The organism is Pseudoalteromonas sp. J2K-J031, from assembly GCF_058197095.2.
Genome location: NZ_CM200279.1, coordinates 1,534,559 through 1,765,244 on the forward strand (window position 1 = coordinate 1,534,559; position 230,686 = coordinate 1,765,244).

The following is a 230,686-nucleotide window of genomic DNA, read 5'->3' on the forward strand; positions in this document are numbered from 1 at the left end:
CGAACCAAAAGACCCGAACTGTATTTGTAAAATAATTTGTAGTAAATGAAGGTAGTCATCTGGGTGGATTTTGACCGAATATTTACCTAATAAAATAACCTTTTTAAAGGCATTATACGCAATTTCTAAGTCTAGATACCTTTCAGCAAGAGAGCCTAGCTTTCGTTGCCTAATGAGTGAGTTAGGTGATAGTTCACTTGCGGTTTTTAACAGACTATAAGCTTCTTCAAATTGCCCGAGTGAGCATTGAGTTTCTGCAAGCAAATCGTAGGCTTCAAGGGCATTTTTATTCTTAGTGATAATTTTGTTACACAGGGGCTCAATGTGATTGAGCTCGTTTAAACCAGAGTAAGCGCGTGCAAGTCCCATCAGTGCCCAATTAAGCTCATGCTGTTCGAGCACGGTTGTAAAAACATTGACGGCTTTTGCATAAGAACCTGACTTTAATAAAATATCTCCTTTTAGGCGTAAGCAATGCATGACTAAGCGAGAGGATTGTTGTTGAATAGCATCACAACATTCAATCGCAAGGTTTGATTTTCCTTTACTAAGGGCTTGGTATATTGGATTGAACATTTCCTGGATTAACACTAGTTTGTCTAACCGTGTTTTTAATGTGTTGCGTGTAAATGGTTTGGCTAAATAATCATCAGGGCGGTATTCAAGTGCACCCATCACGAGCTCCATTGCTGTTTCTCCAGTGATTAAAACAAAAATAGTTCCTGGTTTTAGCAGCTCACGATGATTAAGTTCTTCTAAGAGTTGTAAGCCACTTAATCCTTCCCCTAAATTGTAATCGACCAAAATAACATTATGGTAATGTTCAGCGTATTTACCGATGGCTTCTTCGGCATTAATACACACATCCACATGTTTCGCTCCAAAGCTTTCAACCATCTGTTTGAGTGATAGGCGAAACTCTGAAAAGTCATCAACAATCAAAAATTTCAATTGTGTATAGCGTTGTAATGGATTAGTCATATTTTCGATTTTGATTCTTTTGTCAGTAAAAGGAAGTTATGGAGCTAAGTTAGTAATAATCTTAGTCAAAAGCTGGTTTTTTAACAAAAAATCTAATTTAAATTAATTATCACTTGGAATAGTTGACCCAAACGATTATAAATAAAGGTAATAAGAATAGATAAAATCGATCATGAAATTACAACAACTTAGATATATCGTTGAAGTGCTTAATCATAACCTCAATGTCTCTGCAACCGCAGAAAGCTTGTATACATCACAACCTGGCATCTCTAAGCAAGTTCGAATGCTTGAAGATGAGCTTGGTGTGCAAATTTTTGGCCGAAGTGGTAAGCATCTCACACATGTAACACCTGCGGGAAAAGATATTATTCACATCTCGAGAGAGATTTTATCAAAAGTTGAAGGGATTAAAGCTGTTGCAAATGAGCACACCTTGCCTGATCAGGGTAAGCTTAATATTGCGACAACTCATACCCAAGCTCGATATGCGTTACCGCAAGTTATTCAAGGCTTTATGAAAAAGTTCCCGAAAGTGTCTTTGCATATGCATCAAGGTACACCGCAGCAAATATCAGATGCCGCGGCCCGTGGTGATGCTGATTTCGCTATTGCCACCGAAGCGCTTCATTTGTATTCAGATTTAGTGATGCTGCCTTGTTATCATTGGAACCGTAGTATTGTAGTAACCAAAAATCACCCATTAGCGCAAAAAGTAAATAACTTAACGATTGCTGATATTGCAAAGTATCCATTAATTACTTATGTGTTTGGTTTTACAGGTCGTTCTGAGCTTGATAAAGCATTTAGTAAGCATGGGCTTGAACCTCAAATTGTATTTACTGCAACCGATGCTGATGTTATTAAAACCTATGTCCGTTTGGGTTTAGGTGTCGGGGTTGTCGCCTCAATGGCGATTGATAAACAAGCCGATCATGATTTGGTGTGTATTGACGCAAGCCATTTATTTGATGCAAGTACGACTAAAATAGGATTTAGAAAGGGTACATTTTTACGTACTTATATGTATGATTTTATTGAACGTTTTGCTTCGCATTTAACTAAAGAACGTGTTGAGCGCGCAAGTTTATTACGCAATCAAGAAGATGTTGATGCGTTATTTGCTGATATTGAGTTACCAATTCGTTAATTTATTTTAAACCCAGCAATAAAAAAGGCGGATAATCCGCCTTTTTTATTGCTTCAATTATGCTGTTAACATTCAATGATATTAACGGCTAAGCCACCACGGGCTGTTTCTTTATATTTAGTTTTCATATCATTACCTGTTTCCCACATGGTTTTGATCACTTTATCTAAAGAGACTTTTTGTTGACCAGAACCACGAAGTGCTAGGCGTGACGCATTAATTGCTTTAATTGCACCCATTGCATTACGTTCAATACATGGGACTTGCACTAAACCACCAACCGGATCGCACGTTAGGCCTAAATTATGCTCCATACCAATTTCAGCGGCATTTTCAACTTGCTCCACGTTTCCACCGACAATTTCAGTTAAAGCACCTGCAGCCATTGAGCAAGCCACACCGACTTCACCTTGGCAGCCTACTTCAGCACCAGAAATAGAGGCATTCTTTTTATATAAAATACCAATTGCCGCAGCTGTTAATAGGTAGCGTGTTGCAATATCACGGTCGACTCGTTTAACAAATTTATGGTAATACATTAATACCGCAGGAATAATACCCGCGGCGCCATTCGTTGGCGCTGTGACAACACGACCACCGGCCGCATTCTCTTCGTTGACTGCCAGAGCGAATAAATCAACCCAATCCATAGCACGCAAAGGGTCATCGTTTGTTTCAACATTAAGTTGTAAATAAAGACTCGGTGCACGGCGCTTTACTTTTAAACCGCCGGGTAAAATCCCCTCAGTACGAATGCCTCTTTCGATACAGGCTTTCATTACTTTCCAAAGGTTGTACAACTCGTCTTTGATTTGCTCTTCGGTACGCAATGTTTTCTCGTTTTTCATCATCAGAGTTGAGACACTGAAGCCTGATTCTTTACACATTTCAAGCAGCTCTTTGGCTGAATTAAAATCAAATGGCGCAGGGTTTAAAGTGCGAATTTCGATGGCTGCCGTTTTTTCATTATCAAAATCTTCGGCGGTCACAATAAAGCCACCACCAATCGAATAATAAACTTGTTGGCAAATAATGTTTTTACCTTGGTAGGCAATAATTTCCATTGCATTACTGTGCTTAGGTAATGTTTTACGGCGATGAAATACAATTGCGCCTTGAGTTGGAAATTTAACCGCATGGTTTTGATCAAGATAAATAATTTGTTCTTGTTCGATTTTTTGCAAAATACTATCGACTTGATCGGCATCGATGCTTTCAGGATCGTATCCTGCAAGCCCTAAAATAACCGCTTTGCCTGAGCCATGGCCAATTCCTGTTTGGCCTAGAGAACCAAACAACTCGACTTTAACTTCTGTCACTTGCTCAAAAAGGGCTAAGTCTTGCAGCTTTTTAACAAATAAGCGTGATGCACGCATTGGGCCTACTGTATGAGAGGAGGAAGGGCCAATTCCGATACTAAACATATCGAATGCACTGATCATAATTAAATCTCTTGAAACCTTGAACGGGCGCTAATCATAACCTGTATGCAATCTTATGCAAGATTGAATCAACTACAGGCTCACTTGTTTGACCAGATTACGAACAATTTGTGCAGTCGCACCCCAAAGGAGCCCATGATCTGAATAAAAACCTTGTAAAACACGGGGTTTATTATGACGAACAAAGGTTAAAGGCTGCCAGTTTTGCGCTGTTTTTAATTGGTTGAATGGAATATAAAACACTTTTTCAACTTCATTTTTATCAGGAATGATTGCTGACAAATCGGTGATAACTCCAACAAAAGGCTTTATCTCAAAACCGGTTAGCGTCCAATAAGCATCAAGTTCACCAATCATATTAATATGTTGGGCAGCCAGATTTAATTCTTCATTTGACTCTCTAAGGGCGGTGGTGCGTAAATCACCATCGTCTAATTCGTATTTACCCCCTGGAAAACAAATTTCAGCCGGATGGTGCTTGAGGTAAGTGGGACGCTTACAAAATAGTAGGTTTAACTCACCGCCAAGTTCGCACAGCGGTAATAACACCGCACTTTGTTTTGCGTGATGGGGATAACCTTGGTTACCCACCGGGCAGCACAATTGAAAGCGTGTAATAAAGTCGTTTAGAGTCACAGTAGTACGGGTAAAATTTTATTTACCTTATCGTACGTTTCTTGGTATTCAGAGTCTACTTTTGAATCAGCAACAATACCGCCGCCTGCCCAGCAGTGAACGCTTCCTTGATTAAACACTAAGGTGCGAATTGTTATGCTGGTATCCATATTGCCACAGGCTGAGATATAGCCAATTGAGCCGCAATAAACGGAGCGTTGATGAGGTTCAAGCTCTTCAATTATTTCCATCGCGCGAATTTTCGGTGCTCCGGTAATTGAACCGCCCGGAAAAGCCGCCTCAAGTTGATCAAGCGCTGTTTTATCATGGGCTAAGGTTGAGGTAACCGTACTGACCAGATGATGCACCGCAGGGTAGCTTTCAATCTTAAATAAATGCGGCACCAATACAGAACCCGGTGCTGCAACTTTGCCTAAATCATTGCGCAATAGGTCAACAATCATCACATTTTCGGCACGATCTTTGGGTGAGTTCTTGAGTTGTTCTGCACGATTTTTATCTTCAATCGGATCTGAACTACGGGGTAATGTGCCCTTAATGGGTTTGGTTTCAACCTGCTTATCTTTGACCTTAATAAACCGTTCTGGAGAGATGGACGCAATTTGTCCTTTAGGATGGTTAATATAGGCTGAAAATGGCGCTTGGTTTTTATCTCTAAGCGTTAAATATGCTTGCCAAGGCGCACCACAAAATTGCGCACTAAAACGCTGAGCCAGATTGATTTGGTAGCAATCGCCAGAGCGTAAATAATCCTGTATTTGACTAAACTTTTGGCTGTAACTGGTTTTATCCATGTTTGATAACCAAGGGCTGGTGAGCATAAATGAAGTCAGTTCAGGCGCATGGTTAAACTGGGTTTGATAAAGTGCCAAGCGGTCAAATCCCGGCTGGCTAATATAAAACCACGCCTGTTCGGCATGATGATAAATAAGAGCATCAGGATATAAGCCAACAGCCATATCAGGCAAATTGATATCGTGGCAACACTGTGTTGGCATTGTTTCTAGGTAGCGGCCCAAATCATAAGCAAAATATCCTAATAAGCCGCCACTAAAAGGAATATTCTCGCTTGTTTTGGCTGTGCTAAAACGTGCGAGCTGACTTTTTAAAACCTGAAACGATGACTTTGTTGTCGCTTCACCATCAATAAAACATAGACCCTGTTTTGCTTCAATCACAGTGACGGGGGCAAAACTGATAATATCAAATTGGTCATTTTTATTGGTTGGATTAGCTGAATCGAGTAAGATTGCCCATGCTTGATCCGCAAATTTGCTAAATAATTCAGTTGTATTGAGCTGAATGTCTAATTTTTTGCATGATATTTGTTCGTTTATCATTAACTTCTACTTACCAGACTGGTCGCCAAGGGACTGGGAGGGTATTATTAGAGAGATTCTAAACGAAACTAGCCGCATTTTCAGCTCTCGTTGCAATCAGAGCGCGAGCAAATGTAAACTAAAGCCTCCGTCATTGGTTTAACGACTCTTAAAGGACCGACCATGAGCATGATCCGTCAGCAAGATTTTATTGATAGCATCGAAGATGCATTACAATATATCTCTTTTTATCATCCACTTGATTTTGTTCAAGCTCTCGAAAAAGCGTATCACAAAGAACAATCTAAAGCGGCCAAAGATGCCATTGCGCAAATTCTAATTAATTCACGTATGTCTGCTGAAGGTAAGCGTCCACTGTGCCAAGACACCGGGATCATTACCTGTTTTGTTAAAGTCGGCATGGATGTATCGTGGGATAAAACCGATTTAACAGTGCAGCAAATGGTTGATGAAGGCACTCGCCGTGCATACATGAATCCAGATAACCCACTGCGTGCATCGATTGTTGCCGATCCTGCAGGCACTCGTAAAAACACTAAAGATAATACTCCTTCAGTAGTTCATATCGACTTAGTGGCTGGTGGTGAAGTAGAAGTGATGATCGCAGCCAAGGGTGGCGGTTCTGAAAATAAATCAAAAATGGTGATGTTAAATCCATCAGACGATATTGCTGAATGGGTTGAAAAAACGTTACCAACTATGGGCGCAGGCTGGTGTCCACCAGGAATGATTGGCATTGGTATTGGTGGCACAGCAGAAAAAGCCGCAGTCCTTGCAAAAGAATCACTGATGGATCCTGTTGATATTCATGAATTAATGGAACGTGGTGCGGTTACAACCGAAGAAAAGCTACGTCTTGAAATATTTGAACGTGCCAACAAATTAGGCATTGGTGCACAAGGTTTAGGCGGTTTAACGACCGTTGTTGACGTTAAAATTAAATCAGTGCCAACTCATGCCGCTTCAAAGCCTGTGGTGATGATCCCAAATTGTGCTGCAACACGTCATGTGCATTTTACACTTGATGGTTCAGGCCCAGCTAACTTAGAGGCGCCAAAACTTGAAGATTGGCCACAAGTGACGTTTGAAGTGGGTGCCGATACTCGCCGCGTTAATTTAGATACGTTAACAAAAGAAGATACCCAAGAATGGAAAATGGGTGAAACTGTATTGTTAAGTGGTACTATTTTGACTGGTCGTGATGCCGCACATAAACGCTTACAAGACATGATCAATTCTGGTCAAGGCTTACCAGAGGGCGTGAATTTTGATAATAAATTTATTTATTATGTTGGCCCAGTAGATGCAGTTCGTGATGAAGCGGTAGGTCCAGCAGGCCCAACAACGGCTACACGTATGGATAAATTCACCGATATGATGCTCGAAAAAACCGGCATTATCGGCATGATTGGTAAAGCAGAGCGTGGCCCTGCAACGGTTGAGTCGATTAAAAAGAATAAATCGGTTTATCTAATGGCTGTCGGTGGTGCCGCATATCTTGTTTCTAAAGCAATCAAAAAAGCCAAAGTAGTGGCATTTGAAGATTTAGGAATGGAAGCAATTTATGAGTTTGAAGTTGAAGATATGCCTGTCACTGTTGCAGTAGATAGTGAAGGTGCCAACGCGCATACGCAAGGCCCTGCAATTTGGAAAGCAAAAATTGCAGAACTTGATGCCGAATTAAGCAAAAAATAAGTCTGTTCACAATAATAAAAAAGAGCGCGCAGCGCTCTTTTCCTTTTAATACTCTGCAAAGGTAAAAAAATGATAAAAAGCGCTATTAGCCTTGCATTATTGGCTGGATTAACAGCACAAGTGCAAGCCGCAGAACCATTAACAGTTCAAAAGCTCAATAGTTTAAATAAGATTGGTAATATCAGTGTATCACCTGATGGTAGCCAACTTGTTTACTCTTTAAAAACACCCGATGGCAGCGATTTGTATTTAAAATCACTGACAAACCCAAAGCAAGCAGATACACGCCTGACCAGTTATCCGGGGTCGGAATCGGAAGTGACCTGGCTTAATGATGGTCAATCGATTTACTTTTTAGCTAATCGCAAAGAAAGCCATCAAGTTTGGCAGCTTAATTTAAGTGGGGGCGAGGCGACACCTGTCACTGATTTAGCTCTGTCTGTAAATGGTTATAAATTATCACCAGACAACAAAAAACTCGCGCTTGCATTAGACGTTGTGCCAGGGTGCCAAACAATTAGCTGTACGATAGATAAAACAAAACTATTTAACAGTGAAAAACACCATGCCTTGGTTTACGACCAACTCATGGTGCGCCATTGGGATACGTGGGGCGATCGTTTCCGTAGCCATATTTTTGTTGCAGATATCACAAAAAGCCCAATTAAAGATGCCAAAGATTTAACGCCAGATTGGGATACCGATATTCCTGCTAAACCATTTGCCGGTATGGAAGAAGTCACGTTTACTCCTGATAGCTTAAATGTGGTTTTTTCGGCTAAAGCGCCGAGTAAAGACCAATCTTGGACTACTAATTTTGATTTGTTTAAAGTGTCTATCGAAGGCGGGGCGGTTGAGAACTTAACTAAAGATAATTTAGCGTGGGATTCACAACCACAGTTTTCTGCTGATGGTCGTTTTATGGCGTATTTAGCCATGAAAAAACCAGGCTTTGAAGCTGACCGATTTGGTTTAATGGTTAAGGATTTAAAAACCGGCAAACTTGATGAAGTGGCACCGCTTTGGGATCGCAGCATTGATAGCTACCAATTTTCACCCAACAGTCGTGCTGTGTATGTAACTACACAAGATGTCGGGCAAAAAGGCATTTATGAGATCAGCACTAACTTTGGTGATGTGCGTAAAGTCTTTTCTAATGGGATCGCAGGTGACGTTCAACTAACCGACAATAAGATTGTTTTTAGTCGTCACACGTTAAGTTCACCTAAAGATATTTACCAAATTAACCTTGATGGTTCTGAGCTAACGCAACTTACTGATGTCAATCAGGCGAATTTAGCTGATATTAAATTTGGCGAATTTGAACAATTTAGTTTTCCAGGTTGGAACAATGAAACCGTTTATGGCTATTTGGTTAAACCGTGGAACTTTGAAGCAGGCAAAAAATACCCGATTGCATTTTTAGTGCACGGTGGCCCACAGGGGTCTTTTGGTAACATGTTCCATTACCGTTGGAATGCGCAATTATGGGCCGCACAAGGTTATGGTGTTGTCATGGTTGATTTCCATGGTTCAACGGGTTACGGCCAAGCATTTACCGACTCTATCTCACGTGATTGGGGTGGCAAACCGCTTGAGGATTTGCAAAAAGGCTTGGCATATATCACGCAAAAAGAGACTTGGTTAGATGGTAAAAATGCCTGCGCTCTAGGTGGTTCATACGGTGGTTATATGATGAACTGGATTGCGGGTAATTGGAACGATGGCTTTAATTGCTTAGTAAATCATGCAGGCTTGTTTGATATGGATAGTTTTCATCAAAGTACTGAAGAGCTTTGGTTTGCTGAACATGAAATGGGCGGCGAATTTTGGGCTAAAGATGCTGACTACGGTAAATTTAATCCAGCGTCGTTTGTTGATAACTGGAAAACACCGATGTTAGTGATCCACGGTTTAAAAGACTACCGAGTGCCCTATGCACAAGGTTTGGGTGCGTTTACTACCTTGCAACGTAAAGGTATTGACTCACGTTTAGTGGTATACCCAGATGAAAACCATTGGATTTTGAATCAAGATAATTTAATCCACTGGTATGACGAAGTATTTAGTTGGATGAAAAAACACACTCAAAAATAACATGAGTGGTTAAGTCAATAAAGGTGCGTTTATCGCACCTTTTTGCTATCAAAAAGAATAACAAGGTCCACTTTTATGATAATTATTGAACCGAGCAAGTTTGTTACAACCCAATGGGCTGGAGGGTCGACAACTCAGTTATGGATTTGGCCGCCACAAAGCCAAGTCGCAGCCCGTGACTTTGAGATCCGAGTGAGCATGGCGACGGTTGAGCAAAGTGGCGCTTTTAGTGACTTTTCAGGGTATCGGCGGGCGTTGTTGCTACTGGGTGGTGAGGGTCTATTGATTGAGCACATTAATAATGACTCATTAGCGTCATCATTTTTATATACCTCAAGCAGCCCTTGCTGGTATTTTTTTGGTAGCGATAAAGTCAATGCTGTACTCAAGGATGGCCCTGTACAAGACTTTAATGTCATTACTCGCGAAAATGCAGCGTTAAAAATGGAGCGCTTTATTATAACGCCTCACGGCTTTTGGCATGATGGATCACAGCCTAAATCGGGTATGCAAGATATAAAGAATAAGGTCTATGGCGTCTATCTTTATCAAGGTGCATTAAATGTGCAAGGTGCGGCACTGAAAGCCGGACAATTATTGTTATCTCTATCACCTATCGATGACCTAACAGGAGACGCTTTGGGCGCAGAAGGTGTTTATTTTAGCTCTGAACTTGTTTATCCAATTGAAATATAGTGATTTTATTGGAATTAGTTGAGTTAATTTATTTGTATCAATAACTTTACAATTAATCTTCCTTTTACGTTAACGTAAACTAAAAAAGTTGATTTGGCTCATAAATTGGTTATTTATATCGTTCAATTACGCTTTTTGTGAATATTAATTTCGATATTTTATTTTCTATTGGATTGTTTAAGCTATATTTTCCCTTGATTGAGTTTTATCATCTCCAAATATAGCGTAGGTATTTACTTGGTGATAGAGTTCTGGCCAGTTAAGGGCTCATAAATCCTGCTCTCAGGTGACAAACATTGGAGAATAAACGTGGCTGTATTTAATCGAAGTGAGTTTGATAATCACGAACAAGTTGTATTTTGCTCAGATAAAGAGTCAGGCTTGAAAGCTATTATCGCAGTTCATAGCACTAAGCTAGGCCCTGCAGTTGGCGGCTGTCGTTTGTGGGATTACGCATCAGATGAAGATGCGGTCTACGATGTTCTGCGTTTATCAAAAGGCATGACGTATAAAAATGCGGTGGCTCGATTACCTTTTGGCGGCGGCAAATCTGTGATTATTGGTAACGCAAAAGAAATAAAATCAGAGGCGTTATTTCGTGCCTTTGGCCGTAAGCTTGAGGGCTTAAGTGGTGCGTATTATTCAGCTGAAGATGTCAACATCACCTGTGCGGATGTCGCTATCATGAATAAAGAAACCAACTATGTATTAGGCCTTGAAGGCAAAAGTGGTAATCCATCACCCTTTACTGCACTTGGGACATTTCTAGGTATCAAAGCAGCATACCAACATCAGCATGGCCATCAAGATTTAGCCGGTGTAAAAGTGGCTGTGCAAGGTTTAGGTGCTGTAGCCTATAGTTTATGTAAATATTTACATGAAGCGGGTGCATCGCTATTTGTTACCGATATTAATCAAGCATCGATAGATCGTGTAGTGAATGACTTTAATGCGACAGCTGTAGGTGTTGATGAAATTTATGATTTAGAAGTCGATGTATATTCACCGTGTGCACTGGGCGCAACGCTCAACGATAAAACTATTGCACGCTTAAAAGCCACCATTATTGCAGGTTGCGCTAATAACCAATTAGCAGAAAGCCGCCATGGCGAGTTATTGCGTCAAAAAGGCATTTTATATGCGCCTGATTATGTAATTAACGCTGGGGGTATTATCAATGTGTATTACGAAACTGCACCGGGTGGTTACAGTGCAGAGGCATCAACCAAACACGTTGAAGGTATTTATACGACTCTTAGTGAGATTTTTGCACGCTCAGTGACCGAACAAAAATCAACGCATTTAATCGCTGATGAGTTAGCACAAGAGATCCTTACTAACGGTCTTTAATCTAACCCTGTAGCTGAGTGTTTATACCAAGCTCAAATTGAATAGAAGATGCAGCCATTTGGCTGCATTTTTTTTGTTATTTTTTGGTGCTGCCCAACGTTTAGGTAACTGGATAGAAAAGTATAAGGATTGCACACAATGGTATGCTTAATTGTTGCTCAAATGGGCAAAATAGTTCGGTTCATATTATTTTGGACACATAATTCTTATAAGCACCATCAATTTTGGGGAAGGTTAGATATGAGGGATTCTCGGGTATTGAATGACAGCGTTGTCGTTTCTCGAAGTGGTTTTAAGCGCTCAGCAGTAGCGTTAAGTGTTGCAGCATGTTTGTTTTCAGGTAGCCATGTTAGCGCGGCTGAAAAGACTGCAGCGCAAGATATTGAAGTAGTTGAAGTTTCTGGTATTCGTGGCAGTACTAAAGCCAGCATTAATACCAAACGTTTTGCAGCATCACAAGTTGATGGCATTACTGCAGAAGACATCGGTAAATTACCCGATGTAACAATCGCTGATTCGTTACAGCGTATCACGGGCGTACAAATTGAGCGTACCGCAGGTGAAGGTGGTCCGGTTGCCATTCGTGGTTTACCACAAGTGGATACCATGATGAATGGTGAAGTGTTTTTAAGCGCAACAACAATTGATTCATCAGGCGCTGACTTTGGTGATTTGCCATCGCAGCTTTTTTCTGGCCTTGATGTATATAAATCAAGTGAAGCAAAACATTCAGCTGCGGGTATATCAGGTTCAATTGATTTACATACGCGTCGTCCATTCGACATGGACGAAGGATTTACTTTTTCAGGTGGTGTTGAGGCGACTCAAGGCACAATCAGTAAAGAGACTGATCCTAATATCAATGGTTTATTTAGCTACAATGGCAACAAATGGGGGGTGTTATTTACCGCTGTTGCATCAGAAGCAAACTTAGCCACCGATTATAACGGCTATTTTGATACCTCAGAAAATGGCGGTATCGGCGCGGCAAACAATAACTTTACCTGGGGTCAAAATCCTCGAGGGGAAAATACGCGCCATGTTGTACCACAAGGTTTTGCTGCATTTAATAAACAAGAAAAGCGTGAGCGTGAAGCGTTTCAATTATCGTTTCAAGCGGATTTAAGCGAAGGCTTTCAATTAACTGCAGACTTGTTTTATACCAATCAAGATCGTTTTAACGACCGCCAAGGTTTATCACAAAACAACCGTTGGAACAGTTTTAACGATTATGCGTACCCAACGGCCAGTGGTTGGACGGGTGATACTTTTACTGATGAAGACGGCCATGCATGGGGCGCTGTAAATGCTTTTGATATGAAGTCATATCGTTTACAAACGTTCACTCAAGTTAATAATAACTACGAAACCTCGAAAAACTTTAATCTTCAATTAGATTATAACAACGGTGGGGCGTTAACCGGCCAAGTGCGTGTTACGCGTGCAAAAGCGACGGCGCAAATGCGCCACGGTTATGGCGAAGGGGATTTATTGAGTATCGATAAAGGTACTTTAGTTACAGGCCCAGGCCAATTTTCACAAGGCGCAAACTGTAAAAATGGTGAAGCGATTGTGGGCGACAACGGTGGCTGTTACGCAAGCTTTGCACCAGGCGGGATCGAAGACAAATTTATCCTAAGCTACGATGCAAGTGGTGAACACCCTCATTTTAGTGGCTTCGACCAAATGGTCAATGGCGGCAGTGGCTTACGGTCGATAGCCGATTACATGGCCGACATTAACTCATACCATATCGGTGCGTTTTCATCGGAAGGTAATACTGATGATGACGGTGAAATTAATACCTTCAGCACAAAATGGAATTATGCGTTTGAAGATCAACCATTCATCACCAGCGTAGACTTTGGTGTGCGCATGAGTGAGCGAATTGTAGATCACGATCAATTCACTTATACCTCAAACTTTGGCGACGGCTGTGATATCGCACAGTGGAAAGCGGTTGACCAATTCATGAATACCGCAGGTTGTGAAGGCAACCCAGCTGCAGGTGAATATCTAACGCAAGATGTTGGTGATTTAAAAGCAGGTACTTGGGTGCCGTATACGATATTACCGCCAACACGTTTAGATCAACATACCTCGGTTTCGTTTCAAACTGATTTTGGTAATGTAACTGGGATCCCTGGTATTTGGGCTATTGATCCAAGTAACTTTCGTGACCCACGTCAATTCCATTTAGATACTTTTGGTAATGTGGAACGCACAGAAAACGGCGGCGCAAGTTACGATGTGACCTTGCGTGAAATGAGCTATTTTGTTCAAGCAAACTTTGATTACAATATTTTCAGCGGTAACTTTGGCATGAAAGTAATTGAAACAGATTTGTATGTAAAACAAAATATTGCTGGTGGCAGCTTACCGCACAGTGGTTTAGGCCCAGATGTGGGTGATGTGGTGACAGAGCGCAGTTATACCGATTATTTACCATCATTAAACATCAATGCAGCAGTGCATGAAGATGTGATTTTACGTGCAGCGTACTCTAAAAACATGCAAGCACTTAACCTTGCAAGTTTAGGTGGCGGTAAAACGGTTGGTCGTGTAAATAACGAAGACTGTAACTGTTTACGTGTCGTAAATGGTACGTTGACCGGTAACCCAGAGCTTGATCCATGGCGTTCAACAAACTATTCACTTTCGGCTGAATGGTATAACGGCGATGCGTCAATGGTGTTTTTAGCAACATACAAAATTGACATCGAGAGCTTTGCAACCGGTGGTGTTGTGATGGTTGATGAGCCAGATGCTGATGGCATTAAACGCGGTCCATGGCCATTTGATACTCAAGTGCAAGGTAAAGGCGGTAACGTAACAGGTTTTGAAGTGGGTGCACGTGTTGCATTTAGCGATATCACTGATGCAGCGTTTTTAGCCAACGTAGGCTTAGATGCTAACTATACCTATAACGACAGCTCGCAAGAAAACAAAGACGTAAGAGGCAAAGATTTACCATTTGTTGGCATGTCTGAAGATACCTACAACTTAGTATTGTGGTATGAAGATGATAGCTTCTCGACCCGTTTAGCGTGGAACTCACGTAGCCCACGTTTAATTACCCAAGGCACATTAGGCGCAGTGGGCGGTCAATCATTGTATCAAGATGAGTATTCACAACTTGATATTAGTGCGACCTATAACATTAATGATGATGTCAGTATCTATGTCCATGGTTCGAATATTCTTGAAGAATATCAACAAACCTACTTAGAGTTTTCATCACAAAAAGCCTTCCAAAACGTGTATGAAGCACGCTGGACACTAGGCGCACGAATGACATTCTAATCTCACGATTAGCGTATGTCAGCTAAACCACCGTAGTCACTACGGTGGTTTCTTCGTTTTATAACAAGATGGTTTTTAAATAATAAAAACAGAGAATTACATGATAAAACAACACATAAACAGCATTGTAATTGTCGGAGGCGGCACGGCAGGTTGGATGACAGCTGCTGCATTAAGCCATCAATTTAAACACCAAAAAACAATTACCTTAATTGAATCAGCCGACATTGGCACTATTGGTGTGGGAGAAGCCACCATACCTACGCTACGGCGCTTTTATCAAAAATTAGGCTTAACCGATGAGCAAGTGCTAAGTGCTAGTGGCGCAACCTGCAAACTCGGTATTGAATTTAAAGATTGGCACATGCCCAATCATTCTTTTATTCACCCATTTGGTTTGTATGGCCAACGTGCCAATGGTGTGGACTTTCATCACTATTGGCTCAAACTCAAGCAATTGGGCGATAACACGCCGCTTGCTGATTATTCTTTTGGCGTTAATTTAGCCAAACACAATAAATTTAGTTTACCGCTTAAACAGCCTAATTCACCACTGGCTATTTTTGATTGGGCGCTGCATTTTGATGCCAGCTTATTTGCTAAATTAATGCGCCAAGTGGCAGAGCAACAGGGTGTAAAGCGAATAGAAAACTGCATAGAGCAGGTGTCGGTGCAACCAACATCGGGCGAGATAGAACACTTAGTATTAAAAAATGGCCAAGTCATAGCAGGCGATTTATTTATCGATTGTTCAGGCTTTAAAGCCTTATTGATAGAAGGCGCATTAAAGACAGGTTATGACGATTGGAGCCAATGGCTTTTGTGTGACAGTGCCGTGGCAGTGCAAAGCACGGCAATGGCTGAGCCGCCATCACGCACCGTTGTGCAAGCTAGGCCTGCAGGTTGGCAATGGACCATACCGCTGCAACAGCGCACCGGCAATGGCCATGTTTACAGTAGCCGCTTTATGAATGCCGATGATGCGCAGGCTTTATTGCTCAACAATATTTATGGCGAGCCACTGCATGCACCACGGCATTTTTCGTTTACTCCTGGGCGGCGAAAACGTGCTTGGCATAAAAACTGTGTTGCTATTGGGCTTGCGGCTGGCTTTTTAGAACCCCTTGAAAGTACCAGTATTGCGCTGGTTGAAACCGCGATTGATAAATTAAGCCAAACCTTGGCACAAGATGATGTCTCTGAGCAATTAGTGATGCGTTTTAACGATGTCACGGCGCAAGAATACGAGCGAGTGCGCGACTTTATTATTCTGCATTATAAATTAAACCAGCGTAGCGAGCCGCTTTGGCAGCATTGCCAAGCCATGACCATTCCTGTCAGTTTGCAGGCCAAAATTGATGCGTTTTGTGAGAGCGGAACACTTGAGCGTTTACCGTGGGAAATGTTTGGTCCTGACAGCTGGTTGGCGATTTTTGATGGGTTTGGTTGTTATCCTCGTCAATTTGATGCACGGGTTAACAAACTTGATGTCGATTATTTACGCAAAAGTTTTAGCTTAATGGCGCAGGGTATTGCACAGGCAGTCAGTGATGCACCGACTCATCAAGCCTATTTAAATCAACTGATTGCATCAAAAAATCAATCGCTCAACATGGAGCAAGCATAATGGACAATCGCATCCAAAAAATAGTGATTTTAGGCGGCGGTACCGCAGGTTGGTTGGCCGCAGCCACTTTGGGCAATATTTTTAAACACAGCACTGTTGAGATTGAACTGATTGAATCACAAGAAGTGGGCATTATTGGGGTGGGGGAAGCGACTATTCCACCTTTGCTCGCTACGCTTGAAAGTTTGGGCATTGATCAGGTTGATTTTATTAAACACACCCAAGCAAGCTTTAAATGGGGCATTGAATTTGTAGATTGGTGCGAAAAAGGCAAACGCTATTTTCATCCCTTTGGTCAGTTAGGCCAGCGTATTGATGGTCACGATTTTTATCAATGCTGGTTAAAAACCCATGCCGACGGCAGCCAAGTGCCGTTAATGGCCTATTCGCCAGAAGCCCAATTAGCTGAGCAACAACGCTTTTTTTTACCCTTTGAAGCAATGAACACCCCCCTAGCTGGTGCGCAATATGCGCTGCATTTAGATGCCGTACTCGTGGGGGAGTATTTAAGCCGCTTTGCACAAAAGATTGGAGTGAAACGCACCCTTGGCCATGTTGAAGCGGTTGAATGTGATGAACGCCAGTTTATTCGCACTTTACAGTTACAAGATGGGCGCAGTGTATCGGGTGATTTTTTTATCGATTGCAGCGGATTTAAAGGGGTGTTAATTGAACAAACCTTACAAACAGGTTACGACGATTGGTCTGCTTATTTACCCTGTAATCGAGCCGTGACCGTGCAAACTAAAAATGTGGCAGAGCCTACGCCGTATACCACGGCAACGGCTCAAACCGCAGGCTGGTCATGGCGTATTCCTCTGCAGCATCGCACCGGCAATGGTTATGTATTTTGTGATAAATACATCAGCGATGAAGAGGCTAGCCAAACCTTATTAAATTCGGTGGTGGGCGAGGTGATTGGCGAGCCGCGGATTATTCCGTTTGTAACGGGTATTCGTAAACAAAGTTGGCATAACAACTGTTTAGCGCTTGGCCTTGCGCAAGGTTTTTTAGAACCGCTTGAATCTACCGCCATTCATTTAGTGTCAAAAACCTTAGCCTTGTTTGTGCGGATGTTTCCAGATAAAGAGTGTAATAACATTCAAATGGCGGAGTTTAACCGCCGTGTGCGTGCTGATTATCAAGAGATCCGTGACTTTTTAGTGCTCCATTATTGCACCACCAAACGCAGTGATTCTGCTTTTTGGCAAGATTGCCAAACCATGGCCATTCCAGAGAGCTTGCAGCAAAAAATTGACTTTTTTAATGTCGCGGGTGGTTTAATTCCTGAGGTGGAGGCTTTATTTCAACCAACGAGTTGGTATGCGGTTTTTGAAGGCATGCAAGTACGCCCTGCAGGGTTTAATCCAACGTTACATGCTTTAAATAGCCAAAAGTTAGCACAAAGCTTAGTGCAAGGGCAGACAGCACTTGCCCGTAGTGTTGCTAAGCAGCCCAGCCATCAGGCATTTTTAACCGATTATTGCCAAGCGCCAAAGGTGGAGTAATTGGTTGTTGCCCCGCTTTTTTTAATCGCGGGGCAAGTACAGCAAATGGTTATGCGGGTTGTGGTAATGGTTCGGCGGCACAATGTTTTGTGATAAACGCTTGGTGGCTCATCACAGGCTTTGTGGCTTCACTTATAGCATTTTGGATTTGCTGTAGCTTTTGTAACAGCATCGCTTCAGGAACAGCGGCAGCTCTTGGGTCTAAACGACTTGGCTTTATTTGGTAGGCATCGTAAAAAGTGAGCCAGCTTGCGTGTTCAAACGATTCTTGATCGTACATTGCAATGTGACCACGACTTTTAAATAAATCTATTTTGTGTTGTAAGCTCTCTGGGATTGCCATATTGTGGCAGGCTTGCCAAAAAGGCGTATCGCATCGCGCCGATAATTTGTAATGTAAAATCAAAAAATCCCGAATGTTTTCAAGTTCTAAATTATGTAACCGATTTACCTCGTTGATATCGGCTTGATTAAAACCACAGTCAGGAAAAAACGTGAGCAGTTTTGCAATGGCGGTTTGCACCAATGAAATGCTGGTAGACTCTAGCGGCTCTAAAAAGCCACTGGCGAGCCCTAAAGCAAAACAGTTTTTATGCCAAATTTGTTTCCGTCGCCCTGGTTTAAAGTTAATTTTACGCACAGGACCAAGCGGTGTGCCAGAGATATTGGCTGTTAATGTTGCCTTGGCTTGTTCATCGCTTTCAAAGCGGCTGCTATAAATGTAGCCATTGCCACTGCGGTGTTGTAACGGAATATGCCACTGCCAACCCGCACCTTGTGCAATTGAACGGGTAAAAGGTTCAGGTGCGCTATCGCGTGTGGTTTGTACGGCTAGGGCGCTGTCACAAAACAACCAATGGCTCCAATCTTCGTAGCCGGTGTGCAGTGCTTTTTCAATCAATAAGCCTTCAAAGCCACTGCAATCAATAAATAGCTCGCCGTCAATCACTTGGCCATTAGTTAGTATTACATTGTTAATAAAGCCCGTATCGGGATGTAAATTAACCTGTTCAATGGTGCCAATGAGGTGGTTAACTCCAGCGTTAATACTGTGTTTTTTCAAAAACTGCCCGTATAAACCCGCATCAAAATGATATGCGTAGGCATAATCGGCCAGCGGCGTGCTTGGGTTTGCATGGGGCTGGGCAAATTTGTGTTGTTTTGCGAGTTGGCAGGCAAAGCTAAAATCAGCTAATTGGCTATTACACTCGGTTTGCTGTGCACGATAAAGGTAATGATGAAAATCGACCTGATCGATCTTCAGGCCATAATCGGCAAACGGATGAAAAAATTGGCTATTTTGCGAATGCCAATGTTCAAATTGAATACCAAGTTTAAAGGTGGCTTGCGTTGCTTTAATAAATTCAATTTCATCAATGCCCAAATTACGGTTAAATTGCACAATATTAGGAATAGTCGCTTCGCCCACACCCACAGTTGCAATATCGCTTGATTCGATTAAACAAATTTCAGCGCTGTTATTAACGTATTTGGCTAAACTTGCCGCAGCCATCCAACCTGCAGTACCGCCACCCACTATTACTATTTTTTTTATATTATTATTCATATTTTGCGCCTACAACTTGCCAAAGATTGACTATAAAGCAATGCATTTTTCAGGAAAAGTGATTGAGTAATATACCGAGCTTAACGCATAGAAAAGTATCTAAACTGCGGTGATTTGGTCAAGGTTGAAATCGTCACAGTTTCTTCATTTGCCATTTTATAAAAGCAGCATAAACTTACACTACCTTAATTAGTGTAAAAATTTGAGCTATGAAAACCCCAATTGATGGTGCAAAGAAAATAGAATTGGAGCAATGGCCGCGACAGCAACATTTCCAATTTTATAAAAACTTTACCGATCCTTACTTTAATATTTGTGTCGAACTTGAAGCCGAAAGCCTTTTTAATTATTCCCGCCTTAACAACGTTTCTTTCTTTAATAGTTATCTGTATTTGGCCATGTTGGCCGCCAATGACATCGAACCGTTTTGCTTACGCTTAATAGAAGGAGATGTATGGGTGTTTGATAAAGTGAATGCTAACGTGGTACAGCTTAAAGAAGATGAAACCTTTCGCTTTAGCTACCTTGAGCATACCACTGATTTTGATACTTTTTGTGCTTCATCAAAACAGGCCTTTGAGCTTGCAAAATCACAACCATTTTTTTCTGAGCAGTTTTATTCCACTGGCCTTGCCTGCAATTGTTTGCATATTTCAGTATTGCCTTGGTTAAGCTTTACCAGCTTTTCTCATGCCAGTAATCATTCTGAATACTCAGGCATCCCAAAGTTGGTTTTTGGTAAATACAATAAACGCACAGGTATTATGCCGCTGTCGATTGAAGTGCATCATGCCTTGATGGATGGCATACATGTTGCGCAATACGTCGCTCGGTTAAAGCATTACTTTGATAATGCGTCTAAGTATTTGTAACATTAAGCGCGAATTTCAACCTCTTTGCTGGCTTTTTTATAGCGAATTTTAAGCCCCGACCAGCTGGGTAATTCCCAGCGTTTTGGGGCTTCTTTTCGCAGTCCTCTTAAATAATGTACCACCACTAATTTTTTCACTAACTGATATTCAATGGTTAAATGTAAATCGGGCAACTGCAAATATAAGGGATATTTTTCGGTGAAATCGGCATATTCCCAGCTCGGAATGATGTCTACTGCAAAATCATCTGCGCTTAATAATTCAAAATCGTCAGCGTGCTCAATGGCTAAATCAGTTAGGGCTTGATAAATAAACTCATGCGTTGTTGGTAAGGTCGTGATGCAATTGTTGAGCTGCTGATATAGCGCTGTCCAGTTTAGCTGGTGGGTTATTTTTTGCCAAAGACCCGGCAGCAGTAATGCTTGCTCAATTAACTGGCAGGCTGCATGCGGTAATTGCGCCGCTGTGGCGTTTTGTTTTTGGGTGGCAATTATTTTGCCAGCAAAAAGGTGAGCGATATTAACGAATATTTCGTTGCCATTGAGTTCAGCACCTTCAATTATAGTATCGCATAGGCTTAGCTCAACGAGCTGTTTGCTACATATTGGCGCCATACACAGCGCTAGCGTTTTAGCTTGTTTAATGCCTTTACCTGCCAAGGCAAACGTGTCGAGCACCAAGGCGGCACTGTGATTGTTAAAGCGCGAGTGCTTGGCAGCAATCACCTCAAGCTCACCATTAGATAGGCTATTTTTTCGCGCATTATGAATAAAAATACAGCTTGGTAAATGGGTTGCAATGGCGGCAATTAACTCGTTGCGTTGGTAACCTGCTGGTTTTTCAAGGGGTGGTAAATCAAACGCTTGGCGAATTTGCACAGCAAATTGACGTGCCTCTTGTAATGCATCGTCATCGATCTTAACCCAATCTGTTGCGTTGCCTCTAATTAAAGCAATCGCTAGCTCTAAATCACAATGATTGGGGAGTTGCTCGTTCAGCGCTTGGGTATGTTCAAGCTGCTGACTAAGTTGATATACCTGTTTGGGCACCGCTAATAACGCTGCGGCATCGGCCATTGCTTGGCGCAGCGTATTGGTTGGCATATGAGTAATTAAATGCGCCAGTTCACTACTAATAGGTAAAGGATACAAACGTTTACCATGCTCGGTGGCATAACCGTGCTGATCTATGGCCCCAATTGCAAGTAATTGTTGTGTTGCTAACTGTAACGAAGACGCGGGCAGCGGCTCTAAAAAATCAAGCTGTTCAATGCCCCCGCCAGCACAGGCTGCGCTGAGCACCATTTCGTTAAGTGAACAGCGCTGAGATTCTGCGGGTGTATGGGCAATCAGAGGGGCAAATTCACCGTACAATCGAATGCATAACCCCACAGCTGTGCGGCCCGCACGACCGGCGCGTTGCATGCTTGAATCCATTGAAATGGTATCTAAATCTAAAACAGTGCGCCCGGCACGCAAATGAGTACGTTTTTCAAGGCCACTATCAATTACGCAATCAACGCCTTCTAAAGTGAGGGACGTTTCAGCGATGTTGGTGGCTAAAATAATGCGCCGCGTTGATTGGCTTTGTAGCGCAATAGCTTGCGATTGAACGTCAGAGCCCCCATGAAGCGGCACCAGTAAAACAGGCAGATGCATCAATTTTGAGGCAACAAAATCAATATCGGCCTTACCAGCTAAAAAAACTAAAATATCGGCTTGGGCGTCATTAAGTGCGCTGGTACATGCTTGTAAAACTCGTTCAGCGAGCTTTTCTTTTGTTGGCATTTGGCGCAGATCGCTTGCTTGGTAGCGTATCTCAATGGGGAAATTTCGCCCTCCAGCAGTTAAAATTTTTCCTGATAAATACGCTGCCAGTTGTTCGGCATGCAAGGTTGCTGAGGTGACGACTAACTGATGGCTATTATGCTTTTTTAACAGCGACAGTAATAAGTCGGTATCCCAACGGCGTTCATGAAATTCATCCAAAATAACGGTTTGATAATCGGCCAATTTATTTTCGAAAAACCAGCGAAGTACCACACCAGGTGTGGCAAACACAATGCGAGTATTGGCGTTAAAGTGGCTTTCAAAACGAATGGCGTAACCAATTTCATCCCCCAAGGGGCTGTTACTTTGTGCTGCCAAATATTGCGCAAGGGCAGTACAGGCAATACGGCGTGGTTCAATAACTAGGACTTTGCCCGATTGCGCCGCCCAAAGGGGTAAACGTGTTGATTTACCCGAGCCTGTTTGGGCACTGACAACCAGAGGTTGCTTGCCAAGTGAATCTAAAAAGGAGTCTTTTATGCTGTCGATGGGTAATGTCATGGCGCTATTTACTGGGGAAATCGCCGTTATGGTACATCAAATTAATCCGTTTGTGTGATGCATTAACTTGAAAATAGCGATAGCTGCACCCATTGCTTAGAAATAACAATATTTGAGTGCCGACATGATTAACGTCGTTTTGATGATTATTTTAGTGATATTTGTATTCGGCTATTGGCGTTTTGATGATATCCGTCGACACTTTTGGCAAAAAAAATACCACGGCAAACAACTAACAGCGCAGCAGCAACATTTAATTAGAAAAGTAATGCCTATTTATCAACGGTTAACGGTTGATCAAAGGCAAAAACTAGATTGTCATATTCTGTGGTTTTTAGATAACATTAGTTTTTTAGGTCGTGATGGTTTGGTGGTAACAGAGCCGATGAAATGGGTCGTTGCGGCCGATGCCTGTTTATTAGTGATCGAAAAACCGTGGCCAATTTACCGTAATGTAAAACAAATATTACTTTATCCGAGTGCGTATTATGCCGGTCAACAAGCTAAAGATAGCGCTGGGCTGGTAAGCTTTCATCAAGTGGTGCGCCAAGGTGAATCGTGGCCGGGTGGCACTGTGGTATTGTCTTGGCACGATGTGTTAGAAGGAAACCGCTTACCGGGAGATGGCCATAATTTGGTATTTCATGAATTTGCTCATCAACTTGATCAAGAAACGGGCGCCACTACCGGCACCCCTCATTTGGCTGATGCCACCGCCTATAAAAACTGGTCGCGGGTGTTTAGTCGTGCATTTAATCATTTAAAAGCGTGTTTGGCTTACCAAATGCCCCATGTTATTCACAGTTATGGGGCGACCAACGAAGCGGAGTTTTTTGCTGTTGTCACCGAGACCTTTATTGAAAAACCTGGCGCGTTGCGCCAGTTTGATTCTGAGCTGTATCATCTTCTTTGTAGCTATTATGGTTTTGATCCGCTAGCTTGGTATTAATCATCCCTTTTTGGGGATTGGTCAGATAACGCTAGAAAATTTGCCCGATGTTTGTTCAAATCAAAAGACAACAACTATTGATAACAACCATTCGGACAACAAATGAAAAAATTTATTTATTCGAGCGTTGCATTTGCAGTGGCAATGACGTTTAGCTGCCCAAGTTTTGCAGACGAACCAAAAAAAGAAGAAAAACCCAGTTGGAAAGTCGATGAGCCACAAGGTGAATTCTTTGATGCCAAGATTGCCGTAGAGCAAGGCACGTGGATGAACATTGATGTTAGCCCTGATGGCAAAACCATTGTTTTTGATTTATTAGGCGATATTTACACCATGCCGTTTTCTGGCGGCAAAGCGACACAGCTGACCTCAGACATTGCATGGCAAATGCAACCGCGTTTTAGCCCAGATGGCCAATCAATAGCCTTTACCTCAGATGCCGATGGCGGTGATAACATTTGGGTGATGGATATTGATGGCCAAAACGCCAAAGCAGTGACCAAAGAAACGTTTCGTTTGCTCAATAGCCCTGCATGGAGCCCAGATGGCGATTTTATTATTGCTCGTAAACATTTCACCGCCAGTCGTTCGTTAGGGGCGGGGGAAGTGTGGTTGTACCATAAAGCGGGTGGTAATGGGGTGCAGCTCACCAAGCGTGACAACGATCAAAAAGATTTAGGTGAACCTGCGTTTTCGCCAGATGGCCGTTATGTGTATTTTTCTCATGATGCCACACCTGGTAAAACCTTTCATTACTCAAAAGATTCGGTTAACGGAATTTACAAAATCAAACGTTATGATCGCCAAACTGGTGACATTGAAACCATTATCTCAGGAATGGGCGGTGCAATTCGCCCAACCCCTTCACCCGATGGTAAAACCCTTGCTTACATCAAACGTGATGATTTTCAATCAAGCCTTTATTTATATGATTTAGCCACAGGTCAAGAGACAAAAGTATATGGCGCGATGGAGCGCGATATGCAAGAAACGTGGGCGATTCATGGCGTGTATCCAACTATGGCTTGGACACCTGATAACAAAGGGCTGGTATTTTGGGCGGGCGGTAAAATTCATCAAGTTGATGTAAAGACGAAACAAGCGTCTGAAATTGCTTTTAAAGTCGAAACCAGCAAAAAAATGCAAAAAGCACTGCGTTTTGCGCAAAACATTGATACCCCAGAGTTTGACGTAAAAATGCTGCGTAATGTGCAAATTTCACCCGATGGTGAAACGGCCATGTTTGAAGCGATGGGCAAAATCTATTTACGCAACCTTGATTCGGGAAAAATCAAACCACTGACCAAAAGCAGTGCTGGGTTTCAATTTTTCCCGACTTTTTCTCGCGATGGCAAACAAGTTGCTTTTGTAAGCTGGCAAGATGATGAACAAAGTCAGCTGCATGTGGTATCAACGCGCAGCGGTAAAGGTAAAACCTTACTCAAAGAAAAAGGTAAGTTTGTAGAGCCTGTGTTTAGCCCAGATGGCAAAACTGTGGTTTTTCGTAAAGTCCGTGGCGGTGCAATTTTAGACCCAGATTTTTCGTTAAATCCGGGTATTTATAAAGTGCCAAGCACTGGCGGTGATGCTGAGCTTATTTTTAAACAAGGTGAGCAACCACAATTTGGTAAAGATAACGATAAAATTTATGTGCTAGGCATTGGCGAAAAACCAAGCTTGTCAGTCATTGATTTAAATACTAAAAAAGCACAAAAACTATATGAGTCAGAATTGGCGACTGAGTTTCGAATTTCACCCGATAGCCGCTATTTAGCGTTTGCAGAACGTTTTAAGGTGTTTATCACACCATTTGTAGCCAGTGGTAAAACCATTAATATTGGGCCAAAAGATACCCAATTCCCACTTGAGCAACTCTCTGTGCGTGCGGGTGAAAACATTAGCTGGAATACCGATGCCGACAAACTGTATTGGACCCTTGGACCTGAGCTTTACCATGCTGATTTAAATGGTATTTTTGATATAAAATCAAAAAAATCAGACTTTAAAGTCGCTGATGGTGCAAATATTAGTTTTAAACAACCCATGGCAGAGCCAAGTGGTTTAGTCGCACTTACGGGCGCTCGAGTCATCACCATGAATGGCGATAACGTGATTGAAAATGGCGTGGTTTTAACCGATGGCAAACACATCAAAGCGGTTGGCGCAGTCGGTGCTGTTAGCATTCCGAGCAATGCAAAGGTTGTTGATGTAACGGGTAAAACCATTATGCCGGGCATTGTTGATGCCCATGCCCATGGCGCACAAGGCAGTAATGAAATTATTCCTGAGCAAAACTGGAAAAACCTTGCAGGTTTATCACTTGGTGTAACTACTATCCACGACCCATCCAATGATACCAGTGAAATTTTTGCTGCCAGCGAAATGCAAAAAGCCGGCAAAATTGTTGGGCCACGTATTTTTTCAACCGGTACGATTTTATACGGCGCCAATGGCCCAGGTTACACCTCGCATGTTGACTCGTTAGATGATGCGAAGTTTCATCTTGAGCGTCTACAAAAAGTGGGGGCGTTTAGTGTTAAATCGTATAACCAACCACGTCGTAATCAACGCCAACAAATTATTGAAGCAGGCCGTGAGCTGGGCATGATGGTAGTGCCAGAGGGCGGCTCGTTACTGCAACATAATTTAAGCATGGTAGTGGATGGCCATACTGGTATCGAACATTCAATTCCACCAGAGCGTATTTATGATGATATCAAGCAGTTATGGTCACAAAGCGAAGTGGGTTATACCCCAACACTCGGTGTGGCTTATGGTGGAATTTGGGGCGAGAACTATTGGTATGATAAAACAGATGTGTGGGCGCACCCAAGATTGTCACAATTTGTACCAAAAAATCAGTTATTACCGCGCTCAATGCGTCGTACAAAAGCACCTGATCATCACTACAATCACTTTAATGCTGCAAAAGTAGCGGCACAGCTGCAAGATGTGGGCGTTAAGGTAAATTTAGGTGCTCATGGGCAACGTGAAGGGTTAGCAGCGCACTGGGAAATTTGGATGTTTGCCCAAGGCGGAATGACACCACTTGAAGCACTGCGCGCTGCAACGCTCGATCCTGCACATTATTTAGGGCTTGATCAGCATATCGGTTCACTAGAAGCAGGTAAACTTGCTGATTTAATCGTGATTGATGGCAATCCACTTGAGGACATTCGTGTAACCGATAAAGTAAGTTATACCATGATTAACGGTCAACTCTTTGATGCAGCTACCATGCAAGCCGTTGATGGCAAGCCGCGTACACCGTTATATTTTGAAGAAAAATAAGCGGCGGTTAACTCAAATAGCGGTTATTTAGTTAACTAAAAAGGGATTTCATTTGAAATCCCTTTTTTATTGGAAAGTCCTAAACCTGAGGGCTCAGCTCAGTGAGCGATCACAAGTTTTGTGCGTAATGATATAGGGCTTTTAAAATCGTCATATTGCGCTCATTCCCTTCATTTTCGTGCACTAAGTTTTCAAGGGTCATCATGAATTCTTGGGCGTCGATGGCGGGGTTATCTTCGCCATACATAATTTTGTTTTGGCAGTATTTACGCCACTTTTCAAGCTCTTGCGTGGTTAAAGTGTTCGGCCAATTGCGAGCGCGGTAACGAAATAACAAGGTATCGTATTTTTTATCTTCAAAATCAAGCCCAAGTGTTGCTAATTGTTCAGGTCTTGCAGCGCGAATAATATCAAACTTATGTTTATCGGCGTTGGAGGTAAAACCCGCATAAAGCTGATAATCACAGTTCTCGCTGCCTGCAAATTCGTTTTCGCTTTGAAACACCTCGGCGACTTTTTCTCGCAGCTCCGGATGGGCTTTTAAAATCGCTAAATTAGCTAAACATTGTGCGCGGTCGATGCCTATTTTAGCTGCATTTTCAGGCAGTAAGGTTTTCGCTGGCGCTACAATGGGGCATTTATTTAAATGCACGAGCTTTAAACCAATGGGCTGTTCGTTTTCGGCCAGTTCAGCGCGTTTAGTATAAAGACGCGCGCGGATTTCATCGGCTGAAAGAGCGAGTAAAGGGCGAGGATCGTGTGTTAAATTAAAACAGATCACCGCATTTTTATTCACTGGATGAAATGCCATAGGGGCAATCCACGTAGTGCAACCCTGGCTTGCTGGAATTTTAGACGAGGTATGAACCAGCGGCACCATATTATAAATATCAAATAATTCCGCTACGGCTTTTTTGAAGCGTAATTTAAAGAAAAAATCATACAGTTTGGGCTGTTTGTCTTTGATAAGTTTTGCCAGTGCAATGGTTGCGGTAACATCAGATAACGCATCATGGGCTGCAGCATGCTCAATGCCATTGGCTTTGGTTAAATCTTCTAAACGAAAGCTGGGTGTGCCATCTTCTTTTAAAGGCCACAAAATGCCTTCTGGGCGAAGGGCGTAACAGGCGCGCACTAAATCAATAATATCCCAGCGGCTGTTACCATTTTGCCACTCGCGCGCGTAGGGATCATAAAAGTTTCGATAAAAAGCATAACGGCTGACTTCATCATCAAAACGAATGCTGTTATAGCCTGCAACACAGGTATTAGGTTTGGCAAATTCTTGATGGATTTTAGCAACAAACTCGGCCTCAATCATGCCATGTTTAAGTGCATGTTGTGGCGTGATCCCAGTAATTAAACACGCTTGAGGATGGGGCAAATAATCAGGCGCAGGTTGGCAATAAATAATCAGTGGCTCACCAATAATATTTAAATCAAAGTCAGTACGCACGCCCGCAAATTGACTTGGCCGGTCTTTTTGAGGGTTCGCCCCGAAGGTCTCGAAGTCATGCCAGTAGATGGTTGGCTGGGAGTTGTGAGATTCACAATAAGTCATGGGAAAAATAACACCTTGTTTTTACTTTGTTTGCGGCCAAAAGCTGAGAATTAAATTGTACTCTGTTTTGACATCACTTGCCTAGGGAGGCTTGCAATTGTGTTGTGTTCATTAATACTTAGCTTTATATATTTTAATAACTAAGAAATCTAACGTGTTAATTATCCTGATGCTGTGCATGGCGCGCTTTAGCGACGTGTTATTGCAGGATGCTCAATTAAGGATAGGGATGTTCAAGTGGTTACTTTGTTGTAGCTATTTAGTTTGTACCACTCTTTTTGCGCAGTCATTGGATGATTTTCGTTATGCAAGCCCCTTATTTAAAAAAGTGGATGATCAAGGCCAAATAGTAGGTGGGGTTATAAGTGCGGGGCTTGAAGCACGTAATGGCATGTTTTGGTTTGGCAGTCAAAATGGTTTAGTAAGTTTTGATGGCTATCAATTTAAACGTTATCCGCATGATCCTAATAATATAAACAGTCCGGCCGCGGATTATATTGTGGCACTAGCTGAAGATGAGCAAGGTGATATTTGGCTTGCGACGCGTACCTCAGGTTTATCTCGTTTTTCACCGCGCACTCATACATTTGAGCACTTTAATACAGGTTCAAGCTCAATCAAACTTCGTTCAGACACGCTACGGACTCTTAAATTTGATCAACAAGGGCATTTATGGCTTGGTCATGAACTCGGTGTCGATGAAATTGACATACAAAACCAGCGAATTAGTTATTATGACTTACCAATAAACAACGGTATTTGTTTTTTAATTTATCCAGATAGCAGCGGAAAAATCTTAATTGGTTCGACCAAAGGGATGTTTGAAAAAGAAGTCCAAGATCAGAGCTTTAAAACTATTGAACCATTAAAAGGACTCGATGTGCGAAGTATTTATCGTTCATCGGCAGGCAATTATTGGTTAGGGACTCACAGTGGTTTGAAATTTTGGGATGGTGAGCAGGCGGTTGTTAATCATCAAAGTGGCCCCAATTCTCAGATGGATAACGCATATATTCGGGCAATTGTGCCCTTCAGTAATGGTAAAGTTTGGGTTGCAAGTTATGGCAAGGGTCTGGCGCTTTACCAAGAAGCAAGTGGCCAGTTTATTAAGCATTTTCGTCATGATGCATCGGACCCGACGAGTTTAGCGTTTGATGATGTGGGGACTATTTTTTTAAGCCGTAATGGCACATTATTAATTGGCACTTGGGGTGAAGGTTTGCAGCTTCTTAACGCTCATACCAGTGATCATTTTGCGATGTTAAGACATAGTTTACAGCATGACTTGGGATTAAGTTTCGCTAATGTTCGCACACTGTTAGAGCTCCTAGATGGTCGTTTATTGGCTGGTACTACTGGCACGGGCTTGGATTTAATCGACCCAGCTCTTGGGCGCGTCGCGACTATTATGAAAAGTGCTACAGGGCAAGAGTTTAAAAATATAGTGTCTTTGGCACAGCAAGCAGATGGCACCATTTGGGTTGGCACTGCGTCTTCGGGGTTACTACAACTTGATCTTGCCACCTTATTGTTTATTGAACAGCCTGTAAAAAATCTTACCACAGGCTCAGTATTAAGATTGTTAGTAATGGACAATCAGCACTTAGTGGTTGGGATGGGTAAAGGTGTGTGTATTAAACGTCCACAAGACTTGGCGTGTGAGCCGATGTATAAAAAAGATGGCAGTATTATGCTCGATACCCCTACAGCTTTACTTGAAGATGCGTTCCATAATTTATGGATCAGTACTCATCAAGGGCTTTATCGTTTGCGGCCTAATAGTCAGGTTTTAGATCAATTTATCTCAAATGATTCGACGCAGGGGCTAAGCCATAACTATGTATTAGGTATGGTAGAGGACCAGCGTGGACATTTATGGATAACAACGAGTACTGGGTTTGATCGTGTTTCGAATTTAGAGGGCGATTCGGTTTTAATTGAGCAACAGAAAAGTCTGTTAGGCCTCTATGATAAAATGCCTGGCGGTAACATGCTATTTGACTCTATGGGCAGAATTTGGAGTGCGGTAAGTCTATTTAATTTACAAACCCAGTTTATGTTGCCATTTAATGCTTCACTGGGGATTGATATTGGCACTTCTTGGCTCGGTTCTTACGTTAAATTGCGTTCGGGTATTTTGGCGTTTGGCGGCATTAAAGGGGTTGTGTTAGTTGATCCCAAAGGGTTTGAGCCAAATGTTATAAGTAAGAAACTGATTATTACCAAACTAAAAATAAACGATAAAAATCAGGTATTGGCGAAACTTGGCGCTTTGGATCTCAAACCGCAAGAAAATGATTTTAGTATTCAGGTTGCGGTACCTGATGCATTGCGTGCTAATGAAATTAACTATCAATATAAGCTCAGTAGTAATGAGGTTAGTTGGCGTCAACTTGATACCAGTTCAAGAGTAATATCACTGAATAATTTGGATCCTGGGAATTATCAGTTGGTTATTGAGGCGCGTTATGAGCATTTTCCTCAAGAAATAATGCCTTTGTACTTATCTTTTAATGTGCAGCCTTATTTTTGGCAAACATGGTGGTTTAAATTACTTATCGCGCTGTGCAGTGTAGCGTTAGTATTTATGATTTTTCGTTGGCGAATTGGATTAGTGAGGGCACAGGCGCTTCATTTAGAAGAGGTGGTTGTACAGCGAACGCGCGAAATTTCGGTGATAAATCAAATCGGGCAGCAGTTTACGCTTCAGCTATTATTGGATGACTTGCTCAATGTCATTTATCAACAAATTAGCCAAATATTTGTTGCTGATCGCTTTGGTATCGGGATTTTAAATGAAGATGGCACTGCAATTGAGTTTAACTATGCTGTTGAACGAGGGATCCGTTACCATGCCTACAGCCGTTTGATGAATGAGCCGGGTCAATTGGCGGTTTACTCTGTTAGCCACAATCAAGCAATCTTAGTTTCAGATTATGCTCAGCAATTCAAAAAATACTATGAAATGGAAGATAGTGCGACTCATAGCTTAGCCAGTGGCCAGCAAGAGATAAAAGCGGTTTCTATGATGTATGTCCCGCTTCAGCAAAATGGCACTGTGATTGGGGTCATAAGCATTCAAAGTATTACAAAAAACAGCTATGACACCCACGATTTAATGTTACTTGAAACATTGGCATCGTATGCCTCTATTGCGGTGTCGAATGCGCAGTCACATCAAGAGTTACTCATTACGCATCAAGCGTTAGAACTTAATATGCAAGCGTTAAAAGAAACGCAGCAACAGTTGTTCATGAATGAAAAAATGACGTATTTGGGCCAACTAGTGGCTGGGGTCGCACATGAAATTAACACCCCGATTGGTATAGCGATTACTGCGACCAGTGTGGTGCAAGATATGACCTCAGAGTTAGAACATCATGTGAATAAAAACACGCTAACTAAAAATGCATTAAGCCAGTTTTTGTTATCTACAAAGCAAAGCTTAGCACTTATTTTTGACAATACTGAACGGGCTGCACTGTTGGTTCAACGGTTTAAACAAGTGGCTGTTAATGCTGACGACGGTGTAATTCAATCTGTTGATTTATATGATTTTTGTATGTCAGTCGTTGACAGTTTAAGCTCGACTATCAAAGCACATGGTGTTCAAACAGACATTATGATTTTACCTAATGATAAAATTCTCACCTATCCTGTTGTGCTCGGTCAGGTGCTTTTTATTCTCATTCAAAACGCCTGTATTCACGGCTTGAGTAAAAGCCAAAAAGGGCAGATTAAAATTATGGGTTACGCAACGGCAGAGTATTACCGATTGGATATTATTGATAATGGTTGTGGGATTGAAGAGCAAGTCATTGGTAAAATATTTGAGCCTTTTTATACCACTACAAGAAACCAAGGTGGTACAGGGCTTGGTTTGAGTATCGCGTATAACTTAGTCCATAAGATTTTACACGGAGATTTATCTTGTCAGAGTTTAGCTGGACAGGGGGCCACGTTTTCTATTGAGTTACCCCTTACCGATAAACTCACTCCTCAATTGTAACGATTAGGTATGATAAAGAACTAAGTAATAGATATAAGCGAGACCTGACTATGATCTATATCAACTTAGAGTAATTAATCTAACGTGTTGTTTTAAGGTTAATTCATTAATTAACAGTAAGTTATTTGTTTTTTAGAGCTCAGGTGTTTATTTTTTGCTCTGGACTATGCTTGTTATTTTTAAAGTGCCTTTTTAAACTGTACTTTTATTTTTATAGGTTGACCCTCATGCAATTGCCTACTGTTGATTACCAAGCGGATAATGCCCCAGCTCAATTTGTTGAATCGTTACGAAATACTGGTTTTGGTGTATTAAAAAATCATCCAATTCCTAAAGAACTTGTTGAATCGATTTATCGTAATTGGCAGCAGTTCTTTAATTCAGATGAAAAAACTGCGTTTTTATTTAACAAAGAAACCCAAGACGGCTATTTTCCGCCTTCGGTATCAGAAGTGGCAAAAGGGCATCAAGTTAAAGACATTAAAGAATATTTTCATGTTTATCCTAATGGGCGGGTCCCTGCACAATTAGAAGCCGAAATTCGAGAATATTATCGCCTAGCCAGTGAATTTGCAGCGCAGTTACTCAGTTGGGTGCAACAATATGCGCCAGCGCAAGTTAGCCAACATTTTTCAATCGATTTAAAAGATATGATTGCGGACAGTGAAAAAACCTTGTTGCGTATATTGCATTATCCACCCATGAAAGGCGATGAAGAGCCCGGTGCTATTCGCGCTGCAGCCCATGGTGATATTAATTTACTGACAGTTTTACCCGCTGCAAATGAACCTGGGCTTCAAGTGCAAACCAAAGAAGGCGGCTGGTTAGATGTGCCGTGTGATTTTGGTAATTTAATTATTAATATCGGCGATATGCTACAAGAAGCATCGGGTGGTTATTTTCCATCTACTATCCACCGGGTAATTAACCCAACGGGTAAAGCAAGTGATAAATCGCGGATCTCACTTCCATTGTTTTTGCATCCTCGACCAGATGTTGTTTTATCAGAGCGCTATACAGCACAAACTTACTTAGATGAGCGATTAAGAGAGCTCGGCGTTAAATAAATCGAATGCCATTGTAGTCACAGCCTGATCCATAAAAGCATAAAAGGGGTTGTTAAGAGCGATCTGAGATATCGGGTATCGTTCAATGTATTATTAATTCCAATTTTAAAGTTCTTTCATTGCATTACTCCTAAATATGCTGTAACTATCTGCTTTAATTTATCAAATGAATAAAGCGTTGAGTTACAGCATATTTAGGAGTAATTATTCGTGCCCAGTGATTTTGTGTTATCAGGAACAGCTGTTTCCCGAGGTACTCGAGTCCAAATTAATATCCCGGTTGCTAAACTGTATACTGGAACTGATATGTCTATTCCAGTTCATGTTATTCGTGGTAAGCGAGCCGGGCCCACACTTTTCATCAGTGCAGCAATACATGGCGATGAATTAAATGGGATCGAAATTATCCGCAGGCTTCAGCTTCAAGAGCCCCTTAATGCAATTAAAGGGACACTTATTTTAGTCCCGATGGTGAATGTTTTTGGAGTATTAAACCAAAGCCGTTATTTACCCGATAGACGTGATTTAAATCGCTGCTTTCCTGGTTCTCAAAAAGGTTCTTTAGCTGGACGCTTAGCGAACTTATTTTTAACTGAAATAGTGCAAAAATGTGACTATGGCATTGATTTACATACTGGGGCTATTCATCGTAGCAATTTACCTCAGGTGCGCGCAAATTTAGACGACCCACAAACTAAAGCAATGGCAGAAGCGTTTGGTGTGCCTGTATTGTTAAATTCAAATTTACGCGATGGTTCGTTGCGTCAAGCTGCCGATGATAGTGGCGTTAAAATTCTATTGTATGAAGCCGGAGAAGCGCTGCGTTTTGATGAGGTGTGTATTCGAGCAGGCTTAAGAGGCGTATTGGATGTGATGCGTCATTTGGGCATGCTTCGAAAAGTGAAACGGAAACATACATTAGAGCCTTTTGAAGCACGCAGTAGTTCGTGGATCCGTGCAACAGAAAGTGGCATTGTACGTTTGCTCAAAAATCTTGGAGAACGTGTTAAAGCGGGGGAAGAGATTGCAAAAATTTATGATCCCAATGGTCAAAGTGTTGAAACCATATTTGCCAAATATGAAGGTATTGTGATTGGTCGCTTAAATATTCCTTTGGTACAAGAAGGCGATGCGCTCATGCATGTAGCAATGTTTACTCAAGCGAGTGAAGTAGCCGAACATGTTGAAATCATGAATGAAATTTTCGAAGGTTAATGCCTAAAGTGGCTACGCAATTTTAATGCGAACCACTTTCATTATTTCAACTTCAAAACTTGCGACTGTTTCAATATCTGGGTAGTAGGTTAAATTAACGTGTGAATCTACTAGTGATTTGTATTTCTTTTTACGTTGAAACTTAAATGGGACATCGCATGATTCGATCATTAGCGTATTGACAAACCACTCGTCTTTTTCACGTTGAACATGGGAAACGACTTTTTGGTTTTCTGAATGAATGAGCTTTTGATGGGTTTTAAGTAATTTGTCGAGTTTTTTGTTCATTATGCCAATCTGCTATGCAAAGGCATTTTATTATACTACATTGTCGGTATTTCCCCAAGGAACTCGGTATACGCATGAGCAACTGAATTTCTTGTACCAAAGAGTATGATTTTTAACGTATATTTAAAGGAGCTCGATTAGTCTGTGAGCCAAATTAGTTTAATTCAGGATGAAAATTTATCCCTGAGATTACAACACCAGCTACTACCTCGCGATTTTTTACGAACAGATCTGTATTTTTCTCTTCCTGTTGATATGGGCATTAACCCAAGTACGTTAGAAGAAGATGATTATTTTCACAGTAATATCAAAACACAATGTGCTTATTATTCTGATCAATTGCATTTGCCCCTAGTACGAAGCCGTTTTATCAGTCAGCAAAAAGGGGAGCAGGCCGATTATCGATTAAATCTAAATTTATTTTGTTATCAAATTAAGATAGCGTTAGATATTGATATAAAACAAGCTCTTAAAATAAAAGAACCCGATCTTTTTTACGCTACAGCTTTAGAAATATGCGAGCAAACTGAATCGCTGCTTAAAAAGTTACGCCGATACACGCCACCCGATAAAAAACTCAGCCCATTTTTTGAAACGGCTGATAATTATTTAAGTTGGCACGTAGAACAATCATTTTTAAATTTATTGTCAGATGGACCTAAAAGTTACGAACATGCTGCGATAAGGGATAAATTATTTGATTTGTGTGCTCAAGAGCAGCAGTATCGTGACGCTAATCTTTATAATACACAAGTCACGCTTGCTGATCCCAATCGTATTACCAATAAGATGCGTCTGTTACAGCGGTTAATCGAATTTGGCGTGGTATTCCAAAAAGAAACATTTAATCTCAATAATAATTTACGCCGTTTGGTGAAAGGGGTTGTCACTGCCGTTATGATGGCTTTTGTGATGACACTGGTATTAAATGCCCGCTCCAATTTTGCTGAAGTGACTTTTATGTTGGTCGCTTTGCTTGGCGTGATCTACGGGTTACGTGAAATCTTCAAAGATGATTTAACCCAGCTTATTTGGCGGTGGATCCAGAAGGGTCGGCCTAAATGGGAAAATTTATTTAGTAATAGCGCGTCGCAAACACGCATGGTTGAACAAACCATTTGGCTTGAATATATCAAAGCTAAAGATTTGCCTCCGCTTGCTGATGCGCTGCTACAAAAGCGTCGTCAGCAAAATAAGCAAGACTCGCAACTATTACATTTTCGTTGTGACAGCAAGGTGGTCACTAAAGAGTTTTACCCAGGTTATGATGAAATTCAGCAAGAGATCTCTTTTAACCTCACTCCTTTTGTTCGTTACTTAAAAAAAGGCGAAGGGAAGCTGTACAGTGTTGATAATAAAAAAATATCTAAGCAGGCGGTCGAACGCCGTTATCAAATTAACGTGGTTGTAATCCAAACAAATAAGAAAAAAGAGAGCGTGTCTCAACGCTTTAAAATTACTTTAAATCGTTCGGAAATTATTAATATTGAAGCAATGGATGACAGTGATGTCGAACCAATTGCTCCAACAATTTAGACACAATGCTACAATTTGGAACACTTCATAACAGTTTCAGATTACTAAACTCTATATAGTCTTTTTAATTGATATTTTTTCATTTAAAGGACTAATAAGATGAGAGCAACCGTATATTTTCCACTCAGTGTGTTGTATGTCGCTTTGCAAAGTCATACAACATATGCCAACGAGCAGCTCACACCCAATGCACCGATTGAACACATTGAAGTGCAGCACCGTCGAAGCTCAATCATGTCTCATATCACTGAAGATGCCCAAAAGTTGGTCGCAATGCCAGGTGCGATGGGTGATCCATTGCAAGCGGCTTTTGCTTTACCTGGAGTGGTGGCTGCTGGTGGCTCAATGAGCGAGCCTGCTGTACGAGGTTCATCACCTAGTGACAATATCTTTGAAGTTGATTTTATGCCTGCTGGATATATCTTTCATGATTTTGGGATGTCTATTTTTAACCGTCATTTAATTCAAGATTTTAAACTTTATTCGGCAGGGTATGGGACAAGTTACAGTAATGCCACAGGAGCGGTATTTGATGTGAGCTTGCGCAATCCTAAGTACCAAAAAATTACAACCACCCTTGATTTTACGATGTTTAATGCGGGTATTTTTGTCGAAGGACAACTGACAGAAAATACAGCGTTTTACTTTTCAGCTCGAAAAAGCACCTTACCTTTATTTTTTGATGAGGGCGAAGAATTAGAAGATGATGATGGTAAAATGACCGGTGTCACAGTCAATGAGGCTCCTGATGATAACGACTATCAGGGTAAGTTTGTTTGGGATGTTGATGGCAAAAATAACCTTATTTTTTCTTTTACAGGTGCCCAAGATAAAGCGGGCGCTAATTTTAACCAGCGTGCAGAGCTTTCATTAAAAAACCCAGAGTATCAAGGTGATGCTGTATTTGATCGGCACTTTAATAGCCAGAGTTTAATTTGGGATCACGTTAGTAAAGATCTGAGTGCAAAAATGGGAGTTGGCATTTTAAATGAAACAGAACGTTTAGAATACGGTAAAGTAGCCACTGTGAGCGAAGGGTTTTATCAGCAATCACAAGCGCAGCAAATTACGTACAAAGCCAGATTGAATTACCGCTTTAATAGCTCAAATTCAGTGGTGTTTGATACCGCTTATTTTGATAGTGAGTCTGAGTTTTCATATGACATGTTTCATTATGTCTGTACTGAACTTGATCCTGATTGTGATTTAAACCGTGGGGAGCGCATTACTAACCGCTCTATTTTTGAAACGGATAATTATTTTGTTGCTTTAAGTCATATTTGGCAATTTCACGCCGATTGGCAATCAGAAATGGGCGTGCAATGGCAAGGTAATAAATATACCGATGAGGCTTATTTAATGCCAAGGCTTGCGCTCAATTATTATCTTAATTCTGACAGTACAATTACCGCTAAATTTGGCCAATATAACCGGATGCAAGATTTAGAGGTGATAGCCCCGAAAATAGGTAATCCAGAGCTGGATTCTCAATCATCAAATCATGCCACTTTAGGGTTTTCTCAGCATTTGGTTGATGAGTGGAGTTGGTCAATTGAAGGCTATTACAAAACGATGGAAAACTTGCCCTTGGCATTGCAAGGAAATAAAGAACTTTACAGTAATGATGTTGAAGGGCGCGCGTATGGGGTTGATTTCTTATTAAATAAAAATAAAACGGATGATTGGTATGGCTGGCTTGCGATCAGTTATGCCAAAAGTGAACGCACCGATTTACGCCAAAACACAACGCGTGATTATTATGCCGATACACCCCTTGTTATCAATCTGGTAGTAAATTATCAAATTAATGAGTTATGGAATGGCGGTTTTAATTTTACCGCGCGCAGCGGCCAAGCATATACACCTATTGTAGCTGTGAGAGAAAACCGGCAATACCCGAACCGTTTTTTGCCGGTTTATGGCGAGCCTTTCTCAGAACGATTTACTAATTATCATCGGTTAGATATTCGTTTTGAACGAAAAACAGACTTTTTTGGTTTAGATGCTCAGTTAATTTTGGAGTTAATGAATGCGTATGGACAGGACAATGTGAGCCATATTGATTTAGATTATCAAAAAATCACTCATGTAAATGAGCTATTGATTAAAGAAGAAACCGATGACTTTTCGATGCGACCTTCAATCGGTTTTAGCGTGTCTTTTTAGTTAACCTGAGCTTTGGTTAAGAGATTTACTAACGTATTGATATTGAATTGGTAAATGTTTTTTCAAGTCTGTAGCCGGAAACTTTTAGGGATAACAAGGCGAATTTACGCGTCAATAGCTGGCCTATTGTAAGTAAATTCAACGCCGTTAGCGTTGAAAGTAGCCGCTGGAGATAAATTTATTATCCAGAGCTCAGGTTAGTTAACTCCAATTCTGGATAAGGGGTTTAACACCACATTGAATTAACCCTAAATTTTGAAGTTATCAATCTAATTAGTTTTATTTAGTATTGTTGATAACGTCACTCAATTTAGCCTTTATTTAATAAATGGCTAAATTGAGTGCGCTAAGTGGAGGTGAAATATCTGATATTAAAAAGATGAGATATTTCATCCTATTTATCCTTTTTTAGTGAATTAACTCAGTGTTTGCCGTATAAAATACTGCTTTGCAGTAAAAAACCTTGTTAAAGGAATAAAATGCCAACTCTTGCTATTTTTGTTGATGTACAAAATGTGTATTACACCTGTCGTCAAGCTTACCAAGCGAATTTTAACTATAACCAATTTTGGGCCGAGGTAACGCAAGGGTATGAGGTAAAGCACGCATTTGCTTATGCTATTGGTCGCAGTGATGAAAAACAAAAGCAGTTTCAAAATATCTTACGTGCGATTGGGTTCGAGGTGAAGCTGAAACCCTTTATTCAACGCAGCGATGGCTCAGCTAAAGGTGATTGGGACGTGGGCATAACCATTGATATGATGGATTATGCTCAAACGGTCGACAAGTTAATACTTGTGTCAGGAGATGGTGATTTTGCAATGCTTGTTGAGCGCATTCAAAATAAATATCATAAACCGGTGAGTGTTTATGGTGTGCCGGCTTTGACATCTGATTTATTAATTAGAAGTGCAAGCGATTTTACTGCAATTACGCCGCACTATTTGCTTTAGAGCTAATATGGAGTGTGTTACACAAACCGCGCATGTCCTTTTTCATAAATCGCATGCAGATGAATATCAATTGCCTTAAGTACTTCTGTACGTCCAATAGTGCCAAGTAAGTGATTGTCGCTATCAACAACGGGATAAATTTTAGGTGTGTTTTCCGTCATTTTTTGTGCCAATTCAAAAACAGAATCATTGGCTGTTACTGTCAGGGGAGAGCGGGTCATAATTTCTTGCACGGTAAAAAAAGCTTCGCTTAAATAGGTTTCGTGGAGCATACGTTTAATACAATCTTGCTCAGACAAAAATCCAACTACTTGTTTATGCTCGTTTAAAACAGGCCCTCCAGATTGATGAGAAAGTAGTAAACGTTCAGCAGCTTCAGCAACACTCATGGTTGTTTTAAACGTGACAGGGCGTTTATTTAAATAATCGATGACTTTTATAGATTCCATATCGGGCTCCAAAGTGATAAGTTGAAGTGCGCTAAATGTTGATTATATTTGGTTTTGCTATAAGTTTAGCTTTCTTTTCATATTGCGCAAAAAGCGCTATATGCCTTTTTTGTTATGTCTACATCAGACTAATTAAGTATTAAATGCGAGCTTGTTTTCATAACCAAGCTGAAATATAGTAACAAGGTATGAGCTTTATTTTGCGATTAGATTGATTTGCTTTATACGCAATTAAATGACTAAAAAAGGTGATTTCCAAATAATGCTAAAAAAATAATGACAACGCTGTCATTATTTGTGTAACATTAAATCAACAATGGGTCGAGGGATATTAGACTCGGTTGTAATTAATACCGAAGCTAATGATAAAAAGAAGAGATTGAGGTCATTTGATGGTTGCAATAAGTGCAAATGCGGACCAGTTATACATAGGAATTGATGGCGGTGGGACAAAGTGTCGCGCGACAATTTATAGTCCAGCAAAAGGCGTGCTAGGCACGGGCCTAGGCGGTCCTGCAAATCCCCTTCATGGTTTAGACCGTACTTTAGAGTCCATCATGGTTTCGACTCAGCTTGCGATTGAAAACGCAGGGTTAAGTTTATCATCGGTCAATGAGATGGTGGCGGGCCTAGGTTTGGCTGGCGTGAATTTACCAAGCCTGTATAGCCAAATTATTGAGTGGCATCACCCATTCAAAAAAATGTTTTTAACCACCGATCTTCATACTGCTTGTATTGGCGCACATGAAGGCGGTGATGGTGCAGTAATCATTACTGGCACAGGTTCGTGTGGATTTGCTTATGTAAATGGAAAAAGTACCATTTATGGTGGTCATGGCTTTGCGCAAGGTGATAAAGGCAGCGGTGCTTGGATGGGCCTTGAAGCTGTAAAAGTATCATTATTAGCACTTGATGGTTTAGGCCCACAAACAAGTATTACCAATGCGGTGATGGCTCAATTGCAGGCAAAAGATAGTATGGAAATCGCTGAGAAAATGGCCGGCAAACCTTCGAGCGTTTATGCGACATTAGCGCGATTGGTGATTGAATGTGCTAATCAAGGTGATGACGTTGCTGTTGCAATTGTCAAAGATGGCGCAGGCTATATTAGTGATTTGGCAGCAAAGCTAATGGAAAATCAACCGCCACGTTTATCTATGATTGGTGGTTTGGCTGAGCCGCTCCAAAAATGGTTGCGTCCAGAAATTGCAGCATTAGTGCAAACACCAAAGCAACCACCTGAAATGGGTGCGGTATATTTCGCAGAGAGTTCATTTGCAGTTTAGATAAAAAGGCACTTTGTATGACACAAGTATTTCATGTTGATAGCGTTTTCACCGGTGATGTTTTTCTTTCTCAATCAACAATTACAGTGGCTAATGGTGTGATCACTTCGATTCAAGCTGGCTTTGAAGGTGAAGGTCAACATCTTGGTGGCTTACTGGTGCCAGGTTTTATTGATGTTCAGGTAAATGGCGGCGGCGGTGCTTTTTTTAACGCAGAGCAGACCCCTGCTTGCTTAGACAAAATGGCTAAAGCACATGGCCGTTTTGGCAGTACAGGTTTGATGCCGACACTTATCACCGATAAAGTTGAAGTAATGCAAGCTGCGGCTGATGCAACAGCACTTGCTTTAAAAGAAAAAGTACCCGCAGTGCTGGGTATTCATTTTGAAGGGCCACATTTATCACTGCCCAAAAAAGGTACCCACAGTGAAAAATACATTCGACCTATTTCTGAGGCCGAATTTGCAGTGTATGCCCGTCAAGATTTAGGCATCAAAATGATTACATTGGCGCCTGAGAATGTCTCGGTTGAAGATATTAAACGCTTGGTGGGTTATGGCGTTAAGGTTTGTATTGGCCATACCAATGCCGATTTTGAAACGACACAAGCAGCGCTTCAAGCCGGTGCTGATGGTTTCACGCATTTATTTAATGCTATGTCGGCTTTTACATCGCGAGAGCCTGGTGTCGTTGGCGCTGCACTTTGGGATAACACAAGCTGGTGTGGGCTTATTGTTGACGGCCATCATGTGCATCCAAACGCTGCAAAATTAGCGATTCGAACCAAAGCACAGGGCAAAATGTTATTAGTAACCGATGCGATGCCACCTGTTGGAACCGATTTAACTGAATTTGATTTTTTTGATGGTCGTAAAGTGATCCGAACTGGTGATCGCCTCAACTCATCAACTGGCGAGTTAGCAGGCTCGGTATTAGATATGGCAAGTGCAGTGCGTAACACAGTCAATACCCTAGATGTGTCACTGGCTGAAAGCTTAAGAATGGCTTCACTGTATCCCGCACAATATTTAGGGATTGCTGATGAAAAAGGGCGTATAGCTGTTGGCTACGATGCAGACTTTGTATTGCTAGATACAAATCAATATGCGCTCAATACTTATATCGCTGGGCACATTGTTTAACAAAATTCCTGGAATAAAAAACCCCGCTTAGCAATAAGTGGGGCTTTTTTTTATTGATTTGGGTGATTGAAAAGAGAGCACACATGACAAATACAGAAATAAAACCGCAAAAAAGACGGTTAGCATCCCTTGATGCATTGCGTGGCATGGACATGTTTTGGATTTTGGGTGGTGAGAAAATTTTTGCCGCATTGTTTATCCTCACTGGATGGACTGGTTGGCAGGTGGCTCATGGGCAAACACTGCATAGTAATTGGCATGGATTCACTTTTTACGATTTAATTTTTCCACTATTTATTTTTTTAGCCGGTGTTGCGATGGGTCTATCGCCTAAACGCATCGATCATTTACCCTTTCAAGAGCGCCGTGTTTATTATGCCAAAGCATTAAAACGGTTATTTTTATTAGCTGGCTTTGGTGTTCTATATAACCATGGCTGGGGGACAGGCATTCCTTTTAATGTGGAAGAAATTCGCTATGCCAGCGTATTAGGTCGCATTGCCGTCGCATGGTTTATTTGTGTTATGTTGGTATGGCATACAAGCCTTAGAACACAAATCATTACCGCAGTGTCGTTATTGGTCGGATATTGGCTATTACTTTGTTTTGTGCCAGTTCCAGGCGGCCAAGCAGGTGATTTAACCATGGCTGGTACTTGGAATGCTTGGGTTGATCAACATTTATTGCCAGGAATTACGTATCAAAATAGAGCAACTGATCCTGAAGGGCTATTGTCAAATGTGCCTGCAGTTGTTAATGCGCTAATGGGCGTATTTGCAGGACGACTAATTGCACAAGCCAATCAATTGGGTGAATGGAAAACGGTTGGTTATTTATTTGCAGCTGGATTGGCCAGCCTTGCTTTAGGTTGGTCGTGGAATTTGATTTTTCCAGTTAATAAAGATTTATGGACTAGCTCATTTGTTTTGGTCACCGTAGGGTGGAGCTTGATTTTCTTAGCCTGCTTTTATGCGGTTGTTGATTTACTCAATACCCAAAAATATTTTTACCCTTTTGTGATTATTGGTGCCAATTCAATCGTTATCTATTTAGCATCGAGTTTAGTGCAATGGGAATATGTGGCCCAAAGTGTTTTTGGTGGGCTAGTTGCGGCAGGTTCCGAGGCTTGGCAGCCATTATTGGCGGTATTTTCCTTACTTGCGGTACAACTTTTAGTATTACATTGGTTATACAAGCGCAAAATTTTAATTAGTGTTTAAATGTATTTGTTTGAAATAAACACAAAGATGTAAAAAATCGGGTTAATGGTCTTTACAATAAAGATCATTAACGCAATAATGACAGCGTTGTCATAATGGTTTGAACCAATCGCCGATATATCCCGATTTGGTTTTGATCTATGGTTAATCTAACTGCACGGACGGGTTAATCATAGATCCCATTTTTTCTTCAACTCCTAACTTGAGCCAAGTCATATGCAAATAGTCATTTTAAAAGACGCCGCAGAGGTTGCACGCTACGGTGCACAAATCTTTGTAGATCAAATCAATAAAAAAGCAGACTCAGTCATAGGGTTAGCAACAGGCTCAACCCCTGTAGCACTGTATCAAGACCTCATTGCACGAAATAAAGCTAATGAAGTGAGCTTTGCTACAGTTACCAGTTTTAATTTAGATGAATACCTAGGTTTAACAGGTGAGCATCCACAAAGTTATCGTTTCTTCATGAATGAGCAATTGTTCAATCATGTTGATATTGATAAAAATAATACTCATGTGCCACCAGGCGACGCGAAAAATCCGCTGAGCGCATGTAAAGAATATGAAGCTAAAATTGAAGCGGCTGGTGGCATTGATGTGCAGTTACTTGGCATAGGCCGTAATGGCCACATTGGTTTTAACGAACCATCGTCAGGTTTAACGTCTCGTACTCGTGTTAAAACGTTAACAAAAGCAACGATAGAAGATAATGCACGCTTTTTTGCTGCCGATGAATATCAACCGCATCTTTCTATCACGATGGGTATTGGTACTATTTTAGATTCGCGTAAAGTGGTGTTATTAGCTACGGGTGCAAATAAAGCCGATGCTATTCAAGCAATGGTCGAAGGCCCGTTAACAGCGGCGTGTCCTGCATCGGCATTACAAATGCATCGTAATGCGGTTATTGTTATTGATGAAGCAGCTGCAAGTAAATTAGCTGATGTTGAATTTTATAAACACATCGAAGCTGAAAATCAAAAGTTATTAGCGCATTTAGCGACACTTTAAACTAAAAAAAGACCGAAAGGTCTTTTTTTATACCCATTGCGCTACAAATTCTGTAGCGCAATCAGGTTTGATTTGATAGGCTCTATCAGGTTCATTTTTATTAGGTACAGACTATGACGTTGCCCACTCCCGGTCATGCAGTCAGAGGTTCAAAAACTGGCAAACCAATTATGGCCTTGTTTGACTTATTGGGGCGTACTTGGTGTTTAGGTATTATTTGGCAGTTACGGCACAGCCCAGCTACGTTTCGCGAGCTGCAACTTCGTTGTGAAGATATATCACCAACCTTACTCAACTCTCGATTAAAAGAGCTCATAGCATTAGATTTAGTACTCAAAACTTCGCAAGGCTATGATTTAAGTCCACATGCTCAGTTACTTGCACAGCACATCCAGCCGATGGCTGCTTGGTCCCAAACATGGGCTGACTTACTGTTAAAAGGAACTCGACATGTATAATTACGCGCAAATGGGGCTTAACCGTGCTAGTAAAGAGCGCAAAAATGAAGTGTGGTGTGAAGCGAAAATGGCTAAAAATAGCCGTTGGATTTTGACTTATCAGGATAAAAACTTATTTGAATTCGATAGCGCGCAACCCGTATTGCTCACTCACGATCAATTAGGCCGACTTGATGTTAGCCAAGCTATTTTTTTAGGCCACAATAGCGATTATTCGTATTTTGCTATTGATGTGACTCACCTTAATGATGATGGACTTAAAGCCCTGAATTATTTTGGTGAATTTGTTGATTTACGCCGCCATGGTTCGGCTATTTTTGGTGAGCAGGCTTCAATTTTAGCGCTCGCTAGGGGTTTATGCTATTGGCATCGAACGCATCGTTTTTGTGGTCGATGTGGTCATCAAAATAAAATGATTGAAGCTGGGCATTCACGAAAGTGCACTAATGCTAAATGCTTACATCAAACGTTTCCGCGCACCGATCCTGCTGTAATCATGCTGGTTACTTATGTTTTTTCTGATGGAGTTGAGCGCTGCTTATTAGGTCGCCAAAGTGTTTGGCCTTTAGGAGCAATGTCTACATTGGCAGGTTTTGTAGATCCTGGTGAAACGCTTGAACAAGCCGTTGCCCGAGAAGTAATGGAGGAGGCGGGTGTAAAAGTCTCGAATATTCAATACTTGGCCTCACAACCTTGGCCTTTTCCATCTTCAATTATGTTAGGATTTATAGCGCGAGCAGAAGCGCCAAATATTACAGTTGATGAAGATGAAATTGAACAGGCTCATTGGTTTAGCCGCGCAGAGTTAAACCAATTTGGTCAATGGGGCGATGAAAGCCAAGGCTACAAATTACCGCGGACCGATTCCATCTCACGATATTTAATTGAACACTGGCGTAACGCAGCTACGTCAGAAACGTTATGATTTCCTGCTGTTTCAGAGGCGAATTTGGAGAATAAAATGAAAAAAGACACACAAATTGTCAATGCAGGACGCAAAAAAGCATTCACGCATGGCGTTGTTAACCCTGTCGTTCAACGAGCATCAACGATAGTATTCGATAGCGTTGCTGATATGAAACACGCTGTAGTTAATCGCGCGAATCAAACTTTATTTTATGGCCGTCGTGGCACCACCACTCATTTTGCTTTGCAAGATGCCATCAGCGAATTAGAAAACGGAGCAGGCTGTGCCTTATACCCATCAGGTGCTGCTGCAATCAGCAATGCGATTCTATCTTTTGTAAAAACAGGCGATCATATTTTAATGGTCGATACTGCTTATGAACCAACCCGTGATTTTTGCCGGGTGATCTTAAGCAATATGGGGGTTGAAACCACTTATTACGACCCATTAATTGGTGAAGGAATTAAAGCGCTGATCCGTCCTAATACCCGTATTTTATTTTTAGAATCGCCAGGTTCTATTTCAATGGAAGTGCAAAATGTGCCGCTTTTATCGAGCATTGCACATGAGCACGGTGTGTTAGTGATGTTAGATAATACCTATGGTAATGGCTTTCACTTTAGGCCGCTTGATTTTGGTGTCGATATTAGTATTCAAGCTGCAACAAAATACATCGTGGGTCACTCTGATGTGATGATGGGCGTGGCTGTTGCAAACGAAACTCATTGGCCACAGCTGCGTGAAAATTCTTATTTAATGGGGCAATGTACTTCTGCAGATGACGCATATTTAGCACTCAGAGGTTTACGTACCTTGGCTGTACGTCTGCAGCAACATGAAAAAAGTGCATTAAAAATTGCCGATTGGTTAAGTGCACACCCTTTAGTTGATCATGTCCGTCACCCAGCTTTAACAACATGTCCCGGTCATGAATTCTTCAAACGTGATTTTAAAGGTAGCAATGGCTTGTTTTCTTTTGTTATGAAAGAGGGATCGCAAGAGGCTATTAATGCCTTTTTAGATGCATTGCACCATTTTAAAATGGGCTATTCTTGGGGCGGATTTGAAAGTTTAGTCACAGCGAATTTAACCTTAGCTCATCTTCGCACAGCAACAGGTTGGCAGCACGGGCCGCTCATTCGTATCCATGTGGGTTTAGAAGATACCGATGATTTAATTGAAGATTTAGCGCAAGCTCTAAGTATTTATCAACAAAATATTTAACCTGAACTCTGGTTAAGAGATTTAATTACGTATTGATTTAATTGATATAAAAATCAAGAAACTCTCCAGTCGGAGATTTACAGGGACAACAAGGCGAGTTTACGCGTCAATAACGGGTTTATTGCAAGTAAACTCAACGTAGTTATTGTTGAAAATAGCCACTGGAGATAGATTTATTATCCAGAGCTCAGGTTATTTAATAAACAGCCTGCTTTGCAGGCTTTTTATCCTAACTGTTACAAATAACACACTCATTAACAATTTAAGGCTCGCAATCGGTCACTATTGTGATTAGGGTAGTGTTAGAGAATAATAAAAGAGTAAAAATATGTTGATACAACAAAGCATTAACCGTACTTGGTGCTTGGCCACTTTTGAACTAGTACGATTATTTTTTACCAAAAGGGGTCTATTAGCGTTAGCCGCTTTTGCCACCGTGTGGTTTGTCATTTTACGTTACCCAGTTAACTCTGCAGTCACCATAGTGTCATCAGAAGATTTTCGCCAAATGGCGATGCAAATGTTTGGCGTACTTGGTTTATCTGAATTATTAACTTGGAAAGTCCCAGAGCTTGCCATTTATTGGTTAGTGGCTTTGTATTCATTCCCTTTATTTGCCCTTTTTGCAGCCAGTGATCAAACTTGCTCAGACCGCACTCGAGGTACTTTGCGTTTTATTACCCTTAGAGCGACCCGAAATGAAGTTGTATTTGGCCGTTTTATCGGGCAATTGCTGATAGTCACCGCGTTAATTGCCCTTACGTTATTGGCCACCATTTTTATGGCGACGTTTCGTGACGGTGCGCTTTTTATGCCTGGTTTATATAAAGGGATCGGACTATTTAAAGAGCTAGTCTTGGCGGTACTTCCATTTATTGCCTTAATGGCGTTTTTGAATAGTTTTATCCGTTCGTCAAAATTAGCCATTGTGATGTGTGTTTTGTTTTATGGCATAGGGAGCGCCTTAATTGCTATTTTGACTCACTATATTCCGTATTCTGAATACCTTTATTACATTTACCCCGGATTTCAACTCAACGAGGTGATAGGGCAGCAAAGTTTTTCTATTAGTATGTATCTTATTCCTGTGGTTCAAACAGTATGTTACTTAGCAGCAGCAAGTATCGTTATGAAAAGGAGTTCGTTATGAGTGCCATTATTAAGGTTGCAGGCTTAAATCACTTTTTTGGTGCGAAACAAGCGCTGAAAAATGTGAGTTTCGAAATAAAGGCAGGGGAGCCGATTGCATTAGTTGGGCCAAATGGCGCGGGTAAAACGACCCTGTTTAGTATTTTATGCGGTTATTTACAGGCCAGTTCAGGTCAGGTCGAAATTTTAGGCCACCCAGCAGGCAGTGCTGCACTCTTTGGTCAATTGGCTGCATTACCGCAAGATGCAGTGCTCGATCCGCGTTTTTCGATTGCTCATCAGCTTACTTTTTATGGCCGTTTACAAGGTTTGTCTGCAAAAGAAAGTAAAATAGAAGCGCAGCGTACCCTTGATTTAGTCGGTTTGAGTGAGGTATTGCAAGAAAAGCCAGCTGCACTTTCTCATGGTATGCGTAAACGTGTCAGCATTGCTCAAACTTTAATTGGTAAACCAAAAATTGTGATGCTTGATGAAGCAACTGCAGGTCTTGATCCTTTACATGCTCGTGAAATTCGCCAACTTGTGGCGGATTTATCGCAAGAAACGACGTTTATCTTAAGCTCTCATGATTTAAGTGAATTAGAACGATTATGCCAACAAGTGTTGTATTTAGAGCGTGGCCAAATGCATCAGCATCAAACATTCGCCAGTGATGCTAAGCAAGGTTACTTAACCCTCGCAATGAGCCAAAAACAACACGATCTAATTGCGTTGCTTGAGGAGCTCGATGAAATTGAAAAAGTAACCATGCCACAAGATAGAGAATACCTCATCACATTGGCAGCGAATGTTGCAAGCCATGAGGCTGATATTAAGATATTACAGCTTTGCCATCAAAAAAACTGGCGTTATCGCAGTTTAGTAAATGGCAAAACGCTAGAAAATCAATTATTTGAATAGATATTTAGAACATATAAACATAAGTTTAAAAATTTTAGCTACGCTTTAGCGAGCGTTAGAACATACAAGGAGCATCAAATGGGGTTATTAAGTGGTTTAATGGGCAATGCCAGTGAGGTTGATAGCAATAAACTTGATGAGTTAATTGGTGATTCATTAGTCGATGGTGAAACAGTTCAAAAAGCGTATAAAGTTATCCGTGACATGTTCATTTTCACCAATAAGCGTCTTATATTGATTGATAAACAAGGTGTTACGGGTTCAAAAATAGAAATGTTAAGCATTCCTTATGGCAAGATCACTAAATTTAGTAAAGAAAGTGCAGGCCATTTTGATTTAGATGCCGAACTCAAAATTTGGATAGGCTCAGAGGCCCAGCCATTAGTAAAAGAATTTAAAGCAGGCGATAACATTAATGATGTATATCGTATTTTGAGTCAATTTGTTTTATAACCATTAGACTCAATGAGTTCAAAGAGTCACTTATGGTAAGTGGCTTTTTTTTTTAGTGATCATTTAAAATTACTATTTCAAACTATTTTCACTGGTGTGCGAGTGAAAGAATAATTCAAACATAACAGGAACGAACAATGAAAATAAGATTAGGATTAGCGTTATTCCTTAGCTCGACAACCTTAATGGCTGCAGAATATCAAACATTTGCAAGTTTGGCTTATGTCGATGGTAAAAACTCGGGCTATGATGGGTTTATGCTTGATGTAAAACACTATTTTGCGCCACAAATCACTTCAGGTGTCATGGATGAATTTGGCTATCTAGATACAGATTCTAAAATCTATGGTGGGCTGAATAATTTTGGCAGTGATGAGCTTGTGAGTGTCGGTGGAGAGTATTTTTACAACGAAAACATTTTTGTTCGTGGCGCGTATTCGAGTTATGGTGATTTTGATAGCAATAGTGTTGGTATGGGTTATTTACTCAACAGTAATTTAAAAATGGCCATCACACGTTACGACTCTGACGGCGTTGATGAAGTGTATCAAGCAAGTGCAGAATATGTTCATCAGCTAGCGGGTTATGACTATTTAGGTTTTAGTGTTTCAACCGATACAGACTTTGATGCTCAAACACTCTCGGCGCGTTATTTTACGGCATTGAATGATCAGCAACATTTAGCAATTGATGCGGCTGTGCATCATAACGATTATGACGACGTATTTACTATTCATGCCAATTACTATTTTAACCCTGCAATGTCGTTGGGCGCAGGTTTGGCCGATTCAGAGTGGATGGTAAATGCAAAGTACTTTATCGATACAAATATTGCCTTATTCGCTAGTTATGTTGATGATCAAGAACAATTTACACTGGGTATTTCAGGTCAATATTAATCAATTAATAATGATTGAATGAATTATAACGGTGAATAAAAAAGGCTCATTCTGTTACTGAATGAGCCTTTTTTGTCAGTAATTTATATTAATTACCAACCACATTGACGACCTTTATTTTGCTCATCAAGGTAAGTTTGAAGTGGTGCAAAGTAATCTAAAATCGCCGTTGCGTCCATTTCAGGCTTGCCTGTTACCGACGCTAACGCTTCTTGCCATGGGCGGCTTGAACCCATTTCTAGCATGGCATTTAGGCGCTCACCCGCTTCTTTTGAATTGTAAACAGAACAACGGTGAATCGCTTCTTTATTACCTGCAATTTCACATAAGCTTCTGTGGAATTCAAATTGTAAAATGTGGGCTAAGAAATAACGGGTATATGGCGTATTTCCTGGTACATGGTATTTTGCACCTGGATCAAAGTCCGCTTCGCTACGAGCAATAGGCGCTTTCACACCTTGGTATTTTTCACGTAAATCCCACCAAGCTTTGTTGTAGTTTTCAGGTGTTACTTGGCCTGAAAATACTTGCCAGCGCCATTGGTCAACTAATAAACCAAATGGAATGAACGCAATTTTGTCCATCGCCATTTTCATTAATAAACCAATATCCTTTGACTCATCAGGTACTTGCTCTAATAAACCAATTTCTTTTAAGTAGCCAGGAGTAACGGAAAGGGCAATCGTATCGCCAATCGCTTCATGGAAACCATCATTAGCACTTTCTTGATAATAAAGCGGTAATTTATTATAAGCACGTTGATAGAAGTTATGTCCAAGTTCATGATGGATAACAGAAAATTCTTCGCCAGTGCGTTGGATACACATTTTAATGCGCAAATCGTCTTTGCTGTCTAAATTCCATGCCGATGCATGACACTGTACGTCACGGTCTTGTGGTTTAGTAAATAATGAACGCTCATAGAAGGTTTCTGGTAGTGGATCAAACCCCATTGAAGTAAAGAACTTCTCAGCGCCTTTCACCATCTTTAGTTCGTCATAGTTGTGTTTGGCTAATAACTCAGTCACATCATAACCAGGATCTGCATCTGCAGGTGCAACTAAATCGTATACATTGCCCCAAGTTTGCGCCCACATGTTACCAAGAAGGTGTGCAGGAATTGGCTGATCTTGTGGCACTTTATCTGTGCCATATTTCTCGCCTAACTTGGCGCGGACATGACAATGTAAAGAATTATAAAGCGGCTTAACTTGGCCCCAAATACGGTCTAGCTCTTTGGCAAAATCATCAGCAGGCATATCGTACTTGCTGCGCCACATTGCGCCGGTGTCTGCGTAGCCAAGCTCTTTGGCACCTTCGTTTGCAAGCGTTACTTGTTGTTCATACAGTGGACGCATAGGCTTTGAAACCTGACGCCAACCTTGCCACAAATCGAGTAATTCATCGTAGTCGCGGCTCGTTGCCATTTTGGCTGTCATGTCGCCTAAGCTTAAACATTCACCTTCGGTTTTACAGTATTTACCTTTACCGTATATACCACCTAATTCTGCCATCAGCTTTGAAAGTTCGGCATTTTTAGCTTCGTCTTGCGGAGCTGCGAGAGTTAAGGCTTGCTTAAGTTTATCTAGTTTACGACGTGTATCAGTATCGAGCTCTAACGCATTAAACTTTGCTGCTTCATTAGCCAAACGAACCACAGCAGCGGTCATTTTTTCATTTACTGCCGCTGATAACTCAGAAGTATCATGGGTAATGAAATTGGCATAAATCCATTCAGCGCGGCTAGATTCTAAATAAAGTGCTTTGAGTTCTTTTTCAGATGCAATTAAAAACTGTGTTGCATCTTGAGCGGTGACTACATGTGTAGTTTTAGGTACTGCGGTTGTTTTATTTGTGTCGTTGCATGCAGTCAGTGACAAACTTGCGCCTACTACGAGTGCCGTTAAGCTGAGCTTAAAGGTTTTTGTTGTCATGGTGTTCCCCTGAAACATTATTATTGTGTTGATGCATCATAACAGTGAGAGCACTTAGGGTAAATCACGCATATTTGTTGAAATGATACTAATAAAAAAATAAAAGATAAATCAGCCTGTTAGCCTATAAAAAATGAGGTATGATGAGTCAGTTTTACTCATTCAACCAATCGTTTTGTTTGAGTTTACATTAAAACAAAATAAGTAAATTGTCTTAGCCGAAAACTAAATATTAAGTTGAGTTCAGACTATACTGAACCTCATTGATTTTTATTTGAATAAAAGGGATCTTATATGTCTATTCTAATTCTGCTGATAGTGGCTGTGGTCATTATCTTTATGGTGACTGATATTCGTTTGAGTTTAATCAGTCGGCCAGCTTTTGCATTTTTTAAAAAAGTACTGCCACCGTTATCACAAACTGAACGTGAAGCTATGGAGGCGGGCGATATTTGGTGGGATGGCGAGCTGTTTAAAGGCGCACCAGATTGGCACAAACTACATGCTTATGCCAAACCAACTTTATCTGAAAAAGAGCAAAATTTTTTAGATAATCAGGTTCAAACACTCTGTGCAATGCTTGATGATTACAAAATCGTTCATCAAGATAAAGATTTACCGCCGCAAGTATGGCAATACCTTAAAGATGAAGGTTTTTTTGCCCTGATCATCCCAGAAAGTTATGGTGGCCGTGATTTTTCTGCGATTGCAAATTCGACCATTGTTTCAACTATTGCAACTAAGAGCCTAACAGCTGCGGTGACGGTAATGGTGCCAAATAGCTTAGGCCCTGGCGAGTTGCTGATGCACTATGGCACTGAACAACAAAAAGATCACTGGCTCCCAAGCTTGGCCAAAGGCAAAGATGTGCCTTGTTTTGCATTAACAGGCCCTGAAGCGGGTTCTGATGCAGGTTCAATTCCCGATACGGGAGTTGTGTGCGAAGGCACTTACAATGGTGAAACCGTGCTTGGATTACGCTTAAATTGGTCTAAGCGCTATATTACCCTTGCCCCTGTTGCCAGTGTGTTGGGATTGGCGTTCAAGATGTCAGATCCTGATGGTTTATTAGGCGATAAGGTCGATATCGGTATTACTTGCGCGTTAATACCGACTAATCATCCGGGTGTTCAAATTGGTGAGCGTCATTACCCTATGGCAATGGCCTTTATGAACGGTACGACCTATGGTGAAGATGTCTTTATTCCGTTAGATTGGATTATCGGTGGCCCTGACTATGCAGGTAAAGGTTGGCGGATGCTGGTTGAATGTTTAAGCGCAGGACGAGGTATTTCATTACCCGCACTTGCAAGCGCAACAGGCCATTTAAGTGCTCGTATGACAGGTGCTTATGCTTATGTGCGTAAGCAATTTGGTTTATCTATTGGTAAATTTGAAGGCGTACAAGAATCTCTCGCTCGTATTGGTGGGCATACGTATGCACTAGAAGCGATGCGTTTAATGACTGCCAGCGCCATTGATATGAAATTAAGCCCGTCGGTTGTCACCGCAATTGCTAAATATCATATGACTGAAATGAGCCGTGTTGTGGTTAACGATGCATTTGATATTCACGCAGGTAAAGCGATTCAGTTAGGTCATCATAACTATTTAGCCCATGGTTATATGGGGGTGCCGATTTCGATTACGGTGGAAGGCGCGAATATTTTAACCCGTAACTTAATGATCTTTGGTCAAGGTGCAACACGTTGCCATCCTTACGTACTCAAAGAGATGGAAGCCGCCGCAATGGCGGATGCAGAAGAGGGTCTCAAACAGTTTGATGAGTTATTAGTTAAACATATTCTGTTTGCGGGCACCAACGCCACAATGACCTTGTTCCATGGTTTAACTGCTGCACGCTTTAATTCAGCACCTGTTTCTGGCCCAACGGCAAAATATTATAAGCAACTTGGGCGCATGAGTCGTGCGCTTGCCATTTCTACTGATTTGGCCATGTTGTTGCTTGGTGGTGAGCTTAAACGTAAAGAAATGATATCGGCGCGTTTAGGGGATGTATTGAGCCATTTGTATATCGCTTCAACTGTATTAAAACGTTATGAAGATCAAGGTCGTCAGCAATCTGATTTACCTTTTGTAGAATATTCAATTGAGCATAGCTTGTATCAAATTGGCCAAGCTTTTTATGGTTTATGTAATAACTTCCCAAATAAATGGGTGGGTTATGCGCTTAAACGTTTAATTTTCCCATTTGGCAATAGCTATCAACTCCCAAGTGATGAGTCTGCGCAGCAGATTTGCCAACATATGATTAAACCCGGTGTAATGCGTAATCGTTTAACGCACCTATGTTTTATTGATGAAAATGCAGGCACTGGTGTCATGGAGCAAGCGTTTCAAGCTATGTATCGCTGTGAAGGTTTATTTACAAAACTAAGCAAAGCGCAGCATAAAGGTGAACTACCGAGTAAAGTGTCGATTATCGAACTAATTGAAAAAGCAAAATTCATTAAGCTGATAAATGAAGATGAAGCTGAAGCAATGCTTGCGGCAAATGAACTGCGTTTACAGGCAATAAACGTTGATAATTTTGCCCCAGGTGAACTTGAAGGACGTACTGTTAAAAACTCAAAAGCCGCTTAACACCGCACGGTTCTAAACAAAAAAGCCAAACTTATGTTTGGCTTTTTTATGCGTGATTTAACAATTTAATCTAATAATACGGGATTAGGAGTTCATCTTGAATTGAAGTTAGATTGATTACCCAGTCCTCAGGTTATTTACCATAAGGGTCATCAATTATCTTATCGATATACCAGGTTGATTTTATTTTTACTAGTTTAACACTGCGCATATCATCAACCTTATTACCTTGAAATGTTCCTGAGAAAATTAATGTTATGGTTGCATTATCACCATAAATTTTACGAACAGAGCGGCTTGTTTGGTCCACTTCAAGGTTTACCTCATCAAACTGCATATTAATGATGCTACGAGAGAATTGGCTGGTTGAACCATAGGATTGAATTATGCGAGCGAGCTTTGGCGTTGACATAGACATTACTTGCTCTAAATCTTTATCATTATACATAGCATGAAAAAAATGGATGGTTGCATATTCGGGGGTATTGGTGTCTCCTTTGATATCAGGGCCCTCATCGCCGCAAGCTGTGAGGAAAAAGCTAACTACCATTAAAAGTAAAATGCGTAAAGAAACCATAAATCATTAACCTATCTATTTTAACTATCTGTAACTATATCAGTTGAGATTCTGAGCGCAACTGTGACTTTTACGCACAAAAAAAGCACCCTTAGGTGCTTTTTGAAAGAGAATTTGTATTATTGTACAAGTTCTTGGTCGCTAAATTCTTCAGCAAACAGTGGAGAAGATAAATAACGTTCAGCAGAGCTTGGTAAAATAACAACAATATTTTTACCTGCATTTTCTGGTTTTTCAGCGATACGAATTGCAGCAGCCACAGCAGCACCTGATGAAATACCCGCTAGAATACCTTCTTCTTGCATTAAACGATGTGCAGTAGCAATTGCTTCTTCATTTGAAACTTGCTCAACACCATCTAGCATTTCTAAATCTAGGTTGCCTGGGATAAAACCTGCACCAATACCTTGGATTTTATGAGGGCCAGGTTTGATTTCTTGTCCGGCTAACTTTTGAGAAATAACAGGTGAGTCAACTGGTTCAACAGCAATTGATTTAACCGCTAAGCCTTTTTCAAGTTTAAGATAACGGCTAACACCTGTAATAGTACCGCCTGTACCAACGCCAGCAACGAAAAAGTCAATGTTGCCATCAGTTGCTTCAAAAATTTCAGGGCCAGTGGTTTCAAAATGAATTTTTGGATTAGCTGGGTTTTCAAATTGTTGTAATAAAACAAATTTATTAGGCTCAGCTTGTTGAATTTCTTGCGCTTTCTCAATCGCGCCTTTCATTCCTTTAGGGCCTTCGGTTAATACCAAGTTAGCACCTAACGCTTTTAATAATTTACGGCGCTCTAAGCTCATTGTGCTTGGCATTGTTAACGTTAATTTATAACCACGTGATGCTGCAACAAAAGCAAGTGCGATACCCGTATTGCCTGATGTAGGCTCAATAATCTCTTTATCTTTGGTAAGTTGTCCTGATTTTTCAGCTTCCCAAATCATTGATGCACCAATACGGCATTTAACGCTAAAACTTGGGTTGCGCGCTTCGATTTTAGCGAAGACGTTACCTGTAGTGACGCGGTTTAATCTGACAAGTGGTGTGTTACCAATCGTGAGTGAATTATCATTAAAAATCTTAGACATTTGCTTTTCCTTAAATTCCAATGTGTTTGGAAGCTATTAGCTTAAGCATACAATTGTGCCATAAAAAAAGAAGGAAGCTTTGGCTATAACTTATATCAATAAGGCTTACCAAAGCTTATAAAATCAGGGTTTTTACTTATTTCATAGAATGAATTTTATAATAACCATGCATAGCTTAATTTTACAAAAACGGCTCTTTCATTTCGTTTTAAATGCTCAATATCATCATCTTTATAACCATTGTCAGAATAGCCCGCAAAAAAGACTGTTTGGGGATTTACTTTATAGGAGTACAGCAGCTGTGTAGAAAAGTTTTGATAGCGCTTATCAACATTAATCAGATAGTTTTCAACATTGCGATCGATATTGGTGTAAATAAATGCTAACCGTAAAAAGCTTTTTATATCAAATTGATACGTTAGCCTTGCATCGGTTAAGTTGGCTGTAAATAAATGTGTGTTTGCGGAGTCCATTTTTTCATAAGTGTGGCGCAATTTTAGTTCAAGATGACGGGTTAAATTTACATTCATGGTTGGTCGCACGCTAAAGCGCTTTCCAAGGCGGTTATTGGTTAAATCAATTGAGTCACCTGATGACACATTAAGACCCATAAATAAACCTGCAAGTGGTTTCATTTCGCCATAAAGCGTGACTAAGTTTTCATCAAACAAAGTGGTATTTCCATCGATGGCAAGTGAGCTCTTATCATGACGTAAACCGGTACGCTGTCTTTTCATAGCATCAAACTTGATGTAACTTTGTAGTGGACCATTAATTGTAAAGCTGGCTTCTAACTCTTTTTCGAGTAGTTCTTGATTATCGTTATGACTGATATCCCAATCAGAGTAAAAAGACATGCGATTCCACCATGTGTTTTCGTCACCGTACCAACGGTAGCGACCACCAGTGACAAACTTATTAAAGTCGATTTGCCCCATAAACCCTAAATCAGCGCGAAAATCTTCGCCTAAATTGCTGTAGTTAGAAAAAACAGACCAATGTTTTTCATCATGTTCGTATTTGATTTGGTATGCATTATCTTTTAAAGGGCTATCTGATAGTACTCGTAATAATGGCTCGCTGTAGGCGCACTTAGAGCCTATTTCACATTGTACATTTTCAGGTTGACGACACTCTGTTGCGCCACATAAGTTATCGACAAATTCTGTGCTGTACTGTGTATCTGATTGCGCGTATTGAAATACAAACGTATCGTTATCTGTTAAACGGTATTTTGTATCTAAACTCATCATGTAATTGTGGTAGCTATCGGATTCCCGTGCAGTTGTTGTCGTTGCAATTGAGAAGTTATTCGAAAAATCATATCGATATCGACCGGCGACATTAGTAGATTTACTAGCAAGAGAAACAATGGTTGAGCCTAAATTACCAGGGATAATGATATTACTTTGTTTGTCATTAGCGACAAAAGCAGCGAAGTTATGTTGATCGAGATTACCTGTTATTTTTGCACCAAAATCAGGTTCGGCGACATTACGGGTGTAAATTAAATCCCAAGGAGAGGAAAAATAATCGGCATTATCGGCAAAAAAAGCTCTTTTCTCAGGGAAGAAAAGCGCAAAATTATCATTAATACTCAGTTGTGCTACATCGGCTTCGACTTGCGAAAAATCGGGGTTGAGTGTGGTATTAAGCGTAATATCTGGGGTGATCCCCCATTTTAAATCAAGGCTAGGTTCAACATTAGAATCACTTTGCCAATCAGACGCAGGTTCATTAGTGATGTCTCGCTGTTGGCTTTTACCCATGACTAAAGCGGGCACTAAAGTAAGATTGTTACCTTGCTCTGTATTTTCAAAGCCACTGACTTTTGGCATTTGGCAAATCCAGCAATTGTTATTGTGGTCAATTTTCATGCTTGAAATACGCAATCGTTCATTACGTGGTAAAAACCGTAAAAACTCCATCGCCATTGTTTTTGTGCTGACGCTGTCATCAAAATTCAGCATTCTAAAGGGCAGGGCAACCTCAACAATATATCCTTTATCATTGATTTGGCCGGCACTTTCCCAAATACCATCCCACGCATCGCTTTCTTCTTTAGTAAGCTCATTTTCAATGGAATCCATTTGCACACCGAGCGGGTTGATAAAAAACTGATATGCTAGTTTTTGATTATTAAAAGAATCAATTTTTAAGCCAATTAGATCATCATCCCACGCTTTATCTCGGTCACGATAAAAGGCGCGTATATTTTCAGGCTCACTGTCAAAAGCCTCAAAAGCCACATAAAGCATCTCGCCATTTTCATACACATAAACATTTGTTTTTTCAGGGCTAGGCTGATTTTCGTAAGGCCACGTGATGTTATCGACGGTAATTTTTTTAGCGAGTTGCCAATGTGGCTCATCTAATAAGCCATCAATGTTGGCTGGGGTTTCAATATATGGAATAGAGAGTGTGCTTGAGGCAAAACACGGGATACTTGCCATTAATAGGCAAGCGATAAATGATGATTTGAGCATCCGTTCTCCAGGGGAAGATGAGGATTAAAATTATAATTAGAAGTGCTTAAATTAGGTGGAATTACGTTTTACAGCAAGGTTTAAACGATAAATAGCAAATTTATGAGGTTAACAAAAATTTAAAGCTTATTTAACGGTAGAAAAGTTGTTTTACAGAAACAGAAAAGCGCTCTTAGTCACTAAAAGAGCGCTTTTTATGCCATCAGGTTGTTGATAGTTAAGTCTGTTTTTTAATTTACTACCACGTTATCTCGCGGCAAAAACAAGTAATCCTGGAATAATAAAGAAGACACCAAATACATAACTAAGCGCTAGCGACTTATTTTTTGAACCAATCTCAGCTAATTTTTCAGCCGCATGGATGGGCAACTCTCTTAAAAACGGTAACCCAAAAATAATCAGTACAGCCAAGACATTGAATAATACATGCACTAAGGAAATAGTCAGTGCTACCAACGCGGTTGGGCCTGAAATCGCTGTAGCGGCAAGTAAAGCTGTTATGGTTGTGCCAATGTTGGCGCCAAGCGTAAATGGGTAAATTTGCTTAGTGGTGAACATGCCATTACCGGCTAATGGGATCATTAAACTTGTGGTGGTTGATGATGATTGCACCATGACAGTGACAACTGCACCAGAAGTTATTCCTGCAATCGGGCCGCGGCCAATCGCACGATGCAAAATCTCTTTTGCTCTACCAACCATAACTTGTTTTAGTATTTTTCCTAGGAAGGTAACAGATACTAAAATTAGGCCTATCCCTAAACACACTAACGCCATACCCAGTGTTTTACCTTCTAAGAAACCGAGCATACTTTTACCTAAATCAACACCTGGGCTGATCAAAGGTTTCATGAAGTTCATGCTTTTCATTGATAAATCGGCATCACCAAGGAAAAAATGCGCTAATGCACTGGCTAGTTTTTCAAGCAGACCAAAAGCAAGTTCTAGCGGAAGGAATATGATAACTGCAATCAAGTTAAAAAAATCGTGAACCGTTGAGGCACTGAACGCTCGTCTGAATTCTTCTTTATCACGAATGTGACCGAACGACACTATGGTATTGGTAATGGTAGTACCAATATTAGCACCCATAATCATTGGAATCGCTATATTTAAAGGTAAACCGCCAGCAACGAGGCCAACAATAACAGATGTGACCGTAGAAGAGGATTGAACTAATGCGGTTGCAAGGGCGCCCATCAATAAGGCTACAAACGGGTTGGTGGCAAACTCAAAAATTTCTTTAGCGCCTTCACTTCCACCAGAAAAAAGTTTAAAGCCACTGCTTACAGTGCCGACGGCAACAAGCATCAAGTAAACAAAAAAAGCGACGCTAAACCAGTTGAACATTTTTTTAGCTAAATTCGGTTGTGTTTGCATAATTAATTCTCAGCAAAAGGGAGTCAGCTCCGCTTTTGGCTTAACAAATGAGTTTGCATCCCGCAAAATTTGAATTGAGTCAGCAACACCCATCTGCTGACCTTGGCTGCGGCGCATTAAACAGTAAGTTTGTTACAGTTATATTTCAATTAAGGAGTGCTAAATTAAAGTTCACATTAAAATAACTTAAATCAATTAAAATCATGTGGTTAGTTTGGCTTTTATTGATTGTTAACGTGAGTTTTTATTTTCCATCACGTATTTTGAGTACTCGAGTTTAGTAAAATTTAGGTGATTGTGCGTTTTGATAATGCTCTTGAACCATCAAGATAAAACACAATGAAGTATGAAAGTGCTAAAGAGAAATGAGTGCATAAGAGTAAAAATGTAGAAACTCCACTTAAGCCATAACGGCATTAAGTGGAGCTAATTGATTACGCAAATTGTTTTTGATTTGTTAGTTTGGCATTTTCTACTTTTAATTGCTCAGCTAATGCCGTTGCTGCTTTTAATTCATCTTCTAATTGACGTGCTTTATTTGCTGAATGCTCTGCGCTTTTTGTTAAGCGTTCAAACGTGGTTGCAGAGTTTTGTTTGATAAAATCAAGCTGCTCTGACAAGCGCTTGTTTTCAGAGATCGCTTTTTTAGCATCGGTTTGTTCGTTAATTAAACTACTTTCGAGTAGCTTGATTTTCGCTAACGCTTGTTCAGAATTAGTTGTTAAGCGTTCAATTGTTGAAGTTGAACTATTTTTAATGAAATTCATCTGTTTAGATAGCTGGATATTTTCATTGCGTAATTCAGTCATCATTTGTTGTGATGAAAGGACTTGCTCTTTCGCTTTTTCAACTTCTGTTTTTTGATTATTAAATGTTTGCTGTTGGCTATCGTTAACGCGATTGGCTTCTTGCATTTTTTGCGTTAAATCGTTGATAGTCGCTTGTGCTGCAGCTAACGCTTGTTTGAGTTGTTTGTTCGCTGAGCTGGCATCATTGAGTTCTGTTAGTTTGTCGCTCGTCGAAGCTTGGTGCTCAGACAATTGTGCTTGTAATGTTTTAAGCTCTTGCTGTGCACTGTTGGTTTGCGCTCTCAGTTGTTCGATTAAATGCTCTTTTTCATTTAATGTCGCATTGAGTGTTTCAACTTGTGCATTGGCTCTGGCGGTAGCATTGCTAATAGCAGAGTCACGATCATCAACTAAGGATTTTATTTTTTCGTTGCTGTCGGTTGCCAGTGACGCTAACTTTTCTTCAAAGTCATGTTTGAGATTTTTGATCTGTTCATCACTTTGCTGTTGTGTATTGCTTAATATTTTTTGGTGTTTTGCAGTAAGTTCACTCACCGTATTGTCGTTTGACTGAGTGAGTTCACTGATGTGTTTGGAGTAATTTTCTTTTAACTCATTAATGGTTTGATTTCGATTATCAGTTAACTCACTGATAAGCTCTTCATAACCTTTTTTAAGTTCCGAAAGTTCTAATGCGGTAGAGTTGGTTAAGTCAGCAATTTTTTGTTCGTAACCATTTTTGAGCTCTGCAATGTTATTTTGAGAGTCATGATTAAGCCCGAGAATTTGTTTTTCGTAATGGCTTTTTAATTCACTAATTTGCTGTTGATATTTGTCTTCAATGGCATGTAATTGAGTATCAAATTGATGTCTGTCGTCTTTGACTTGCTCACTGAGTACTTTAACCGATTGGCGTAATTCAACTAACTCAGTTTCTGCTTTGCCTAAACTCGCTAATGAGAGTGCTTCTACTTCGAGAGCTTGCTCAAGTTGTAAGTCTTGATTATGCGTGAGGGCTTGAGAATACCGGGTCATTTCCGCTTTGAATGCGGTTAAAAATGTGTCGCTCATGCCAACAGGCTCAGCATTGGCTTTGGTATGCTCAAGTAACTCATTGCGCCACTGCTGGTAATAGCTCAGAATTTTCGCTTGTGGTCCAGTCGATTGCGCTAATATTTTTGCTGCAGTGACTTTTTTACCTGCAATCAGCAGCTCGTCACATATTTTTTTGATGTCTTGGTAATTTGTTGTCATTTATATCCTCTACGCTAGTAGATGCTTTACCATTATCAGGAAATGTTTTGTCTCTTGTTCACTTTTAATTCAATTTTATTTTTGCATGTTAAAAGAGAAACTAGTTGGGTCTAAGAGTCTTACTTTTGCTATGAGCTTGGGCGAAAACTACTAATGTAAGGTATTAGTTTTCAACGGGATGCTCTTTATTTTCGACCACATCTAATTATGGTTAACTTACTTTATATTGGGGTACGGATCAAGCTGTTACATCATGTAAGTGTGTATATTGGGGAAAACAAAATAGGTGACGCTCAGTAGAGTAAAAATTGCTTAATAACTTGGGAGTGATGTAGTTAAATAGTGGGTTCGCTATACGCATGGCTATTTGGTTAACTTATACCAATCACGATAAGTAAGTGATCAAAAATAGCGTAGGAAAAATGCTTGAGAACAAGGCAGATTTTTTCGATAAGTAGTTAACCTGAGCTCTGGATAATAAATTTATCTCCAGCGGTTACTTTCAACGCTAACGGCGTTGAATTTACTTACAATAGGCCTGCTATTGACGCGTAAATTCGCCTTGTTATCCTTAAAAGTTTCCGGCTACAGACTTGAAAAACATCTACCAATTCAATATCAATACGTTAGTAAATCTCTTAACCAAAGCTCAGGTTAGTTATTCTACAATCAAAAAATTTAACTAAGTTATCGAGTGTTTTAACAAGCTAGGGTGATCAGTTATTTATTACGATTGGTATTAAATAGCAGCTATTAAATTATCAACCTATTTTAGTTTAAGGAACAAAGAAAAAAACGCACCGAAGTGCGTTTTTAAAAGGTTGACTACATGACTCGCATGCCGGGCACTGAGCCATCATCTGGATTGAGAATATAAATTTCTTTACCGCCCGGGCCAGCTGCTAGCACCATACCTTCAGACATACCAAAACGCATTTTACGCGGTTTTAAGTTAGCTACCATGACAGTTAATTTACCTTCAAGATCTTCGGGCTGATAAGCTGACTTGATACCTGCAAAAACTTGACGTGTTTCGCCGCCTAAATCAAGGGTCAATTTAAGCAGTTTTTCTGCTCCTTCAACGTGTTCTGCTTTAGCAATTTTAGCAACGCGTAAGTCAACTTTGGCAAAATCATCAAATTCGATTTCAGCGGCAATCGGTTCTTTGGCTAATGGGCTGTTAGGGTCAATTTTAGGTGTTGCCACAAGGCTTTCTTTAGAATCATCAAGCATGGCATTCACTTTATCCATTTCGACACGTTGCATTAATGCCTTAAACGGGTTGATTTTGTGGCCTGTTAGTACAGTTTGAGCACTTTCCCATGCTAAATCAGTATTTAAGAACGCTTCAACGTCGGATGCCATTTTTGGTAATACTGGCTTTAAATAAACCATTAATAAACGGAACATATTCAAACCTTGCGTACATACTTGATGTGCAAGTTCTTGTTTCGTGTCGTCTTTGATTAAAACCCAAGGCGCTTGTGCATCAATAAATTGATTGGCTTTATCAGCTAAAGCCATGATTTCACGGATCGCGCGGCTGTAATCGCGACCTTCAAAATGGTTGGCGATGCTGTCTGATGCAGTTTGAAATTCGCTAATTAGTGCAGGGTCTAAAATTACATCACTTAACGTACCATCAAACTTTTTGGTGATAAAGCTGGCACAACGGCTGGCAATATTCACTACTTTACCAACTAAATCGGCATTCACGCGCTGGGCAAAATCTTCTAGATTCAAGTCTAAGTCGGTGATCCCTGAGTTTAATTTAGCTGCAAAATAGTAGCGTAGGTATTCAGGGTTAAGATGATCTAAATAAGTACGAGCTTTGATGAAGGTCCCTTTAGATTTTGACATTTTAGCGCCATTAACCGTAACAAAACCATGAGCAAATACATTGGTTGGTTTACGGAAGTTTGCCCCTTCAAGCATGGCAGGCCAAAACAGGCTGTGGAAATAAATAATGTCTTTACCGATAAAGTGATAAAGCTCTGCATCTGAGTCGGTTGCCCAAAACTCATCAAAGTTTAGGCCTGTTTTATCACATAAGTTTTTAAAGCTCGCCATGTAACCGATTGGCGCATCAAGCCAAACGTAAAAATATTTACCCGGTGCATTTGGAATTTCAAAACCAAAATATGGTGCATCGCGGCTGATGTCCCATTGCTGCAGGCCATCGGCAAACCATTCTTCTAACTTATTGGCCATTTCACTTTGAATTGAACCAGAGTGAAGCCATGTTTTTAACATGCTTTCAAATGCGGGTAAATCGAAGAAAAAATGTTCAGAATCTTTTAGTACAGGTGTTGCCCCACTCATAACAGAGCGAGGATTCTTTAATTCAGTTGGGCTATAGGTTGCACCGCAGACATCACAGCTATCACCATTTTGGTCAACTGCATCACAACTTGGGCAAGTACCTGTCACAAAACGATCAGGTAAGAAAATGCCTTTTTCAGGGTCAAATAGTTGTGAGATGGTGCGTTTCTTTATGTAGCCTTTGTCGTTTAGGCGATTGTAAATAAGTTCGCTCAGCACTTTATTTTCTGGTGAGTGTGTGCTGTGGTAGTTATCAAATTTAATATTAAAGTCTGCAAAGTCACGTTGTCTTTCAACGCTGACATTAGCCACCATTTCTTCAGGTGTAATGCCTTGCTTTTGAGCGTTGAGCATTATAGGTGTACCGTGTGCATCATCAGCACAGACGTAATAAGCTTGGTGTCCGCGAAGTTTTTGAAAGCGAGCCCAAATATCGGTTTGAATATATTCTAATAAATGGCCTAAGTGAGTTGGGCCGTTAGCATAAGGCAATGCGCTAGTGATGAGAATTTTTCTCTGTGCCATAAGTGTTGTTACCGTGTTCCAAGCTGCAATTTGCAACAATAATAGTGTTAATTCGCGTTAATTAATATCAATAATAAACAAGTTTAAAGCCTCAACAAAGGGCTTAAACTGCAAATTGATGGATTTGACTGGTTTTAATGGGGCGAATGTTACATAATTCCGCAGCATTTTTCATTATCGAAACCTGAATTTCTTCTCATGTTTGCTTTAAATTCATTATTCAATCAAGACAAAAAACGAAATCTTCAATTAGTTGAAGTATTGTCACAATATCGTTCTACCGTTTTTCCGGTTGGGGTTATGGATTGTGCCAAAGTATCGAGTTCTTCTTGGCAAAAAAACACACTGACATTTACTTTATCGGTCGGCTTTGCTGCGTCTGGTGAACAAGCGCTGATAAGTGAATTTGTAAAAGAACGACTAGCCCTCGATGATGTGACGTTGAAAATGACCTGCCATATCCAAAGTACCGCTAAGTTTGCTCAAATAAAGCATATTATTTTGGTGGCTTCTGGTAAAGGTGGGGTAGGTAAGTCGACCACTGCGGTTAATTTAGCGGCTGCTTTTACTTTAGAAGGCGCTAAGGTTGGCATTTTAGATGCCGACATTTATGGCCCATCAATTCCTATGTTACTTGGGTTGGCAGATCAAAAACCAGTAGCCAAAGATGACAAAACATTACTTCCCTTACAAGTGCATAATTTAAAAGCACAATCAATAGGTTTTTTAGTGCCAAATGAGCAAGCGATGGTATGGCGAGGACCAATGGCTTCACAAGCTCTGACTCAATTATTGAACGAAACAGATTGGGGTGATTTAGATTATTTAGTGGTGGATATGCCACCTGGTACCGGCGATATTCAGCTTACAATGAGCCAAAAAGTACCAACAAGTGGTGCTGTAATTGTGACAACGCCACAAGATTTGGCACTTGCTGATGCGCAAAAAGGTATTGCGATGTTTGAAAAAGTGAATATTCCTATCATCGGTTTGATTGAGAATATGAGTGCATTTATTTGTGGTCACTGTGGAGAAACAAGTCATGTATTTGGTCATGATGGCGGCAAAGAGCTTGCCCATCGTTATGGTGTACCATTATTAGCCCAAATACCATTACATCTTGGCATTAGAGAGACCTCGGAACAAGGCCAATCAATTTGTTTTGTTGGGCAAAGCCCTATTAAACAGCACTATTGTGACGCTGCGCGAGCAGTTGCTAGTCAGCTTTATTATCAAAATGCCAGTCACAGTCAATTAGAAATAGTCATTACGGATGATTAAGTAAATGAGATTATCAGATAGAGATATTAAGCAGTATTTAGCAGAAGAAAAGATCCGCATTAGCCCAGCCCCTACTGATGAAATGATTTCGGGTGTTACTGTTGATTTAAGATTAGGCAATAAATTTAGAGTGTTTCAAGAACATGCAGCACCTTATATCGATTTAAGTGGACCTAAAGAGCAGCTCAATCTTGCGATGGAATCCATTATGACCGATGAAATCGTGTTAAAAGGGAATGAAGCTTTCTTTCTTCACCCAGGTGAGCTTGCTTTAGCTATTACTCATGAATCGGTAACTTTGCCGGCTGATATTGTCGGTTGGCTCGATGGTCGCTCATCTTTAGCGCGTTTGGGGCTAATGGTGCATGTGACGGCTCATCGAATCGACCCGGGTTGGTCGGGTAATATTGTATTAGAATTTTATAATTCAGGTAAGTTGCCATTGGCACTGCGTCCGTTAATGAAGATTGGCGCATTGAGCTTTGAAACCATGTCAAGTCCTGCAGATAATCCTTATAACGTTAGGGTTGATGCAAAATACAAAGGGCAAGATGGAGCTGTTGCAAGTCGCATTAGTGATGATAAAAATATCTAATTAAGGCACTTCGGTGCCTTTTTACTCACTACTATTATATCTACTCTTATATTATGCAGTGATAATTAAATTAGTAAATCGGGACAAGGTTTCACTAATTTTGATACAAAAATGGCATTATTAATGAAATCCCCCATACTCAATATTGTTTGTTGTCTGGGAGATAATGATGATTGGTCAAGGACGATTATTAGCATTTATACTTTTTTTATGTGGCTGTTTTTGCAAAAACTCTGTGAGTGCTTTTGAATTATCTATAGCAAATGGCCAGTTAGTAAACGATGAAATTACCGTCTTTCATGATGCTCAGAGCCAACTTTCGATTAATCAACTTATTCAACAACCAGACCTTCCTTTTGAGCCTATTAAAGCTATTGCACAAGTCAATAATACCCAATCGTTATGGTTAAAACTGACCTTAACGAATCGAACTTTTGATTTACAAAATTTTATCATTCACCTTGATAACCCATCATTGGCGTTAGTCGATTTTTATTTAGTCAAAGATAAGCAACTGATTGATAGCGCTACTTTAGGCCGACACAAATATATTTCACCAAGCACCAGTAAAGCATTCCCTCATCTAGCCTCAAGTTTACCTGCAAACAATAGCGCTACATTATTTATACGAGTTAAAAGTGATGGTTTACCGCACGTGCCTGTTTATGTGCATTCAACGTCAAGTTTCAGTCAAACAATGAATTATGAGTTTTCAATATGGGGTGTTTATATTGGGATCATACTTTTAATGTTGTTTTATAACGCAGCATTGTTTATGTACAGCGGCAGCTACACTTATATGTTTCACAGTGGTTTTCTCTTCTTTGCGTTGTTGGTTACAGGGTTGAGCCATGGCTACATTTATTTTATTTTCTCAGATACCTTGATTGCGTATCTGGTAGGGCGAGATGTCAGTTTTAAGTTTTTAATGACAGGTTTTGCAATTTTATTCGCAGTGGATTTTTTAAAGTCTAGTTTACAGTCAAGAACACGCAGCGTTTTAGTTGGTCGTTACTTTTCCTACGGCTGTTTTTTACTTGCGATAGTGTGTCTTTTCTTACCTGAAGGGCTTAACAATCAATTAATAACAATTGTTCAGATTGTGTTTTATGGTCTGATGACTTGGATATTAATGAATGGTTATATAAATAAGGAACGCTGGAGTAAAACATTTATTATTAGCTGGATACCTATTTATTATGCAAGTTTAATTGTCCCACTTAATTACTATGGTTATTTATCATACAACCATTTTGCGACCAATTATTTTATGCTTGCTGTGGTGTTGCAAGTTGCATTAGTTACGCTTGCTCACGCTGAGCGTTATCGAGTCAAAGAAGCGAAACACCAGTATATGTCTACTCACGATCCTGTTTGTGGCTTACCTAACTATATTGTTTTACATAAAGCGTTAGAGCAACGCAAAAAAGGCAATCACGCTCATACGTTATTATTTTTTAAACCGTATACATACGCTACGACACGCGCTAATTTTGGTATTGTGCATGCGAATGACTATCTTATTGAGCTGTGTTTTCAGCTTAACGCTAAACTTGATGGCCTTAATATGTATCCGTTTGAAAAGTCTACTAAGGGGTTGCCAGTTTTTATTTGTCGTTTTAATGATGATACCTTTGCAGTGTTGATTAATGCTGATGTCGAAACAGCGTTGATAAAACAATATGTCTCTAATATCAAGGCAACGTTAGAGCAAGGAATTTATCTTGATGGCACGTATTTGGTTGGACAAGTCGACATTGGCATTGCCAGTTTTCCAGTTCACGCATCCAGTGCCGATTTATTAATACAGCGGGCATTACAATCTTTGCAACTTGCAGCGGCTGAAGTTGATCATTGGTATCTTTATCAAAAAAATACTGATGTACTAATGCGAAATCGTCTGAAATTAGCCGCTGACTTACATCAGGCGATAGCAAACAATGAATTTGCTTTGTATCACCAACCCCAAATTGATTTACGCACCAACGCTATTTATGGCAGTGAAGCTTTGATCCGTTGGAACCACCCTGAACTTGGTTTTATTCCACCAGATGATTTTATTCCTGTGGCTGAATCGGCTGGTCTTATTAACGAAATAACCGAGTGGGTTGTTGAGCAAGCATTACTGCATCATAAACATATTCTCTCGACATTACCGAGTCATAAAATATCAATCAACATATCGGCCCGAGATCTCAATAAAAGAGAATTGCCAGTGCAGCTATTAACTTTGATCACCGAGTTAAATATCAAGCCCTCTTCAATTGTTATTGAATTAACAGAATCAGCAACGGTAAAAGACAATACAGAAGCCAAAAATATTTTAGATGATTTTAAAGAAATGGGGATTAAGGTTGCGATAGATGATTATGGGACAGGTTACTCATCACTTGCATATTTAAGTCAATTAGGATTTCACGAAATAAAAATTGATAAACAGTTTGTCTTTAATTTAGAAAGTAACCGTCGTCACCAGACTATTTGTAAAACAACGATAGAAATGGCTAAAAACCTAGATGCCTATGTGGTGGCCGAAGGTGTTGAGTCTGAGTTAGTTGCTACGATGCTACGTCAATATGGTTGCGAAATTGCTCAAGGATATTATTTTTCAAAACCCATGCCTTTTGCTGAATATTGTTTATGGTTAGAGCGTTACACCGAATCGGCTTAGCCTGTCGTTTCTAGCAGCTCACCCAACAACGAAAAATAATGATATAAACACGTACCATATTGCAGTTGGTGTTCATATTTTGGGTAGCCTCCTTGTAATGCGAGTTTGCTTTTTTTAGTGCCAGAAACAAGATATTCATTTTGTAACTCAGTTCGATTTTGTAGCCAAGATTCAAAAGCTCTCGCTGTCAGCTCTTCAGGTTGGCTAAAATAGTTTGTTTGAAACGTTTGATCTAATTCAATTGATTTTTTTACGTATTCGCTGCTTTGGCATAAATCCTCACTTAACAGTATGCTTTGATAAACATGGTCAAGTAGTTGATTTAGCGGATGTGCGGTTAAAGCGGGTTGATGCAGCCATTGCGAAGAGGCAAAATCCAAAGGTGTGCACGATGAAAATAAAAATGGGCAGATATAGTGGTCAAAGGCATGCCACCACTCATGGGCTAACGCCCCAGCCCCAGCATTTTTTGCCAAATGTAGGGTGCAAGACGCAAAGTTATAATGAGCCTGAACGCCTTTTCTGCCACCAGTGCCAAACGCCAAACTCAAATTTCCCCGTAGTCCAATCACAATAGGTGCGACGTTAAGTAATAATGCTAAATCTGACAAAGCATCAAAGATTAAATTGGCGGCTAATTTTTTTTCGGTGCTATCGACCCATTGACCCAGAGTGATCCCTTTAAAGCCAAAAGTATTTTTTATGTCTTGAAAGCTTGCATCAAGGCCTTTACGGTGATCAGGTCCGATGCGGTAATAGTGTTTTTTAAGGCCTTGTTGTTGCATTTTAAGGTTCTAAATAATGCTGTTTAACCGACGCTGGCATGGCATTAAATTGTTGTTCCATCATCGCATCGAGTAATTGATATAAAGCACTGACATCACGTTGTTCAAGTTGTTTTAGACTATACGCAATTGCTTCAAGGGTAGATAAGCTATCTGTGCGAGGGGCTTTTCGAATGTGGTATTGCCCTTTAGGTAGGCTTTCAAATGAAATAAACTGATATCGTTTTAACCAAGGGTTAAGCTTTAGTAATTTATAGGTTTTTTTCCAAGTACCATCTAAAAATATTAAATTAATTTTATTTTTTTGAATGCCAGAGGTAACAAGCGACTCGACAAAAATATCTGAATCATCGGGGTAAACCACATAAGTGTGTTCAACTTCGAGTTGTTGTAATGGTACAAACTCATCGGGCTGTTCACCAACAAAAATATGAAGGTTGTTCAAACATAAGCTGGTTAAACGTACTGTATTTTTAGCCGCTTTGAGCTCGCTTGGGTGCTGCATGACAAACACAGAGGTAGTATTTTCAATGGGTGCGGCCCATTTGCAGACACATTGCAACTGAGGATAACAACACACAGTACATAACAAACGTGACATAAAACTTCGATTTAAAATAAAAGGGAATTATACGGTATTCTTTAAAAAAGATTCAAATACTTCACTTCGACTTGGCTTGGCAATCACATACCCTTGATACGCATCACATTTGTATTCTTGTAAATATTTAAGCATTGTTTGGTTTTCGATACCTTCTGCAAGTACATCAATTTTTAATGAACGTGCGGCGTCAATAATCCCGACAATAAGAGGCAGGCTTTCTGTGACATTATTGTGGAATAGTTGTTTATCAAGCTTTATCCGATGAATGGGGTGGTGATGCAAAATAGCCAATGAGGAAACACCTAAACCAAAATTATCAATTGCAATTTTAACCCCAAGGTCTTTTAACTCATTCATGATTTTAGTCGCTCGCTTGCTCGAAACGAGTAATGTAGCTTCTTTTATATCGAGCTCAAGCATTTTGGGTTCAAGATCGAAACGACTTAGCTCATTTTTAAGCATTTTTATCAAACTTGGATGATAAAAAAAGGATTGAGAAATATTAACGGCTAAGGTGACGGAATCATCAATGAGCTCTTTTTCTCGCCAGTTTTTACGTTGTCTGCATGCTTCATGAATGACCCAACGCTCAATTTGGGTAAAGCAGCCATCTTGCTCCATTAAGCTGATAAATTGTTTAGGTAGCATGGCTTTACCATTAAAGCGCCAACGCAACAGCGCTTCTATACTGACTAGCTCTTGATCATTGGTCGATAAACTGGGCTGAAAATAAAGCTCTAACTCTGAATAATCAAGGCCTTTTTCAAGTTGAACTTGTAAATTAGATTGTCTCTTTTGTTCATCGTTATGTTGGTAGATTTTAATTGAGCCACGTGTCATTTTTTTTGCCTGGTACATCGCGGCATCAGCGCGTTTGTATAACTCTTGTTTTTTGATTTCACCTTTGCAAATACACGCACCAATGCTTGCTTTTGGGTTAACGGCATGGCCATTGATTATGGTTGTCTTCTCAATTTGAATGATTAATTTTTTTAGCATATCTCGGCATTGTTCTTGGGAGTCTATTTTTTCAAAAATTACGCAAAATTCATCTCCACCTAACCGTGCCACGGTATCTGTTTTGCGGACCGCTTTAGTGATCCGATTGGCGAGTGTTTTTAAAAGTCGATCACCTGCTTGGTGGCCTAAAGAATCATTGAGTTGTTTAAATTCGTTTAAATCAAGTAAGACCATTGCCATTAATTGGTCATTGCGTTGGCTGCGGGCAAGTGCTTGTGAAATTCGATCGTCTAAAACTAAACGATTGGCTATACCTGTGAGTGGGTCTATTCGCGCAATTTCATTTAAATGATGCTGTTGTTTTTTTAGCTCAGTAATATCACGTAGTTGTGCAAGGTAAAATGATTTACTGGTTTGATTGATTTTACAAATGCAGATTTCAAAGTGTAGATTGGTTAATTGATCGCAATGTTTTAGTTCAAACCAGGTTTGTGGATTGTTAAGTCCAAGACGTGTTAGCGCATCATCCATTGAAAAATCGCGAAGATTCAGTTCAGGTAGTATTTCTGTAATATCGATTAAGGGTGAATTAAAAAGAGTTTTGACTTCCGCGTTGTAATCGAGCACAAGACCTTTTGCATCAAAAGTAAGTAATCCTTGCTGAATATGGTCAATCACATTGCGTAGTTTACTTTCTGAAGATTTAAGATTTTTTGTGATACTCAGTAAAGAATGTGTACGTTGAGATAATTGATCTGAACGAAAGATGCTTTGGGTAATGTCGTATATTTCAATTAGGCAATGTAAGTTACTTTGATAATAAAGCGGTTTGAATTGAATTTGTTGGGAAATCGGGCTGCATTTGTTGCTATCGAATAAAGGCAGTGAATATGTATCGTTCGGGGGGGTTAAAGTGATACATTCTTGTTTTCTTAGGCAATTTTCTAAAGTTTGGATAAAATGACAATCGGCATCTAGATTTAATGCATTTTTGATAGTCTCTCCAATTGATTGTATTGGATCAAGATTGGTGAGGCGTTCAAACCACGGATTAATGTAAATAATTTCACAGTCTTCATTTACGAGTAACATACCGTGTTGGGTATGTGTTAGTAATGTGTCTAAAAGAGGTGTTGAATTCATCCTTGAATAGCCCGTTTTTATATTTTTATTTTTGTAAAAGAATATTATAGTTAGGTTTAAGTTAGATTCAAATTTCTGATTTATAAAAGTAAAGATTAAAATATTAGGGTTTTACTCTATCCTTGATTAAACTTTTAATTCTACTAACGTGAAATGGACGATTAAAATGCACGATGTTGTGATTGATGAAACTGCACTTGCGAGTATGCAGTCGTTATTAGGCGAACACTTTGAAAGTACTTTATTGTTTTGCCACAGTGAGTTTGAGAGGCTTCACCAAGAGCTTAGTGAGCATTTTGATACTGATCTTGAAACTGCGGTGCGTAATGCTCACAGTTTAAAATCAAACGCAGCACAATTTGGAGCAGTTTCTTTAGCTGAAATTGCTAAACAAATAGAACATTTATTAGGCGATAATCAGTCAAGTCAAGCACGGGTTTATCTTGAGCAATTGGCGCCGCATATTTTAAGTACAAAAGAAAAAATGACTTCTTGGCTTATCGCTCAATAAAGTTGAATTTAATTCAGTTTTACCCCCTTCTTATAACGAGTTAGATGCGATAGTCTTAGCCTAATTCAATAGGGGTGGATTATGCCGATAATAAAAAAAAGTAACAAATTAGAGGGGGTATGTTACGACATACGTGGCCCCGTTTTAAAGCAAGCTCGTCGCATGGAAGACGAAGGACATAAGGTCCTAAAACTCAATATCGGTAACCCAGCAGCTTTCGGTTTTGATATGCCCGAAGATATGCACAAAGACATCATTCGCAATCTTTCTTCAGCTCAAGGTTATTGTGATGCTAAGGGTCTGTATTCTGCCCGCGTGGCAATCTATCAACATTATCAGCAAAAGAATTTTTATAATTTAGATGTTGATAATATTTATATTGGTAATGGGGTCAGTGAGTTAATTCAATTAAGTACTCAGGCGTTACTGAATGATGGTGATGAAGTCCTCATTCCTGCACCAGATTATCCTCTTTGGACTGCCGCGGTTCGTTTAGCCAGTGGTACGCCTGTTCATTATTTATGTGATGAGCAACAAGATTGGTTTCCCGATATCGGCGATATTCGCAGCAAAATCACAAGCAAAACAAAAGCCATTGTTTTAATCAACCCCAATAATCCAACCGGTGCTGTGTATGATCAAGCATTGATCCAAGATTTGATAGGCTTGGCACGAGAGCATAAATTACTCATTTTCTCTGATGAAATTTATGACAAAATTTTATATGACGGCGTGAGTTTTACCTCAGTGGGCACCTTGTGTGATGATTTACCCATCATTACGTTTAATGGGTTAGCCAAAACTTACCGTGCAGCAGGTTTGCGCATGGGCTGGATGGTGCTTAGCGGCAAGCTCTCATCAATGCACGACTATATTCAAGGTTTGGATATGCTTGCCTCAATGCGTTTGTGTGCCAATGTACCTGCGCAATATGCAATTCAACAAGCGTTGGGGGGCGTTCAATCAATTGATGATTTAATTAAGCCGACAGGGCGCTTGTATCAGCAACGTGATATTGTTTTTCAAGGATTAAATGCAATAGAGGGTATTTCATGTGTTAAACCCAAAGGCGCATTATACGCATTTGCGAAATTTGATCGCGCCAAGTTTAATGTTCACGATGATGAGAAATTAATTTACGATTTATTAATGCAAGAAAAGATTTTATTGGTGCATGGGCGCGCGTTTAATTGGCCTGAACCAGATCATTTCCGATTGGTGTTTTTACCGCATCAAGATCAACTTAAACCTGCCCTTGCCCAAATGGCGCGCTTTTTTGAGCATTACAAACAAGAAAGCTAACGTTATATCTAAATTAATTCGAGTAGCAGATAGGCGTTAAGTCAGTGGATCCCCAATCATATAAGTTCACTTTATGGTTGGGGTGAACACACGTCGTTAACACCGCTGAGCTTCAAGTCGAAAGTCGAGATTTTTCAGTATTATTAATGCATCAAGGCTGGCAAATATTAGTAATAAATTGTTGGTAAATATCAGGTAAATGAGTAACTAATGTTTCTTTACCCTCAACATCAGTGCTGTTTATTTGTGAAGTCAGAATGGCTAAATTATACGCTTGCTCCATTTTGAGGCTTTGCGAACGGTGGCTTATGTGCCAAGGTTCAGCCGCGACCCCACCTTGATACCGAGCATAAGGACGAAAAAAGCCAAAATCAGTTAAGTGGTCATCAAGCCAGCAATTAAATTCATAAAATGGTCCGTGCTCTTGGTATTCATTTTGCTCAAGCTTAAGTTGGTAATCGAGTGCCACAGCGTTTGCGTCAAACACATCAAGATCGGTTCCCCAATGGTGGCGACTGGCGCCTGGCAACGCTGAAAAACGTAAAATCGCGTAGCACAGATCACGCTTTGACAACGTACTAATGTCGATCGGTTTTTCATCGGCATCTAACACGGGTCGAAGCCCTAAAAATTTATTATTCCAAATAAGCCGTTGGCGTTCAAAATCACGAAAACTCGACGCTATTTTTAAATCAAACCCCGCTTTTTTTGCGCCATCACAAAGTCGCTGAAAATCATGGTGTATAGTAGGGTGAATGAAATGTTGACCAAATGGCGCTAAATGTGCGCGACTTTGTCCTAGTAGCTCAGAAGTTAAGATCACACCAAGACTTCTCGTAAAATGTGATAATAAATATCGGTTAATTTTTCAAGGTCTTCAATGCTGACACATTCATTCACTTTATGAATGGTTGCATTGCAAGGGCCTAATTCAACCACTTGTGCGCCAGTTTGGGCAATAAAACGGCCATCTGATGTGCCGCCGGTTGTTTCTAATGAAGTTTCAATGTGTTGTACTTGTTTAATTGCTTTAACGGTCGCTTCAACTAATGAGCCTTCGGCTGTTAAAAAAGGTAAACCATTTATAATCCAGCTAATATCATAATCAAAACCGTAATGATCTAAAATAGACACTACCCGAGCTTGTAATTGCTCGACAGTGACTTCTGTACTAAAGCGAAAATTAAACTGAGCATCAAGCTCTCCAGGGATCACATTACCTGCGCCTGTACCTGATTGAATATTTGAAATTTGAAAACTAGTTGCAGGGAAAAATTCATTACCCTGATCCCACACGGTTTGGCTCAGCTCTGTCAGTGCAGGGCTTACTAAATGAATAGGGTTTTTAGCCAGTTGAGGGTAGGCCACATGACCTTGGATCCCTTTGACTTTGACAAAGCCAGTTAATGAGCCGCGGCGGCCATTTTTAACGACATCACCTACTTGGTGCGTAGAGGATGGTTCACCCACCAAACACATCTCAATTTTTTCGTTGCGAGCCTCGAGGACATCAATCACTCGTGTAGTACCATTAATGAAAGGACCTTCTTCATCAGAGGTAATTAAAAATGCGATGGATCCTTTATGGTTGGGGTGGTCAGTAACAAAGCGTTCGGTTGCAACAACCATTGCAGCTAACGAGCCTTTCATATCAGCTGCACCGCGGCCATGAAGATAGCCATCTTGTACAGTGGCTGCAAATGGGTCTAAATGCCACGCATTGATAGGGCCTGTGGGTACAACATCGGTATGACCAGCAAAACAAAATAGCGGAGAGTTCTGGCCTTTGCGTGCCCACATATTTTGCGTATCTACAAAAAAGAGTTCTTCAATTGAAAACCCTACTTTTGTTAATCGCTCTGCCATTAATGCTTGGCAGCCTTCATCTTTAGGTGTAACGGATGGACGCTGAATGAGTGCTTGTGCTAGTGTAATAACGTCTGATTGGCTCATGCAAAAATCTCTTGGTAGTGTTCAGCTTTAAAGCCGAGGTGATAAGCCGAATTATGAGCTAGTAATGGTCTTTTTATCATTGCAGGGTGAGCGATGAGCAATGCTAAAGCCGATTCTCGAGTTAAATTGTCTTGTTGTTCTTTGGGCAGTTGGCGAAATGTAGTGCCACGTTTATTGACTAAAGCTTGCCAGCCAAGTGCCGCTTCAAAAATAGCTAATTGTTCAAGGGTGAGCCCTTGTTTTCGATAATCATGAAATTCAAATGCAATATTATGACTTTCTAGCCACTTTTTTGCTTTTTTGATCGTGTCACAATTGGGGATCCCATACATTATGGTCATAAAATGTCCTAAATTTGGTTAACGTTTGCTGCGTGCAGTGATATGAAACAAGATGTCTTGCGGCGCGCGAGCGTGTTGTAGACTAAAATAAATGCCGCCAAGCTTATCATGATTTAATACGGTTATTGCAGCGAAAATAGGTTGTGGAAGATGGCGTAAATCAGCATAAAAAAGAGGGTCTTGAGCTTTAAACGTTTGGCCTTCTTGCACATAAAAACGTAATCCAGGTAGTGGGAGATAATGCTTTGAAATATCTATTGCTACCATCATTTTTATTCCTTGGCGAGATGTTAAAATAATCTCTGTCCCACCTGCTCTTACCTGCTCTATAGTACCATCAAAAGGTGCATAAATTTTGTGACCTGTCAGTATCATCGCTAATCCACAGCCCATGATACCGTGAGAAAAAAGAGGGTCCGGATGGGATATTAGCGGTTGTATTTTGCCTGAGCATGGACTGAATATGGGCAGACCAATACCCGTTAATTGATTTTGATTCGCACAGATCACTTGGCGGTGGATTGTATTCATGAAACGTTTGTTACCAGATACCCATTTTTTCGCAAGCTGTTTATGGCAGCAGTAATGTCTTTTTGCTTGACTAAAACATAATCGGTATCGAAGGTTGATATTGCAAAAATAGAGATTTTTTCGTTCGCAAGTACACCCGAAATATTTGATAGAATACCAGTCAAAGAAAACCCTAACGGGCCTAATACTTCTAAAGCAGCCCAACCTGTTTCGCACTCGTTACTGTTGAGTTTGATTGAGTCAGGGCAAACAATCGATAGTTCATCATAGGTTTTAGCAATAAAAAACACCTTGGCTTGATACACTTCATTCGGAATGGGAACTGAGGGATCAAAGCTATGGATTGTGAAGGTTTCATTCATCAATTCGAGCGTTTGTTTTGACATAGTACTTCCTTGCGTGACGGCTTATCTTATTGTGCGATGATCTGCCCAAGGGTGCAAGTGAGATAGGGTAAAAAGTAAATTAATTCCAATAAAAGTCAAACGCTTGTTCAGCATGATAAGTGCTTTTTAAAATGAAGGTGGCAAGTGGATAAAGGCATTAACAATGATTTTTTATGTTCTATAAACACACGGCTAAAAATAATTGGGTTGTATTTATATTCATTATTGTCCACAAAAACTGTGGATAAACTTGTTAGTTACTCATTATTAAATAATTAACTTATTGATTTTAATTGCTTTACGTCTATGGCGCAAATTTTGATTAGTTGCCTTGTAAACACCTTGGAGCAAAGTGGTAAAACCACTGTGCTCCAATTAAGTCAAGAGATTTTAAGATTAACTGACTTGAGTTGCTTGAATTGCGGTGAGGGCAATTGTGTAGACGATATCATCGACTAATGCACCGCGGCTTAGGTCGTTCACCGGTTTTCTCATGCCTTGCAACATTGGTCCAATACTAATGAGTTTGGCACTTCGTTGCACGGCTTTGTAGGTGGTATTACCGGTATTCAGATCAGGAAAAATAAATACCGTGGCTTTACCGGCTACTAAGCTATTAGGCGCTTTTTTAAGTGCAACACTTTCCATGATTGCAGCATCATATTGTAGTGGACCATCAATGACTAAATCAGGGCGTTTTGCTTGAGCAAGCTCGGTGGCGAGGCGTACTTTTTCAACATCGGCCCCCACACCTGAAGTACCTGTACTATAAGAAATCATGGCTACTTTTGCATCTATACCAAATGCGATTGCAGAATCAGCTGATTGAATTGCGATATCAGCTAATTGCTCGGCTGTAGGGTCAGGGTTAATAGCACAATCGCCATACACTAACACTTGATCAGGTAGCAGCATAAAAAATATCGACGAAACTAAAGATGATCCTGGGGCTGTTTTAACGAGTTGAAGTGGCGGGCGAATGGTATTAGCTGTGGTATTGACCGCACCTGAAACTAACCCATCAACTTGGTTTTGTGCCAGCATCATGGTTGCTAATACGGTATTGTCGAGTAATTGCTCTTGGGCAATAACCTCGGTCATTCCTTTATTTTTACGCAGTTCAACTAATGGCGCTACATAATTTTCGCGTACATCAACAGGGTCGATAATCGTCACAGCATCATTTAGTTGTACGCCTTGTTGTGCTGCAATACGTAAAATTTCTTCGCGATCGCCCAGTAACACTGTTTTAGCAATGCCTCGTTCGCCACAAATAGCTGCCGCTTTAATGGTACGAGGTTCCGTACCTTCGGGTAACACAATGATTTTATTAGCAAGGCGTGCCTTAGTTGTTAATAGATGCCTAAACGCAGGTGGTGACATTTTACGTGTTTTTTCAACACCTTTGGTTAAACTGTGCAGCCAATCGGGGTCAATGCTGGCAGCATTATGATCTTTAACGCGCTCGATACGCTGTTCATCATCAATGGGTACTTCCATATTAAAATTATGCAGCAGTAAAGATGTGCGCCATGTATCAGCTTGGGTTGATAAAATGGGTAAACCGGTTGCCATCGCTTGTTCGCATAATTTCATGATTCTATCTTCAGGCTTAAAACCACCCGTTAATAAAATAGCACCAATTTTAGTGCCGTTCATTGCAGATAAACACGCAGCTACTAAAACATCAGAACGATCGCCTGGGGTCACTAACAATACACCTGGCGTAAAATGACATAAAATATTTGAAACTGTACGGGCACAAAAAGTAACGCTGCGCAGGCGACGATGAGCTAAATCGCCTTCATTGAGAATTTCTGCTTTTAAATATCGAGCCAAATCTGAAACGCGTGGCGCAACGAGCTCAAAATCCCAAGGTACTGATCCTAGTAATTTAAAGGGGTGTTTTCTAAAAAGTGGCATTGCGGCAAGGCGATTTTGCTCAGCTTCAAGCTTATCGGGATCGAATTGATCGGCAAGATCAGCTCGTGCACGTCCTTCTTCATCAAGAGGAGCATTTACTTTATTAAAGATACAACCAAGCACTCGCTCGTTTTCAACGCCACCATAAAAACTAGCGGCAATTTCTAAACGGTGCTCAATTTGATCTAGCGGGTCGTTACCCGGTGTGAGGACAAACACAATCTCAGCGCCAAGAGCTTGAGCAATTTCACGATTTAGTCGCCCAGCATAAGGTTGTTTTCGCGTTGGCACCATCCCTTCTATGATGGCAACTTCACCATCGCTGACACTTTCTTCAAAACGGCTGATCACTTCTTCAAGTAAAATGTCGCCCTTACCATCACCAATCATTTGCTCAGCATACATGAGCTCAATTGGCATGGGCGGTTTGATATTAGAGCCTAACTTAACTATTTCGGTTGATTTTTCAGGCCCGCTATCACCTAATCTAGGCTGTGCAATCGGTTTAAAAAAGTTAACTCGAACAGCCTTTTGCTCAAGCGCACGAACAATACCCACAGAGACAGAGGTTAAGCCCACGCCGGTCGATACAGGAATAAGCATGATGCGGTGAGACATTAATTGGCTTCCTTAATTAATTGAGCGGCGTCTTGGGCAATGACTAACTCTTCATTAGTTGGGATCACGAGGGCGCATGGACCTGAATTAGTGGTGATGACGCCACTGTTACCAAAACGAGCGGCTAAATTGGATTCATTATCAAGGCTAAAGCCAAAAAAGCTCAGGAGGTGTAATACTTTTTCACGAATCAGCGAAGAGTTTTCACCAATACCACCGGTAAAAATAATCGCATCGAGTTTTCCAAGAGGCACAATATACGCAGCAATTTGTTTTGCTAGGCGATAACAAAAGACATCTAATGCTAAAGTAGCTTGATGATTGCCAGCAAAATGTGCTTCTTCTAAAGTTCGACAGTCATTCGATAATTGGCTTAATCCTAACAAACCACTTTCTTTATTAAGTATGGTATCAATCGTGACGGCGCTATAGCCAAGTTGTTGGGTTAAAAAGCTAAATAAGCCAGGGTCGATATCACCACTTCGAGTGCCCATGACTACGCCTTCAAGGGGGGTTAAGCCCATACTAGTATCGACACTCTTACCTTGTTTAATGGCACATACTGAGCAGCCATTACCTAAATGCGCACTAATTAAATAACTCTCTGCGAAAGGTTTATTAAGCATGAGCGCTGCTTGCTGCGCGACATAAAAATGGCTGGTGCCATGAAAGCCGTATCGTCTAACGCCTTCCTTTTCGTAAAGAGAATAAGGTAATGCATATAAGTAAGCTGTTTGCGGCATTGTTTGATGAAAAGCGGTATCAAAAACAGCAATTTGCGGTAAATTTGCAAATGCAAGTTGTGCAGCTTCAATGCCAATGAGGTTGGCTGGATTATGCAATGGAGCTAAATTAGCTGTTTGTGCGATCACCTTTTTAATTGTTGCATCGATGATCACTGAGCGTGTGAAGTGCTCTCCACCATGAACAACACGATGGCCAACGGCAATCAATTGTTGTACTAAATTATTGTCTTTAATAACATCAACAAGCGCCGCAATGGCGAGTTGATGACAGGCTTTTGGCGCTAAATTGATCGTGGTTTTTACATCATTAAAACGATAGGTAAGACGGGCAGTATCACTGCCTAAACATTCGGCTAATCCACTTAGCACCATGGTACCAGTGTGGGGGGTTAAGATAGCAAACTTTAAGCTAGAGCTACCGCAATTTAAAACTAAAACATGTTGTTGAGACATAAAAGGCAATTCCACAATAATGGCGATAGGGGTTCAAATTGAACAAAAATAAACAATAGTGAACGGCATTTGCATGCAGGGTTTTCAGACTATGGTACACTAGAGTTATCCAGCAGTTAATTTTAACCTAACTTGGTTGATATGGTTAAATGTTTCAAGTCATTTAAGGGGTCCATATGCAAAAAAGTATCGTGGCGCAATTGAGTGATGGCCAGCAATATAGCAAAATTTGGCCAGATAATGTTGAACTCGCCCCAATTTTTCCCGAACGTCGAGTGATCAAGGCAACACAAATGGCATTAAAAGTTATGCCAATGCTGGCTGTACTGAGTATTTTTGTTCAAGTTCAACTTTTAGGGACTCAATATTTACCGCAAGCACTGACTTTTGCTTTATTTTTACTCTCAATGCCAGTACAAGGCTTGTATTGGTTAGGTAAACGAGCGAATACCACATTACCGCCTTCATTGGCATCTTGGTATCGTGAGTTGCAATCAAAAATGCAAGAAAATGGCTATCAGCCAAGTGTCAGCCGCGCTCAGCCACGTTTTTATGAATTAGCCCATTTGTTAAAAGATATGTTTGAAAAAATGGATAAAGCCTTTACCAAAGAAATTTTTTAACCTCTTTGGATTTACTCATCGTGTCATAATAAAAAACTCAGCCTTGGCTGAGTTTTTTATTTGCAAGGTAGTCTTGTAGCGCAATAATATTATCTTTATCGACTTTAAAAGGTTGTTTTTCAAGTATTTGGCTATTGAGTAACCCCCTGTGTTGCAGCGCTGTTTGGTTATAAAATTGAGCTAATGCGTGATCTAATAAGCGTACCGCAGGATAAAAAGAGATGACAGCACCTGATTTGATATACGCTTTTTGGCTTTGATTTAAAATAAACGTCAGTTCAAGTTTTTGATCTTTTGATAATATTTCTTTTTCAGAAAACTCAAGCATTTGTGTTAATTGGTAATTAGCTTCATGCAGAGTTACTTCAATTTCACTGTTTTGTGCACAAGTATATGAAATTGTTAATGCTTGGCGGGTAATCGAATTACGAAATACCTCATGCCCTTCATCTGTTAAAATGTTCTCATATAAAATTAGCCACCATAATTCTTGCTGCCAATTTTTGATGAGTTGCTCCGCTAAACTGCGTGTGGTGAGTGCACCATTGATGGTTAAAAAAAGGACATACTGGCTTTTTGGTTCAATCGCAATGACAGTGTGGTGCGTAAAATTAGAACAGTGTGGTACTAATTCACAATGCCAAATAAATTCAGTTTGGCTCAGTGTTTGCGGCAATTGAGCTTCAATAATAAAGGGTTCTCTGACACTTAAATTATTGCCAGAGAACCAGTTTTGTAAATTATCACAGGGTGAAATAATGTATTGCACAACTGGGCTCCAAAAAGAATGCGTTGTTAAAGCATTTCATTTTAGAGCAGGCTCTGTGATGCGCTATTACAGTGTATTACACTCGGTAAAACATTCAGGCTTTTTTGTGTGGTTGTTAAAATAGCTTCTATTAGGCATTCACTTCGATGGAGATAACGTCCTGAGTGCATCTTTCAAATCGCGTAAGATAGAATTCTAATTTAACAGATATTTCACTGCACGCTCTTAGAGAATCCCAATGCTCAGGGCGAAATTTCCATGCAAACGGTGTCATCATAATTAAGTGGCAGGCAAGCTCTGATGGCAGTAATACTTGATTACTTAACACTTGTTGTGACACCTGTTTAAATCCGACTGGACACGGCACAGGTGTGTGCTCTTCAACGTCGCGATAAATAATTTCTTTTAGTTCTTTTAGGTGCCAAGGCCCAGGGCTTGCGACTAATAAAAAGCCATTAGTCTGAGTCGACTCTGCATCGGCTAAATGCGCTAAACGTGCCAATTCATTATCAAATAAGGGAGCAAATACACTGACTAATGCATCGGCTTGGCCTGTTGCAAAAGGCGTTTGTGCAATGGAGGCGACGCTAAAATGGCAATCGGGGTAGCGTTTTGCAGCGTATTTAACCGCAGGTTTTGAAATGTCAACGCCATAAACTTGGCAATCAGGCGCAGCGGCTTTTAATGCATGGGTATAAAACCCTTCGCCACAGCCTAAATCAATCACACAACTACCGGCAGGTAACTCAGTTAAATGAGCTGCAATGGCTTGTTGTAAAAACCCGTAATGATTACTCGCTAAAAATGCGCGGCGCGCTTGCACCATTTCAAGGTTATCACCTGGGTCTTTTGATTTTTTAAACTGAACCGGCAGTAGGTTTACATAACCTTCTTTTGCAAAATCAAAACTGTGATTTGCAGTGCAGCGCAAGGTTTTATCGGTTAATGCCAATGGTTGCTGACAAATAGGGCAAAGATAGGCCAAAGTCATTGTGATAAATAATCCTTATCGTAAAAGGTTTTAACCCAGTGCGGGCGATAAATAATAAGTAACGTTATTACCATGCCATTGATAGTCGCTTCTGGAAACCAAATTAAAGCCGCTAAAATGGTGTAGTTATCGTAAATTTGTTGCCAAGAATACGCTTCTTGCCAGTATAACAGGCCTGACATCAAGCCAATATGCAATACAGCACTTAAAGCCGCACATAAAAAGCCGCAGACAAAAATATACACAAATACATGCCGAGTAAGGTATTGATAACTGGCTAAAAAAATAAAATAACTTACTGTTATGGGTAACAAAGCGTTTGAAAGGGCAACAAGCCCCAATTGTTCTAACGTGAGTTCGCTAAAAATAAGCAACAACAGCAAAGCAAGTGACGCTATCAGCGTGGCAAAACGCCAACCAAAAATCAGCGTAATGGCCGTCATGCCTAATATATGCACCGTAAGATTGGGTAAAATACCAGCTTTAATCGACCAAAGACCAGCAAGCACTAAACTTGCCGCTAAAGAGCTTTGTTGTAATTGGCTATTTTTCAGTAAACTCATAATGAGCGTGCGATCGCACGCTTTTATCAGCACAGCAATAAAACACAATAAACTACTGACTTGTAGAAACGACCAGCTTTGCATTTATTTGGGTTCCTTTGCTAATTTAATACGCCTTAGTTAAAGCTTGCCCAAATAGGGGCATGATCAGATGGTTTATCGATAGCGCGTAATTCGTAATCAATCCCTGCGTCATCACAACGAGCAGCAAGTGAGGCTGTAGCTAAAATAACATCAATACGTAAACCACGATTATCATCAAACCCTTTTGAGCGATAATCAAACCACGAGAAACGCTCGTTAGTCTCTGGGTGAATTTGTCTAAATGTATCGGTAAAACCCCAAGCCATTAAATCCGCAAGCCACTGACGCTCAATCGGTTGAAATGAACATTTTCCAGTTTTAAGCCAACGTTTTGCATTAACTTCACCAATGCCGATATCTTTATCTAATGGAGAAATATTAATATCGCCCATCACAACTAACTGACTTGCAGGGTCTTGGCTTGCTAAGTAAGTCATTAGGTCTTTATAAAACTGTGCTTTATATGGGAATTTCGTTTCGTGATGAATGCTATCGCCTTGTGGAAAGTAGCCATTCATAATTTTAACTGGTTGCCCTTGCTCATCTTCAATCGTCACAGTGATCATGCGGCGTTGGGCTTCATCGGTGTCGGTTGGAAAGCCTTTTTCAACACTTAACGGCTCTTTTTTACACAACATCGCCACGCCATAGTGGGCTTTTTGACCATGAAAATAAACGTGGTACCCCATGGCCTCAACATCCGCTAACGGAAAGGCTTCATCGTGTACTTTTATTTCTTGTAAACCAATTACATCAGGCTGGTGCTTTTCAATTAACGCTTGTAACTGGTGTAAACGGGCGCGCAGGCCATTTATATTAAATGAAATGATTTTCATGTTTTAATCCAAGCTAAAAAGGTGGGTAAACGCGGACCATTTACCAAAGTGGCGCTATAGTACCATTAAATTTAGGCTGGTTCACTTGGGTTATAGGGATTTTAGTGTGCCAGTGTTTGGCAATTTTACGAGAAAGTCATTAAGGTTTTCAGTAATTTAATTTACACTCTGGACAGATGTTTTTCCAAGGATGACTAAGCCTCATGCTGCACATTATTCAATCTAATCGCCTCGAAGTATTGCAACATCAATTGCACCTTAAGCTGCAACAATCACCGCTTAATAGTGTGTTTAAAAAAGAAATTATATTAGTGCAATCGCCGGGAATGTCGCAGTGGTTAAAAATGGGCTTAGCTCACGCCCAAGGCATTGTGGCACAGGTTGATTTTCCGTTACCGTCGAGTTTTACTTGGCGCTTATATCAAAGTTTATTACCCGATGTACCCGCCGAATCAGCATTTAATAAAGCAAACTTAACTTGGAAGCTGTTTGCTATTTTGCCTCATTGTTTAAATGAGCCTCTTTTTTTACCATTAGAGCGTTATTTAAGAGATGATAACGCAGGGCAAAAACTCTTTTCACTCTGTGAAAAAATCGCAGATGTGTACGATCAATACCTGATGTATCGCCCCTCGTGGTTGGCAACATGGCAAACCGGTAAAGATACCTTACCTGATGTCGATATTAGCCATGCCCCTTGGCAACCAGAGCTGTGGCGTAAATTGGTAGCCTACAGCGAAACCTTAGGGCAAAGCCAATACCATCGCGCCAACATGCAAGATGCCTTGCTTGAAGCTTTAGCCCAAGCACCACTCGGTGCATTGCCAGAACGTATTAGTATTTTTGGAATATCGGCACTCGCCAATTCGCAACTAGCAGTCTTAGACGCTTTAGCGGCTCGTGTACCGGTTTATTTGTACTTTTTTAATCCAAGCGAGCATTACTGGGGCGATGTGGTTGATGAAAAAACCTTAGCTAAAATCAATGCCAAATATCAAATTAAACCCAACTTAGCCGCCCAAGATCACGACTATTATTTTGTTGGCAACCCGCTGCTATCGTCATGGGGTAAACTTGGCCGTGATTATTTTGAGCAATTAATACAACTCAACGCCCAGTGGCACGATTATTTTGTTGAACCAGAACCTGACAATTTACTGAACGCCATGCAATCTGAAATATATCACTTAGCCTTTAAAGGCGAGAGTTTACCCGATGATCCCACTTGGTATGTTACTGACCAAGGCAAAATAGCCGTCAACCCCCAAGATTGCAGCATTCAGTTTGCCGATTGCCATACCGCATTGCGTGAGGTTGAAGCCCTGCACGATCATTTACTCGATTTGTTTAGCCAAGACCCAAGCCTCACGCCCAAAGACATAATCGTCATGATGCCCGATGTTGGCAGTTACAGCCCTTATATTGAAGCAGTATTTGGTGCCGCAAGTGCCGAACGTTATATTCCGTATGCCTTAGCCGATTTAGCCATTGCACAAGAAAAACCAATATTAAGCAGTTTTAATCAATTGGTGAATTTACCTTTTAGCCGCTTTGGTGTTTCAGAAATACTCGATTTACTGCAAGTTGATTGTATTGCACGCCACTTTAATATTAGCCATAACGATTTAGATCAAATTCGCTTTTGGCTTGAACAAGTAGGTGTTAAATGGGGGTTAAACGCAGACCATAAAGCCCAGTTAGCGCAACCTCAATTAGCCCTAAATACTTGGCAACATGGCCTTGAACGCTTATTGCTTGGAGTGGTACAGCGTGATGAAAATAATGCATTTAGTGGCATTTATGCTGCCGATGAAGTGGAAGGCATGGCAGCTGCATTACTTGGGCATTTATTAGCGTTTGTGAATCGATTAGCCCATTACAAAACCATTTTAGAACCCGATGCAACGCTTGCAGTCAAAGCCCAACTATTGCATCAGTTAGTGCACGATTTTTACGACCATTCTGACGAGCAAGCGTGGGATTTACTGACGCTCGATAGCTTAATTCAAAACCTTGGCAAACATTATGATAATAAAGATTATCAAGGCGAGGTTAGCGCACGCATTATCAGTGCGTTAGTACAACAAGGATTAAGCGAAAATGGTGTAGGTCAGCGGTTTTTAGTTGGCCAAGTTAACTTTTGCACCTTAATGCCGATGCGGGCTGTGCCGTTTAAAGTGGTGTGCATGTTAGGTTTAAACGATGCCGATTATCCGCGCAGTGTGCAACCAATGGGATTTGATTTATTGCCACACAGCAAGCGACAAAAAGGCGACCGTTCGCGTAAATTAGACGACCGTTACTTGTTTTTAGAAGCCATGTTGAGCGTACGCCATCATTTATACATCAGTTATATTGGTCGATCGTGTTTTGATAACTCAGAGCGGGTGCCATCGGTATTAGTCAGTGAATTGCTTGAGTATTTAGGGCGCAGCTTTTATCAGCCAAATTGCGCCGACTTCCCAAATAATCTGATTAAAAAACACCATCTTCAGCCTTTTAACCCCGATTATTACCAGCCCGGAGCCCCACAAAGTTATCATCCTACGTGGCAAATTAAACCATTAAAGTTAACCGATACAAAAGCGCCGTTACCGCTTCATCCTGCCGCTGAAATTGAATTAAACAGCTTTATTCGCACCGTATGCCAAGCACAAGAGAGCTTTTATCGTAATAGCTTAGGTCTAAAGTTGACGCAATTTGATGAAATCGCCAAAGATGAAGAGCCATTTTCGCTAGATCATTTAGAGCGTTATTTTTATTTAGACGAAATGCTGGTGGCAGCGTTAAAGGGCGAGAAAATTAATCAACAACAAATTTTACAGCGTGGCGATTTACCTCTTGCTCATGTGGGTGAAATTACCCTTGAGCAGATGCAGCAACGCATCGAAGAAATGATTATTAGCCTCAATAGCCACGATGTCACACAGTGCAATGAACCCATTGAAATCAACCTCACCCTGACACAAAGCCAGTTGGTCGGGTGGTTAACCAATGTGGTAGGCCATAAACAAGTATTTTATCGTACAGCAACCATTAAGGCCAAAGACATGATCAAAGCCTATTTATACCATTTAGTAGGGGTATTGAGCGGTCATGTAAGCGAAACATGGGTCGTAGGGCTTGATGGCCAATATCAATTTGCAGTGCAAAGTAAAGACCAAGCCCAAAACCAACTTAATAATTGGTTTGATTTATACCAAGCCAGCTTACAGCAGCCTGTGGCGTTTTTCCCAACAGCAGCCTTACTGTATGCACAAACAGAAGATTTTGCTAAAGCGGCACAAAAGTTTGCTGGTGGCGAATACATTGGTCGTGGCGAAGCCGAAAACCCCTATGTCGCACTTGATTTTAAACGTTTAGAGCCACACGAAGCCGAATTTATCCGCTGGAGTGAGTTATTAGTTGCCCCCATAGTGGCAGCGGCAATGGAGGTAAAACATGCAAGGGCTTAATCCAATCACTATGCCGCTTAAGGGCGTATCACTTATTGAAGCAAGCGCAGGCACGGGTAAAACTTATACTATTACTGCTTTGTATTTACGCTATTTATTGGGTTTACAAGTGGCTGGTCAAGCAGGTGTGCCACTTACTGTAGAACAAATTTTAGTGGTGACCTTTACCGAAGCGGCGACAGCAGAAATTATAGATCGCGTACGTAAACGCATTATTCTTGCCCGTGATGCCTTGATGGGCAGCGACTGTGATGATGCAGTGGTACAAGCAATTTTAAGTGACGTGAGTGAGACTAAAACGGCCTTTGCCTTATTAGACGCTGCGGCAAAATCGATGGATGATGCGGCTATTTTTACTATTCATGGTTTTTGCCAACGGATGCTAAAACAACATGCGTTTGAATCGGGTGTTGCATTTAATCTTACGTTTATCATGGATCAGTCCGAATTACTGACGGAAGCACTTAAAGATTATTGGCGCACGTTTGTTTATGGCTTAACAAAAGAACGCACAGCGCATGTTCTTGAGTATTTTCCTGCACCTGAACGTTTATATAAAAAAGTGGCGGCGTTGCTATCACGCAGTGGCGCTAAGATACAACCGCAAATTAATCTTGATGAGGTCTGGCAATGGCAAGAACAGTATTTGTCATTGTTAGCCTGCTTTAAAATAGAGTATTTAAAGTCTGATTTTGCAGCGGCTATCTTAAATTCCGACCTTAAAAAAACCAAACCAGCGGCTAAAGCGCCTAATCTTGAGCTGTTATTGGCATTTTGCCAAAGTGAACAAACTGTATTTGAATTTGGTTCAGATAAAAAATCATTTGAAATTTGGGCTGCTGATAACTTTTTAGACCCTGAGATGTATAAAAAGGGCGGTAAAACCTTTAGCCATCCTTTATGTGATGTGTTTACCGAGCTCAGTGAGCTGCAGCAAAAGCTTAAGTTTGGCATGCCCATCGCAATCGCTCAACAAGCAACTAAGTGGGTGAGTGCGGCATTAAGCACCAAAAAACAAGAGCAACGCTTAATCAGCCCCGATGATTTATTAACCCAATTGCACCACGCTTTGTTTAGTGTAGGGGGCGATGTGTTGGCAAGCCAAATTGCGGCGGATTTTCCGGTTGCGATGATTGATGAATTTCAAGATACCGACCCAATTCAATACGGTATTTTTAGCCAGATATTTAACCGAGAAAGCTGCGCCTTTACCATGATAGGTGATCCAAAACAGGCTATTTATGGCTTTCGCGGCGCGGACATTTTTACCTACATTAATGCAAAACATCAGGTCTCGAGCGAGCAGCAATACACCTTAGGTAAAAATTGGCGCTCAAGCACTGGCATAGTCAATAGCGTTAATGCATTGTTTAATCATCACGACAATAGCTTTATTTTTAATCAAGATATTCCATTTTTAGCGGTGCAAGCACAAGGTAAAACTGCAGAACAAGCACTTTATCTTGATGGCAAAGCGGTAACTGCGTTTGAGTTTTGTGTGCTTGAACATGATGCGCCAGTCACCAGTAAAGCCTATGCCATGCCTAAATTAGCCGCACATTTTAGCGATAAAATAGCCACCTTGTTGCAACAAGCGCAAGCAGGGCGTGCCACGATTGGCAGTCATGCTGTTCAGGCTGCTGATATTTGTGTGCTGGTGCGAGACCGAAATGAAGCGTCTTTTATCAAAGATGCGCTAAGCAAACAAGGTGTTGCTAGTGTGTATTTATCCCGCGATGGGGTATTACAAAGCCCACTGGCTTTGCATTTATTAAACTTTTTAACCGCCTTACATGGTCAATATGACGAGTCGGCTTATCGTGGTGTTTTGGCAGGCCCTTTATTTAATTTAAATTATCAACAAATCTACCAATTAGCCGAAAATGAACAAACATGGCAGCAATATTTAGCCCTTTTTAGTGAACTTAGCGATGTATGGTACAAAAAAGGCGCCATGGCGATGCTTGAATTATTGCTGATGCGTAATAATTTGGCGGGTTTATGGCAAGCAATGGGGCTGCCAGTTGAGCGTTGGTTAACGGATTTTCGCCATCTTGCTGAAATTTTGCAGCAAAAGCAGTTAGAGCTTGAAGGTAGTTTACGGTTAGTGCGATGGTTTGCACAAAATATTATAGATACCAGTAAAGAAAGTGCGCAACTTAGGCTTGAAAGTGACGCTAAATTGGTAAAAATTGTCACCATGCACGCCTCTAAAGGCTTGGAATATCCCTTGGTTTTTATGCCGTTTGCGGTTGGGTTTCGAGAAGCATCTGAGCAAATTTATCATCACGAAGGAGAACTTGTTTACAATCTGATTAAAGATGATGCCAGCCAGCAACTTGCCGAAAAAGAGCGTTTAGCCGAAGACTTACGTTTATTGTATGTGGCCTTAACTCGCCCAGTGCATCAGTGCTTTATTGGCATGTATAACATTGCTGTAGGCAATAGTAAAAGCATGACAATTCAACGCACAGCCTTAGGCCATTTGTTGTTTGCTGGCCAAACCCTCACTAGCGCTGCCGATTGGCATCAGTTATTAAATGCCTTTGTGGCAGCGCATTCAGCCGATATGGCCGTGAGTTATTTTGATGAGACTGACAGTAAGACCTCTTTGAGTGATGAGCTCACCGTGCCCAACTATGAGCGCAAACTATTTACTGGCAAAATCGAGCGCAATTGGCGTTTAACCAGCTTTAGCGCGCTTAGTTATAATCAAGCATCAGAACACATTACCCCAGGTTTTGAAGATGAAAGCCATGAGCTCGATTGGCTAGGTGAAGAGCAAAGCAGTGAGCTTGACCAATTTAGTTTTCCACGAGGAGCAAGGGCGGGGAGTTGCTTACATGCTATTTTTGAGGAGATTGATTTTCAGCATCCTGATACGCACCCAAACGATCCGAGCAAAAACCTTAGCACTGTGGTTGAACAACAACTTCAAAAATTTTCAATCGAGCCCCATTGGCAACCCGTTGCAGAGCAATGGATAAAGCGCGTATTAAGCACGCCCCTTGATGCTGATGGCTTGAGTTTAAATAAGCTTGGCGCCCAACAATGTTTAATCGAAATGGAGTTTTATTTACCTTTTGAGCGCCTTGATGCCACAGGTATTAATCAAGTGCTCGATAGTGTGGCAGGTGAAAGTGTGTTTAAACATAACCTGAAATTTGAAACCATTCAGGGCATGTTAAAAGGCTTTATCGACTTAATATTTGAGTGGCAAGGTAAATACTATGTACTTGATTATAAATCGAATCATTTAGGTGAGCTGGCGAGCGATTATCAGCAAAGTAATATGGAAGAAGTCATGCAGTCGCATCATTACCACTTACAGTATTTGTTATACAGCGTTGCGTTACATCGATTATTAAAAACCCGCTTAGCCGATTACGATATCGACCAGCATTTAGGGGGTGTTTACTATTTATTTTTGCGAGGCATGGGCGAAGGCATTTATTTTAAAAAAATAGCCAAAGAGATCATTTTGCAACTCGACCGTATGTTTGAACAACCAACCTTAGAGGTGGCCTATTAATGTTGGCGCAACTCATTGAACATGAAAAAGTCACTCAACTGGATATTCAATTAGCCCAGTTGTTAGTTAAAGATAGCAATGACCCCGTTTTTTATGTGGTATTGCTGCTCAGTCAACACAATGCGCGGCAACATACCTGTTTATCATTAGCGCAGATTGATTGGTCAAATCCCTTTATGCTTGAGCAACCAACGCCTTTATTTGCAAGTTATCAAGATTGTTTAGCTGCGCTGCATGAGCATGCGGTGGTCGGGGCGGGCAAACCATTGATATTATTTGCCGAGCGCTTATATTTTGCCCGCTATGCTGAATATGAACAAATCTTGGCAAATAAGCTCCACAGCCTAGCTAAACGTGCGTTACCAATCGATGAAAGCCGTTTAGCACAATTGCTTGATCAGTATTTTGGCAAAACCCAAACGCTTGATTGGCAAAAAGTAGCGTGTGCAATGGCCGTATTAAACGCGTTTTGTGTCATTAGTGGTGGCCCAGGCACCGGAAAAACCACCACAGTTACAAAGTTGCTGGCGATTTTGCAATCGCTTTATCAAGGGGCACCGCTTAGCATTAAGCTCGTGGCACCAACAGGTAAAGCAGCAGCAAGATTAAGCGAATCAATTCGCGATGCGAAACAAAAATTGGCACTTGAACCCATGCTCAATGCCGTTATTCCTGAGCAGGCACAAACCATTCACCGCTTATTAGGGGTGATCCCGCAATCAAATAAATACCGCCATAATAACCACAATCCCTTGCACTTAGATGTATTGATTGTCGATGAAGCATCAATGGTTGACTTGGCCCTTATGGCTAAACTGGTGGAAGCCATGCCAGAGCATGGCCGCTTAATTTTACTTGGCGATAAAGACCAACTAACTTCGGTTGATACCGGTAATGTATTGGCCGATATTTGCCAAGACTTAGTACTGGGCGAGCAGCCTTATTACAGTGCTGCGCGAGCAGCGCAATTGAACAAATTGTGTGATTTAACAGAGCAAGCCCAACTTCAAGCAAAACAAAGTTATTATGTGCTGGCTGACCACATTGCCTTTTTACAGCACAGCCACCGCTTTGATGAAAAAAGTGGTATTGGGCAATTAGCCAAAGCTGTTAACAGCAATGACAAACAACTGCTGCAACAAATTAAAGCTATAGGGTATCCGGAGCTGGCATTTTATGATTTAACCAATGAATACAAGGCGATGATCATCCGCTGCGCGCAGGCCTATGCGCAGTATTTGGGGCTTATTAAGCAAGGTGCAAGCCCACAAGAAGTCCACGATGCCTTTTTGCAGTATCAGCTTTTGGCTGCGGTGCGTGAAGGCAACTATGGTGTTAACAAACTCAATAGTGAAATTGAAGCACAATTGGCCCGCATGGGACTTATCAGCCCATCACATCGTCATTATATCGGCATGCCGCTCATGATCAGCCAAAATGATTATCAACTTAAATTATTTAATGGCGATATCGGTATCATCATGCCAGAAGAGGATGGCCAGCTAAAAGCCGTGTTTATGAGCGAAGGGGGCAGCACGCGCAGCTTTTATCCAGCTCGATTACCCGCCCATGAAAAAGTATATGCGATGACAATCCATAAATCACAAGGCTCAGAGTTTTTACATACTGTGATGATTTTACCGCCAATCCAGCAAGCAAAAATAGGGGTGAATCGCCAATTGGTGTACACAGGCATCACTCGAGCCAAAAAACGCTTTGATTTAATTGCTCAGCCTCAGGTATTGCAGTTGGCAATGAACAAAATGCTCACTCGTAGCTCTGGGTTATATCAGCGATTACAACAAGGTGAATAAGCAAAATTAGGCTGTTAGGGTTGAACATAACAGCCACAATTTAATTAGGCTACAGCGTTTTTATTTCTTTTGAGCATAAGGCGAGGGCGGTGGGCACCACTGGCTTGCAAGCTCCGACAGCTTATAAGCCTGATAGCCAGCCTCGCCAAATACCGAGGTACCATTGAGATAAAAGGTATCAGGTATTTCATTCGGATTGTGAATACTAAAGCCTAACAATTTCGCAATCTCTTTACTGATCTGGTAATGGTTTGGCATGCAGCCAAGGTTATCAGCCAGAGCTGTAATCGCTGTTTTTTCCACATGTGCACCATAAAATAAAAACGGTACTTGGGCGATATCTAAGTCAACCATGTTATGACCAAAACGGCCATTTTGACCGGTAAGCTCCCCATGATCTGAGGTAAAAAAGATATAAGTTGGTCGGCCCGTATTTTCAAAAAATTGATAAATATCGGCAATCTGTTTTTCGGTGTAATGCACTGAATTATCGTACGAATTACGCATGTAGCTTTGATAATCGTTTTTCTCTACCGGATACACGGCTTCATCAGCGGGGTAATTATCGACATAAGGCGCATGAGTACTGCGCATATGCAACGTAATAAATTGCGGTTGCTGATAATCAAGTTGCAACTTATCAAGGGCGAGTAATAAACGATTATCAAACTGACCTTCAAATTCTGTTAAATGGGCATCATCCATCCAAGTATCGACGTCACTGAGTGAAAATGAATACGTTAAACCCCCAGCATTTTTTTGTGTAGTAATGTAATGCGTATTGTAGCCACTGTGTTTGGCTAATTTAAATAAAGAGGTATTCATGGACTGTAAATGAGCCATATTATCAGGCTCATACACGGTATTAAAAAACAGTGCTAACGAGACGCGAGTTGATACCGCACTAGATAGCGACGGACGATAAAAAAATTCAGGCTTATTTTTAAGCGCGTTTAAACGAGGTGTAGTATCACGCTCATAATCAAACAGGCTCAAATTATAGCTACTAAAGCTCTCTCCCATAATAACCACAATATTAGCATCAACCGGAGCGTGCTTGCTCACTTGATAGGGCAGATATTCATTAGCAGGCGGCAATAAACCAAGAGTGGTTTTGGTGTTATAAGCAATTAAATAGGAAAATGAAAATAAGCCGTTTTTCAGTGCCGATTGGCTAATATTAGGTTGAAATTTTTGTGAAGAGTTGACACTAAACGCTTGAGCAAGAGGCAACAGAAGTAAAAGAATCAAGGCATAACCACAATAACGATTGCTCGGTAATCGTTGATAAAAACGATGGTGCGCCCAAAATGCCAAGGCAGCAAAACTTAAGCTGATCGCAGCTGGTACCATTAAAAACAGTGCCACATCTAAAAATCCACTCAATGCATCGGCCATTTCCTTGCTCAACAACATCACATCAAATGCGCTATAAAAGCCGCCAAAGTAATGAAAATACATTAATTGCCCAGTTTGCAACATCGCAAACAAAGCCAATAACACCATTACTAATATACGCTGGGCACAAAAGGCGAGTACCGTCATCAGAACTAAGCTGATAGCAGCACTTTTAACGCTTTGAGTGGCTAAATAGTTGCTATTAAGCTGGTGGTAAATGTGCTCGGGGGCAAGCGCAAAACAATAAAAAGCAGCAAGGACGATGAGCGTCGGGAAATATTTATTTAAGGTCATGGGTTGGAATTACATCTATGGAGTGAATGCAAAAGTGCAATAAAAAAACAAGTCTATCTTGATGACGTTTTAAAGACAATAAACAGCGATGTTATTTTGGCATTCACTATGCATTAAAAATAAGGTGAATTATAAAGATTGGAGAATACCATGTTAAGTCAATCTTACTGTCGTGCTTTAGAAGTTCGAATTTTTAATAAAAGCAAAGAAATTAAGCGTTTAAAAAGCCAGTTGTTTTTCTTTCGCTTGGTCAGCTTAGCATTTGTTGGATTATTTATTGTGAGTCAGCTTCATGCGGCGAGTTAAAAAAATGACACGATGAAGTCATGCATCATCTGCTTTATCGTGTCATTTTTTTCACAAAAACCACCACAAACAATGCCAAGCTAAAACTACCACAAAATGCCTCAATAGCAGCGACTAGCCTTGAAAAGCCAAGCGGAGTAATGTCGCCATAGCCTAAGGTCGTAAACGTGACCACACTAAAATAAAGGCAATTGAGAAACGCATAAATATTCTCTTCCATATTTTGCTGCACCGAAAATTCAATCACCTGATCCTGAAAGTTAACACCTAAAAAGTAATAGGCAATGGCTGAGATAAAAATAAGCGCCATTGAAAAGAAAATAACATTGGTTGGTTTTTCACCATAACCACAGAGTAAATCATTGAATTTTGATAAAATTCTACGTTTAGAACTCCGAGGGTTTTGGTAACGTCGCATAGTCATTTCTTTGTGAGTAAAATGACCCGCTAATTCAAATAGTCCCTGATGCTCCGCTGCTTTTCGTAAATCACGGTAAATTTCTTCAGACTGTTCATATAAATCGAGCGCTTCATCATCTAAACCTTGATTCGATGCTTCTTTAGCGGAAATTTCTTGCTGTAAGTGATTACCAATATGCATGTTATCGATGCGAGCCCCAAAGAGCTTAACACCCAATAAGTTGGCATGTTGCAATTTGCAACAATGTAAGTTGGCATCTCGCAGGTCGGCTTTCATCAACGAAGTACCAATCATTTTGGTATTAAACAAATGAGCACCCGATAAATTAGCGCGATAAAAATCACAATAAGATAAATCGTAGCCTTCTTTTGAGCCGCGTCGCACTAAATTTAAACCCGTCAGATTAGCGCGTTTGAGTTTTAAACCTTGTAATAAACCGCCATTTCTCGCGTAGCGTTCGAGTTTGTCTTTAAGTTCTAGCCCGCTTTTATCAAATTTTTCATCATGCCAAAAACAAAAACCGGTGCCCATATCAAGTTCTTGGCATTGCTCTTTGTTAGGAGAGCAATATTTGCATTTAGGTTTTTCAGTCATAAGCAACTAATAAATAGGATAATTAGATTAAGCCTAGCAGTAAAAAACAGAACTGCACGGCTGAAAAAACACAATGAAATAAAATGAGGAGGAAAGCGAAAGGTTAACCGAGGGTGATATTGATGCGTTTAAACTCTGTCTTGAGTTCGGTGCAGCGATTAAAATGACTAACAGGCAGGTTTAGCCCTTCGACTAACTTAAAGGTAGTAAAACACTTTTTTTGCAATTCGGCTTTATTGCTGCCGCCATGCTGTAATACTTGTAATAAAGCTTGGATCAAGTTTAAGGCACTACCGGTATTCATCGGTGCAAAACGCAACGCATTTTCAAACTCGTCAATGGCTAAACTGAAATTCCCTTTTTTATATTCTTCGATGCCTTTTTTGTTATGTGACTCAAAACTGGCAATTTTCTGTTGTGCGTTGCTGGCTTGTTCAGCCATGATGGCCTCAACAAAATCGGTGTTTTTGACACTTTTTTCTTTAAAAATAGCGAGCTTTTCAAAGGCTTGTTCAAACTCTCCAATTTCAAGTAAGGTCATAATTGACTCGGGATACAAATCGAGCGGTAATTCACTTTCGTTTTCTTCAAGCGCTTTTTGCACGCTACTGAGCGACTTTTTAGACTCAAAATAATTACCTTCAAGTGCATCAAGTCTTGCTAAACACATGGCTTCAAAGGTATCAAACGAGGTGTCAGTAAACAATTGTTGGTCGGCTTTGGCTTTACGTAGCGCTATTTTGGTTTCTTTTAAATAATGCTCTTTATCGGGTTCGTTATCACTGTTTTGTGCTGCATCAAATAGGGCACGAATATAATTTAGTTGATGTGAAATATCCTGATGAATTGAACGTTTGCTCATTTCTAGTAAGTTTTGGCAGGCATTAATCAGGCTGTTATACGCTTTATTTTCTCGAGCAATATCCGCTAATAAATACTGTCGATTAAAAGAAAAAGGAGAAATGGCAATACTTTGCTTAATGGTTTTAAGCGCTTCTTTGGTTTCGCCAAGTGCCAATAAACAGCGGGCTTTTAAATCATAGGCTTCAACGCGAAAACGATTGCTTTCGAGTATTTCATTACATAACTCAAGCGCACTATCATATTGCTCATTGAGGTGCTCGATTGTTGCCAAAGCAATTAAAGCCCATAAAACACGCTTTTTAGTGACTTCAAGATTAAGTAAATGCTTGGCGTCGGTATATTGTTGTTGTTTGATATAGATATTGGCTAGTAACTGAGCGCAGTACTGACGATAGCGAGGCTGCTCTTTTTGCACCGCTAAAATAAGCTCGATGGCTTCGGCGTACTTTTCTTCTTTTAAAGCGGTCAGCGCATCTTTCATTGCCTGTTTACGTTTATAAACACGGTGGATCCGTGCTTTTAATAACCCTTGAGAAAAAGGCTTAATTAAGTAGTCGTCTGGTTCTGCTTCTACGGCACCTAGCACCATAGGCCGTGTACTTTCACCTGACACTATCATATAAATGGCATCAACGGCTAAGCAGTTTTTTAAACGCAGCTCTTCAAGTAATTGACGGCCATTTTTACCACTGCCTAAATTGTAATCAATAAACAGTAAATCAAACTGAGTTTCAAGACATTGAGATAGCGCTGATTCACCACTGTTAGCAAAATTAATATTTCGCGCGCCAATGCTAAAAAGTAAGCCTTTTAACATGGTTTGGAACGATCGCTGATCATCGACGATAAGGATTTTTTTATCTTGGTAATCTATCAGAGGTTTTGCAGCCATGAATATATTGTAGTTTTCTTTAATTGTTGTCGGTGACTAATAGATAGTAAACTATTTAGCAGCAAGCTGCTGTAATTGCATTTAGATTTTTAAACGTTCGCTGTTTAATTAACCAAAATGTCGGTTAATGAACAAATTGGATAAGGTTGTGGTGTGTCTTCTATTTTATATGAAATTAAAACAAGTAAAAAACGTAAAACGGTCGTAATTAAAATTCAAAAATGCCAAGTAACCGTCTATGCGCCTGTTTTTGTTTCAAAGCATTATTTAGATGAGCTGGTACAAAGTAAGTCTACTTGGATCAATGAACAACTTAATAAACAGCACGCTTTAGTCAAACCTTCTATTTTGACCCGCCAAAATATTTGCTTATTTGGCCAAGACTACCCAATTAATTTTTCCCTCGCTAAACAAAGCCGTTGTTTTTTAATGTTTAATACCCTTGAAGTACAGACTGCGACAAGGGTCAAAGCTTTAGAGCCTTTTCGGATTAAACAAATTCACTCTTTTTTAGCGCAACAGTTAAAGCTGTATTTACAACCACGTTTGGCATTTTATTGCGAGCAAATGAATCTAAAATATCGGCAATTAAAAGTGCAGCATTATCGCAGACGTTGGGGGTCATGTTCGAGCAAAGGAGTATTGAGTTTTAATTTGTTATTGGCACAAACGCCAAGTTGGGTTATCGACTATGTGATTGTGCATGAGTTAGCACACTTGGTGCATCTTAATCATTCAAAGCAGTTTTGGCAGTTAGTTGAGTTACATTATCCAGAGCGAAAACAAGCAGAGCAATGGTTGAAGAATAAAATGTTAGATTTAGAAATTGAATAGATAAAACAGATAGTTATAGTTTTTGAATTATAGCAAGGTTTGAATAATGGATGGTTCAGAAGGTGTAGATGGTGGAGGGAGCTGGATTCGAACCAGCGAAGGCGGAGCCGTCAGATTTACAGTCTGATCCCTTTGGCCACTCGGGAACCCCTCCAGTGCTACGGCGTGCATATTAGCAAAATACGTTTCGCTGTAAAGTCATTTTTTTAAATTAGTGTTTGTTTGCGGTTTAAATGCGCAACTTGCTGTTAATTAAACCAATAGTTGGTTTTTGGAGCTTGTTTTTTACTCAGCGAGTCTAAGGTAGTCAGTTTATTTAATCCGATATTATATCTAACTTTAATGATAAATGAGTTATACCAATCACGATAAGTAAGTGATCAAAAATAGCGTAGGAAAAACGCTTGAAAACAAGGCAGATTTTTTTCGATAAGTAGTTATTCTACAATCAAAAAATCTAACGAAGTTATCGAGTGTTTAAACAAGCTAGGGTGATCAGTTATTTATTACGATTGGTATTATAGAAGCAGGATTGAGTAAAGCTCATATAGAGTTATTGACCGTGAGCCTGATGTGTTTAAAAACAAGTAATGCGGATTAATGCCTTACTAACTGACTATTTCAGCTAACGGTTAAAATAATAACCTAAGATACATGTTTTCTTCAGAAGGGGAGCTTATTAAAACGTGCTGTTTTGCATTCTTTTTTGAAAAGCGGTAAGTAGTAAACCATCTGCCATCACTAAGGTATTGCTTATGATCCGGATGGATAAAATAGCGTGTGATACTGAGGCTGATAAATAGCTAAGTTAATTTACAAAAAATAAAGTTTTGGAAATGAGATAATGAAAGTGAAACTTGAGAAGTGCAAAATAAGAAAAGGAACTGAAGTGGTGGAGGGAGCTGGATTCGAACCAGCGAAGGCTGAGCCGTCAGATTTACAGTCTGATCCCTTTGGCCGCTCGGGAACCCCTCCACTTCAGTGCGTGCATAATAGCAAAAACGTTATTTAAGTAAAGTTAAATCCTAAAGAAAATACGTTTTCGGCCGATAAATTTTATATTGAAGTCGTAAGTGGTGTTTTTTAATGCAAGTTGATGGAATTTTGACTAATGAAATCCAGCTTGGTAACAAGTTAGGTATTTCAGTTAGTGAAAATAGGCGCTCTGATTTTGCATTGATGCTATCAATGCTTTCGGCCGATCCTCTCGATTTTGCGCAATTTCATTTACCATATGAAGAAAAAAAGCCTGCATTTGGTACAATCGAAGACGGTGAAGATTTAAGGTTGAAATTAGGAGCAGGCCCGCAACAGGCGTTAGCGGTAAAACCAATTGATTTTTTGATTGGTGCTGATAATGCTCTGATGGTTCAAGAACAAGGTATAGCGCAGTTAAAACTACAAACTTATTTAAATCCAGAGCCTTTAGCAATCAGAGATGATAAACACTACATCAGTAGCGATATCATCTCAAACTGTAATTTACATGTACAAAAAAGGTATATTGCGCAATCGCAGCCGTTAGGTCATTTGGCAATGAACGCTGCGCAATTTTATGATGATTTAACCAACCCCGATATACACCGACCATTATCAGTTATTCAAGCTTAGGGTGTGTTATTTAAAATAGCTCTCTTACTTCAGCTAGGGTTACAACTAACCATGGCACTTTTTATATTTTTTATCGCTGCCGCAAGGGCAAACATCATTACGGCCTATTTTTATGTCCGTTGTAGGAGTAATCACACCATCAACGTAATACCAAACAGAATCACGTAATTCAAAGTAAGAACGTTCATGTAGTTTACAAAACAAATTTTGATAAAAATAAGTTGCTTCAAACTCTACCCAAGCTTGGTTATCGTGTTGCTCGGTTTTAATTACAGTCAGTGCGACAAATCGGCAGCTATTTGCAAAGTCCGCAATGTCTTGCACTGTATTTTCGGCATGTTTTTCTTGGGCGTAGGTTTGTTGAATATAGGCGGGCTTATTGATGACATAAGCACTAAAGCGCGATCGCATTAACTGCTCAGCAGTGCTCGGCACAGCAGTATTATTAATAAAAGGCTGACAACATTGTTCAAACGCCAGCTCAGATCCACAGTAACACATAATATTTCTCATTTATAAACAGGTTGCCATATTAACTTAACTCACCACTTTTTGGTAAAAGATAGTAAAAGATGATAATCACCGAGGTTAGATGAACACGGAGAAAAGAAAAAGCTTCATTTCTTGGCTTTTCTCGGTGAGCGAAGCCTCGGTGAGCTCGGTGGTAAAAAAGGTTAATCACCGAGGTTAGGATGAACACAGAGAAAAGAAAAAGCTTCATTTTTTGGCTTTTCTCGGTCAGTGAAGCCTCGGTGAGCTCGGTGGTAAAAAAGGTTAACCACCGAGGTTAGGATGAACACAGAGAAAAGAAAAAGCTTCATTTTTTGGCTTTTCTCGGTGAGCTCGGTGGTAAAAAAGGTTAACCACCGAGGTTAGGATGAACACGGAGAAAAGAAAAAGCTTCATTTTTTGGCTTTTCTCGGTCAGCGAAGCCTCGGTGAGCTCGGTGGTAAAAAAGGTTAACCACCGAGGTTAGGATGAACACGGAGAAAAGAAAAAGCTTCATTTTTTGGCTTTTCTCGGTCAGTGAAGCCTCGGTGAGCTCGGTGGTAAAAAAGGTTAATCACCGAGGTTAGGAGGAACACAGAGAAAACTTGTTAGTTGGTTTTGCGTTGTGAGCACTTTCGGATTAAGCAATTACACCGTTAGCATAAAGTAGGGCACTGCTTAGGCTGTTCAGCACGCACAAAGCTATATAATTGAGCCGATATTTTACCTTTATGCAGCGCTAATGACTCAAGTTGGGTATGTGACAACATGTTTGTCCAAGTAATCACGGCTGCAAAGTTACCGTTATAAAGTGCAGAATTAAGCACGTATTCTAAATTACCTAAATGTTTTTGGCGGATAACCAGTAATTTAGATTTATCGATAGAGCATGAATCGAGTAATGTTTTACTTGGCACAGCATCGGGTGCAATCAGTAATGTCCAGCCATTTTGATGATTATACTGATGTAAAATTTTTAATAGCTCAAACGTTGCGCTAATTTCATCGCTTACTTCTACTAAGTGTAGTTTTGGATCGGAATCAACAGCTTGATAACTTTTAATACGTCTTACATCGATAGTGTGTAACATGAATCACCTACTGGTTATTTATACAGTGCGTTCACATACAGTAGTTTATACAGTTGTTAAGTTCAAGCATTTTTTATAAAAAAGTAAGCAAAAAACCCTTATTGAAATATAAATTGGTTGTTTTTTAGGTGTTTATTGCTGTGTTTTTGATCTTTTTGCTCAATTAATGGCTTTTAAAGCACCAATATCTGATAAATACAGGCTTAGCGTTATAGAGGACTTTTAGAATTCATCTCGCTTATAAACCATTTTTATAAGCGATGATGAATAAGCTGGTAGGTTTTTACAGTGTGTAGTAAAGGCGCGTAGTAAGCTGTTTTTACATCACTTATTACGTTTTACAAAAAATGCTGGTCGTGTATTTGTTCATAAAGCGATGCAGCCTGAATACGGGCGTCTTTAATTTGCTTAGTACATAAATGCGAATGTAATTTGGCAATGGCTTCAACAGCTTCAATAGAGCCTTGTGATTCGGCAAGTGCTAACCAAGTAAATGCATGGTATTCACTTTGTGGCAAGCCACTACCTTTTGCAAACATTAACCCTAAATAATACTGCGCCCTAACATGGCCACTCATTGCTGCACGGCGCATCCATTTAGCCGCGCCTACATCATTTTTGCTTTTTGCCATGTGTATCGCGGTTGCAAATAATTCATTAGGTGTGGGGCTATTTAATGCATCGTCAGTCCCATTTGGCCCAGAAGAGCTAGGCAGCTGCTCTAAAATATCGCATAGTTTGGTAAAGGTGATCAGTAACTTGTGTTCAAGTTCAAAAAGAGTCAAATTGTATAAATCGTGACAGTTATCCGAATTGTCACCAGCGTCAAGTTCAGGCTCTTCATCTTTCGTATATTCATCTAACTCGCTCACATCGATATCAGACTCAGTGTCATCAAGCAAAGTATCATCTAACTCAATCTCAAGATCTTCAGATACTAACGCTTCATCATGCTCGGGAGAGTGGGGCAATGCTTCTTCATCTAAATGTTGGGATGAATGCTCTTTACTCATGTAAACCTCAAATATAAAAAATCAAACTATAAACAATCACTTTATAACGGTATCGAAAGTAAATACTTTAGTTAGCATAGCTAATTTTGGCCAAGTAATGAGCTTGGCCTAAGGTTTTATTTATAAACGCGATTTTTTACCGCTGGGTAATGCCGAGCTAATGAGCGCCAAACATAAAATAAGAATAAAGGTCATCGCATTGGCGCCCGCTTGCAAAGAGTAGTCAACAGTTGAGTGCAGCAACATATGCAAAATAGCAACGGTACAACCAAAAGCGACCCCTTGATAAAGCGGAGTTTTACGTTTTACCATGGTTTGAATGCTTTTATATAAAGCAAACAACATCATCAAGCCCAATAATGCAGTGGTTGGCACACCTAACTCGATAGCAAATTGCAGATAATCATTGTGAGCATTGTCATAAAAGCCAGAGTAGGGGCCAGGCTGATAAGCAGGAAACGCGGTATAAAAACTCCCACCACCAGTGCCCAACCAGAGGTTATCTTTTAATAACGGTATTGAATCTTCGATAACTTCGTCACGAGTTTCTGATTGTAAACTCGTTTCTACTAAACGCTCTTTTACTTTTTCAACCCCAAACATCGCACCGACAATAATTAAATCAAGTACAAAAAAACTAATGATTAAAGTACGTAAATAACGAGGTTTACGGTTATAAAAGAAAAATGCGAATAAGCTTACTCCTGCAAGGGCGATAAAAAAAGCTGAATTACCCATGCGTGAGCGGGTTAAAATCAGAGCAATAATCATGGCAATTAAACTTAAGCGTAACAACATCTTACTGCTTAATAAAATGGTGATCATGTCACGTAACTTAGCTTTAAATTGTGAGCCACTGCTGTTTAACGATAACTGGCTGATTAACACTCCAATGCCTAATGCTAAACATAGGGCCAAATAATTGGCTAAAAAGTTCCAATAAGTAAAAGAACCCATTGCTCTATCGTGATGGCGAAAACCAAAAAGAGGGCTTGTAATGTTTGGTTGCAGGTTTAAATACGTAGCGTATAACGCCTGAAATAAGCCAGCGGCAACAACCACATAACAAATCTGCCTTAATTTAGTGGCCGTTGTAACATAACTAAATACCAGCCAAGCAAATAAAAAATAACACAATGTTTTAAGCAACATTACTTGTGTTTGGCTTGGGTCAATACTGATAGAGGTCAAGCGATTTAACGGATTGGTGCTAGGGTTTAAACCCGGTACTAATTGGATGGTTAAAACCACCATCACAAACGCCAAAGGTCCTAGGATATAAACACTAATACGAGGCGGAAACAAAGGGCGCTTTTCTTTATAAGCGATCCATAGGTGGCATAAAAAAACAGCACAAACCACACAGGTAAGTAACATCATTGCCCAAGGGCGATAACTACCAAGTGGAATAGGCAACCAAAATGTAATGAGGCATAAACAGATGAAAATAAAAGCTTTCAATTTTTTACTCTTGAAATTAACTACCGTGTATTGATGTCATACGATAATACCAATAGCAGTACTAACTTGAAAATAATAATTAAAAATAACAGGCTCTTAGCGTTAATTAACCTGATTTTTGGATAATAGACTGCGCCATACATTTAATAACAGATAAATCGTTATGTTATGTATCTTTAGCCAGATATCGATTAATAACCTATGAAAAGCAGTTCACTATTATTTTTAGCAATAAAAAAAAGCCCCGAAAGGCTTTTTTAGTGACAGGTAAATTACAGACCGCTACCTTCAGAGATACCGCCAGCACCACCGCCGCCACCGCCGCCGCCAGCACCGCCAGCATTGCCGCCACGATTGCCGCCAGCATTGTTATTGCCTTGACCCGCGTTGCTTTGACCTTGGCCAGGGTTATTACCACTTTGGCCTTGACCTTGGCTGTTACCAGCAGCAGTAGCTTGAGAAGCAATAGTTGGGTTTACATTGTTTGCAACCGCAACAGAAGTAACTGTATCAGCATTCATACCAGCATCTGTTGCAGCGGTTAATAGTGAGCTAATTGCAGCATCACTTGAATTAGCTGAGTTTGAAAGAGCTACAATAGCAGCTGCAACGATTGATTGTGCTTCTTCAGAATCAGCACCAACCGCAGCAATAGCAGCAGCAACAATGCTGTCAGCAATCGAAGAGTCTGCAGCGATTGCAGCAGAAACAGCATCTTTTATGCTTGTTTTATTTGCAACAGCTGTATTAATAATTGCTTGTGCTTCTGGAGTAATTACCGCGGCAGATACAGGCATCATTGCCGACGCGCCGATTGCAGCAAGCAACAAACTTGCAATAGTTAATTTTTTCATGGGGATCCCTTTAAGTTCCATGGTTATTTAAATCTGGAGGAGATTTTAATGTATTTATAACGTTATCGCACTCATTTTTTAAACAATTATGAGCGAGTTTTAACGGCGCTTGAATAAACTGCCCTTGTGACGCATCACAGTGCAATTCGTTGAGTTTGTGATAAGTTGCCTCATCTTCAACATGACAAGCGATTACTTTTATCCCAAGACCGTGACATATTTGTGTTACAGCTTGAATAAAATAGTTATTGTCAGGATTTTGCATTAAATCGCGCACATAGCTGCCGTCTAATTTAATGAAATCGACATTGAGTCCACGTAAATACTTAAATGAACTAAAACTTACACCAAAGCGCTCAATACACAGTTTAATATTGTGCCCTTTGAATTGATTAATATTGGCAGTCGCACCGTTAATATTGTCGAGCAATGCAGTCTCATTGACTTCAAAATAAAGTTCAGTCATGTACGGTTTTGTATCGAGCATATATTGGCTTAACCATTCACTAAAACGCGCGCTGTGCAACGACTGGCGGCTAATGTTAACCGCAACAGGTTTATTAAGGCCGTTTTTAGAAAGCTCGCCAAGTGCCATAATTATTTTTTTATCAAGCTCTTCGGTTAACTCTAAGCGTTCGGCCATGGCAAACAATTGAGCATTAGCAATTAAATTATGTTGATAACTAAAACGCGCAAATAACTCATTATAAATAATGTCATTACTGTTAGCCGCTTTTACCGGTTGATACGAAAACTCCACTTCACCCGTGGCTAAAATATCATTAATTAATTGTTTCCATTGGTGTAAACCCAATGATGGCGAAGCTTGTGCGCTATCGTTTTGATACGCATTAGCCGTAATGCTTTGGCCTGGGTTAGCTGCATCGGTTGTTATTAAAGTATCTAAACGCGCCAATAAATCGGTAAGCGAATCGTGTTCGTTATAACCGGTGACTGCCACACTACCAAAACCATTAGGATAACGATTTGACGAAAGCGATTGCAAGGCTTGATGTATTACTTGCACCTGATCTAAACACAGCTCAAGCGTGTGGGGTAGGGTAAAAATAAAGCTACCACCGGCAATACGATAAATTTTATTACCCGTTATATTTTTAAAGCTACTTTTTAAAATTTCAACCGCTTCAAGTACATAAGCATCACCCGCCTGATAACCAAAATCACGGTTTACACTTTGTAGCGATGCTAAACTCACCAAGCCAATCGTATGACTTGAAGTATTCGCTTGATGATGCTCGGCTAAATCGTGCAAGTCTAATTTAAATTGGCTTTCAAAAGCCCGGCGGTTACCAACGGCGGTTAGTTTATCTAAATAGGCATCGCGTGTTAGGTGCTCTGCATGTTTGGTCATCGAATCAAAGGTTTTTTGCACGTTTGCCACCATCGCATTAATAGCTACGGCCAACACATTGACTTCTTTAGTCCAGTATTTTTTTGGATTATGTACAAATTGCTTGCGGCTCACCGCATCGGCTTGTTCGGTCACCGCATGTAAAGGCTTCAATACCGCACGTAAAATAACATGCGCAAAAATTAAGCTTAAAACTAAAATAACCAGCGAACTAAAAAAGGCCTGTTGCGCATACTGCCAAAGCTGTAAATACGATACCCCAGGGTGGCTAGTCACATACAACGTGCCCGCAATTTGCCAGCCATCATTCACTTCAGACGAACCCGTAGGCGGGGTCAATACAAAAGCGTGCATAAACCACGCAGGTACAGATTCAACCGTTTGCGGATTTTCGCGGCTTAAGGTTATGTGGCCCTCTTGTGTGACAAAACGCATTGACTGGTAATAACCCGAGTCAAAAATCGCCGACATCATGGTATCGGCAATCACTAAGTTTTGATCATCCATATAAGGTGAAATCGACAAACCTAAACTGGTGGCAGCATCTTGCGAATGGCTTGCCATTTGGTCATTTAAATAATTACGGGTGTGATCAACATCCATAAATAAACGTACCGCAAAAGACACAACCGTTAAAAAAACAACCAACGTATACAATTGCACACTTAGGCTTATTCCTCGGCCATTAAAGTTTGGCATAATCAGTTCCTTTCGAATTGACTTTATCTATGGTGTTCATTTCACCGTTCTCGATCCGTTGTGTCAGGCTATCCCAAGCAGAATTCCCTTTAGAGTTTTCTACTTTTTTGCCCAACCCTTTAGCTTTAGCCATCCATAAGCCTTGGCCATTAAAACTATAAATAGGTTTTAAATCTTTACGTTTATCAGCAGGTTTAATGCGAGGATCAAAGTTATCAAGCACTAGCGGGATGCTATTTGGTTGTTCAAAATAAATCAGCACCATGTGAGGTTCGTTCACAGTTAACTGGCGCACATACATTAAACGCATTTTGTCTTCAGGAACGCCTAGCGACAGTAAGGTAAAAAATTTGCCAATGGCATAATCTTCACAATCACCACTGCCCACACCTAGCATTTCAACAGGGCTGGCCCAGTAATCGTTTTTACCCCACAAAGGTAAATCGTTTTGATAGCGAATTTGGCGGTTAAAAAAAGTATTCACTTTATTGAGTTGATTCCATTCATTGTCACTGTTTGATTCATCAACCAATTCAAGCCACTTTTTAACTCGGTTAAGCCCTGAATCGCCATACACCGCACTTACTTTGTTAAGCACAGCATCGGTAGCAAGCACATCCGCAAGGCGCGACGCCAGTACACAAAACGAAACAATAACGAGTAAAAATACAAGCAAGTGGCGAAACAAACACACAACCTTTAGCTAATCCCTATGCCTGTGTATGGTAACCGATAGTAAATTAAAACGACACAAAAAACTGGTACTAATTACCGACTCACAAAATAAAACCCCAAACAAGAGCTTGTATTGTAATAGCGCAATAACATAAATTAACGGCCATTTTTAATGATTTGCTAGTAAGCCATTTTAAAAGATTCAATGGCAAGCCATCTTAAAATACTCGCTGACAGGCCATCACCTACGGGTGTCACAATCACGCAGCTGGGTGAGTTGTTTTGGTGTTTTGGAGTTTGGGTTTTTGTAGGTGCAAGCCTGCTTGCGAGGGAAGATATAATCTTCCCGCTTTAAAATCGCCAATCGGTCGTTTTAAAAAATTGCTGGCAAGCCATCACCTTCGGCAACAACATTGTTTACAGGTTAACGCCGCAAATAAAATAAACACTCACGGTAAGCGCCATGCGCAACCGTGAAAAGCAAATAAATAATAAGGAATAAAATGAAAGTTACATTTTACGGTATTGGGTATGTAGGATTAGTGCAAGCAGCGGTGCTGGCTGATGCCGGTCACGATGTATGTTGTGTCGATATTAACGAAACCCGCATCGAAAACCTTAAAAAAGGCATTATTCCTATTTATGAGCCGGGTTTAACCCCGCTTGTTGAAAAAAACTTTGCCGAAGGTCGTTTAACCTTTACCACCGACGCCAAATTGGGCGTTGAATTTGGTGACTTACAATTTATTGCCGTGGGCACCCCCCCCGATGAAGACGGCTCAGCCGATTTACAATACGTATTAAAAGTGGCGCAAACCATAGCCACCCACATGACATTACCAAAAGTGATTATTGATAAATCAACAGTACCCGTAGGCACTGCCGATAAAGTACGCGCCAAAGTGCAACAAGTGCTTGATAGCCGTGGTTCAGATTTAACCTTTGCTGTGGTTTCAAACCCAGAATTTTTAAAAGAAGGCGCCGCAGTGAATGACTGTAAACGCCCAGACCGCATTGTCATTGGTACCGACAGCGCCGATGCCGAAGAACTAATGCGCGAACTGTACGCACCCTTTAACCGTAATCACGAAAAAATCATTGTGATGGACATTAAAAGTGCCGAACTGACCAAATACGCAGCTAACTGCATGCTCGCCACCAAAATCAGCTTTATGAACGAAATGGCCAATATTGCCGAGCGAGTAGGGGCCGACATTGAACACGTACGCCAAGGTATTGGCTCAGATTCACGCATTGGTTTTCAGTTTATTTACCCAGGCTGTGGGTATGGCGGCTCGTGTTTTCCAAAAGACGTGCAAGCCTTAGTGCGCACGGCCGATGGCATTGGTTACGAGTCACAAATTTTAAAAGCGGTCGAAGCAGTCAACTATGCGCAAAAAAATAAACTGTTTGAATACATCAGCAAACACTTTGGTGTCGGTGTTGATGGCAAAGATTTAAGCGGTAAAACCTTTGCATTATGGGGCTTAAGCTTTAAACCCAATACCGATGATATGCGCGAAGCACCCAGCCGCGTATTGATGGAACAACTGTGGGCAGCAGGCGCAAAAGTGCAAGCCTATGACCCCGAAGCAATGGAAGAAACCCAGCGCATTTACGGCGCTCGCGCCGATTTAAGCTTAATGGGCACCAAAGAGTCAGCGCTGAATGGTGCCGATGCTCTGATTATTTGCACCGAATGGCAAAACTTTAAAGCACCTGATTTTTCATTGATTAAAGCGCAGCTCAGTGAAGCGGTCATATTTGATGGTCGTAATTTATTTGAACCAACCCGCATGAAAAAGAAAGGGTTTGTTTATTGGTCAATTGGTCGTCTAGCTCAATAAAAAGCCCAATAAATAACAAACATTAACGTTATTTTTCGGTGCAAGCCTGCTTGCGAGGGAAGGTAAAGCCTTCCTGCTTTGTAGGTGAAATAAACGATTTGCTGGCAGGCCATCACCTACGGGAGTCACAATCACGCAGCTGGGTGAGTTGTTTTGGCGTTCGGGTTTTTGTAGGTGCAAGCCTGCTTGCTTGGTCGATGAAACCTTCCCGCTTTAAAATCGCCAATCGGTCGTTTTAAAAAATTGCTGGCAGGCCATTTTAAAAGACTTGCTGGCAGGCCGTCGCCTACGATTGAGTCAAAATAGTTCGTTTTTTGCAATAATCGCAACATGTGTTAAATACCCACCATATAGCAGCTTAAAGCACTCACTCAGCGCAGGTGGGTATCTAAAATTAAATTAATCCAATCCAACCCAATTCTTATAAATAAACAGGTCGCTACCATAAAATTAAGCTTACCTTGATTGAATATTTCTCACCTTTGGTAAACAAAGAGTCAACGTAGGTTAAAAGCCAAATTTTTTAGAATAAATACAAACAAATAGAACTTAAAAGCCTAAAAAAATATTTGTGATACTTTTTTGTAATAAAAAAACCATACTTATTCATTAAGATTGTTGTTGCTGTTTATGCATGATTTGCGTAGAATTCCTGCTCGAAATTGGGCAGGTAAGCTTAATTATCGTTTCGTTTGCAGTATGACAAAAAGAATAAGGACGTTCGTTACCCCAAGTAATGCGCTTCCTGTATTTTTGCTATTTTATAAACAACAGGTAGATGTATGAAAGTTCAAAAAGCAGTACTTCCCGTCGCAGGTTTAGGCACGCGCATGTTGCCAGCCACTAAAGCAACACCAAAAGAAATGCTCCCTCTTGTTGATAAACCACTTATTCAATACGTAGTAAACGAAGCCGTTGCCGCAGGCATTAAAGAAATTATTTTAGTCACCCACGCGTCAAAAAACTCAATCGAAAACCATTTTGATACCAGCTTTGAACTAGAAGCCACGTTAGAAGCCCGCGTAAAACGCAGCTTGCTTGACGAAGTACGCTCAATTGTACCAAAAGACGTAACCATTATTTCGGTGCGCCAATCAGCCCCGCTGGGTTTAGGCCACGCAGTGCTTGCCGCGCGCCCAATTATAGGCGACAACCCATTTGTAGTGTTGCTACCCGACGTGATCATTGATAAATACAAATCAAACCACAAGGTCGATAACCTAAGCCAAATGATCAAACGCTTTGAAGAAACCGGCTTTAACCAAATAATGGTTGAGCCTGTGCCGCACGAGCTAGTAAACCAATACGGCGTAGTCGATTTAAAAGGCGCAGCCATTGCAGCGGGTGGCAACGCAGTTGTACACGATATGGTAGAAAAACCAGCCATAGACGAAGCACCAAGCAACTTTGCCATTACTGGCCGTTATGTATTATCAAGTGCAATTTGGGATTTACTTGAATTTACCCCACCAGGTGCTGGCGGCGAAATTCAACTGACCGATGCACTGCACCAATTGCGCATTCTTGAAACCATAGAAGCGTACCACCTTAAAGGTAAATCACACGATTGCGGCTCAAAACTCGGTTACATGATGGCCAATGTAGAATACGCCATGCAATGCGATAATTTGGGCGAGCAATTTAAAGCCGCATTACACAGCTTGTTAGCAATTGAAAACGCCAAAGCAATTAGCAAACAAACCAATAACGCATAAAAATTCGGCGTGTTTGGTAGGTGCAAGCCTGCATATACCGCAACGTGGTTTTAAAACGAATCAAATGTTTTTTAAATATTGGATTTAACAGAATAACGAAAGGATTAAACAGGTAACTCATGACTATTAAAGTATTAAGTGTATTTGGCACTCGCCCAGAAGCAATTAAAATGGCGCCACTGGTTAAAGCATTAAAAGATGCCGAGGGCATAGACGCTAAAGTATGTGTTACGGCGCAGCACCGTGAAATGCTCGACCAAGTTCTTGATTTATTTAATATCGTGCCTGAATACGACCTAAACATCATGAAACCTGGGCAAAACCTGTACGATGTTACTACTAATATTTTGCAAGGCTTAAAGCCAGTTTTAGAAGAGTTTCAACCGCACATTGTATTAGTGCATGGCGATACCAGCACTACGTTATCAGCAAGCCTTGCGGCTTTTTATCAGCAAATTCCAGTCGGGCACGTAGAAGCAGGCCTGCGCACCGGTAACTTAAGTTCGCCATGGCCAGAAGAGGGTAATCGTAAATTAACAGGTGCCATTACTAAATTACACTTTGCGCCAACCGATACCTCAAAACAAAACTTATTAAACGAAGCCGTTAACGAGGCCGACATTGTAGTGACGGGCAATACCGTGATTGATGCCTTACTGCAAGTGGTTGATAAAGTGCAAAACGATGAAGCACTAATTAGCACTCTTAAGGCTAAATTTCCTGAGCTTGATGAAAGCAAAAAGCTAATTTTAGTCACTGGTCATCGCCGCGAAAGTTTTGGTGGTGGGTTTGAGCGTATTTGTGAAGCGCTGGCCGACATTGCCACCGCGCACCCAGAAGCACAAATTTTATACCCAATGCATTTAAACCCCAATGTACGCGAACCAGTCAACCGTATTTTAAATGGTGTAAACAACGTGCATTTAATTGAACCACAAGAATACTTGCCATTTGTGTATTTAATGAACCAAGCGCACATTATTGTCACTGATTCGGGCGGCGTACAAGAAGAAGCGCCAAGCCTGGGTAAACCTGTATTAGTGATGCGCGATACCACAGAGCGCCCAGAAGCAGTGGCCGCAGGCACGGTAAAATTAGTCGGCACCGACAAAGAGCGCATTGTCAGCGAAGTACATAACTTATTAACTAACCCAGATGATTACGAAGCCATGAGCCGCGCCCATAACCCGTATGGGGATGGCTTGGCGTGCGCGCGTATTATCAGCAAAATTAAACAGCATTTTTCGAGCTAAAAAAGCAGCCATGCCCCCCAATGCGGCGCATTAGCGTGCATTAGCGTGCATTAGCGTGCATCGGTGGGTATTGCTTTGCACATTGAAATATAAACAAAAAATTTAGCACGAAACCGTATTTATTCAGCAAGCCCTTGGCTAAACACCAGCCTTGGGGTGAATTAAAAATTTAAGGAAATAACATGACAATTAAAAAAGTATCGGTCATTGGTTTAGGTTACATTGGTTTACCGACCGCAGCGGTAATCGCCTCACGTGGTATGGAAGTGGTTGGGGTAGATGTAAACCAACACGCAGTAGACACCATTAACGAAGGCCGTATTCACATTGTTGAGCCCGATTTAGACATCGTAGTGCGTGGCGTAGTCACCACTGGTAATTTACGTGCCACAACTGTAGCTGAAAAAGCCGATGTATTTATGGTTGCCGTACCAACACCATTTATTCATAGCGAAACCGGCGACCATAAAGCCGATTTAAGCTATATCGAATCGGCAGCCAATGCTATTGCCCCAATGCTTGAAAAAGGCAACTTGGTTATTTTAGAAAGTACCTCACCGGTGGGTGCAACCGAGCAACTAGCTAAATGGCTTAGTGCCGCACGCCCAGATTTAACATTCCCGCAAGACCAAGGCGACGCCGCCGACATTAAAGTAGCGCATTGCCCAGAGCGTGTATTGCCAGGTTATGTATTACAAGAGCTAGTCTCAAACGACCGTGTTATTGGTGGCATGAGCAAAGCCTGTAGCGCGCGCGCGGTTGAATTATACGAAACCTTTGTACGCGGCGAATGCATTGTCACCAACGCCCGCACTGCTGAAATGGCCAAACTGACCGAAAACAGCTTTCGCGATGTCAATATTGCCTTTGCCAATGAGTTGTCGGTTATTTGTGACAAACTAAAAATCAACGTATGGGAGTTGGTTAAATTGGCTAACCGCCACCCGCGCGTAAACATTTTAAACCCAGGCCCTGGGGTTGGCGGCCACTGTATTGCAGTAGACCCATGGTTTATTGTTGATAGCTGCCCAGACGAAGCAAAAATTATTCGCCAAGCCCGTTTAACCAACGATGCCAAACCGTACTACGTTATCGACCAAATCACCCAAGCGGCCGACCAATTTAAAAAGCCAGTCATCGCCTGTTTAGGCCTAGCTTTTAAAGCCGACATTGATGATTTACGCGAAAGCCCAGCGCTACAAATTGTTGAACACCTTGCAGGCTTAGGCATTGCTGAGGTATTAGCCGTAGAACCCAACATTAAAGCGTTACCAAAAAAACTAGCCGACAAAAATGTAGAGTTAATCACGCTTGAAGCCGCACTTGAAAAAGCCAATGTGATTGTTGTGTTGGTTGATCACAAACAGTTTAAAGCAGCAGATAAAAGCCAGTTTGCCAAGAAAGTAATTATCGATACGCGCGGGATTGTGTAGCGTGAACTATGTAGTTAATGAAAATAAGTTATATATATATTTAGTAATATCGTATTTTCCAATAATGCAAATATCAAATATTTTAGGTGTTAAATTGAATCTTATAATAGCGCTTCTAATTGCTTTACTTGCAATTTGGGCGTGTTTTAAAGATAAGTTCTTAACACTATTATTAATCTCAACTTTTATAGTTGTTTCTATAAAGGTAATAATTACTGGTGTTTATGGCTTTAAACCATTTTTGATAGTGCTTCTAGGTCCTTTGATATTGAGAAAGTTTATCGTTTCGTTAGATTCTATTGATCATAAGTCTATACTTTTTTTGGTAAGGCTTTTAATTCTATACTTAATTCTTGTGGCGATAATTGTGATTTTACAAAAGCTAAATATTTTACCAAATAGTATTGGGGCTATTAGTTTTGTAAACACAGCGGGAGCTAGCATGTTTGGTGAAATTGACCTTGGTGAAAGGCCTAGTGGATATTTTTATCACCCTTATGATACAGCTCTATGTTTAATACCTTTGGTCATATATTTTACTGTTAATTACAAATTTATAATTGGTAGGTTACTTGTGCCTTTTATTCTTTCTTTTTCTTTAGGACTTAAGGGGTTTATTGTTTTTTGTATGGCATATTCAGTTATACCAGTGGGTTTTTATAATAAAATCAACTATAAAGTTATACTTTTTTTATTTTTATTCTTGTCTGTTTTCATGTTTATGATAGCTGGTTTTGAATACTCACATGATACCGTGGCGATTACGGCTGGTCGACTTGTGATATGGAATATAATGGTTCATGAGTACCTTTCCCAACTTAATATTATTACATTGCTACTAGGTTACAATGAAGATTTGCTAGGGAATAGTTTATTTTGGTTAAGTGATGAGAGTTATACTACTCATAATCAGTATTTATTTTCTGTCATATATCAAGGTTTTTTCTTTATGTGCCTTACATTATATTTTCTGCTTAAAGTGGTTAAGGGTAGAGGTGAGCTGATAATTGTCTTACTCATTTCGATGTTAAGCTTAGGTTTAACAGGCGACCTATTTGTATTTTTAACATTTTGGGTAATGCTCTCGTGTGTAACCCTTGTGAATAGGGCTTCAGTCATTAAGAGTGGTAATAATTAAGTGTTGAAAAAGAACTTACTATTAATCATATTGTTAACAAGTATCGGTCAGTTAATTAGTGTAGCAATTTATCCTATATTGAGTCGTTATCTGTCTCCAGACTCAGTGGCAATGATCGGGCTTTTTGATACAAATTTAATGTTGATTATTGGTTGGTTAGGGTTTGGCTTAAGTGTTACAGCTACTCGAGATATTGCCAATGCTGATAATTGGCAACCCATATTAAAAAACACACAGCGCGCAAAGTTCACAATATCATTAATTTTTTCATTGATTGGTGGCATTGGCATTCTATTTACAGACACAAGGCCGATGTTATGGTTTGCTCTGCTTATATCACCTCTTTTAGCACTGAATTATGATTATTTACTTTATGCAATTGGTCGGCCGTTGCATGCATCATTTGTGTCATTTGTTCGCGTCTCCATGCCTATTATAGTTATATTTCCCCTAATGCAATATAAATTTTTTAATGTTGAAATATATATATTTGTAACGTTAATTTTTTATTTTATCGCATCATTTTTAGTTTCAGTTAATACAAAATCACCCTTATTCTTTAAACCAAGCAAGTTGTTTTATAAAATTTATATTTCTGCATTTAGTATTGGTATTGCTGGTTTGTTTATAGGCCTCCAGCGCTATGGTTTCATCAATATGTTAAATGATAAATTTAGTAACGATGATTTTGTTATTTTACTTATGTTTATGAAGATATTTCTATTTTTAGTCGCGTGTAAACGTATGTTGGTCCAAATTTTTTATACTAGGATTAGAGAACCTAGTGTGGTAAAAAAAATCAATGTTTTTTGTACTTTTATTAGTTTGTTATCTATCGCTATTTGCTTTAGCTTAAGTGTTGAAATTTCTTCTCTTTTATTTAATACAAAAGATAAAGTAGAGATTGTTCAATTAATGGGTTTTGGGGTTTTAGCAGTTTTAAGTTTTGCTGCATCTGATTCATTACTGTTATTAGCAAAGCAAGATAAAGAATTTGTTATTTGTACTTTATTAGTACCTACAACTTTCTTGTTGGTTATATTTCTGCTTAGGATGGATCTTAAATTAGAAAAGCTGATTGCCATTATGATACTTTTTGAGTTTCTGCTTTCATTATCTTATTGGTTAGTATTGAAGTTTTATAAAGTTAAGGAATTAAAATTTTGTTAAATTGTGTTTTGATTACAAATATACCAGCACCTTATCGTGAAAAAGTACATGAGTTAGTTTATAAAGATGATAGTTTAAATTACGAAATCATCTATTGTTCTGATATTGAGTCGAATAGGAAATGGAAGTTTGAAAGAGGCGAATATAAGTTTACAGTCTTAAAATCTAGGCAGTTTAAGTTTGGTAATAGGGATGTATATTTAGGTTCTAATATTTTAAATGTATTAAGAAAACGTGATTTTGACGTGGTAATTTTATCGGGATTTTCTTTACCAATGCTAACCGCATATGTATGGGCTAAATTAGCAGGGAAAAAAGTAATATCGTTTACAGATGCACATATTAACTTTGAGAAAAGATTAACATTTATACATAAGATTTTAAGGAAGTTAATATACTCTACTTCTGATGCTTGCATTGGGGCAAGTCAGAAGTCACTTCAACTTTTTCAGAGTTATGGCGTAGACTCCAAGCAATGCTTTCAGTCACACTTATGTATAAATAATGAAAACTATTTTCAAATAAAAAATGTTCTAGAAAATAGAAAGTTTGATTTGATTTTGTGTGGAAGAATCTGCCATGAAAAGATGATTGACTTTCAAAAAGATGTAATTTTAGAGTTGAAAAAACTTAATGAAAATATAAAAGTATTAATTGTTGGTGATGGTCCGGAAAAGCAAAGCTTTTTAGATAAACTTGATAAAGCTAATGTAGATTATCTATTTACTGGTTTTGTAGGTCAATCAGAGTTACCTGAATTATATTCGAGTGCAAAAGTTTTCTTATTTCCATCTATTAATGATGCATGGGGTGTAGTTGCAAACGAAGCATGTGCTGCAGGAACTCCAACAATATCATGCAAAGAGGTCGGTGCGGCTGATGAATTACTGATTCACGGTGATAATGCACTTATACTTAATACTGATGTTGATCTTTGGGTAAGGGAAATTACTAGAATCTTAAATGATAGTAATACTTGGAATAAGATGTCCAAATCTTGTTTAGAAAAAGTTAAGCCATATAATTTCTCAAATGCTGCAAAGGGCATTATTTTAGCTGTAGAAAGTACTAAGAACAATGAATAAAATATTATATTTAGCGCAGTTACCTCCTCCTATACATGGAGTTACTCAGTGTAATAAGATCTTGATAGAAAGCAATCCCATTCAAAATGAATTTATTACTCGCATTATTCCACTCAATTACAGTAAATCGATTGAAGAGATGCAAAATGGTGGAGTAATAAAGCTCTACCGTTTGTTTTTAATCTTGCTTTCTTTATTCAAGGAACTTGTTTTTTTTCGTCCAAATTTAGTTTATTTCACTATTTCACCGTTAGGTTCTGCTTTCTACCGTGATGTTTTAATTGTTATTATATTAAAATTATTTCGACGAAAAATAGTCTATCACCTTCATGGAAAAGGGATTGCAAATGTGCAATCTAACTTTACCAGTAAACTGTATCGTTTTGTTTTTAAGAATGAATCGATTATTTGTATTTCAAAACGTTTAGCTGAAGATATCAAGCACGTAAAAGAAAATGCAAAAGTGTATATTTGTGAAAATGGCATAGCTTCGTGTCATGATAATAAAATAAAAGAACCGATTAGAGATACAGTTAGATTTTTATTTTTATCAAACTTATCAAAGATGAAAGGGGTGGATTTATATTTAGAGGCAATGGGGAAATTAATAGATCAAGGCTTAACAGTTGAAGTTAATTTGGCAGGCCCCTTTAGTAATGTTTTTTCAGAAAGTGATTATAATAATATTTTAGAACGCTACCCTAATTTAAAAAATACAATCAAGTATCATGGCAAGGTCGATGATATCGAAAAGCGTAAACTATTAAATAAAATAGATGTTTTTGTACACCCAACACATAATGATGCATTTCCATTAGTGCTTTTAGAGGCTATGTCTGCTGGTTGCACACTTGTATCAACTGAACAAGGTGGTATACCTGATATACTCGAAAACTTAGCGTCAGGTTTTATTATTAAGCCTTTGAATGTTGATAATCTAATTTTACAGCTCACAATGTTATTCAATGATAAAGAATTGCTAACTAAAAACAGTGCCGTGTCTATTAATGAGTTTAACCGTTTATATACACTAGAGCATTTTGAACATCGCGTATTAAATATTTTTAAAGATATTATAAAGGGATAGGTTATGTATAAGAATAACATGGGGTTGAAGCATTACTTTTTTGACAGATTGCGCTGGGTTTATTACACGCTTTTTAATTTTCGCCATAAATTTAATATGGCGCGCTATAAAAAATGCCAGAGTAAAAAAAGTGCAAAGCAAATGGCTGATGAGCTAGTCGCTTTAAAAGAGTATTGGGGTTGCGTACCAATGCAGTATTATACTCATGATTTTTACAGGAGTGATTGCAATTTAAGTTTAGATGAAATGAAGGCCTATATCCCAGGCTACTATTTTTATAATCTAATTTATCCAATTTTTGATGATGTTAAGCAGGCTAGAGGCGCATTAGAAAATAAAATTCTTTCTTATTATGTTTTCAAAGGTATGTGTTTACCCACCACAGAAATGATAGCGATAAAAAAAGGTGACCAAGTTTTTGATTCAAATGGCCGCACACTTAGTAATGAGTCATTTGAATTAATATTAAAGAAAATAACGGAACAGAAAATTTTTATCAAGCCGGTTGATGGTAAAGGTGGGGTTGGTATTTTGGTAGCAAAAAAATTTGATACTAATTTTATGCTGAATGAAAAAATACTTGCACTATCCGATTTATATGATTTGAAAGGCGACTTTGTAATCGAAAAGCAAGTAATGCAATCAAACTATTTAAATAATATTTATAGTAAAAGTGTCAATACCTTGAGGGCTGTTACAAAACGCAGTCTAAACGGTAACGTAGAATTAGTTGCCGTAACTCTAAGAATGGGCACTGGTGGCCGAGAAGTTGATAATGGTAGTCAAGGTGGGTTATTAATTGGCATTGATTTAAAAACAGGTAAACCAATTCGTGATTATGCTGGCTATGAATATGGTGCTGAAAAAATATTTCAGCATCCTGACACAGGATTTAAATTTACTGAATTGTTAATTGAAAATTGGCACGATGTGAGTAGTCAAATAGTTAATTTTGCTGAGCAAATGCTGTTGCAAAACTTAATCGGGTGGGATATTGCTTTAACAGATAATGGCCCATTAGTAATAGAAGCTAACACAATGTTTGGAATTGATCATTCTCAATCAGGAGTTGGTGGGATGATTCATTTTTTTCAAGATGATATTGTAGCTAAAAACAACTAAATCTGAGTTTGTAATGAAGCAAGAAATAAAAAAGTTAATAAATTATGTGCCACCATATTTGGGAAGTCAGCTTGCATTTATTGATTTTAAATATCGCCTTGGTAAAAGTTATGCTTATTTTAAGCGTGATATCAGCAATGATTACAGTGAAGTTTCCATTTTTAATTTAATCAAGAATCTGATTAGTTATTCAATTGTCCATATACCCTTTTATGCTGATTTTTATAAACAAAAAAGTTTTAATCTAGAACAGTTAACTTGTTTTAGTGACTTAGATAAAGTTCCTATATTAACTAAAGCAGACTTACAAAAGTATGAATTTGAATCGCGAGTAGTTGATGTTTCAAAAGGGATTATCACCAATACAGGTGGTACTTCTGGCCAACCGCTTAAGTTGTTAATGGATAAACAAGCCCATGCACGGGAATGGGCGCACATGCATACTATTTGGGAAACATTAGGCTATAAGACTTCATTGCTTAAGTTAACTTTACGGGGTATGAACTTAGGGACTAAACCTTTAAATTATAATTTTATTCATAACGAATTTCAGGTAAATGCTTATTGCGACTTTTTATTAGTTGTTGCTGCACTTAAAAAAACACTTAAAAAATATAAAATTGAGTATTTACATGGTTACCCGAGCGCTATTTATGAGTTTATTAAACAATTGTCGCAGGTTGACCCTGACTTATTAGCCGAGCTTAAAACGAATTTAAAAGGCGTATTTTTTGGCTCTGAATATCCCGCGCCGATTTATAGAGATTACATTGAATCGGTTTTAGCTATCCCAACCGTTTCTTGGTATGGGCACACTGAAATGGCGGTTCTTGCACCTGAAAGAGGTGAGCCTTATGTGTATTATCCATTTCAATCTTATGGGTTTACCGAGGCGGTAGAGATTGATGGGCAGCAGCACTTAGTAGGTACAACGATTCATAATTCTATTGGGCCGCTTATTCGCTACGATACTGGCGATATTATTGAACCTGTTAGCTATAAAAATGGGTTGTTAGAGTCGTTTAAAATTTCACAAGGCCGCATTGGTGAGTTTGTAACCGATAAAAATGGTCGAAATATTTCACTGACAGCCCTTATTTTTGGCCGTCATCATCAGATTTTTGAATACGCCGATTTTATCCAAGTTGAGCAATTAACCCCTGGGCAACTTACCGTATTTGTGACATCCCAAAACTCAGCTTTGCGTTGTGATGAATTATTTGACAGCGTTGGAATTGAAATGGACATTAATTTTAAAATTGTGACACAACCGTTTAAAACTAAAGCGGGTAAAGTCCCATTGATTGTAAAAGGCAAATAAATGAAACAAGTGACCCAAACGCTACGCACAGGTGTAGTTGAAGTAAATGAAGTACCAGTTCCGACATTAACCGATGCATTTGTATTAGTGCGTAATACGGCGTCGGTGATTAGTGCGGGTACTGAAAAAACTAAAATTGATATGGGTAAAAAGAATTTATTGCAAAAAGCCAAAGCGCGCCCCGATTTAGTTAAACAAGTATTACAAAAAATTCAAACTGAAGGGTTAAAGAAAACCCTGCAAACGGTAAAGTCGCGTTTAGATTCGCCATCGCCATTAGGGTATAGCTGCGCAGGTGTTGTGGTGGCTGCCGGTGGTTTAGTTGAAGGCATTCAGCCGGGTGACCGTGTTGCCTGTGGGGGTGCTGATTATGCTAACCATGCTGAATTTGTCACTATTCCTAAAAACCTTGTGGTTAAAATACCTGACAATGTGACGGACGAAGAAGCGGCATTTACTACCGTTGGGTCTATTGCGATGCAAGGTGTGCGTTTAGCTGAACCAAAATTAGGTGAAACCTTTTTAGTATTGGGTTTAGGTTTATTAGGCCAAATTGCTGTGCAATTGCTGCGTGCTAATGGCTGTAATGTGATTGCCACCGATTTAGATGCGAGCTTAGTTAAACAAGCCGAAGGGTTTGGCGCTATTGGTGCAGGCCCTGGCACTAATGTAGAGTCGCTGTGTAAAGAATTAACCGCAGGCCACGGTGTTGATGGTGTGTTAGTGTGCGCGGGTACATCAAGTAATCAGCCCATTGAATTATGTGGCGCTGTCACTCGTGAAAAAGGCCGTGTTGTTGTGGTTGGCGCGGTGCGTATGGATATTCCACGTGAAGATTACTTCAAAAAAGAAATTAGTGTGGTGATTTCTCGCTCGTATGGGCCGGGGCGTTATGATCCGTTTTATGAAGAAAATGGTAACGACTATCCACTTGGTTATGTGCGTTTTACAGAGCAGCGTAATATGCAAACCTTTTTAGAGTTAGTGGGCCAAGGCAAGGTTGATGTTAAGTCACTCATTACTCATCGTTTTATGGTTGATCAAGCAGCTGAGGCATATCAGTTAATTGAAGGCGCTAAAACGGAACCTTATTTAGGCATAGTAATGCAGTATGCTGCTGATACTGATGTGTTAAATAAAGCGTCACGTATTGCGACGAGCACCAAAGCAATCAGTAAAAACAAATTGGGTATTTCATTTTTTGGTGCGGGTAATTACGCAACCGCTAGCTTATTACCCCCGTTGGCTGATAAACAAAATGTTGAATTTAGAGGTTTAGTAACAGCCAGTGGCCGTACGGCGCAAGGTGTCGCAAAGCAATTTGGTTTTGCATTTTGTGCTGCTGAATTTAATGAAATTTTAACCGAAGATACCGACGCAATTATGGTAACAACGCGCCATGATACCCATGCATCATCGGTTGTTGCTGCCATTAATGCTAACAAACATGTGTATGTTGAAAAACCGATTGCACTGACCGTTGAAGAGCTGTCGCAAATTCAACAGGCAAAATTAGCAAATAATGGTGACACGAATTCTAGCCAAGTCATGGTTGGTTTTAACCGCCGTTTTGCTCCATCAACACAAGATGTAATTGCCCATTTTGCAGGCGTGCAAGCGCCTTTAGTGGTTAATATTCGTGTTAACTCTGGTAGCATTCCTGCCGATCATTGGATTCAAGATGTAAAAACGGGTGGTGGCCGCGTGATTGGTGAAGGTTGTCACTTTGTTGATTTAGCTTCTGCACTTGTTGGCAGTAATCCGAAAACAGTGACGGCAATTGGTACTGCAAAAGCGAATAAATCGGCGGTTCTTAATGATAATGTGGTGATTAGCTTAACGTTTGAAAGTGGCAGTATTGCGACCATTGTTTACACCGCAGATGGCTCAAAAGCCATGCAAAAAGAATATGTTGAAGTTTTTGGTGGCGGCCGTAGTGCTGTGATCAATGATTTTAAAGAAGCTGTTTTATATTCGGGTGATGCAAAGCAAGAAATCAAAAAGCAAATGGCGCAAGATAAAGGCCAAAAAGCCATGTTAAACGCCTGGTTAGCGGGTTTAACATCGGGCGTACCTTGCGTGAGTTATGACTGTTTAATGAGTAACAGCTTAGCCACTATTTTGGCGGTTGAGTCATTAGCTTTGGGCACGACACTGAACGTTGATTTATCCATTCTTGAGCAAGAATAGCGGGGTAACACCCGCTTTAACATTATGAACATAGAGCAAATTAACCCAGCGCTGTTAAAAGATGCGCAAAAAAATGATTATGCAGGCCAAGACCCGTTTGATGGCTTAAACAGTGCGCTATTTAAGTTAGCGCCGAGTTTAAAAAAAGGCGTGTTTGGTTTGGCGTGGATCCAACTTCATAAACGTTTAGCCATTAACTTACGCCCCTTGTTTGGCATTCCTAAAATGCGTAATCCCAAAGGGATTGGCTTATTTATTTTAGGCTTGCTTGAAGATTACAAAGCCACAGGCCAAGCCGACTATTTGCAAGAGGCAATAAAACTGGCCGATTGGTTGCTTACAGAGCAAAGTGATAAAGCACAGTCGCAGCATAGTTGTTGGGGTTACCATTTTGATTGGAATGCCCGTGCGTTTTTTGTGCCAAAAGGCAAACCCAATGTCATTACCACAATTTATGTTGCGCAGGCGTTGTATGCACTCAGTGAAGTCACGGGGGACAATAAGTACCGCGAACCTGCACTTGATAGCGCACATTTTATTGTAAAAACACTGTATAGCGAGTTAGATGGTCGCCAATTTTTTGCGTATATTCCGGGTGAAACAGCCTTTGTGCATAATGCCAGTTTATGGGGTGCGGCATGGGTGGCACAGGTTGCTGCACTGACTGACAATCAAGCCTATAAACAACTTGCGCTTAATGCGGCGCGCCAGTCGGTTTCGGAGCAAGGCGCTGATGGGTCTTGGGTGTATGGTGCGCGCCATCATCATCAATTTATTGATGGTTTTCATACTGGTTATAACTTAGAAGCGCTGCGCGTTTTAAGTGATGCACTTGCAACCGATGAATTTGAAGAGTCGATTGCAAAGGGGCTAGCGTATTACAAAACCCATTTATTTGAGCAAGATGGTACGGCTAAATATTACAATAACAACCGTTATCCGCTTGATATGCACAGTGTGTCGCAGGCGATTTTTACTTTGCTTAAAGTGGGTAAAACTCAAGCTGATTTTGACATGGCCGAAAAAGTAATAACGCGTTCAATTGAAACCTTGTATTTGCCTAAGCAACAACGGTTTATTTATCAAAAAAATAAGCACTTTAGTAATAAAATTAATTATGTTCGCTGGACACAAGCATGGGTTTATTACTCGTTTGCTTATTTTAATCGCTGTAAATTAAACACTAACGAATTAGCTGTAATAGCAGATAAACAGGCACAGCCAACTTACCCCACTACGGATTTAACTCACTCATGAAACGTATTGAATTTTTAAAGTCGCCAATGGATATTGCGACCATGTCAGAAACAGTCTCTTTTATTGAAAACAGAGTTAATAAAGGTGAGTTTTTACAGCATGTGGTGGTCAATGTAGCCAAAATTGTCAACATGCAAAAAGACCCTGTATTGGCTGAGTCGGTTAACGCTTGCGATGTGATTAATATTGATGGCATGGGAGTGGTTTTTGGTGCGCGCTTTTTAGGCCATGATGTACCTGAGCGCGTAGCGGGTGTTGATTTGTTTCATGAATTGCTAAAGATGAGCGCTAAGCGCGAATTTCCGGTGTTTTTACTTGGTGCAACCGAAGATGTAGTAACGACAACAGCACACAAAGTAAAACAGCTTTACCCTAATTTAACCATTGCGGGTTTTAACGATGGTTACTTTTGGCAGGATGAAGAAGCGGTAGTGAATAAGATTCGTGAATCGGGTGCAAAATTGTTGTTTGTAGCCATTACCTCGCCTAAAAAAGAAAACTTTATTAATAAATGGCAAGATAAGCTAGGTGTTGATTTTGTGATGGGCGTAGGCGGCACGTTTGATGTGGTAGCAGGTAAGGTAAACCGTGCACCGCTTTGGATGCAAAAATACGGTTTAGAGTGGTTTTACCGTGTGTTGCAAGAACCCGGCCGGATGTGGAAACGTTATCTAGTGACCAATAGCCAATTTGCGTGGTTGTTATTAAAAGAAAAATTTAAAAAATAATTGCTTTATTAGCGCGTTTTATAAGGGAGACCCAAAAGGTCTCCCTTTTTATTGGTTGGCTGTTTGTTTTGTAGGTGCAAGCCTGTTTGCTTGGTAGATGAAATCTTGCCGCTTTGTTGGTGAGATAAAAAATTCGTTGGCAGGCCCTTTAAGAGCACTCGCCAGTAAATCACCTTAAAAGATTTGCTGGCAGGCCATCACCTACGGGTATAATCACTGCACTTTGCGCTTGGTGTGATGATTATGTTTCTTCCTATTATTTTGGCCGGTGGCTGTGGCACTCGGTTATGGCCGCTGTCACGTGGCAATTTTCCTAAACAATTTTTAACCATTCAAGACGATGGTTTGTCGTTATTGCAACACACCATTACCCGTTTAAAAGGCTTAAACCATGCTGCGCCGATGTTAATTTGTAATGAAGAACATCGATTTATTGCTGCTGAACAAGTGCGCCAATTAGGCTGTGGCCACAGTGGTATTTTTTTAGAGCCAGTAGGGCGCAACACGGCACCCGCTATTGCCCTTGCGGCATTAAAGGCAGTGCAAAATAATGATGATGCCGTGCTGTTAGTGCTCGCGGCCGACCATGTCATTGAAGACAATGCGGCATTTGTGGCATCGGTTAATCAGGCATCGGTACTTGCTGCACAAGGCAAATTAGTTACCTTTGGTATTGTGGCGAAAAACCCAGAAACGGGTTACGGCTATATTCAACGTGGCGCGGCGCTTAGCTCTGATACGATTAGCACCGAGGCGATTTGTACCGAGGCGATTTGTACCGAGGCGATTAGTACCAAGGCAGGCTCTGCCGCTGGGTTTTCGGTTGCGGGCTTTGTTGAAAAACCAAATTTAGCCACGGCCGAGCGTTATTTAGCTGAAAATGCCGCCCTCGCACAAGGCGAAGATAAATGGTATTGGAATAGCGGCATGTTTATGTTTAAAGCCAGCCGTTATTTATCTGCATTATTAGAATATCGCCCTGATATTTATCATGCCTGTGTTGCTGCGATGGAAAATCAAGATATTGACCATGATTTTGTGCGGATCAACAAAGCTGCCTTTATCGCTTGCCCTGATGATTCGATTGATTATGCGGTAATGGAACCGCTATGCTCTAAAGTAAGCTCTAAGCCTGATAGCGATGATGTGGTGGTTGTGCCAATGGACGCAGGTTGGAACGATGTTGGCGGCTTTGCTGCGCTTTGGCAGGTGTCAGAGCAAGACGAAAACGGCAATGCCTTTAAAGGTGATGTAAAAGCCTTTGATACTAAAAATACCTTGGTATTTGGTGAAGATAAGCTGGTTGCGACGGTGGGTGTTGAAGATTTAGTGATTATTAATACCAAAGATGCGGTATTAGTGGCGCATAAAGATAAATCGCAACAGGTAAAAGAGATTGTTAATCAGCTCAAAGCCGAGCAGCGCCCAGAGGTGACGTTTCACCGTGAAGTGTATCGCCCTTGGGGTAAATATGATTCTATCGATAACGGTAGCCGTTTTCAGGTTAAGCGTATTACGGTGAAGCCGGGTGAAAAGCTGTCGATTCAAATGCATCACCACCGCGCTGAGCATTGGATTGTGGTGTCGGGCACGGCCAAAGTGACCAATGGCGATAAAGATATTTTATTGACTGAAAACCAGTCGACGTATATTCCGGTTGGCGTGATCCATGCGCTTGAAAACCCTGGCAAGGTTGACCTTGAGTTGATTGAAGTGCAGTCGGGTTCGTATTTAGGCGAAGACGACATAGTGCGCTTTGAAGACAGATACGGCCGCAAGTGATTTTTGGCTTAAAAGAAGGTTAACCACCGAGGGCACAGAGAAACACAGAGGAAAGAAAAAGATTAGTTGGTTTGCCTTTCTCGGTGAAGCGCAGCGCTCGGTGTACTCTGTGGTGAAAAGAATGGTTAACCACTGAATTTTCAACGGTAAAAAAGAAAGTTAACCACCGAGAGCACAGAGAAACACAGAGGAAAGAAAAAGATTAATTGGTTTGCCTTTCTCGGTGAAGCGAAGCCTCGGTGTGTTCGGTGGTAAAAAGAATGGTTAACCACTGAAATTTTCAATGGTAAAAAAGAAAGTTAACCACCGAGGGCACAGAGAAACACAGAGGAAAGAAAAAGATTAATTGGTTAGTTTTTCTCAGTGAGCGCAGCGCTCGGTGTGCTCTGTGGTGAAAAAAAGGCTAACCACCGAGGGCACAGAGAAACACAGAGGAAAGATTAATCATTTATAAATTTCTTCTCTGTGTGCGAAGCCTCGGTGCACTCGGTGGTAAAAAATGGTTAACCACTGAGGGCACAGAGAAGCACAGAGAAAAGATTTTTTATGTTTTTCGGTGGTGAAACGATTCTAACCACGGGCTTAGGGTAGTCAAAAAACCAAGCTATGCTTTATTTTTACTTTAGGTACTAAATAAAGAGGTCTAAAAATGGAAAAGGATTTTCTAACTCAGAAAATAATTGGTTGCGCTATTGAAGTGCATAAAGTATTGGGGCCTGGTCTGCTCGAGTCTAGCTATGAATCATGTTTGCTATATGAATTACATCAAGCTGGCATTGTTGCACAAGGTCAAGTTTCATTACCGATCAATTATAAAAATATCACCATTGATGCTGGCTATAGATTAGATATTTTAATACCTGATCAGTTAATCATTGAGTTAAAGGCAGTAGAGAAATTTCAAGCTCTACATACAGCACAGTTAATCACGTACTTAAAGTTAACAGGTATTAAAACTGGTTTGCTTATTAACTTTAATGTTACTCGGCTGATTGATGGTGTTAAACGAATAAGTGTCTGATTTCTTAACCACCGAGGTTAAAAGAAACACAGAGAAAATATTAATTAGTTGGCTTTTCTCGGTGAGCGCAGCGCTCGGTGTGCTCTGTGGTGAAAAGAAGGCTAACCACTGAGGGCACAGAGAAACACAGAGGAAAGATTAATCATTTATAAATTTCTTCTCTGTGCGCGCAGCGCTCGGTGTACTCTGTGGTAAAAAGAAGGCTAACCACTGAGGGCACAGAGAAACACAGAGGAAAGATTAATCATTTATAAATTTCTTCTCTGTGCGCGCAGCGCTCGGTGTACTCTGTGGTAAAAAGAAGGTTAACCACCGAGGTTAAGAGGACCATAGAGAAAAGATTAATTGGTTGGTTTTTCTCGGTGTGCGCAGCGCTCGGTGTACTCTGTGGTAAAAAGAAGGTTAACCACTGAGGTTAGGAGGACCACAAAGAAAAGATTAATTGATTGGTTTTTCTCGGTGTGCGCAGCGCTCGGTGTACTCGGTGGTAAAAATAAGCTTATCCACTGCAATCCTCGGTTTTAACACCCTGTGGGTGTCTTTTTGTTTTTTGTCTATTCCAAACAATGTTATTCTGTGCGCCGTTAGTTGCCTCTATTTTTGTTGTCCTTTTTTATTGAGAGTTTACATGCAGGTTATTGCAAGCGCGATTGCTGATGTCAAAATCATTGTGCCGCAGGTCTTTGGTGATGAACGTGGCTATTTTATGGAAACCTTTCGTGAGGATTGGTTTAAGCGCGAAGTGGCCGACGTTGAGTTTGTGCAAGAGAACCATAGCTCATCAAAACAAGGTATTTTACGCGGTTTGCATTATCAAACCACGCAAGCGCAGGGCAAACTCATTCGGGTGACTCAAGGTGAAATCTTTGATGTAGTGGTTGATTTACGCCGCGATAGCACCACGTTTGGCCAGTGGTTTGGTTGTTATTTAAATGCCGAAAATAAACACCAATTATGGGTGCCTGCAGGGTTTGCCCATGGTTTTTATGTGGTAAGCCAAAGCGCTGACATTATTTATAAATGCACTGATTATTATGCACCGCAATACGAGCATAGTATCAGCTGGAATGACGCTGACTTAGCCATTCACTGGCCGCTGTTAAATGGGGAATTGCCAACGCTTTCACTCAAAGATAATGCAGCACTGCCTTTTAAAGATGCAAAAGCGGTGTGACCTTGATGACATCACCGCTTAAAAAAGTAATGGTGATTGGTCGACATGGCCAGTTGGCACAAGCACTTGTAGCGACACAAGGCCCGAATGTCGATGTGCTTGCAGTCGGTTCAAATGAATTTGATGTATTGCAATTAGGCACCTTGCTTACGCTGGTAAATCGTTTTAGCCCTGCGGTGATTATCAATACGGCTGCTTACACCGCTGTTGACTTGGCTGAATCAAACCCTGAGTGTGCTTATTTAATTAATGCCGATTTAGTTACGTTTTTGGCAAAAATATGTCAGCAGCAGCGCATTCGTTTGATTCACCTTTCGACCGATTATGTGTTTAGTGGCGAGCAGCAAACACCTTATACCGTTCACGATGTACCCAAACCGCTTAATGTCTATGGTGCATCTAAGCGCGCTGGTGAAGTGTCGGTGCTGACTGATTGCCCTGATTTTGGCTCTGTGGTGCGTACTTCTTGGTTGTATTCTTTGGTGGGTAAAAACTTTCTGACTACGATGTTAACCCTAATGAACGAGCGCCAAGTGCTTGATATTGTTAACGATCAAGTAGGTAGTCCTACCTCAGCTTTGAGCCTTGCTTCATTTTTGTGGTGTTTAACAACCCAAGATCATTGGCAACCCATTTATCACTTTAGTGGTGTGGGGCAGGCATCATGGTTTGATTTTGCATCTGAAATTCAATGGGTTGCAAATAAAGCGGGCATGTTAACACGCCTTATTCCTATTAACGCAATACCCAGTGTGGGCTTTCACACGGCTGCAATACGGCCCTGTTATTCTGTACTCGATAGTAGTGAATCTGCTGCTGTCTATCCTTTAATTTCGTGGCAAGAGTCATTAACTGTGTTGTTAAATTCACAGTAATTCACAGTTGATATTCATATTCGCCAACGTAATGTTAATGTGGTGAGTGTGTTTTTGTGCTGTTATTTGCAATTATTGGCAAAAAGCCTTCTGAAATGTTTAATATGAAAAATACTAATACTTTATAGTGAAAAATTCATTTAAATTTGGCGGAACTGCGCCTATAATGGCGTCTGTTTTTTTGAGCGCAAGGATAGTGCGACATCTGCGTCTACTATCATGGAGTGATTTTTGTGAATCAAGCTAAAGTTTTTAAGTCTAATAGCAACGGTAACTCAGTGCTTTACCGCTTTTTTGACATCGCTATTATTACGTGCTCGTTAATTGCAGCCGCTTATTTCTATGGCGTTGAGCTCAATCGCGTTTATTTAACCACGTTATTAGTCGTTTTACTGGGGTTTTCGTATACCGCTGAAGCGTTTAATCTTTATCGCTCATGGCGCGCTGGTAAATTTCGCCATATGGTGGTTTTTGCAATATTGACTTTAGTGTTATCGTTTGTCGCACTTTTTATTTTCGCATTTTTATTAAAATTTACTGAACAATTATCACGTGTCGTCATGACGCTTTGGTTTGCTAATGCGCTCGTTGGTTTGTTTATTTGGCGTTTAACAAGTCGGTTATACAAGTTAAATCGTCGTCGCTTAGGTTTGAGCATGCAAAAGGTGGCTATTATTGGTGCCACTGAGTCGGGTGCGAGTGTTTTTAAGCAAATTATTGCTCATGACGAGTTAGGTTATGAGTGTATTGGCTTTTTTGAAGACCGCCAGCCCGAGCGTTTATTTGATGATATGCATCTACATGTAGCAGGCCCAATTGATGAGGCGGTTAACAAAGCGCGCAGCGGCGAAATAGATGTGCTTTTTATTGCATTACCATTCAAAGCTGAAAAACGCATTGCCGATATTTTAGCCCGCTTAGGTGACACCACTGTTGATGTGCACTTTGTGCCTGACTTTTTATTATCAAGCTTAATTCATGCACGTATTGACCATGTGGGTGATATTGATACTTTAAGTGTCTTTGAATCGCCGTTTATTGGTGCGCGCGAACTGATCAAGCGTACTGAAGATATAATTATTGGTGGCCTGATTTTACTGATGATTTCGCCTATTTTAGCTGTGATTGCGCTGGGTATTAAACTCACCTCGCGTGGGCCGGTATTTTTTAAACAAGCCCGTTATGGCTTGCATGGTGAAGAAATTAAAGTCTGGAAGTTTCGCTCAATGACGGTGATGGAAAATAGCACCGAAGTGAAACAAGCTACTAAAAACGATAGCCGTATTACGCCATTTGGTGGCTTTTTACGCCGTACCAGTTTAGATGAACTGCCACAGTTTATTAATGTCGTTCTTGGTGATATGTCAATTGTTGGGCCACGCCCACATGCCGTGTCTCATAATGAAGAATATCGCACAAAGGTCGAGTTTTATATGTTACGCCATAAAGTTAAACCAGGTATTACTGGTTGGGCACAAATCAATGGCTGGCGCGGTGAAACCGATACGTTAGAAAAAATGGAAAAGCGTATTGAGTTTGACCTTATGTATATAAAACATTGGTCTCTTTGGTTTGATATAAAAATAATCTTTTTAACCATTTTTAAAGGTTTCACTGGCAACAATGCCTATTAATTTAAAGGAAATAGCAAAAATGAAAAAATCCCTTTTAGCAACTGCACTTGCTGGAACGATTTTTAACTACGCTCACGCTGTAGAGCCTGCAGGGTTTAACACGGAAAGTGGCATCATTATTACGCCATTGTTGAACGTTGGCGTAAAGCACGATAGCAATATTTTTAGTCAGCCAGCGAATGAAAAAAGCAGTGCTATTTTAAATGTTGATCCAACAGTTAACTTTTTGTTAAGTGACGGTATTAATAGTTATAGCGTTGATGCGGGCTTACAATCAGCTTCATACTTTTCAAGCTCAGATGACAACTACTTAGACGGTTTTTTAGCATTTGATATGCATTTAGAGCCATCATCACAAAGCCGTTTTGATTTAAATGCCGATTTAAACTGGGTAACTGAGCCACGCGGTACCGGTATTACCGAAGGTTTGGGCGATAGCGTTGATGAGCCTTTAAACTACACAGAGCAAACAGTTGCGGCTACTTACGAGTTTGGTGCACTTTCTACTAATGGTAAATTGGCGTTTGATGCAAAATACTACAACAAAGGTTACAGTAATTTTGAAGCTGTAACTCAGTTCCGTGAATTTGATTCATTTTTACTTGGTACTACGTTTTCGTACAATACTGGCTCTGCAACTGATTTACTTATTGAGCTGAGCAAAGATGCAATTCGTTACGATAAAACGCAAGGCAACCAAGCAAGTTTAAGTTCTGACGATTACCGCGCACTTGCGGGTGTGAAGTGGGAAGCAACAGCGCTTACAACGGGTACTGCAAAAATCGGTTATCAGAATAAAGACTTTGTATCAGCTAGCCGTGCTAACTTCAGCGGTTTAAGCTGGAATGCGGGTGTTACATGGCAGCCTCTAACGTATACAGCGTTTGATTTTAGTACAACGCGTGCTGCGCGTGATCCTAACGTTGAAGGTAGTTATATCAAAGAAAGCGTACACTCAGCAGGTTGGACACATACTTGGAACGAACAGTTAAATACGCGTTTAGGTGTGTCGTATACTAAAGAAGACTACAGCGGTGTAGTTCGTAAAGACGATACAACCACATTCAGTGCATCGGCTAATTATGCGTTACTACGTTGGGTTGATGTATCAGTTTTTGCTGATGTAATTGATAAAAACTCAACACGCGACACGATTTACTTTGATAAAACCATTGTTGGTGTGAACTTCACCTTTGCAATGTAAGGAACATAAGTGAACAAGCTAGTAATTAGCTTGGCTCTTGTTTTTGCAAGCATCCTGCCCAAAGCGTTGGCGCAGGATGCTTACATTTTAGGGCCTGGCGATAAAATAGAGATTAAAGTACACGGGCAAGATGATTTAACCGTTGAAGCTTTATTAGGTAATAGCGGTAAAATTAATTATCCATTTTTAGGTGAAGTCAAGATTGCCGGTTTATCGACTAAAGAAGTGGAAGTAGTGATCCAAAAAGGGCTGAAGGGTGATTATTTTGTTAACCCGAATGTTTACGCCCAAGTTGTTGAATATCGACCTTTTTATATTCATGGTGAAGTCAAAAAACCAGGTGGCTACCCATACCAACCAGGCATGACGATTAACCAAGCGGTTGCGTTAGCCGGTGGTTTAACCGAACGTGCTTCACGCGAAAAAATTTACTTGTTTAAAGAAGGCAACAAAAACCAGCAACTTATTGCAGAGCTAGGCACACAAGTGTCGGCAGGCGATACGATCACTATTGATCAACGATTCTTTTAAATGGGGTTTATTTTTAAGTGAAACACATGGAACCAGTTATAACTGAACAACCAAAAACCGAAGAAGTGATTGATTTAAGACAATATTTTAATATTCTTAACAAATACAAATGGCGCGTTTTTGGTTTGGCAGCCTTTGTGGCAGTTTTTACGGCGATTATTGCTATTAAAATGACGCCCATTTACAGTGCCACCGCCACGCTGATTATTGAAGCTGAACAAGCCAAAGCGGTTAACTTTCAAGAAGTTTATGGTTTAGATTCAAGCCGCCAAGAATACTATTTAACGCAGTTTGAAATTTTAAAATCCAAAAGCATTGCGCAAAAAGTGATTGAGCGTCTTGATTTAATGACGCATCCAGAGTTTAACAAACCGCCTTCAGCCCTTGCTGGTTTAAAAACAGCGATTAAAGAATCACTGCCGTTTTTGCCACAAAAAGACACACAATTACTGAGCGCTGAAGAAATTGCCGAACGCAAAATGCAAGCGTTAGTCAGTGATTTTTCTGCAAGGCTCGGCATTAGCCCAGTGCGTAAAACCCAACTCGTTAATATTTCGTTTGAATCAGAAGATCCTAAACTCGCTGCGTTAGTGGCCAATACCCTTGGTGAAGTGTATATCGAGCAAAATATGGCGGCTAAAATGGGTATTACCCAAAAAGCAGCAGGCTGGTTGAGTGACAGATTATCGGGTTTACGTGAACGTTTAGATGAGTCAGAAGTTAAGTTACAACAATACCGTGAACAAGAGAATCTGATTGATATTGAAGGTGTGGTAGGTTTAACCACGCAAGAACTTGAGCAAACATCAACTCAGTTAGTACAAACACGTAATGAGCGTAATAAGCTTGAAAGTATTATGCGTGTGATTAACGAATATGGCCGCGATAATTTAGAGCGTTTAGAGACTATTCCTGAAATTACCTCGCACAAAGTAGTGCAAGATGTGAAAAAAGAAGTGGTGATATCTGAGCGTAAAGTATCTGAATTTGCGGAAGTATACGGCCCAAAACACCCAAAAATGATTGCAGCCAAGTCTGAACTTAAAACGGTGAAAGCAAACTTAAGTCTACAAGTGCGTTCTTTGGTTACGGGTATTGAAAAAGAAGTTAAAACCTCACAAGCTAACGTACGTGCACTTGAGGCTGAATTAACTCGTATTCGTGAAGAATATCAACGTGTCACAGCTAAAGAAAACGACTACCGTAAACTAAAACGTGAAGTCGATACCAACCGTACAATTTACGATACCTTTTTCTCGCGTTCAAAAGAAACCGAAGTCACCAGCGACTTTAATGCGGCTGTGGCGCGTTTTACTGACCGAGCTTATGCACCAGTTGAACCAATTAAACCTAAAAAAGGCTTAATTGTCGCGCTTGCCTTTATTGCTACGTTAGGCTTAGGGGTAGTGGTTGCGTTTGTGATTGAAGCATTAAACGATACGGTGAAATCATCTCATGATATTGAAAATAAATTAGCCCAACGCATGCTTGGTTTGTTACCAAAAGTTGAGCACAAAAAAGGCACTACTTTAAATATTCATTATTTCTTTGAAAAAGAGGCACGCCAGTTCTCTGAAGCGGTACGTACGTTTAGAACGGGTTTTGTACTGAGCCAAATGGATAAAAACGCAAAAGTGATTGCCATTACCTCATCGGTGCCTGGTGAAGGTAAAACAACCACCTCAACTAACTTGGCGTTTTCGCTTGGTCAAATGGAAAAGGTATTGTTAATTGATGCCGATATGCGTAAACCAAGCGTTTGTAAACGTTTTGGTATTCCTGCGTACCACCCAGGTTTATCGAATGTAATTGCGGGCACTGAAAAAGTTGAAGACTGTATTTTTGTTGATGAAAAATCGGGTTTAACGATTATGCCATGTGGTCAATTGCCAACCAATCCGCTTGAGCTGTTGTCGTCAACTCGTTTTGAGAAGTTACTTGATGCCTTAAAAGGCCGCTTTGATCGTATCGTGATTGATACGGCACCTACGCAAGCGGTGAGTGATGCATTGGTGATTTCGCGCCAAGCTGATGCCATGATTTATGTGGTAAAAGCAGACTCAACCCGTATGGGCTTAGTACAAAATGGCGTGAGCCGTTTGATTGCAGCCAATGCTAAATTGGCTGGTATTGTACTGAACCAAGTAGATACTAAAAAAGCGGGCAAAAATGGCGCGTATCAGGGTTATTATGACTATTACAGTTATGGTCATGAAAACGAAAACGTGGTCGAGACTAAGAAATTAGTATGATAGACATACATTGCCACTTAATACCTGGCATTGATGACGGTGCAAAAGACACAGCGGATGCTGTGTCTTTACTGCGCATGGCGGCGGATGATGGTATTACCCGTATGGTTATTACGCCGCACATTCATTTTGGTCGTTTCGAAAATTCAAAAGACCATATTTGGACTGAGTTGCTGGCGTTAAAACAAGCTGCATTTGAAGCTAACATTAATATTGATTTAGCTGCGGCAGCTGAAGTGCGTATTGATGCTGATATGCTGCCTATGATCATGGCCAATAAACTACCGTTTTTAGGTCAGTATGAAGGGCAGCACTTTTTACTACTTGAGTTACCCCACAGCCATATTCCACCAGGATGTGAGAACTTAATAAAATGGCTGCGTAGCCGAAATATAACCCCTTTAATCGCTCATCCTGAACGTAATCGTGATATTCAAAAAAATCCTGAACGGATTAAGTCCCTGCAGCGCCTTGGTTGCTGGTTTCAATTAACAGGCTCGTCTTTGCTTGGGCATTTTGGTGAAAGTTGTCAGGATTTATCGGTGCAGTTTTTAGAGGCTGGCCTTATTGATGTGGTTGCGTCTGATGCGCATAATCTGAATCGTCGGCCACCCCTGTTGAGCCAAGCGCGTGCGAAAGTTGCGCAGTTATTAGGTGAAGATGAAGCACAACGTTTGTTTTATACAAATCCCTATAACATAACCCGTTCATTATTTATAATCCCTTGATATTTAAATTGTTATAAGCCAAAAACATGAAAAAGAAACTGTTAGCTGCTGTGTTTGCCTTAATGACGTTTACCGCAATGGTTTACGCTTATAGCTGGGGTGTTGCCAACATTTGGTATTTTAATGCCAGTTATTATTTAGATGATTGGTACAAGGCGGGAAAAATTGAACACGCTGATGAATATCAAAAAGCATGGGCAGCCATTAACAAAGCTGTAATGTATGACCCATCACACCCGCATTATTTGCATATTAAAGGGCGTATTTTACAGTGGGGTATTTCAGAGCAGTTTGTTGAAGGTGACAAAATAGCTGACGTGAAAGCGTTGTTTATTGCATCAACCCAAGCACGCAGTGCATGGCCAATACCTTGGATTGACTTGGCGTATTTAAATGCCAGCCAAGAAGGTATGAGCGATGAAACGTGGCAGTATATTCACCAAGCATTAGCGGTTGGGCCTTATGATCAAACGGTAAATCAAGGTGTGCTTACTATTTTGATGGCGCATTGGTATCAGGTAACACCTCGGCAAACACCTTTGTTTTTTGAGCAGTTTGCGATTTCGGCAAAGCAACCGAGCATGCTTGAATCGGTATTAAAATTTAGTAAAACCGTGGGTCGTGATAGCCTAATTTGCCCTCAGTTACGCTTTAATCAACAATACGAAGCGCAAAGAAAATCGTGGGTTTACAAAAAATATTGTTTAAGTAAAGAAGCTCAGTGACGAGTGACGTTAGTCTGTTTTAGACGCATTTAAAATTGGAGATACACAATGGCGATTTTAGTGACCGGTGGTAATGGTTATATCGGTAGTCATACCGTGGTTGAATTATTAAATTTAGGCCATGAAGTAGTGATTTTTGATAATTTATCGAATTCTAATCGCGCTGTGCTTGAGCGTATTAAAACTATCACTGCTAAAGAACCACATTTTATTTTAGGTGATATTCGCGACAGCCAAGCGTTATCCCAAGTATTTAACGATTTTTCGATAGATGCGGTTATTCATTTTGCGGGCTTAAAAGCGGTAGGTGAGTCGGTCGCTATGCCACTTTCGTACTACGACAATAACGTGTGTGGTAGTGTGTGTTTGCTAAAAGCCATGAACGACGCGAACGTTAAAAAAATTATTTTTAGCTCGTCTGCAACTGTCTATGGCTCGCCAGAGCGCTTACCGATTGATGAGCAATGCGCACTACGTACGACTAATCCTTATGGCGCCAATAAATTACAAGTTGAGCAAATGCTCAGTGATTTATGCCAAAGTGATGCCGATTGGTCTGTGGTGGCACTGCGTTATTTTAATCCAGTGGGTGCGCATAAGTCGGGCTTGATTGGCGAAAGCCCTAGTGGTATTCCAAATAATTTATTGCCTTATGTGACGCAAACAGCGCTTAAAATCCGTAAACAGCTGAGCATTTTTGGTGGTGATTATGATACCGCTGATGGCACCGGCGTACGTGATTACATTCATGTGGTTGATTTAGCGCTTGGTCACATTAAAGCGTTAAACTTAGTGTCTGCTCAAACTGGCTTTGAGCCTATAAATTTAGGCACAGGTATTGGCTATTCGGTGCTTGATATTGTGCGCTCATTTGAAGCGGTAAACCAAATTGCGGTACCGTATGAAATCGTTGCCAGACGCCCTGGTGATATTGCAACTTGTTATGCTGATCCTAAAAAAGCAAAAGACTTATTAGGCTGGCAAGCAGAGCAAACTTTAGATGACATGATGAAAGATGCGTGGCATTGGCAAAGTAATAACCCTAAAGGTTACGACGCTTAATGTTAAAACAACCTCCTACGGGAGGTTTTTTTATGGCTGATGGCTTTGCTGAACAATTAATGTTACGTATCAATTAAATCAAGCTGATTGCTCATTCAAACCTCAGCTTGTACTATATCACTCCCCAAAATTCGTAAAAAGATAACTATGTTACTTGAAAAGCTATTTAAAATACGTGAACTAGGTTCTAGTGTTCGCACTGAGGTGATTGCCGGTTTTACCACTTTTGTGACCATGGTTTACATTGTGTTTGTAAACCCGCCGATGCTTGCTGAGGCGGGCATAGATCAAGGTGCGGCGTTTGCTGCAACTTGTATTGCAGCGGCAATTGGCTGTTTTATTATGGGTTTTTGGGCAAATTATCCCTTAGCGTTAGCGCCAGGTATGGGGTTGAATGCATTTTTTACTTATGGTGTTGTGCTTGGCATGGGCCATACGTGGCAAGCGGCTTTGGCTGCGGTGTTTTTTTCGGGCTGTTTGTTTTTATTACTGAGCTTGTTTAAGGTACGTGAATGGATCATCAATGCGATTCCTCTGGTGCTAAAACAAGCTATTGCAACGGGTATAGGCGCGTTTTTAGCTCTGATCGCGCTAAAAAATGCCGGTATTATCGTGGCTAATCCTGCAACCTTGGTGCAATTGGGCGATATTACCCAAGCAGGCCCGTTGCTTGCGATTTTTAGCTTCTTTTTTATTGCTGCGTTGTTATATCGCGATATTAAAAGTGGGGTGTTGCTGAGCATTTTAGTGGTGACCTTGATTGCTTTAGCGCTTGGTTTGGTTCAATACCAAGGTTTAATTGCGCCACCACCGTCATTAGCCCCTACCTTTTTGCAACTTGATTTTGCAGCCGCACTGGAGCTGTCGATGCTGAGTGTGATTTTTGCTTTTTTATTTGTTGATTTATTTGATACCTCCGGCACCTTGGTTGCAGTGTCACAAAAAGCGGGGATCACCAATGCCGATGGTAAAATTCCTCGTTTAGGGCGTGCGTTAAGTGCAGATAGCGCTGCAACCATCGCAGGGGCAACCTTGGGCACATCAACAACCACGTCTTATATTGAGTCGGTGGCTGGAGTGTCGGTTGGGGGGCGCACCGGCTTAACAGCGGTGGTCGTCGGCTGTTGTTTTCTAATGATGCTGTTTTTTGCGCCGCTGGCGGCGATGGTGCCTGCTTATGCCACTGCAGGCGCTATTTTATATGTATCGGTATTAATGCTGCAAAATCTCAAACTCATTGATTGGGATGATATGACCCATGCTGTGCCGGTGTGTACCGTGTTATTAATGACGCCACTAACATTTTCAATTGCGCATGGCATTGCGCTTGGGTTTATCGCCTATACCGCAATGAAAATACTGTGTGGGCAACGCTCTGATATTAGTTTGTCGGTTTGGGTGCTTACTGTTTTGTTTATCATTAAATTTGCGCTGTTGTAATGCTTAAGCAGCCTTAATTATTTAGCTCACCTCTGAAGATGCATTATTGGGCGTGAGCTTAAATTGAGCTAACCACCGAGGTTAGGAGAACCACAGAGAAAGATTAATTAGTTGGCTTTTCTCTGTGCGCGCAGCCTCGGTGCACTCGGTGGTAAAAAGAAGATTAACCACCGAGGTTTGGAGGACCACAGAGAAAAGCAAAAGAAGTTAATGATTAGTTAGGTTTTACTCTGTGTAGTGTTTATCTGGCTTATTTACAATTGTTATCATTTTAAGCGTGTTCATATTTTGTTACTTAGAGAGTCAGCCATTGCGAAAATGTAGATAAAATCAATTCGTTATAATTCTTAAAGTAAATAAGAACTATTCTTATATCAATATGTAATGACATGTAATGTTTAAGTTATAGGATTTATTATCTAATTGGGGTACGTTACGCCGAATTTGGCCAGGTAAGGTACCTAAAATGCGTTTAAAACATAAATTACTGATCACTTTTTTATCTTTAGGAATTATTCCTGCTAGCTTCATTGCAATTATCGCATTAGTTGTCGCGAGCAACTCGTTAGAGGAGCAAGCATACAACCAACTCACCTCGATAAAATCAATTAAAAAAGTACAAGTTGAAGACTATTTTGCCAAGAGCGTTGCGGATTTGCGTGTGTTAGAGCAGTACTGGCAAAGCATTCGTCATTACAATGACACGTTAACGACCACTGACGTTGCGCATCGTTATCATTCTTTTTTTCAGCAGTTTATTAATGAACAAGGCTACTACGATTTTTTTATCATTATGCCAAACGGTGACGTTACCTATACCGTTACTAAAGAAGCTGATTATCAAACTAACTTATTGACCGGGCCATTTTCACGTTCTGGCTTAGCCAATTTATTTAAACATGTTAACCAAACCAGGCAATCACAATTAGTTGATTTTAGCCCCTATGCCCCAAGCAATAATGAACCTGCTTCATTTATTGGCATGCCAGTTATACAGTCGGGTAAACAAGAAGCGGTCATTGTATTGCAGTTATCCATTGAAAAAATAAACCATATTATGCAACAGCGTGATGGCATGGGGGACACGGGCGAAAGCTATTTGGTGGGCCCAGATTTACGCATGCGTTCAGACTCTTACCTTGACCCTACAGGGCATTCAGTGATTGCGAGTTTTGCCGGAACGGTGGAAAAAAATGGTGTTGATACTCTGGCCGTGCGTCGTGGTCTTGAGGGGATCACCAACACTGAAATTGTGATTGATTATAACGGTAATCCGGTTTTATCGGCTTACACACCCATTGAGTTTATGGGCTTGAAGTGGGCGTTATTGGCTGAAATTGATGAGGCCGAAGCCTTTGCGCCAGTGAAAAAATTAAAATACATGATTGTGTTCATTGTATTGTTAACCGCAGTTGCTGTGTTAGTTGTCACGGTAGTGGTTGCTAATTCAATTATCAAACCGCTTGGTGGTGAACCTAAAACTATGCAGGCGATCAGTGAGCGTATTGCATTAGGTGATTTATCAACCCAGTTTGACCATCAAGGACCATTATCAGGCGTGTACCAAGCCATGCATACCATGAGTCAGAATTTACATGGGGTGATAAGTAAAATTGTTGATTCGACAGGGCAATTATCATCTACTGCGGCACAAACCAGCGCGGCCAGTGTGCAAGCAAATTCTAGTCTGCAAGAGCAGCATCTTAATATTGCCAGTGTGACCACGGCGATGCACGAAATGACAGTCACGATTGATGAAGTCGCAAGTAATGCCCGTAATGTGGCCGATTTGAGTTTAAGTGCACAATACACCTCAGAAGCGGCCAATAACTGTGTTCGTGACACCATCCACAGCATGCAGCAATTAGCCAAAGAGGTGGATGCGGCTACTAAGGTGATTGGGACTGTGAAAGACCAATCGCAAAAAATTGGCTCGGTGCTTGAGGTGATCCAACAAATTGCAGAGCAAACCAACTTATTAGCACTTAATGCTGCCATTGAAGCAGCAAGAGCGGGCGATCAGGGCAGGGGGTTTGCGGTTGTCGCAGATGAAGTGCGCCAATTGGCACAAAAAACTCAGCAATCCACTCGTGATATTGAACACATGATTGGCGAGTTACAGGCGGGTACGTTACACGCTGTGACTGTGATGGACAGTGCGACGTCAATTAGTTTATCAACCATTAAAAACGCCACAATCAGTGCCAATGAAATCGGCCGTAGTTTAACGGAAATTCGTGATATTGCCCAAAATGCCGAATTGATCGCAACCGCAGCGCAGCAACAAGCGTGTACAGCCGAAGAGATTAATCAAAGTATGGAGTCGATTAACCAAGCTGCGGTTGATAATGCCGCAGGCGCTGATCAAGTTTCTGCAGCCAGTATTGAGTTAAACTCGCTAGCTGAAGAACTTAAAAAAGTAACGCTTCAGTTTAAATTAAGCGCCTAAACATACAATTCAGACCATAAAAAAACGCGCTTAATTGCGCGTTTTTGCTCAAGGGAAATCGGTTGTTTAAGCTATGATTTTGCTAATAAAAATTAATTGTGTTTCGCAAAATAACAGCCAAACGCTGGTAAGTGCAGCGTCTCACCTTCATGTTTGCCACTATGATGGCTGACATCGGCAAGCTCAGTTAAACTTTTGTGTGATAATTTAAGCATGGCTGGCTGATCGCTTAAATTAAAGCAACACAGCAGTGTCTCGGTCGGTGTTTTTCGCCAAAACGCTAAGATGGGTTCAGGTGTGTCGATAAACTCGATGTCGCCGATAATTAACGCCAGATGATGTTTACGCCAATGCAAAAACTCACGATAGCTGTTTAAACAAGAATCAACAGCGGCCTTTTGTAAGTCGACACTGTTTTTAAGGTGCTGTTCTGCTACAGGCAACCACGGTTTTTGCGCTGAAAACCCACCAAATTCGGCATTATGCTGCCAAGGGTGCGGCGTACGACAACCATCTCGGCCTTTAAAGTTAGGCCAAAAAGTAATGCCGTATGGATCTTGTAAATCTTCAAATGCAACATCAGCTTCGGTTAAACCCAGCTCTTCACCTTGATACATACACACACTGCCACGCAATGAAGCAAGTAATGCGGTTAACATTTTAACTTGAGCAGGATTTTGTTGACCGTTTTTAGCCCAGCGCGATGCAACACGTTCTACATCGTGATTACTAAATGCCCAGCATGGCCAACCTTCGGTCATTTGTTTTTCAAGACCCTGTACTGTTTGGCGAATATAAGCGGCACTGTAGTCTTTGGTCAGTAGTTCAAAGCTATAACCCATGTGCAACTTGTTGCCACCTTGGGTATATTCGGCCATGGTTGCGAGCGAATCTTCTGATGAAATCTCACCCAGCGATACCGTGCCGGGATACTGATCAAGTAGGGCACGAATATCTTCCATAAAGGCTAAGTTTTCAGGTTGGGTGTTGTTGTAATAATGATACTGAAACGCATACGGATTATCTTCGCTAAAGCCGCGGCCTTGACGTACAGCTTCTGGTTTTGCTGGGTTATCGCGTAATAACGCATCATGATAGCAGAAGTTAATCGCATCTAGGCGAAAGCCATCAACGCCTTTTTTAAGCCAAAACGCCACATTATCGAGTACATTTTTACGCACATCTGGGTGGTGAAAGTTTAAATCTGGTTGCTCGGTTAAAAAGTTATGTAAATAGTATTGTTTGCGGCGCGGCTCCCATTGCCACGCAGGACCACCAAAAATTGAGAGCCAGTTATTTGGGGCTGTGCCATCGGGTTTTGAGTCAGCCCACACATACCAATCGGCTTTATCGTTGGTTTTATCTACGCGGCTTTCGCTAAACCAAGCATGTTGATCAGAGGTATGGCTTAATACTTGGTCAATAATAATTTTAATATCGCGTTGGTGCGCTTTATCTATCAGTTCATCAAAGTCAGAAATAGTGCCAAATATTGGATCTATGTCGCGATAATCGCTGATATCGTAGCCAAAGTCTTTCATTGGTGATTTAAAAAAAGGAGAGATCCAAATTGCATCAACGCCTAATTCTTTAATGTAATCGAGCTGGGCAATGATCCCTGGAATATCACCAATACCATCGTCGTTAGAATCTTGAAAACTACGAGGGTAGATTTGATAAATGACTGCACCTTGCCACCATTGAAGCTTGGCCATGATCTCTCCAAAACCGTTCAGGTTTTTTTTATGTAATAAAACGGATAAGCGGACAGCACCGCGAAATTAGTAAAAAGCATACGTTATCCCATTTTTACTGTAAAAGGCATGCATACGTATGCATATGAAAAGAGTACAAATAACTTTTTTGACCGATCCTAAAATACGGCTTTTTAACGGCTTTGAAGAGTTTGTAAAGCGTGTTTACCAATTTTTAGGTCTCTGCGGCTGTATTTGTTAAGAAAGTGGTATTTAAGCGGGTCTTTGCCCAGTGATTCAAGCTGGTGCGGGTGGCGCACGGGTTTGGTGCAACCGCTTTTTATTTGGTATTACCAATTTACAAAAAGATGAAACAAGTTAATTTATATCGTTTTATTAACATCAGCAAAGATAAGGTGAGCGATTTAAAAATAAAATTAGGCTGATTTAACTGCCAAAAATGGCCGCAAGTTCCCATTGTATAAGATTTTGGTCTTAAGTTTTGATACTTCCTTTATATTACTGAGACTTAAGCTACGCTGTGTAAACAAATTGTAAAAATAAATTACATTTGTTTTTTGAATACGTATGCAGTCAGTTGTGTGATAAATGAGGTAGGCGTTACTATTTTTAATGACAACAAAGGCGACCCAGATTGGTGCACTCGCTACGCTTTAACCGCATCAATCTTGGGGCTATTACAAAATAGTCAATCGGGATAAAACATTATGTCTAAATTTAAGCCAAGTATGCTTACACTGGCACTGGTATCTGCAGGATTTTCTACTTTATCAGCATTTGCTGCAGATGAAGTGAAAAAAGATGAAGCGGTAAATCAAGAAAACGTAGAAGTGATTGAAGTACGTGGTATGCGCCGTAGTATTGTTGAGTCAATCAACGTAAAACGATTTGCAACGAACGTGGTTGAATCTATTTCAGCAGAAGATATTGGTAAATTACCAGATTCATCTATTGCAGAGTCAATTGCTCGTTTACCTGGCTTGGCGGCTCAACGTCTTGATGGTCGGGCAAGTCGCGTTTCAATTCGTGGTTTTGGTGAAAACGAAAGTGGCACCACTTTTAACGGCCGTGAACAAGTTTCAATCAGTGATAATCGTGGGGTTGAGTTCGATCTCTACCCATCAGAAATTATGAGCGGTGTCACTGTGTATAAAACACCTAATGCCACTTTAGAAGGTGAAGGCATTGCTGGTGTGATTGATATGCAAACCATTAAACCGTTATCAAAAGACGGCCAAACGGTGCAGATCAATACTCAATTTGAGCAAACAAGTTTTGATAAACTCAATCCCGATGGCGAAGACTCGGGCTTTCGTGGCACATTCTCTTATGTTGATCAGTTTGCTGACAATACCCTAGGTGTGGCGTTTGCCTATTCAAGCATGTCATCACCAAATCAAGAAAAACGTTGGAATGCGTGGGGTTACCCAGAGTTTACTGCACAAGATGGTAAAGAATATTCAATTTTAGGTGGCGCAAAGCCCTTTGTACGTTCATCAGAACTTGAACGTGATTCAATGATGTTAGTGATTGAAGCTGCGCCGTCGGATGATTTAAAACTGACATTTGATGCCCTTTATGTTGATTTCTTAGATACCAAAATTCTTCGTGGTATTGAAGTGCCTTTTGCTTGGGGTCAGGGCAGTGTGTCAGCACTTGAAATTGACGATGCTACAGGCTTTATCACCAAAGGGATGACGCAAGGTCAACGTGTTGTGGTTCGAAATGACCATGAAGAGCGTGAGGCTGACTTATCATCGTTTGGCTTTAATGCTGATTATCAATTAAACGACAGCTGGTCACTTGAATTTGATGTGAGCTACTCAAAAGTAGAACGTAAAATTTGGAGTATGGAAAGTTACTCGGGTACAGGGCGTGGTAATGACGCAGGGATTGCCGATAACTTAGGCTATGAATTTAATTCAGGTAATACCGGTGCAACGTTTACACATGAGCTCGATTATAGCGATTACAGCTTAATCCAATTAGGTGGCCCATTAACGTGGGGTTGGAGCTCAGCGCTTAATAACAGCTTAGGTATTACCGGTACGCCACTTGAAAACTCGGCCCAAGATGGCTTTATTAATACCCCTAATATTGACGATGAACTTAAAGCGATAAAATTTGCTGCAACACAAGTGATTGAATCTGATTTTGTTAGCGCATTAACTTATGGTGTATCACGTCGTGAACGTGAAAAGCAAAAAGTGTCTGAAGGTTATTTCATGACGCTCAATGCGTTTCCGGGCATGCTGGAAGTACCTCAAGATTACCGTTTAGGTACTGCATCACTTGATTTTATTGGCATGGGCGACATGATTGCTTATGACTCAAAAGGCTTAATTGATGATGGCTATTACACGCTGCTTGCAGAGAGCCTAACTAACTCAAAACATGCAACGAAGTCATGGACTGTAAAAGAAAAAATTACGTCTGCGTTTGTGCAAGCTGACATTAATACCGAAGTGGCTGGTTTGCCTTTAACTGGTGGCGCGGGTTTACGTTATGTGCATACTGAGCAGTCATCGCAAGGTTCAGCGTTTACAACTAATAGCGCAGGCTTAGTGGTTGCTTCGCCAACGGATATCGAGCACAGCTACTCTCATTTATTACCAAGCTTAAACTTAACCTTGAAGCTTGATGATGACCAATCATTACGTTTTGGCATTGCAAAAACACTATCACGCGCACGTATGGATGACATGAATGCATCAATTGATGCATCGTATAGCCAAACACAACCAGACGAAAATGGTAACTATTGGTCAGTCAGTGGTGGTAATCCATCCCTTGAGCCAAAAGAAGCAACGGGTATCGATGTATCGTATGAAAACTACTTCTCTGACGAAGGTTATTTTTCAGTTGCGTTATTTCATAAAGACCTAAACCAATGGATTTTTGACGGCAAGTATAATGTTGATATGACCGGTGTTGCTGACCCTGCAACCGGTGAGATCCCTGCAAATTCAACTGCAACTGGCTCAGGTAAAGTCAATGGTGGCGGTGGGACATTATGGGGCTACGAATTAGCCGTTACCTTCCCATTTAAATTAATTGATGAATCACTTGAAGGTTTTGGTATTCAAGCAAGCCATACCGGTATTGATTCCGATATGGAAGACCAAAACGGCAATGAATTTGAGCTACCAGGTTTATCAGACCAGATTCAAACCTTTACGTTTTATTATGAAAACTACGGGATTCAATCGCGTGTCAGCATGCGTAAACGTAGTGATTTTAAAGGTGATGTTTATGGCCTTGGTTTTGACTCACAACAAGTGGATATCTTAGGCGAAACCATTTGGGATGCGCAATTAGGCTACAGCTTTGAAGAGTCAGAAGTTCAAGCGTTACAAGGTTTAACAGTGTCGTTCCAAGTACAAAATATCACAGAAGAACCATTTACTTCGCTAAGTGGTGATAACAAGCTTCAAGTACGTGATTACCAAGATTATGGTCGTACTTATTTGTTAGGCGTGAGCTACAAGTTCTAATTTGATTTATCCAATGTTATTTAAAGCCCTTGAAGTTTTTGATTTCAAGGGCTTTTATTTATAGCCAAGCCAACTGAAAATCGCATCTTGAGGTGGTTTGGGTACATAAGCATTGCAATAGTTTTAAGTTAATTGAGCCTATTGCAATGCTGCTACTTATTTCATCATTTTATTAAGGAGATCATCATGACACCGACAAAAATAAGTAATGTTGTGATTGTTGGCGGCGGCACAAGCGGCTGGATCACCGCGGCTTTATTAGTGAAAGTGCTCGGTCGAGTAATTAATATTACCTTGGTTGAATCGGATGAAATTGGCACCATTGGCGTGGGTGAGGCGACCATTCCGCCGATTGTGCATTTAAATAGCGCCCTTGGGATCAGTGAAAAAACCTTTTTAGCGCGCACTCAAGGTACGTATAAACTCGGTATTGAATTTAATGACTGGGGCCAAATTGGCGACAGTTATATGCATGCCTTTGGTGGTATTGGCAAAAATCTGCCTTTTTGTGACTTTCATCATTTATGGCTGCAAAGCAAGCAACAAGGCGGTCACAGTGACTTTTGGGATTTTTCGCTCAATTACCAAGCCGCAAAGGCGGGCAAATTTGGCCCGAGTCAAAAAATAGAGGGTACAAACATTCAAGGCCTTGAATATGCGTATCATTTTGATGCGGGATTGTACGCAGGGCTGTTAAGCGAATTTAGCCAAGGATTAGGAGTTAAGCGCCTTGAAGGCAAAGTGACAGAGGTAGTATTAGATCAAAACACGGGTAATGTTAGCCACCTGTGTTTGGCTAATGGCGAACGTATTGAAGGCGATTTATTTATTGACTGTACAGGGTTAAAAGCCTTGTTGATTGAACATGCGCTCAATACGGGTTTTGAAGATTACTCACATTGGTTACCGTGCGATCGCGCCATTGCGGTTGCAAGCGAAAAGGTCGAGCCGATAGTCCCTTTTACTCGCTCAACGGCGCATCGTTGCGGTTGGCAGTGGCGCATCCCCCTACAGCATCGCACAGGCAATGGGTTAGTGTATTCGAGTAAATATTTAAGCGATGACGATGCTAAAACGTTATTGCTGAATAATCTAGATAGCCCGCCTATTAACGAGCCTAAACTTATTGCCTTTAAAACGGGGCGCAGGCGCAAACAATGGCATAAAAATGTGGTGGCGATTGGTTTGTCGAATGGTTTTTTTGAGCCGCTAGAATCGACCAATATTCACCTTATTCAAACCGCTGTTACCCGTTTAATCAAGTTTTTTCCACACTGTGGCATTAAAGATGCTGAAGTGAGCGAATTTAATCGCCAAGCAAAACGTGAAGCAGAGCAAATGCGCGATTTCATCATTTTGCATTACAAAGTAAATCAAAAAGTGGATAGCCCTTTTTGGCAAGCGTGCCAGCGCATGGATGTACCGCACACGTTGGCGCAAAAAATGGCGCTGTTTGCTCAATCGGGCAAAGTGTTTCGAGAGCAAGACGAATTGTTTACCGAAATAGCGTGGCAGCAAGTGATGCTAGGCCAAAATCTTATGCCGCAAGATATGCATCCGATCTCGACCATGCTCAGCCCCGAGCAGCTCAGTGAGCTGATGGAGAATCTTAAAACCTTAATTAATCACCATGTGGCAAAAATAATGAGCCACAGCGATTTTTTAACTAAATTAGCCCCATAGGAGTTAATCAGTGTCAAAAATAATGATTGGTTTAGCTCTTTATTGGCTGTGTATTGTGCGGGTGTTTGCCAGTTCGGTTGACGTTATTATCGAGCCGCCTATGTGGTGGGTGGGCATGGCGCAACCTAAGTTACAATTATTGCTTCGCGGCAAAGACATAGGGGCTGCAACGATTGAACTAGAGCAATACCCAAACGTTGAAATGAACTCTCAGCAAGCGGTGGCTAATCTCGATTATCTATTTGTTAATTTACGCATTAATGAAGGTGCCGCACCAGGCCAGCTGCAGTTAAAAATCACTTGGCCCAAAGGTGAGGTAAGTACGCTAAGTTATGCGCTTGGCGCACGTAAAAAGGCAAGTGCCGCCAGAAAAGGCTTTGATAATTCAGACGTAATTTATTTAATTAATCCCGATAGATTTGCCAACGGTGATGTTAACAATGATAGCCAAGCCAATTTACTGGAAGGGGTAACCCCTACAGATCCCGATGGACGCCACGGTGGCGATATCGCTGGCATTATTCAACATCTTGATTATTTAGCTCAATTGGGAGTCACCCAGTTGTGGTTGACTCCGGTTCTTGAAAACAATCATGCGAAGTATTCGTATCATGGGTATGCGATTACTGATTTTTATCAGGTTGATGGTCGGATGGGGTCAAATGAAACGTACAGAGCCTTGTCGTTACTCGCGCAAAAACAAGGCATAGGCTTAGTGATGGACATGGTGCTCAATCACAGTGGCAGTAACCACTGGTGGGTCAGTGCGCCACCAACGCCCGATTGGCTTAACCCTAACACTCATTTAGGCCAATTTAGTGCGACCAGTCATGCAAGGCAAACCATTCAAGACCCCCATGCCAGCACCAGTGATAAACGTGCGTTTAGTGACGGCTGGTTTGTGCCGACGATGGCCGATTTAAATCAGCGCCAGCCACTTTTGGCTCAGTACCTCATTCAAAATGCTATTTGGTGGGTCGAATATGCTGATTTATCGGGCATTCGGGTCGATACCTATTCATATTCAGATAAAACATTTTTAACCGAGTGGACCAAAGCTTTGCTTGATGAATACCCACAGTTAGGCATTGTGGGTGAAGAGTGGAGTACGAACCCAGCTATCGCGAGCTATTGGCAGCAAGGTAAGCACAATCACGATGGTTATGAGTCGTATTTGCCCAGTGTGATGGATTTTTCATTGCAACAAGCGGTGATAGAAGGCTTACAAGAATCCGAGAGTTGGCACACTGGGCTGATAAAAATCTATCAGTCATTAGCGAATGATTTTCTTTACCCCCATCCTGAAAAATTGCTGGTTTTTGCCGATAACCACGACATGAGCCGCGTATTTACCTCATTAAAACAAGATGTGGCAAAAACTAAAATGGCGCTTGGCCTTTTGTTAACCACCCGAGGTATTGCACAGTTGTATTACGGTAGCGAAGTGTTGCTAGATAATACTCCTAGTGATGCTCATGGGGTGATAAGGGCTGATTTCCCCGGAGGTTTTGCCCATCAAACCATCAATGCTTTTACAGGCCAAGGCCTGACACTCGCGCAAAAGAACATGCAACAGTGGCTAACTCAGCTACTTAATTACCGTAAAAAACAACCTTTATTGCACCAAGGCAAGTTGATGCATTTTAGCCCGAAAAATGGCGTATATGTTTATTTTAGGTATGGTGAAGATCAGAGCCTGATGATGATCCTCAATAATAATACGAGCCCGTTTACGCTTGAGTTATCACGATTTAACGAGCGGTTAGTTGGTTATCGCCACTATCAGTCACCGTTTAGCATAAGCCTTAAAGGTGATTTAACTCAACCCATTACGTTAGCGCCTAATTCGTTTACCTTGTTGGAATTACAGCAATAACATGCAAATACGGCGATTAAATAGAGTGAATACGTATGCAACTGCTAGAGCTTTTATGCTGTTGTCATTTAGTATTTTTGCCAGAATGATAAAAAGATGAGCGCCCATGACGCAGCACACTTCAAAACACCACAAAGCCGTAAAAAAATTGGCCCTATTAATGACCATTTTTTCGCTTACTTCATGCAGCAAAACGCCTGAGCCATCAAGCGATGCCACGAGCGTTGCTCAAGGTAAGCCGGTGGTATATCAGGTATTTACTCGCTTATTTGGTAATAAAAATACCACCAATACGCCTTGGGGTACAAAAGAGCAAAATGGCGTGGGCAAGTTTGCTGATTTTGATGACAACGCTTTGAACTACATTAAAAAATTAGGCACAACCCATGTCTGGTACACTGGGGTATTGCATCATGCCTTAGTGGCCGATTACAGCGATATTGGCATTAGCAATGACGACCCTGACGTAGTGAAAGGCCGGGCAGGGTCGCCTTATGCGATAAAAGACTATTACAATGTTAACCCTGATTTAGCACTGGAGCCTGCTAATCGCTTGGCGGAATTTGAAGCACTCATTGCCCGCACCCACCTCCATGATATGAAAGTTGTGATTGATATTGTGCCCAATCATATTGCCCGAAATTATCAATCGCAGACTAAGCCAAGTAACCACACTGATTTTGGCGTAAACGATAATACCGAGCTTGAATACAGCAAACATAACAACTTTTATTACGTGCCCGGGCAAGCCTTTAAAGTGCCAGAGCCGCTTGATGGTTATCAACCTTTAGGTGGGCAAGCCCATCCGTTAGTTGATGGAAAGTTTACTGAGTTTCCGGCTAAATGGACGGGCAATGGTGCACGTCAAGCTCAGCCGCATTTTCACGACTGGTATGAAACTGTTAAAGTCAATTATGGTGTTAAACCCGACGGCAGTTATGACTTTCCCGTATTACCGGCGCAGTTTGCTACTCAGTCATATCAAGCTCATTACGCTTTTTGGCAACAACATCAATTACCTAGCTCTTGGTATAAATTTCGTGATATTGCCTACTACTGGTTAGACAAGGGTGTTGATGGCTTTCGTTATGACATGGCCGAAATGGTGCCGGTGGAGTTTTGGAGTTTTTTAAATTCCGCCATCAAAATGAAAAATCCCAACGCGTTTATTTTAGCCGAAGTGTATAACCCAGATTTGTATCGCCCTTATATTCAGCTTGGCAAAATGGATTATTTGTACGACAAAGTAGGCTTTTACGACACCTTAAAAGGCATGATGCAAGGGAAGCAGCCCAGCCAAGATTTAATTGATATGTATCAAAGTGTTGCTGATATCGAACCGCATTTAATGCACTTTTTAGAAAATCACGATGAGCAACGCATTGCAAGCCCTGAATTTGCCGCTGATGCACAGTTAGGAAAACCTGCGATGGTGGTATCAACCTTGATAGGCACTGCACCAACCATGCTGTATTTTGGCCAAGAGGTGGGTGAAAAAGGCGCTGAACATGCGGGATTTGGTACGCCAAGCCGCACCAGTATTTTTGATTATATCGGCGTGCCTGCCCATCAGCGAGTAATGAATAATGGTTTATTTGATGCAGGCCAATCAAGTAGCGATGAGCGCCAATTACTTGCGTTTTACCGTGCATTACTTGGGCTTTCACGTTTACCTGCAATTTCTCAAGGCCAGTATTTAGCGCTTAACCAATTTATTACTGACATACCAGTCAGTGACAAACGCAATGTATTGCTCTTTAGCCGCTTTACAGCCGATCAACACTTATTGGTGATCAGTAATTTCTCAAAAACAAAGGATCTATCGATACAAGTAGCTGGCTTACAAGCGTTAATCGCCAAGTGGCAACTGCCAGATGGTGACTATCAACTTAAAGATCAACTTGGTTTTTATCAAAGCGTCCTTAGCGTAAAACAAGGTCAAGGTGAATTTGGCATTCATTTGGCGCCACTTGATAGTGCCGTATTAGAACTACAACTAAAAAATAAGGGTAAATAATGGCAGATCAAAAACCTCAATTGTCATTTTGGCAAATTTGGAACATGTGCTTTGGGTTTCTTGGGATCCAGTTTGGTTTTGCCCTGCAAAATGGCAATGTAAGTCGGATTTTTCAAACCTTGGGAGCATCGATTGATGATATCCCGATTTTGTGGATTGCAGCGCCGCTCACAGGCTTAATTGTGCAGCCTATCATTGGTTATATGAGCGATAAAACCTGGGGGAAATTGGGTCGCCGTCGTCCTTATTTTTTATGGGGTGCCATTTTAACAACACTTGCATTAGTGATTATGCCCAATTCACCCACTCTTTGGATTGCAGCGGGCATGCTGTGGATTATGGATGCGTCAATCAATGTCACTATGGAACCGTTTCGTGCTTTAGTGGGCGATAATTTACCGAAAAAACAACGTGCAACAGGGTTTGCGATGCAAAGTTTTTTTATTGGTATTGGCGCTGTGGTGGCATCAGCATTACCGTGGATGATGACCAACTGGTTTGAGATCAGTAACGTGGCACCAGAAGGCCAAATACCTGACTCGGTGAAGTTCTCTTTTTATTTTGGTGCGGCAGTGCTGTTTATTGCAGTCGGTTGGACCATTATTAAAACCAAAGAATATAGCCCGCAAGAGCTCGCGCAATTTGAACAAGCAGAACTTGATAACCCAGTTGTTCACGCAATCGTAAAGCCCACTATTTTTACTCAAGGTTTAGTGCGTAATGGCGCTATTGCGTTGGCCATTTTAGCCAGTGTGTTTGTTTTTGAGTTAGAAAAAGAGCTCTATCTAGCAGGCATTGGTTTAGCTGTGTTTACGGCCATGCAATTATTGGCTCAAAAAATGGGCCAAAGCGCAAAAACAGACAATGGCTTTTATCATGTGATGGGCGATTTATTCACTATGCCAGAGGCGATGAAACAACTGGCGTGGGTGCAATTTTTTAGTTGGTTTGCGTTATTTGCAATGTGGATTTACACCACCTCAGCGGTCACCAGTTATCACTATGGCTCGAGCGATACAACCAGCCAATTATTCAACGATGGCGCTGACTGGGTCGGTATTTTGTTTGCAGCTTACAATGGTTTTGCTGCCTTGGCTGCGGTGGTTATTCCTGTTTGTGTTAAACGCATAGGCTTAAAAGCCACCCATATGTTGAATCTTGGCCTAGGTGCGCTTGGTTTAATGTCTTTTCTAATCATTAATGACCCACAATTATTGTTGCTGAGCATGGTAGGAATTGGTTTTGCGTGGGCATCGATTTTATCGTTACCGTATGCGCTGCTCAGTAGCCAAGTTCCAAGCGCTAAAATGGGCGTTTACATGGGTATTTTTAACTTTTTTATTGTTATTCCGCAGTTACTTGCAGCGAGTATTTTAGGTGTATTAGTGAAAAACCTGTTTGATGGTCACGCTATTTATGCCTTGTTACTCGGTGGTCTGTCATTTTTAATCGCCGCAGCGTGCATGCTGCGTGTGAAGTATCAAAATCAATAAGGGTTTGAACATGAAAGTAATGTCAACGTTAGCACTGTCGGTATTAGCGGCCTCATTAATGGGTTGCAATAAGCAACCAAGTCAGGCTGAAGCGCCAGTAGTGACAGTGCCTAGCGCACCGGGTGCGCCAGGTGTGACCCCTTATTGGGCTTATTCAGGTAAAACAGGGATTGGTACCTCTTTTGAGCAATATATTAATGGCCAATACAGCGATAATGCCCCCACTAAAGCAGTATCAAAAGTCTGGTTTAGCATTGCACAGGGCCTTATCACCGAAACTATGTTTGGTTTAATTCACCAAGCGCAAATTAAAGACATGCAGTTTGTGATCAAAGGTGCTGATTTTATTGCAACCGAGCGTGATGATACTACCAATACTATTGAGTATTTATCGACCGATGAGCAAGGTCGCCCTCTATCGCTGGCCTATAAAATCACCACGGCTGATAAACAAGGTCGTTTTAAAATTGAAAAGCATGTTTTTACCGATCCAAACGATCAAAGCTTGTTTATTCGTGTATCGGTTGAAAGTTTTAGTGGCCCGTTAACCGCCTATGTTGCCGCCAATCCGTATGTTAATAACAATGGTGTAGGCGACAGTGCGGCGGTTGAAAACGGCGCATTAGTGGCTTGGGATGGCGACAATGTGCTGACGCTTAAAGCCGCCAGTGACTTTAGACAAGCCATGGTTGGTTTTACTGGGATCTCTGATGGTCTCACACAATTACAATCGAGCGGTGCGCTTAATAATCTGTATCAGCAAACGGGTAGCACGCCTGGTAATGTCAGTTTATTTGCCGAGCTTGGCAGTGTTGGCGCTAAAGGCGCTGATGCAGCACAATTTGATTTAGTACTAAGCTTTGGTAAAAACAAAGAAACCAGTTTAAAGAGCGCAAATGCAACGTTAAAACGCGGTTATGACGCCACACTTAATGAATACAATGGCGAAGGCGATGTTATTGGTTGGCAAGATTATTTAGCGAGCCTTAAGCCATTGAATAACATGGCGAATCAAACCACTGATAATGGCAAGTTGCTCTATACCAGCGCGTTAGTATTAAAGGCGCAAGAAGATAAAACTCATGCTGGAGCCCTCATTGCGTCCTTGTCTAATCCGTGGGGAGACACCGTAAAAGCCATTGAAGGTTCAACTGGGTATAAAGCGGTATGGGTGCGCGATTTTTATCAAGTGGCGATGGCGTTTTTAGCCTTAGGTGACAATGAAACGGCAAAAGTTGCGTTTGAATACCTAGAGAAAGTGCAAGTATCCGCCAATACCCCAGGTAATGGCGGCGATACGGGCTGGTTTTTACAAAAAACGCATGTTGACGGTGAGCTTGAATGGGTTGGTGTGCAACTTGACCAAACAGCGATGCCAATTATGTTGGCATGGAAACTGTGGCAGGCACAGCAATTAACCGATAACGAATTGGTGAACTGGTATCAAAAAATGCTTAAACCTGCCGCTGATTTTTTAGTGAAAGGCGGGCGAGCTAAAATTTTATGGAATGATACGCACATTACTCCGCCGATGACGCAACAAGAGCGCTGGGAAGAGCAAGCTGGGCATTCGCCTTCCACTACCGCTGCGGTTATTGCAGGTTTGATCACGGCTTCCGATATTGCAAAAGTAGCCGGTGATGCGCAAAACAGTGCGCTTTATTTAGCAACCGCGCGTCAATACTCAACTCACATTGAAGCGCAAATGGTCACCACACAAGGTACATTACCAAGTAGTGATGGTCATTATTACATTCGCATTAATCAAAACGACGATGCCAACTCAGCCAGTAAATTGGGTGATAACAATGGTCGGACAGGGCTAGATAAAAAACAAATTCTGGATGGCGGTTTTTTAGAGTTGGTGCGTTATGGCGTGCGTAGTGCTGATGATAGCCATATTGTTGCAAGCTTACCTGAATACGATGATGAAACCTTACCTGAAAATTTACGGGTAAAATACAGTTTTAAATTTGCAGGGCAAGAGGGTCGCTTTTCTGGTTGGCGTCGATATGGTAACGACGGTTACGGCGAAGATGAAGTGACTGGGACAAATTATGGTGAAACAGGAGGTAATACTGCGGGCCAACGTGGTCGGGTTTGGCCGTTTTTTACCGGTGAGCGTGGTCATTATGAGTTAGCGCGTGCCAAACATGCTGCAGGTGAAAAAGCCTTGAGTGAGCAAACTGTATCAGACTTAAAACTAACGTACGTTAAAGCGATGGAGCTGTTTGCCAACGAAGGTATGATGTTGCCAGAGCAAGTTTGGGATGACGTTGGTGTTAATCCGCAGGGTTATACCTCAGGTGAAGGTACAAATTCTGCCACGCCTTTGGCTTGGACGCATGCTGAATATGTGAAGTTAATTAAATCACTAACAAACCAAGCGGTATGGGATTATTACCCCATAGTGGCTGAACAATTAAAACAATAATTGCATTGAGCCAATCGCGTTCACAATAAAAAACCTGCAACTTTGCAGGTTTTTTATTGTTATGTTGTTAAAGCAGTTGGACATCAGGCAATATACCCGTCGCCTTTCAAGATGCTCGGGTTTTGGCCGCGCGCCTTCACCTCAATCACATAGTACCTCTATACTCATGAGGGTTCAGGTGCTTGCCGCCTACGCGCATATTGAAATACATAGGGTATAGATATTCCTTTAGTGGCATGACTGTCTGATCACTAATTCTGGCAGTAATACTTTATGTTCAACCGGTTGGCCGGCAATCAGTTTAAGCAGGTTTTCAACCAGCATTTCACCGGCCTTTGAGGTACTTTGTGAAATGGTGGTCAAGGGTGGATTTACAAATGAGGCCATCGGAATGTCATCAAAACCTATCACCGATACATCTTCAGGCACGCGTAAATTGGCTTCTTTAAGTGCACGAATGGCGCCAATAGCAATCAAATCACTGGCGGCAAACAAAGCATTAAATTGCACATTGTTACTGATCAATGACTTAGTGGCATGATAGCCAGAACCATCGGTGGAAATGGCATTGGCAATTTTGCGATGATCAATAGTAAGCCCATGTTGATTAAACACGGATTTAAAACCATTGAAACGGGCATTAAACTCAGGGCTATGCTCAGATGCATCACCAATAAAGGCACATTGTGTACGGTTAAGTGAAATGAGGTGCTCAGCGGCCAAACGCCCACCTTGCTCATTATCGCAACTCAGTGATAAGTCAGGATGGCCTGCGACTTGTGCGCCCCAGCACACAAAATGGGTGGCCGTGCTCATCAGTTTGTCGAGCTTTTCTTGGTAATCAATAAAGTCACCATAACCGAGTAAAATCAGACCATCGGCACGGTGGCTGTCTTCATAATCGGCATGCCAATCTTCTGAGGCTTGTTGAAACGATACCAATAAGTCATAGCCAGCCCGAGCGCATGCTCGTGTAATACTGCCAAGCATAGCTAAGAAGAAAGGGTTTATTTGGGAATCATCGGCAGTGGGGTCTTCAAATAACAGTAACGCAAGGGTACTACTTTGTTGCGTTCTGAGGTTGCTGGCATTTTTATCAACTTTATAGTTGAGTTGTTTTGCAACGTCCTGTACTTTTTTTCGGGTTTCTTCATTTACCAATGGGCTGTTACGCAATGCCCGAGATACGGTTGATTGCGAGACACCTGCATAATGGGCAATGTCAAACGACGTTGCTTTACCTTTCATGGGGTTTCCTGAGTTAAATTGACCAGACGGCTCAGATTAAAAGTTTTTTTGCATATTATATCAATAGAATTCATGTTATTTATTGAAATATACCTGACACCGGTGTCATAATGCGGCAGTTTTATTGATTTGTTGTCAATCTAAAAAGAATACCCTAATACACCACCAAAGCCGACTTTTTGTAGCGAGAGGTCACTGAGGTGTCAAGTAAATCGTCTTAATGATGACAATGACAGGGTAGCATAATCGATACATTAGCTAAGCGCTATCAATAGAGAGAAACACTATGAATGGTATCACGAAATTTGAGCCTATCATTGTCGCAGATATCGGTGGCACCAATGCCCGATTTGCTGTGGTCACTGATTTTGACGCAGCAAGTGTCCAATTTACGATTGCACATCAACGCACTTATGTCAGCGCGCAATTTGATTCGATGCAATCAGTACTCGCCACTTACATTGCTTCACTGGGCTTTGAACAGCCACAACGTGCAGCCTTAGCGGTCGCAGGACCGATGAAAGGGCAAACCGTGAATTTAACTAATCTCGGTTGGAGTTTTACTCTCGATGAATTACAAACTCACTTTGCACTTAAACAGCTTAAAGTGATTAATGATTTTGCCGCCTTTGCTTATGCAGCACCGTATTTAAAACCGGAGCAAAATTTAGTTGTCAAAAAAGGCGTGGCAGAACGCAATGCAAATATTGCAGTGCTTGGACCCGGCACTGGCTTTGGGGCTGCGGCTTTGGTGTTTAACGGCGACTCTCAAGCGGTTTTAAGTTGTGAAGCTGGGCATATTAGCCTTGCGCCAGTGACTGCTTTAGAACGTCAGTTACTGGTCGAAATTAGTAAAGAAGTGAGTCATGTTTCAGTTGAAAACGTGTTTTCAGGCGCAGGATTAGAGCGTTTATACCGAGCGATGGCCAAAGTCAATAATTTACCTGTTCAATCGTATACCGCTGCTGATATTAGTGCGCTGGCATTGTCTGGGCAAAGCGAAATTTGTCAGCTGACCTTAGTACAATTTTGTGAATGGATTGGCAGTGTTGCTGGGGATTTAGCCTTAACGTTTGGTGCCCGGGGTGGTGTATTTATTGGTGGTGGAATTTTACCGAGAATGCAAGAAGTGCTCTTAAATTGTGATTTTAGTGCTCGCTTTGTGCAAAAAGGCATAATGGGCCATTACGTACAAGACATTCCTGTGACGCTTGTGACACAGGACAATATTCCATTTATTGGTGCAGCAGCGAGTTTGCTCGCTCACTAAAAGTGGTTTGGGCGATGGTATTGCCCATATTAGAGAGTAATAATGGAAAAAATTACGATAAACAGTGTGGCTAAACACGCTGGTGTGTCTAAAAAGACGGTATCACGGGTTTTAAATAATGAAGCTAATGTAAGTGATGCAACACGCGAAAAAGTATTAGCCGCATTTAAAGAACTCGATTACAAGCCCAATCCTATCGCACGTGGTTTGGCTAATAATCGTAGTTTTATTATCGGGTGCCTGTATGATAATCCGAGTAAAAGTTATATTACTCGGGTGCAAACGGGTGCGTTGGCTGCATGCCAAGAGCAACAGTACAATTTATTGATCCACCCTTGTGAGTTAAGAGGGCAGGCATTATTAGATAACATTGATACGTTACTTCATACCTCACAACTAGACGGTATTGTATTAACGCCGCCGTTTTCAGATCAAAAACCATTGGTTGATTTTCTTAAAGCGAAAAAAATTCCGTATTCGCGAGTCGCGTCTGTTTTGCTTGAAGATGATTCGATTTCGATAGGCAGTAACGATGGTTATGCTGCGTATGAAATTACCAAGCTCCTTATTTCGCTTGGCCATACTGACATTGCGTTTATCAAAGGGCACCCAGATCACAGCGCCACTGCACAGCGTTTGTTAGGTTATCAACAAGCCCTTGAAGAAAGTGGTTTACCGTTTAAAGAATCACTGATTGATGAAGGTAACTTTAGTTATCACTCAGGTGAGGATAGTGCACGGCGCATTTTGAATTTATCACCTCGTCCGTCTGCGGTATTTGCGTCTAATGATTACATGGCAGCGGCGGTACTTAAAGTGGCCTCGCAGTTAAAGCTTTCGGTGCCACATGATTTATCGATTGCAGGGTTTGATAATGCACCGATTGCCCGCCATATTTGGCCAGGATTGACGACTATTGCACAACCTGTTGAGCAAATGACCCATATTGCGGTGACAAAATTGATTGAACAAATCAAAAATCCTGAATTAGAAAATTATCAAGAAAATCTACCTGCACGTTTAATCACGCGCGAATCGACTGGGCCGTATCAGCCAAAGTAACCGAGCGGGTTAATCGTGAGTTTAAGCCAGATAAAAAAAGCACTTTTTAAGTGCTTTTTTTATGGGTGTGAATGGCAATTTTAGCAGGCGATGTGGGTGGTTTATTCGCAAAAATAAAATATTCAACTAAATTTAATTGAGATGGTTGACACCGGTGTCAAAATTATGAGTTAATACTGTGACACCGGTGTCAGGTTGTGATTGTGAGAGACGCAACTTAATACCGAACCTTTGAACGGGTAAATCAAAATGCGCTCAGTACTGTGACTCGCCCTGGAGTCTAGTGAGTCGGTACTGAGCCTTTTATCCTTAAATCAAAAAAAGAGTTGAATTTTATGCTGCATCCTCGTATTCAAGAAGTTACTGAACGTGTCATTCTCCGAAGCAAAGCGACTCGCGACGCCTACATGGCCAGAATTAATCACGCTAAATCCCAAACACGTGTCAGAGCCGGTTTAGGATGTGGCAACCTTGCTCATGTCATGGCGGCATGTAGTAAAGAAGAAAAAGATTTATTAAAAGACGATATCCAACCAAACCTTGCCATCATTAATTCTTATAACGACATGCTTTCTGCGCATGTGCCTTACAAAGATTATCCAGATTTAATTAAAGACATTGCAAAAAAATATAACTCAACAGCACAAGTTGCTGGTGGTGTTCCTGCGATGTGTGATGGTGTGACGCAAGGCCGTGATGGCATGGAGTTATCATTGTTTTCACGTGATGTGATTGCGATGTCGACTGCGATTTCATTATCTCATGATGTTTTTGATGGTGTGTTTTGTTTAGGTGTGTGTGACAAAATAGTGCCTGGTTTATTAATTGGTGCATTATCGTTTGGCCACTTACCAACCATGTTTTTACCCGCAGGCCCAATGCAGTCGGGTTTACCAAATAAAGAAAAAGCACGCGTAAGACAACAGTTTGCTCAAGGTAAAGTGGGTCGTGAAGAATTATTAGCTGCAGAAAGCGCCTCGTATCACAGTGCGGGTACTTGTACTTTTTACGGTACAGCTAACAGTAACCAAATGCTGATGGAAATTATGGGCCTGCATTTACCAGGTAGCTCATTTATCAACCCATACACAGAGTTGCGTGACGGATTAACAGCCCATGCAGTTCAAACCATGCTTGAGCAGCTCATCGAATCAAAAAATGCACCATGCCTTGCTGAAGTTGTGTCTGAAAAAACGATTATCAATGGTTTAGTGGGCTTGCTTGCTACAGGTGGTTCAACGAATCATGCTATTCACTTAGTGGCAATTGCAAAAGCGGCGGGTGTTGAGCTGACGTGGAAAGACATGTCAGATTTATCAGAAGTTGTGCCTTTACTTGCTCGTATTTATCCAAATGGCCATGCCGATGTGAATCACTTCCAAGCAGCGGGTGGTATGGGTTATTTAATGCGTGAATTACGCACAGCTGGTTTTTTACATAACGATGTTAAAACTATTTTAGGCGAAGGGCTCGATGCTTATACAACCGAGCCTCGCATTGCCACTGATAGCAGCTTAATTATGAGCACAGCCCAAGGCCCAGCTAAAGTAACGTGGGTTGATTGCCCTGAAAATTCACTTGATCCTGAAGTGCTTCGTTCGGTGAGCGATGCATTTAGCCCACAAGGTGGCTTACAACTGTTAACGGGTAATTTAGGCCATGCAGTGATTAAAGTATCAGCGGTTGCCAAAGAGCATCAAGTTGTTACTGCACCTGCAAAAGTATTTGATTCACAATCGGGTTTACAGGCTGCGTTTGCTCGTGGTGAGTTAGAAACTGATTTTATTGCGGTAATTAAAGAGCAAGGGCCTAAAGCGAAAGGAATGCCAGAGCTGCACAAATTAACCCCAATCATGGCGTCACAACAAGACAAAGGCTTTAAAGTGGCTATCGTAACCGATGGTCGTATGTCGGGTGCATCAGGTAAAGTTCCTGCTGCAATCCACTTAGCGCCAGAAGCAATAGAAGGCGGCGTTATCGCTAAAATTCGTGAAGGTGATTTAATTACTCTCGATGCGCCTAAGGGTTCATTAATTGTACATGTTGATGCAGCAGAATTAGCGGCACGTGAAGCACAATTTAGCGTGCAAACAAATACTTTTGGTACAGGTCGCGAGTTATTTGCTGGTTTTAGGAATACTGTCAGCAGCGCAGATTTAGGTGCCAGTGCATTTGGTTTGATTTACCCAGAAAACAAATAATCAGCGGTGTTGTAATCTAAAAAAGGATAATAAAAATGAGTATTGAAAATATTTTACGTTCAGCACCTGTTGTACCTGTTGTTGTGATTGATGATTTAGCTGATGCAGTGCCTTTGGCACAAGCATTATACAATGGTGGTTTACGTGCACTTGAAATTACATTAAGAACGCCTGTTGCAGCGCAAGCGGTAAAATTGATGAAACAAGCATTACCGGACGCCTATGTGGGCACGGGTACTGTGATTAACCGTGAGACATTTGAAGCGTCTATTGAAGCGGGTGCAGATTTTATGGTTAGCCCAGGTGTGAACGATGAGTTATTAGCGCTTGCTGCTAATTGTGACACTCCTTTTTTACCCGGTGCAGCAACACCAAGCGAAGTAATGAAACTTGCTGCTCACGGCTTTAAATTTTTGAAATTTTTTCCTGCCGAAGCTGCCGGTGGTACAGCCATGTTGAAGTCAATCCATGGCCCATTACCACAGGTCAAATTTTGCCCAACCGGTGGCATAAGTTTAGCAACAGCACCACATTATTTAGCTTTGCCTAACGTTGTATGTGTAGGTGGCACATGGATGTTAGATAAAACCTTAATTGCAAAAAAAGATTGGTCTGCAATTGAAACACTTGCGCGTCAAGCATACGAATTAAATAGATAAGGGGAATGAGATGATTAGAGTAGCAATTAATGGCTATGGCCGAATTGGTCGCAATGTATTGCGTGCATTGTACGAGTCAGGTCGTCAAAACGAGATTAAAATCGTTGCAATTAATGACTTAGCACCTGCGAATGTAAACGCGCATTTAACTCAGTTTGACTCAGTACATGGTCGTTTTGGTTTTCCTGTTACCCTTGGTGACAATGCAATGGTGGTTGCGGATGATTCAATTACATTGACTCAAGAACGCGATCCGGCCAACTTGCCGTGGAAAGCATTGAATGTTGATATCGTATTAGAATGTACTGGTTTATTCACTACACGTGAATCAGCAGGTAAGCATATTACAGCTGGCGCTAAGCGTGTTATTGTATCTGCTCCTGGTACTGATATGGATGCAACCGTTGTGCACGGTGTTAACTCAAACGTATTAACACCTGAGTGTCATATTATTTCGAATGCGTCATGTACTACTAACTGCTTAGCGCCAATTGCTAAAATCCTGAACGATGCTATTGGCATTGAGCAAGGAAGCATGACAACCATTCATGCTTATACAAACGATCAAAACCTATCTGATGTATATCACCCAGATTTATATCGTGCGCGCAGTGCAACACAGTCAATGATCCCAACTAAAACGGGTGCGGCTAAAGCGGTAGGTTTAGTGCTACCAGAGCTTGCGGGTAAATTAGATGGTATGGCGGTTCGTGTACCAACGATTAACGTATCTTTAGTTGATTTAACCTTTATTGCAAAACGTGAAACGACGGCTGCAGAAGTGAATGCCGCAATTAAGGGGTTCGCTGAAGGTTCAATGGCAGAAATTTTGGAATACAACGAGTTACCGTTAGTTTCAATTGATTTTAATCACAATCCAGCATCGTCAATTTTTGATGCAACACAAACTAAAGTTGATGGTAAATTAGTAAAAGTAATGGCATGGTATGATAATGAATGGGGTTTCTCAAACCGCATGCTAGACCAAGCTGTAACCTTAGCTAAGCTAATGAACTAAAAATAAAGTTTCTTAAAAGGCCTGTTGATTATCAACAGGTTTTTTTTTGCCTTTAAAATATACTCAATCAGTTTTTCTTGATGTTCACTCGTACTCTTTGGTCAGAAGGCTGATCTAATACCAATCGTAATAAATAACTGATCACCCTAGCTTGTTAAAACACTCGATAACTTCGTTAGATTTTTTGATTGTAGAATAACTACTTATCGAAAAAATCAGCCTTGTTCTCAAGCGTTTTTCCTACGCTATTTTTGATCACTTACTTATCGTGATTGGTATAAAAGGTTTGACTGTTATGAACTTGAAATGATTCGTTTTGAGTTAATGCGATTCATTATATCTATTAATAGTTTGAGCAGGTATCCAATACGACGTTAACCACAGCAAGGACAATCGTTTAAAACATCGGTTAATAGCACTTAAATCAGAGCACAATACCAGCCATCCCTTTTTTTAACCGTTCGTCATTTATTTAAATCATAAAATAAATTTGGCTATATCATGTCACCAAACAGTAACGCCATGCAGATACGGGAAGTGATTTGCCTGCAAGATAAACCCACACTGTTTGAGGCATTGAGCTTTATTTAGCCTTATTTTTGCAATGTTATTTTTAGATACCCTATAAGCACAGCATCCAACCAATGCTGTGCTTTTTATTTTTGTCGATCACAGTAATATACTGGCTTTTTCTCGTTTTAGTATTAAAGTAAGTGAGCTAAAATTAACCACTTAGTCGCTCGGGATATCAAAAGAGATGTCTTGTTTTACGACTGTTATTGGATGTAATAGTTTTAATTGTGTGAGGGTGTAATATTACAAACAATTAAGTTTGTCCTAAGCCATTTTTTGAAAAAGGAATTTTCATGTCAAATTCTCATATATTTAGCCAGCTTCAGTTTTCATATGATATTACCCCAGAAGCTAAAAATTTATTTAATAATGCAGTCGCATCACTAGATGATGTTATTTTTGAGCCTGTTGCAATGTGTGCTGCAAAAGAGGGCATTAATAATTATTCGTTTTTATGCAATGGCATTCACATTGAGCCATCAGCGACACCTTTTGCCGCAATGATTTCGCTTGAGCAAGATCAAAGTGGCGTAATTGGAGTGTCACACATTCAAAAATTAAGTTATTAAGTGCAGTAATTAATTCATATCAACTTCGCGTTAGGATGGAAATATCACTATTAACAGCGTAAGCTAATAAAAATGTATAATTTCCACAGTTTTAACATGCGATTAATTAAATTATTGTTTCTACTATTCTGTTTTACTCAGAGTTTGTATCTTTGCGCTGCCCCAAATAAAGAAGCCCAGTGTCTGTTGCTGAATCAACAGGTTAATCAATTTAGTTATGCGCCCAATAGCCCACCTTATAAGCAAGCAAAACGTGCTTATGACAGAGAATGCCACGATTTAAATACTCAAGCTGTAGAAACTACAACTCTCAATAATTCCGCTCAAACTAGCAAAGAGGTTCAATCACCTAATGATGATGAATTGGCCCGAATTAAAGCAGAGCAATTGCTTGAAAAACAAAAGCAAGCAGCACTAAAACTCGAACAAGAAGAGCTCGCCAAAGCACAAGCTCTTTTAGAACAAGAACAGTTAGCTGAACAAACTGCCATTAAACAAGCTCAATTAAAAGAAACATTTGAAGCTCAGAAGCGCGAAAAAGAACAATTAGAGCAGCAGAAGATTCCTGAGGCTCAATTACAAAAGCAAGCAGAGTTAGCCTTAAAAACCGCCCCTATATTTGTGGCGCCGCCACTTGAGCCAACAAGTTTACTTGATGATTTGATGCTACCTTCAGTGATTGTTTTAAGCTTAATAATAGGGGTTTTAGTATCGTTAAAATGGCTGAGACCTCGAATGTCTCAAATAAAAGAGCAAGCAAATACTTTAAAAGAAAAAACAATTCAAGTTTCACACGATTTAAAGCAAAAAACAGAACAAAATAAGCGTCCAAAGGGAATGCTTTCGCGCACTAAAAACCAATTAGACCGTGATATTTATCAGTCTTATAAACAGTTAACTGTTTCATTAGATAGTGGATTAGAGAGCAAAGTAGACCGGATTATTGTGTCAAATTATGGTGTGTTTGTACTGTTGTTTGCATCGCAACAAGGTGCTGTATTTGGTACTCAAGCGGCATCACAATGGTCTGAGCAAACTAATGGTGAGACTTTATCGTTTGATAACCCACTACAATTGGCAACGCGCCACGCGTTTGCGGTAGGCCGATTACTTGATGTAAACGAAGGTGTAAAAACAGTTGTGGTCTTTAATGATGCGGTTGTATTCAAATCGCCTATGCCTGAAAATGTTATTCACCGAGCTGACATGTTTGATTATATTCAAAGTTTTAAACAATTTATTTTTATGGATGAGCAAGTCGATGAATTTAATGAGGTATTAACCGCGCAATTTGAGCAACAAAACAGTGAGTCTGAGCAACAACATATTGAAACAGAGCCACAAAAGCCAGTTGTTGAGACTAGCCTTACACCTACCAAAAAAGAGACAGGCGTTGAAACTGCTCGTGTTGAAACTCAATTACCTCCTTTTTCCCCCAATCTTGATGAGGGGGTAAGTAAGGCACAGAACTTGTTTTCCCATAATGAAAAGAATAATGAACTTGAGCCTTTTGTTAGCCCATCACAATTTATTGAACAGATAGATGAAACAGACCCTATTGTTCAAACTGAGCATCCTCCCACAGTGGTTGATGAAAAAAATGATGAGTTTGATGAACATGAGTCGGCATTTAATGCCAGTTCACGCAATAGCGACTTATTTGCAACGCCCAGAGCTGACTATTCGCCTGATTTAGACCCTCAAACTGAGCCTTTAACTAACACGACATTCAAGCAAGAGGCTGGCGAAGTTCATATTGATACGCAGATTAATACCCAAAGTGATGATATGGAGGGCGTAAAATCGGCCGAGCAAATAGAAATTACAGGTAAAGCACCATTAAATGAAGATGACACATTACCCTCCGATGACATGCAATCGAAATCAGTTGCATCAACTGAGCAACTAGATGAAGTTGCGGCATTTTTAACAGCAGAAGTGGGCGATGTGCTTGCCAATACAAAGCGTACATCTTATCTTGTGCAACCACAATTTAAAGAGCCTGTGGTGCGAGAATATAAGCCTGTTGAAGAGCCAGTAGTGGAACAAAAAAATAATGCCACAATCGAAAACGTTACTGATTTTGAACCAGACTCAAACTCAAACCTTGAGCCTGATGCTCCAGCAGCTGAAAAATCTTTGCTACAAGCAACGGAAAACCCAGACGTTAACTCAGAAAAAGTTACTGCCCCTCAAAATACAACGGGTAATGAATTAGAATTTAAACCTTTACCGATCGCAAAAGATTTAAAACCCTTAGTGCGAAATGAACCCAAAAGTCTTTATGTACCACAAGAGGATGAGGTTAAAGGGAAAAAAGATTTATTTGCTAATCTATCGCTCGACCCAACTTGGGGTGTCCCAAGCGAAACGGATCCGCAAAGTCAAAGTGTAGACATAATAAAAAAAGCCGCATGTGATGACGAGCATGATCAAATTGCACAGCAAGCGATTTCGTTTTGTCCGCAATGTTTATCAACGGTTGTTGAAACAAAAGACCCAAGCAGTGGTGCACGTATCTACACGTGTAGTTCACAACCCTTGTGTGACTTTACCAAAACCATTCAATAGATAATCTGTAGCCTCTGGTATTTTACAGGGTAAAAATATGCGACTAAAGACTACTTTTGTTTTTAGTCGCAGCATGTTCTGCTTATCAAAAATAACTTTAGGTATGTATTGTGACTACTTTAAAAAAATATTTCACGTTATCCGTAAGTATTGCTCTTTCTATGCCAGTTTTCGCGACTGCTTCTGTTGATAGTACAGATTTTGTTCCTGATAAGACATTCACACAGGGCGTTGAAGGGCCTGTTGTAGGTAAAGATAATCGCTTATATGCGGTTAACTTTAAAGAAGAAGGCACGATCGGTGTGGTTAACGCTCAAGGTTTGGCTGAATTGTTTGTCACACTACCTAAGGGAAGCACAGGCAATGGTCTGCAGTTTGATGCCTTGAATAATCTTTATGTGGCTGATTACAGAGGTCATAATATTTTAAAAATTGCAGCCAATAGTCAAACAGTGAGCGTCTTTTCTCACAATAGCGCATTTAATCAACCCAATGATATTGCAATCACCACATCGGGTGTGTTGTTTGCCAGCGATCCAAATTGGGCGCAAAGCACGGGTAAACTTTGGCGCATAAACCAAGATGGTAGTAATGTATTATTAGAAGATAATATGGGAACAACGAACGGTGTCGCAGTGAGTGCAGATCAAACACGGTTGTATGTGAATGAAAGTGTCCAGCGTAAAGTGTGGGTCTATGACTTAGATAAAGACTACCAACTTAGTAACAAGCGGGTATTCATCGAGTTTGATGATCATGGCTTAGATGGAATGCGTACCGATAAATTAGGTAATGTGTATATCGCCCGTTATGGCAGCGGCACTGTAATAAAGGTAGCGCCGCAAGGAAATATATTAAAAACCTTTCAGTTAAAAGGTCAGTTTCCAACCAATGTAGCATTAAACCCAGTCGAAAATCGTTTATATGTGACTATGCAAAAGCGTGGTGCGATTGAAGTGATTGCACTTTAACGCAAGAACTGCATTTTAAGATTTGATTTGTTATAAAGCCTGTAAATGAATATAAAAAAAGGAGTATCAATTGATACTCCTTTTTTGTTAAAGCATGGGTTTGAGTAAATCAAACATAGCGTTTATGTGGTCGTCTCGATCATTGAGCGCTGGAATATAACGATAGTGGTCGCCACCGGCATGGATAAACACTTCGCGATTTTCTTCTTCAAGTTCTTCTAGAGTCTCTAAACAATCAGCACTAAAAGCAGGACTGACAATTGCAACATTTTTAATGCCTTGGCTTGGCAGCGTTTCAAGCGTTACATCGGTGTATGGTTTTAACCACTCGGCTTTACCAAAGCGGCTTTGGAACGTTGTGATCGCTAATTCTTTATCTAAACCAAGTTTTTCCATCACCAAACGGGTGGTTTGGTGACAAAAACAATGATAGGGATCACCATGATCTAAAAAGCGTTTAGGCATACCATGATAGGAAAATACTATTTTTTCTGGAGTGCCTTTCTCAGCCAAATCTTCCGCAATGCTATTGGCTAAAGATGAAATATAACTGGCTTGTTTGTGGTAGCCATTAATGAAATGAAGTTCAGGTACCCAGCGCCATTTTTTTAGCACTCTAGCCACTGCATCAAATGTAGATCCCGTTGTTGGGCTGCTGTATTGAGGGTAAAGTGGTAATACAATAATTTTGGTGATCCCTTTATCGCGCAGCTGCTCCAAGCCCGCCTCAATGGATGGATTACCGTATCGCATCGCCATCACAACTTCTGCGTGCTGACAATTATTATCATTGAGTACTTGTTGCAGCTTTTGCTGTTGTTGCTTGGTGATATGCGTCAAAGGAGACCCATTCTCAGTCCAGATACCTTGGTACAGTTTGGCTGAGCGTTTTGGCCGCACCCGTAAAATAATACCATGTAAAATCATCAACCAAACTAGCCTTGGGATTTCAACAATTCGGGGATCAGATAAAAATTCAGCGAGGTAACGTCTAACCGCAGCAGTGGTTGGCTCATCTGGGCTACCAAGATTGGTTAATAAAATACCGGTTTTTTGATTAAAACGTTGCTCATGTGGGTTATCAGTAATAGCAGAAAATCGAGACACAAATGATTCCTTCAAAGCGTAATGTTAGACAGCTGCATTATAGGCATACTTATTGATATTGATATATTTTTTAGATTGTAAATACGTAATAATCTAAACATAAAGCATAAACGTACTATACAAAAAACTCAGCGACTTAATCGGGTAAAATTAAGTCGCTGATTTTGGCTTGGCGAGGGGGTTAAATTAAAACAAGTAGTCGGTGTTTTATGCCCCTCACACACCATTACGGGAGTATAAAAAATAAAGATCAGTCTTTTTAATAAAAAGATTTTTATAGTGACGCCATTAGCATGCAGTAGTAAGCAATAAGAAGATGAAAGTGTATGAAAATCAATAGAAGGGATGAATAAGACTTTTGGCGGGCAAGAGAAAGTGAACGCCTAATGATAACTGTATTACCTCATCATTCATAATATCGAAAAGTTACCAAATAGGGTGCATTAAACAGGGGAACCCAGATCACCTATAACGCCTAAAAACCTCACTGTAAACTTGGCATATTGCTGTGTTCCGAAATGATAAGGCAGCCACTGAATTTTGGAATAGTGCATTCAAAAGGTTAAATTTAAACTTTAGGGAGTTTTTTCTTCCTGAATTAGAAGACTTATATACATTTATAGTAAATGAATAATGTTGGAAGCTGAATCAGTTATTTAATGTGTATACACAATAAAGCGATGTTAAATCGTTGTGCTGTTTATAATAGAAGGTTGTAAACACAAAATGAGTCTTTATTATTGAGTTTTTATCGCTGCTAGATGTTCTTCAAATGTTGATATTGTTTAAATCTAAATAATTAAGTCTAATTAACTTAAATATTTAGATCGTCTTTAACATTAAGCTGCTTGTTTGCGTTTAGAGGATGTATTAGGTAAAATTCGCCAAAGGATAGTTAAGAGAAATTTCTATCTGATTTTAGGCTTTATTTAGTTATTCATGAGTAGTTGAGCAGACGAGTTATAAAGACTCTATACCACTTATCTAGATTTAATACAGAGACTTATAATTTGCCAAATATCGCAACAGAGAAAAACCATTCTCGACAGTCACACCGAGTTACAATTCCATTATTAATTCAAATCAATCAAGTTACTTACAATTGCCATGACTGGTCAGTGACAGGTGTTGGTGTACTTGATTTCACCACAGATGCGCCTAAAGGTGAGGTATTTGAAGTTGCTTTGATTTTGCCCATCAAAGATGCCAGTGTAACGCTCAGAGTGAAAGTTAAGTTAGAAAACACAAAAGGTAATTTGGCAGGTTTTTCTTTTATTGCTTTAGAGGCTAAACACAAGCGTATTTTAAGGCACTATATTGAAATGTCGATTGATGGACGAGTTGATAATATAGAAGACCTACTTTCTGTAGCTGCAGCTCCAGTTATACAAACTCCCATTAATGATGCTCTCACATTAAGCGATATTGAACATTCAACACTACTTAAGCAATTTAAATTCCGCAGTAAACTCTATGTTTTTGCTGGAATACTTTTATTTGTAGCGCTAATGACAACGCTGTACTACCACACAAATTATCAAATTAAGAGTACAGGTATTGTACTTGGTAACAGCCAAACTATCGCGACATCAGAAGGGGGTACTGTTATAAAATCTTTTGTGGATATTGGTGCGCACGTTGAAGTGGGCGATCCATTGTTCAGTATGAAAGACTCACAAAAAGCTCTTATTCTGAGCAATTTACAGATCCAGTTAGAGCAGTTGAAACAGCGTATTTTATCGGTTAATAAATCTAACGATATTCAAACGAGTTACCAGCCTTTGCTTTCTTTGTTAAAAACTAGGACTAGTCAATATAAGCTAGAGTTAGAAGCTGCTAAAGCGTTATTTAATGAACGAACAATCACTCAGAAAGATTTGATGGAGTTGCAAGAGCGCTGGCAGCAAAGTGAGGTTGAATTACTCAAAGAACAGCAACGTATAGCCTACTATGATAATGAACAACAACGAATTCTCGAGCGCGATAAAAATCAATTTTTATTTCCACTTGAAACCCAACGTTATCAGTTAGAGCAGCAAATTTCGCTTGCGAAGTTACAAACTGAATGGCTTGTTCGGGCAAAAAGTGCTGGGGCAGTGTTAGCCCTTTATGCCAAGGAGGGGCAGGTCATTAAACCTTACGATCCCTTGGTTCTGTTGTCGAATCACGAACGTCCTTTTATTGCTATGCGTATTAATAAAGATGACGTGACTCGTGTGACAGTGGGGCAGACTGCCCGTGTTTTAGCTTTATATTCACAAGAGTACCTTGAAGGTGAAGTACAATTTGTTGGTGAGCAGGCATTAACCGTGCAGGAGCAGAATGCTTTTGGTGATACGTTAAGTTCAACAATTGTCAAAATTGTTTTACGAAAACCTGCGCAGCTCGATGCATTTAGTCCTGTAAAAGTGTGGATTAATACCTCGATATGGTAAACGTATGATCCCACGTTTTGGCAAAAATAATAGTCTACCCAGTGCTGTCATTCCCATCTTTTTTTATTTGAGCATTTCATTTGGATTGTATGCACTCTCTAGGCCACATATTTCTGCCCCAGAGGGACATTGGATTGCTGCATTCGGAATCTTTGCTATTTGGCGCTATGGCTGGCAGATATTAAATTACTGTCGTGCCGGTTATTACGCATTTGTGCGTTATCCGTATTTACGAATGTTAACCGAGCAGCAAGCACAAGAGAGTCGTTACCCTAAACATCTCTTTTTTATCATCCCATCCTTTAAAGAAGAGGCATGGGTGTCAGTTGAAACATTTCAATCTATTTTATCTAACCTTGCGAGTGTTCCTTGTACGGCAACTCTAATTGTTTCAACAGGTAGTGATGAAGACGATGCAATAGTTACCGCAGCATTTTGCTCTCACCCATGCCATTACAAAGCTGAGTTAGTTTTACAGCGCCAGAACCAAGGTAAACGAATCGCTATGGGTCATGCTTTACGTGCTGTGGCTCGCCGTTATAAAGATGAATTTAATAGCGTAACATTATTCATGGATGGTGACAGTTACCTTGAACCTAATACTCTTAAAAAGTCATTGCCATTTTTTACGACCTTCAAAGACTTAGGTGCATTGACAACAAACGAAGTTGCATTTATTAATACTCGCTCATCTTGGTATAAAGATTGGTTTAACTTAAAGTTTGGGCAACGACATATTTTGTTTCAGTCTCACTCGCTATCGAATAAAGTGTTAACCCTAACTGGCCGTTTTTCGATGTTCAGAAGCTGTATTGTGACTGAACCTGAATTTATTCAACAAATGGAGCACGATATTTTAAGCCATTGGGCTCATGGGAAATTTCGATTTTTAATGGGTGATGACAAAACGAGCTGGTTTTATTTATTAAAACACCGATGGAACATGCTCTATTTACCAGATGTGCTGGTTTACTCTCTTGAAAGCCGCGATGCTAATTTTTGGCAACTTAGCACCAGTTTACCGTTTCGATGGTATGGTAACTCCCTCAGAAATAATGCGCGTTCATTACAACTAGGAATGCGTACTACAGGTGTATTTATCTGGTTCGCAATTCTCGACCAAAGACTAAGTATGTGGTCTGCACTGGTGGGGATTACGGGGGCTACGTTGCTATCAATATTTAAAAATCCTTGGTATTTACCAGTGTATTTAGGATGGGTGCTTATTGTTAGGGTAATACAATTGGTGATTATTGCATTTAGAGGTCATCCGGTTAGCTTATTAACAATTCCACTTATGTTATATAATCAGTGGGTTGGGTCGATAATTAAAATCAGAGCCTATTTTAATTTAGGTGAACAACGCTGGTCTAAAGGTGGTACAGTTCAAAAAGGAGATGATAATCGGTTACCCGTGCGACATCGGTTTAGCTTGTATTTACCACGTTATTTACAATGGTTTTATTACAGCTTATTTGTTTTTTCATTAGCTTTGTTTACTCATGCATTAGATGTACCTAAAATAAGCCTGCTTATTGATGAACATAAAACTCTTCTGTTCATCAAAGCAGAGGAACATGGTGTTATTGCTAATGATGAAAAGGATGACAGTAAAGCACTTAACGATTTAATCGCACATGCTCCTGACTATAGCGTTATAAAGTTACCAAATGGCATAATAAACCTTGATCACCCGCTTATTATTACCCGCAGTCATGTTACCTTAGAAGGTGACAACACAAATATTGTCGCTCAATTTAACAGTGATGTCCCAAGTGCTGCTATTTGGATTAAAGGCGAAAAGTTACCTAAAAAATGGTCTATTTCAAGCTTTAATGATAATACATCTTTCAATATCAGTTCAGCTGTTGCTAATCAATTACAAGAAGGAGACACCGTTTTTATTGCTGTAGAAAACACGGACGACTTTTTAGAATATATAGGCAGTCAGCATTGGAATAAACGCTACCCTACGTTACGGCGCCAATTAAATACTATCACTACAATTGATGGTGATAAGGTACTGTTAACGTATCCGCTCCCACCTGAGTTACTAAATCAACAAGCGTATCTGCAACGAGTTAAGGCTGTTGAAAATGTCGAACTTCGGAATTTCAAATACCGTTTTATAATCCCTGGTGAGAAAGCAGATTCGATGAAACACGTATATCGAAATGCGTATCCTGAATATTTAGTCGATAGTATCGCATTAGAGTGGACTCATAATATACGCCTCAATACGCTTTCGTTACAAGATGCAGGCAATCATCCTTTATCTATCGAAAATAGTCTTGCACTTAAAGCAAATAATATACGTATCGATGGCGCATGGAATAAAGGCGATAAGGGAAGGGGGTATCTTAAGCTCGCCATGTCTCATTATTGCGAGCTCAATCAGCTCCGTGTTAGTAATATTCGTCATATCGCCATACAGTGGGGAGCTTCGTATAATTTAATTAATGGTTTATACAGCGAAGTAGATATCAATTTTCATGGTGGATTTAGTCAACATAATGAAGTAAAAGGTGCCTCGTTTGCTATCCCAAATGAGCATCCATGGCCCGCGGTGTATCGTACGCCCAATGATGCAAAGTGGGCACCTCCAGATGGGGAAGGTAATGTAGTTGAAATAACTTCCGATAACAGAAAATGATGAGCTAAGAAGCCATACGGATCACTAAGTACCTTTTACTTGTAATTTCTAAGTGATTGATTATTAAATTTTTCTAAGTAATTCTATATTGTCTGTCTCTAATACCGATTGTAATTGTAATAAACAGCTTAGAACCATTAATCGAGCGATTAAAATTTGCTTTTCTAATTGAATTTTCTCAAGTTCAATTTCATCCATACGCTGTTCAGGTTGGTAATTTAAGCCAGCCATACTGGCACCAAACTGACGCAGTACAAGTAAGCGCTCTTGTTCCAAATATTCATATTTCAAAAGAAGGGTGCCTAATTCACTTTGTTGTTGCCAAAATGCGTTATGTAATTGCGAGACGTTGTTATTAATTAAACGATGTGTCAATTCTTCTTGAAGAGCAATCTGTTTTTTTAGAAAATATTGCTTATCCTGTGCTTTAAAATCAAACGAGAGAGGAAGTTTTAGCTGAAGACCAATCAGATTTTCATTAAGGAGTGCAACACTCTGATCATTACGATTTTCAACAAACAGCTTGAGACTAACATCATCTAAATAAGAGTCTTTTATATCCAACTGATTTTGCTTTGTCGCTAATAACTTCAAATGAGTTGAGTGACTTTGGGCATATTGTTGTAAAACATTGACATTAGCTATACCAAAATTTTCTATACTATTGAGAAGAACAACCCAACTTTGGGGTAATAAGGGAATATCTTGCAACGAACTAAAATGTTGCTCTAACTGAGTTTGTTTTAATAGGGTTTGTGCAGCTAATAAGTGTGAGCGTTCAATCAAACCTTTTTCTAGTTGTTGTTCTTTTTGGCGTAAAACACCAGAATAGTAGGCAATTTTCTTAGCTAATACATGTGAATTGATGAGTGCTTTAGTGTTTGAAACTCGCTGTAAGTTTTCTTGTAATTGATTTTGCCATAATTGAGAATGTAAAGTTAATTGTTGAAACCGATGTTCTAAACGCTCTTTATCTAGGGTTAGCCATGCGTCGCGCAAACCATCAGAAAAGAACTCTATTTCCAACGCAATACGCTCATCTTTATATTCACTCCCTCCCCCTCGATGCTCAATTCTTAACGATAAGCCAGGTATCCCTGACTTTCCATTATTTATTTGATTGAAATCATTAGTGATTATGTTTGCTTTTGTTATGAAAGAAGATTCAACGTTGAGCTCAGTATTTTCATGAAAATTCGGTCCAAATTTTACTGTGGCTTGTAGGTTAAAATGAACACCGATACAGAAAATAACTAGACTGTGTTTTATTAATTTCATTTGTTTCATTAGTGATAATAACTCCCTGGATATTTCATCTGTTTCCTATCGCATAAAGGTATATGGTACGCTTTAAATGATGATTCGAATAGTTCAAATTGCTCATGGCATATCACAATAAATACTAATTACACTCACACTATCTCAGCAATAATGAGCTGTTTAGGCATTATTGATCTCATTCTGTCATCTACTGTGTCGTGTCTAGCTAAAAGGTTGAAAAATCCATCCTAAACTAGATTTTCCTAAACTTTTAGTTGCTGTTAAAGGAGTTTTACTTGATACAAAAAATCTGGTTATCTATATGAGCTAGTCAAAAAAATAACTTGCCCCACCTAGATTATGAGGGGGTGATAACGATTTCTTATTTTCGTTGGATGAAGCGATATCGTTAAAGTCTAAAATTGTACATTGTAGTTTTTCAATATCCCTTTGACAGCGCGTCCATGCCACTACAAATCAGCAGAACTTGTGGGTTAAATGTGATAACAGTTCATGTCGCAGCACAAAAATTAATAAACGTTCCAAAAGGAACTGTATAACGGGTGGCGTTTGTTATTTTTTAATCCAATGAATAATGCGTTGTTAATTCTTTTGGTGGGCCTTGAGACTATACAATTATTCTTTTTAATAAAAATAGTTGGCTTTATGGATTCAAAATGTATTTTACCTCATGCCTTATTAAAGGCGCACAGGGTTAATTAATGGAACTCGATTATTAGTTAAATTTAGCTGTTAGGGTTATTCTACAGCCTTGTTAAGTATTAAGGAGCTGCTGTGGAATTATCTATTCGGCCAATAACTAGTAAAAATTACGAACATGTCGCAGATCTGGAACTCTTGGATGAACAGGTAAATTATCTTTCCAGTAATACTTGGTCTCTTGTTGAAGCTGCCTATAACGATGGATATGAAGCGCGAGCTATTTACTCTAAAGAGCAACCTGTAGGTTTTATTGTTCTGGTCAACTCCAACCGGACACTTTTCTAAAAGAGATTTCAAAATCTATCGGTGACTGATCAGCATTTGCCGAATGCAGTCGTTCTACATTGTAATATTTCATATATTCCGCCACATCATCACGCATATGTTGACGGGTTGGCTGTGGTACTTTTAACAACCAGTCATGCTTTAAACTACCAAAAAATCGCTCTACAACAGCATTGTCCCAACATGCTCCCACATCACCCATACTTGCTCGACAGCCCAATTGTTTTAATAAACGTCGATAACCTTTACTGGTATATTGCGAACCTCTATCGCTATGAAACACCAAGCCTTTAGGTGGTTTGCGCAAGTTGTAAGCCTTTAAAAATGCTTTCTCCACTAAGCTTCGCGTCATTCGCTTAGATATGTTCCAGCCGACGATTCTGCGAGAATACAAATCCATTACCACTGCGAGATACAGCCAACCTTCGCCTGTTTTAAGATAGCTCACATCACCTGCCCAAACTTGGTTTGGCCCCACAGGATTAAAATTCATATTAAGCAAATTGTCAGCCACACTCTCACTGTGCTTACGCTTTGTGGTGACCTTATAAGCCAGACGTTGCGTCACATGCAGCTTCAGTCGCGCCATTAACTTAATGGTGCGATAACGTGTGATACTAAACCCTTCTTTGCGTAGCGCTTTAGCTAACTCTCGACTACCTAGGCTGTTTCGACTGGCCTTGAATAATGCTTTAGCTCGACGAAACAATGCGAGTGTATCGGCAGTGATAAGCTCACCAGGACTTTTAAGCCAAACGTAATACGCTGATGTACTGACCTGCATCACTTTGCACGCCATCGAAGTAGGATATTTCGACACAAGAGTCTTGATAAATGAGTACCTTACTTCATTTCTTTCGCAAAGAAGGCGCTGGCCTTTTTTAGGATTTCACGCTCCATTAATAAGCGTTTATTCTCTTTGCGTAACAGCATAAGTTCGGTGCGTTCATCGACAGATAAGGTATCACCTTGTGCCTGCTTTTTGTGTTTAGAAACCCAGCTGTAAAGGATTTTATCTGTGATACCTAAAGAAGCGGCTGCTTGAACTATTGTGTAACCTTGCTCAAGCACCAAAGCCACTGCTTCTTGTTTAAAATCGTTTGGATACTGCTTATTTATTCGTTTAGTCATATTCACCTCAATAATGGCATTATATTCCTTTATTAAAGTGTCCTGCTAATTCAACCACAACATATTATGTGGGTACGCAAGACAGGGGAAAAAATTTCAATTTGGCGTTTTATGATTGACTATAAATTTCAAAAGTTGGGAATAGGTCGTTTAGCTTTAAACCTTGCTTTGAATGAAATAAAAGCAGTCAAGGGGATCGAAGAAATTGAGATATGTTACAACCCTGATAATTCGGTAGCTAAGAGATTTTTTTGTAGTTGTGGTTTTATCGAAATAGGTATGGATGAGGATAACGAAGATATGCTTGCGAGCATTAAGTTGTAAAATCTAACAAGATGATGGCGTCAATCGCTTTTTAAGCTTTAGGCGCTTCCCACATGACAGAGTCTTTCTTTGAATGTCGAATTTAAACTTTTCTTACATGAGCAATCGCAATTGCGTGACTTGATCTTTGACCCACAGCCAACCTGAGCTCTGGATAATAAATTTATCTCCAGCGGCTACTTTCAACGCTAACGGCGTTGAATTTACTTACAATAGGCCAGCTATTGACGCATAAATTCGCCTTGTTATCCTCAAAAGTTTCCGGCTACAGACTTGAAAAACATTGACCAATTCAATATCAATACGTTAGTAAATCTCTTAACCAAAGTTCAGGTTAATCAAAATGTTATTGATAATGATTGTTATTACCTTTTGTGTCTGTTAGCATCCGCCCCCTTTTTTAAGTAACAAAAATAGGTGTTAATTGGAACAATATTACGCTGAGGTATTAAGCTTTATTTCTCGCTCAGTTGGTTGTCGAGATAAGGCGGAAAATATAGTTCAAGAGGCTTACACTCGTATACTCAATAATCGTACAAATACACAAAACCAAGACAATGCTCATCAGCGAGCGTTGTTTTTTACTACAGCAAAAAATATTGTCATTGACCATTATCGACGTAACAAAAAATTTTCAGATCCTGTTGAAGTTGAGTTGATCGCACCTTCTGATTTTGAACCAGAAGCCAAGTTGGCCAGTCAGCAGCAACTTGATTTACTTTATACTTGTATTGACAAGCTGCCACTGAAGACTAAACAAGTGTTTGTGCTTTATAAATTTAAAAATTTGAGCTATCACCAAGTTTCTGAACAAATGGGTATGTCTGTCAGTATGGTCGAAAAACATTTGGCAATCGCTATGCTTGCGTGTCGCGATACATTAAAAAGATAACAACGAGAATAATTAAGATGGATTGTCAACAAATACAGTTGCAAGTGCAGCAGCAAGCAAATGATTGGCTTGAACAACAAAAAAAAGGGTTGAGTAAAAAACAACAATTTGAATTTCTAAATTGGCTTAATGCGCATCCTGAGCATCTTGAGGTGTATCAACAGAGTCAGCAAGTTGAGCACTTATTAACTCAATTTACGAATTCAGATATTGGACAATTAAATACATCAACTAGTCGGTATTTATCGCCAATGTGGGCGATTGCGGCATGCCTCGCCTTATTTACCATCAGCATAACCAGTTATCAATTGTGGCCATTGAGTAATGTTGCCACCCATTACAGCACAGAATATCAATCAGCTCGAAGTGAGCAAGTTGATGTTGCACTTCCTGATGGTTCGCAATTAAGCCTAGATGCGAAAACTCATTTAACAATCGCGTTTGATGCTCATCAACGAGTTAATAACTTGCTACAAGGCCGCGCATTATTTGATGTGGCGAGCGATCCTCATCGTCCTTTCATTGTCACTGCTGATCGCACAAAAATCACCGTTGTTGGAACGCGCTTTAGCGTTGATAAAAAGAAAAACAGTACCCGCGTTAGTGTTGAACATGGACGTGTCAAAGTACAAAATAGCCATCATTTAATTGAATTAGTGCAAGGTCAACAAGTGCTATTTACTGAAAACGGAATGGATGTACAAGTCATGGATCCGTCCTTAGTAGATGCATGGCGTAATGGCCGATTGGTATTTAATAATGTGTCACTCAATGAGGTGTGTGCTGAGTTTAATCGTTATCATGATACACATTTTGAATTTACTGAGAGTAGGGTGGGCAATATGATGTTGTCAGGGACCTTTAGCGCTGCAGATCTCGATAACTTTTTAAACTTACTTCCTAAAGTGTTACCCGTTAAAATTAATAATAAGAATAATCATGTTGTTATTAGCAGAATATGAATCTAAATTCTGCTGAAGTAATGATTCGTGCATTATGTTCTAGGTCAGTTAAATTACAGTGTGGCTTATTCTCTTTTTGACAATATGCCACCAGCCCTGTTAATAAAATCACGATAATCATACATATTAAAACGGATAACGTTAGGGCGTGTTGACCTTTCGTGATTGATTTTGCAGCACTATGTTTGGTATTTAGGCAAGACAGAGCCTATGTAGTGTGGTTGCTCTGCATAAAGAAGCGATAACGCAGTATAAATTCCAAACATGTGCTGCCCAAAGGGTTCTTACTAACGTATTGATATTGAATTGGTCAATGTTTTTCAAGTCTGTAGCCGCTGGAGATAAATTTATTATCCAGCGCTCAGGTTACTTAGCCCACTAGGTCACAAACCTCTCACCGTGATTAAATCGCTCCTAGATTGAACAAATTTCAAACCACAAAGGTCAACACGGCCTAGTCATGACTTCACTGGTCGTCATTGTGCCATCCTTAAGGAATTGTTTTTGTTACTTTTCGGTGAGTACGTTATTAAGTCATCGATATCACAAAATAATTTCACTCATTTATTGGCTATTTCTTATTTACCTGGATGTTTATTGGGCGAAAGTTTGGACTTTGAAATAAGTATTTAGTTTAATTTTTTAAGCAAGATTAAGTTTATATATATATTTTCAATTATCCCTTCCAAACTAATTACTTTAGTAAATCTTGTGTATAGAATGCCGCCGTCACATAAGTGTCAATTTGGAGTTGTTGTATGAGCGTGTCTTCGTCACCACTAGGCAATGCCTTACGTTGGTCCAGCTTAATTGCGTCCTTGTATTTATTATTACTTGCAGTCGCAATGATTAGCTCCGGTTTTAAACTGGCGAGTGGCGAACAAGCCAAAGCGCTGTTTGAGTTTGCATCACATCCCATCACAGGTTTAATGGTTGGCCTTGTTGCTACGGCATTAATCCAATCCTCTAGTACTACCACCAGTATTATCGTTGGCTTAGTGGCAGGAGGCTTACCTTTGCCTATTGCTATCCCCATGATTATGGGTGCTAATATCGGCACCACGTTAACTAATACGTTTGTTAGCTTGGGCCATTTACGTTGTCAGGATGAATTTCGTCGTGCGTTTGCTGGCGCAACCGTACATGATTTTTTTAACTTAATCGCTGTGTGTGTATTCTTACCACTGGAAATAATGTTTGGCTTACTCGAAAAACTCAGTGGTTTGATTGTTGCACCTTTTGCGGCCATGAGTGGCAGTTCAGGTAGCATCGGATTTGATTTTATCAAGCCGATGACGAAACCGATTACAGAGTTCATTGGCGCGCAACTGCACTTTGCCAGCCCAGTAGCGAATGGTGTAATTGTCATTGTTTTAGGTATTTTAATTTTGTTTTTTGCCATTTTATTTATGGGGAAACAGCTTAAAAAGCTGATGGTTGGTCGCGCAGAAGCTATGTTGAAAAGTGCCTTAGGTCGTGGTCCAATCCACGGCATTGCAGCGGGTACAACGGTGACGGTGTTAGTGCAGTCATCATCAACCACGACTAGCCTGATCGTGCCTTTAATAGGCAATAATATTATTACCTTAAAAGCGGCTTATCCATTCACTTTAGGGGCCAATATAGGCACTTGTATTACTGCGTTGTTAGCCGCAATGGCGGTGTCGGGCGATCATGCCATCTTAGGGCTACAAATTGCTTTAGTGCATTTGTGCTTTAACGTATTGGGTGTTGTGGTTCTTTTTGGCTTACCTTGGTGTCGTGATTGGCCAATTCATTGCGCTGAATGGTTAGCGGAGCAAGCGCAAAAGAACAAGCTAGCGGTTGTGGCTTACATTGGCTCTGTGTTTTTTATTATTCCTGCCGCTTTAATAGCGATAACCCGCTAAAAACTTAGCGAGTCGTGGTATTTAAACAAGGCGAGCGAAGTAACCGCTCGTCTTATTTTTAATAAATTCACCCATAAATCTCACCTATAAATATCTCTATCCATCTGTGCATAGCTTATCGCGCATTGTTTGTATGGATTTCGATATGTAAGATTTGTTGCAGAGCAACATTCTATGGCGCACGAAATCATTTATTTTTAGGGTGAGCTCTTTGCGCTACTTTTTAACAAGGTGCAATGTAAATAATCGTTTTTCTTAAGTTATGCTGCTCGAGCGAGAGATTTTTAATGATTATCAAGGCAGAGTGAAAGGTAAAAGTTGGCCTTTTGCACGTTAATACAATGCCGTTAATGTTGAAAATAGCTGCTTGGGAAAAGTTATTTTTATAAATTATGATATTTTTATTGAGGGATTCTCATTCTCATTCGTTTTCATATAAATCAATTTGCTTATATGGAAAAATTGCAATGTCAAAATATCATTCTAGCTATATTAAGTTAACGCCATTAGCCTCTGTTTTGGGTCTTGCTTTGAGCTTGCCTGTAGTAGCTCAAAACACAGCTACTTTTATAACGTTTAATATTGATAAACAGCCGTTAAGTCAGGCACTCAATCAGTTAGCAAAACAAGCCGATATGAGTTTAATTGCCGATGCCTCAATTTTAATCGATGAACATGCTCCCGCTGTTTATGGCAAAAAAACGATACAGGATGCGTTGTTACTGGCACTACAAAATACAGGCATTAGCGCAAAGATTATAGATAAGACGATTATCATTAAAGCTGATAGCTCATCTACCACTGATAAACAGCTCACAACCTCTGATTTTAATGACATCCAGATTAATCAAAACGACAAAAAAACAAGCGAAAAGGCGATTGAAGTTATTGTTATCAATGGTAATAAACTCAATCTGAAACGTCATGATCTTGAGCGAAACAAAGGGAGTTCTAACTCGGATATATTCTCTACATTTACAAGTATTGATGCGAATAATTTACGTAATGAAGCGGGAGCGCTTGATGTAGGGGTACGTGGTGTACAAGGGGAAGGACGAGTGCCAATCTTTATTGATGGTAGCTTGCAATCAACTCATACTAACCGAGGTTATATGGGTACATCAGACCGTACTTATATCGATTCAGATTTGATCAGCACGGTAGCAATTGAAAAAGGGTCGGCAATTAAAAAATCGGCCTTTAGTACAGGTGCCATTGGCGGTACTGTGAATATTACTACCTTAAATGCGAACGATATTCTTACTCAGGGTAACAGTGCCGGTGCGCAGATTAAGCTTAAAACCTACAATAACAACCACACACCAATAGTCAGTAACGATGCCAAGCAGCAACAGTATTATCAGGTGAAGAATAATCAAAGTAGCAGTGATTTTGATAATGGTAGTCTTATGCTCGCTGGCGCATTAAAAACTTTACAATTCAATACTGTACTTGCTTATAGCAAGAAGAAAACGGGCAACTATTTCGCGGGTAAACACGGTTATGAAAATTTCGTTGAAAAATATGAATGGGGAGGCCTTGGCTTACCACCAGTAAATCAAAATGGCGAGGTTGTTAATACGAGCTTTGAAAGTGACTCTTACCTTGCAAAGGTGCAGTATGCGGTTACTGACGAACATCAACTAGAGTTAAATACACGTCATCATCAGCAAAAAGCAGGGGAAATGCTTGCTTCTTACTGGCATAAGCAAAGAGCTGGCGACTTTTGGAGGCAACCGGATGGTGAATATGGTGAAGTGCCTGAAGGGATCGAAACAATGCCGCAATGGCAACCAGGATCTGCTTTAGTAAATAGCGCAAGTATTTTTTATCGCTACTTACCTACAAACAACCCATTAATTGATTTAAAAGTTGATGCTTGGACAACTCATGCAAAGTTACAGCAATATAACGCTTTGGCATCTAATTTAGGGCCAAATGCTCTGCAGTATTTTCATGAGTATAGTAATAAACGTCATGGCTTAGGTCTTCATAACACTGCTATTTTCAATGTGGTTCAGACACCCGTTATCTTAACTTACGGCTCTTCTTGGCAGAGTGAAATGCTCACACCAAAATCTGGCTCAGCTAAAAATTTTTATACCACGTTAACCACATCTCGAGATGGAAAACAAACCATACGTAGTTTATTCATTAATGCACAGATAGATCTTGAGCCTGTTGAACTGACTATCAACCTTAACCACCATGACTCAAAAACAACTGACAATCAAACTGGATTAACCCTAAACTTTGCGCCAAAGAACGACTTTACAGCCCAACTTTATTATAACGTGTTAAGTAACACCGCATTAAAAGCTAAATACAGCAAAGCTTATAGAATGCCTAACGTGTATGAAACGACTGTATCTAATGAAGTATTTTCATATTCACCTAGCTACCCAGTTACTCCTGAGAATACCAATACTTATGAGTTAGGGATAGAAGCTTATTTTGTAAATACGTTCACCCAAGGTGATCGATTAACACTTTCAGCTAACTATTTTGATACCCGTATTCAAGACATGTTAGCAACCGCACTACTACCAAATACAGATCCGAAGGCTTCACGCTGGAACACAGAGAAATACACTTTTACTAATTACGATAACTTTGAATTACCGGGCATCGAACTGAATCTTAATTACAAGAGTGAGTTATTCTACAGCTCTATTTCATATAGCAATTATACCAGCATTAAAATGTGCTCGACGGCTATTGCTCAAGCCGAAGGAATTGAACATTGCAATAACAAGGGGTTTTCGGGCAGCTTAACTCCTTTGCGTATTCCACCAAAAAGAAACTTGGTTGCATCTGTAGGGAAAACGCTTTTTGCTGACAAATTAGATATTGGGCTGACCTATAAAGGCCACTCAGCCAAGCAGCACCCAGGAGGTTTTTTAAGTGGAACGGGCGCTAAAAGCATCGAAAAAATACCAGCGAGTTACCAGCTAGACTTATATGTTGACTATCAATTCAATGACGCGGTGAGTACATACGCATCAATAACCAACTTAACAGATAGATATAGTGTTTCTTCGGGTTCAGTTGTTGCAATGCCAGAGCCCGGCAGAACCATTACCTTAGGTTTAACCCTTAATCTATAGCCAATAAGGGCTATTTATTTAGCCCAATATTTATTTAAACCCCAATACTTTGAGGAGTAGAGATGACTTTTGCCATTTCTGAGCAGTCACGTGCACTAAAATTGAAATCCAGTACTGCTGATGTACATAACAATATTGATAAGAGCATTATGGCAAAAAATCCTTTCGCCAATACTGAAAATTATATTCAGTTTTTAACGCTACAATATTATTTTCTAAAGGATGTTGCTGTGCTTTATGAGCACAGTGAGTTAACTATGGCCATTGAAAATTTATCGGATCGCCGACGTTTAACGATGCTTGAACATGACTTCAAAGACTTCAAAGTACCCTTACCAGATACTTTTTTAACACCTGTAATTACGAACGATACCGATTTTGCTACTGCGCTTGGCTGGTTATATGTGGTTGAAGGTTCAAAAGTCGGTGCAGCCATGTTAGGTAAACAAGCTGAAGCATGCTTACAGTTATCAGGAATATTTGGTGCTCGCTATTTAGCTGGCGCTGGAGCGGGGCGCGGCAGTGCTTGGCGTCATTTAGTGCAACTGATCGACGAAATTGAGCTGAGCGCTTTGCAAGAGCAAGCATTAATCAATGGTGCTCGAGCAGCATTCACGCGTTTCGAACTTTTTAAGGAACATGTTTATTCATGAATTTAAAAGTAACATGTGTGGCATATAAAAATGCAGGGTACCAGCTATTAGGCTTAGTTTTAGCTGGTTTAGGCCTCATTGGTATTATATTGCCAGTGATGCCCACTACTATCTTTTTTATATTAGCGCTGACGTGTTTTACACGTTCATCGCCAACATTAGCTGCTTGGTTACTTAATCATCCTCGTAGTGGTGCAACGTTGCGCCACTGGCAAGCGCACAAAGTGGTGCCTACCAAAGCTAAATGGTTTGCAGGTGTTGGTATGTTGTTTGGTTTCTTTATTTTGCTCCTTAGCCAATCGCCATTGTGGCTACTCGTTTTAGTCGCAACAGTCGAATTAGTTGTAATGATTTATTTAGTCTCTCGACCATCAAATATCTCTCAATGATAACGTTGAACACTACTATTACGGCTAAAGCAAGTTATGACCTTGCAGCGAACAACAAAAGGAAAAGTAAAAACCATACATCGCTTATTTACTAGGGCATGTTGACCTTTTGAGTGCGATATTTGTTCCTTATATAGGTTTTTTGGGCAGGGCCTTGTTTGGTATTGTTACTGTGTTGTTGTCGATGTATCTAGCATAACGATACGGCAGACCTTGTCTGAATAGCAAACAACCGCTGAAAAAAATACACGAAAGGTCAACACACTTTAGCATTTAGATTAACTCATTCGTTTCGTGATTGGATTTGAGGTACTATCGGCTTTTTAATTGACCCGATGGACCGAGTATGACACCTAATAAAAAGCCTAATTTAGCTTTGTTTGATTTTGATGGCACGATTACGCACCGTGAAATGTTTAGTGTCTTTATGCGCTATTGCACACCTTCGTATCGCAAATGGATCGGCAATCTCATTGTGATGCCTTTTTATTTTTTATACCGACGAGGCGCATTTAGTCCAATTAGATTACGCAGGTTAAGTGCATTTTTAGGATTAGCAGGACGGCAATTTAATGCGGTCAACCAAAGTGGAGAGCGCTTTGCCAAAGAGGTGATCCCGCACTATTTACGTGATAATGCAATGGCGCAGCTGCGCCAACATCAAGCCCAAGGTGATGTTGTTGTTGTGGTTTCAGCCTCACTTGATGTGTATTTATCTCATTGGTGTCAGGCTCAAGGTGTCATGTTGTTGTGTAATGAATTGAAGGTAAACGAGGGGTATCTCACCGGTACATTTAAAGCGGCCGATTGCAGTAATCACGAAAAAGTGAATAAAATTAAGAGTCGATTAGATTTAGCCGATTTTAACCTTGTTTATGCGTATGGCGATACCGATGAAGACGGCGCTATGCTTGATTTGGCAGATGAAAAGTACATGAATTGGCAAAAGTGCGCTTAGCTTAAGAGCAAACGTCTTATTACACTTTATTGATAGATAACTTGGATTCAGTTCAGAGCTGTGAACACCGATACGGGTTGTTAATTGAACGATTTAAGTTGTTATCTCAAGCCCTTTATTTTCATGCTAAATATCATAAGTATCTGATAAATGATGTAAATTAAAGGCGCGCTGCACGGAGAGTTATTCCTAAGGACGATTAGCGCTTTGTTGCCTACACGGATGTAGGTAAGGGGCGTGAGTAGGACGCAGAAGTTTTGCTCTATTTTTACTTAGCCCACTCGGTTACACACCTTGAGCCGCGATCCATATTACTGTTGTCACTTTTGGTTTGTATATTCTGTATGATCCAACCGATTTAAATTCATATCTAGCAAGTATCAGTTTTAGCCGTTTTTTGAGTTCTGCGAGCAGGATATATTTCATCGGGTTCGCATATCCATTGTTTTATATATATGGCATCCATCGGTTGTAAAAAATTATTGAAAATAAAGCAGAGGAATAAGTGCAGCCGAGTCATAAGCCGTTTTAAAGTCATTAACAGGGCGAGTGTATTTCGCCCTGCTAATGCGCCAATGCATAAAATTGAACTATTCAAATCTGAATTGTTAAAACTGATAATTCAGCATCAGCGAAAGCGATCGTCCTTGGCCGCGCAATTGTGAGTAACCTTGCGTTGTATTGGCTTTAAACTCGGCAATATTAACCCCACCTAAAGGCAAGTCGTATTGAGTATCAAATAAATTACTAATAGCTAATGTGATGTTTAACTGCTGCCACGTTACGCTGCTTTGTAAATTAATCAGATGATAACTCTCGGTTTGATTTTCAAAGCGGCGTTCATCTACGCGCTGCTTGCTGTCTACCCATTGCCAACTTATTGCATGTTGCCAGTTGCCCACTTGTTGTATTAGTTTTACCTCACTGTGTAAGGGCTGAATTTGGTACAATGCGTCGTTACTGTCATCGCGTTCGCCGCGGGTGGCACTGACCTTGGTGTACAGTGTAATTAATCCCGTACTTTTACTGTCATGCAGTTGTACTGAGCCATCAATACGCGCGCCATAAAGATGGGCATCCACATTCGTAAATTGTAAGATGTTTCGTTTATTTGCTGTCAGTTTAGAGCGATTAAAGCTGCCAACTACCTCGGCATCGATAAAATCTTGTACCGAGCTGTACCAGATGTTGGCACTCAATTGCCAAGGTTTTGCATCACCCATCATGCTGTAAGTGATGCTAGCGGTATTAGCTGTTTCGTGGGCTAAGTGAATATCGCCAATATACCCGTTTCCATCACCAAACCAGCCTATCATGCTGGTTGCCATAGCACTTTGACCCCAGCTATAACGCTCATACAAATTAGGGGCGCGATTTTTGCGGGCTAAGCCAAATTGTAGGTCATTAAAATTATCCAATGCATAGCGGGTAAGTAAGGTCGCATCAAGTAGGGTGTCGCTTTGTTTTCGGTCTTGCAGATTAAACTGCTCAGCGGCTTTTGCATCGATACTTCTCATTGGCATTGCCATTGCTGGCATCATCATCGGCATGCTGTTGTAATTTTGCACTAAACCGGCGTTGGTGTGCACGTTTTCTAAACGTAATCCGCTTGAGACTGACCAGTTGGCAGTTAATTGTTGGTCTAATTGGGCAAAAGCGGCCAAACGTTGCCGTTTACCATCATGAATATTGTGATAGTCATTTGGCCCCATCATCATAGAACCAGCCACTGGCGGCCACCAATCTTCAATCTCGAATAGGTAAAACTCTTGACCGATGGTGATAGTCGACATCGGATTTAACTCATGGGCAAACTTAAGTTGGTAGCTGGTATCTTCGGCATCTGTTTTCATCGGCATTTTGCCGGTTTTTTCGTCGCTAAAAAATCCCATTTCGTGGCTTACTTTTTGCCAGTTAATTTGCGCCGAAAAATCGCCTAACTCGGTTTGGCGCACCCATTGTGTCGTGAGGCCTGTGCTGGTGTTATCAACCATATCCATGTATTGATTAGCAAACCCCTGAAAAGGAATATGCTGATGGTTGAGTTTAACGGCTAATTGTTGTTTATCAGATTTTAATGCGGCAATTAGCACATGGTTTTGTGAACGGTACAAGGTATCAAGTACCGTATCGCCATGACCATCTTGGTAGCTTTTGGCATCTAAATACGCACCTTGATACGTTAAGCTGACTGTTTTACTGGCCCACTGCGCACTGGTGCCCAGTGAGAGCCCTTCGTCGACACTGCGATATTGCGCGCCGAGCGTGCCTGCTTGCCAGGTTAAACTGCTGGAGTCGCTAAATGTGGGCGCGATGGCGCTGACATGTATAACGCCTGCAATATTATCACCCCCAGCACTGACAGGTGAAATACCGGCAATCACGCTCACTCGTTTGATTTGATTGGCGGATAAGTACGATAACGGCGGGTTCATTTGATTGGCGCACGCCGCAGTTAAATCGGCACCGTCGACTAATACTTTGACTCTATCGCCCATCATGCCGTTTAAAATAGGTAAGCTAGAGACACCTCCTGCGGCAGAAAAATCGACCCCTAATTCTGTTAAAAGCTGCTCGCTTGAACCAAGGTGTTGCGCATTTTTATGGTGATCGCCATGAATTTCAATCACTTCAATTTTATCATCGGCGACAGCAGCAACAGAAAAAAGACTATGAATGATTAAAGCAATGGGAGAGAGCGCTAAGAAAGTTGTCTTTAGCTTAGTAGATGGGGGAGTAATCAGCATAATTTCCTTCAAATTCGTTGGGTTATCTAACGATCTGGATTATAAAACTGTCTTTAAGGGCTGAACATGTGACAAATTGTCGCAGGGGGTGGCGAGATTATGCTCAGCGCAGTGATGTTTTTACGATTGTTTAATAAAACAACAAAAATGGTACAAGGATTGCTTTTAAAAACGGTCTTAAAATGAACGTGGCAAAGGATGAATATGTTTATTTCAAATAAAGTAGTGAATACACCATTAACGACGGCCAATAGCACGTCTCAATCTGTTGAAACTCAACGCGATTATCAAGGTGCACTTGTCAGCTTTACTGATTTACTCGCGCAACAATATGAAGGTCAGGCTTCACAACCACCAGGCAAAGATATTTCAGCGTCAGCAAAAGTGTCATACCAAACGTTAACGGATAAAGTGAGCCGCGAGGTCGACACTCGGTTGAGTGCAAACGAGCAAGCCATTAGTTATGCCGATAAGAGTATTGAAGCCATTCTCAATGAGCCTGTTGAAGTTGAAATGAATGCGCAAGAGTTACGCCAAGCGATTATTTTTGCCCGAATGGGTATTGATTATGAGAAAGTGAAAGAGCTTGAGCAAAAAGTGGATATGCTCGCACTGACTAAAGAAGACATTAAACAATCAAAAGCGCTGACAAACGCCGATAAAGCCAGCTTAATAAAGCGGATCGACGATGCTAAAGAAATGCTTGAAGCACAAATAGCTGCGTTGATGCAAGGCCATAAAAAGCAAGACTTAGACTCCCTTGAACAAGTACTGTTTGATCAAAAAGCCCCTGCAGATTTACTCGATGAGTTACAGCAAGCAAATTCACTTCAATTAAAAGTCAATATCGATTAATCAGCAATAATTTTGGGGCTTTGCCCCAAAATTATTTGCCATAAGCCAGCGTAGCATCCGTGTTTTTTCAATTAGACTCTTCAAAGATATCCCTTCTAAATACTTGTTAAATATCGTAATCTGGCTGCCAAATTCAAAGTGATAGCATAAAGCTTTGCTTTGGTTGCATGAATAAGACAAGTAATAGAGCGTATAAAACACGCGTTAGTAAGTTTGTCAGAAGTGTCACAACAGGAGTGTAAAATGGCATTTGATTACGGTTCGATTGACTTAGGACTTAAAAACCCCTTTAAAAAAGAGGGGGCAGTGACAGCCGTTCGCGGTGCAATAGAAGCTTTTTTAGGCGTGTATTTGTTAGTACAAGCAGCTTCAACTGTAAAAAATGATGCGGTCGTTGGCTGGATCACTGTGGTGTTTGGTTTGTTTTTACTCGGTTTGGGGCTAAAATCTGCCACATCGGGCATTATTGCTACATTGCGCTATTTTGTTGGTCGAAATCATCCAACTTCTCTGGCGCCTAATTTTAGTCGTTCAGAAGTCAGTACCGCTAAAGAAGAAGCCTCGTACGTTGCTTATTCAAAACAAGATTTAACCGAAATGTTGGTTGGACGCAAAAATGCAACCTTCATAGAACCTCATGGTTTTTTAGCTCACTTTTTGCACAGCGTGTTGCCTAAGCTTACTTTTATGCCGTATCCAGTGCGTAATATGGCGCAGCGTTTGTTTGGTGCTGTTGTTAAAACTGTTGTTGCATTAGTGGCCTATGGTTTAGTTGCATTTGTTTCGTTGGCAGGGTTTGCCGGTGAGATTGGCGAATTTGTTTTTCCTTTATATTCAGTTGCATTAACCTTGTATTTGCTTTTAGTGTGGCGCCAAGTGGGCACTGCGTTAGTGCGTACTGCAGATAAACATATTCCAAGTATGGGCGGCATGGTTTTAGCTAAAGTGATCGCGGGGGCCATTATTTTACCTGTTGCTGTGGGCGTGGGTTTCAGCCTTTTTTTAAGTGCCGCAAAAATGGATTTGGCCGATATGAGCCAAGTGGCATTGTATTTTCCTAAGCCGCATACCGTATTGTATTTAATGGCGATTTTAGTTGGCGCAATTGCGGTGACAGCAATCACAGCGTTAATGCTCTTTAAGCGACTTAATTATACCGAGCCCAAAGTTGAAGTATCAGAGTTACGTGAAAACTGGCAAGAGTCGGTACACCCTAACGAAATTTTCATTAATTTAGATAATTTAGTGATGGCCAATCGCCGTTATAAAGAAGTGCCCAATCGAGTTTATCAAGAGCTGGAGCCAAACTTAAATGAGCAAGTCGAAGGAAAAGGTAAGTTTTTTGGTGAAATGATCCAAGAAATTCAACCAAAAGTAAAAGCAATGGATTTAGGCGAGCATTTTAATTTAGCGCGTTTAACAAGTTTAATTTTAGGTAATGTATTTTTTATTATTGGCGCTATTTTAGTGGTGCTGTTGGCGTTTAATTTAGGCAGTGTGTATCAAACGATCAGCCAGTTTGGAGGCAAAAGCTTAAGTCGTTTATCCACCGAGCAAATTGCAAGTTTAAATGATGTTGTCAGTACTGGGGTGCATTTGTTTTTCTGCGCCATTTTACTGCGTGCGTTTGCCCGTATTTTAACTAATTCGGCCCATGTATTTTTTGCCGAAATGTTATTTGAAAGCCAGCTTATTTACTTAAAAGTAGAAGGGACATTTACCGAGTCTAAAATCTCAACCGGTACCGGTATTCATGATTCAACTCGTTCAGAAAATACTCTTGTTCGCTCAAGCATTACCCCTTGGGTGATCGTGAGTCGTATTGTGTCCAGTACGTTTGCCGCCAGTGGTATGCGTAATTTAGAACATCCGCGTTTTATTTTAGAAATGCATAAGAATGATGCAGAATTAGCGAGTATTCGAAAAGACGTAGTGGGTTTTTTAAAAGACCGAGAATCAATCGCAGCGATTACCAGCGAGCGTGATTTATATAATGCCGCGCAAATTCACGAAATAAACCAGCAATCACGCGCTGTGCCGATGCAAAATGCGATTACTCAACAACAAGATGAAACTGCAGGTTATGTGCGTCAAGAAGCGCAATTAAGCGATGAGTCAAAATCTTAACCCATTGTTTATATTTATACTAGTTTAGTAGCACTGTTTAGGAGCTCGGAGACTTAGGTGTCTCTGAGTTTTTTGTTTTTTGGAATAACTATGTCTTTAATCGCAACCACACCCAGACCACCTTATTACGCGGTAATTTTTAGCTCGGTTCGAACTGAGCTTGAGCAAGGCTACATTGAAATGGCCGATAAAATGATGATACTTGCAGCAGAGCAACCGGGTTTTTTAGGTGTTGAATCAGCCCGTAATGAACTGGGTATTACGGTATCATATTGGCAAGATTTGCACTCAATAAAATTATGGAAAGCCAATATTAGTCATCTAGAGGCACAAAATCGAGGGCGCACCGAATGGTACAGCGCCTATAAAACACGAATTGCCAAAGTTGAGCGTGACTACGAAATGGACCTGATTTAATATTTCCGTTTTGTATTATTAACAATCATGAGAGTCCCATGAACCCCATTTTTATCAGTATATCGTTATTAATTTGCAGTAATATCTTTATGACCTTTGCTTGGTATGCCCATCTAAAAGAACTCAATAATAAACCGTGGGTTATTGCTGCGCTTATCAGCTGGGGGATTGCGTTGTTTGAATATTTACTGCAGGTGCCAGCCAATCGTATTGGTTATACGGTTTTAAATGTTGGGCAATTAAAGATTATGCAGGAAGTGATCACCTTAATGGTGTTTGTGCCATTTTCGGTTTTTTATTTAAAAGAGCCATTAAAACTGGATTATTTATGGTCGGGCTTGTGTTTGGTTGGTGCGGTGTATTTTGCTTTTCGTAGCCATTTTAATTAATTATCCAGAGTGTGGTTAATCACCCTTAGTTTTGGATAATGAAGGCCTTTAGGGTCATTGAGGATAACAATATGAGATTCAGGTTTTGGCTCAAAAGAGCGGTGTTGGTTTATTGCGGTATTTTTGTGGTGCTGATGGTTGCTGAATTCGTAAAACAAACTAGCATCATAACCGCTTTAGAGCACAGTGCGCTGTGGGCAGCAATTTCAACCGCGATTTTTATTGTGGCTAGGTTCATTCAATCAAACCAAGGGGTTGCTTGCTCCATGTGCAATGATATTCCTGAGCAAAAGCCACCTCGCAATGACACCCAAGGTTAAGGTGTTGTTAAAGTGATTTGGTTGTCATTGTCATTGTCATTGGCAAAGCACACGCAATTTCTGCCCTGTGCTTTAGCTCGGTACATGGCAATGTCGGCTTGTTTAAGTGCATCTTCAAAAGGGGTTGGTGAGCCAACATGACATACACCACAGCTGGCCGTTAAGTTAAATTCATGGTGCTGGAAAACAACATTTGAATGCCTAATCTTTTCAATTAACGTTTTGGCAAGTAGCTTAGTTTGTTTGTAGGTGTAATAGGGTAAAAAAACTAAAAATTCTTCACCCCCGTAACGGCAAATAATATCGTGTTTACTTAAATTAGCTTTGAGTACCCCTGCGGTTGTTAATAATGCCTTATCACCGGCATCATGGCCAAACTCATCATTAATGAGTTTAAAAAAGTCTAAATCAAGTAAGAGCAAGCCATACACCATTTGATCATTTTTCGTTATTTGGGTATGAATTAAACGAAGGGTTGCTCGTCGGTTATACAGCTCGGTTAATGCGTCGGTATCAGCTAATTTTCTGACTTTAAAAATTAAATAGGTAATGGCACAGCCTATCATTGAACAATTAATTAATAGCGCTAACAACATGTAAAACCATAGCATGGGGATTGCGGCGTGGGTCGTTATTGAGATGAAAGGCGCGATGCTTTCTTCATTTAAAATTAAGTTGGCTGCACGATAGATAAAAACGCAAGTTAAAAATGTAATAGGTAAAATTAAGAATAGAGCGCCAATCGGTGTCGTCACTTTTCGAGCGCACTTGAACAAATCAAAGCTTAATAAGCTAAAGGCAGTAATGGCACTGAGTGAAAAAATAATGCCTAATGCATAATTTGAAGACTCCAATGGAGCAAAGAATAATCCCGCTGACAAAGTAATCAGTACTAAAAAAGCATCTATTTTGAATGAAATAGCTAGTTTAAATAATTTTTGAGTAGCAAGGCGTAATAAGTAAAAGCCACACAAAATGATGAAGTCGGCGATTTGCCAAACAACAATGTTTGAGTACGTATCTCTAAAAGTGACTAGCAAGATCCCTATTACCACGCAAAAATTTGCTATTGCGTAGAATATACTGGCTTTAGGGGCAATTTTGAGCGGATAAGTCATCAAACCCCAAGCGACCCCTGCCGTACCTGTGATAATACAAATGACCTGAATTAAAATAAGCGCTTGAGGATCAATCATTAAAGTCGGTAAAAGAGTTAGAAAGAATAACTTGTTTCAGTATAGGCATAAGGTTGCGTTAACGTTGAACAAATGCAGTTAAAAAATATCACGAATCTCGCGCTGCGATTAAATCGCCCCTAGATTGAACAAATTTCAGCCTACAAAAGTCAACGCACCCTAGTTAATACTGTTTATTCCCGCGCGTTAAATAGGTACTAATAGTCTGAATTGTCAGCATAATGACGATTAAATGTCAGTTTAAGGTATTAAATCAAATCTTAATGGTAAGATTGTCGACAATCTCACGTTGCTTGCTTGACATTAAAACAGACATCGACCATAGTCATGGCTCGTTAATTGTCGACAAAAAGCCGCTATGGAATTAGATAACCCAATAAAAACCGCTTCAGATCAAGTTTATGTCGACATACGCCAAGCGATTGTTGAAGGCCAAATCCCTCAGGGTAGTAAAATATCAGAACCCGAATTAGCAAAACGCTATGGTGTTAGCCGCGCAACCTTGCGTGAAGCACTCAATCGCTTAGAAAGTTGTCATTTGGTTGAGCGTAAAGCGAATGTCGGTTGTCGAGTCGTTGCGCTGACCGAAACAAAACTTAAAGAAATCTTTCAGGTGCGTGCCTCGCTCGAAGGGCTTGCATGTCGCTTAGCGGCGCAAAATATGCCCGATGATGAAATTGCGCAAGTCAAAGCCTTACTCGATTTACATTTAGCCAATCAACGCGTTAAACAAGGTGAATCTTATTACCAAGAAGAAGGTGATTTAGATTTTCATTACCGCATTATTAAAGGCAGTAAAAACAGTCATCTTATTCATTTACTGTGCAATGAGTTGTACCAGCTTATTCGCATGTACCGGGTGCAAATGGGCATGAATGGCCCGCGTGTTAGCCGTGCATTTGATGAACATTTAGCCATTATCAACGCCATTGCAGCCAAAGATGGCGAATTGGCAGAGCTACTGATGAAGCGCCATATTGCCTCGTCAGGCGCCAATATCGAACACAAATTTAAAGTAGCCGCAGAGCTACATACTCAATCACCGTTCAAAGTGAAAAACTAGGAGAAGACATTCATGTCAGCAGGAAAAAAATTCAGACAAGCGCTTGTAGACAATACACCACTACAAATTGTCGGCACCGTGAACGCGTATTGCGCAATGATGGCTGAGCAATTGGGGCATAAGGCAATTTATTTATCAGGCGCGGGTGTAGCAAACGCCTCTTACGGCTTACCTGATTTAGGCATGACCAGCCTTGATAATGTGCTTGAAGACATTCGTCGTATTACAGGTGCAAGCGATTTGCCATTATTAGTTGATGCGGATACTGGCTGGGGCGGTGCATTTAATATTGCCCGCACTGTAAAAGAAATGACTAAGGCCGGTGCTGCGGGTTGTCATATTGAAGATCAAGTCGCGCAAAAGCGTTGTGGTCACCGCCCAAATAAAGCCATTGTTTCTACAGAAGAAATGGTCGACCGGATCAAAGCAGCGGTCGATGCACGAACTGATCCCGAATTTTTTATCATGGCTCGCACCGATGCGTTCGCTCAAGAAGGGTTAGAAGCCGCGATTGAACGTGCTAAAGCTTATGTAAAAGCTGGTGCGGATGGGATTTTCGCAGAAGCCGTTAAAACACAAGAACATTATCGTGCCTTTAGTGAGGCACTTGATGTGCCTATTTTGGCCAATATTACGGAGTTTGGTCAGACTGAACTTTGGAATAAACAAGAGTTAGGCGAGTGGGGCGTGAGCATGGTGCTTTATCCGCTTTCAGCGTTTAGAGCCATGAATAAAGCCGCAGAAACGGTGTATTCGTCTATCCTCGAGCAAGGGGATCAAAAAGCGGTCGTTGATAGCATGCAAACTCGAATGGATTTGTATAAATATTTGGGTTATCACGACTACGAGCAAAAACTTGATTCATTATTTGCCGAAGGCAAAAATAAATAACTAAACCGTAAAATTTATCAACAGGTCGTTTGTCATCCTTATAAACGACACTAAAAATGACAACAAAATTAGGGACTTTAACATGACAGATAAAAAACTAAGTGGTGCAGGCTTACGTGGTCAAAGTGCAGGTGAAACAAAACTGTGCACTGTGGGCAAATCTGGCTCAGGTTTAACTTACTGTGGCTATGATGTATCGGACTTAGCCGATAATGCCACCTTCGAAGAAGTGGCATATTTATTATTTAACGGTGAATTACCCAATCAAGCCCAATTAACTGAATATAAAGCAGGCCTTAAAGCGCAGCGCGATTTACCACAAGCACTAAAAGAAGTGTTACAACGTATTCCTGCTAATGCACACCCAATGGATGTGATGCGAACAGGCTGTTCTTTTTTAGGTAATTTAGAGCCCGAAACCAGTTTTGATCAGCAACATATTGCAGCGAATCGCTTGTTGGCCGCATTTCCAGCCATCATGTGTTATTGGTATCGCTTTAGCCACGAGAATATTGAAATTGAATGTACGTCTGATGAAGACTCAATTGGTGGCCATTTCTTAAAATTATTAAGCGGTGAGACTCCGTCAGAGCAACATCGTAAAGTCATGGATGTCTCGTTAATTTTATATGCAGAGCATGAGTTTAACGCTTCAACCTTTACAGCACGCGTATGTGCATCAACGCTTTCAGATATGTTCTCGTGTGTTACAGGCGCAATTGGTTCATTACGTGGTCCACTTCATGGTGGTGCAAACGAAGCCGCGATGGATATGATTCAAAAATTCAGCTCACCAGAAGATGCCAAAATTCAAATGGCAGGTATGCTTGAGCGCAAAGAAAAAATCATGGGCTTTGGCCACGCGATTTACCGCGAGTCAGATCCTCGTAATGTGATCATCAAAAAATGGTCAGAAAAACTGGCCCATGAATTTGGTAATACGTCGCTGTACGATATTTCGGTTGCCTGCGAAGAATACATGTGGGATACAAAAAAATTGTTCTGTAATGCAGATTTTTTCCATGCTTCGGCCTATCACTTTATGGGGATCCCAACTAAGTTATTTACGCCTATTTTCGTTTGTTCTCGTGTCACTGGATGGGCTGCGCATGTAATGGAGCAGCGTGCCAACAACCGTATTATTCGCCCAAGTGCCGATTATATTGGTGCAGAGCCACGAAAAGTTACGCCTCTAAGCGAGCGTTAATAAAACCGTGCCCTTATTGCCAAATAAGGGCACATGGTCACTGCAAATAGGTCAAAAATTTCACACTAACAAAAAAATAAAGTGTTATTGCACCTCATTTAGCACCTCACCGTCACCCATTTTTGGAAAGAATTATGAATAGCCAATTTCGCAAACCTTTACCTGGCACTTCCCTTGATTATTTTGATACCCAAGCCGCTGTAGATGCGATTGCTCCGGGTGCGTATGCCAAACTTCCTTACACTTCAAAAGTATTGGCCGAGAATTTAGTTCGCCGCTGCGAACCTGAAAAATTAACTGATTCGCTTAAACAACTCATTGAACGTAAACGTGATCTTGATTTCCCGTGGTTTCCTGCACGTGTTGTTTGCCATGATATTTTAGGTCAAACCGCGTTAGTTGATTTAGCTGGGCTTCGTGATGCAATTGCCGAAAAAGGCGGCGATCCGTCAAAAGTAAACCCTGTGGTACCAACCCAGCTAATTGTTGATCATTCATTAGCAGTTGAGCATGCAGGGTTTGAAAAAGATGCGTTTGCTAAAAATCGCGCTATCGAAGATCGCCGTAACGATGACCGTTTTCATTTTATTAATTGGACCAAAACTGCTTTCAAAAATGTAGATGTTATACCACCGGGTAATGGGATCATGCATCAAATCAACTTAGAGCGCATGTCACCTGTGGTGCAAAGCCGCGGGGGGGTTGCTTTCCCGGATACATTAGTTGGCACCGACAGCCATACTCCGATGGTAGATGCGCTGGGGGTTATTGCCATTGGTGTAGGCGGCCTTGAAGCCGAAAGCGTGATGCTTGGCCGTGCTTCGTATATGCGTTTACCTGATATTATTGGCGTTGAATTAGTCGGCAAGCCGGCCGAAGGGATCACAGCGACGGATGTGGTATTAGCATTAACTGAATTTTTACGCGCTGAAAAAGTGGTGAGCTCTTACCTTGAGTTTTACGGTGAAGGTACCAAGCATTTAACCCTTGGCGACCGCGCTACAATTTCTAATATGACCCCAGAATATGGTGCGACAGCGGCCATGTTCTATATCGATGAGCAAACCATTGATTATTTAAGATTAACGGGCCGTGAAGATGAGCAAGTTAAACTGGTCGAAACCTATGCCAAACAAATGGGTTTATGGGCAGATGACTGCAAAGCTGCCGAGTATGAGCGTATTTTACGTTTTGATTTAACAACCATTTGTCGCAATATTGCAGGGCCTTCAAATCCGCATAATCGCGTACCAACGTCAGAGCTTGCCAAGCGCGGCATTAGTGGTGTGGTTGAAAACGATGGCGATAAAATCCCAGATGGCGCAGTAATAATTGCAGCTATCACCAGCTGTACCAATACCAGTAATCCACGCAATATGATAGCAGCGGGTTTATTGGCGCGTAATGCCAATGCCAAAGGGTTAACTCGCAAACCTTGGGTAAAATCATCTCTAGCTCCGGGCTCAAAAGCGGTGCAACTTTATTTAGAAGAGGCCAATTTATTACCAGAACTTGAAGACTTAGGGTTTGGTGTAGTAGCGTTTGCTTGTACTACCTGTAACGGTATGAGTGGCGCACTTGACCCTGTCATTCAGCAAGAAGTACTTGAACGTAAACTGTACACCACCGCGGTGTTATCGGGTAATCGTAACTTTGATGGCCGCATTCATCCTCATGCTAATCAAGCGTTTTTAGCCTCACCGCCATTAGTGGTTGCCTATGCTATTGCCGGTACAATTCGTTTTGATATCGAAAAAGATATTTTAGGTTACGACCAAGCAGGCCAAGCGGTCACACTCAAAGATATTTGGCCAACAGATGAAGAAATTAATGCGGTTGTTGCAAGTTCAGTGAAGCCTGAGCAATTTAGAAGTGTTTATAATCCCATGTTTGATTTAAAGGTTGAATATGGCGACCACATTAATCCGCAGTATGATTGGCGCCCGCAAAGCACTTATATTCGTCGCCCACCTTATTGGGAAGGCGCACTTGCAGGTGAGCGCACCATGAAGGGCATGCGCCCGTTGGCGGTACTTGGGGATAACATCACCACCGATCATTTATCGCCATCAAATGCAATTCAAATGAACAGCGCTGCAGGTGAATATTTAGATAAAATGGGTTTACCTGAAGAAGACTTTAACTCCTATGCAACGCATCGTGGCGATCACTTAACAGCGCAGCGTGCAACGTTTGCCAACCCTAAATTATTTAATGAGATGGTCAAAGAAAACGGCCAAGTCAAACAAGGTTCATTAGCGCGCCTTGAGCCAGAAGGCACAGTTACGCGGATGTGGGAAGCAATAGAAACCTACATGGCGCGTAAACAGCCACTTATTATTATTGCAGGTGCTGATTATGGTCAGGGTTCATCTCGTGATTGGGCTGCAAAAGGTGTGCGTTTAGCGGGGGTTGAAGTCATTGTGGCAGAAGGATTTGAGCGAATTCACCGCACCAACTTGGTTGGGATGGGGGTTTTACCGTTGGAATTTGTTGCTGGTGAAAATCGCCATACTTATGTGATAGATGGTACTGAAACCTTCGATGTGGTGGGTGAACCAACACCAGGCGCGATGCTGACTGTAGTGATTAATCGCACCGATGGCACACGGACAGAGGTTGCAGTGAAGTGTCGCTTAGATACCGCTGAAGAAGTCTCGATTTATGCGGCAGGTGGCGTATTACAACGCTTTGCACAAGACTTTTTAGAGTCAAACCAAGCCTAATATTTTAAGCCTCAAGTGATTCACTTGGGGCTATTTTTTTGGAGGCCAGAGCATGGCATTTAAACCACAAATAAAAATTCCAGCAACTTATATGCGCGGCGGCACCAGTAAAGGGGTGTTTTTTAATCTCACTGATTTACCATCTGTAGCGCAAGTGGCAGGTCAAGCCCGTGATAACCTGCTGTTACGCGTGATTGGCAGCCCAGATCCATACGGCAAACACACCGATGGCATGGGCGGGGCGACATCAAGCACCAGCAAAACAGTTATCTTATCAAAAAGCAGCCAAGAAAATCATGATGTTGACTACTTATTTGGTCAAGTCGCCATCGATAAACCTTTTATTGATTGGAGCGGCAATTGCGGCAATTTAACCGCTGCAGTGGGTTCTTTTGCAATCAGTAATGGTTTGGTTGATGCCAGCCGAATTCCTAAAAATGGCCTCGCCACGGTGCGTATTTGGCAAGCGAATATTCAAAAAACCATTATCGCCCACGTTCCTATCACCAACGGTGAAGTGCAAGAAACCGGTGATTTTGAGCTCGATGGCGTGACGTTCCCCGCTGCCGAAGTCGAAGTGGCGTTTATGGATCCGGCTGATGGCGAAGGCGCAATGTTCCCAACCGGTAATGTGGTCGATACGCTTGATGTGCCAGCCGTCGGCAGTTTTAAGGCCACATTAATTAATGCCGGTATTCCCACCATCTTTTTGAATGCAGCGGATCTGGACTTTACGGGGGGTGAACTACAAGATGATATCAACAATGATGACACCATTTTAGCGCGCTTTGAGACTATTCGTGCTTATGGGGCAGTTAAAATGGGGCTTATTACGGATATTGAAGAAGCCAAAACCCGCCAGCACACGCCAAAAGTAGCGATTGTAGCGCCACCGAAAAGTTATGTTTCATCCAGTGGTAAAGCGATTGCGCACAGCGACATTGATTTAAATGTTCGCGCTTTGTCGATGGGTAAATTACATCATGCCATGATGGGCACCGCTGCGGTTGCTATTGGTACCGCCGCTGCGATCCCTGGCACCTTGGTTAACTTGGCAGCGGGTGGCAATGAGCGTACCTCTGTGACGTTTGGCCACCCATCTGGCACATTAAAAGTAGGGGCACAAGCCTGTTTTGTTGATAATCAATGGCAAGTAAAAAGTGCTATTATGAGCCGCAGCGCCCGCGTGTTAATGGAAGGTTGGGTACGTGTACCGCACGAGTAATTGAAAGTCAGTAACTTGAATATTAAAACACCACCTTAAGTGGTGTTTTTTATAGCTGTTGCTTACTTAATTTCAGGACGTGTTAACGCTATAACGCCAATATTTCAGCGCGGTTACTGGGTGACCAGGCTTTATCGGCCGCCTCTTGCTGCGTTAACCAGCTTAAATCGGTGTGTTCGTTTGGGTTAAGCTTAATACGAATATCATTGGGTACACAGATACTAAACACATGTTCGGTATTGACGAACGCATTGGCTTCATAACGATGGCGCCAACAATCGCGAATTTCGTATTGATTGGTTTTATGATGATTAGTAAGGGTAATACCCAGTTGAAGAGCATCAATGCCTGTTTCTTCTTTAAGCTCACGATAGGCGGTGGTGAGTGGAGTTTCACCTGGGTCAATGCCTCCGGTAACAGATTGCCAAAAATTGGCGTCGTCTGCACGTTGGATCAATAAAAACTCACGACTATGGTTGTAAATAACCACAAGAACAGAAAAGGGTTGTCGTAATGGCATGGTGCACCTAACTCGATTTTTTGCAATTGTAACTCAAGCTTTGAGTTTACAGTAGCCAACCGACATGTTTAACCCATTGTTTAAAATAAAAAAGCAAGAAACCCTTGCTTTTAGTGGTGCTAAATTGATTAGTTTGCTGCCTGGGGCTCGACTTGAGGCGCAGTGATGGTTTCAAATAAGCTTAAAAGCAACGCTGCTTTTTCTTGATCGTTGCTGTGCTGATCAACCATAGGGTATAACAGATTTTCTTCACGTTTATTATGCCGTGCGAGTAATTGATTGAGCTGATTATACTCGGCAGCAATGTGGTATTGCTGCTGTTCGAGCTTTTCTGAAATCAACGAAAGGAGGGTCATTATTTGCTGATGTTCTTGGCGCATAGTGAGTGTTGGGCCTTGTGTCATTCCGGTTTTTTCTTCAAAAAATGGAAATAACACGGTTTCCTCCGCGACAATATGAGCCGTTAACCCTTGTGCAAAGGCAGTAAAATACCGACTAGCCAGATGCGGTAAAATCATTAAATAATGGCTAAATTGCTCGGCAAATAAATCAAGCCGTTTGTGGTCGGCTTCAAAATATTGGCTTATGGTATTTGAATCACTGATCTCTTGGATCCTTGCCAAGTTTGCAGCATCAAAGGAATAACAGTGTGGGTAGTTCTTTGATTGAGAGGTTAATTTTTTAAACGCTTTATAAATGGCTGAGGACACGGCTTGTGCTCCAAAACGAAGTGCATTATTTCGCAATCAATAGTACTGAGGCAAATATGTAAGAACTCAGCGCTGTATTGCTCCTTGTTGATAAGGGCTATTTTCGTTGTTGTGGGGCGTAAAAACCTTAATGTAAATCAACAAATGAGTCAATTTAGATTGTTTATTACACAGCATATTGAATGGCCTACGCATTCATACTTGGCCCAATCGCGCGGTGGTTTAACAGGCGCTTTATCCATACACAATTCCTTAAAAACGCAGTATTAGCAGCACACCTTGCTACACGTTGACCTAATTTAATACGGTGGGTAGGCTTAACGCAGTGGATGTGTTTAGCACTAGGTTTGAGATAATCTTAGGCAGGTAGCTAAAAATCATCAAATAAAACAGTACTATAGTTTTATCATAAAGAGTAAAACTTAAGAAAATCTTAAGTAATGACTAAAAGTGTGAGTTTGTTGGGCGTTTTAAATTAATCTACTGGAGAAAAAGTTATTACCCAGTATTGCGGTTTATTCCAGCACTAATAACAAAGATTACCTTGATACCTGTTGTGTTGTTATCAGTATTAATATTTAGAAAAAATCCTCTGCGGTTGTGTTCAAACCTTGATTAAAATATTCGTATTAAACGATTTATAAACGTATATTAATGCCCCATCCGTTCGATTTAATCTGATCTATCTAGTTCGCTCTAAGCGTAACATGCTCGTTATTATCTGTTTGTAATGGGCTGATATTGGCTTGGGTGATGATGATAAAAATGATGGCATCGTAGTGAAAAAACAGATAACAGACTTAAAAATTGTATTTACCAATGATACTGCTGGGCAGTAAAAGGAGTATCTATCATGCTTAGAATAACCTTAGAGCAATGGCGAATGTTTCGTGCAGTGGTTGAATTTGGCGGCTTTAATCAAGCTGCTGAAGGCGTGCATAAAAGCCAATCGAGTATTCATAATGCAGTAACAAAAATTGAAGCGTCTCTTGGGGTTAAACTATTTAAAATTGAAGGCCGTAAAACCCATTTAACCCCTGCAGGGCAAATGATGTTGCGCCGTGCAAACTACCTGCTTGATGAAGCTGAAAAAATAGAAGCGATTGGTCACACGTTAGGCGAGGGCATTGAAAGCATCCTTAAAATTGCTGTTGATGAAATATTTCCACAACCACCGCTTTATAAAGTCCTTGATGCACTTTCTACGCAATTTCCATTACTGCAAATTGAATTAGTTGAATCGATTTTAACAGGCGCCAGCGAATTACTTGCTAATAAAGCGGTTGATATTGCAATTTCACCCCTTTCGACCAGTAACAGCTTTAGTGAAGAGTTATGCCAAATAGATTTTGTTGCTGTTGCTACACCATCACACGCATTGCATCAATTAAATCGCGAATTAACATTAGAAGATTTAAAAAGTTATCGCCAAATTGTGGTGAGAGATTCTGCAATCACACGAAAAAAAGATGAAGGATGGTTAGGGGCAAATCAGCGCTGGACGGTTAGCCATTTACGTACCTCAATCGAGATGATCAGCAATGGCTTTGGATTTGCTTGGTTGCCTGTTACTTCAATTACTCGTGAATTAGCGTGTGAGCAGCTAAAGGCATTGCCGTTGAGTCACAACAGTAAACGTTCAGCAAAACTCTACCTTACCTTTTTAGATGCAGACCATTTAGGACCTGCTGCACAGGCTTTTTTAAATTTACTTCGTCTGGAGTGTCAAAAAATGATGGTGACCTAGCCTTATAGCACAGGCGTTTGGTTTAATTTTAAGGGGAGGATGATTTTTGCCGGTTGACGCCATAAAAAGAGTGAACAAAGCATTGAATAAAATTTAGGCATAAAAAAAGGTAAGAATAAATTCTTACCTTTTTTTCATAACTTATTCAAAGATAAGTTAGTTTCTCAATTAAAGAACAACGATGTTCTCAGCTTGAGGACCTTTTTGGCCTTTAGTTACAACGAATTGTACTTTTTGACCTTCAGCAAGAGTTTTGAAACCGTCACCAGAGATAGCGCTAAAGTGAGCGAAAACGTCAGGACCTGAAGCTTGCTCGATAAAACCAAAACCTTTAGCTTCGTTGAACCATTTAACTGTACCAGTAGTCGTGTTAGACATAATAAATCCTAATTTTTAAGAGTAATTGGGTGCCTTAGAAAAGGCGGTAGTGCTGGAAGTTGAGCTGTTACTTATAAAAACAGAACGAGGTGACAGAGATGACTCATCGTAATGGTATGAAATAAATAGACGGTGCACTTTCAAACTGCGCGAATTATATACAGCACAGAAGGGAAGTAAAGTTATATTTTCTAAAATTTAAAAATAATATTAACAACTACAGCAAGCGGATTATACAACGGGTAAAGCCGTTGCGGTAAGTCCTAAGTTAAAAAAAATAAATTAAAAGAAGACAAATTTTTGGCTGGTCATTTTTTGTTTAACATCATGATATTGAACACATTTAAAATGAAACAAAATTTTTACAAATTGGCGCGTCAATTGCTTAATAAATATGCATAATTGTTTTTTATAGGCAAATTGATGATGAAAATGCTTCCTTTAACTCTTGTTATTGTTGCAACAACAAGTGTAACAAGTTGTGCCACCTTGGAGCTTGTCACCTTTGGGATCACGGGTATTAGCTATGTTGCAACTGGAAAATCGTTGACTGATCATGCTATTTCGACTGTGATGTCACAAGATTGCGCGCTTTATCGAATTATTATTGGTCAAAATGCCTGCATAGACGAAGAGGTGCTCCCTAATTCAGTGATGCTGGCACAAGCGCCAGTTAAGGAGCCCAAAGCAAAGCGTACTCAAATGGCGGCACTTTTGCGTGAGCCTAATTCAAATCGAGATGAGTCAAAGCCTGTTGTATCGAATCTTAAAACCCCAGAGATCTCTCCCCCTACAAATGTGCATAGCAAGCTTATTTATACCGATAGTAATGCGACCTCAGTCCTTGCCAGTCAGTTACGCGGACACAGTAATAAAGCAATGCATAGTCAGTCAAATAAACAAACAACTGAACAGCAAGAGTTAATCAATGATGTAACTTGGTTAGATAGAATTGTCAGCGCACAAGCTACACCTAAGTTATTTGCCGTGTTAGGGAGTTTTAATCAGTTAGAGTTTGCTAACGAACGAATGGCAATCCATAGCGAGTACGACCCTAAATTAGTAACGGTGACCAAATCCGATCATTCGGTGCAGTACCGAGTTGTGGTCGGGCCCTTGAATGAAGAGAGTTATCAGCAATACGTGGCGCAAACCGGGCAGTTGGATGCGTGGAGGGTGATGTTATGCCAAGATAACTATTCTTTGCCGCCGTGTAATCCTCCAATGTTAGTTAATAATGCTTCTGAATAGCTCAGTCACAGGGCGCTGCGATGTCAAAAAATAACGATAAAAACCCCTTGATGGAATATGAGATAACGACTGTTCTGATATTTATCGTTAAAGACAATACGCAATTAGACACTGCTCTTGATTGATTTAAATAGATTTATTTTGCACTAAACCTATTCAAATACTATTTTCAATCAAAGGTTTATTTTTTCGCCACAGTATTGGATTGCCATATGGAAACACGTAATCAACTATTCAAATTACTTTTTATTGGTCTCTTTTTAGAATCATTAGCCATGTCGTTTGTTTATGGCACTTATCTTGAAGTGGTATTCATTGGTTTACCGGCATTAGTGATGCCGCTTTACTTTACCAAAGTAGCTCCAGAGAGTGTTCTGACGCGCCATACTTCAGCCATTGCAGCCATGATTTTTGCGTGTTTGCATATCCATCAAATGAATGGTCTGATTGAAGTGCACTTTGAAATATTTATTTTGATGGCATTTTTGATTATTTACAGTGATTGGCGTGTTTTTATTTCAGCCATATTGGTGGTAGCTGTGCATCACCTCTCTTTTTATTACCTGCAACTTAATAATGTTGGGGTGTATATTTTTGATGCCGATCGTTTGCAATTTTCTACGGTATTAATTCATGCTGCATATGCTGTTGTAGAAGCATTAATTGCGGGTTATATCGCTAAAACTTTATTTAATGACAGTATTGTGGGCAAAGAGCTATCAAGAATTACTGAGCATTTAACCCAAAATAAAAATAGTATTGATTTATCGGTCCGATCATCAATAGTAAATAATCGCGTGCTCAATGGCTTTAACGAACTGCTGAATTTACTTGATAACTTAATTGCTGATGTAAAAAAACAATCAAACGTGCTGGTCAAAAACACTCATAATTTAGTGAATGTGAAAGTGGTATTAGAAGAATCAGCCGCTATCCGACAGCAAGAAACGGGTTTAATCGCAAGCTCAATTGATCTGATGGCACAAACCGTTTCGACTATTGCTACAGATACCGCTCAGTTGAGTGAGCAAATGAAACTTGCAAAAGATTTAACGCAAGCAACCGAAGAAAATATCATCGATATTAACAACAACAATAAAACCCTAAGCCAAGCATTAGCTAAAACCAGTGATGAAATTCAAGAGCTCGCTAAATCAAGTGAGATTATTACGGGTGTCTTGTCTGAAATTACCGGAATTGCAGATCAAACAAACTTGTTAGCCCTAAATGCAGCGATAGAAGCAGCTCGGGCGGGTGAACAAGGCCGCGGGTTTGCAGTGGTTGCAGATGAAGTGCGTGCACTTGCCAATCGCACAAAAGAAAGTACTGATAAAATAGGCCAGACGATTACTCAATTGAAAAGTTATTCTAAAAGTTCAACAGAAGCAATGAAAGTATGCATTACGACTGTGCAAAGTGTTATTGATGTAGCCGGGAAGGCTAATGCACAAATGCAAGAGACGACGTTGTTAGTTGCCAGTGCCAGTGACATAGCAATGTCGGTTGCCGCAGCGGTTGATGAGCAATCAAGCTCGACGCAGAGTATTGCGCTGAGCACTGAAAATATGCGCTCGGCCAGTCAAGAGGATATCAGCAAAATTGATTCATTATCGCTTGAAGCAGATAACATAAAACGTTCAACGCAATGTCTGGAAAAGGGAATTGAAAGTTTCAAATAATTTTGAACAGCACAAGCACAGCATACTATTTATTCTCTGGATAATAACGACGTTGTGTGCAGGTGTTTATTTTGTGCAAGCTCGGTTGGTGTGGTTCGACCCGCATGGTGTATTACATAACGTATCAAGCACTTTGTTGCTTGATACGTTGGCTAAGACGCCTGCGTTAGCGCAGCATGATTTTTCAAATACCTTTGTCCATTTTGTTGATAAGTCATGTCAATGTTCAGCCATGAGCGAGACACACAAAAAAGAGCTGACGCTTAAAGCGCAGCAATTGGGGTTTAATGTCATCACGGTTGAAGTCAGTCAAGAACTCAAAGATATTATTCCATCCACGCCAGCGGCGTTGATTGTCACGCAAGCACATAAATTAGTGTATTTTGGTCCTTATTCTGTTGGTCTTGCCTGCGCAAGTGGTAACAGCCTTATTGATACTGCTTTACATAATTATCAGCAAGGGTTTAGTTCTGACTTAATAGAACATCAAGCGAGAGGGTGTTACTGCAATGTGTGAATTATTTTTTATGTATAAATAGGTTTAATTACGGACAAGCTAGACAGTATCTGTTTTTTTAAACAATAATAACTACTACTAAGTCTTTATTCATCTGGGGAAAATGAATGAAAACCGCACTAAAGCCGAAAGATGAAAACCTGCGACTTAAAACATTATTTAGTTATGATATTTTAGATACCTCTGGAGAGCTTATTTTTGATGAGCTAACTCAGCTGGCTTCTGAAATTTGTGAAACTCCGATAGCATTAATCAGTTTAGTCGATCCAGACAGGCAGTGGTTTAAAGCAAAAGTGGGACTTGATGCAGATGAAACAAGCCGTGATATTGCATTTTGTGCTCATGCCATTTTAGAAAAAGAGTTATTTGAAGTACCAAACACGTTAGAAGATCCCCGTTTTTTCGATAATCCGTTAGTGACCGAGGGGCCAAAAATTCGGTTTTATGCTGGCACTCAGCTATTGGCTCCAAATGGTCAAGCTATTGGTACATTATGCGCTATTAGTGATAAGCCAAAAGAATTAACAGTTCAACAAAAAAAGGCGTTGACCATTTTGGGACGTGAGGTTATTGCGCAATTAGAATTACGTAAACACATTTTATCTCTTGAAGAAGCAAATCAAAATAAAACCGAGTTTTTGTCTCGGATCAGCCATGAAATACGCACACCATTAAACGCAATTTTAGGTTTTAGCGATTTATTGCTTGAGCGAGCCAACACCTATCAACTACCCGATGAAGCTAATCAGTATATTAAACACATCCATTTTAGTGGCCAGCACTTATTAGCTTTAATTAACAGTGTGCTTGATTTAAATAAAATCGAAGCGGGTAAAATGGAACTCCAGCTTGATTCGGTTTGTTTAATGGAATTAGTGCAAAATATTTATACGATGCTGGCAAATGAAGCAAAGAAAAAAAGCCTGGTTTTTACCCTTGAATGTGCAGATGATTTACCAAAATATGTCATCACAGATGGCGAAAAACTAACTGAGGTGTTGGTTAATCTAGTGAGTAACAGCATTAAATTCAGTGATGCAGGAGCTACGGTATTACTAAAGATATCGCTACAAAAAAACCAAGAAATATGTTTTGAGGTGATTGATCAAGGGATGGGGATCTCGGCTGCAGATCAGGCATTATTGTTTTCAAAGTACAAACAAGTGGGCAATCATAAGCGCGGTGGTACAGGGATTGGGCTGAATTTATGCAAAGGCTTGGTTGAATTAATGGGGGGGAGTTTGCACCTGACCAGCGAGTTAGGTAAAGGCACTCACGTACAGTTTTATTTAGCGGCCAAAGAGTGTAAAACCCCAGCTGCTATTGCAACAGCGCAACCGCACTTACACCAATCCTTACGTACCTTGATTGTTGAAGATAATCCTTTAAATCAAATGGTGGCCAATGCCTTGTTTAAATCTATCGGCTGTGATGTGACTTTAGCCACAACGGGTGAAGAGGCGATAAAAATCCTTAAGCAAACTCAATTTGACTGTATTTTGATGGATATCATGTTACCAGGAATATCAGGCCATGAAGCATTACAGCAAATAAAACAACTAGGTATAACGACCCCAATAGTCGTTATGACCGCAGATATTTTTTCTGGGGATTATTTAAAACAAGGTTTTGATGGTTTTATTAGTAAACCAATTGAGCGACAAGTTGTTATTAATACGCTTAACCGTATGATGAATATGTGATGCGTCAACCTTAAACGAGCGTTAGTCGCTCGTTTTTAACGACAAAGTGGCAATTTGGCTTTTTGAAATAGGGCTTTGTTCAGTTGTGAGGATGAGCGTTGATGGGTCTTGCCAAACGATCCCTTCCCACTGCGCATAGGTTGGCAGTTCAAAATAGCGTGCCGTGTCGGGTTTAATGGCTAAGTTTTCAATCTCAAATAGCCAGACAAATGCAGAACCAAAAATGCGTTGTTGTGTGTACCCGACCAGCGCTAACGTATTATTTTGGTCGTTGTAATCGGCGCCAGTAATGAGCCCCTCAATATTTAAACGCGTTATCGGGCTGAGAGTTTGGTGTGGTTGATCTAATGTTAATTGATACAAAAAAGTGTGGCCATCTTGCCAATTTTTTGAAAATAACCACAGTGTTTGCTGCACTAACGTTACTGCTTCACAATCGTAATTATGGTGGTAGGGCATATTTTTATCAGGTTGATTTTTATAATTAAAGTGCTGTACTGTCGCGACATGTGATGATAAGTCAGGGGCTTGTTCAAGCGTTTGCCAAGCGATGTGATAAAGCTCAAAGTTACGCCGATTCCCTGAGTTATTTCCGCAATCTGCAATAATCAAATGTTCATCATTGCTAGCCAATGATTCCCAATCTTTATTGATGCCGTTACTTAATGTAATTGTTTTATCAATACTAAGCCAATCGTCACTTAAGCGATAAAGGTTTGCTTGGTCACCGCTGTCATTAATACTCCAAATTTGACCATTATGTGTTGCAAGCCCTGATGTTTCATGAAGCGTATAAGGTAATGGGTTTATTAATTTAAATGTTACTTCTTTTTTCGAAAGCGGCTTTACTACCAGTTGAAGGGTGTCCTTTGCAGTGTAAATTGGCGTAGCGCCAATACAGCCACCGATCATTGCTAATGATATTAATAAAAATAGTGGTGTGTGTTTAAAGCCAATCACGCAGAACCCCTTATAAAAAAGAGTGCCAATTGTAGCGTGTATTGGTGCACGATGTTAGCGGTTTCATTTGATGCTTGCACTCAAAATAGCGCGTTGTACCGTTAAAAGATTGGTGCAAATAATAAAATTAGTATCTTTTTTGTTAAATAATTTGATCTTTATGTCACAGCAGTTTAGATTTATGAAAGCGCTTACATATTCCGTGCATTTTTTTTGGCTTTAAATGGAAGCGCTTACATGAATGTTGTTCTGCACTAGAATGATGTACCACTTATGATAATTAACTTAACTGTCTGTATCGGGGCTGAAGTAATGAAAAAAACAGCAATACAAACCACGTCAGTTCTAGCACTGCTCTCAGCTACTATGCTAGTTGGTTGTGGCGGCGGTGCTAAAACGACAACCGATCTCACCAAAATAGATCCTAGCCTTGCGGTCAGTGATTGGAAAATGGTGTGGAATGATGAATTTGATAGCACACGTATCGATGATAGAAAATGGACTCACGAACTAAACTGTGATGGCGGCGGCAATAACGAAGCGCAATGTTATACCGACAGTGATGAAAACTCATTCATCGCAGAAGGTAAACTGAATATTGTAGCTAAACCTGCTCCAGAGGGATCAGCAAAACCTTATACTTCAGCCCGATTGAACAGCCGTTATAAAGCCGATTTTAAATATGGTCGCTTTGAAATGAGCGCAAAATTACCTTCAGGTCAAGGTAGTTGGCCAGCGTTTTGGATGATGCCGACCGATGAAGTATATGGTGAGTGGCCACGTTCGGGTGAGATTGATATTTTAGAATCGGTTAACCTAAAAGCGGCAACAAACGACGGCGGTGTTGAAAGCAATATTTACGGCAGTTTACACTACGGCCGTGCATGGCCAAACAACGCAAGCTCAGGTAAAGCCTATGCCTTGCCTGAAGGGGTCAATCCAGCCGATGGGTTTCACACTTATGCCATCGAATGGCAAGAAGGCGAGATCCGTTGGTATGTTGATAACCACCTTTATGCAACGCAACGTAAATCGCAAGTTCGTTATAATAGTAAAGATGAAGCGGTTGGCTTATCTCACCGAGGTTGGTTTACTGAATATTTCGACCAAACATCAGGCGAACTGACAACCTATTGGACAGATGCTCCATTTGATCAACAATTTTATCTCATTTTAAACTTTGCTGTCGGTGGTAATTGGCCTGAAAACGTGAATGAATTAGGCATTGATGCAGCGGCTTTTGCAAATGGCCAAGTATTTGAAATTGACTATGTGCGCGTTTATGAATGTACCATTGAACCCAATACAGGCAAGGGCTGTGAGACCGTGCGTGCAGGTTACGATAAATTAACCGATGCCTTGGTTGAAGGTGCAGCTCCAATCCCATCTCCTCCATCAACGGGTATTCCACAAAATCTCACTATTTTTGATGGGGCGCTTAATCCAAATTGGCCTGCTTGGGATTGTTGTGGTGGTTCTTCGCCAAGTGTGGTGTCTGATCCTGAGCGTGGCGATGTAATGCGTTTTACCGTTGGTGCTCAACCGACCGTAAATGGCTTTATTAGTCGCGGCGAATTTATTACCGATCCAAATGGTAAAGCGTCACCGTTTGATGCCTCGCCAATTATTGATAATGGCAGCATTAGCTTTGCAGTCAAAGTGACTTCTGCGCCAAATAATCCTGATGCAACGTGGTTAATGAAAGTCGAAAGTCTAGGCGGTTCAACCGCAATCGAAGTACCGTTATCAACCAGTACCGAAGGCGTATCAGTGGCTGTTGGTCAATGGCAAACTTATACATTCCCATTACAAGCATTAGCTGATTTGGGTCTGGATATCAGCTCTATTGATGTGATTATGATTTTCCCTGCATGGGGCAGCGGTGAAGGGGCGCAATACCTTGTTGATGATGTGAAAATTAGCCAAGAGATCAATTACCCAGAACTTGTGTTGTTTGAAAATGGCATGAATCCAGATTGGCCAATGTGGGATTGCTGCGGTGGTTCAACACCTACTGAAGAGATGGATGATGCTGATCACGGTTTGGTGGCTGAATTTACAATTGGCGCTCAACCTACGGTGATGGGTTTTATTACACGCCCAGCTAATGCTGGTGGTGATAAACCATTTGATGCCAGTGCAATTTTAGACTCAGGTGTACTACGTTTTGACATGAAAGTCGTTAATGCGCCTAGCAATCCAGATTCAAGCTGGTTGATTAAACTAGAATCTGACAATGGCGCATCTGCGGTTGAATGGCCAATTACCAATAGTGTCGAAGGTGTTGCACCAACAACTGGCCAGTGGCAAACATATAGCTTTAAGATTGCTGATTTAGCCAATGCTGGGCTTGATGTGAGTGCAATTGATGTGATCATGATTTTCCCTGCATGGGGCACAGGCGAAGGCGCGGTTTACCGTGTCGATAACGCAAAAATCTTTAATCCAGATGCTAAACCAGCCAATGGCTTAACCTTGTTCAAAGACACAGTCGCTAAACAGTGGAGTATTTGGGATTGCTGCGGTGGATCAACACCGACCGAAGAAGTCGATGATGATGCGCACGGTGCCGTTGCACAGTATAAAATTGGTTCGCAACCAACCGTTATGGGCTTTTTCGCCGAAGATGGTGTTTATCACGATGCTTCAGCCGACTTAGCACAGGGTGTTGTACGCTTTGAGATGAAAGTGATTGATGCGCCAAATAGCCCCGATGCGGTTTGGACTTTTAAAATTGAAGCGGGCGATGCATCCAGTGCTGTTGAGTTACCTTTATCGGCAAGCAGTGAAGGTGAGGCGGTTAAAAATGGTCAGTGGCAAACGTACACCTTCCCATTACAAGCGCTTTATGATGCTGGGTTAGATATCAGTGCCATTGATGTGGTGATGGTATTCCCATCATGGGGTAAAGGTGAAGGCGCGGTTTACCGGATTGATAACGCAATTATTGCTACGCCTTAATTGCTCAATCAGACATGAAATGGCAAAGAGCATGCTCTTTGCCGACCATACAATTTTAAAGGTAAGAATCGTAGTCATGAATAATTTAACATTTAAAAAGACGCATCTGGCGAGTACATTGGCATTGTTAATGGGCACAAGTTGGATTGGAGTCAGTCAAGCCGAGGAAACACAACAAGCTGCGCCGCAAGACGTTGAAGTAATTGAAGTCAGTGGTGTTCGTGGCAGTTTAATTAAATCGATGGATTTAAAACGTGCAACTTTTGGTGTTATGGACGCCATTTCTGCTGAAGAAATGGGTAAATTTCCCGATACCAACTTAGCTGAGTCGCTACAGCGCATCACGGGCGTGTCGGTAAGTCGTAATAATGGTGAAGGCAGTCAAATCACTGTTCGTGGTTTTGGGCCGAGCTTTAACTTAATTACGCTTAATGGTCGTCAAATGCCAGGTACGGGTAATAGTCGATCGTACAGCCTTGAAAATTTATCGTCTGAAGGTGTGAGCACCTTAGAAGTCTATAAAACGGCCCGTGCTGAAATGCCTACAGGGGGCTTAGGTGCAACGGTTAACATTGTCACTTTAAAACCGCTTAATAAATCAGGCCAGCATTACTCTGTCTCGGCCAAAGGCATTAACGATAGCTCAAACGAAAAAGGCAGTGATATCACGCCAGAGCTTGCCGCTGTGTATAGCAATACTTTTGCTGATGACCGTTTTGGGGTATCTGTTTCGCTTTCGCACCAAGAGCGTGACTTTCAACGTCAAGAAGCCAATATTCAAGGTTGGCAAGCAAATGTTGCTTTACCTGATTTAGATGAATCAAAAGTGATTGATCCCCGCGGCGTGGATGCCGATGGCAAGCGCATTGGTAATCACTTTTTTCCAAAAGATATGAATTACTCTATCAACGATGTGCAGCGTGAGCGCACCAATGCACAAGTCACTTTTCAGTACAAACCAATCGATGGTCTTGTTGCAACATTAGATTTTACCGGCTCAAAAGCTATTACAGGCCAAGAAACAACAGGTTGGGGTATTTGGAATGAGTTCGGTAGCAATATAAATGCCTACGAACTCGATGAAAATGGTACTGCTTTATTTGCTGATATTGGTGGTAATGATGGTTCGTTCACCGCGAGTAAAAATACCACTGAAGTCGAAGCCCGCTCGGTCGGTTTTAACTTAGACTGGGAAATTAACTCAATCTGGAAAGTGGCGGTCGATTATCACGATTCAAACAATAAAACCGATAATGGTGCTGACAAAGGGTTAGGCAGTGATGGCCAAGTTATTTTAGGTTCTGATCAGCTCATCTCAAAAATCTATGATTACCGCATGGGTGACGTTCCACATGCAATGATCAACTGGCGCAACGGTACAAATGTACTAAGCCCAGGTGAAATTGACTCAAACTTTAGTCAATTTATTCATAGCCCAGGTGAATCAGACATTCAGCAGTTACAAGTTGATGCGCGCTGGTATAACGAGATTATTGATATTCCATTGGTTTCAGTAAAATTTGGTGGTTCGCGAACAGAACAAACGATGGGCGGATTAACCGCATGGAGTGGTTTGCGCGGCGGCCCAGGTTTTAATCCAGCTTACCCTCAAATTTTCCCAGACGGCATGTTTGAATTACATAATACCAATAATTTGCTTGATCAATTTACTGGTGGTGGTTCATCACTTAACCCAAATTATTACTACAGCTTTGATTTTGATGAAGCCGTAGCCAGACAACTGGCCTTCTTAACCCAAGATGTGATGGGTTCAGATGTCTATTCAATTAACCCTTATTTTGATGGCATTGATAGTCAAAGTTCAGTGACAGAAAATACCACCGCGGTTTATATTCAAACCGAATGGGATTTTAAAGTGGCTGATTACCAAGTACAGGTAAATGCGGGTTTACGCTATGAAGAAACGGATGTGACCAGCACTGTGCGTCAACGTGTAGAACGTCAAGTCAACTGGGAAAGTGCCTCAGAATGGATCATGCAATATGAGCAAGGTGGTAAAGATAATTTCTTAAGCCAAGAAGGTAAACACGATGTCTTGTTACCTATGATTGATGTCAAAGTTGATGTCACAGATGATGTTGTGGCAAGAGCATCATGGGGTAAAACGATTTCACGTGCACCGCTGGGTGATTTAGCGGGCGGGCGTAGTTTAACTGGCAGCCCAAAACCAGGTTCCCGTGTGGGTAGTCAAGGCAATACCAATTTACTGCCTTTTGAATCAACTAACTTAGATTTCACGGTTGAGTATTATTATGGCGAAGGCAGTTACGCAGCCATTGGGTACTTCAAAAAAGACGTTGATAACTTTATTCAAACATCCATCACGCAAACAACCATTGATGGCTTAAACGATATCTTTAATGGCCCGCGTTATTTGCAAGCCATTGCCGATATTGAAGCGCGTGGCGACCAAGCCACCAGTACCGCCATTTTTGATCAAATGTTGGTAAATGGTAACGGTAATGCAGAGGGTAAAATTGAGCCAAATTCAAACGACCCATTAATGGTATGGAATATCAGCCAGCCTACGAATACCGATAGTAAGTCGGTTGATGGGATTGAAATGGCCGTGCAACACTTATTTGGTGAAAGTGGTTTTGGTTTAGGCATTAATGCCACGTTTGTTGATGGCGATGTAAAATTTGACGTCAATAGTTTAGTGCAACAAGCGCCATTAACAGGCTTAAGTGATTCGGCTAACTTCCAAGCTTTTTATGAAAAAGAGGGTCTGTCAGTTAAATTGACTTACGCATGGCGTGATGAGTATTTAATTGGTGTGGGTCAAGCGCAGGGCAGTGCCGATGCACCACCACAATTTGCAAAAAGTTTTGGCCAGTGGGATATGAGTGTTAACTACGATGTAAACGAAAACCTAACGGTATTCTTTGAAGGGGTAAACCTTAACAATGAAACTGAGCAAGGTTATGGCCGTTATGAAGAGCAATTTTTGTTTGCGCGTCAATATGGTCCACGCTACGCCATTGGTGCACGTTTTAGCTTTTAACTAGGTAGGAATGGTTAGAATAAAGTTTTAAAATTTACAGTTTATTCCTTGAATTAAAAGCCGCTTCGTGCGGCTTTTTTATTGATGATCATATGAGTTGGTTTAAGCCCAATAGGATTTTTCAGAGATAACTTTTTAATCAATCTCTATTAAGTGGTGGCTAAACGCGAGTAACAATTTTTTGCTTAAAGATTTATTGATTAAACTTGGATCTGACAAAAAATTTTCATTCATTGGCTCGTTTGAAACATCAACCACAGCCATAGCCCATGCACCAAAATTACGTTGCTCGATTGGATTTAAAATAAGCGCTTTAATGTCTGTGTGGCGCGGGTCTTGTTTAATTTTATCAAAGAGCGCTAAAACGCTTTCTTTTTCGCCTTCTAATACTTGTATAAATTTAGTTTTATCAAAAAGTAACATTCCCGTTATTTGTTTGGCTGTGTTATTGCGCATGCATATCAGCTTGAGCTCGTTGATCTCTGTAGCAGTAATATCTCTTTTGGCATCACTGGTATAAATAAATTCAATTAGCATAAGGCACTTATATAAACTCTTTTTCATTAAGTGTAGTTAAATAGCTTAAATAATCGATTTCTATTTAATACATTTTATAGCGTGATAAAAACGATTGCGTATCGAATCTTAGTTCAGGCTTAAATTCAGATTTCAAACAATGAATTGATACTTTTTTCCGACTTGTAGCTGGTGGCTTGTTACAGCATGAGTGAGTTATAAACGATGTAACGAGTTGACTTAAACAGAACTGTATAATTATTCACTTTTTTCATAATCATGCTTATAAAAGTATACTGCGTGAGTCTAGGCGGTGATTCATCTTTGAACACCACTGAATGAAACCAGTTATTATTCGATAACGAGTTTTTATTTCGCGTCTCATATTGTTCTTTTTACAGGTATTTTATTGTTTTTAAATTTAAACTTATTATTTATCAATTGGTTAAGGTTGGATCGTGAAGTGGCGCTGTATTGTGTTCATGCACATTTTAAAAGAGGTTATCAGTTTAATTGTTTTTATATGTTAATAGCGATTTGTTTTTTTTAATAAATATACGAAACAAATTCGTCTCTTTATTAACAAACTACAAATAATAAAAGTATTTCATGTTGCTTTTTAATTGAGCGTTTTTGTTTTTTATTGGCCGAATACGTATTAATTTTAATCACATTAAGAGAATTTAATTCAAAAAAACTGCATTTAAATCTAGTAAAAAATAATTTTAATGTAATATATCTACCCCCTATTCAAGGGTCTTTTAATCAATGTCATTAGCATTTAAAAGTTAACAAGTTCGTATACTTAATTTAACACTTGTTGTTTATTCGAGGTTTTATGTTACAAAAATCGTCACTTGCCCGCGCTATTCAATTAGGTCTAGCCTCTTTAACGTTAGCCGCAGCCACCACCAGTACAGTTTCTTTTGCCGCAGAAACACAAGTCAATATTGAGCGTGTTCAAGTAACAGGCTCTCGCATTCTTCGTGAAGGTGCGATTGCACCATCGCCAGTGACTTCAATTAGTGGTAAAGAACTATTGGCCACAGGTGCAATGAATTTAGGTGAAGCACTTAATGAATTACCTGCGCTAGCTAATACTTATTCGCTTGCTAACTCGGGTAATTACATTGGTACAGCGGGTTTAAGTTTACTTGATTTACGTGGTATGGGTGCAAACCGTACGCTTGTTTTAGTTGATGGTAAGCGCCACGTATCAAGTAGCGCAGGTTCGGCGTCAGTTGATACCAATACAATTCCAACAGCGTGGGTTGAGTCGGTTGAAATCATTACCGGTGGTGCATCGGCCGTGTATGGCGCTGATGCAGTGACAGGTGTGGTTAACTTTCGTTTGAAAAAAGACATCACGGGTTTAGACGTGAGTGTGACCGGCGGTAAAGCAGAAGATAGCCCATATAAAAATCATAAATTCAGTTTCTCTTATGGTTCAGATTATGCTGATGGCCGTGGTAATGCGGCTGTGGCTTTTGAATTTTCAGGCCAAAATTCAATTAATGCAACAGATCGCGACCAAACGCGCACGCCATATATGGCAGTTAAAAACCCAGCCAATAAAGATTCAAAAGATGAAAATGGCAATACCATTCATGATGGCATTGCAGATCGCATCACTGTGGCAAACACCGGTTGGTATGATAGCTCAATCGCGGGTAATTTTTATTTGGTAGAAGAGACAGGCCTAAACTGGTATATCTTTAATCCAGATGGTTCAGTACGCCCACAAAACCTTGGCACAACGTATGGTGAATGGGGTCGTTGTACTAATTGTGAAATTTTAAATTTAGTTGAATACAGTGATTTACAGCCAGAATTTAAACGTTACAACGTCAATGTTAAAACTAACTACGACATTAACGACCAAGTATCTGTTTATGCTGATGCAAAATACGTTAATAGCCAAGGCGATAGTGTTGGCCAGCCATCATTTTTTGAGTATGGCTCAGCACTGAATATCAAAGAAGATAATGCCTATATCGATAGCAGTTTACGTGCATTGATGGAAAAAAATGGCTTAGATTCAATTGATATCCATCGTTTTAATAAAGATGCTGGTCGTCGTACTGAAAACAATGAACGCGAAACGATTCGTGTTGTGTCAGGCATTGAAGGTTTTATTAATGATGATTGGAGCTTTGAGGCGTATGGTTTACACGGCGAAACTACGCTCACTCAAACTAACTACAATAACTTAATTCATAAAAACTTTGCGCAAAGTATTGATGCTGTATTAGTTGATGGCCAAGCGGTGTGCCGTGATGCTGATGCGCGTGCGGCAGGTTGTGTACCAACCAGCATTTTTGGTTATGGTGCGGTAAACGACGCGGCTAAAGCGTGGTTTAATACTAGTTCAGTGTCTGAATCAACCATTAAACAAACGGTCTTTAATGCAAGTGTTGCCAATGGTAACTTGTTTGAATTGCCAGCAGGCTTTGTTGGTTTTGCAGCGGGTGCAGAATATCGTAAAGAGCAAAGTGATAGTGTGCCTGATGCGTTTGCTGCAACGGGTGCCACTTTCCTAAATGCCTTACAAGAAGAGCACGGCAAGTTTAACGTTAAAGAAGTGTTTGCTGAAGTAACAGTGCCATTATTAGTTGATCAATTTTTAATTCAAGATTTAGTGTTTGATTTTGCGATTCGCTATGCTGATTACAGCTCAATTGGTTCAGCAACGAGCTGGAAGGCTGGTCTTGATTGGACTATCAATGATGAAGTACGTGCCCGTAGTACGTATTCGATTGCATTACGTGCGCCAAACATTGGTGAGCTATTTGGTCCACAAAATCAAACTTATTTCCGCGTAAACGATCCATGTAGTGCGCAATATGCACAATCAGCCATTCGCGTTGCTAACTGTGCTGCACTAGGTATTGCTGCTGATTTTGACCCAACTGCAACGGCTTCAAGCATTGAGGGTTTAAGTGGTGGTAATCCAGATTTAAAACCTGAAGAGTCGACGAGCTTTACAGCCGGTTTAGTGTATGAGCCTGAGTTTTTAACGGGTTTTGTCGCGACTGTGGATTATTGGTCAATTGAAATTGATGATGCTATTTCATCGGTATCAGCGCAAAATATTTTAGATCGTTGTGTTGATGCATCAACGGGTATTGATAATCAATTTTGTAAACTTATCCAACGTGATGCAGATACTAAAGAACTGACATTGATCACTTCAATCAGCCAAAACGTTGCCGCTCAAACTGCACAAGGTGTTGATTTTGAATTCGGTTATGATTTTGATGTATTCGGTGGTGCATTTAAAACTAAGTTAATTGGTACTTATTTAAAATCACGTAAAACATTTTCATTCCAAAATAATCCAGAGGATTTTGAGCAAAATGCCGGTACTGTCGGTGAAGCTCAGTGGCAACATAATTTTAGTGTTGCGTATTCACGTGATAACTGGACAGGTACTTGGAAAACTCGCTATTTAAATGCAGTTGATTTATACAGCGCTCAAGACCTTATCACAAACCCAGATCCATCAGATATCATGTCTTATGGCAGTTATGTAGTTACTGACATCAGCGCAGGTTATACGTTTGATTCTAATGTAGCCGTTACTGTGGGGATTGATAACCTGTTTGATCGTGGTTTACCAGGAGTTACAAACGGGACTGGTGCAGGCACTGCAAGTTACGACAACATTGGTCGCTTTTTCTATACGCAAGTTGCGTATAGTTTCTAATGATTTGTTTTTAAATGTGAACTGTTAAGTTTATCAAAGCGGCCAAGTGTCGCTTTTTTTGTGCCTGTTGCTAAGTTTTGTTAGTCTTTGGCTCTTTACTCTAATAATAAGAAAATCATGATCTTATTTTTTATTTTTACAACGCTATTCGCGAGTGTGCATATATGGGCTGATCATAAAGCACACTGGCAACTTTGTTATATTTTTAAACCGCTCACAACGTTAAGTATTTTTGGTTTGGCGCTTAGTTTATTTAACCCCGCACAATCATTCGCAATATTGGTATTGATTGCCCTGAGCTTTTCATTATTGGGTGATATTTTTTTAATGCTTAAGTCAGACCGATTTTTAGCTGGCTTGCTGAGTTTTTTGTTCGCGCATGTGTGTTATATCGCCTGGTTAACCTCTATATCGACCATTACGATAGAATTGTTTTTTGTCATTCCTGTGTTGCTAATTGGTTCGATTTATATGTCACAAGTGTGGCCAAAAGCAGGGTCATTAAAATGGCCAGTGTTAGTGTATGGCTTGATGCTGCAACTGATGGTTATCGCAGCAAGTAGTGTTTATTTTTCAACATTTACAACTGCAGGGTGCATGGCATTAATGGGCGCTGTGCTTTTTATTTTTTCGGATTCCGTGCTGGGTTTTTCTCGTTTTGTAAAAAATTGGCGCTATTCCCATGCTGTGGTCTTGGTCAGTTATTATTTCGCTCAAACTTTATTGGCGTTGTCACTTTTGCCATACTAGGCAGTGTGTTTATCCGTTCAAACAATTATAGGAAAACAGTATGACTGTACAGCTAGTTGAGCATCCGCTGATTGCGCACAAAATGAGTTTGTTGCGCCATAGCGACATTAGTACGCGAGAGTTTCGCCAGCTCAGTAATGAAATATCAAGTTTATTAATCTATCAAGCGTGCCAAGATTTACCACTTGAAACTTATCAATACCAAGGTTGGAATGGCCCAATGACAGGCCAACGGATCAGCGGAAAAAAACTCACTGTCGTGCCCATTCTTCGAGCGGGTATTGGTATGCTCGATGGGGTACTTGAAGTGATCCCGAGTGCAAAAATAAGCGTGGTAGGCATTTACCGTAATGAAGAAACGCTAGAGCCTATTTCATATTTTGAAAAGTTAGTGCCTGATTTGGCGAAGCGCACAGCATTGATCATCGACCCAATGCTTGCAACGGCTGGCTCGCTTATTGCGACTATTGATCTACTCAAACAAGCCGGATGTACGCATATAAAAGCGTTGGTTCTAGTTGCAGCACCTGAAGGGATTAAAAAGGTAAGTGAAGCGCATCCTGATGTGGTGGTGCTAACGGCTGCCATAGACAGTCATTTAAATGAGCAAGGGTATATTATTCCGGGCTTAGGGGATGCAGGTGATAAAATATTTGGCACTAAGCATTTATAGTTAAAAGCTGTGATGTCTGATGTAAAGCAAAAAAGGGCATGAGCCCTTTTTTGTTGATTGAATTAATACTGATAACTTGCTTGTAAGCCAAGTGGAATACCCAGCGCCCAATAGGCGAGTAAAAAGCAGGTCCAGCCAATCAAGAACGCAATGGAATACGGCAACATCAGCGCAATTAAAGTACCAATACCCGTATCTTTTACATATTTTTGGCAATACACCACAACAAGCGGGAAGTAAGGCATTAATGGCGTGATAATGTTCGAGCTTGAGTCACCTACGCGATAAGCCGCTTGTGATAAATCGGGTGAAATCCCCAATTGCATTAGCATTGGCACAAAAATGGGGCCTAGTAATGCCCATTTTGCTGAACTTGAACCAACAAATAAGTTTACGAACGCTGTTAAGAAGATAATCCCAACGATAGTAACTGTGCTTGGTAATGCAAGGGCTTTTAATACCTCAGCGCCTTCGATTGCCAGTAACGCACCGAGATTTGACGTTGCAAATGCCGCAATAAATAACGCACAGAAAAACGCCATGACGATATAGTAAGACATTGAAGCCATTGATTTACTCATGGCGTTAATCATATCTTTACTGGTTTTAAAGCTACCTGTCACAAAACCATAGACTGCACCTGGGATCCAAAACAGTAAGAAGATGAGTGGCACAATAGATTGCATTAAAGGTGCGCTAAATTCAGTTAAAGACCCACTGTTGCTGCGAAGCGGTGAATCAGGTAATGACGAAGTGTAAGCAAGTAACGCAATACCGGCTAGCATCACGGACACTGCAATTTTAAAACCGCGCTTTTCAAGTGGAGTGGCTTCATCAAACGAAGGAAGTTCATTGGTATCGCCATCGACTTTGGTTTTAGATAAACGGGGTTCGATGATTTTATCTGTGATATACCAACCAAGAAGAACAATAAATAAGCTTGATGCTGAAGCAAAAAACCAGTTATTGAGTGGATTGACAATAATTTCAGGGTCGATAATACGCGCGGCACTTTGCGTAAAGCTTTGTAGTAACGGGTCGATACCTGATGGAATAAAATTGGCACCAAAGCCACCGCTGACGCCCGCAAAAGCAGCTGCAATACCTGCAAGAGGATGCCTACCCATCGCATAAAAGATAACACCCGCCAATGGAATAACTAAGACATAGCCTGCATCGGTTGCGGTATGGCTGACAATTGCAATTAAAATTATTGATGGGGTTAATAAAAACTTAGGGATACGTTTGAGCATTAATTTTAAGCTGGTATTGATAAAGCCAGAGTGTTCAGCAACACCGACACCCAGCATGGCAACTAGCACAACACCCAGTGGCGCAAACGTGGTAAACGTTTTCACCATTGATGATAAAAAGTGAGCAAGAGCATCACCACTTAACAAATTATGAATGACTATGGGGGCACCGGTACGTGGGTCGATAGCTTCAAACTGAGTGGTAGAAAATAAGGCTGATAAGACCCAAATAAGTAACATTGCCATTAAAAAAATAATGGCGGGGTCGGGCAGTGTATTACCGACACGTTCGATAGAGTTTAAAAATCGATTTACTAAACTCGGTTTTTGCTTGATTGAATTATCCATATCTAAATCCAAAATTTTATTTATCTGAATACTGACCGTTTTTAGGTAAAAACGAAACACTAACTAGATAAAAAGTATGATTGTTCGGTTAAAGTGCAGCGTAAATACCAAAATAAAGCACCCTAGCTGGTTTAAGGTGCTCTTGTGTAGCTAAATTAACAGAGGTTGGCTTAAAACTGTAGCTGCCATTTTTGTAATATTGCTTGATATTCACCGTTACTTTTAATGGTTTGTAAGGCCATGGCAAGTTGGTGATTGATTGCAGGATCGGAATTTAATGCCGTTGCGATAAATAAACCATGTGGAAAATCGGGTAAGGCTAATTTTTGCTCTATGGCAAAAGGCGATAAATTCGCACTTTTAAGTTCGCGCTCGAACGCGATATTGTTTGTGAGCACATAGTCGATGCGGTGTTTAAAAAGTTGATGCCACAAAGAATCAAAATTAACACTGAGCATTAAGTTTTTATTTTCAGCAAACCCATTATTTTTTAAAAATGTTTCGCTGTAATAACCTCGAATGGTGCCAAGGGTGAACACTTTGGCCTGCTCTAAGGTGGTGATTGTTTGCTTATTACTCTTTAGTCCCACTAAAAAAGCGGTCGATTTATAAGTTTGCCCAATCCAAGTGAATTGTTTTTCACGGTTTGGCGTGCGCAACAGTGAAAATAAGTAAGTGTTAGGCTCGTGTTGTGTTGAATGAAAGGCGCGAGCGAAGGGCATTAAAGTGATTTTCACTTTAAAAGGCGTGTGTTTGGCTAAGCTCTGAACCACATCAACTAACGCCCCTTTAGGCTGGTTATTAGGGTCATAAAAATGAAAAGTAGGCAGCTCTTCAGCGACGAAGTGAATTGTTTGAGAGGCGCTTAAGGGCCATGAAATAATAAGTAAAAAGCTTAAAATAATTCTCAAAAACAATCTGTATACTCCCTTCTTTAGAACTACACAATATTGTTAATTCAACCGTGGGGTCAAGCGTAAATTAATCGAGGCGTGATTAGTGAGCGATTAAATAATCTAAAAACAGGTTAATAAATCAACTTTGGCAGCTCCTTTAAAGGTTAACCGCGTACTTGCTATTGACGTTCAATCTGTTTTGTTAGTCCTGTCGCGTTGATGGCTAGAGGTTAATAACGTAGAGATTTACTTTCATAGGTTCAGTTGGTAAATCTCTTATCCTAAATTGGGCTTAAATAGTAAATTCCACTTTGGTTTCAAGTTTATTGAGGGCTAATTTAAGTGCCGCTGTACGGCTATTAACAAAGTTTTCATGTGGAATGAGCTCATCAACACGCAAGCGTTTAAGCTTGTCGTTAGCATCTTGATTCGGTGAATAAATAATAACTTGGCAATGTGCATCAATGGCATCTTTGATGGCGTTTTCGAGTGCCAATCCAACAGTGACATCAATCATCGGTACATCGCTTAAGTCTAGAATCATGACCTGATAACGTCTTACGCTGCTGTGCTGGCGGGCAATTGCTTTAGAAACACTAAAAATCATGGGGCCAGATAAGTAGAAAAATAACACTTGGCCATTGGCTTTATCGAGTAAACCGCGCTCTGTGGTAGTTAATGGCACATCATCGTCATCGGCATCGCTGATGGCTTTTACATTTTTTGCTTGTTCGCGACTTAAACGCTCAATCACTAAAATGTTAGAAATAAATACACCAAGACCTACCGCAACAATCAAATCAACAAATACCGTCAGTAGCATAACACCATACATTATAACGGTTTGAGGAATGCTGACTTTATGAGCGCGTTGTAAAAAGCTCCAATCTAAAATGTTAAGGCCGACATACACAGCGATTCCGGCAAGCACCGCCATAGGAATGGGCTCAGTTAAACTACCAGCAACAAAGACAACTAACATTAAAATGAGGGCGCGGATAATGCCGGATAACGGAGAACGTGCCCCGACTTGAATATTAACAACCGTGCCCATAGTTGCACCTGCACCGGGTAAGGCTCCAAATAAACCGGAAGTCATATTGGCAATACCTTGGCCAATAAGCTCTTTGTTAGAATCGTGTTCAGTGCGGGTTAAACTGTCGGCGATAACTGCTGTGAGTAATGTATCAATACACCCTAAGGTGCCAAGGACAAGCGCATCTATCAGCATTGTGGTCAGTAAATCCCACGTAAAAACAGGAAAAATTAAACTTGGAATCCCACTTGGAATTTCGCCAATGCGGCGAATAGAGTCGTGGTCAAACAGCATGATTGAAACGAGAGTAACGCATACTAAAGCTACAAGTTGTGGTGGGGCATAACGACGGTATTTTTTAGGTAGGTAAAATAAAATAGCGAGTGTCATTATCCCTAACAGTAATTCATCAAAATGAAGGTCAAAAATGAGTGCAGGTAAATGCGTGATCGTTCCAAGGACGCCGCCTGCCGGAGCCGCATGTCCTAGCAATGGGGCGAGTTGTAAAATAATGAGGATAACACCAATGCCCGACATAAAGCCTGAAATAACACTGTAGGGCATTAAGGTCACGTATTTGCCAAGTTTGAGTGTGCCAAGCAAAATCTGAAATGCACCGGCCATCATTACCACTGTAAAGGCAATTGCAGCACCTTGTGTGGGGTACTTTGCAACCATGGTGGTTAAAATAGCCGTCATGATCACTGTCATAGGGCCGGTTGGTTCAGAAATTAGAGAGGTTGAACCACCAAATAGCGCAGCAAATAAACCAACTAAAATTGCCCCCCAAATACCAGCTTCTGGACCTGCACCAGAGGCAACACCAAACGCCAGAGCTAACGGTAAAGAAATAATTGCAGTGGTGACACCGCCGAATAAATCGCCTTTAATACTTAACTTTGCAAACCGTTGAAATGACAATGTTCCTACCTCGAATAATAAAAGCGCCGGCATTTTAACACCGTTACTCGATGATGATAGTCTTCAGGCGAAAATCAGCAGTAAAAACAGTACTGATCCGAGCAC

The 230,686-nt window shown here is 40.6% G+C and carries 166 protein-coding genes, 2 tRNA genes and 1 pseudogene (1 of these 169 only partly in view); 112 read left to right on the plus strand and 57 right to left on the minus strand.

Features of this window, described 5'->3' with window-relative positions; translation table 11 throughout:
• A protein-coding gene (locus AC3KZC_RS07175; protein WP_490576793.1) for a response regulator crosses the window boundary here: on the minus strand, positions 1-981 show its 5' portion. Its footprint begins 612 nt before the window's first position; the window shows 981 of its 1,593 coding nt (coding positions 1-981); the start codon lies at positions 979-981; the stop codon falls past the left edge of the window.
• A 172-nt stretch (positions 982-1,153) separates the two neighbouring features.
• On the opposite strand from AC3KZC_RS07175, the gene cysB reads away from it, so the two are divergent.
• Positions 1,154-2,131 carry an HTH-type transcriptional regulator CysB gene (gene cysB, locus AC3KZC_RS07180; RefSeq protein WP_490576794.1) on the plus strand — a complete coding sequence of 326 codons (978 nt, stop codon included), beginning with the start codon at positions 1,154-1,156 and terminating at the stop codon, positions 2,129-2,131.
• Positions 2,132-2,196: 65 nt separating this feature from the next.
• Here the strand turns inward: cysB and AC3KZC_RS07185 are convergent, their stop codons facing one another.
• From AC3KZC_RS07185 to pabB, 3 genes are all read right to left on the minus strand, one after another.
• The gene (locus tag AC3KZC_RS07185; RefSeq protein ID WP_490576795.1) at positions 2,197-3,573 is read right to left on the minus strand and encodes an L-serine ammonia-lyase; all 1,377 of its coding nucleotides are present in this window, start codon (positions 3,571-3,573) and stop codon (positions 2,197-2,199) included.
• 72 nt (positions 3,574-3,645) lie between these two features.
• The gene (locus AC3KZC_RS07190; RefSeq protein WP_490576796.1) at positions 3,646-4,164 is read right to left on the minus strand and encodes an NUDIX hydrolase; all 519 of its coding nucleotides are present in this window, start codon (positions 4,162-4,164) and stop codon (positions 3,646-3,648) included.
• 41 nt (positions 4,165-4,205) lie between these two features.
• Entirely contained in the window at positions 4,206-5,549 is a 1,344-nt protein-coding gene (pabB, locus tag AC3KZC_RS07195; protein ID WP_490576797.1) for an aminodeoxychorismate synthase component I, read from the minus strand.
• A 162-nt stretch (positions 5,550-5,711) separates the two neighbouring features.
• Between pabB and AC3KZC_RS07200 the strand changes: the two genes are divergently transcribed.
• From AC3KZC_RS07200 to AC3KZC_RS07230, 7 genes are all read left to right on the plus strand, one after another.
• Complete coding sequence (locus AC3KZC_RS07200; RefSeq protein ID WP_490576798.1) at positions 5,712-7,244, plus strand: fumarate hydratase; 1,533 nt, start codon at positions 5,712-5,714, stop codon at positions 7,242-7,244.
• Positions 7,245-7,313: 69 nt separating this feature from the next.
• Positions 7,314-9,341: a S9 family peptidase gene (locus AC3KZC_RS07205; RefSeq protein ID WP_490576799.1), complete on the plus strand. Its 2,028-nt coding sequence runs from the start codon at positions 7,314-7,316 to the stop codon at positions 9,339-9,341.
• Positions 9,342-9,416: 75 nt separating this feature from the next.
• The gene (locus AC3KZC_RS07210) at positions 9,417-10,037 is read left to right on the plus strand and encodes a HutD family protein (protein ID WP_490576800.1); all 621 of its coding nucleotides are present in this window, start codon (positions 9,417-9,419) and stop codon (positions 10,035-10,037) included.
• A gap of 309 nt (positions 10,038-10,346) precedes the next feature.
• Positions 10,347-11,387 carry a Leu/Phe/Val dehydrogenase gene (locus AC3KZC_RS07215; protein ID WP_490576801.1) on the plus strand — a complete coding sequence of 347 codons (1,041 nt, stop codon included), beginning with the start codon at positions 10,347-10,349 and terminating at the stop codon, positions 11,385-11,387.
• A gap of 240 nt (positions 11,388-11,627) precedes the next feature.
• Complete coding sequence (locus tag AC3KZC_RS07220) at positions 11,628-14,690, plus strand: TonB-dependent receptor (RefSeq protein WP_490576802.1); 3,063 nt, start codon at positions 11,628-11,630, stop codon at positions 14,688-14,690.
• 100 nt (positions 14,691-14,790) lie between these two features.
• Positions 14,791-16,317, plus strand: a complete 1,527-nt coding sequence (locus tag AC3KZC_RS07225) for a tryptophan halogenase family protein (RefSeq protein WP_490576803.1) — start codon at positions 14,791-14,793, stop codon at positions 16,315-16,317.
• The gene (locus AC3KZC_RS07230) at positions 16,317-17,825 is read left to right on the plus strand and encodes a tryptophan halogenase family protein (protein WP_490576804.1); all 1,509 of its coding nucleotides are present in this window, start codon (positions 16,317-16,319) and stop codon (positions 17,823-17,825) included. The genes AC3KZC_RS07225 and AC3KZC_RS07230 overlap by 1 nt, the downstream gene beginning before the upstream one ends.
• Positions 17,826-17,874: 49 nt before the next feature.
• On the opposite strand, the gene AC3KZC_RS07235 is transcribed toward AC3KZC_RS07230, so the two are convergent.
• Positions 17,875-19,392: a tryptophan halogenase family protein gene (locus AC3KZC_RS07235; protein ID WP_490576805.1), complete on the minus strand. Its 1,518-nt coding sequence runs from the start codon at positions 19,390-19,392 to the stop codon at positions 17,875-17,877.
• Between the two features lie 209 nt (positions 19,393-19,601).
• Here AC3KZC_RS07235 and AC3KZC_RS07240 point away from each other — a divergent pair, with 209 nt between their 5' ends.
• Positions 19,602-20,264 carry a CatA-like O-acetyltransferase gene (locus tag AC3KZC_RS07240; RefSeq protein ID WP_490576806.1) on the plus strand — a complete coding sequence of 221 codons (663 nt, stop codon included), beginning with the start codon at positions 19,602-19,604 and terminating at the stop codon, positions 20,262-20,264.
• 2 nt (positions 20,265-20,266) lie between these two features.
• Here the strand turns inward: AC3KZC_RS07240 and AC3KZC_RS07245 are convergent, their stop codons facing one another.
• Positions 20,267-22,594, minus strand: a complete 2,328-nt coding sequence (locus AC3KZC_RS07245) for a DEAD/DEAH box helicase (RefSeq protein ID WP_490576807.1) — start codon at positions 22,592-22,594, stop codon at positions 20,267-20,269.
• Between the two features lie 124 nt (positions 22,595-22,718).
• On the opposite strand from AC3KZC_RS07245, the gene AC3KZC_RS07250 reads away from it, so the two are divergent.
• Together AC3KZC_RS07250 and AC3KZC_RS07255 are read left to right on the plus strand one after the other, a co-directional pair.
• Positions 22,719-23,543 carry a M90 family metallopeptidase gene (locus AC3KZC_RS07250; protein ID WP_490576808.1) on the plus strand — a complete coding sequence of 275 codons (825 nt, stop codon included), beginning with the start codon at positions 22,719-22,721 and terminating at the stop codon, positions 23,541-23,543.
• A gap of 144 nt (positions 23,544-23,687) precedes the next feature.
• Positions 23,688-26,834, plus strand: a complete 3,147-nt coding sequence (locus AC3KZC_RS07255) for an amidohydrolase family protein (protein WP_490576872.1) — start codon at positions 23,688-23,690, stop codon at positions 26,832-26,834.
• A gap of 109 nt (positions 26,835-26,943) precedes the next feature.
• Here the strand turns inward: AC3KZC_RS07255 and sbcB are convergent, their stop codons facing one another.
• Positions 26,944-28,395 carry an exodeoxyribonuclease I gene (gene sbcB, locus AC3KZC_RS07260; RefSeq protein ID WP_490576809.1) on the minus strand — a complete coding sequence of 484 codons (1,452 nt, stop codon included), beginning with the start codon at positions 28,393-28,395 and terminating at the stop codon, positions 26,944-26,946.
• A gap of 229 nt (positions 28,396-28,624) precedes the next feature.
• Here sbcB and AC3KZC_RS07265 point away from each other — a divergent pair, with 229 nt between their 5' ends.
• From AC3KZC_RS07265 to AC3KZC_RS07275, 3 genes are all read left to right on the plus strand, one after another.
• Positions 28,625-32,404: a sensor histidine kinase gene (locus AC3KZC_RS07265; protein ID WP_490576810.1), complete on the plus strand. Its 3,780-nt coding sequence runs from the start codon at positions 28,625-28,627 to the stop codon at positions 32,402-32,404.
• 227 nt (positions 32,405-32,631) lie between these two features.
• Entirely contained in the window at positions 32,632-33,471 is an 840-nt protein-coding gene (locus AC3KZC_RS07270; protein ID WP_490576811.1) for an isopenicillin N synthase family dioxygenase, read from the plus strand.
• Positions 33,472-33,681: 210 nt separating this feature from the next.
• Positions 33,682-34,686: a succinylglutamate desuccinylase/aspartoacylase family protein gene (locus AC3KZC_RS07275; protein WP_490576812.1), complete on the plus strand. Its 1,005-nt coding sequence runs from the start codon at positions 33,682-33,684 to the stop codon at positions 34,684-34,686.
• A gap of 12 nt (positions 34,687-34,698) precedes the next feature.
• Here AC3KZC_RS07275 and AC3KZC_RS07280 read toward each other — a convergent pair whose 3' ends face one another.
• Entirely contained in the window at positions 34,699-34,974 is a 276-nt protein-coding gene (locus AC3KZC_RS07280) for a hypothetical protein (protein WP_490576813.1), read from the minus strand.
• A gap of 144 nt (positions 34,975-35,118) precedes the next feature.
• Here AC3KZC_RS07280 and AC3KZC_RS07285 point away from each other — a divergent pair, with 144 nt between their 5' ends.
• The 3 genes from AC3KZC_RS07285 to AC3KZC_RS07295 all read left to right on the plus strand — a co-directional run bounded on the left by AC3KZC_RS07285 (position 35,119) and on the right by AC3KZC_RS07295 (position 39,629).
• Positions 35,119-36,510: a hypothetical protein gene (locus AC3KZC_RS07285; RefSeq protein WP_490576814.1), complete on the plus strand. Its 1,392-nt coding sequence runs from the start codon at positions 35,119-35,121 to the stop codon at positions 36,508-36,510.
• A gap of 99 nt (positions 36,511-36,609) precedes the next feature.
• On the plus strand, positions 36,610-38,676 hold the full coding sequence (locus tag AC3KZC_RS07290; protein WP_490576815.1) for a TonB-dependent receptor plug domain-containing protein: 2,067 nt from the start codon (positions 36,610-36,612) through the stop codon (positions 38,674-38,676).
• 479 nt (positions 38,677-39,155) lie between these two features.
• A complete protein-coding gene (locus AC3KZC_RS07295) occupies positions 39,156-39,629 on the plus strand; it encodes an NYN domain-containing protein (protein WP_490576816.1) in 474 nt (157 codons plus the stop codon).
• A 17-nt stretch (positions 39,630-39,646) separates the two neighbouring features.
• On the opposite strand, the gene AC3KZC_RS07300 is transcribed toward AC3KZC_RS07295, so the two are convergent.
• The gene (locus AC3KZC_RS07300) at positions 39,647-40,078 is read right to left on the minus strand and encodes a CBS domain-containing protein (protein WP_490576817.1); all 432 of its coding nucleotides are present in this window, start codon (positions 40,076-40,078) and stop codon (positions 39,647-39,649) included.
• Positions 40,079-40,470: 392 nt separating this feature from the next.
• Between AC3KZC_RS07300 and nagK the strand changes: the two genes are divergently transcribed.
• The 11 genes from nagK to AC3KZC_RS07355 all read left to right on the plus strand — a co-directional run bounded on the left by nagK (position 40,471) and on the right by AC3KZC_RS07355 (position 50,727).
• Positions 40,471-41,364 carry an N-acetylglucosamine kinase gene (nagK, locus tag AC3KZC_RS07305; protein WP_490576818.1) on the plus strand — a complete coding sequence of 298 codons (894 nt, stop codon included), beginning with the start codon at positions 40,471-40,473 and terminating at the stop codon, positions 41,362-41,364.
• Positions 41,365-41,381: 17 nt separating this feature from the next.
• The gene (nagA, locus tag AC3KZC_RS07310; RefSeq protein ID WP_490576819.1) at positions 41,382-42,506 is read left to right on the plus strand and encodes an N-acetylglucosamine-6-phosphate deacetylase; all 1,125 of its coding nucleotides are present in this window, start codon (positions 41,382-41,384) and stop codon (positions 42,504-42,506) included.
• Positions 42,507-42,589: 83 nt separating this feature from the next.
• Positions 42,590-43,726 carry a transmembrane glucosamine N-acetyltransferase NagX gene (gene nagX / locus AC3KZC_RS07315; protein ID WP_490576820.1) on the plus strand — a complete coding sequence of 379 codons (1,137 nt, stop codon included), beginning with the start codon at positions 42,590-42,592 and terminating at the stop codon, positions 43,724-43,726.
• A 216-nt stretch (positions 43,727-43,942) separates the two neighbouring features.
• Entirely contained in the window at positions 43,943-44,737 is a 795-nt protein-coding gene (gene nagB / locus AC3KZC_RS07320) for a glucosamine-6-phosphate deaminase (protein WP_490576821.1), read from the plus strand.
• Positions 44,738-44,850: 113 nt separating this feature from the next.
• Positions 44,851-45,195 carry a winged helix-turn-helix transcriptional regulator gene (locus AC3KZC_RS07325; RefSeq protein ID WP_490576822.1) on the plus strand — a complete coding sequence of 115 codons (345 nt, stop codon included), beginning with the start codon at positions 44,851-44,853 and terminating at the stop codon, positions 45,193-45,195.
• Positions 45,188-46,120: an NAD(+) diphosphatase gene (nudC, locus tag AC3KZC_RS07330; RefSeq protein WP_490576823.1), complete on the plus strand. Its 933-nt coding sequence runs from the start codon at positions 45,188-45,190 to the stop codon at positions 46,118-46,120. The genes AC3KZC_RS07325 and nudC overlap by 8 nt, the downstream gene beginning before the upstream one ends.
• Before the next feature lie 36 nt (positions 46,121-46,156).
• Entirely contained in the window at positions 46,157-47,326 is a 1,170-nt protein-coding gene (locus AC3KZC_RS07335) for a cystathionine beta-lyase (RefSeq protein WP_490576824.1), read from the plus strand.
• Positions 47,327-47,654: 328 nt separating this feature from the next.
• Positions 47,655-48,476 carry an ABC transporter permease subunit gene (locus tag AC3KZC_RS07340; RefSeq protein ID WP_490576825.1) on the plus strand — a complete coding sequence of 274 codons (822 nt, stop codon included), beginning with the start codon at positions 47,655-47,657 and terminating at the stop codon, positions 48,474-48,476.
• Positions 48,473-49,375 carry an ABC transporter ATP-binding protein gene (locus tag AC3KZC_RS07345; RefSeq protein WP_490576826.1) on the plus strand — a complete coding sequence of 301 codons (903 nt, stop codon included), beginning with the start codon at positions 48,473-48,475 and terminating at the stop codon, positions 49,373-49,375. The genes AC3KZC_RS07340 and AC3KZC_RS07345 overlap by 4 nt, the downstream gene beginning before the upstream one ends.
• Before the next feature lie 78 nt (positions 49,376-49,453).
• Positions 49,454-49,828, plus strand: a complete 375-nt coding sequence (locus AC3KZC_RS07350) for a PH domain-containing protein (protein ID WP_490576827.1) — start codon at positions 49,454-49,456, stop codon at positions 49,826-49,828.
• Positions 49,829-49,965: 137 nt separating this feature from the next.
• Positions 49,966-50,727: a putative porin gene (locus AC3KZC_RS07355; protein WP_490576828.1), complete on the plus strand. Its 762-nt coding sequence runs from the start codon at positions 49,966-49,968 to the stop codon at positions 50,725-50,727.
• A 92-nt stretch (positions 50,728-50,819) separates the two neighbouring features.
• Here the strand turns inward: AC3KZC_RS07355 and AC3KZC_RS07360 are convergent, their stop codons facing one another.
• A complete protein-coding gene (locus tag AC3KZC_RS07360; protein ID WP_490576829.1) occupies positions 50,820-52,661 on the minus strand; it encodes a M2 family metallopeptidase in 1,842 nt (613 codons plus the stop codon).
• Between the two features lie 294 nt (positions 52,662-52,955).
• Here AC3KZC_RS07360 and AC3KZC_RS07365 point away from each other — a divergent pair, with 294 nt between their 5' ends.
• Positions 52,956-55,265 carry an acyl-CoA dehydrogenase gene (locus AC3KZC_RS07365; protein ID WP_490576830.1) on the plus strand — a complete coding sequence of 770 codons (2,310 nt, stop codon included), beginning with the start codon at positions 52,956-52,958 and terminating at the stop codon, positions 55,263-55,265.
• Positions 55,266-55,398: 133 nt separating this feature from the next.
• Here AC3KZC_RS07365 and AC3KZC_RS07370 read toward each other — a convergent pair whose 3' ends face one another.
• From AC3KZC_RS07370 to metG, 6 genes are all read right to left on the minus strand, one after another.
• Positions 55,399-55,842: a hypothetical protein gene (locus tag AC3KZC_RS07370; protein WP_490576831.1), complete on the minus strand. Its 444-nt coding sequence runs from the start codon at positions 55,840-55,842 to the stop codon at positions 55,399-55,401.
• A 119-nt stretch (positions 55,843-55,961) separates the two neighbouring features.
• On the minus strand, positions 55,962-56,930 hold the full coding sequence (gene cysK, locus AC3KZC_RS07375; protein ID WP_490576832.1) for a cysteine synthase A: 969 nt from the start codon (positions 56,928-56,930) through the stop codon (positions 55,962-55,964).
• A gap of 155 nt (positions 56,931-57,085) precedes the next feature.
• Positions 57,086-59,416: a carbohydrate binding family 9 domain-containing protein gene (locus AC3KZC_RS07380; protein WP_490576833.1), complete on the minus strand. Its 2,331-nt coding sequence runs from the start codon at positions 59,414-59,416 to the stop codon at positions 57,086-57,088.
• 246 nt (positions 59,417-59,662) lie between these two features.
• The gene (locus AC3KZC_RS07385; RefSeq protein ID WP_490576834.1) at positions 59,663-60,796 is read right to left on the minus strand and encodes a Na/Pi symporter; all 1,134 of its coding nucleotides are present in this window, start codon (positions 60,794-60,796) and stop codon (positions 59,663-59,665) included.
• A 434-nt stretch (positions 60,797-61,230) separates the two neighbouring features.
• Entirely contained in the window at positions 61,231-62,838 is a 1,608-nt protein-coding gene (locus tag AC3KZC_RS07390; RefSeq protein WP_490576835.1) for a DNA-binding protein, read from the minus strand.
• Between the two features lie 825 nt (positions 62,839-63,663).
• Positions 63,664-65,685 (minus strand): methionine--tRNA ligase, encoded by a 2,022-nt coding sequence (gene metG / locus AC3KZC_RS07395; RefSeq protein WP_490576836.1) that lies wholly within the window; start codon positions 65,683-65,685, stop codon positions 63,664-63,666.
• A 198-nt stretch (positions 65,686-65,883) separates the two neighbouring features.
• On the opposite strand from metG, the gene apbC reads away from it, so the two are divergent.
• The 3 genes from apbC to AC3KZC_RS07410 all read left to right on the plus strand — a co-directional run bounded on the left by apbC (position 65,884) and on the right by AC3KZC_RS07410 (position 70,232).
• Positions 65,884-66,966, plus strand: coding sequence for an iron-sulfur cluster carrier protein ApbC (apbC, locus tag AC3KZC_RS07400; protein WP_490576837.1), 1,083 nt, complete (start codon positions 65,884-65,886; stop codon positions 66,964-66,966).
• 4 nt (positions 66,967-66,970) lie between these two features.
• A complete protein-coding gene (gene dcd / locus AC3KZC_RS07405) occupies positions 66,971-67,561 on the plus strand; it encodes a dCTP deaminase (protein ID WP_490576838.1) in 591 nt (196 codons plus the stop codon).
• 166 nt (positions 67,562-67,727) lie between these two features.
• On the plus strand, positions 67,728-70,232 hold the full coding sequence (locus AC3KZC_RS07410; RefSeq protein WP_490576839.1) for an EAL domain-containing protein: 2,505 nt from the start codon (positions 67,728-67,730) through the stop codon (positions 70,230-70,232).
• Here AC3KZC_RS07410 and AC3KZC_RS07415 read toward each other — a convergent pair.
• The 3 genes from AC3KZC_RS07415 to AC3KZC_RS07425 are packed head-to-tail and all read right to left on the minus strand — an operon-like array spanning position 70,229 to position 73,724.
• A complete protein-coding gene (locus AC3KZC_RS07415; protein WP_490576840.1) occupies positions 70,229-71,017 on the minus strand; it encodes a CLCA_X family protein in 789 nt (262 codons plus the stop codon). The genes AC3KZC_RS07410 and AC3KZC_RS07415 overlap by 4 nt on opposite strands.
• A gap of 1 nt (position 71,018) precedes the next feature.
• Positions 71,019-71,618: a tRNA-uridine aminocarboxypropyltransferase gene (locus AC3KZC_RS07420; RefSeq protein WP_490576841.1), complete on the minus strand. Its 600-nt coding sequence runs from the start codon at positions 71,616-71,618 to the stop codon at positions 71,019-71,021.
• A gap of 27 nt (positions 71,619-71,645) precedes the next feature.
• A complete protein-coding gene (locus AC3KZC_RS07425; protein ID WP_490576842.1) occupies positions 71,646-73,724 on the minus strand; it encodes an EAL domain-containing protein in 2,079 nt (692 codons plus the stop codon).
• A 166-nt stretch (positions 73,725-73,890) separates the two neighbouring features.
• Here AC3KZC_RS07425 and AC3KZC_RS07430 point away from each other — a divergent pair, with 166 nt between their 5' ends.
• On the plus strand, positions 73,891-74,235 hold the full coding sequence (locus tag AC3KZC_RS07430) for an Hpt domain-containing protein (protein ID WP_490576843.1): 345 nt from the start codon (positions 73,891-73,893) through the stop codon (positions 74,233-74,235).
• An 81-nt stretch (positions 74,236-74,316) separates the two neighbouring features.
• Complete coding sequence (locus AC3KZC_RS07435; RefSeq protein ID WP_490576844.1) at positions 74,317-75,537, plus strand: pyridoxal phosphate-dependent aminotransferase; 1,221 nt, start codon at positions 74,317-74,319, stop codon at positions 75,535-75,537.
• Positions 75,538-75,688: 151 nt separating this feature from the next.
• Here the strand turns inward: AC3KZC_RS07435 and AC3KZC_RS07440 are convergent, their stop codons facing one another.
• From AC3KZC_RS07440 to AC3KZC_RS07470, 7 genes are all read right to left on the minus strand, one after another.
• Complete coding sequence (locus AC3KZC_RS07440; protein ID WP_490576845.1) at positions 75,689-76,360, minus strand: M15 family metallopeptidase; 672 nt, start codon at positions 76,358-76,360, stop codon at positions 75,689-75,691.
• On the minus strand, positions 76,357-77,490 hold the full coding sequence (gene dapE, locus AC3KZC_RS07445) for a succinyl-diaminopimelate desuccinylase (RefSeq protein ID WP_490576846.1): 1,134 nt from the start codon (positions 77,488-77,490) through the stop codon (positions 76,357-76,359). Before dapE ends, AC3KZC_RS07440 begins: the two co-directional genes overlap by 4 nt.
• Positions 77,487-77,831: an ArsC family reductase gene (locus AC3KZC_RS07450; protein WP_490576847.1), complete on the minus strand. Its 345-nt coding sequence runs from the start codon at positions 77,829-77,831 to the stop codon at positions 77,487-77,489. Before AC3KZC_RS07450 ends, dapE begins: the two co-directional genes overlap by 4 nt.
• An 18-nt stretch (positions 77,832-77,849) precedes the next feature.
• Positions 77,850-78,362, minus strand: a complete 513-nt coding sequence (locus AC3KZC_RS07455) for a PTS glucose transporter subunit IIA (RefSeq protein WP_490576848.1) — start codon at positions 78,360-78,362, stop codon at positions 77,850-77,852.
• Complete coding sequence (locus AC3KZC_RS07460; protein ID WP_490576849.1) at positions 78,359-78,748, minus strand: ACT domain-containing protein; 390 nt, start codon at positions 78,746-78,748, stop codon at positions 78,359-78,361. The genes AC3KZC_RS07455 and AC3KZC_RS07460 overlap by 4 nt, the downstream gene beginning before the upstream one ends.
• A gap of 396 nt (positions 78,749-79,144) precedes the next feature.
• Positions 79,145-81,289: a phosphate acetyltransferase gene (gene pta, locus AC3KZC_RS07465; RefSeq protein WP_490576850.1), complete on the minus strand. Its 2,145-nt coding sequence runs from the start codon at positions 81,287-81,289 to the stop codon at positions 79,145-79,147.
• Positions 81,289-82,488 (minus strand): acetate kinase, encoded by a 1,200-nt coding sequence (locus AC3KZC_RS07470; RefSeq protein ID WP_490576851.1) that lies wholly within the window; start codon positions 82,486-82,488, stop codon positions 81,289-81,291. Before AC3KZC_RS07470 ends, pta begins: the two co-directional genes overlap by 1 nt.
• Positions 82,489-82,664: 176 nt before the next feature.
• Here AC3KZC_RS07470 and yfbV point away from each other — a divergent pair, with 176 nt between their 5' ends.
• A complete protein-coding gene (gene yfbV / locus AC3KZC_RS07475; protein ID WP_490576852.1) occupies positions 82,665-83,111 on the plus strand; it encodes a terminus macrodomain insulation protein YfbV in 447 nt (148 codons plus the stop codon).
• 37 nt (positions 83,112-83,148) lie between these two features.
• Here yfbV and AC3KZC_RS07480 read toward each other — a convergent pair whose 3' ends face one another.
• From AC3KZC_RS07480 to xthA, 4 genes are all read right to left on the minus strand, one after another.
• Positions 83,149-83,880 (minus strand): hypothetical protein, encoded by a 732-nt coding sequence (locus AC3KZC_RS07480; RefSeq protein ID WP_490576853.1) that lies wholly within the window; start codon positions 83,878-83,880, stop codon positions 83,149-83,151.
• Between the two features lie 130 nt (positions 83,881-84,010).
• The gene (locus tag AC3KZC_RS07485; protein ID WP_490576854.1) at positions 84,011-84,871 is read right to left on the minus strand and encodes a putative RNA methyltransferase; all 861 of its coding nucleotides are present in this window, start codon (positions 84,869-84,871) and stop codon (positions 84,011-84,013) included.
• Positions 84,868-85,518, minus strand: a complete 651-nt coding sequence (locus tag AC3KZC_RS07490; RefSeq protein ID WP_490576855.1) for an energy-coupling factor ABC transporter permease — start codon at positions 85,516-85,518, stop codon at positions 84,868-84,870. Before AC3KZC_RS07490 ends, AC3KZC_RS07485 begins: the two co-directional genes overlap by 4 nt.
• Before the next feature lie 32 nt (positions 85,519-85,550).
• Positions 85,551-86,354: an exodeoxyribonuclease III gene (xthA, locus tag AC3KZC_RS07495; RefSeq protein ID WP_490576856.1), complete on the minus strand. Its 804-nt coding sequence runs from the start codon at positions 86,352-86,354 to the stop codon at positions 85,551-85,553.
• A 203-nt stretch (positions 86,355-86,557) separates the two neighbouring features.
• Here xthA and recC point away from each other — a divergent pair, with 203 nt between their 5' ends.
• Genes recC through recD form a run of 3 tightly spaced genes read left to right on the plus strand, consistent with a single transcriptional unit; the run spans position 86,558 to position 95,155 of the window.
• Entirely contained in the window at positions 86,558-89,809 is a 3,252-nt protein-coding gene (gene recC, locus AC3KZC_RS07500; protein ID WP_490576857.1) for an exodeoxyribonuclease V subunit gamma, read from the plus strand.
• The gene (gene recB, locus AC3KZC_RS07505) at positions 89,796-93,341 is read left to right on the plus strand and encodes an exodeoxyribonuclease V subunit beta (RefSeq protein ID WP_490576858.1); all 3,546 of its coding nucleotides are present in this window, start codon (positions 89,796-89,798) and stop codon (positions 93,339-93,341) included. The genes recC and recB overlap by 14 nt, the downstream gene beginning before the upstream one ends.
• The gene (gene recD, locus AC3KZC_RS07510; protein WP_490576859.1) at positions 93,341-95,155 is read left to right on the plus strand and encodes an exodeoxyribonuclease V subunit alpha; all 1,815 of its coding nucleotides are present in this window, start codon (positions 93,341-93,343) and stop codon (positions 95,153-95,155) included. The genes recB and recD overlap by 1 nt, the downstream gene beginning before the upstream one ends.
• Positions 95,156-95,215: 60 nt before the next feature.
• Here the strand turns inward: recD and AC3KZC_RS07515 are convergent, their stop codons facing one another.
• Positions 95,216-96,847, minus strand: a complete 1,632-nt coding sequence (locus AC3KZC_RS07515; RefSeq protein WP_490576860.1) for a phosphoethanolamine transferase — start codon at positions 96,845-96,847, stop codon at positions 95,216-95,218.
• Between the two features lie 150 nt (positions 96,848-96,997).
• Here AC3KZC_RS07515 and AC3KZC_RS07520 point away from each other — a divergent pair, with 150 nt between their 5' ends.
• Positions 96,998-97,153: a hypothetical protein gene (locus AC3KZC_RS07520; RefSeq protein ID WP_490576861.1), complete on the plus strand. Its 156-nt coding sequence runs from the start codon at positions 96,998-97,000 to the stop codon at positions 97,151-97,153.
• Between the two features lie 34 nt (positions 97,154-97,187).
• On the opposite strand, the gene AC3KZC_RS07525 is transcribed toward AC3KZC_RS07520, so the two are convergent.
• Positions 97,188-98,168, minus strand: a complete 981-nt coding sequence (locus AC3KZC_RS07525) for a pentapeptide repeat-containing protein (RefSeq protein WP_490576862.1) — start codon at positions 98,166-98,168, stop codon at positions 97,188-97,190.
• 103 nt (positions 98,169-98,271) lie between these two features.
• Entirely contained in the window at positions 98,272-99,924 is a 1,653-nt protein-coding gene (locus AC3KZC_RS07530) for a response regulator (protein WP_490576863.1), read from the minus strand.
• Positions 99,925-100,077: 153 nt separating this feature from the next.
• Between AC3KZC_RS07530 and AC3KZC_RS07535 the strand changes: the two genes are divergently transcribed.
• A complete protein-coding gene (locus AC3KZC_RS07535) occupies positions 100,078-100,758 on the plus strand; it encodes a M48 family metallopeptidase (RefSeq protein ID WP_490576864.1) in 681 nt (226 codons plus the stop codon).
• Between the two features lie 69 nt (positions 100,759-100,827).
• Here AC3KZC_RS07535 and AC3KZC_RS07540 read toward each other — a convergent pair.
• Both AC3KZC_RS07540 and AC3KZC_RS07545 read right to left on the minus strand, forming a co-directional pair.
• Positions 100,828-100,912: transfer RNA gene (locus tag AC3KZC_RS07540), tRNA-Tyr, on the minus strand.
• A gap of 736 nt (positions 100,913-101,648) precedes the next feature.
• Positions 101,649-101,733, minus strand: a tRNA-Tyr gene (locus tag AC3KZC_RS07545).
• A 111-nt stretch (positions 101,734-101,844) separates the two neighbouring features.
• Here AC3KZC_RS07545 and AC3KZC_RS07550 point away from each other — a divergent pair.
• Complete coding sequence (locus AC3KZC_RS07550; protein ID WP_490576865.1) at positions 101,845-102,369, plus strand: VC2046/SO_2500 family protein; 525 nt, start codon at positions 101,845-101,847, stop codon at positions 102,367-102,369.
• 45 nt (positions 102,370-102,414) lie between these two features.
• Here AC3KZC_RS07550 and AC3KZC_RS07555 read toward each other — a convergent pair whose 3' ends face one another.
• The 7 genes from AC3KZC_RS07555 to AC3KZC_RS07585 all read right to left on the minus strand — a co-directional run bounded on the left by AC3KZC_RS07555 (position 102,415) and on the right by AC3KZC_RS07585 (position 110,036).
• Positions 102,415-102,882 (minus strand): YchJ family protein, encoded by a 468-nt coding sequence (locus tag AC3KZC_RS07555; protein ID WP_490576866.1) that lies wholly within the window; start codon positions 102,880-102,882, stop codon positions 102,415-102,417.
• A 632-nt stretch (positions 102,883-103,514) separates the two neighbouring features.
• The gene (locus tag AC3KZC_RS07560; protein ID WP_490579482.1) at positions 103,515-103,949 is read right to left on the minus strand and encodes a SulA-like leucine-rich domain-containing protein; all 435 of its coding nucleotides are present in this window, start codon (positions 103,947-103,949) and stop codon (positions 103,515-103,517) included.
• A gap of 338 nt (positions 103,950-104,287) precedes the next feature.
• The gene (locus AC3KZC_RS07565; RefSeq protein ID WP_490579483.1) at positions 104,288-104,962 is read right to left on the minus strand and encodes a tetratricopeptide repeat protein; all 675 of its coding nucleotides are present in this window, start codon (positions 104,960-104,962) and stop codon (positions 104,288-104,290) included.
• A 120-nt stretch (positions 104,963-105,082) separates the two neighbouring features.
• Positions 105,083-106,423 (minus strand): O-antigen ligase family protein, encoded by a 1,341-nt coding sequence (locus AC3KZC_RS07570; protein WP_490579484.1) that lies wholly within the window; start codon positions 106,421-106,423, stop codon positions 105,083-105,085.
• A 272-nt stretch (positions 106,424-106,695) separates the two neighbouring features.
• Complete coding sequence (locus AC3KZC_RS07575) at positions 106,696-107,277, minus strand: hypothetical protein (RefSeq protein WP_490579485.1); 582 nt, start codon at positions 107,275-107,277, stop codon at positions 106,696-106,698.
• Positions 107,278-107,287: 10 nt separating this feature from the next.
• Entirely contained in the window at positions 107,288-109,348 is a 2,061-nt protein-coding gene (locus AC3KZC_RS07580; protein ID WP_490579486.1) for a bifunctional diguanylate cyclase/phosphodiesterase, read from the minus strand.
• The gene (locus AC3KZC_RS07585; protein ID WP_490579487.1) at positions 109,335-110,036 is read right to left on the minus strand and encodes a transglutaminase-like cysteine peptidase; all 702 of its coding nucleotides are present in this window, start codon (positions 110,034-110,036) and stop codon (positions 109,335-109,337) included. The genes AC3KZC_RS07580 and AC3KZC_RS07585 overlap by 14 nt, the downstream gene beginning before the upstream one ends.
• 490 nt (positions 110,037-110,526) lie before the next feature.
• On the opposite strand from AC3KZC_RS07585, the gene AC3KZC_RS07590 reads away from it, so the two are divergent.
• From AC3KZC_RS07590 to AC3KZC_RS07715, 26 genes are all read left to right on the plus strand, one after another.
• Complete coding sequence (locus AC3KZC_RS07590) at positions 110,527-111,870, plus strand: UDP-glucose dehydrogenase family protein (RefSeq protein WP_490579488.1); 1,344 nt, start codon at positions 110,527-110,529, stop codon at positions 111,868-111,870.
• 782 nt (positions 111,871-112,652) lie between these two features.
• The gene (gene galU, locus AC3KZC_RS07595; protein WP_490579489.1) at positions 112,653-113,585 is read left to right on the plus strand and encodes a UTP--glucose-1-phosphate uridylyltransferase GalU; all 933 of its coding nucleotides are present in this window, start codon (positions 112,653-112,655) and stop codon (positions 113,583-113,585) included.
• A gap of 119 nt (positions 113,586-113,704) precedes the next feature.
• Positions 113,705-114,838 (plus strand): non-hydrolyzing UDP-N-acetylglucosamine 2-epimerase, encoded by a 1,134-nt coding sequence (gene wecB / locus AC3KZC_RS07600; RefSeq protein ID WP_490579490.1) that lies wholly within the window; start codon positions 113,705-113,707, stop codon positions 114,836-114,838.
• A 182-nt stretch (positions 114,839-115,020) separates the two neighbouring features.
• Positions 115,021-116,271 (plus strand): UDP-N-acetyl-D-mannosamine dehydrogenase, encoded by a 1,251-nt coding sequence (wecC, locus tag AC3KZC_RS07605; protein WP_490579491.1) that lies wholly within the window; start codon positions 115,021-115,023, stop codon positions 116,269-116,271.
• A gap of 1 nt (position 116,272) precedes the next feature.
• The gene (locus tag AC3KZC_RS07610) at positions 116,273-117,409 is read left to right on the plus strand and encodes a hypothetical protein (RefSeq protein WP_490579492.1); all 1,137 of its coding nucleotides are present in this window, start codon (positions 116,273-116,275) and stop codon (positions 117,407-117,409) included.
• Positions 117,410-118,579 carry a hypothetical protein gene (locus tag AC3KZC_RS07615; RefSeq protein ID WP_490579493.1) on the plus strand — a complete coding sequence of 390 codons (1,170 nt, stop codon included), beginning with the start codon at positions 117,410-117,412 and terminating at the stop codon, positions 118,577-118,579.
• The gene (locus AC3KZC_RS07620) at positions 118,573-119,664 is read left to right on the plus strand and encodes a glycosyltransferase family 4 protein (protein WP_490579494.1); all 1,092 of its coding nucleotides are present in this window, start codon (positions 118,573-118,575) and stop codon (positions 119,662-119,664) included. Before AC3KZC_RS07615 ends, AC3KZC_RS07620 begins: the two co-directional genes overlap by 7 nt.
• Complete coding sequence (locus AC3KZC_RS07625) at positions 119,657-120,751, plus strand: glycosyltransferase family 4 protein (protein WP_490579495.1); 1,095 nt, start codon at positions 119,657-119,659, stop codon at positions 120,749-120,751. The genes AC3KZC_RS07620 and AC3KZC_RS07625 overlap by 8 nt, the downstream gene beginning before the upstream one ends.
• A gap of 3 nt (positions 120,752-120,754) precedes the next feature.
• Positions 120,755-121,873: a sugar-transfer associated ATP-grasp domain-containing protein gene (locus AC3KZC_RS07630; protein ID WP_490579496.1), complete on the plus strand. Its 1,119-nt coding sequence runs from the start codon at positions 120,755-120,757 to the stop codon at positions 121,871-121,873.
• A gap of 13 nt (positions 121,874-121,886) precedes the next feature.
• Positions 121,887-123,194, plus strand: coding sequence for a phenylacetate--CoA ligase family protein (locus AC3KZC_RS07635; protein WP_490579497.1), 1,308 nt, complete (start codon positions 121,887-121,889; stop codon positions 123,192-123,194).
• The gene (locus AC3KZC_RS07640) at positions 123,195-125,384 is read left to right on the plus strand and encodes a bi-domain-containing oxidoreductase (RefSeq protein WP_490579498.1); all 2,190 of its coding nucleotides are present in this window, start codon (positions 123,195-123,197) and stop codon (positions 125,382-125,384) included. It begins immediately after the preceding gene.
• 24 nt (positions 125,385-125,408) lie between these two features.
• Positions 125,409-126,641, plus strand: a complete 1,233-nt coding sequence (locus tag AC3KZC_RS07645) for a YyaL domain-containing protein (protein ID WP_490579499.1) — start codon at positions 125,409-125,411, stop codon at positions 126,639-126,641.
• Positions 126,638-127,369 carry a WecB/TagA/CpsF family glycosyltransferase gene (locus AC3KZC_RS07650; RefSeq protein ID WP_490579500.1) on the plus strand — a complete coding sequence of 244 codons (732 nt, stop codon included), beginning with the start codon at positions 126,638-126,640 and terminating at the stop codon, positions 127,367-127,369. Before AC3KZC_RS07645 ends, AC3KZC_RS07650 begins: the two co-directional genes overlap by 4 nt.
• A 243-nt stretch (positions 127,370-127,612) precedes the next feature.
• Positions 127,613-129,151: a mannose-1-phosphate guanylyltransferase/mannose-6-phosphate isomerase gene (locus AC3KZC_RS07655; RefSeq protein ID WP_490579501.1), complete on the plus strand. Its 1,539-nt coding sequence runs from the start codon at positions 127,613-127,615 to the stop codon at positions 129,149-129,151.
• Positions 129,152-129,800: 649 nt separating this feature from the next.
• The gene (locus AC3KZC_RS07660; RefSeq protein WP_490579502.1) at positions 129,801-130,172 is read left to right on the plus strand and encodes a GxxExxY protein; all 372 of its coding nucleotides are present in this window, start codon (positions 129,801-129,803) and stop codon (positions 130,170-130,172) included.
• A 628-nt stretch (positions 130,173-130,800) separates the two neighbouring features.
• A complete protein-coding gene (rfbC, locus tag AC3KZC_RS07665; protein WP_490579503.1) occupies positions 130,801-131,346 on the plus strand; it encodes a dTDP-4-dehydrorhamnose 3,5-epimerase in 546 nt (181 codons plus the stop codon).
• 5 nt (positions 131,347-131,351) lie between these two features.
• Positions 131,352-132,221: a dTDP-4-dehydrorhamnose reductase gene (rfbD, locus tag AC3KZC_RS07670; RefSeq protein ID WP_490579504.1), complete on the plus strand. Its 870-nt coding sequence runs from the start codon at positions 131,352-131,354 to the stop codon at positions 132,219-132,221.
• A gap of 233 nt (positions 132,222-132,454) precedes the next feature.
• Complete coding sequence (locus AC3KZC_RS07675; RefSeq protein ID WP_490579505.1) at positions 132,455-133,855, plus strand: undecaprenyl-phosphate glucose phosphotransferase; 1,401 nt, start codon at positions 132,455-132,457, stop codon at positions 133,853-133,855.
• Between the two features lie 19 nt (positions 133,856-133,874).
• Complete coding sequence (locus AC3KZC_RS07680; RefSeq protein ID WP_490579506.1) at positions 133,875-135,059, plus strand: outer membrane beta-barrel protein; 1,185 nt, start codon at positions 133,875-133,877, stop codon at positions 135,057-135,059.
• 9 nt (positions 135,060-135,068) lie between these two features.
• Positions 135,069-135,590: a polysaccharide biosynthesis/export family protein gene (locus AC3KZC_RS07685; protein ID WP_490579507.1), complete on the plus strand. Its 522-nt coding sequence runs from the start codon at positions 135,069-135,071 to the stop codon at positions 135,588-135,590.
• A gap of 26 nt (positions 135,591-135,616) precedes the next feature.
• Positions 135,617-137,842: a GumC family protein gene (locus AC3KZC_RS07690; RefSeq protein ID WP_490579508.1), complete on the plus strand. Its 2,226-nt coding sequence runs from the start codon at positions 135,617-135,619 to the stop codon at positions 137,840-137,842.
• A complete protein-coding gene (locus tag AC3KZC_RS07695; protein ID WP_490579509.1) occupies positions 137,839-138,570 on the plus strand; it encodes a tyrosine-protein phosphatase in 732 nt (243 codons plus the stop codon). The genes AC3KZC_RS07690 and AC3KZC_RS07695 overlap by 4 nt, the downstream gene beginning before the upstream one ends.
• Before the next feature lie 26 nt (positions 138,571-138,596).
• Positions 138,597-139,295, plus strand: a complete 699-nt coding sequence (locus tag AC3KZC_RS07700; protein ID WP_490579510.1) for a VpsP family polysaccharide biosynthesis protein — start codon at positions 138,597-138,599, stop codon at positions 139,293-139,295.
• Between the two features lie 48 nt (positions 139,296-139,343).
• Positions 139,344-140,357: a UDP-glucose 4-epimerase GalE gene (gene galE, locus AC3KZC_RS07705; RefSeq protein WP_490579511.1), complete on the plus strand. Its 1,014-nt coding sequence runs from the start codon at positions 139,344-139,346 to the stop codon at positions 140,355-140,357.
• Between the two features lie 147 nt (positions 140,358-140,504).
• A complete protein-coding gene (locus tag AC3KZC_RS07710; protein ID WP_490579512.1) occupies positions 140,505-141,797 on the plus strand; it encodes an NCS2 family permease in 1,293 nt (430 codons plus the stop codon).
• 466 nt (positions 141,798-142,263) lie between these two features.
• Positions 142,264-144,246, plus strand: coding sequence for a methyl-accepting chemotaxis protein (locus tag AC3KZC_RS07715; RefSeq protein ID WP_490579513.1), 1,983 nt, complete (start codon positions 142,264-142,266; stop codon positions 144,244-144,246).
• A 92-nt stretch (positions 144,247-144,338) separates the two neighbouring features.
• On the opposite strand, the gene AC3KZC_RS07720 is transcribed toward AC3KZC_RS07715, so the two are convergent.
• Positions 144,339-145,961 (minus strand): alpha-glucosidase family protein, encoded by a 1,623-nt coding sequence (locus AC3KZC_RS07720; RefSeq protein ID WP_490579514.1) that lies wholly within the window; start codon positions 145,959-145,961, stop codon positions 144,339-144,341.
• 707 nt (positions 145,962-146,668) lie between these two features.
• Here AC3KZC_RS07720 and AC3KZC_RS07725 point away from each other — a divergent pair.
• From AC3KZC_RS07725 to AC3KZC_RS07750, 6 genes are all read left to right on the plus strand, one after another.
• Positions 146,669-149,455: a TonB-dependent receptor gene (locus AC3KZC_RS07725; protein ID WP_490579515.1), complete on the plus strand. Its 2,787-nt coding sequence runs from the start codon at positions 146,669-146,671 to the stop codon at positions 149,453-149,455.
• Between the two features lie 186 nt (positions 149,456-149,641).
• The gene (locus AC3KZC_RS07730; protein ID WP_490579516.1) at positions 149,642-151,138 is read left to right on the plus strand and encodes a tryptophan halogenase family protein; all 1,497 of its coding nucleotides are present in this window, start codon (positions 149,642-149,644) and stop codon (positions 151,136-151,138) included.
• 22 nt (positions 151,139-151,160) lie between these two features.
• Positions 151,161-153,014 (plus strand): glycoside hydrolase family 13 protein, encoded by a 1,854-nt coding sequence (locus tag AC3KZC_RS07735; RefSeq protein ID WP_490579533.1) that lies wholly within the window; start codon positions 151,161-151,163, stop codon positions 153,012-153,014.
• Positions 153,015-153,120: 106 nt separating this feature from the next.
• Complete coding sequence (locus tag AC3KZC_RS07740) at positions 153,121-155,031, plus strand: alpha-amylase family protein (RefSeq protein ID WP_490579517.1); 1,911 nt, start codon at positions 153,121-153,123, stop codon at positions 155,029-155,031.
• Positions 155,031-156,524: an MFS transporter gene (locus tag AC3KZC_RS07745; RefSeq protein WP_490579518.1), complete on the plus strand. Its 1,494-nt coding sequence runs from the start codon at positions 155,031-155,033 to the stop codon at positions 156,522-156,524. The genes AC3KZC_RS07740 and AC3KZC_RS07745 overlap by 1 nt, the downstream gene beginning before the upstream one ends.
• Before the next feature lie 10 nt (positions 156,525-156,534).
• Positions 156,535-158,958, plus strand: a complete 2,424-nt coding sequence (locus tag AC3KZC_RS07750) for a glucan 1,4-alpha-glucosidase (protein ID WP_490579519.1) — start codon at positions 156,535-156,537, stop codon at positions 158,956-158,958.
• A 228-nt stretch (positions 158,959-159,186) separates the two neighbouring features.
• Here AC3KZC_RS07750 and AC3KZC_RS07755 read toward each other — a convergent pair whose 3' ends face one another.
• Complete coding sequence (locus AC3KZC_RS07755) at positions 159,187-160,206, minus strand: LacI family DNA-binding transcriptional regulator (protein ID WP_490579520.1); 1,020 nt, start codon at positions 160,204-160,206, stop codon at positions 159,187-159,189.
• A gap of 286 nt (positions 160,207-160,492) precedes the next feature.
• On the opposite strand from AC3KZC_RS07755, the gene glk reads away from it, so the two are divergent.
• The 8 genes from glk to AC3KZC_RS07795 all read left to right on the plus strand — a co-directional run bounded on the left by glk (position 160,493) and on the right by AC3KZC_RS07795 (position 171,100).
• Positions 160,493-161,476, plus strand: a complete 984-nt coding sequence (gene glk / locus AC3KZC_RS07760; RefSeq protein ID WP_490579521.1) for a glucokinase — start codon at positions 160,493-160,495, stop codon at positions 161,474-161,476.
• A gap of 42 nt (positions 161,477-161,518) precedes the next feature.
• Complete coding sequence (locus AC3KZC_RS07765; RefSeq protein ID WP_490579522.1) at positions 161,519-162,538, plus strand: LacI family DNA-binding transcriptional regulator; 1,020 nt, start codon at positions 161,519-161,521, stop codon at positions 162,536-162,538.
• 335 nt (positions 162,539-162,873) lie between these two features.
• Positions 162,874-164,739 carry a phosphogluconate dehydratase gene (gene edd / locus AC3KZC_RS07770; protein ID WP_490579523.1) on the plus strand — a complete coding sequence of 622 codons (1,866 nt, stop codon included), beginning with the start codon at positions 162,874-162,876 and terminating at the stop codon, positions 164,737-164,739.
• Positions 164,740-164,774: 35 nt separating this feature from the next.
• Positions 164,775-165,398 carry a bifunctional 4-hydroxy-2-oxoglutarate aldolase/2-dehydro-3-deoxy-phosphogluconate aldolase gene (locus tag AC3KZC_RS07775; protein WP_490579524.1) on the plus strand — a complete coding sequence of 208 codons (624 nt, stop codon included), beginning with the start codon at positions 164,775-164,777 and terminating at the stop codon, positions 165,396-165,398.
• Positions 165,399-165,408: 10 nt separating this feature from the next.
• Positions 165,409-166,416: a type I glyceraldehyde-3-phosphate dehydrogenase gene (gene gap, locus AC3KZC_RS07780; RefSeq protein WP_490579525.1), complete on the plus strand. Its 1,008-nt coding sequence runs from the start codon at positions 165,409-165,411 to the stop codon at positions 166,414-166,416.
• Between the two features lie 866 nt (positions 166,417-167,282).
• The gene (locus tag AC3KZC_RS07785; protein WP_490579526.1) at positions 167,283-167,558 is read left to right on the plus strand and encodes a hypothetical protein; all 276 of its coding nucleotides are present in this window, start codon (positions 167,283-167,285) and stop codon (positions 167,556-167,558) included.
• 96 nt (positions 167,559-167,654) lie between these two features.
• Positions 167,655-170,129 carry a nuclease-related domain-containing protein gene (locus AC3KZC_RS07790; RefSeq protein WP_490579527.1) on the plus strand — a complete coding sequence of 825 codons (2,475 nt, stop codon included), beginning with the start codon at positions 167,655-167,657 and terminating at the stop codon, positions 170,127-170,129.
• A 161-nt stretch (positions 170,130-170,290) separates the two neighbouring features.
• A complete protein-coding gene (locus AC3KZC_RS07795; RefSeq protein ID WP_490579534.1) occupies positions 170,291-171,100 on the plus strand; it encodes an SMP-30/gluconolactonase/LRE family protein in 810 nt (269 codons plus the stop codon).
• 87 nt (positions 171,101-171,187) lie between these two features.
• On the opposite strand, the gene hemH is transcribed toward AC3KZC_RS07795, so the two are convergent.
• Entirely contained in the window at positions 171,188-172,207 is a 1,020-nt protein-coding gene (gene hemH, locus AC3KZC_RS07800) for a ferrochelatase (RefSeq protein WP_490579528.1), read from the minus strand.
• Between the two features lie 1,010 nt (positions 172,208-173,217).
• Here hemH and AC3KZC_RS07805 point away from each other — a divergent pair.
• Together AC3KZC_RS07805 and AC3KZC_RS07810 are read left to right on the plus strand one after the other, a co-directional pair.
• Positions 173,218-174,642: a hypothetical protein gene (locus AC3KZC_RS07805; RefSeq protein WP_490579529.1), complete on the plus strand. Its 1,425-nt coding sequence runs from the start codon at positions 173,218-173,220 to the stop codon at positions 174,640-174,642.
• Between the two features lie 4 nt (positions 174,643-174,646).
• Positions 174,647-177,295, plus strand: a complete 2,649-nt coding sequence (locus AC3KZC_RS07810) for a glycosyltransferase (RefSeq protein ID WP_490579530.1) — start codon at positions 174,647-174,649, stop codon at positions 177,293-177,295.
• 63 nt (positions 177,296-177,358) lie between these two features.
• On the opposite strand, the gene AC3KZC_RS07815 is transcribed toward AC3KZC_RS07810, so the two are convergent.
• Positions 177,359-178,582, minus strand: a complete 1,224-nt coding sequence (locus AC3KZC_RS07815; RefSeq protein ID WP_490579531.1) for a hypothetical protein — start codon at positions 178,580-178,582, stop codon at positions 177,359-177,361.
• 768 nt (positions 178,583-179,350) lie between these two features.
• Here AC3KZC_RS07815 and AC3KZC_RS07820 point away from each other — a divergent pair.
• Positions 179,351-179,563, plus strand: a complete 213-nt coding sequence (locus tag AC3KZC_RS07820) for a hypothetical protein (protein ID WP_490579532.1) — start codon at positions 179,351-179,353, stop codon at positions 179,561-179,563.
• On the opposite strand, the gene AC3KZC_RS07825 is transcribed toward AC3KZC_RS07820, so the two are convergent.
• Positions 179,538-180,694 (minus strand): IS3 family transposase gene (locus tag AC3KZC_RS07825; protein ID WP_518525906.1). Its coding sequence is split into 2 segments (ribosomal slippage): positions 179,538-180,448 and positions 180,448-180,694, totalling 1,158 coding nucleotides; the frame shifts between segments, so codons are not numbered across the junction. The genes AC3KZC_RS07820 and AC3KZC_RS07825 overlap by 26 nt on opposite strands.
• Before the next feature lie 66 nt (positions 180,695-180,760).
• Here AC3KZC_RS07825 and AC3KZC_RS07830 point away from each other — a divergent pair.
• From AC3KZC_RS07830 to AC3KZC_RS07865, 8 genes and pseudogenes are all read left to right on the plus strand, one after another.
• A pseudogene (locus AC3KZC_RS07830) lies at positions 180,761-181,018 on the plus strand (GNAT family N-acetyltransferase); the annotation flags it as partial.
• Between the two features lie 424 nt (positions 181,019-181,442).
• Positions 181,443-181,910, plus strand: coding sequence for an RNA polymerase sigma factor (locus tag AC3KZC_RS07835; protein WP_490579263.1), 468 nt, complete (start codon positions 181,443-181,445; stop codon positions 181,908-181,910).
• A 17-nt stretch (positions 181,911-181,927) separates the two neighbouring features.
• Positions 181,928-182,872, plus strand: coding sequence for a FecR family protein (locus AC3KZC_RS07840; RefSeq protein ID WP_490579262.1), 945 nt, complete (start codon positions 181,928-181,930; stop codon positions 182,870-182,872).
• A 758-nt stretch (positions 182,873-183,630) separates the two neighbouring features.
• Positions 183,631-184,761: a Na/Pi symporter gene (locus tag AC3KZC_RS07845; RefSeq protein ID WP_490579261.1), complete on the plus strand. Its 1,131-nt coding sequence runs from the start codon at positions 183,631-183,633 to the stop codon at positions 184,759-184,761.
• Between the two features lie 467 nt (positions 184,762-185,228).
• Positions 185,229-187,868 (plus strand): TonB-dependent receptor domain-containing protein, encoded by a 2,640-nt coding sequence (locus tag AC3KZC_RS07850; protein ID WP_490579260.1) that lies wholly within the window; start codon positions 185,229-185,231, stop codon positions 187,866-187,868.
• A 62-nt stretch (positions 187,869-187,930) separates the two neighbouring features.
• Complete coding sequence (locus tag AC3KZC_RS07855) at positions 187,931-188,521, plus strand: biliverdin-producing heme oxygenase (RefSeq protein ID WP_490579259.1); 591 nt, start codon at positions 187,931-187,933, stop codon at positions 188,519-188,521.
• Positions 188,518-188,910 carry a YbaN family protein gene (locus tag AC3KZC_RS07860; protein WP_490579258.1) on the plus strand — a complete coding sequence of 131 codons (393 nt, stop codon included), beginning with the start codon at positions 188,518-188,520 and terminating at the stop codon, positions 188,908-188,910. The genes AC3KZC_RS07855 and AC3KZC_RS07860 overlap by 4 nt, the downstream gene beginning before the upstream one ends.
• A 346-nt stretch (positions 188,911-189,256) precedes the next feature.
• Positions 189,257-189,868 carry an HAD-IB family hydrolase gene (locus tag AC3KZC_RS07865; RefSeq protein WP_490579257.1) on the plus strand — a complete coding sequence of 204 codons (612 nt, stop codon included), beginning with the start codon at positions 189,257-189,259 and terminating at the stop codon, positions 189,866-189,868.
• Between the two features lie 608 nt (positions 189,869-190,476).
• On the opposite strand, the gene AC3KZC_RS07870 is transcribed toward AC3KZC_RS07865, so the two are convergent.
• Entirely contained in the window at positions 190,477-192,615 is a 2,139-nt protein-coding gene (locus tag AC3KZC_RS07870) for a TonB-dependent receptor (RefSeq protein WP_490579256.1), read from the minus strand.
• Between the two features lie 204 nt (positions 192,616-192,819).
• Between AC3KZC_RS07870 and AC3KZC_RS07875 the strand changes: the two genes are divergently transcribed.
• From AC3KZC_RS07875 to AC3KZC_RS07895, 5 genes are all read left to right on the plus strand, one after another.
• Positions 192,820-193,470 carry a hypothetical protein gene (locus AC3KZC_RS07875; RefSeq protein ID WP_490579255.1) on the plus strand — a complete coding sequence of 217 codons (651 nt, stop codon included), beginning with the start codon at positions 192,820-192,822 and terminating at the stop codon, positions 193,468-193,470.
• Positions 193,471-193,713: 243 nt separating this feature from the next.
• On the plus strand, positions 193,714-195,597 hold the full coding sequence (locus tag AC3KZC_RS07880; protein WP_490579254.1) for a hypothetical protein: 1,884 nt from the start codon (positions 193,714-193,716) through the stop codon (positions 195,595-195,597).
• Positions 195,598-195,687: 90 nt separating this feature from the next.
• Complete coding sequence (locus AC3KZC_RS07885; RefSeq protein WP_490579253.1) at positions 195,688-196,014, plus strand: antibiotic biosynthesis monooxygenase family protein; 327 nt, start codon at positions 195,688-195,690, stop codon at positions 196,012-196,014.
• A gap of 38 nt (positions 196,015-196,052) precedes the next feature.
• Positions 196,053-196,403 (plus strand): DMT family protein, encoded by a 351-nt coding sequence (locus AC3KZC_RS07890; RefSeq protein WP_490579252.1) that lies wholly within the window; start codon positions 196,053-196,055, stop codon positions 196,401-196,403.
• Between the two features lie 71 nt (positions 196,404-196,474).
• The gene (locus AC3KZC_RS07895; protein WP_490579251.1) at positions 196,475-196,723 is read left to right on the plus strand and encodes a hypothetical protein; all 249 of its coding nucleotides are present in this window, start codon (positions 196,475-196,477) and stop codon (positions 196,721-196,723) included.
• Here the strand turns inward: AC3KZC_RS07895 and AC3KZC_RS07900 are convergent.
• Positions 196,720-197,919 (minus strand): GGDEF domain-containing protein, encoded by a 1,200-nt coding sequence (locus AC3KZC_RS07900; protein ID WP_490579250.1) that lies wholly within the window; start codon positions 197,917-197,919, stop codon positions 196,720-196,722. The two genes, AC3KZC_RS07895 and AC3KZC_RS07900, sit on opposite strands and share 4 nt — an antisense overlap.
• Positions 197,920-198,277: 358 nt before the next feature.
• Between AC3KZC_RS07900 and AC3KZC_RS07905 the strand changes: the two genes are divergently transcribed.
• From AC3KZC_RS07905 to prpF, 5 genes are all read left to right on the plus strand, one after another.
• Positions 198,278-198,982, plus strand: a complete 705-nt coding sequence (locus tag AC3KZC_RS07905; RefSeq protein WP_490579249.1) for a GntR family transcriptional regulator — start codon at positions 198,278-198,280, stop codon at positions 198,980-198,982.
• A 12-nt stretch (positions 198,983-198,994) separates the two neighbouring features.
• Positions 198,995-199,873 carry a methylisocitrate lyase gene (gene prpB, locus AC3KZC_RS07910; RefSeq protein ID WP_490579248.1) on the plus strand — a complete coding sequence of 293 codons (879 nt, stop codon included), beginning with the start codon at positions 198,995-198,997 and terminating at the stop codon, positions 199,871-199,873.
• 82 nt (positions 199,874-199,955) lie between these two features.
• Positions 199,956-201,080 (plus strand): bifunctional 2-methylcitrate synthase/citrate synthase, encoded by a 1,125-nt coding sequence (gene prpC, locus AC3KZC_RS07915; protein WP_490579247.1) that lies wholly within the window; start codon positions 199,956-199,958, stop codon positions 201,078-201,080.
• 134 nt (positions 201,081-201,214) lie between these two features.
• Positions 201,215-203,806, plus strand: a complete 2,592-nt coding sequence (gene acnD, locus AC3KZC_RS07920) for a Fe/S-dependent 2-methylisocitrate dehydratase AcnD (RefSeq protein ID WP_490579246.1) — start codon at positions 201,215-201,217, stop codon at positions 203,804-203,806.
• A 52-nt stretch (positions 203,807-203,858) separates the two neighbouring features.
• Positions 203,859-205,031 carry a 2-methylaconitate cis-trans isomerase PrpF gene (gene prpF / locus AC3KZC_RS07925; RefSeq protein ID WP_490579245.1) on the plus strand — a complete coding sequence of 391 codons (1,173 nt, stop codon included), beginning with the start codon at positions 203,859-203,861 and terminating at the stop codon, positions 205,029-205,031.
• Positions 205,032-205,119: 88 nt separating this feature from the next.
• Here the strand turns inward: prpF and nudB are convergent, their stop codons facing one another.
• Both nudB and AC3KZC_RS07935 read right to left on the minus strand, forming a co-directional pair.
• The gene (gene nudB / locus AC3KZC_RS07930; RefSeq protein WP_490579244.1) at positions 205,120-205,551 is read right to left on the minus strand and encodes a dihydroneopterin triphosphate diphosphatase; all 432 of its coding nucleotides are present in this window, start codon (positions 205,549-205,551) and stop codon (positions 205,120-205,122) included.
• 128 nt (positions 205,552-205,679) lie between these two features.
• A complete protein-coding gene (locus AC3KZC_RS07935) occupies positions 205,680-206,261 on the minus strand; it encodes a hemerythrin domain-containing protein (RefSeq protein ID WP_490579243.1) in 582 nt (193 codons plus the stop codon).
• An 853-nt stretch (positions 206,262-207,114) separates the two neighbouring features.
• On the opposite strand from AC3KZC_RS07935, the gene AC3KZC_RS07940 reads away from it, so the two are divergent.
• Positions 207,115-208,008: a LysR family transcriptional regulator gene (locus AC3KZC_RS07940; protein ID WP_490579242.1), complete on the plus strand. Its 894-nt coding sequence runs from the start codon at positions 207,115-207,117 to the stop codon at positions 208,006-208,008.
• Between the two features lie 168 nt (positions 208,009-208,176).
• Here AC3KZC_RS07940 and AC3KZC_RS07945 read toward each other — a convergent pair whose 3' ends face one another.
• Positions 208,177-208,386 carry a cold-shock protein gene (locus AC3KZC_RS07945; RefSeq protein ID WP_009840058.1) on the minus strand — a complete coding sequence of 70 codons (210 nt, stop codon included), beginning with the start codon at positions 208,384-208,386 and terminating at the stop codon, positions 208,177-208,179.
• A gap of 423 nt (positions 208,387-208,809) precedes the next feature.
• Between AC3KZC_RS07945 and AC3KZC_RS07950 the strand changes: the two genes are divergently transcribed.
• From AC3KZC_RS07950 to AC3KZC_RS07965, 4 genes are all read left to right on the plus strand, one after another.
• Positions 208,810-209,637, plus strand: a complete 828-nt coding sequence (locus tag AC3KZC_RS07950; protein ID WP_490579241.1) for a hypothetical protein — start codon at positions 208,810-208,812, stop codon at positions 209,635-209,637.
• Between the two features lie 212 nt (positions 209,638-209,849).
• Entirely contained in the window at positions 209,850-211,316 is a 1,467-nt protein-coding gene (locus AC3KZC_RS07955) for a methyl-accepting chemotaxis protein (protein WP_490579240.1), read from the plus strand.
• Positions 211,317-211,389: 73 nt separating this feature from the next.
• Positions 211,390-211,833 (plus strand): DUF6436 domain-containing protein, encoded by a 444-nt coding sequence (locus tag AC3KZC_RS07960; RefSeq protein ID WP_490579239.1) that lies wholly within the window; start codon positions 211,390-211,392, stop codon positions 211,831-211,833.
• Between the two features lie 107 nt (positions 211,834-211,940).
• Positions 211,941-213,536 (plus strand): GAF domain-containing hybrid sensor histidine kinase/response regulator, encoded by a 1,596-nt coding sequence (locus tag AC3KZC_RS07965; RefSeq protein ID WP_490579238.1) that lies wholly within the window; start codon positions 211,941-211,943, stop codon positions 213,534-213,536.
• Positions 213,537-213,557: 21 nt separating this feature from the next.
• Here the strand turns inward: AC3KZC_RS07965 and AC3KZC_RS07970 are convergent, their stop codons facing one another.
• On the minus strand, positions 213,558-214,496 hold the full coding sequence (locus AC3KZC_RS07970) for a hypothetical protein (RefSeq protein WP_490579237.1): 939 nt from the start codon (positions 214,494-214,496) through the stop codon (positions 213,558-213,560).
• A gap of 312 nt (positions 214,497-214,808) precedes the next feature.
• Between AC3KZC_RS07970 and AC3KZC_RS07975 the strand changes: the two genes are divergently transcribed.
• Both AC3KZC_RS07975 and AC3KZC_RS07980 read left to right on the plus strand, forming a co-directional pair.
• Positions 214,809-217,457 (plus strand): family 16 glycosylhydrolase, encoded by a 2,649-nt coding sequence (locus AC3KZC_RS07975; RefSeq protein WP_490579265.1) that lies wholly within the window; start codon positions 214,809-214,811, stop codon positions 217,455-217,457.
• A 76-nt stretch (positions 217,458-217,533) separates the two neighbouring features.
• Entirely contained in the window at positions 217,534-220,482 is a 2,949-nt protein-coding gene (locus AC3KZC_RS07980) for a TonB-dependent receptor (protein WP_490579236.1), read from the plus strand.
• A 135-nt stretch (positions 220,483-220,617) separates the two neighbouring features.
• On the opposite strand, the gene AC3KZC_RS07985 is transcribed toward AC3KZC_RS07980, so the two are convergent.
• Complete coding sequence (locus AC3KZC_RS07985) at positions 220,618-221,019, minus strand: BLUF domain-containing protein (RefSeq protein ID WP_490579235.1); 402 nt, start codon at positions 221,017-221,019, stop codon at positions 220,618-220,620.
• 817 nt (positions 221,020-221,836) lie between these two features.
• Here AC3KZC_RS07985 and AC3KZC_RS07990 point away from each other — a divergent pair.
• The 3 genes from AC3KZC_RS07990 to upp all read left to right on the plus strand — a co-directional run bounded on the left by AC3KZC_RS07990 (position 221,837) and on the right by upp (position 226,127).
• Positions 221,837-224,704: a TonB-dependent receptor gene (locus AC3KZC_RS07990; RefSeq protein WP_490579234.1), complete on the plus strand. Its 2,868-nt coding sequence runs from the start codon at positions 221,837-221,839 to the stop codon at positions 224,702-224,704.
• A 117-nt stretch (positions 224,705-224,821) separates the two neighbouring features.
• Positions 224,822-225,454, plus strand: coding sequence for a lysoplasmalogenase (locus tag AC3KZC_RS07995; protein WP_490579233.1), 633 nt, complete (start codon positions 224,822-224,824; stop codon positions 225,452-225,454).
• Positions 225,455-225,494: 40 nt separating this feature from the next.
• Complete coding sequence (upp, locus tag AC3KZC_RS08000) at positions 225,495-226,127, plus strand: uracil phosphoribosyltransferase (RefSeq protein ID WP_490579232.1); 633 nt, start codon at positions 225,495-225,497, stop codon at positions 226,125-226,127.
• A gap of 62 nt (positions 226,128-226,189) precedes the next feature.
• Here the strand turns inward: upp and AC3KZC_RS08005 are convergent, their stop codons facing one another.
• The 3 genes from AC3KZC_RS08005 to AC3KZC_RS08015 form a co-directional block, all read right to left on the minus strand.
• Positions 226,190-227,728 (minus strand): AbgT family transporter, encoded by a 1,539-nt coding sequence (locus tag AC3KZC_RS08005; protein WP_490579231.1) that lies wholly within the window; start codon positions 227,726-227,728, stop codon positions 226,190-226,192.
• A 170-nt stretch (positions 227,729-227,898) separates the two neighbouring features.
• Entirely contained in the window at positions 227,899-228,639 is a 741-nt protein-coding gene (locus AC3KZC_RS08010; RefSeq protein ID WP_490579230.1) for a substrate-binding periplasmic protein, read from the minus strand.
• A 277-nt stretch (positions 228,640-228,916) separates the two neighbouring features.
• The gene (locus AC3KZC_RS08015; RefSeq protein ID WP_490579229.1) at positions 228,917-230,614 is read right to left on the minus strand and encodes a SulP family inorganic anion transporter; all 1,698 of its coding nucleotides are present in this window, start codon (positions 230,612-230,614) and stop codon (positions 228,917-228,919) included.
• Positions 230,615-230,686: the final 72 nt, after the last annotated feature.

Excerpts from the sequence above, each read along its gene's own strand:
- cysB (WP_490576794.1), top strand. The coding sequence starts at position 1,154 with ATGAAATTACAACAACTTAGATATATCGTTGAAGTGCTTAATCATAAC.
- AC3KZC_RS07185 (WP_490576795.1), bottom strand. The coding sequence starts at position 3,573 with ATGATCAGTGCATTCGATATGTTTAGTATCGGAATTGGCCCTTCCTCC.
- pabB (WP_490576797.1), bottom strand. The coding sequence starts at position 5,549 with ATGATAAACGAACAAATATCATGCAAAAAATTAGACATTCAGCTCAAT.
- AC3KZC_RS07200 (WP_490576798.1), top strand. The coding sequence starts at position 5,712 with ATGAGCATGATCCGTCAGCAAGATTTTATTGATAGCATCGAAGATGCA.
- AC3KZC_RS07205 (WP_490576799.1), top strand. The coding sequence starts at position 7,314 with ATGATAAAAAGCGCTATTAGCCTTGCATTATTGGCTGGATTAACAGCA.
- AC3KZC_RS07210 (WP_490576800.1), top strand. The coding sequence starts at position 9,417 with ATGATAATTATTGAACCGAGCAAGTTTGTTACAACCCAATGGGCTGGA.
- AC3KZC_RS07220 (WP_490576802.1), top strand. The coding sequence starts at position 11,628 with ATGAGGGATTCTCGGGTATTGAATGACAGCGTTGTCGTTTCTCGAAGT.
- AC3KZC_RS07225 (WP_490576803.1), top strand. The coding sequence starts at position 14,791 with ATGATAAAACAACACATAAACAGCATTGTAATTGTCGGAGGCGGCACG.
- AC3KZC_RS07230 (WP_490576804.1), top strand. The coding sequence starts at position 16,317 with ATGGACAATCGCATCCAAAAAATAGTGATTTTAGGCGGCGGTACCGCA.
- AC3KZC_RS07235 (WP_490576805.1), bottom strand. The coding sequence starts at position 19,392 with ATGAATAATAATATAAAAAAAATAGTAATAGTGGGTGGCGGTACTGCA.
- AC3KZC_RS07240 (WP_490576806.1), top strand. The coding sequence starts at position 19,602 with ATGAAAACCCCAATTGATGGTGCAAAGAAAATAGAATTGGAGCAATGG.
- AC3KZC_RS07245 (WP_490576807.1), bottom strand. The coding sequence starts at position 22,594 with ATGACATTACCCATCGACAGCATAAAAGACTCCTTTTTAGATTCACTT.
- AC3KZC_RS07250 (WP_490576808.1), top strand. The coding sequence starts at position 22,719 with ATGATTAACGTCGTTTTGATGATTATTTTAGTGATATTTGTATTCGGC.
- AC3KZC_RS07255 (WP_490576872.1), top strand. The coding sequence starts at position 23,688 with ATGACGTTTAGCTGCCCAAGTTTTGCAGACGAACCAAAAAAAGAAGAA.
- sbcB (WP_490576809.1), bottom strand. The coding sequence starts at position 28,395 with ATGACTTATTGTGAATCTCACAACTCCCAGCCAACCATCTACTGGCAT.
- AC3KZC_RS07265 (WP_490576810.1), top strand. The coding sequence starts at position 28,625 with ATGTTCAAGTGGTTACTTTGTTGTAGCTATTTAGTTTGTACCACTCTT.
- AC3KZC_RS07270 (WP_490576811.1), top strand. The coding sequence starts at position 32,632 with ATGCAATTGCCTACTGTTGATTACCAAGCGGATAATGCCCCAGCTCAA.
- AC3KZC_RS07280 (WP_490576813.1), bottom strand. The coding sequence starts at position 34,974 with ATGAACAAAAAACTCGACAAATTACTTAAAACCCATCAAAAGCTCATT.
- AC3KZC_RS07290 (WP_490576815.1), top strand. The coding sequence starts at position 36,610 with ATGAGAGCAACCGTATATTTTCCACTCAGTGTGTTGTATGTCGCTTTG.
- AC3KZC_RS07295 (WP_490576816.1), top strand. The coding sequence starts at position 39,156 with ATGCCAACTCTTGCTATTTTTGTTGATGTACAAAATGTGTATTACACC.
- AC3KZC_RS07300 (WP_490576817.1), bottom strand. The coding sequence starts at position 40,078 with ATGGAATCTATAAAAGTCATCGATTATTTAAATAAACGCCCTGTCACG.
- nagK (WP_490576818.1), top strand. The coding sequence starts at position 40,471 with ATGGTTGCAATAAGTGCAAATGCGGACCAGTTATACATAGGAATTGAT.
- nagA (WP_490576819.1), top strand. The coding sequence starts at position 41,382 with ATGACACAAGTATTTCATGTTGATAGCGTTTTCACCGGTGATGTTTTT.
- nagX (WP_490576820.1), top strand. The coding sequence starts at position 42,590 with ATGACAAATACAGAAATAAAACCGCAAAAAAGACGGTTAGCATCCCTT.
- nagB (WP_490576821.1), top strand. The coding sequence starts at position 43,943 with ATGCAAATAGTCATTTTAAAAGACGCCGCAGAGGTTGCACGCTACGGT.
- AC3KZC_RS07325 (WP_490576822.1), top strand. The coding sequence starts at position 44,851 with ATGACGTTGCCCACTCCCGGTCATGCAGTCAGAGGTTCAAAAACTGGC.
- nudC (WP_490576823.1), top strand. The coding sequence starts at position 45,188 with ATGTATAATTACGCGCAAATGGGGCTTAACCGTGCTAGTAAAGAGCGC.
- AC3KZC_RS07335 (WP_490576824.1), top strand. The coding sequence starts at position 46,157 with ATGAAAAAAGACACACAAATTGTCAATGCAGGACGCAAAAAAGCATTC.
- AC3KZC_RS07340 (WP_490576825.1), top strand. The coding sequence starts at position 47,655 with ATGTTGATACAACAAAGCATTAACCGTACTTGGTGCTTGGCCACTTTT.
- AC3KZC_RS07345 (WP_490576826.1), top strand. The coding sequence starts at position 48,473 with ATGAGTGCCATTATTAAGGTTGCAGGCTTAAATCACTTTTTTGGTGCG.
- AC3KZC_RS07350 (WP_490576827.1), top strand. The coding sequence starts at position 49,454 with ATGGGGTTATTAAGTGGTTTAATGGGCAATGCCAGTGAGGTTGATAGC.
- AC3KZC_RS07355 (WP_490576828.1), top strand. The coding sequence starts at position 49,966 with ATGAAAATAAGATTAGGATTAGCGTTATTCCTTAGCTCGACAACCTTA.
- AC3KZC_RS07360 (WP_490576829.1), bottom strand. The coding sequence starts at position 52,661 with ATGACAACAAAAACCTTTAAGCTCAGCTTAACGGCACTCGTAGTAGGC.
- AC3KZC_RS07365 (WP_490576830.1), top strand. The coding sequence starts at position 52,956 with ATGTCTATTCTAATTCTGCTGATAGTGGCTGTGGTCATTATCTTTATG.
- AC3KZC_RS07370 (WP_490576831.1), bottom strand. The coding sequence starts at position 55,842 with ATGGTTTCTTTACGCATTTTACTTTTAATGGTAGTTAGCTTTTTCCTC.
- cysK (WP_490576832.1), bottom strand. The coding sequence starts at position 56,930 with ATGTCTAAGATTTTTAATGATAATTCACTCACGATTGGTAACACACCA.
- AC3KZC_RS07380 (WP_490576833.1), bottom strand. The coding sequence starts at position 59,416 with ATGCTCAAATCATCATTTATCGCTTGCCTATTAATGGCAAGTATCCCG.
- AC3KZC_RS07385 (WP_490576834.1), bottom strand. The coding sequence starts at position 60,796 with ATGCAAACACAACCGAATTTAGCTAAAAAAATGTTCAACTGGTTTAGC.
- AC3KZC_RS07390 (WP_490576835.1), bottom strand. The coding sequence starts at position 62,838 with ATGACAACAAATTACCAAGACATCAAAAAAATATGTGACGAGCTGCTG.
- metG (WP_490576836.1), bottom strand. The coding sequence starts at position 65,685 with ATGGCACAGAGAAAAATTCTCATCACTAGCGCATTGCCTTATGCTAAC.
- apbC (WP_490576837.1), top strand. The coding sequence starts at position 65,884 with ATGTTTGCTTTAAATTCATTATTCAATCAAGACAAAAAACGAAATCTT.
- dcd (WP_490576838.1), top strand. The coding sequence starts at position 66,971 with ATGAGATTATCAGATAGAGATATTAAGCAGTATTTAGCAGAAGAAAAG.
- AC3KZC_RS07410 (WP_490576839.1), top strand. The coding sequence starts at position 67,728 with ATGATGATTGGTCAAGGACGATTATTAGCATTTATACTTTTTTTATGT.
- AC3KZC_RS07415 (WP_490576840.1), bottom strand. The coding sequence starts at position 71,017 with ATGCAACAACAAGGCCTTAAAAAACACTATTACCGCATCGGACCTGAT.
- AC3KZC_RS07420 (WP_490576841.1), bottom strand. The coding sequence starts at position 71,618 with ATGTCACGTTTGTTATGTACTGTGTGTTGTTATCCTCAGTTGCAATGT.
- AC3KZC_RS07425 (WP_490576842.1), bottom strand. The coding sequence starts at position 73,724 with ATGAATTCAACACCTCTTTTAGACACATTACTAACACATACCCAACAC.
- AC3KZC_RS07430 (WP_490576843.1), top strand. The coding sequence starts at position 73,891 with ATGCACGATGTTGTGATTGATGAAACTGCACTTGCGAGTATGCAGTCG.
- AC3KZC_RS07435 (WP_490576844.1), top strand. The coding sequence starts at position 74,317 with ATGCCGATAATAAAAAAAAGTAACAAATTAGAGGGGGTATGTTACGAC.
- dapE (WP_490576846.1), bottom strand. The coding sequence starts at position 77,490 with ATGAGCCAATCAGACGTTATTACACTAGCACAAGCACTCATTCAGCGT.
- AC3KZC_RS07450 (WP_490576847.1), bottom strand. The coding sequence starts at position 77,831 with ATGACCATAATGTATGGGATCCCCAATTGTGACACGATCAAAAAAGCA.
- AC3KZC_RS07455 (WP_490576848.1), bottom strand. The coding sequence starts at position 78,362 with ATGAATACAATCCACCGCCAAGTGATCTGTGCGAATCAAAATCAATTA.
- AC3KZC_RS07460 (WP_490576849.1), bottom strand. The coding sequence starts at position 78,748 with ATGTCAAAACAAACGCTCGAATTGATGAATGAAACCTTCACAATCCAT.
- pta (WP_490576850.1), bottom strand. The coding sequence starts at position 81,289 with ATGTCTCACCGCATCATGCTTATTCCTGTATCGACCGGCGTGGGCTTA.
- AC3KZC_RS07470 (WP_490576851.1), bottom strand. The coding sequence starts at position 82,488 with ATGTCTCAACAACATGTTTTAGTTTTAAATTGCGGTAGCTCTAGCTTA.
- yfbV (WP_490576852.1), top strand. The coding sequence starts at position 82,665 with ATGCAAAAAAGTATCGTGGCGCAATTGAGTGATGGCCAGCAATATAGC.
- AC3KZC_RS07485 (WP_490576854.1), bottom strand. The coding sequence starts at position 84,871 with ATGACTTTGGCCTATCTTTGCCCTATTTGTCAGCAACCATTGGCATTA.
- AC3KZC_RS07490 (WP_490576855.1), bottom strand. The coding sequence starts at position 85,518 with ATGCAAAGCTGGTCGTTTCTACAAGTCAGTAGTTTATTGTGTTTTATT.
- xthA (WP_490576856.1), bottom strand. The coding sequence starts at position 86,354 with ATGAAAATCATTTCATTTAATATAAATGGCCTGCGCGCCCGTTTACAC.
- recC (WP_490576857.1), top strand. The coding sequence starts at position 86,558 with ATGCTGCACATTATTCAATCTAATCGCCTCGAAGTATTGCAACATCAA.
- recB (WP_490576858.1), top strand. The coding sequence starts at position 89,796 with ATGCAAGGGCTTAATCCAATCACTATGCCGCTTAAGGGCGTATCACTT.
- recD (WP_490576859.1), top strand. The coding sequence starts at position 93,341 with ATGTTGGCGCAACTCATTGAACATGAAAAAGTCACTCAACTGGATATT.
- AC3KZC_RS07515 (WP_490576860.1), bottom strand. The coding sequence starts at position 96,847 with ATGACCTTAAATAAATATTTCCCGACGCTCATCGTCCTTGCTGCTTTT.
- AC3KZC_RS07520 (WP_490576861.1), top strand. The coding sequence starts at position 96,998 with ATGTTAAGTCAATCTTACTGTCGTGCTTTAGAAGTTCGAATTTTTAAT.
- AC3KZC_RS07525 (WP_490576862.1), bottom strand. The coding sequence starts at position 98,168 with ATGACTGAAAAACCTAAATGCAAATATTGCTCTCCTAACAAAGAGCAA.
- AC3KZC_RS07530 (WP_490576863.1), bottom strand. The coding sequence starts at position 99,924 with ATGGCTGCAAAACCTCTGATAGATTACCAAGATAAAAAAATCCTTATC.
- AC3KZC_RS07550 (WP_490576865.1), top strand. The coding sequence starts at position 101,845 with ATGCAAGTTGATGGAATTTTGACTAATGAAATCCAGCTTGGTAACAAG.
- AC3KZC_RS07555 (WP_490576866.1), bottom strand. The coding sequence starts at position 102,882 with ATGAGAAATATTATGTGTTACTGTGGATCTGAGCTGGCGTTTGAACAA.
- AC3KZC_RS07560 (WP_490579482.1), bottom strand. The coding sequence starts at position 103,949 with ATGTTACACACTATCGATGTAAGACGTATTAAAAGTTATCAAGCTGTT.
- AC3KZC_RS07565 (WP_490579483.1), bottom strand. The coding sequence starts at position 104,962 with ATGAGTAAAGAGCATTCATCCCAACATTTAGATGAAGAAGCATTGCCC.
- AC3KZC_RS07575 (WP_490579485.1), bottom strand. The coding sequence starts at position 107,277 with ATGAAAAAATTAACTATTGCAAGTTTGTTGCTTGCTGCAATCGGCGCG.
- AC3KZC_RS07580 (WP_490579486.1), bottom strand. The coding sequence starts at position 109,348 with ATGCCAAACTTTAATGGCCGAGGAATAAGCCTAAGTGTGCAATTGTAT.
- AC3KZC_RS07590 (WP_490579488.1), top strand. The coding sequence starts at position 110,527 with ATGAAAGTTACATTTTACGGTATTGGGTATGTAGGATTAGTGCAAGCA.
- galU (WP_490579489.1), top strand. The coding sequence starts at position 112,653 with ATGAAAGTTCAAAAAGCAGTACTTCCCGTCGCAGGTTTAGGCACGCGC.
- wecB (WP_490579490.1), top strand. The coding sequence starts at position 113,705 with ATGACTATTAAAGTATTAAGTGTATTTGGCACTCGCCCAGAAGCAATT.
- wecC (WP_490579491.1), top strand. The coding sequence starts at position 115,021 with ATGACAATTAAAAAAGTATCGGTCATTGGTTTAGGTTACATTGGTTTA.
- AC3KZC_RS07625 (WP_490579495.1), top strand. The coding sequence starts at position 119,657 with ATGAATAAAATATTATATTTAGCGCAGTTACCTCCTCCTATACATGGA.
- AC3KZC_RS07630 (WP_490579496.1), top strand. The coding sequence starts at position 120,755 with ATGTATAAGAATAACATGGGGTTGAAGCATTACTTTTTTGACAGATTG.
- AC3KZC_RS07635 (WP_490579497.1), top strand. The coding sequence starts at position 121,887 with ATGAAGCAAGAAATAAAAAAGTTAATAAATTATGTGCCACCATATTTG.
- AC3KZC_RS07640 (WP_490579498.1), top strand. The coding sequence starts at position 123,195 with ATGAAACAAGTGACCCAAACGCTACGCACAGGTGTAGTTGAAGTAAAT.
- AC3KZC_RS07645 (WP_490579499.1), top strand. The coding sequence starts at position 125,409 with ATGAACATAGAGCAAATTAACCCAGCGCTGTTAAAAGATGCGCAAAAA.
- AC3KZC_RS07650 (WP_490579500.1), top strand. The coding sequence starts at position 126,638 with ATGAAACGTATTGAATTTTTAAAGTCGCCAATGGATATTGCGACCATG.
- AC3KZC_RS07655 (WP_490579501.1), top strand. The coding sequence starts at position 127,613 with ATGTTTCTTCCTATTATTTTGGCCGGTGGCTGTGGCACTCGGTTATGG.
- AC3KZC_RS07660 (WP_490579502.1), top strand. The coding sequence starts at position 129,801 with ATGGAAAAGGATTTTCTAACTCAGAAAATAATTGGTTGCGCTATTGAA.
- rfbC (WP_490579503.1), top strand. The coding sequence starts at position 130,801 with ATGCAGGTTATTGCAAGCGCGATTGCTGATGTCAAAATCATTGTGCCG.
- rfbD (WP_490579504.1), top strand. The coding sequence starts at position 131,352 with ATGACATCACCGCTTAAAAAAGTAATGGTGATTGGTCGACATGGCCAG.
- AC3KZC_RS07680 (WP_490579506.1), top strand. The coding sequence starts at position 133,875 with ATGAAAAAATCCCTTTTAGCAACTGCACTTGCTGGAACGATTTTTAAC.
- AC3KZC_RS07690 (WP_490579508.1), top strand. The coding sequence starts at position 135,617 with ATGGAACCAGTTATAACTGAACAACCAAAAACCGAAGAAGTGATTGAT.
- AC3KZC_RS07695 (WP_490579509.1), top strand. The coding sequence starts at position 137,839 with ATGATAGACATACATTGCCACTTAATACCTGGCATTGATGACGGTGCA.
- AC3KZC_RS07700 (WP_490579510.1), top strand. The coding sequence starts at position 138,597 with ATGAAAAAGAAACTGTTAGCTGCTGTGTTTGCCTTAATGACGTTTACC.
- galE (WP_490579511.1), top strand. The coding sequence starts at position 139,344 with ATGGCGATTTTAGTGACCGGTGGTAATGGTTATATCGGTAGTCATACC.
- AC3KZC_RS07710 (WP_490579512.1), top strand. The coding sequence starts at position 140,505 with ATGTTACTTGAAAAGCTATTTAAAATACGTGAACTAGGTTCTAGTGTT.
- AC3KZC_RS07715 (WP_490579513.1), top strand. The coding sequence starts at position 142,264 with ATGCGTTTAAAACATAAATTACTGATCACTTTTTTATCTTTAGGAATT.
- AC3KZC_RS07720 (WP_490579514.1), bottom strand. The coding sequence starts at position 145,961 with ATGGCCAAGCTTCAATGGTGGCAAGGTGCAGTCATTTATCAAATCTAC.
- AC3KZC_RS07725 (WP_490579515.1), top strand. The coding sequence starts at position 146,669 with ATGTCTAAATTTAAGCCAAGTATGCTTACACTGGCACTGGTATCTGCA.
- AC3KZC_RS07730 (WP_490579516.1), top strand. The coding sequence starts at position 149,642 with ATGACACCGACAAAAATAAGTAATGTTGTGATTGTTGGCGGCGGCACA.
- AC3KZC_RS07735 (WP_490579533.1), top strand. The coding sequence starts at position 151,161 with ATGATTGGTTTAGCTCTTTATTGGCTGTGTATTGTGCGGGTGTTTGCC.
- AC3KZC_RS07740 (WP_490579517.1), top strand. The coding sequence starts at position 153,121 with ATGACGCAGCACACTTCAAAACACCACAAAGCCGTAAAAAAATTGGCC.
- AC3KZC_RS07745 (WP_490579518.1), top strand. The coding sequence starts at position 155,031 with ATGGCAGATCAAAAACCTCAATTGTCATTTTGGCAAATTTGGAACATG.
- AC3KZC_RS07750 (WP_490579519.1), top strand. The coding sequence starts at position 156,535 with ATGAAAGTAATGTCAACGTTAGCACTGTCGGTATTAGCGGCCTCATTA.
- AC3KZC_RS07755 (WP_490579520.1), bottom strand. The coding sequence starts at position 160,206 with ATGAAAGGTAAAGCAACGTCGTTTGACATTGCCCATTATGCAGGTGTC.
- glk (WP_490579521.1), top strand. The coding sequence starts at position 160,493 with ATGAATGGTATCACGAAATTTGAGCCTATCATTGTCGCAGATATCGGT.
- AC3KZC_RS07765 (WP_490579522.1), top strand. The coding sequence starts at position 161,519 with ATGGAAAAAATTACGATAAACAGTGTGGCTAAACACGCTGGTGTGTCT.
- edd (WP_490579523.1), top strand. The coding sequence starts at position 162,874 with ATGCTGCATCCTCGTATTCAAGAAGTTACTGAACGTGTCATTCTCCGA.
- AC3KZC_RS07775 (WP_490579524.1), top strand. The coding sequence starts at position 164,775 with ATGAGTATTGAAAATATTTTACGTTCAGCACCTGTTGTACCTGTTGTT.
- gap (WP_490579525.1), top strand. The coding sequence starts at position 165,409 with ATGATTAGAGTAGCAATTAATGGCTATGGCCGAATTGGTCGCAATGTA.
- AC3KZC_RS07785 (WP_490579526.1), top strand. The coding sequence starts at position 167,283 with ATGTCAAATTCTCATATATTTAGCCAGCTTCAGTTTTCATATGATATT.
- AC3KZC_RS07790 (WP_490579527.1), top strand. The coding sequence starts at position 167,655 with ATGCGATTAATTAAATTATTGTTTCTACTATTCTGTTTTACTCAGAGT.
- AC3KZC_RS07795 (WP_490579534.1), top strand. The coding sequence starts at position 170,291 with ATGCCAGTTTTCGCGACTGCTTCTGTTGATAGTACAGATTTTGTTCCT.
- AC3KZC_RS07810 (WP_490579530.1), top strand. The coding sequence starts at position 174,647 with ATGATCCCACGTTTTGGCAAAAATAATAGTCTACCCAGTGCTGTCATT.
- AC3KZC_RS07815 (WP_490579531.1), bottom strand. The coding sequence starts at position 178,582 with ATGAAACAAATGAAATTAATAAAACACAGTCTAGTTATTTTCTGTATC.
- AC3KZC_RS07840 (WP_490579262.1), top strand. The coding sequence starts at position 181,928 with ATGGATTGTCAACAAATACAGTTGCAAGTGCAGCAGCAAGCAAATGAT.
- AC3KZC_RS07845 (WP_490579261.1), top strand. The coding sequence starts at position 183,631 with ATGAGCGTGTCTTCGTCACCACTAGGCAATGCCTTACGTTGGTCCAGC.
- AC3KZC_RS07850 (WP_490579260.1), top strand. The coding sequence starts at position 185,229 with ATGTCAAAATATCATTCTAGCTATATTAAGTTAACGCCATTAGCCTCT.
- AC3KZC_RS07855 (WP_490579259.1), top strand. The coding sequence starts at position 187,931 with ATGACTTTTGCCATTTCTGAGCAGTCACGTGCACTAAAATTGAAATCC.
- AC3KZC_RS07860 (WP_490579258.1), top strand. The coding sequence starts at position 188,518 with ATGAATTTAAAAGTAACATGTGTGGCATATAAAAATGCAGGGTACCAG.
- AC3KZC_RS07865 (WP_490579257.1), top strand. The coding sequence starts at position 189,257 with ATGACACCTAATAAAAAGCCTAATTTAGCTTTGTTTGATTTTGATGGC.
- AC3KZC_RS07870 (WP_490579256.1), bottom strand. The coding sequence starts at position 192,615 with ATGCTGATTACTCCCCCATCTACTAAGCTAAAGACAACTTTCTTAGCG.
- AC3KZC_RS07875 (WP_490579255.1), top strand. The coding sequence starts at position 192,820 with ATGTTTATTTCAAATAAAGTAGTGAATACACCATTAACGACGGCCAAT.
- AC3KZC_RS07880 (WP_490579254.1), top strand. The coding sequence starts at position 193,714 with ATGGCATTTGATTACGGTTCGATTGACTTAGGACTTAAAAACCCCTTT.
- AC3KZC_RS07885 (WP_490579253.1), top strand. The coding sequence starts at position 195,688 with ATGTCTTTAATCGCAACCACACCCAGACCACCTTATTACGCGGTAATT.
- AC3KZC_RS07890 (WP_490579252.1), top strand. The coding sequence starts at position 196,053 with ATGAACCCCATTTTTATCAGTATATCGTTATTAATTTGCAGTAATATC.
- AC3KZC_RS07895 (WP_490579251.1), top strand. The coding sequence starts at position 196,475 with ATGAGATTCAGGTTTTGGCTCAAAAGAGCGGTGTTGGTTTATTGCGGT.
- AC3KZC_RS07900 (WP_490579250.1), bottom strand. The coding sequence starts at position 197,919 with ATGATTGATCCTCAAGCGCTTATTTTAATTCAGGTCATTTGTATTATC.
- AC3KZC_RS07905 (WP_490579249.1), top strand. The coding sequence starts at position 198,278 with ATGGAATTAGATAACCCAATAAAAACCGCTTCAGATCAAGTTTATGTC.
- prpB (WP_490579248.1), top strand. The coding sequence starts at position 198,995 with ATGTCAGCAGGAAAAAAATTCAGACAAGCGCTTGTAGACAATACACCA.
- prpC (WP_490579247.1), top strand. The coding sequence starts at position 199,956 with ATGACAGATAAAAAACTAAGTGGTGCAGGCTTACGTGGTCAAAGTGCA.
- acnD (WP_490579246.1), top strand. The coding sequence starts at position 201,215 with ATGAATAGCCAATTTCGCAAACCTTTACCTGGCACTTCCCTTGATTAT.
- prpF (WP_490579245.1), top strand. The coding sequence starts at position 203,859 with ATGGCATTTAAACCACAAATAAAAATTCCAGCAACTTATATGCGCGGC.
- nudB (WP_490579244.1), bottom strand. The coding sequence starts at position 205,551 with ATGCCATTACGACAACCCTTTTCTGTTCTTGTGGTTATTTACAACCAT.
- AC3KZC_RS07940 (WP_490579242.1), top strand. The coding sequence starts at position 207,115 with ATGCTTAGAATAACCTTAGAGCAATGGCGAATGTTTCGTGCAGTGGTT.
- AC3KZC_RS07945 (WP_009840058.1), bottom strand. The coding sequence starts at position 208,386 with ATGTCTAACACGACTACTGGTACAGTTAAATGGTTCAACGAAGCTAAA.
- AC3KZC_RS07950 (WP_490579241.1), top strand. The coding sequence starts at position 208,810 with ATGATGAAAATGCTTCCTTTAACTCTTGTTATTGTTGCAACAACAAGT.
- AC3KZC_RS07955 (WP_490579240.1), top strand. The coding sequence starts at position 209,850 with ATGGAAACACGTAATCAACTATTCAAATTACTTTTTATTGGTCTCTTT.
- AC3KZC_RS07965 (WP_490579238.1), top strand. The coding sequence starts at position 211,941 with ATGAAAACCGCACTAAAGCCGAAAGATGAAAACCTGCGACTTAAAACA.
- AC3KZC_RS07975 (WP_490579265.1), top strand. The coding sequence starts at position 214,809 with ATGAAAAAAACAGCAATACAAACCACGTCAGTTCTAGCACTGCTCTCA.
- AC3KZC_RS07980 (WP_490579236.1), top strand. The coding sequence starts at position 217,534 with ATGAATAATTTAACATTTAAAAAGACGCATCTGGCGAGTACATTGGCA.
- AC3KZC_RS07985 (WP_490579235.1), bottom strand. The coding sequence starts at position 221,019 with ATGCTAATTGAATTTATTTATACCAGTGATGCCAAAAGAGATATTACT.
- AC3KZC_RS07990 (WP_490579234.1), top strand. The coding sequence starts at position 221,837 with ATGTTACAAAAATCGTCACTTGCCCGCGCTATTCAATTAGGTCTAGCC.
- AC3KZC_RS07995 (WP_490579233.1), top strand. The coding sequence starts at position 224,822 with ATGATCTTATTTTTTATTTTTACAACGCTATTCGCGAGTGTGCATATA.
- upp (WP_490579232.1), top strand. The coding sequence starts at position 225,495 with ATGACTGTACAGCTAGTTGAGCATCCGCTGATTGCGCACAAAATGAGT.
- AC3KZC_RS08005 (WP_490579231.1), bottom strand. The coding sequence starts at position 227,728 with ATGGATAATTCAATCAAGCAAAAACCGAGTTTAGTAAATCGATTTTTA.
- AC3KZC_RS08015 (WP_490579229.1), bottom strand. The coding sequence starts at position 230,614 with ATGCCGGCGCTTTTATTATTCGAGGTAGGAACATTGTCATTTCAACGG.